Origin of the sequence: Bacillus sp. GBSW19 (genome assembly GCF_002998655.1) — a bacterium.
Classification (GTDB): Bacteria; Bacillota; Bacilli; order Bacillales; family Bacillaceae; genus Bacillus.
The window spans coordinates 286,837-517,522 of record NZ_PVRF01000002.1 but is presented as its reverse complement, the minus strand read 5'-3'; the positions used below and the strand labels follow the sequence as shown (position 1 = coordinate 517,522).

Here is a 230,686-nt window from a genome sequence, read left to right as displayed (position 1 = left end):
AAGGAATGACAGGCGTTCTTCCGCCTTTTCGAGATAGTAGATCGCATCATTTTGATCGCTGTTTAAAGCTTCGTAGAGCCCTAGAAAGAAGTAAAAGTAATAGGCCAGTTCTTCGTTCATATCATCTTTGTGCTGCATCAGTTCATGTTTGATTTTTTCTAGGTCCTCTGTCTGATTCATCCAGAGCTGATGGCGAAAAAGCATCAGCTGATAATGTAAATAGAGTTCCTGTTTTTTTGATATTTTACGTTTATGCTTTAATAGAGTTGTTTTGATTTCTTCAGCCTTCGAAAAATGTCGATGCTTCAGCATTGTATACCACGAATGGAGAAGTTTTTTAATGGATTTATCACTCATAAAATTCATTTTTACCCTCTTATTCAATCAATGATGTAATATATATTACCATATTTGTGAAAAAACAATGAGTGTAGTGTGGATTATATTTGATGACAATAGGTAATGATATATTCTATTTTTTACCATATATGCAGAGCGGACGTTGAAAAATACGAGCATTCATAATATACTTCTATAGGAATCAAATGAAGATCATCGATATAGAAAAAAGGAGAGATCAAGATATGCTTGATGCTCAGCAAATTCAAGACATTATTCCACACCGTTATCCATTCTTATTGGTCGACCGTATTTTAGAGGTTGAGGGAGAGAAAAGAGCGGTTGGGATTAAAAATGTCACAGTGAACGAAGAATTTTTTAATGGTCATTTCCCAGGATACCCAGTCATGCCGGGTGTGCTTATTGTAGAAGCACTTGCACAGGTGTTTGGGGTGATTATGTTAGGTAAAGAAGAAAACAAAGGGAAAATTGGTTTGTTTGCAGGAATTGACGGCTGCCGTTTCAAAAGACAGGTGAAGCCTGGCGATCAGCTTCGTTTAGAGGTAGAAGTGACGCGTCTCCGAGGTCCGGTTGCAAAAGGAAAAGCAGTAGCTACAGTAGATGGCGAAGTTGCATGTGAAGCAGAACTAACATTTTCTATCGGTCCTAAAGTATCATGATTTGCCTGGCGGTTCATCAAGGATGAATCGCTTTTTATATGGAAACGACCAGCCTGAACGGATCAGGACTTGCATTTTTGACAAAAAAACGTCATATTAGACAAAAAAAGATGAAGGTGATAAAAGATGCTGAAAGAATTTAGAGAATTTGCAGTCAAGGGAAATGTCATTGACTTGGCTGTAGGTGTCATCATTGGGGGAGCATTTGGCAAAATTGTCACTTCTCTTGTGAATGATTTGATCATGCCGCTCGTCGGTATTATTATTGGGGGACATGATTTTAGCAGTCTATCTATTAAGATCGGATCTGCTCAAATTTTATATGGGAGCTTCATTCAAACAGTGATTGATTTCTTGATTATCTCGTTTTCCATTTTTATCTTTATTCGTTATTTGAATAAATTAAAACGGAAAAAGGTAGAGGAAGAAGAGGTTGTAGAAACGCCGGATCAAACGGAAGTTTTACTAACTGAAATTAGAGATCTATTGAAAAATCAAAGCCAATCGAAAGATGTGCAATAGAAAAAGAGCGGCTAATCCCGCTCTTTTTTATGTGTTTTGTTTAAATGCATCCAGCAGTTTTTCTCCGGAAAGCCCCTCTTTGACGAGGTCTTTTAGTACTTCTTCGGTTTCTGTTCTGTAACGGTTTGTAATCATTTTACCATCGAGCAGCACAGAAATGTTTTCTTCTAAAGCAACAATGTTTTTGACTTGGACAGATAGATGAACAGGGCGGTTGTTTTCTTTTGTGATTGTCACAAGAATCTTCACTTCAGTGTGCTGTTGAAAAAGCACCTCAAACACCTGTCTATGTTTCTTTGGAATGAGTGCCTCGATCATCCAGTGATTTTCACCATCTTCTTTATTAATGATTAAACCGTCACGAAGGGGAATGCTGGACATTTTATCTTGCTTTGGATCAAGTTCGATTTTTAAATCAATCAGCCTAAAGGTTTTCATATTTATCACCTCACAAGCGTTCATTATTCGTAAGTATTATTATAGCATACAACATCTTTATAAATGAAACCGCTGCCTGCTTAGAACGAGCTGCATATGAGTGAAAGGAGATGTTTTATGGAGTCCTATCAATTGCGAAACATACATATTGGCGAGGAGAAGGCAAAGAGCACAATGCGCGTTTATTCGTGGGGAGACATTCTTTCATTTTGTGATGTGTACATGGAAGAAGGCGAGTCACTCACGTTTCAATACGTCACCGAGGATCAAATGGACTGCTTTGAATTTCAATTGTCAATTCATGACGGACAGCTTTGTTTTTATTGGTTTGCGTGGGACGGTGCTGATTATATTCACATGCCTTCTAGTAATTGGATTCATTCAGACGTTTTTTATCAATTTATGAAAAATAAGTTTTTCATCAAACAAAACAAGATGATGTTTTATACTCAAGCGGTAAAAAACAGAAATTAAAGAGGAAATAGAGAATTTGAGAGATCATTTTGTCATTTTCATGTTTTGTCACATACGACCTTTCTCAGTAGACTAAGGGCAGTTGAAAGGAAAGGAGGTACGGTTTGAAACAAAAGGTAACGTCTAGCATCTGACAGCCCCCCTCTAGCTAAAGCTGATAGACGCTGCCTTGTGCATAAGAACACTGCGTAATAGAACTATAGCTTCTTTGTATAGGTCATGTGTCCCCTGTAAATCCCCTTGTGTGTATCCGGTCATGTAGCGTGGCCGGGTACCCTTTTATTCACTGATAAACCGATCACCTCTTGCAAATAGTGGATACTCATTTCATAATGATGATGGATTTTATCAGCAGTATGATAGCCGAAAATGGAGACAAAAAGGAGAGAACGATGACAAACATTCAATTGATCGCAACGGATTTAGACGGAACTTTATTGAACAGTGAACACAAAGTGAGTCGGGAAAATGAGCAGGCATTAAAGGAAGCAGCGGCGAATGGAATGGAAGTTGTCGTTTCAACAGGAAGAGCGTATTTTGATGTGAGGTCTATTTTTGATCAGCTTGGTATGAATACATGGGTGATTAGTGCCAATGGAGCTGTGATTCATGATCCGGCTGGACAAGTGTACCATTCAGCTATTTTACACGAAGAAAAGGCCAAACATATATTGTCATGGCTTGAAGAACGTGACTATTATTATGAAGTTTTTACAAACGAAGCCATTTTCACACCGAATCGCGGCAGAGAGCTTCTTGCGATTGAAATGGACCGCTTAAAAAGTGCTAATCCAAAAACGGATCGAAATATTTTAAAACAAGCGGCAGAAGTTCAATACAGTCAGTCAGGTTTTTCTTATATTGATACATATAAAGAATTGTTCCGTGAGGATCGAAAGCTTTCATTCTACAATATCTTAGGTTTCTCTTTCTTTGAAGACAGATTGAAGGCAGGATGGGATATGTTTGGTGATGATTCAGATGTCACAATGGTTAGTTCAGCCGATCATAACTTTGAAATTGGTTCAAAGGAAGCATCTAAAGGGCAGGCATTAACAAGGCTGGCAGAACGACTTGGTATTCCTTTAAGCCAGACAGCGGCTGTAGGAGACAGTTTAAATGACGAATCGATGCTTCTAGCAGCTGGTGTTGGGGTTGCGATGGGCAATGCGAGACAGGATATGAAGGAAATCGCTGATCATGTCACGTTAACAAATGATGAACATGGTGTGGCGCATATGATTCGACACCTTTTGAAATAGATGAATCGGATGTCGTTGTATAAATCACATAGGATAAAGCGCATTCTACAAAAGAGGAATTCAGAACTACTTCTATTTACACCTGATGTGGAACATCATATAATTTAATTATGAACATAACCCGCTTGTAAGAAATTAAGGAGAGTAAACGAATGGCGCTGGAATCTTATAAGTCCGAAAATCTGCATTTAATCAAGGAAGCCTTAGATTATACTCAGGTTGGCCTGACGGTGACGGACCCGTCTTTACCTGATAATCCTTTAATATATGTGAACAAGGGCTTTTTAGATATGACAGGCTATCAAGAACCCGAGGTATTGGGGAAAAATTGTCGTTTCCTTCAAGGAAATGAAACCGAGCAAATCGCTCTCAATCAAATTAGAACAGCTATTGAGAACAAAGAAGCTGTCACTGTTCAGCTGAAAAATTATAAAAAATCTGGACAGATGTTTTGGAATGAGCTAAGTGTGGCTCCTCTTTGGATTGACGAAAATGAAGGAAAACGTCTTTATTTCGTTGGTCTGCAAAAAGATGTCACGAAAGAGAAGGAACAGCAGGAGCTTCTTGAGCAATCGATTGATGAAGTGCTGAATATTTCTGTTCCAATTGTTCCTGTGAAAGATGGTATTTCTGTGTTACCGATCATTGGTACGTTAACAGCGCCAAGATTTCATAAAATTATCTCAACAGTCTCCACCTATATCTCTCAATCCAAGGACGATTATTTTATTGTCGATCTGTCTGGTTTATTAGAAGTGGATTCATTTGTGGCAGATGCAATTTTTAAGCTGAACGATTTAATTTTAATGACTGGTACTGAACTCATTGTGACAGGAATTAAACCGAATCTTGCGATGAAAATGGGAGAAATGAGAGAGGACTTCCGTGAATTGAATACGTATATGAACGTGAAATCTGCATTGAAAAAGCTGCACATTTAACCTATGTTCATATGAAATGAAAAAAGAGGACTTTTCATCATGTTTGAGAAAAGTCCTCTTTTTGCTGGGATTAAGATGATTGAGCGGCCGCACTTAATGTGAATAAATCTTCTAGTTCGTTCGTCGATAGCTCAGTAATCCAACTTTCACTTTGGATAATTTGATCATTTAACGTTTGTTTTGTTTCGAGCATTTGATCGATTTTTTCCTCAATCGTGCCCGTTGTGATCATCTTATGGACGTGAACAAATCGTTTTTGTCCGATCCGATAAGCACGGTCTGTCGCTTGGTTTTCCACAGCAGGATTCCACCATCTGTCGTAGTGAATGACATGGTTTGCGGCAGTTAGGTTAAGTCCTGTTCCTCCTGCTTTTAAAGAGAGAATTAAGATGTTGAATTCTTTCTTCTGGAAGCGATCCACCATTTTATCCCGCTCCTGTTTTGACAGACTGCCATTTAAAAATTGAACTGGTTCTCCAAACATCTTTTCCGCCAGCTGCTTGATCATGTTCCCCATTCCAATATACTGCGTAAAGATGAGGCAGCTTTCTCCTTGCTCATGTATTGCTTTTAACAGCTCTGCGAGTTTATCCATTTTTAATGAACGTTTCAGCAGTTTCACATCTGTTCCACTCTCTTTTAAATAGAGAGCCGGGTGATCGCAAATCTGTTTGAGTCTGCCGAGCATACTTAAAATAATGGCTTTCCGCTGCATTCCTGTTAACGAAGCCATGTGTTCGAATGTATCCTTCACGAGCTGTTCATATAAAGAAGCCTGCTCAGCGGATAGCGGAATGAATTCTTTTTCTTCGAGTTTCTCAGGCAGGTTCAGGGCGACCTCTTCATCTTGCTTTGTTCTTCTTAATAGGAAGGGCTTTATCAGCTGCTGCAGCTGTTCAATTCTTTTTTCATCACGGTCTTTTTCAATCGGCAGGACGAACTTCTTATGAAAGCTCGTCAGGCTGCCGAGATATCCTTTGTTGACGAAGTCGAAAATGGACCAAAGCTCTGTCAAACGGTTTTCCATAGGTGTCCCGCTAAGGGCAATGTGATGCTGCCCTTTGAGCTGTCTGATCGCTCTCGATTGTTTCGTATGGGCGTTTTTGATGTTTTGGGCTTCGTCTAAACAAATCGTATCCCACTTTGCTGACGTTAATTCATCACGATCAGAATGTGAGAGTCCATAAGACGTCAGGACAATATCTGTTGACTCGTATGCCTTTGTAAAGTGTTCCCCTTGAGGGCGCGATGGCCCGTAATGCAGAGCGACATTCAAATGTGGTGCGAAGGTTTCAAGCTCTCGCTGCCAGTTTCCTAAAACAGAGGTCGGCGCAATGATGAGAGATGGAGCGGCATTTTGCTTCTGCTCTTTCAGATATGTGAAATACGCAATCATTTGAATCGTTTTTCCAAGGCCCATATCATCTGCTAAACAAGCCCCGAATCCATGAGATCTTAAAAATAACAGCCAGTTGACACCATGCTGCTGATACGGCCTTAGTGTGCCTTTGAAGGACTCACTCATTTCGTAGGAAGGCAGCTCATGCGTATCATTTAACTGATGGACAAGTCCTCTTAATTGAGACGAAAGTTCAAATTGAATATGTGCAAATGCTGAGCTGTCTAGCAGTTCTGGTATCGATTCAGAGGATGCTTCTTGATCTGCCAGCTCGCGTGACAAAATATCAGACATGTGCAGCCCTTCATTTTCGGCGCGCTCCATCCATTTTTTCATTTGCTGGATGAAGGTTGGATCGATTTTGATCCATTGCCCTCGAATGTTGACAAGGCGCCGTTTACTTTGGACAAGCTCGTTGAACTCATCTTCTGTCAGCTCGATGCCGTTTGTAGCAAAGCGCCAATTAAAGTCCATCAAGGCATCCATTCCGACATGCGACTCGCCTCGCGGGGTAGAGGAAATCCTTGCTTTTAGCATCATGGTGCTTTCTTTGACGATTTGCCACCACGATGGGAGCAGGATCTCAATGCCCATATTCACAAGTGTTTCACTTGCTTCAGACAGGAAGAGCCATGCTTCGTCTTCTGACATGAGCGTGGTGCCAGATGTGAAAGAGAGCCAAGGTACAATTTGACTGAATCGCTCCAGCTCTCTTGAGATTTTATCTTGATACGGATGCCAAGACCTTTTCAATGAACGGATACCCTCAAAAAAGTGAAGGTCGCTGTTTTTCTTATCACGCAAAAACAATTCGATTTTCCAATCATCTCCGTCGAAATCCGGTTCATTTAAGCGCAAGCCGACAGTGAAAGGCGTCTCGTCATCAATCCAGCCAATCGTCTCCAAGAAATCCTGCTCATCTAAAAAGTGTCCTTGGAAGGATGAGAGCGCAGGCGATTGTGCTGTCATGCGGTTCCATTTGTGCTGCAAGGCATCATCATATTGAATGTAATCCTGTACGGCAAAGGAGAACCAATTAGCCGTATAGCCATCTAATAGTCCTTCTTTGTCTTTAAACCGAAGCACACCTTCTGTCCACGCCTCGTAATCGGGAACGAAATCTTCGTCCTCGATGAATTCGTAAATGGTGGAGGCTGTCTTCATCAGTGGTTCCGTTTCATCCGTTAATGTCACATGACTAAAGGTATTAAATGAATTTTTTCCTAGTAATTCAACGGTCATCCAAGGGCTTAACAGGAAGGCAGGTGTGCCAATAAAGCTCACATCTTCTAAAAATGTTCCGTAAAAAGACGATTCGTGCCATTGGAAAAGCTGCCTCTTCATTTCATTAAGTGGAACAGGGTGTCCGTCCTCTGCTTGCGCTGAAATGGTGAAAGAGAAATCTTCTGTTTGTTCTGCATGAATGACAATTTGTTTATGGCGTGTCATCAATTAATTTTCCTTTCTTCATTTCCTCTTGGAACGCACGCAGCCGTTTCGTTGAATCCTGCAGCTGCTTGACATATCTTTCCCAAATCGCGGTTTTTTTCGTTTTATGATAAAGCGTGCGTAGTTTTTTTAGCATTTTCACAGATTCTCGATAAGCACTTCGATTCTTTTGATCGAGAAGCAGTGAGATTTCACGGTGGTACGATGGAATGAGCGCTTCAGGCTCCTCTTTTGCAATTTGTTTGATCAGATCCTTCTCCAGTTCACTGATGGAGAAACCAACAAGGCTGTGAATCTCAATCCATTCTGCATAACGCTGCTGTGCATATAATAGCTGACTATATTCAGTAAACGCATAGGGCATGCAGATTTGGAGGTAGCGTTCATATAAATGATGATCCTTCGTCTGCTTAAAGTATGCGTCTAAATAAAAGAAGAAATCACTGACGGCTCCTCGCAGTTCTCTATAGGAAAGGTCGAGCTGGCAATATTCCTCTAAAATATAGGTGATCTCATGATACCAGAGCTTGAGCCGCTTCCAGTCCTTGCGGTTTGTGAGATCCTTCAGCCAATTGAGCACATTTGGCAGCATATCTGCATTGAGCAGCTGTAATTGCTGAAAGAGGCTTTCGTCTTCTTTCTGTAAATAATCCATGTGCATCAGCCCGATGGTACGTTCAACCGTTTGTTCTTGCTGCTGAGCGTTCTTCAGTAATTCTGTTTCTTTTTTAACCCATTTCCCTCTATTTAATATGGTCCCCCAAATCTCCATAAAGACCGCTACTCGTTCATGCTGGAAAGGTCCGTTTATTTGAAGAAGTGCCCGAACGGCAGTTGGTGTGTTTTCAAGAAACGGATCGAGGGAAAAGGAAAGGGCGTATGTCTTCAAGTGATCCACTGAATCGAAAATGGTGTTCATGAGCTGTTCTACATATGGATTCATGGAATAAAAATCCTTCTCGGCATCAAGCCGGTCGAGGTCGATCAATTGATGAATCCTTAACCACACATCGATTGAGGTATGAATCGCATACAAACTCTTGAATTCAGGTGAATGAGGTGCGTGTTTTTTTAGGATTGATAAATAGCCGTAATACAAATGCTGCGGTGTTTGCTGGTGCTTTGGTGTCCGTTTCAGCCAGAGGTTAAATTCCTCTTGGAAAAAATTCAGCCAGCTTTGGAGTGATTGTTCGTCTGGGCGCTTCACTTGGAAGTGCTGGCGAATCAATTCTTTGCTGCGTTGTAATTCATCCTTTTCTGACCAATTTTCTGTAAATCCGGTCACACTCTCTACTTGAGCGTATAGCGAAAAGAAGACAGCGAGAATGTGTTTACAAAGTCCATCCGCCGGACATGAGCAGCTGCTTCTCACAGGAAACAGCACATGAAGGTGGACTCTTGCTGCCACGACATCATGTACATAAGCTGACCATTCCGTATCAGATTCTTGCTTGAGACGATATACACTGTCCTGTCTATAAGTAATCAATGCTTTTTTGATGAGTTGTTTGTTTTCATCTGTTGCAGGAAGAAGTTCTTTGAGCTGTTCGGCTGTTTGTTTGATTTCTTCTTCGTTGATGTTGTGCTGAAGCATTTGATCCGCTCCTAACCAAGTAAAAGATTCCAATTCTTTTATTATAGCTCAATGGTGATTTATAAAAAAGTTTTTCATGAAAATGGTCATAAATTTCAAAAGCTGTCGAATGATGTATTAGAGTATTGCATAAACCAACCATACAGCATATAATAATGAAATTAGTGGAATCGAAAGGATACAGACATGGACAATAAGGGTTTAAATCAAGAAGAGTTTTTAAAAATTTTGATGTACGCTCATGATATTGGTGAGAATTCAAATGATGTCACCACAAAAGAAATGCTTGAAAATCTGATTGCTCATATTCGAAATGGTCTTGTTTCATAAAAGTGACCCCCTGCTAGTGATGGCAGGGGGTTTTTGTATGCTTTTATGAATGGAACGAAAGCTCCCGGCATACGATGTCATTACAAGCATAAGGCGTATGGGGAGCTGATGGTGTCATGAATATTGCAATTGCAGGCTGTGGATATGTGGGGCTGGTCACAGGTGTGTGTTTAGCGGAGGCAGGGCACAATGTGGCGTGTATTGATATTGACCGGAAAAAGGTCATGCAGCTGAAACAAGGACATCCACCAATGTATGAGCCAGGATTAAAAGAATTGCTGAAACGCAATCTTGAGCAAGGACGAATTCAATTTTACATAAATGGAGCGGCAGCCTACCCGCGGGCTGATGTGTTAATGATTGCGGTCGGCACCCCGCAGCAGGCAGACGGCCAAGCTGATTTACAGTATGTGTTTCGGGCTGCAAAGGAGATGGGCACAAAAGCGAAATCAGGTGCGGTTCTTGTGGTGAAAAGTACGGTGCCTGTCGGAACGGGTGATCAAATCGATCAGATGATACATCAAGAATTAGGACGGAATGAGCCGTTATCTATTGCATCTAACCCAGAATTTTTACGGGAAGGCTCTGCCATTTCAGATACTTTGAGGGCAGATCGGCTTGTCATTGGGGCTGAAACAAAAGCCGTATTAGACCAGCTAGAGGAGATGTATGCTGATTTCCACCTGCCAGTGGTCAAAACAGACCGAAAAAGTGCCGAAATGATCAAGTATGCATCAAATGCTTTTCTTGCGACTAAAATCAGCTTTATGAATGAGATTGCTTCCATTTGTGAAAAAACAGGTGCTGATGTTGAATGGGTTGCGCGGGGAATGGGGCTCGATCAGCGGATCGGTTCTTCGTTTCTCAAGGCGGGGATTGGCTACGGAGGTTCTTGTTTTCCAAAGGATACAAATGCACTTGTCCAAATCGCAGGGCATGTGTCCCACGATTTTGAGCTGCTAAAGGCTGTCATTAAAGTAAACAATGAGCAGCGAGCTGGTTTTATCCGAAGCATTCAGGAGAGACTGGGGGCAAATCTTGAAGGGAAGCGAATTGCGCTTCTTGGCCTGTCCTTTAAACCGAATACAGACGATATGAGGGAGGCGCCGTCGGTTCCGATCGCTCATGAACTCCATCAATTAGGCGCGGAGCTTGTGGCTTATGATCCTGTTGCTACACGTCATGCCGCTCGTGAACTGCCGGATCAAGTCTTGTTTGCTCAAACGATTGAAGAAGCGATAAAGGATGTCCATGCAGTTTGTATATTAACAGAGTGGACGGAGATTCAGACGTTTCCGCTCACGTCCTACAAGGAATGGATGAGACAGCCGCTTATTTTTGATGGGCGAAACTGTCACACGCTTGAAGCGGCAGAACAAGCAGGGATCGAGTATCATTCGATTGGGCGCAGACCGGTTTCTCCAATTTATATGTAAAAGAAAACCGATAACAGGCCATGTTATCGGTTTTTTTAATGCGGCAGAATGAATCCGCCATATAAAAAGGCAGCCACAATGAGAAAGGCGGGGTGCATTTTGAATTTGGTCATAAAGAAAAAGGAGATCGCGGCAATGGCGAATGATTGCGTCCAGCCGATGGCTTTCACTGCATCTCCGCCGATTTCCCATGTTAATAAAAGCATCATCATCGCAATGACGGGCTGTACGGATAAGGTCATGCCTTTTACGACAGGGGATTGGCGAAAGCGGTCAATCAACTTGAGCAATAAAATCAATCCAATGGCTGATGGCAGTACAGTTGCAAGCAGTGCCACGATAAAGCCCGGCCAGCCCATGACGTCATAGCCTACATATGCCGCGATCTTCGTAGCAATTGGTCCTGGCAGTGCATTGGCTAATGCAAGCATATTGGAGAACCCTTCGTTCGTCATCCAATGAAAATGATTGACGATTTCTTCATAATTGAGCGGGATGGATGCAGGCCCTCCGCCATATCCTAATAGATTGGACAAGAAGAATGCCCAGAATAAAAAGAGAATCAGCATCATGAAGACACTCCTTTCTCTTTATTTGTTCGATTCCAGCGTTGTTTCAGTTTGAAATGAAAGGCGCCATAGAATAAAAAGATGATGACAATGATTCCTGGATGAATGGACAGCACCTGCAGTCCGATAAAGGCAAGAAGGAATAGAGCGATACCGAAGATCATTCCGAAGCCTTTCATCGTTTTTTGTCCAAACTCGTATGCCATGATCCCGAGCAGGACGGCAATAACTGGTGTCACGGCGCCAATCATATTTTGAATGATTTGTGAGGAGCTTAAGACGCTGACAAGTGTGACGAGTGCCACCATGGCGAGACATGTTGGGAAAATATGAGCAGCTGTTGCGACAATTGCGCCGGATACGCCCTTCAATCGATAGCCGAGATATGCCGACATTTTGGTCGCGATCGGACCTGGTAATGCATTGGCGATGGCGAGTGTTTCTCCAAACTCGTCATCATTGATCCATTGATATTTCACCACCGCTTCATGGCGAATGAGCGGTATGACGGAAGGGCCTCCGCCAAAACCGAGAATACCGGTTCGCACCATAGCGATGATGAGTTCAATATATGATTGCAAGTGCTTCAACTCCTGTCTACAATTTCATGCCCATTCGGCTTTTGTATCGTTTAATGAGCATTTGGCAGTCCACACTCACGACGCCTTCTAGCGGGTATAGCTTTTTTGTCAGGAATGCCTCCATTTCCTGTTCATTTTGAAAAATGCCATGCATATGCAGCTTGCTTGGCCCTGTCATGTGATAAAGGCTTGTGACAGCTGTTTCCTGCTCAAGTTGAAGGGCTACTGCTTCTAAAAATTTCGGTTCCACTTCTACATTAAAGAAGACAGAGACGTGAATGCCGATCTTAGCAGGGTTAATCACAGTGGTGAATCGTTCAATGACGCCTGCTTCAATCAGCTGCTGAATGCGGGCTTGCACAGCTACACGTGAAAGACCGACTTGTTTCCCGAGATCTGTATAGGACATACGCCCGTCCTCGTGTAATAGGGATAAAATTTGTTTATCCCTTTCATCTAATGTTAGGTTCGGAATGCTATAGTCGTTTGACACCGTATAACCACCTTTCTTCTGTTGGTATTTTATCATATTTCATTACGAATAGAATGAATGAATTTAAATTTACTAACGAAATGAAATATCATGGAGTGATAAATAATCTTTTTGCATAAAAAGACACCCCGGAATCAACGGGGTGTCTTCATTTTATTGATCTGGGCTGCTTTCCGCACTGGCAATTTGTTGTGCAAGGTCAGCTCGATCAATGTCTGCTTGGAAGAATTCCTGCGTATTTGGCAGATGTAAATTCATATGACGTTTTTGAGAAATGCGGATGGTCACTTGATCAACGGTGTAATCAAATACGTGTCCGCCGACACTTCGATCATCATCAATGAAATGAAGATGATATCCACTCACCGCAATACCATGTGCGTACTGCGGTGTACGGAAACCAGCGATCGTTCCTTGAATATCCTCGAAATCGAAAATAGGCTGTGCCTTGACTGCTTCCACCATCGGAACGTAAGGTTTTTCCTGTTTTTCGACCGTACGTGTTTGAACCTTTTTGAATGATCCATCAATGCGGATCGCATAAAAAACATTCTTACTAGGTAAAATGCGGTCGATTTCTTCTTCTAGCTCTTTGGACGTCATGGTTGCATCAATTCGATGAACGATATCTGTTTCAAAGAATGCTAGAGAGCAGAATGGTGAATAGTCTTGATCGGTAACCGGTGTCGCTGTTCCATCCGAGCGCAGTCGATAAAATGCGCCGTCAAAGCCGATCAGCTCTCCATCTAATTGATTGAATGTACCAATGCCGAAATCACCGTGCTTGGGAATATGTGCAAGGGAGAAATCTCCATCATATACGGCTTCCAGTAAAGAGGTCATCGTCGATACTTGATAAACCTCTTGCTGTTTGTCATGTTGTCTTGTGTCGTTCTGTTGATTCATTGGGTGCATCATACCCATATCCGCTCACTCCTTTGATGTAATGTATGGACATCTTATCTGACGTTCAATGTGTGTTTTTCACGAAAGACTTCTGGCCATTTTTGACTGGCGAGGTCTGGGTTGTCTTGATAGTCAATCGGAATATCAATAATAACGGGTCCTTCTATGTTTATACCCTTTTGAAGGACAGTTGAAAGCTCTTCAGGTGAGTTAACCCGTAATCCAGTCGCTCCAAAGCTTTCCGCATATTTCACTAAGTCGATCTGTCCGAATTCAACGCAGGATGTGCGGTCATATTTCATTTCCTGCTGAAACGCCACCATGTCGTATGTGCTGTCATTCCAAACAAGGTGAACGAGATTTGTTTTCATGCGGACGGCTGTTTCAAGCTCCATTGCAGAGAAGAGAAAACCGCCATCACCTGAGACCGAAATGATCTTTTCATCTGGATTCAGTATGGAAGCCGCAATTGCCCATGGTAAGGCGACGCCTAATGTTTGCATTCCGTTGCTCACCAGGAATGTGTTCGGCTCATAGACGCGGAAGTGACGCGACATCCAAATCGCGTGAGATCCGATATCACACGTGACCTTCGTGTCATCAGGAATCAGGCGTCTTAATGTATGAATGACATTCAGCGGGTGAGATAGATGACTGTCTCTTTCTGGTGCTTTTTCAATGTCGCTTAACAGCTCCTGTAATTCAGTGACTAAATCAATTTGTTCTTTGCATAGAGAAAGTGGAACACTGTCATGGGCTAGATGTTTAACGGTTTCAGCTATATTGCCTACAAGCTCAAGCGCTGGCTCATAAAAATGATCAATATCTGCCTGCATGTCATCCACATGGATGATCTGGCGCTGCTGCGGCTGAATATTCCAATGCTTCGGATCATATTCGATTGGATCAAAGCCGATGGTCAAAAGGACATCTGCTTGTTCAATGAGTAGATCCCCCGGCTGATTCCGGAATAAGCCGATTCTGCCTACATATTGAGACTCAAGCTCTCTTGAGAGAACGCCGGCTCCTTGGTACGTTTCGACAAATGGAATCCCAAGTGTTTTCAATAATGTTCTAGTGGCGTTTGCAGCAGCTGGACGACTTGCTTTCATTCCCACAATCGCAACAGGTAAGTGTGCATTTTGAATTTTGGCGATGGCCGAACTGATGAGAGCATCCGGTGCAGGACCTAGTTCTGGAGAAGGGTGAGCAGACACTGGTGTTTGTGTGGTATGTTCTGTCACGACATCTTGTGGAAAGCTGATAAATGCTGCTCCAGCCTGCCCCTTTTGTGCCGCGCGAAAAGCATTTGTTAAGGCTTCAGGTATATTATGAACGTCTTGTACTTCAACACTGTATTTTGTGACTGGTTTGAATAATGCCGCATTGTCGAGTGATTGATGTGTTCGTTTCAGCCGATCCGCACGAATGACGTTTCCAGCGATTGCGACAACAGGGTCACCTTCTGTATTGGCTGTTAATAGACCTGTTGCTAAATTAGATGCGCCAGGACCTGATGTGACGAGACAAACACCTGGTTTGCCGGTTAAGCGGCCGACAGCGGCTGCCATAAAGGCTGCATTTTGTTCGTGTCTGCATAGGACAAGTTCTGGACCTCTGTCTTTTAATACATCAAATACGGCATCAATTTTTGCACCTGGAATCGCAAAAACATGGGTCACACCTTGAGCAATCAGCGTATCGACAATCAATTCTGCTCCTCGTCTTGTTAGGGGTTGTGCTTGAGAATTCATTTACCCCGCACTCCTTTCGGCAAGTAAAATTTTTTATGAAAATATATTTTCATGATATGATTTACTATACATTTCAAAAAGAAAATTTTCCAATATATGTTTAACGTGGTTTTAATATGTTTCACGAATAAGTGCGCGAGGAGTGAAAGGATGGAACTGAGACATTTGCAGTATTTTGTCACAGTAGCGGAGGAGCTGCATTTTGGCAGAGCAGCCGCACGGTTGAATATGACACAGCCTCCACTTAGTCAGCAAATTAAGCAGTTTGAAGAAGAATTGGGGTTTCCTTTGTTTCACCGGTCGAAGCGAGTGGTGGAGTTAACAGCTGCTGGAAAGGTCTTTTTACATGAGGTGCGTGGTGTGCTGCAGCAGCTTGATAAAGCCGTTGATCATGCACGGCATACAGCAAGAGGAGAGCTGGGGAAAATCATCATAGGGTTTGTTGGAACAGCGACGTATGATATTCTGCCGCCAGTTGTACGCGAATTCAGAGAGCTGTATCCCTCTGTCAGTATTGAGCTGAAGCAGCTTTCTGTTCCGCAGCAGCTAGGGGCGCTTTTAAATGGGGAGATTGATATCGGTTTTTTACATCCTACATCTCCGCATGAAGAACTTGTCAGCCGTTTGATGAAGCAAAGTGAATGTATTTTTGCGATTCCGAAAAATCATCCGCTGGCGAAAAAAGAGGCGGTCACGATCGAAGATATCCGGCATGAACCGATCATTTCTTTATCAAAGGAATCATGGCCGTCCCTTTATCAACACTTTGTCCTGCTATGTGAAAAGTACGGATTTTCTCCGAATATTGTGCAGGAAGCAGCGGAATATCAAATGGTTATTGGCCTTGTCACAGCTGGTATCGGTATTGCGGTCATTCCAAAATCAGCCCGGCGTTTATTTAATCTAGATGTTGTATATCGGTCCATTGAAGGTGAACAGCTTCTGGCGGAATGGACGATTTCCTATAGACGAGAGAATCATAATCCTGCTTTATTTCATCTTGTCCACCATATCCTGCATCGCACCGAGCCGGAATCAGAGGCATAGAAAAAAGGGGTATGGTATGATGTCGATACACCAAAAGGAGGCGTGTCTGAATTGATTACGTTGCAAATGGATCAGCTATCAAGAAAAGAAGCATATAAATTATTATCGGGCTCTATTGTTCCACGACCGATTGCGTTTATTACAAGTCTGTCTAAAGATGATGTCGTCAATGCCGCACCATTTAGTTTCTTTAATGTCATCAGCGGACACCCGCCGCTCCTCGCAGTTTCTATCGGACGACGCGAAGGTCAGATGAAAGATACAGCGCAGCATATGATTGACAGGGGAGAATTTGTGGTCCATGTGAGTGATGAAGCGATAATAGAAGATATAAACGAAACAGCTGCTACGCTGCCACAGGAAGAGAGTGAGCTGGATCGAACCGGTCTTCATCAAGTAAAGAGCCATGTCGTGTCAGTGCCGGGAATTCAGGAAGCACGTATTCGCTTTGAATGTCAGCTTGAAAAGCATCTTACCTTTCAAAATGATGAAGGAGAGATCACGGTCGATCATATCATTGGCCGGGTTGTGTGTGCGCATTTAGATGAGGATGTGTATGATGCAGAAAAAGGATATGTTTCGACTCATGAACTAAAGCCAGTCGCCCGTTTAGCGGGAAATGATTACGCCCATTTAGGGACGTCATTTGTGTTGAAAAGACCGGAATAATAGGAAAAACCCCCGAGAGCTATCGGGGGTTTTGTGTTTATTTTTTCTGTTCTAGTTTCAGTGGAGCTGCGATGTTCTTTTCTACTTTTTTCCCTTTTAGGACGTCGTTTGCAGCGCCGACTGCCAGTTTCCCGATCAGCTCTGGCTGCTGGGCGACTGTGGCAGATAGTTTTCCTGCTTTGATCGAGTTGAGTGCATCTTCGTTTCCGTCAAAGCCAACGACGAGAATGTCTTTTCCAGAGCTTTGAATCGCCTCTAGAGCGCCAAGTGCCATTTCATCATTATGGGCAAAAACGGCTTTGATGTCAGGGTTTCCTTGAAGGAGGTTTTCCATGACATTCAGTCCTTTTGTCCGGTCGAAGTCAGCCGCTTGTTTTGCTGTCACTTTTAGATCTTTATCCGCTATTTGATGGAATCCTTTTCCGCGCTCACGTGTAGCGGAAGCGCCTGGTACACCTTCTAGTTCAGCGACTTTTGCTCCTTTACCGACCTTGTCGATGATAAAGTTAGCTGCCATTTCGCCGCCTTTGACGTTATCTGAGGCGACCAGTGCTTCTACTTTTCCGCTTTCTGCTGAACGGTCTAATGTGATGACAGGAATATCTGAAGCATTCGCTGATTCGACAGCGGTTGAGATAGCAGATGAATCCGCTGGGTTGATGAGTAATGCGTCAACCCCTTGCTGAATTAAATCTTCTACGTCACTGGTTTGTTTAGCTGAATCATTTTGTGCATCTGCAATGACCACTTCGATGCCAAGCTTTTTCGCTTCTTTCGTCACACCATTTTTGAGAGAAACGAAAAATGGATTATTTAAGGTCGAGATCGAGAGCCCGATTTTGATGTCTTTTTTCTTTCCATCTTTTGTTGATTTGGCCCACTCTGGCGGTTCTAGCGAGCAGGCAGAAAGCATGAATAATGAGAGAGTCAGAATGAGAATGAGATATTTTTTCATAGCAGCTGCCTCCTTAAGCAGATTTCTTTCTGTCTAGTAGGACTGCAATCAAGATGACAATCCCTTTCACAACAGATTGATAGAATGATGATACACCAAGTAAGTTCATACCATTGTTCAAGACACCGATGATGAGCACCCCGATCAGTGTGCCGACAATTCGCCCTCTTCCGCCAGACAGGCTTGTCCCGCCAAGTACAACAGCAGCAATCGCATCAAGCTCATAGGATGTGCCAGCTGTTGGCTGAGCTGAGTTTAGGCGAGAGGTCAAAATGGCACCCGCTAAAGCAGACATGAAACCTGCCAGTGAATAGATCATAATTTTTACGCGCGGTACTTTGATTCCTGAAATGAGCGCAGCTTTTTCATTTCCGCCGATGGCATACGTTCTTCTGCCGAAAGGTGTTTTATGAAGCAGCACCCAAAGTACGATAAAGGTGAGAAGCATCGTGATTGCTGGAACAGGAATGCCTAAGAAATACCCGCGGCCGAATAACTGAAAGGCATAGTTAGAACCGAGTCCTGTAATCGGGTTTCCGTCTGTATAAACAAGTGTTAATCCTCTAAAAATGGTCATCGTGGCAAGTGTTGCGATAAAAGGAGCCATTTTTCCTTTTGTAATTAAAAGACCGTTGACCATCCCAAGAATAGCGCCGATGATACAGCCAACGATAATAGCTAAAATCGGGTCCATACCAGACACGATAAATCCGGCAGTCAGAGCACTAGAAAGTGCTAAAATGGCACCGACAGACAAATCAATTCCTCCGGTTAAAATAACAAACGTCATTCCAAAGGCAATGAGGGCATTAATGGAGATTTGTCTCAGTAAGTTTAAGATGTTTAATGGCTCTAAAAAGGCTGGGTTTAAAATAGAAACAATTGCGACAAGGATGATGAGTCCTAAGAATGGCCCAAGCTTTTGCATGATGTTGTCAAATCGTCCATTTGAAGTAAGTGGTTTCATGTTACTTCCCTCCTGTAGCTAGTGTCATAATTCGTTCTTGTGTTGCGTCTGATTTATTTAATTCTCCGCTGATGGTTCCTTCATGAATGACAAGCACTCGATCGCTCATCCCTAGAATTTCTGGGAGCTCAGAGGAGACCATTAAAATGGCAACACCTCGATCAGTCAGTTCATTCATTAACTGGTAGATTTCTCGTTTCGCTCCGACATCGACACCTCTTGTCGGTTCATCTAAAATTAAGACCTTCGGCTGGATGCCGATCCATTTGGCGATGACGACTTTTTGCTGATTTCCACCAGAGAGACTTCGAGCAGAAATTTCAGAGGAAGCCGTTTTAATTGTCAGTCTTTTGATGAGCAGGTCGACAAAATCCTGTTCGTTTTTCTTATCAATCAGTCCTTTTGGAGAGAAGCTTTCTAAGTTTGGCAGTCCAATGTTTTCTCGGATGGATGCATCCAGCATGAGTCCTTCATCTTTGCGATCCTCTGTGATAAAGCCGATACCGAGCTTGACGGCATCACTTGGTTTTTTAATGACAGCCTTTTTCCCATGGACCCAGATTTCACCTTGATCAAGAGGATCAAGACCAAACAGCGACCGCATCATTTCGGTTCTGCCAGCGCCCATTAAGCCTGCAACACCGACGATTTCTCCAGCTTTGACTGAGAAACTGATATCATGGAATTGTCCTTTTCTTGTCGCTTGCTTCACCTCAAGGACAATATCTCCTAGAGAAGGCAATCTCTCAGGGTATCGATCTGTTAATTCGCGGCCGACCATTTTTTTGACGACCTCATGGAAATTCGTTTCAGGTATGGCTTTCGTATCGACTGTTTTCCCATCGCGCATGATTGTAATCCGGTCACAGATCGCAAAGATTTCCTCCATACGGTGAGAAATATAGACAATGGATACGCCTTCTTTTTTGAGAGATTCAATGACCTGAAAGAGCTTTTCAATCTCACGGTCTGTTAGAGCTGCTGTTGGCTCATCCATGATGATCACCTTCGCATCAGTCATTAATGCCTTTGCAATCTCAATCATCTGTTTTTGTCCAACAGAGCAGCTGCCTGCCTCTTGATCAAGCGAGAGGTTCACAGACAATCGGTCCAGCTGGCTTTGGGCAAGAACCTTCATTTTCTTTGTGTCTAGCAATCCAAACTTCGTATAGATTTCTTTCCCGATGAATAGGTTTTCCAAGACGGTCATATCCGGCCATATGTTGAGCTCCTGATGAATAAAGGCGATGCCGTGTTGTTCCGCTTCCTTCGGATTTTTGAAAGCGGTTTCTTTTCCGTCGATTTGAATCGTTCCTTGATCTAATGAATAAAGACCTGTGAGCAGGTTCATTAAAGTTGATTTTCCCGCGCCATTTTCGCCCATGAGCGCGTGGACCTCACCTGTGACGAGGTCAAAGGAGACCCCGGAAAGAACGGTGTTTTTTCCAAAGGCCTTATGGATGTTATGCATCTCAATGTTCATATCTGGCTCCTCCTTTTAAAAGATGACACCGGCATGAAGAATGCAGTTTGCGTATGGGGTGGCTTCACCCGTGCGAATGACTGCTTTTGCCTGCTTGGTCATGTTTTTGAACGTCTCGTGGTCTACATCATGTAATGGCTGTGAGAACGCTTTCTTTAGAAATAGATGATCTCGCTCATTGGCTTCTTTGATTTCACTAGCCACAGTAATGTGTTCAACCGCCATTTCCTGAAGAAGGAGAGAGGTGACCTCCTGAAAGGACGGTGTGCCGATTGATAACGCCAGGTCGATTTTGACTGGACCTTCTGGAATAGGAAGACCGCAGTCTGCGATGACGATTGTATCTGTATGACCAAGGTCAGCAAGTACCTTGGCGATATGACTGTTTAAGATGCCGTTTTTTTTCATTTCTTTTTCTCCAGTTCTTCTCTTGTTGGCATGCCGCCTTGTGCACCGAACTTTGTGACAGACATTGATGCTGCAAGGTTGGCATAGGCAAGTGCGTCATAGAGAGATTTGCCCTCTGTTAAGGCTACAGCCAAGGCTCCGTTAAAGGTATCGCCTGCTCCTGTTGTATCAACTGCTTCAACAGGAAAGCCTGGAACTAGCACTTCTTTCAATCCGTCAAAAAATCGAACCCCATTTTTCCCTTCTGTGATGAGTAATTTGTTAGGGTATTGACGCAAGGCGTCTTCAATTGGGAGTCCATCAAACATGAGAACAGCTTCGTGCTCATTCGGTGTAATATAGGCAGCCTGGTCTAAAACCTGCTGCGATACTTTGCGGGCAGGTGCAGGGTTTAAAATCACAGGGATTTCTTTGTCGCTGCAAATGGAGCAGACAGCTTCGACTGTTTCTTCAGGTATTTCCTGCTGAACGAGAACTATCCCAATATCATCTATTGTAGAAAGTGCCTCTCTAACATAGTCAGGAGTGACCTCGTCATTTGCTCCTTTGACCACGACAATGCTGTTATCACCTTCTGCTAAAATGATATGAGCGGTGCCGCTTTCCATTTCGGTAACCGGTTTCATATATGGGGTGCGGACCCCTTGATCTTGTAGATTGCTGACAATATCCTGACCATAAGCATCATCACCGACTCGGCCGACCATGTATACATCTGCACCGAGTCTGGCACTTGCGACTGCTTGATTGGCGCCTTTTCCCCCTGGGACGGTTTTAAATGATTCGCCTAACACCGTTTCACCGGCATTTGGCCGTTTATCCGATGTGACGACTAAATCCATAGAACAGCTTCCTACTACGACAATATGACTCATTGTGAATCCACCTTTCTTGTGGTCTCTCGTTCAATAAAAGAGACGGGCATTTGGATAACTGGTTGATCTATAGGTTGTTTCTGAATCGCTTTGATTAACAGCTGTGCCGCTTCTTTTCCCATCTCATAGGCAGGCTGCCTAATCGTAGATAAGGAAGGGAAGAGCAGCTCGCTTTGCGGAATATCATCAAACCCAATGATTTGAACATCATCTGGAATGGCTTTTCCGATCCGAAGCGCTTCGTGTATGACCGCTGTTGCGACGATGTCATTGCTGGCAATGATGCCATCTGTTTCAGGGTACAGCTGGAAAAGAGCCTTGGCGCTCTTGCGGGCTTCTTGAAAGGAAAATGAAGCATTAGACATCACATGAAAGTCGACTCCTTTTTCCGTCAGTACATCGAGTGCGCCCTTGAATCGCTGCCTCGCTGTTTGAAGGTGGGCAGGTCCTTTTAGCAGTGTGATCTGCCGGCTGCCGCGTCTGATTAATTCCATTGCGGCCATTTTCCCGCCAGCTGCTGCATCTGCAAACACAGAAGGTGCATGTGGAACGGTTCGATCTAAGAACACAACCGGTAATTCATCATCATTGTATATATCTGATTCAGGTTCGTTTGTGACAGCGATGACACCGACCACTTGATTTTGTTTAAAGGTTTGTAAATAGGCCATTTCCTTCTCTCGATCTTCATCACTGTTTCCGAATAATAATCGAAAACCATGCGCATGAATTTCGTCCTCAACGCCTCTAGCGAGCTGAGGGAAGAAGGGATTCGTAATATCAGGTAAAATCAAACCGATTAAGCGTGATTCTCTTTTGAAAAGGGATCTAGCCACTTCATTGGGAAAGTAGTTCAGCTCCTGCATCGCTTGTGTCACGCGGGTTTTTGTATCTGTATGGACATATCCAGTATCGTTAAGCACGCGTGAAACAGTGGCAACAGACACTTGTGCAGCTTTTGCAACATCTTTAATTGTAGCCAATGGAGTGCCTCCCTTCGTCAATGTGTAACCGTTTACACAAATAGGTTATCACGAAAGCTTTTAAATGACAATCTTAAAAAAATAAAAAAATAAAAGAAAGATGCTATCTTCCTTTTATTAACTAGTAATCCCTGTTTCTGTAATATTCACTTTGATTTTTGGGATGATTTTTACATTTGGATAATCAGTTTTCCAATTCATTTTTACATATTCATCATAATTTTTAACGCGATACTTTCTTCCAAGACTTAACACGTCGGAGTTTGATTTCTGCAAAACAGAGATTACTTTTTCTGCTTCCTTTGTGAAAATAGCTGATAATCGTTTGTTTAGTTCATCGATCTTTTTCGTACTATCTAAATTGTCTTTCGGATATTCAACGACAGCTGTTTTGAATTCGAAATCTAGCCCAATTGTCACGTTTCGATGATCAGAATTGAGAATACGAATATCTCGTTTTAAGTCGGTGACTTGGATGGTAATATAGTTATTTCCCTTCAACTCCATATCATTTCTGATCTTTTTAGTGAAATTTGCATATTTCCCGATTTTATTATTCATGAGATTGAGAAGCATGGCATCTTGACCATAAAGCTCACCAGTTTTTTTCTCATTATCGAATAAAGCCACACCTGCTACTTTGATTAGTTGTTTAGACTGATCAAATACAATTAAAGGCAGGGTAAAGTCTTCTCCTGTTTGGAGCATCTTTGAGCGTATGCTTTGAATATTTCCAGCGGTCACTTGTGAACCTCTTGAGGCAGTTGTAATGAGATTGTTTAAATAGTCACTGACAATGAGCTGTTCTTTTAGTAATTTGTTGATCACATCAATGCTTGAACCGCCTTTCACAACGGCTAAATTGGCAAGCAAAGGACTTTTCGGATCGCGATAGAACATGTCTAAGTAGGGAAGAAGTTGATTTTGAGAGAATTCATCACCGATCAGTAAAATCCTCATTTTTGACATATCAATCTTTTGGTCAACCATTCGGCCGAAGTCTGTTCCCGCTTTACGTAAAGTTGGAGCATTGGTTGTCAGTACAGTGGTTGAATAAGTACCTGAACTTCCTTGCTGCATACTTTGAGACTGTTGTACTTTTCGGTAGGTAATCGATACTTTTGCGTTATCATCTTCCCCTTGATCAATGGCGGAAGTAAGGACAAGGGAGATGTTTTTTAATAGGTTTTGATCCCAGCAGCCAGGCATCATGGTGAGAGACACGCACATGAGGAGAGTCAGGACATATTTATGACGCATGTGATTTCACCTTCTTTTTACGTTGTTTGATAAAGATAACGATCGCCATGAATGCTGGAAGTGTGTAAATGAACGAATACTGAGCAATCGTTGTAAAATCATTGAAACGCTGAATGCGAAAGTTATCGACTGCCAAAAAACAGCTAGACGCATATATCAGAATGGCGAAACAATAAACATATTTTTTGTGATCCTTTTTCTTCAGTAAACTGGAAATGCCATTTGCACAAAAGTACAGATAGTTACTCAATGTGGCAAGAATAATAAACACCCAGAAGCTAAGAAAAATTAAATCTGTCCGCTCAATGATACCGAAGGAAATGGTTTTTAATAAGTAAAGAACAGGGTTGGGAATCACATCAAGCTCAATTGGACTAAAAAACATAAAACAAATCAATGTAATAAATAGGTAGTAAAGCGTCGTGCATATATTTGAAATGGTCATGATTTTATACCGTTCCTTAATAGTGCCTTTCATAAAGGGAGAAAGAATAAGGATCATCTCAAATCCATTCATCGATAGGACGACGTCCTTCAGCCCAAGCTGAAACTGAGAAATGTCTGTTTGAAAAAAAGGCATCAGATAATCGATATTGGTCCCTTTTAATGAATAGAACATCAGCAAGGAAAGCAAAAGGAGAAGGGGAGTTAAGATAAAGTTAAACCTGACAATGGCTGTAATTTGCTCCTTCGCAATATAAACAATGGAAGTAATGAGTAATAGATTGATGACCCAGTTTGGCGTCAGCGGCAGAACCCACATACCAATAATTCTGGTGAAAATGGATAAAACGACAATACAGACGGAGGCAAAATACAGTATATACAGTGCAATCAGTAATTTCCCAATCCATTGACCAAATACATCAATTAATGCTTGGAAGAATGATGTTTCTGGATATTTATGAATGATGTAAATGAAAATTGTATTGATGATTTGGATAAAAAAACAGGCGACAATGATCGCCATCCAGCCATCGTGTCCCATGTCTTTCATCAAAAAGTGGGGGAGCGATAAAATACCGACACCAATTTGAGATTGAATGAGAAAAAAGACAGCTTGAGGTGGAGATATTTTATTTTTCATTTTTCTTTTTCCATCCTCTCAAATGTTCAATTTGCTTTTTCTTTTGCGGATTTAAATAAACAGGGCGATTTTTGTACATCCACATTGGGAGGCGAATTACAGTATCTTTTAAATCCTGCCAGTTAAATGGAGTAACAGGTGATAAGTATGGTACCCCTAGTGATTCAAGGCGGCATAAATTCATGAGAATGATGGATAATCCAAATGAAATGCCAATAAAACCAAACATTGATGCCATGAACATGAGCGGGAAACGCAGCATCCTAATGGTGGCCGTCATTTCAAATGATGGAAGGACAAAGGAAGCGACAGCGGTCACGGCGACCACGATGACAAGAACATTTGAGATGAGTCCTGCTTGTACAACAGCATCCCCAATGACCAAACCACCTACGATACCAATGGTTTGACCAATTGGTCTAGGTAGACGCACCCCTGCCTCACGAATGAGTTCAATGGTGATTTCCATTAGCATCGCTTCTATCAAAGGAGGAAATGGGATACCGATAATTGAATTTTTCATCGTTATGGCTAATTCATCTGGGACGACCTCATAATGAAAGCCAATGACAGCGATATAAAAAGATGGCAAAATGACTGCGATGATACAGGCAAGATAGCGGAGAACACGGATAAACGTAGCCGGAATCCAGCGGCTATTATAATCATCAGGTGATTGAAAGAAGCTAAAGAAGGTGACAGGAAGAATGATAGCCATCGGACTGCCATCCATCATCACCACAATTCGCCCTTCAAGGATTGCAGATCTCACCTTATCAGGGCGCTCTGTATCAATAAGCTGCGGGAAAATAGAAAATGAATCATCCTCAATCGCCTCAACAATAGAGCCAGGACTTAGCAGCGTGTCTACTTTAATAGAAGAAATCCGTTTGTTTACCTCTTCTACCTTTTCTTGATTAGCGATATCAGATATATAAACAGTCGCAAGCTTTGTTTCAGATTTTGTACCAATCTTATGATACTGAATGGCGAGCTTTCGATCATTTAAATGCGAACGCAGTAAGTAGATGTTGGTATCAAGACTTTCAACAAATCCGTCATGTGCTCCAGCAATAATACTTTCAGATGAAGGTTCAGAAATAGAGCGCAGCGGCGGCTGACCGACAGAAAACAATTTGATCTGTGAGGAATTTTCATCAAGAAACGCAATGCTTCCAGCAATAATACTGTCTGTAATCAGCGTCAAGTCACCAGTTTCGAGTGTACTGAGAGATTTCGTATATTCCTGCTTTCCAGGAGGTCCTAACAAGTTGCCGATAATGAAATCATTTAATTTGCCTTCATCTACTCTTGTTTTAATAAAAAACAGGACAGATTTCGTTTCATTCACCATTAACTCTCGGTATTCAAAATCCCCGCTTTGCTGAAATGTTTTTTTCAGAATCCGGATTTTTTCCTCGAAGCTGCCTGATAAAAAATGCAACCGTGTTTGCTCATTGCTGTTTGGCATCTTTAGCCTCCTCTCACAGATTTTTTAACCTTAGTGTAAGCGGAGAAGCTGATTTTATTCGTCATCTTTGGGGAAAGCATGACATGAATTGACAACTTTCAACTAAAATCATATTAAAAATGTTAAGAAATGATGAATCTTGATAAAAACAAATGAATAATGTTTCATTGTTTAGGTCATAAGGAGCGAATATCGTAAAAAGCAGGTATTCCGAAATGATCAATAGTTTACATCTTATCCCAATTTTTTGTGACCCGAAAATAAGCATATGACTTGATTTTTTTAGAGGTGACCTTTGTCATAGGTCAACGCGTAGCATTCTGACCGATGAGGATGACTTTCTAACCTGTTCCTTCAAAAATCGAAAACATTCCAAAGCACGCACTATTCATTTAAAGCGCTGATATGACTGATGTTATAGAGTTTAAAGGGCTTTAAAACATTGATTCAAAATACATCTTAATAATTGTCAAAAAATTTAGGGAGAAAAGGACAAAAGATTTTCCGATGCTTGATGGTAACGCTTTCTCTTGATTGAAGCTGAAATTCATACCAATTTTTGTCCGCCTTTTGGCCTTTTCATTTAAAGAAGAGCTAGGCAAATCCGCCTTCTGATTAGAGGAATTTGGCATACGAGGAAGTGAAAGATTATGTTACATAATACCGATTGTGATTTTATGCTGAACATATATACTGTTGATTGAATTTACATATCACACTCATAAAAAAAGGAGATGTAGATAAGCGATGTGGTTAATCGTTATAGCCTGTGTCATCATGTTAGGGATTGGCTTTATTGAAAAGAAGCGTCACCAGAAAAATATCGATGCCTTGCCGGTGCGCGTCAATATTAATGGTATTCGCGGAAAGTCTACCGTTACAAGATTGACAACCGGTATCTTAATGGAGGCAGGTTATAAAACTGTCGGCAAAACAACGGGAACAGATGCAAGAATGATTTATTGGGATACGCCAGAGGAGAAACCGATTAAAAGGAAACCGCAAGGACCAAATATCGGTGAGCAGAAGGAAGTTATGAGAGAAACCGTTGAAAGAGGAGCAAATGCCATCGTCAGTGAATGTATGGCAGTAAATCCAGATTACCAAATTATCTTTCAGGAAGAGCTGCTTCAAGCGAATATTGGCGTGATCGTAAACGTTCTTGAAGATCATATGGACGTAATGGGGCCGACACTTGATGAAATAGCAGAAGCCTTTACAGCGACAATTCCTTACAATGGACACTTGGTTATTACGGATAGTGAATATACGGAATTCTTTAAAGAGATTGCGAAAAAACGCAACACAGAAGTCATTGTTGCAGATAATTCCAAGATTTCTGATGAGTATTTACGGAAATTTGAGTACATGGTCTTCCCAGATAATGCCTCACTTGCACTTGGTGTTGCACAGGCATTAGGAATTGATGAAGATACGGCATTCAGAGGAATGTTAAATGCGCCACCTGATCCAGGAGCGATGAGAATTCTTCCATTAATGGACGCGAAAACACCTGGACACTTTGTAAATGGTTTTGCGGCAAATGACGCATCATCTACATTGAACATTTGGAAGCGTGTGAAAGAGATTGGATATCCAACAGATGAACCGATTATTATCATGAACTGCCGTGCGGATCGTGTAGATAGAACGATCCAGTTTGCGGAAGATGTACTTCCTTATATTGAAGCAAGTGATCTTGTCTTGATTGGTGAAACAACAGATCCAATTGTGAAGGCATATGAGGATGGGAAAATTCCGGCTGACCACTTACACAACCTTGAATATCAATCTACAGAAGAAATTATGAATATGCTTGAGAAAAAGCTTCATAATCGAGTGGTTTATGGAGTCGGCAATATTCATGGTGCCGCTGAACCGTTAATCGAAAAAATTCAAGAATACAAAATTAAGCAGCTTGTCAGCTAGGAGGAAATATAGAAAATGTTCGGATCAGATCTTTATATCTCGTTAATTTTAGGTGTTCTACTTAGTTTAATCTTTGCAGAAAAAACAGGAATCGTACCAGCTGGACTTGTTGTCCCAGGTTATCTGGCGCTTGTATTTAACCAGCCAGTCTTTATTTTAGTCGTCTTATCTGTCAGCTTGCTTACGTATGTCATCGTTCGCTTTGGTCTATCGAAATTTATGATTTTATACGGACGCAGAAAGTTTGCTGCGATGCTAATTACAGGGATCGCCTTAAAGCTTGTATTTGATTTCTTCTATCCAGTGGTTCCATTTGAAATAGCAGAATTCCGCGGAATCGGTATTATCGTTCCTGGATTGATTGCAAATACGATTCAAAAGCAGGGTCTTACGATTACCCTTGGAAGCACGTTACTTCTAAGTGGTGCAACATTTGCCATCATGTATGTTTACTATCTATTTTAAGATAAGGTGTGTCCAATGATGAATAAAAAATTGAGCTTTCAGGAAAAGCTGCTGAAAATCACAAAGAACCAAAAGAAAAAGACGAATAAACACGTACTGATTGCTTTACCGATCGTCATTGCTTGTACATTTCTATTTACGTTTATCGGGAAAGCACAAGTGCCAACTGTACAAAAGAATCCAGAAAACATCCTGACCGCTTCGTTTGTCGGTGACATTATGTTTGGAAGAAACGTAGAGAAAGTAACAGACCGCTATGGAAAACAGCATCTCTTTCGTTACGCCAAGCCATATTTTGATGTGTCAGATTATGTGACTGGTAACTTTGAGCATCCAGTCGCATCAGATAAAGAACAAGCGGCACAAAAGAATATTCATTTGAAAACAGACGAAGATTCTGTCAAAGCGTTGAAGGATTTGAATTTCTCTGTATTAAATTTTGCAAATAACCATGCGGCAGACTATGGTGAAAAAGGGCTGAACAACACGATTGATGCCTTTGAACATGCTGGCATGGATTATACAGGCGCAGGCCGTAACCTTCAGGATGCGAAGCAGAACATTTCGTACAAAGAAGTAAATGGTGTCAAAATCGCTACACTTGGTTTTACTGATGTGTATGGGAAAGATTTTAAAGCAACGAATCGCCAGGCGGGTATCTTGCCAGCCGATCCATCTATCTTTATTCCGATGATCTCGCAGGCTGCTGAAAAGGCAGATATCGTCGTTGTTCATGCTCACTGGGGACAGGAGTACAACAATGAGGTAAACGATAGACAAAGAGAATTGGCAAGAGCGATGTCAAAAGCTGGTGCTGATATCATTATCGGTGCTCATCCGCACGTTCTTGAGCCAATGGAAGTCTATAACGGCACGGCGATCTTCTATAGCTTAGGGAACTTTATTTTTGACCAAGGCTGGTCAAGAACACGTGATTCTGCACTTGTTCAGTATCATCTGAATGAAGATGGAAAAGCGACATTTGAAGTTGTCCCAATGTATATCAAGGAAGCAACACCTGCTCCGGTTAAAGCAGGATCTTTTGAATCAAAATCCATTATCCGTATGCTGACAAATGGTACGAATGCGGATTGGAAAGAAAAAGACGGACACATTTTCTTTGAAGTAGATCACGCTGATAAAGTTAAACACTTAAAAGAAAACGGAGGGAAAGAGAAGAAATGAAATTCCTAAAAGCAAGCTGGCCGTTTGTTGCGTTAATTTTAGTCTTTGTCTTTATGTCTGCTTTTAAATTTAGTGACAGCCTCACAGATCATGAAAAACAAAAGATCTCGGTTGAAATGCAGAAAATCGAACAGCAAAAGCAATCAAAAACGGAAGCAAGTAAATAATTTTAAAGAGCATAGAGGGCGCGCATTGCGTGCTCTTTTTTGTCGAAAAAAGGTGTAAAATGAAAGGTGTCATGCCGAAACTATAGAAGAAAGGAGGGGAAAGATCATGAAATGGAAAGGAATGTTGATTGGTGGGTGTGTGCTCGTAGGGCTGATGTTCATGTCTCAATCAGAAGTATCTGCTCAAACAGCGTCTCCTTTGGAGCAAGCGGAAAAGCTGATTGGAACACCTTATCATAAAGGAGGAACCGATCCAAAAACGGGCTTTGACGCATCTGGGTTTATTCAATATGCGTACAAGACATCAGGAGCATTTGATTTGCCGCGGAAGGTGATCGACCAGTATCAGATTGGGGAAAAGGTATCATGGGACAAAGCCCGGCCCGGTGACCTTGTATATTTCCGCAGCCTTGAAGAAACAAAGGATATCCCGACGCATGTGGCGCTGTACGCTGGTAACGATCAGGTCATCCACATCACGCTCAGTCAGGGTGTGGTGAAAACAGATGTCAGCAAAAGCAAATACTGGACGGACCGATTTTATGCAGTCAAACGACTGCCCGGCACACCAGAAATCTCTGATGACCGTCTTGTGAAAGATGCGATGAAATATGTAGGTATTCCTTATGTATTTGGTGCAGCAGACCCTAAGGTTGGCTTTGATTGTTCAGGCTTTTTACAATATTTATTTGAAAAATCACTAGGGATTTATTTACCTCGAAGTGCTGAACAGCAGTGGATGGTTGGAGAAAAAGTGGCATTAGATGATATACGTCCTGGGGATTTTGTCTTTTTTAGCAACACATATAAGCCAGGCATTTCTCATGTAGGGATGTATATTGGGGGCGATCGTTTTATTCATGCGAGCCGTTCGGAAAGTGTCACGATTTCTTATTTGTCTGAATCGTATTGGCGCGAGAAATGGACAGGTGCGAAACGATTAACGGACCTGAAATTATCAAAAGAAGATCCGGTTGTCTCAAAAGCCGCTACGTATATTGGTGAAGTTCCTTATGTCAAAGGCGGGACGAATCCAGAAGAGGGATTTGACACAGCAGGGTTCACACAGTACGTGTATCGAGAAGTGCTTGGTATTGATCTGCCTCGCTATGCGTCAGGTCAAGTCAAGACAGGTACGCCTGTGAAACGTTCGGAGCTGAAGCCGGGAGATCTCGTTTTCTTTAGTGGAACGTCATTGATGCCGGCGATTTATGCAGGGTCAAATCAAGTCATTCATGTCACCGTCTCAAATGGTGTCGTGCTTACGAATATGAAAACAAGTACGTACTGGAAGAATAAGTATGAGACGGCTGTTAGAATCAAAAAATAAAGAAAAAGCCCGATCCACGCTCGTATCGGACTTCTAGACTTCTCTCTAGGCGCTGATCAGACTAGCGTCTTTTTTTCGTGGAATTGATTTTGTAAAAGCAGATCAATAAAGTAAGCAACACCGTCTTCATGATTGCCTTTTGTGATGAAGGTGCTCTTTTCTTTAATAACATCTACGGCATTCCCCATTGCAATGCGGTGGCCTGCTTCCTCAAACATGGATAGATCGTTGGGGCTGTCGCCAATCGCATAAATATGTGAGCGGTCTACGCCATAATGAGCTGCGAGCTTTTTGAGAACATGTCCTTTCCCAGACTCTTTTGGCAGTACCTCAATGATATGTTTTCCAGAAGAGGTCAATGAAAGCTCAGGCATTTCCGCGAGAAGATCTCGTGCTTCCTGTAGCTTGTTCATATCAAATGAGAAGCAGAGTAATTTATAGGTCGCTTCATTCGACTCAAAAATCTGGCGAATATCATCTACTGGTTTGATGCCAAATTGTTTGAATTGAGTCATCGCTCCTTCCCATAAATCAGCTACATCCTCATTTGGGTTCGCACTTTTGATGACATCAAATTCTGCTTTCAGCTTCTCTTTTCCATCAAAAGGAGAGAGGAGCGCATCGTCCGTATAGACCTCAAAGTAAATGTTTCGTTCCACTAATGCCTTAGCCGCTCGTTTTCCTGCTTCTTGGTCAAGTGTGATACGGCTGAAAAGTTCGTATCCTTCGGTATGAACGGTTCCGCCGTTTGCTGCAATAATGGGGATGTCCAAATTGCCAAGCAGTTCCTTTACATCAAAAGTCGCCCGCCCTGTACAGATGGTGACAATATATCCCGCTTCCTTCGCACGAATCAATGCCTCCCGGTTTTGAGCAGATATTTCACTTTTTGTATTTAAAAGTGTACCGTCTAAATCAATCGCAATCATTTTTTTCATCGCTGTCAAATCCTCCTTCATGCATGCAATAGCCTCTTCAAAGTATGTACGATTTCCTTCATTCTCATGAGCAATAGGATGGTTGTTCCTCTCTATCAAGGCTAAACAAAAATGACCGAATGATCAAGGGAATAAGCCAAAGGGTTAAAATCTACATCAACGTCAACAAGTAGAAAAGCGCCCCCTTAGGGACGCTTTCAGCGTGTAGACAAACCCTTGCATTCTTTGTCAGTCCTGCGCGCTGGTGCTCACGAATATCAAATTCGCTCCGCGCCAGTGCTCGTCCTTCCTAGAATTCAAAGGTTTTCAATCACGCTGAAAAGAAGACAAAGAGCTAAAATAAAAACCATTTTAGCCCTTTGTCAACAAACAGAAAGCGCCCCCCTTAGGGACGCTTTCTGTTTATGATAATTCAAGCTGCTTCTTCAATTCAGTCTTCACTTCGTTTAGCTGGTTTTGATCCAATTGGTAATAATAAACCCCGTTTGGCTGGTAATCAGAGCCTTTAAGCTGAATGGTATCGACCGATTTCAATGACGTCAGAAGCGGGAACAGCCCGACTAGCTCTTTCATTGAAAGATTGGTTGAGACATTCTCACCAAGTGTATCAATGATATTGTCATATGACGGAATAGACGTTAACGATTTTGATTTATCAAAAATGGCTTTTAATACTTCCATTTGACGCTGTCCGCGCATTAAATCACTATCTGCCTTTCTTGTTCTCACATATGCGAGAGCTTGATCACCGTCTAGTGTATGAGTTCCTGTTTGAAGCTGTACCTTGCCCTTTGTATCTTTTAGAACCTGTTTGACCACATATTCATCCTTGACGTTAATAGAGACTCCGTTTAGTTCATTGACGATCTCTTTAAATGCTGTGAAATTACTTTGGATCACAAAATCAACCGGAATATCTAGTAAATCTTCGACTGTACTTAAGGTTAAATCTGCACCACCAAATGCGTGTGCATGTGTAATTTTGTCATAGCCATGCCCTGGAATATTCACATATGAGTCCCTTGGAATGCTTAATAATTTTACGGTTTTATTTGTACGATTGACGGTTGCTAAGACCATCGCATCGCTTCGTGCTTGTTTCACTGTTTCGCCCGGTCTGCTGTCAATGCCAAGCAGCAAGACAGAAAAGCTGTCTTTCCCAGGATCGAATGCTTCAATCCGTTTCACAGATTGTGCACCGCGATCCAGAGATACTTGCGCCTTTTTGGCAGCATTTGTCACTTTGTAGTAGGCATAGCCTGTGACAGAAGCGGTTGTCAGTAAAAGAATACCGACTATAAATAGAGTGACTTTCACCCATGGCTTTAAACGCTTTTTTCCTTTGCGTTTGCTTCTTGATTGATCCATATATTTTAAACCCTCGCTATGATTTTTATAGTAAAGATGTCCTTCTTCTTGCTTACAAACTAAAACAAATATACCTTAAAACGGGATATAGTGCGACATTTTTTTCACTAACGCTTAATTGACGTTTCCTTATCGTAAAAAGTTTCAATGATACTTCAAATGAAATATATTTGTCATAAAACATTGAAATGTTTGAAATGACAGGAAGTGAGGAAAATGATTTTCCATAGAGAAACATCCAGTACATACAGAACAAAAGAGGGGTTATGAACATGAAAAATCGGAATGGATGGCTTTATTTCTTCGGCGCACTTGGCGGCGCCTTATATGGCTATGATACAGGTGTCATTTCTGGCGCCATCTTATTTATGAAAGAGGATTTAGGGTTAAACGCGTTTACAGAGGGACTAGTTGTCAGCTCGATTTTAATCGGAGCGATGCTCGGTTCCTCTCTTTCTGGAAAGCTGACAGATCAATTTGGGCGGAAAAAAGCCATCATCGCCGCAGCAATTTTGTTTATTATCGGCGGATTTGGTACAGCCCTTGCTCCGAATACGGAAGTGATGGTCTTATTCCGAATTGTACTAGGGCTTGCTGTCGGGTGCTCAACAACGATTGTTCCATTATATTTATCTGAACTTGCTCCAAAGGAATCGCGAGGAGCATTGTCCTCATTAAACCAACTCATGATCACATTTGGTATTCTACTAGCCTATATTGTGAATTACGCTTTAGCGGATGCAGAAGCATGGCGCCTGATGCTTGGAATTGCGGTCGTACCTTCTGTGCTTTTATTATGTGGGATTTTATTTATGCCGGAAAGTCCCCGCTGGCTGTTTGTCCATGGACAGGCAGACCGTGCAAAAGAGATATTATCTAAACTCAGAAAGAGTAAGCAAGAAGTTGAAGAAGAAATTTCTGATATTCAACAGGCGGAAAGTGAAGAAAAAGGCGGTTTTAAGGAATTATTTGAGCCATGGGTACGTCCAGCATTAATCGCTGGTGTCGGTCTTGCCTTTCTGCAGCAGTTTATCGGTACCAATACGATTATTTACTATGCACCAAAAACATTCACAAGCGTTGGCTTTGGTAATTCAGCGGCAATTTTAGGAACCGTCGGAATTGGGGCAGTGAATGTAGTCATGACGTTTGTGGCGATTAAAATCATTGACCGTGTAGGGCGTAAAGCGCTGCTCTTATTTGGAAATTCTGGCATGGTCCTAAGTTTAATTGTCCTGTCAGTGGTCAATCGATTTTTCGAGGGGTCAACAGCTGCAGGATGGACAACCATTATTTGTTTAGGACTCTTCATCGTCATCTTTGCTGTCAGCTGGGGTCCTGTCGTTTGGGTAATGCTTCCAGAGCTGTTCCCAGTACATGTTCGAGGAATCGGGACAGGCGTCTCTACTTTCCTCCTTCATACAGGGAATTTAATCATCTCGCTTACATTCCCAGCTCTATTAAGCGCGATGGGTATCAGTAATCTTTTCCTCATTTACGCGGTCATCGGCGTAGGCGCCTTCTTGTTTGTGAAATATATGGTGACTGAAACGAAAGGGAAAAGTCTTGAAGAAATTGAAGAAGATTTAAAAAAGAGGAACCGTGCCGTCACAGGTGAGGAAGGAAAAACGGTGTGAACAACGACCAGCTGCCCGCATGCAGCTGGTTTTTCTTTGTTAAACAAACGTTTAATCAAGAAAGGACAATCTCTCATCTTCTGAACGTGCTGCATATGACATACATATGGAACAGGCGAGCGAAAGGTGGAAATGAGATGAAAGGGAAAACGAGCATTGTCATGCTGACGTACAATGAACTGCATTTAACGAAAAAATGTATCGACAGCATCAAGCAGCATACCCGAAGTGACCAATATGAACTCATCATCGTTGATAATGCGTCAACCGACGGGACGAAGGAATATGTGAGAGAACTGAAAGATGTGATTTTCATTGAAAATACAGAGAATCAAGGCTTTGCAAAGGGCTGTAATCAAGGAGCGAAACAAGCGACAGGAGATAGCATTCTCTTTTTAAATAACGACACGATCGTAACGGAAAACTGGCTTTTTCCATTAAAAGAGGCGTTATTTGCATCAGAACGTATTGGGATGGTAGGACCTGTCTCCAATTATGTGAGCGGTCCTCAAATGGTCGAGCCATCGTATACAGATGTGAAGGAGCTCCCAGCCTTTGCGAAAAATTATACGGCTGCGAGAAAAGGTCAGAGAACATATGTACATCGGCTTGTGGGGTTTTGTCTGCTGGTGAAAAGAGAGCTCATTGAAGAGGTGGGGTTATTTGATGAGCGGTTCGTGTATGGATCATTTGAGGATGACGATCTTTGTTTGAGATCCTTGCTCAAGGGATATCAGCTGCAAATCGTCCACGATTCATTTGTGCATCATCACGGTCATGCAACCTTTCGTGCGAATCAAGAAATGAACATCTCTACACTGTTTGCTGAGAACAGGCTTCGGTTTTTAGATAAATGGGGCATTGATCTCAATCTGATGACCCCCCATCCGTACTTTGCGGCTCTGCTGCCTGAAGACGCTGCATGTGTACTTGATGTGGGATGCGGCGCAGGGGCCACAGGGCTTGAACTAATGAATCGGCAGTCTGTTGACATGTACGGGGTAGAGGCCGATCCATTAAAAGCAGCAATCGCAAAGGCATATTACGAAGAAGTCATCGAGGCAAAAGCGGATGAGTACCCATGGTTAGAGAAAGAGGCCTTTTTTGATGCCATCATTTTTTCTGATGTTTTAGAGCATGTGTCAGATCCTTGGAACATCATTGAACAAGCGCACGCATCTTTAAAACCGGGCGGCGTGATCATTTGCTGCCTGCCAAACATGATGCATGCGGAGGTGCTTCTCCCGTTAATGACAGGGGATTTTACGTATCAAGATGTAGGGATTTTAGACCGAACCCATCTGAGGTTCTTCACACCAAACACGATGCGTGCGCTTTTCCCAAACCATTTGTTTGAACGGGTGATCGAGCAGCGCATCAATGTTCAGATTGATCAGAACGTCCAATTGTTTTTTGACGAGGTGGCGAGAGTAGGAGCGTCACTTGGCTTTCAAACAAAAGCGTTGTCTGATCAAGTGACCCTATATCAGCTTTTAATTGTCGTGCGTAAAAAAGGCGGCTCCCCTTCGAGATAACCGCCTTTTGCATTACCATTTGAAGCTTTTTGTTGCGCCTTCTGCCCCAAAGTTTAAAATGCTGACTTTGACATCATATTCGATATCCGCTTCTTGAAAGAGCGTATCCCATTCGTTTCGATGCTTTTCCCAATAGTCAGGGTATTTAATACGAAACTGCCGGCTTAAAAATATGGGATCAACGCCCACCTCTTTTTGCACATGATGGACTGCTTTTTGAATTCGCTGTTTGATTTTATTCGCAAAAAGAAGCTCATATCTTTTGATGTACTGCTCATCGTATGAATTTTCTGCAGGGTACTGATCCTCTGAGAGCTTTCCTTGGGTGTTGACATTAATTTTAAAGGAAATATGTCCATCCTTCAGATAGGGTTCAATCTTGGTTTTTGATTTCTTAATTTCATACGTGATCGGAAAGTCTTTGTAGGTGGCAGGTACAACGCCGCCTGAAATTCGGTCCATCACCCAATTTAAAGATTGGACATCCTTCGCAGGGATGAAGCCGATCAGCTTTCGTGTTTTTCCATCAATGATTCCTGCTCCATCATAAATCAGTTCACCGTCTATCGCATCTACACTTTGGACAAGGAAGCTAGCACCCATCTGGAAGTAATCAGATGCCCGGCCAATACGGGTTGGCAGCAAAATCTTTCCGTTAAAGCTTCGGTTTTTGGATGTTTCAAAGATATGTTCAACCGGAACCTTTTGCTGTGATTTCAATTTTTGGTTGATCACTTTTGACGCATCATCTCGTGACACGAGAAGGTAGCTGCTTCGCCGAACCTCATCATCTCGTATAAAGTGGTTGAGCGTTCCTTGAATATCGTGATGCTCTGCCTGATTTTTGCCGAACAAGAAAATTTTTAGATGATCACTATAGATCGGCGGGTCCTTTAAGGCGACATTACTGACAGCCTCCAGCACATTTTTCCCTTTTGAGACGACATTCACATGGCCAGGAGAATCAGCCTCTTGTGTCCCACCCATCTTCGGAACCAGGTTTTGGTAGGTGAGCTTGACTCCTTGCTCCTCTTCCTCGTCAATGCCAACGCCGCGTACAAATGATAATTTTTCAATATCCTTTAAGTCCCAGCAACCTGCTGATAGAAGGAAAAGACAGCAGGATAAAAAGATGAACAATACACGCCTTCCTCTCATGCAGAACGACCTCCCCATTTTTTACGTATCATCAGCAGAACAGCTGTAATAAAAGGAATGGCTAAAACCGCGAACAATGCGTAGCCGAGTAAAGTAGAGAAGTAAAAGACTTCATTGATATTTCTCGGAAATAAAGAGAGGGCAGAGGTAATCAAAAACAGCAACCAAAGCAGTCTCGTTACATTGGTCGTCTTAAAGACTGTGTGGCACCCTTTAATGGCAAATTGGAAAAAGCCAAGCATACAAATGAACTGCTGGCAAGTCCAGATCGTCAGTAAAAAAATATCAAATCGTTCAATGAAAACCCCTTCAAGTTCTAGTGCTTGAATGAGTGAGACAGTGGGCCAGGTGAGGGATTTCGTTTCTCCAACGGTCATGGAACCAATCACAATAAAGAGCGTGAGAGAGTAGATAAGTGAGGTAATTCCGACCCCGATCGCAGCGGCCCATTTCGCCTTCGACCATTTGTCTTTATAAATGAGTGGTACAACAAACAAAATGACCTCAAAGCCTGTAAATTGAATAAATGTTTGAGAGAACAAATTACTGAAATCTTTAAACCCGTTCGCCATCACCGGGCGTAAGTAATCAAAATCGAATATTTTCAAACTAAACAGCATGAGCCCAATATAAATGATCATCGTCATCGGATATATGTATGTCACCATTTTCACTATTGGAAAGATACCACTTTTCAAATGATAGATCGCCACAAGAAGAAAAATCATCACAATCACTGCCATGGGAGTCGATTGCAGCAGGAAAAACTGAACAACCTCTCCGAGAACACGCGCTTCAAAGCCGACAATGCCTAGTAAATAGGCAATCAGCATTAAATTAAAGAACGTGCCAAAGATTGCACCGGCTCCTTTAGTATTTGACTCAAAAATGGTGTCCGGTGCATTCTTTTCAGCAATCCATCCTAACAAAAAAGCAACGAAAGCAAAGATGACTCCCTGTATTAATACAATGATCCAGCCATCAGGGAACCCTGAATTGGCAGAACTGCGTGGAATGGTTAAAATTCCAGCGCCTATCATTGTAGAGCTGCACAGAATGGTGACTTGTAACAATGATAGCTTCTCAGCTCTGTACATCGTTTAATCTCCTTGTCTTTTGAGATTTTTTATTTTTGCTGTTTTCGGTCTCGATTTAAATAGCCCAATTGGTAAACGTACGTACGTATCCTTTAAATCTGAAAACGGTGAAGACAAAACAGGTGTGAAATAGTCAAAACCAAAGGTCTTTAATTGCATCAGGTGACAAAGCACAAATAAATAACACATGATCAAGCCATATAATCCAAACATCGCTGAACTGAAAATGGCCATAAAGCGCAAGATGCGCAGCGGGAAACTAAAGTCATACGAAGGGGCAGTGAAATCGGCCAAGGCGGTCAGCGACACAATAATCACCATTAAGGCACTGACGATATTGGCTTGGACAGCCGCCTGACCAATGATGACGCCGCCAATGAGCCCAATTGTCTGCCCGATGGCTCTAGGAAGCCGAAGTCCAGCTTCTCGCAGCAGCTCAATCGTAAAAGACATAAGAATCGCCTCGACAACAGGAGGAAACGGAACATTCTGCCGGCTGCCTGCGATGGTGATTGCCATTCGTGTTGGTAATAAACCGGGGTGATATGAGACAAGAGCGATGTAGAGCCCTGGTAAAAAAATCGTTAACAGTACGGCAAAATAACGAAGTAGGCGCAAAAGAGTCGCACTTGTCCATCTTTGATAATAATCCTCCGGTGATTGCATCAAGGCTGTAAGTGTCATAGGCATGATGAGGGCAAAAGGTGTGCCGTCGAGCAAAATGGAGACTTTGCCTTCAAGCACAGATGCAATCACCCGGTCAGGACGTTCTGTATTTTGAATCTGCGGAAAAATGGAGATGTGGCTGTCCTCAATCAGCTGTTCAATATAGCCGGTTTCAGGGATGTCATCCATTTTGATTTCGGTCATGCGTGATAGAACATCTTCTACTAATTTGGGATCAACAATATCACGAACGTACACAAGGGCAGCAGACTTTTTATTGCGAGTACCTACATTTACCTTTTGAATGACAAGGTTAGGGTCGTTTGCCCGCTCACGGATTAAAGCCGTGTTTTTTTCAAGATTTTCAATAAAACCGATCCGAGGCCCTCTTACAAGGACTTCCGATTGCGGCTCTTCTACTTCTCTAAATTGAAAAAGGTTCGTTTGGAGCGCAAGTGCTTGAGCCGCTCCATCTACAAATAAAATAGCCCTGCCGCTATATAATTGCTCGATGGCAAGGTTCATATCCTCCAGCACATCATTTTGGATGCCAAAGAACGTTTTAGACAGGGCCGGAAGCGTACTAGAATCAACCTCGTTGATATCCAATTCCTTTTGCATGGGTGAAATGATTTGCTTAGAAAGCATCTCAAATTCTGTGAGTCCTTCAACGTACATGAGACATGCAGAGATAGCAGAAGGGCCAAATGAAAATGAGTGGAACACGATATCATCACTTTTCCCGGCAAAGCTTTTGACACGCTTGATGACGGACGCTATATCTTGTTCAATACGACTTTTCATAATACCTCACCCCTCATGTCATGTTTTTTTATAGAGTGACTCGGAAGGAGGAGAATTATGCAAATAGAAAAAAAGAGAATCCCTCAAAATAGGAATTCTCTCGCCTGTTTATCTCGCAAGCCAGCCGCCATCAACAGCTAAAATATGACCGTTCATATAATCGGAGGCTGGTGAGCTAAGGAAAACAGCCGCGCCGGCTAGATCCTCAGGCTTTCCCCAGCGCCCGGCAGGGATTCGTTTGAGAATCTCTTCATTTCGATTCTCATCGTCCCGAATGGCTTGCGTGTTATTGGTCGCAATGTAACCAGGAGCGATCGCATTCACTTGTATATGCTGGCTCGCCCATTCGTTTGCAAAAGCCTTCGTCAGCCCTGCGACTGCGTGTTTACTTGCTGTATAGGCGGGGACAAAGACGCCGCCTTGAAACGAAAGAAGGGAGGCGATATTGACGATTTTCCCTTGCCTGTTTTTCAGCATCTGCTGTCCAACCCTTTGGGTGAGTAAAAAGAGACTATTGATATTCACATCCATGACCGTATGCCAATCTTCCTCTGAATAATGAGCGGCCTGCTCTCTTTTAATGGTGCCAGCATTATTGATTAAAATATCGATCGTATGCTTTTGTAACATGGCATCGACAGCCTGCTTTGCCGTTTGAGGGTCGGAAAAGTCAACCTGAACCGCATGAAATGAGCGGCCCGCCTGTTCGACTAGCGCTTTCGTTTCCTCAAGCGGTGTGTGATGGTATGTGCCGATGATATCTGCGCCTGACCGGGCAAGCGCCACAGCAATGCCCTGCCCAATGCCGGTTCCTGGACCTGTCACAAGGGCTGTTTTACCTTCAAGAGAAAAGAGGGACGCTACATAGGATATCGTCGTCATCACATTACCTCAGCTGGTCCATTGGGACAAAGTCCATATCTTTGAACGTATAGTTCTCGCCCGCCATCGCCCAAATAAATGAATAATTCGCTGTACCCGAGCCTGAATGAATGGACCAGGCAGGAGAAATGACCGCTTCCTCATTTGCGACAACGAGATGTCTTGTTTCAGATGGCTCTCCCATAAAATGAAAGACACGAGCATCTTCTTCGATATCAAGATATAAGTACACTTCCATACGCCGATCATGAATATGAGCGGGCATCGTATTCCACGTGTTATTGGTTTCCAGCTGAGTGATTCCCATCATGAGCTGACAGCTTTGGATGCCGTTTGCGTGGATGACTTGATACAGGTTTCGTACGTTTGAAGCAGACGCTTCTCCTAAGTGATTCGGTGTTAATTCAGCGATGGCTGCTTTTTGTGTAGGGTACGCTTGATGAGCCGTGGCTGATACAAGATAGAACTTGGCCTCTTCGCCTGATGAACTAGCAAACTGTACATCTTCGTGTCCAAGCCCAATATATAAGAAATCTTTGTGCTCCAGTACAAAGGCTTCACCATCGACAGTGACCGTTCCTAGACCGCCGACATTTACAATGCCGATCTCTCGTCTTTCAAGGAAATATTCCGTACGTAAAAAGTCTCCGGCATCTAATTTGAGCGGCTCTGCAGACGGCTTGACTCCGCCAATCACCACGCGATCCTCATGCGAATAGTAGAGCTTTAATTCACCACTGACGAATAGCGTAGGAATATGAAAATGACGACGAAGTTCCTCTGTTGTAAAACGTTTGACCTGCTCAGGGTGTACAGCATAACGATTTTCCATTTGAGATAAGCCTCCCTTTCCATCTGAAACAAAATATTGATGTTTTATTTGGTATCGGTTTCAAGGAAAATTCTAGAGGAAAAAGAGAACGCCGTCAACCGTTATTTTGAAATCGTTTTCTTTTTATTTATTTAGATGATTTTTTGCCCTCTTCATGCAAAAAAATCTTCTGAAATGCATGAAATTATGATATGCTCTTTTTAAGTTATTTGAAATCGGTTTCGAAACAAATGAGAAGATATCGATTGTGGGAGTTTTTTGAATGAAAGAGAAAAAGCAAACGAAAGTGACCATCAACGAAGTGGCCGCTTATGCAGGTGTTTCAAAATCAACTGTATCCAGATATATCAATGGCAGAACAAATGAAATTTCTACTGAAAAGGTCAAAAAAATTAAAAAAGCCATTGAGGAACTGCATTATCGTCCGAGTCAGCTCGCCCAAGGTTTGAAAGTAAGAAAAAGCAAGGTCATTGGGTTTATTGTAGCCGACATTACGAATCCATTCTCTGTAGCGACACTTCGCGGAGTCGAAGAAATTTGTGATGAATATGGATACAGTATCATGGTATGCAACACAGATAACCGACCAGAAAAAGAACGGGAAATGCTCCTCAAGCTGAATGCGCATTATATTGAAGGGCTCATCATCAATACGACAGGCCAGAACAATGACATTCTGCAGGATTTTAAGAAAAACGGTGTACCAATTGTCCTTGTTGACCGGAAATTGTCAGAACTAAAAGTCGACACAGTGACAACGAATAACCGTGATATCACGATCCGGCTGCTTCAACAAATGTATGAGAAAGGCTATGAGCACATCGCTTTCTTTACTGAGCCGGTCGATGGGATCAGTCCTCGTGAAGAACGAAAAGAAGCATATGAGCAGACAGCTATGAGTAAACATAAGAAGCCGCTCACTGCAGAAATTGATTTGAAGCAAAAGGAACAATTGCGAGAAGAGCTTGTCCGTTTTGTACAATCAAACCAACAGAAAAAAGCGATTTTAGCAGCCAATGGATTACTCATGCTGAAACTGATTAGTGAGCTTGTAGAGCTTGGGATAAAGATTCCAGAGGAGATAGGCATCGCAGGCTTTGATGATACAGAATGGTATAAGCTGATTGGGCCTGGAATCACAACGGTTGCCCAGCCATCTCATGAAATGGGGAAAGCCGCCATGCAAAAAATCAAGACTCGGCTTGAAGGGGATGAAAGTGCGCCCCAAACCATTCAGCTTGACGGAGAAATCATCGTAAGAAAATCTTTATAAACAACAGACAGAGAAGAGTATACATACGTGCATACTCTCTCTTTTTTAACTAATTTGAAACCGGTACCAAGAAAGGGGAGAAATGAGTGAAAGCATTGGATGCGGTCACATTTGGGGAATCAATGGCGATGTTTTTTGCAAAAGAAGCCGGAGAGCTTCATCAAGTGCATACATTCCAAAAGGCGCTTGCTGGCGCCGAAAGTAACGTGGCAGTCGGTTTGGCGAGGCTAGGTTTTGATGTGGGATGGGTGAGCAAAGTCGGAGCAGATTCACTTGGCACATTTATTTTAGAAGAGCTTCAAAAAGAAGGAGTCGATACAAGTGCAGTGATCCGTTCAAATGACGGGGCTCAAACAGGGATATTACTTAAATCCAAAGTGATGGATGGAGACCCTGATGTCACGTATTATCGTAAAGGCTCTGCTGCGAGCACAATGAGTCCAAGCGACTTTCCCGCCAGCTATTTCAAACAGGCAGGACACCTCCATATGACAGGTATTCCGCCTGCATTATCCAGTGAAATGAGAGCGTTTTCTTTTTGTGCTCTTCAAAAAATGAAAGAAGCAGGCAAAACCATTTCATTTGATCCAAACCTTCGGCTGCAGCTATGGGAAGAGGAGGAAGATATGATCCATACGGTGAATCAAATGGCTTTTCAAGTGGATTGGTTTTTTCCGGGGCTTGCAGAAGGGCAAAGGCTCACAGGCTGTCACGAACCGGAAGAGATTGCCGATGTTTATTTGCAAAAAGGCGTCAAGCTTGTGGTCATGAAGCTCGGTGCAGAAGGTGCCTTTTATAAAAGTGCAGCCAGTCAGGGGATTGTGAGCGGATTTTATGTGCCAGATGTCGTTGATACAGTCGGTGCCGGTGATGGATTTGCCGTGGGGGTCATCAGCGGCTTATTGGACGGTTTATCATATGAAAAATCTGTGACAAGAGGCAATGCTGTAGGGGCTCTTGCGGTGATGTCTCCTGGCGATAAAGACGGACTGCCTACTCGGGAAGAGCTTCAGGCTTTTATGAAAGAAGCCAAACGATATCATAGACGGGAATATATGAAGGGAGATGAAGGATATGGGCAAGTCAGCAAGTTTGAGCGTTAAAGAGCAGCTCGCGGCTTGTAAGCTGATCGCAGTGGTGAGAGCGGGGAGTGAAGCAGAAGGCATTGAGACCATTGAGCGTTTAAAGAAAAAAGGCGTTCGAGCCATTGAAGTGACGTATACCACGCCTAATGCTGAACACATCATCGCGTCCTTTCAGCATGAGCAAGATCTGATTGTAGGAGCAGGCACAATCATAACCCTTGAGCAGGCACAATCAGCCATTGACGCAGGCTCACAATTTATTGTCAGTCCAGGATATCTCCCTGTGATCGGAGAGCATCTCTCATTTCACGACACACTCTATGTACCAGGTGTCCTCACCCCAAGTGAAATCATGCAGGCAAAAGCAGATGGCTACTGCTTGCTCAAGCTTTTTCCAAGCGGTTCCTTCGGTTTATCCTATATGAAAAACTTACAAGGTCCGTTTCCAGAGATTGAATTTATTCCAACGGGCGGTATTCATCCAGCCGATGTGCCAAAATGGCTGAAAGCAGGTGCAGTGGCAGTAGGAGTCGGAAGTCAGCTTGAAAGCAGTACAGCAGAAGAGTTACAAGCGGTACTTTCTTCATAAATAGTTGATATCAAAAGAACAACTGGCGGATGGATGCCGGTTGTTTGTTCGTTTATCTGACATAACAGCAGGTGAATGCTGACTCTTCACGTACAATGATCGTGAAGGAGTGATAGACATGTACATTCAACAAGATACACTCACGGATGGACAAATAGAGCAGCTGATTACCGCTCATATAGAAGAAATGAAAGAGCATTCCCCGCCAGAAAGCATTCATGCCCTTCCGTTAGCTGATTTGAAAAAGCAAGATGTCACAGTGTGGAGTGTGCGGGAAGGAGAGGAGCTTCTTGGCTGCGGAGCGTTAAAGGAGCTGTCAAGTGATCACGGCGAAATCAAATCAATGAGGACCGCAGCTCTCCATATGCGAAAAGGTGTAGCAAGGTATATGCTGAACCATCTTCTCCAAGAGGCGAAAAGGCGCGGCTATTCACGTGTCAGCTTAGAGACAGGTGCGATGTCTTTCTTTGAGCCAGCAAGAAAACTATATGAGAGTGTTGGTTTTTATATTTGTCCGCCTTTCGATTCATATCAAGAAGATCCAAACAGTTTATTTATGACAAAGGAATTATAGAGGTCGAGAGAGTATGCTTATAAGCAGCTCTTTTTTTATGCGCAATATTTGAAAGGGGGAGGATGTGGTGAAAAGATTAAAGTGGATCGGGATAGGTGCCTTTCTCACTTTTTGTGTCGTATCTGTCATTTTTTTAACATTATTAGGTCAAGATTTATTTAAAATTGAAAGCGCTTCCGAAAAAGCGTCATCAACCTATCAATATCACTTTGTCCTTGTACCGGAGGAACTTGATAATGAATATTGGCAGCTGGTACAAAGGGGAGCTGCTGATGCGGCAGCCGTTCATCACGTGTATCTAGAATATTTGGGTCCGAAGCAAGCAGATATAGACGATCATCTGAAAACCATTGATATGGCGATCGCAGGGCATGTCGATGGCATTATGACACAGGGACTTGATGCGAAAAAATACAAACCGCTTTTTCAGAAGGCGAGGGAAAAAGGCATTGATGTTGTCACCGTCGATACGGATGCAGAGGGGAGCAAGCGTCAAGTGTATGTAGGCACGGACAATTATTATTCAGGCTTTATCGCAGGACAGGCACTCATCGCAGATACAAAAGGCGAACAGTATGTAGGAATTGTCACAGGCAGGCTTGATGCCGTTCATCAAAAGCAGCGCGTCAAAGGGTTTCGAGACGCCGTCGCCGCTGAAAAACGCATTCATATTGCTGGAATAGAAGAATCAGCCATTACAAAATCAGGGGCCTCCGGTGCCGCGTATAAACTATTAAACGATCATGCGAAGCTCACCGCATTTTACGGCACGAGTGCATTAGATGGTGCAGGCATCATTCAAGCAACAGCACAATATCGATCGCCCACAGATTTTTATGTGCTCGCATTTGACACATTGCCAGATACGATTCAGGCGCTCGATGATGGAAAGATTGATGCAGTGGTTGTTCAGCATCCTTATGAAATGGGCTATCAAGCAGTGGAATCGCTTGTGCGTTTGCAAAAAGGTGAAAAAGAAGAACCGCTCCAGTACACAGGAACAAGTGTGATTCGGCAAGAGGATCTGCCGCTACAGCAAACAGACAGAAGGCAGGGGGTGCAGCCGTGAGAAGGATTCGAAGTAAATTGTTACTGGCATTTTTAATCCTTGTGTTCCTTGGCAACGTGGCCGCTTTTTTCGTCTATTGGAGCAGCTCGAATATCGTATCGGAATATAGCAGAAGCTTTCGTTCTTTTCTCCTGCTTAATGATATATCGACAGAGGCAAAAACGATGTATGAAAAGGTCAATGCGTATGCGATTGAAAAGGATCGGCAGTTTGCCAAAGAATATCTGGCCTCAAAACAGAAAATGAAATCCTATGATCAGGCATTGCGAAAGGATGCCGGGCTTCATGCGGCGATTCCTTCTATTGAAAAATACCAATATATGATGCGGACGCTCATCAATGAAAGTGATGCGACCATGACACATGTAAAAGAAGGGAAAATCAAAGAATATGCAGCAAGTGTAAAGGAGGTGAGAACCGTCTCCTCCTACATACAAGAGCAAACGATGACCCTGCTTGATGATGAATTGTCTGAGTATCAAGTACTCTATCAATCTCTGCAAAAAAGACACCAAACCTATGCACTCTTTACCTTATGTTTGTTTACGCTATCCATTGGGGTCGCATTATGGATGGCGTATATGATTGCTGGAGGGATATCAAGGCCGATCGTCCATCTGTCTCGAAGCGTAAAGGAAGTATCAGAAGGGAATTTTGATGGAGCGGACTTGCATGTCACCTCAAAGGATGAAATTTCTGTATTAAATGAGGCCTTTCAGCGAATGCGTCAAGAGATGAAAATGATGATTGAAGAGATGAAACAAAAGGCAGCCTTAAATCAAAAAATCAAAGACATGAAGCTGAAAACGCTGCAAAACCAAATGAATCCACATTTTTTATTTAATACATTAAACATCGTCTCACGCATGGCTTACTTAGAATCAGCGGATGCCACATCGAGGTTGATCCAATCCGTTTCCACGTTGATGCGGTATTCGCTGTCAGCTCTCAGTGCATCTGTTACGTTGGAGCAAGAAGTAAAAGTGGTCAAAGAATATTTTCATATACAAGAAACAAGATTTGCCGATCGTATTACATGCAAAACGACCATAGATGAATCATGTTTATCTGTACATATCCCAAGTCTCACCTTACAGCCGCTTGTCGAAAATGCCTTTATTCATGGCGTTGAACCAAAGGAGGAAGACGGGCTTGTCGAACTCTCGATCTATCAAGAAGGCGGCTATGTGATGATTCGGATTCGGGACAATGGGATGGGGATCAATGAACAAGAGATAAGGAGATTGCTATCAGAAAAAGAAGAGGAAAGTCCAAACACCTTGAGTAAAGGGCACTCGACAGGGATCGGTCTTCGAAATGTGATGTCAAGGCTGCATTTGTTTTACGGGGTAAAAGATGCCCTACAAATTGATTCAAAGCCAAACGAAGGCACCACCATTCAATTGGCTATTCCGATGAAGGAGGGACCGGCATGCTGAACGTGCTGATTGTGGATGATGAAAAAATAGAACGACTAGCGATGCGGAAATTCATGACCGATTGGCTTCCAGAGTGTCATATAGCAGGAGAAGCTGAAAATGGAAAGAAGGCGGTTGAATTCGTGCGAACTGAGCCCGTTCATCTTGTGCTCATGGATATTCAGATGCCTGGAATGGACGGATTGACAGCGATCAAGCAGATCAAAGCGAGCAGTCCTCATACAAAATTCATTATGCTGACAGCGTACGATACGTTCGATTATGCCAAGCAAGCGATGCAGGAAGGGGTGAAGCAATATCTCGTTAAACCGGCTGACAAAGATGAAACCATCGCCGCCATTCGAACGGTTGCGGCAGAGATTCAGCAGGAGGCGTCTCAGCGGCAGGCGGTGGCGGCTGGTCAGCAGTCAAAGTGGCTCGAAGCTCATGTCATAAATGGTCAGTCCTATACCTCCACGGAGTTTCAACAAATGTTTCACGAATATGAAGCAGGTCTTGTCATCGCTGTTCAGCGGACAATCGGGGATCAACTGTTGATTGATTTACAGACATCTCCCCTTTTTCATACGGTACCGATTCAGGTGAGTGGTGAGCTGTTTACATGTCTCATTTATCGTCACCAAGCGCCTGGTCAGTTAAAGGCAGATGTCCTGCATGCGATTCGAACTGCCACAACAAACGATCAGCCTTCACCTGTCGTTGGCATGGGACACCCGGTCTCAAACCCGCTTTATCTTCAGAAAAGTGCAGCAGAGGCGAAGCTTTCCTATTATCAGCGAAAAAAGAGTCCCGGCGTTGTTCGTTATGGTTTTTACCAAACAGAAGAACAGTCCCATCCATTGATCCATCTGCCGGAGCTTGCAGACGATATGATGCAGGCAATGGAAGAAGGGAGAAGAGAGGATGCGCTGGCTTTATTCGATGCATTTGAACTGGAGGGAGCGACCATTTCACAACTAAAAGAGCTGCTGATTTTATTTAAATCACGGCTCCGAACAGACTGGCCAATATTAACGATCAGCACCGCAGCTGAATGCCGTGAGTGCTGTGAACACTTATTTGACGTGTACGAAGCGAGAACCCAGACCGTGAATGACATTGAGCGGGCAAAACGCTACATCAAAACGCATTTTTGTGAACAGATCACGCTTGAGCAGACTGCCGCCTATGTTGATTTAAGTCCAACCTATTTCACAAAGCGCTTTAAAGACGAGACAGGGCTGACATTTAAAGAGTATGTGACAACCTGCCGGCTGGATAAAATCAAAAAGCTTCTCAAAGACAGCTCGCTTAGTTTAAAAGAAATTACCTATCAGGCAGGATATACAGACCCCAATTACGTCAGCCGTGTGTTTAAGAAGATGGTCGGCTGTTCACCGAAGGAATATCGAAAACAGACCGTAAAAAAGTGAAGAATTTCATAAAAAAGTGAAGAAGTTTGCTGAAAAAAAGCGAGGATCTGCCATTATACTTATTTTGATAACGCTTACAAAATGGGGATGGGGGATCAATCATGAAGTTCAAATTAGGTTTTACGCTGTTAGCGCTCTGTATGCTTATCGTCACTGCCTGTAGTTCATCGACCAACTCAGATGCAAAAAAAGAGGGCGGAGCAGAGAAACTAGACATTTTCTCTTGGTGGACTGGAGCAGGTGAGGAGGACGGACTGAAAGCACTCATTCAATTGTTTGAAGAGAAAAATAAAGACATCCCAATCGAAAATGCAGCTGTCGCAGGTGGTGCTGGTACAAATGCAAAGGCTGTTTTGACTAGCCGGATGCAAGGGAATGACCCGCCAGCTACGTTCCAAGTACATGGCGGAGCGGAGCTGAATGAGAGCTGGGTCGCAGCAGGCAAAATGGAGCCGCTGGATGATCTATATGAAAAAGAAGGCTGGAAGGACAAATTTCCGGAATCACTCATCGACCTTGTCAGCAAAGATGGGAAAATCTATTCAGTACCAGTGAATATTCACCGAGGCAATGTGCTTTGGTATAACAAGAAGGTATTTGATGATGCAGGCTTAGAGCCGCCAACGACCTTTGATGAATTTTTCAAAACAGCAGATGCCTTAAAGAAAAAAGGCATTACACCGCTTGCACTTGGTGATAAAGAGCCTTGGGCAGCGACGCATTTGTTTGAGAGTGTGCTGCTCGGCGTTTTAGGCGCTGACGGATATCAAAAACTTTGGGCTGGCGACATGAAAATGGATGACGCAAAAGTGAAGGAAGCGGCAGACATCTTTGGGCGTATGCTCGAATACGTCAATGATGATCACAGCTCCCGTAACTGGCAGGATGCCTCGCAGCTCGTGGCAAAAGGGGAAGCAGCAATGAATGTCATGGGCGACTGGGCAAAGGGGTACTTTGTGAATGATCTCGATCTGAAGGTGAATCAAGACTTTGGATACGCGGCGACTCCTGGAACCGAGGGAAGCTTTATGGTGATCACCGATACATTCGGACTGCCAAAGGGCGTGAAACAGCCAGAAAACGTGAAGAAATTCTTATCTGTTTTAGGATCTGTGGAAGGACAGGATGCATTTAATCCGCTAAAGGGATCGATTCCGGCACGTGTGGATGCAGATGTTTCTAAATATGATGAATACGGAAAATCGGCGATGAAGGCATTTAAAGAATCAAAGCTGGCGCCGTCTCTCGCACATGGTTCAGCTGCTGAAGAAGGGTTTGTGACAAAAGCGAATCAAGCCGTGAATATCTTCGTCACGCAAAAAGACAGCAGCCAGTTTGTTTCATCTTTAAAAGATGCAATGAAATAAAGACGAGGAGGCGGCTAAGCACCGCCTCTTTTTTGAAAAGGAGTGTAGCTTCATGCGCATGGACACATCGCCGATCACAAAAGCAGCAACACCTAAAGTCAAACGTGTTCGGAAAAAATGGAATGGGGATCAGCTGCTTGCGCTGCTATTTTTAACCCCGTCGGCTGTTTTATTATTCATCTTTGTTTACGGCTTTATTGGCTGGACAGGGTATGTGTCATTATCAAACTGGACCTCGCTTGTTCCGAATTTCTCTTTTGCAGGTCTTCAAAATTATATCATGCTGTTTCAAGATTTCCGCTTTCAGTCAGATCTTCGAAATACGGTCTTTTTTACTCTATTTTTTATTGGAGCCGTCATTGCCTCTGGACTCGCACTTGCGATTTTACTAGATCAGAAGATCAAGGGTGAATCTCTATTTCGGAATTTATTTTTCTTTCCGATGGCCCTTTCCTTCGTTGTGACAGGGGTCGTCTGGCAATGGATTTTAAACCCGTCAACTGGGGTGAATCTGTTTTTAAAAACGCTTGGTATCCAGCCTAAGTGGTACACGGATACGAACATTTTAGCCGGATTTGTCTGGGGGAAAATTGAGTTTGGTGTCCCTGCGGCAATGATTGCAGTCGTGATTGCAGCGGTTTGGCAGATGACTGGATTTTCTCTAGCGATGTATTTGGCGGGTTTGAGAGGAATTCCAGAGGAAGTAAGAGAGGCTGCTAGAATGGATGGCGCAACCGAATGGCAGATTTACCGGAAGATTATTTTTCCTCTATTGAAACCGATTACTGCAAGTGTCATTATCATCATGGCTCATATTTCATTAAAGATTTTCGATTTGATTTACTCGATGACAGGACCGGGTGCAAACTTTGTCACAGATGTTCCGGGCGTTTACATGTTTGAAATGACCTTTAGAGGAAACCATTATGCAGGCGGTGCCGCCATTGCGATTGTTATGCTGATCTCTGTTGCTGTCTTTATCGTGCCGTATCTCCTGTCGAGCCGGAAGGGGGCGTCATCATGACAGCCAGATGGTTTGTCCGTCCAGTCCTTTATGCTTTATTGATTTTGTGCAGTCTTTTTTTTCTGATGCCAGTCTATGTCATGCTCGTCACAAGCTTGAAGCCATTAGGTGAAGTGACCCTTGAGAAAATGTGGGCGCTGCCATCAACACTCGATTTTTCAAGCTATCAAATCGCATTTGAAAAGCTAGCGCCCAATTTAATGAATTCACTTTATCTTGTCATTCCGGCTACCTTATTGTCAGCTGTACTAGGAGCGATGAATGGCTATGTCCTATCAAAATGGCGTTTCAAAGGGTCAGAAGTGGTCTTTACGCTGATGCTGTTTGGGATGTTTATTCCATATCAAAGTATCCTCATACCACTCATTCAATTTTTGCGTGAAGTCGGATTGTATAATTCGATTCCAGGTCTGGTGCTTGTCCATGTCGTATATGGACTCCCGATCACAACGCTCATGTTCCGAAACTTCTATGTGAGCATCCCTGATGAAATGATTGAATCGGCAAAAATGGATGGCGCAGGGTTTATCGGGATTTTCAGACATATGATTCTTCCGCTTTCGATCACAGGGTTTGTTGTGGTCGCCATTTGGCAGTTCACAAATGTGTGGAATGAGTTCTTATTTGCAGTCACGATGACCACTGCGGAGCATCAGCCGGTGATGGTCGCCTTGCAAAATCTATCAGGCAGTCAAATTGTGCAATGGAACGTCCAAATGGCAGGGGCGATATTGGCCGCACTGCCGACACTTTTGGTCTATATTCTGCTCGGAAAATACTTTGTCAAAGGGCTTCTCGCAGGCTCTGTCAAAGGATGAAATATTTTTGTGTTATCGTTTTCATTTGGTGTACTGAAAGGATTGACTTCTCTTTAGATAGCGTCATAATAAAAGTTGAGACTTGCTAGTTTTCATCAAGCTTGGCAAGGATTATCAAAGGGTAGCAAAGGGAGGAGTCATCCTGAATGAAGCAGTCACCAATATTTTTACTGCCTGAATTGAAGGAGAGAATATGGGGAGGTACAGCCTTAAGGGATCAATTTGGCTATGATATTCCTTCTGATCAAACGGGAGAATGCTGGGCAATTTCTGCTCATCCAAACGGACCAAGTGTCGTGCAAGACGGTCCATATAAAGGGAAAACGCTGATCGAACTATGGGACAATCACAGAGAATTGTTCGGGGGAATAGAAGGCGATCGATTCCCGCTGTTAACCAAAATTTTAGATGCAAACCAAGACTTGTCCGTTCAAGTTCATCCGGATGATGATTATGCGGAAAGACATGAAAATGGAGAGCTTGGAAAAACAGAGTGCTGGTATATCATTGACTGCAAAGAAGGAGCAGAAATGATCTATGGGCACAATGCAAGAACAAGAACTGAGCTTGTGACCATGATGAACAGTGGAGATTGGGAAGGTCTTTTGCGTCGTGTGAAGATTAAGCCTGGTGATTTTTATTATGTGCCAAGCGGAACCATTCATGCGCTGTGCGAAGGAACGCTTGTCCTTGAAACGCAGCAAAGCTCAGACACAACCTATCGGGTATATGATTATGAACGAAAAGATCAGGATGGCAATGAACGTGAACTTCATTTTGTGCAAGCCATTGATGTCACAACGGTTCCTCATGTAGACGGTTATACAGATGAATCAGTTGAAACACGCCGTGGGCTGACCATTCGAACTTTTGTTGAAGCAGAGTATTTCTCTGTGTATAAATGGGAAATTGATCAAACAGTAGAGCTTTCGCAAGATTATCCGTTTTTGCTGTGCAGTGTAATTCATGGAGAAGGGTCTTTAACGCATGATGGACATACATATCCACTGCCTAAAGGAGCTCATTTTATCCTGCCGGCTGAAACAGGGAGCTTCTCAATTGAAGGAACTTGTGAACTGATTGTGTCGCATATATAAAGGAAAAGAGGACTTCGAAGGGGTCCTCTATTTTTCTATTGCATAAATGACTTGAAAGAGTACTTGTTTTTGTCGATAAAGAGATTAGTAGACTATTATGCAAAGTTAAGAGAGGGACAGGGAACGTGAAAAAAACCATCAAGATTATGTTACTCGCAGCTGCCTTTGGTATGACAGTACAGACGGGCAAAGAAGCGCAAGCAGCCTCCTATGTCGATCAATCCATTTATACGATGAACACCTCAAAGGTATTTACAACAGAATCAGAAGTGAAAAAAGCAGTGGAAACATTGAAGAAGGACAAAAAGTGGACAGCCACTTATCAAACCTCAGGAAACACGTCGACCTATCAGCTCACTGCCTCAGGATATGAGTCGCAAACAGCAGCGAGTGCAAGTGCAGCTGCATTAAAAAAAGAGACGGGCATGAGCGGTACGGTGTCTCCAGTAGGTGACCGCCTGCCTTTACAAAAGGTCATATCTGACCCAGTCAATGATGAAGCTCAGGCAAAAAAGCTCTCGCTCGAGCTAACGAAAACATCAGGGCTCAATAGCACCTATGAAGTCATCAATCAAAGCAGACCTTCTTATCAGGTCATATCAGGAACCATTGATTCTGAAACGAAAGTCAAAAATATTCAAACCGAATTACAAAAGCAGGCCGGTGTCACCAGTACATACCAAACTGAAAACAAAGCTGGCACTGTGTATCAGCTGATTTCAGGCGGTATCGTTGGACAAAGTAAAGCGAATACCATCCTGCAAGGCTTTCAAAAGGAGTCTGGTTTAAAAGCAGTGCTTCAAACGGTGACAGCAGGCAAGCCATATTACATCGTCACATCAGCTGCACAAGCCAGCCAGTCAAAAGCACAGACGCTCCTTACCCAGCTGCAAAGAGAAGCAAAGATCAGCGGGAAGATTCAAAAGACAGGCGCTTTAAAAAATGTTTATCGCTTGGAATCAGGCTATTTCAAAGACAACAAACAAGCATCCTCAGCTGCGGCTCAGATCAAGAAACAAACCGGCGCTGCAGGGACTGTGCAGCGAGTGGGAAAAACAAAAAATTATATCGTGAAACTCAATCAACTGAACGATACAGCATACGGAAAAACGGTAGCCTTTTTCAAGAAAAAGAAATGGCGCTACACATCCAAAAAGATCTCTTCTACACAGCCATATCAAGTAGTGACTGGAAACCTATTAGGAGATGATCAAGCGAAAAAAGCAGCGGCTTTCTTCCAAAAGAAAAAGGTATCTGCGACAACGAAAAAAACGGGTAAGGTATCTGACAGCACGTATCGACTTGTCGTCAATCAATCAGCAGACCAAGCGAAAATGAATAAAGGTGCCGCATATTTAAAAACGCAGAAGGTGACAAGCAGCATCACAACAGGTAAGGGACAAGCTGTCAGCAAAACGTATAGTCTCAAGACAACACCTGTATATGAGCAAAGTAAAGTCAAACAGGCTCAAGAGATTATCAAGAAAAATGGCGTTGCCAGCAGTACAAAAACGCTGACAGAAGCGGTTAAGCAATACCGGATCACGACAGAGCCGACGGTGAATCAGACAAAACTGAATCAAGCGTTAAGCTATTTAACGAAACAAAAAATGAAAGCAGCTGCTCAAAAAACAGGTACAACTGATTATGGTCAATATCAGATTAAAACCGGTGTCATTTCCACAGCTGCATTGCGCGACCAAGGCCTGGCTTTTTTCAAAAAACGGAATGAACCAGCTGCTTATAAAACAACAACGAAACCAACCTACAAAATCAACATTACGCAGCAATTCACAGGATTACCAACTGTAAATGCGGCGATTGCTTTTGTGAAAAGCCAATATGGCTGGACAGCCACAGCCGTAAAAATCAAAAATGGCCCAATGGTCATGCAAACGAACTACAACCTCACTGTCAATGAGATGGTGAACAAGCAAATGAAGGTGTCACCACAGACAGACGGTGCAGCCTATGTCTATGCAGCATATGTAGACCCGGCGACGTCAACTGTGAATACAGACGGCTTAAATGTTCGTTCTACACCTGATTCGAGCTCTGCAAGCAACATCGTGGCGCAGCTGAACAAAGGAACAAAAGTAAGACAGCTTGGGAAAGAAGGAAACTGGATCAAGATCAGCTTGGGCTGGAGAAATGCAAGTTCAGCAGAGGTGCAAAAATATGTAGACCCAGCCAATATTGCTGAGGGCACTCAATCTTATTTTCAATTTCTGAAACTCTCTGAAGCTGCGAATCTCAATCCGGCAGAAGTCAATTCCAAAATTCTAGCAGGTAAAGGGATTCTTGCAGGTAAAGGACAAGCCTTTATTACGGCAGCGAAAACGTATCATATCAACGAAATTTATCTCATTTCTCATGCGTTGCTTGAAACGGGTAACGGAAGTTCGATTTTAGCGAATGGTACGATGTTTAATGGGAAGAAAGTATATAACATGTATGGCATTGGCGCATACGACAGCAATCCGAATTACCTCGGTGCAAAGTATGCGTATGAACAACAATGGTTCACGCCAGAGGCAGCGATTATTGGCGGGGCAAAATTCATTGGCAACAGCTATATCAATCACGCCACATACAAGCAAGATACGATTTATAAAATGCGCTGGTCTAGTGCAGCGACTCATCAATATGCAACAGATATTGGCTGGGCTTATAAGCAAGTCACTCGTATGTATAGCTTGTATAACTTACTTGATAACTATACGCTCTATTACGACATCCCGGTTTATAACAAATAAAAAAACGTCCGTGCTTCCTAATGAGAAGCCGGACGTTTTTTGTGTAAGAGCTGCTGTTCAATAAATGATAGAAGCTGCTGACTAGACTCGCCCTTTGAATATTGGTTCCATTCCTCAGCGAAGGTTTTGATTCGTTCTCTGTGATCTGATTCGTTTAGATGAAGCAGCTCCTTCAAGAGCATGTCTTGAGTGACGCAAGCCTTTCCAGGAATGATGTCCTCATACCGATCGACTAAGCCGCGTTTCGCTCGATAAGTGTCTAAGTCATAAGTGAAGAACAAAACAGGCTTTTCAAGCAGCGCATATTCAAACACAATCGACGAATAATCTGTCATGAGTACATCGCAAGTACAAAGCAATGGATAGAGCGGCTGATCGGACACATCAAATATCCATTCACCGTCTGTTTCCGCCTTTGCTAAATGTTTGACCGCAGGATGAAGCTTGACGAGCAGAATATAGTCTCCATTTAGCTCTGTTTGCAATTGCTCTTTTGAAAAAGGCAGGACAAGATCGTCCATTGCAAAGTCTCGATAGGTCGGTGCATAAAGCAGGATCTTTTTCCCTTTAGGAAAATCATTCGGCTTCAAGGAAGGCAGGCACTGGTCAAAGTACACATCCGTCATCGGTACACCTGTTGGTAAAAAACGTTCATCATTGACCCCAAACGAAGACTTGAAAATCTCGCGCATGTGATCTGAGCCTGTAACGATATAATCGAAAGACGCATAGACTCGTTTAAAGCGTTTGATATCACGTGGACTTCGTTCCGAATTTGATGCATCTTCAAGACCGAATTTTTTCAACGCCCCATTGGCATGCCATACTTGAATACAGGTGGTAGAAGGCCGTTTTCTGAGTACACTTGTCATGAGAAAGTAATTATCTGTCACGACAACCTTGCTTTTAAACATCGTATAAATACATTGAATGAGATGGAGAGGATTTTTTTCATGAAAATAGCGAAATGACAGATGAGACCCGTCCTTTTCTATCGCAGAAGCATGCTTCGTATAGAGGACTGTAAGCTTCATCGTCATGTTCGCCTGTTGTTGATAAGTATCAATGAGAGCAGCTGCATTCTCTTGAAATGAAACAAGCAGCGTCACCTGGTTTTCACGCGGTTTCACGCCGCTCATCAGCCATCCAATTAAAGAAACGAAAGCTGCATAGCATGAAATGATCATTGAGCGTATATCCATCATTGGTCAGTCTCTCACAGCTGCTTCGTCTGATCCTTTACTTGCTCAGGATAGTAACGTTTTTTTCCTTTGTTTTCTTTCAATACGGCAAAAGCGTATTTAGGAATGTTCAGCATTCGTTTCCATCTCCATGGATTCACAACAAGTCTGTACAGCCATTCTGTATTTGTTTTAATCATCCATCGTGGTGCACGCTTCACCGTTCCGCTAAATACATCAAAGCTTCCGCCTAAACCGATGCAAACAGCCTGCGGGAATAAATGACGGTATTCATAAATAAAGTTCTCCTGATTTGGATAACCTAAAGCAACGAACACCATATCTGCTTTCGAGCGGGCGATTTGCTTCGCTACGAAACGTTTATCGGCTTGATAGCCGTCACAGCTGCCCGCGATGACCACATTTGGGTATTCCGTATCAATTCGCTGTTTAACAGCCTCAAGCACTTCTTTTTTCGCCCCATATAAAAAGATACTTTTAGACTGCTTGTTTGCTAGATCAAGCATAGACATGAAGACATCAAAGCCAGCAATTCTTGACTTCAGCGGACTTTGTATCAAACGTGACATCAAGACGACGCCTACACCATCCGGCAGAACATAATCCGCAGAAGAGACGACTTGATGGTACGCACGATCCTTCATAACAGTATAGCCAATCTCTGGATTGACAGTCGCAATCATGGCGCCTCTTCTTTGAGAAATATGATGGTGATTCATATAGCTGATAAATTCATCTAGGTCGCCGTTTACATAAGAAAGGTTAGAGACCACTTCTGTTTGCATTGTTTAGACCTCCTTTTTCATCTTGTTATCTATGAACGTTCATTGTAAATTCATTCTTCGTCTACTCATCATTTTATCACAGATGCTCCATGAAATATTAACAATAACTTTACAAACCTTTAAATTTCATGACATTTTCATCAATTCATATGAAGGATGCTGCGAGAAACATTGATTCTTCGGACTTTCCCTTCTCCGCCCAATAAATTGGAAATAGTTTGTCTTTACATCTGCTTAACGTTTGATGGGCGCTGTGATATAATGAGGTTCCGAAGAGCGAAAAAATACGAACGATGATAATAGGATTACGGATAAACATTACTGCATGAAAGCAGTTGAATAAGGAATGAAGAAAGGAGTTCATGTTTGCAATGAAGAAAGTTATTACTTACGGTACATTTGATTTATTACACTGGGGGCACATTAAGCTGCTCGAACGTGCAAAGCAGCTTGGAGATTACTTAGTGGTGGCCATTTCGACAGATGAGTTTAACTTACAAAAATCAAAAAAGGCTTATCATAGCTACGAGCATCGAAAGCTGATTCTTGAAACGATTCGTTATGTAGACGAAGTCATTCCAGAAAACAGCTGGGATCAAAAAGTCCGTGACGTGCAGGAGCACGATATTGATGTGTTTGTCATGGGAGATGACTGGGAAGGTAAATTCGATTTCTTAAAAGAGCATTGCGAAGTCGTGTACTTGAAGAGAACAGAAGGCATCTCGACAACTCAAATTAAGGAAGAAATTGCTGGACTTTAATTATTTAAGATAGTGCTTCTTATCTTTTGGTGAGAAGTGCTTTTTTATGTTAACATATCGTTTAAAAATTTATTTAAATATCGACGGAATAAATGGACAACAATGAAAGGTTGAGTGTTTTGATCCAAAAATGGTTTAACAAGCTTAGAAAAAAGACACATGATAATAATCAAAGTCAACCGCAACAACAATTGCAAATTCCTGATATGGAGTACTACTTTATTACTGGAAGAATTAAAGAAAAATATGGTGGTATGACGAAGTCGTTATTGCTACGTGCGAACTTATTTGGGTTAAAGAATGTTTCAACTCATTTTTTAACCTTTTCATATGATCAAGAATTTTCTCAGAAAGTGAAAGGGATCATTGATAAACAGAAAGTGGATCCTAAAATGACAAAAATCCAAAATATGTATGTGGATTTTCTTATTCCAAATTGTAAACCAAAGGAACAGTATCAGCCATCTTATCACGCTGACAACATCAATAAAGTGGTATGTGATCAAGAAGATCCTTCTGTTCGTTTTATTAGGAATGAAAAATCTAATCAAATTGAGATGGTTGATTATTTTCTTCCAAATCAGCAATTGGAGAAGCGAGAGGAATATAATTCACAAGGGCAGTTGCATAAAGTTTCCTATTTCTCTCAGGAAACTGGAAATGTCTATCGAGAACTATTCATTTATGAGCACACTTATGTTTATATGAAAAAAGAGTATGCGGATCTTAAGGAAGAATCTAAAAGTAAATTGAGAGACATCATTTGGTATGCCCATGAAGGGATAAAAACCTTTAAAAATGAAAAAGCATTAAGACAAGAGTGGCTTACGACTATTCAGTATAAAAATGATCGAAAAAAGCTCTTTTTAGTTGATAGCCGGAAACAGGATAAGTATGTGTTCCAATTGAAAAAAAGAAGTTCTTCTTATTTTTCAGCAATTATTCACAGTAAACACTATGAAACAGAAAAGACAGAATTACGTTCTGATTATAATGAATTATTTACCCAAATAAGAAAACAAAAAGTAGATGCCGTCTTTTTTATCACTGAAGAGCAGAAAACAGACGTAGAGAAACAATTTGGTCATCAAAATATCTTCTTTTTAACACCACATACATTAGATCGTTCGTCACATCAAGTACAAGATCACTATACTGCGGATCCGAATAAGGTTCTGATGATGGCGAGATTAACTAAAATAAAAAATGTCATAGATGCCATCCGTTCATTTGAATTTGTGATAAAAGAAGTACCAAATGCGAGGCTTGAAATCTTTGGTTCAGGTCCTCAAGAAAAGCACCTAAAACAAGAAATTAAAAGGTTAAACTTAGAAAAGAATGTCTTTTTAAAAGGATTCACTCAAAATCCTGATGCTGAATTTAGAACAGCTAGAATGTCTATCTCTACCTCTGTCTTTGAAGGCTGTCCATTGTCCATCATGGAATCAATTGTTAACAATTGCCCTGTGATTACCTATAATTACGATTATGGTGCTAGCACACTTGTGAAAAATCAGTTTAATGGCTTTGTTGTTGAGCAATATGAAGTGAAACAGCTTGCTAACAAAATCATTGAATTGTTGAAAAACGATGAACAGTATCAGATTTTTTCAGAAAATTGTCAGGAGATTGCAGAGGTATATTCAATCCCTAACTATTATGAAAACTGGATAGCGGCACTTCACAAAATGATAGAAGTGCGAGAAAAAAGAGACCAAATTCAAAGGATGATGAAGCCTATTCATTTCAAATTAGTGAAAATTGGTGTTGAACATCATATTCTTTCATTGGATTTGCAAATGGAAGGTGTCATTGAAAAACGAAAAAAGGTTATATTAGAACTTGTAGGTTATGATCGGCGTAACCATGCTGAGCTATTCTCTAAAAAAGTCGAAAGTTTAAAGGTGTCCTTCCCAATTGGACATGCATCCATACAAGCGGCATTGAAACGAAACAAAACAAAATATGTTGATTTCTATATGAGAATGAGAGACGAAGAATACAACGAAATCAATAAGCGTTTGCCAATTGCCGAGCATTTACTCAATGAAAAAGATGTGTCAAAAGTTGACGGTGTTTCTTACAAGACAATTAAAGGGAATTATTCTTGGAAGGTGAATAAATAAATAATAGAAACTTTTATTTATCATACATCGTTTTATAAGTATGAGAAGAAGCATAAGATTTCGATGAACAGAGGAGATAAATGATTAATGATTGAAGAGAGCGTTCAGAAGAATAGTGTTGTTGAAAGTTTAAAGAACCACGACGAAAAAATAGAAATTTTATTGAGGATAGATGATGATAGGCCGTTAGAAGGTCGATTATTTTACTTACTCATGAGAGAAAGGATCTCAAAGCAGGAAGTTTACCTTCCTCTTAAACATCTAGTGGAAAATCAGTTTAAAATAGAGATTCATGAAGATTCTTTCTCGAATCAAATGGAAGAAGGGCAAACGTATAACTTATATGTGACGGATTTTTCTGAAATGACTGATAGCAGTGAGAGCGAAGATGAAACCGAAGACTCCTCATATGATTCCGATGGAGATGACGAAGAGGCTGAATTGGAAGAGGGAGATGGCCAATTCCTAGATGAAGACGACAATCCCTATTATAAGCATCGTCTAAAGCTTGATGTGGAAATGCCTGAACTCTGTTTCATAGAAAATAAAAACGCTCTGCTGCTTGCTGTGCCATATCGTACAGATAAAGGTAATGCTTCTATTAAGGTCAAGCGAGAGATGAAGATCACGAAAACAAACCAGATAGCACTCGATGAGACCAATCTTCTTACTGTAAGTGGATATTGTGGTGTCATAAGTGCTGAGCACTCTTATCGAATCAAAAAAATCCAAATTCTTTTCAAAAGGGACGAAGTAGAGCATCGATTCCCCGTAAACTATCAGCAAAAAAGTGATATTGATGGTTATAGAACGGATGGGGAGATGCCGGAAGTATATCCATTCAATGTTGAAGTTCCTTTAGGAGTATTAACCTATTCTACAGACGAGAGATATATCTATAGAATGTATTTTGAATTTATATGTGAAGTTAACGGAACAGAAGAGACTTTAACAACACCATCTCTTGTGCTTGGAGATCGGTCTAATCAATTAAAAGGGCTCGTCCAAATACAAAAGAAGAACAATGTCCCGATTCGGTATGAGGTGTATCGAAAGAAAAAGAGACAAACGCTTGGTATCCGAATTAATGATTATACAATGAAAACACGTGCGAAGTACTACGTCAAAAGCAAGTGGAAGAAATTCAAAAAGAAAATTGGCAAAATCAAAAAAGTCCGTAATCGCCTTGTAACAAGGACCTTTAAAACGACCTTTCAGCTGGCGAGTAGGCTGTCTGTGAAAAAGAAAACGGTTGTTTTTGAAAGCTTTAATGGAAAACAATTCAGCTGTAATCCGCGTGGGATCTATGAGTATATGAAAGAAAATCACCCTGAATATACGTTGATCTGGAGCGTGAAAAAAGGGCACGAAGCACCGTTTAAAGAAAAGGGCATTTACTATATCAATCGTCTGTCATTGAAATGGATTTTTGCGATGGCAAGAGCCGAGTATTGGGTCGTCAACAGCCGATTGCCGCTATGGATTCCAAAACCAGAGCATACAACATACTTGCAGACATGGCACGGTACGCCGTTAAAACGACTTGCGATGGATATGGACGAGGTGCATATGCCTGGAACAAACACGAAGAAATACAAAAAGAATTTCACGAAAGAAGCATCGAATTGGGACTATCTCATTTCTCCAAATGCTTACTCGACTGAAATCTTTACACGTGCATTCCAATTTCAAAAGACCATGATTGAGTCAGGATATCCGAGAAATGACTTCCTTCATAATCAAAACAATGAAGAAACGATGAGAGCACTCAAACAAAAAATGAACCTGCCGCTTGATAAAAAATTGATCTTATACGCACCGACATGGAGAGACGATCAATTTTATAAAAAAGGGCAGTACAAATTTGATTTAGACCTTGATCTGCATGAGCTGAGAGCCGCTATCGGAGACGAATATATTATCATTTTGCGTATGCACTATCTAGTCGCTGAAAACTTTGATTTAGGACCATATGAAGGCTTTGCCTATGACTTCTCTCATTACGAAGATATTAGGGATCTTTATATGATTTCTGATCTGCTCATCACTGACTACTCTTCTGTGTTCTTTGATTATGCAAACCTCAAACGTCCGATGCTATTCTATGTGCCAGACATTGAAACATATCGTGACAAGCTGAGAGGCTTCTACTTCGACTTTGAACAAGAAGCACCTGGACCTCTTGTGAAAGAAACAGCGAGCGTCATTGACTGGGTAAGAGAAACAGAACAGCCAACCTTTACTTTGCCAGCTTCCTTCGCACCGTTTTATGAAAAATTCTGCTATTTAGAGAGCGGGGAGTCTTCGAAGCGTGTGGTGGAAGTATTTCTAAAGTAATAGCAATAAGATAAAAAGCTGTCGAGAATATAGGGCTACTAGCCCCATAGCTCGACAGCTTTTTTAAAGTGTTAGGTTTGTTAACTTTTGATAAAGTGCTTCGCGATAGCTTTTATGTTGATAGAAGAAACCATCCATTCTCTCTTTGTGTATAGTTTCCATTTGGAAATCATTTTTCGCTAAGTTAGCGATTTCCTTAATAACTGACGAACTATTTGTAACTAGGCGTCCGAAGCTGTCATCTAAATCCAAGTCTAGTTTGTTATACAGGTGGTTTCCACAAATAAACTCTGCATAATCGGGTATAAAGAATAAAACAGCTCGATTTATAAATGCAAAATCAAATACAAATGAAGAAAAATCGGTCATGAATAATTTGTAATCACTTAGATTGATATCTTTTGTTACAAATTTAATTCTTGGATGATCTGTTTTGAATTCATTTATAACAGAATTAAAAATAGGATGTAACTTTAATTCAAAGTATAGGTCTTCTTTTTCAAGTAAATCAGTAAACTCTTTAGAAGAAATTAATGTATTTATTTCTGTATAATAAGAAGAATTCTTAAAAGCTTCTTCTTTTATAGCCCATTCTCCACCTTTAGAGGAGTTAACTAATGAGACTCTCCAAGAAGGAGCAAAAATAATTTTATTGCTGGTAGGTTTAAGACTTTTAACAAAATCAAATCTGGCCATCCCAGTTTCAATTATGCTTTCTGGTCTGTAATTGTAATTCTTAATTAAATTTTGTTTTTCAAAATTACTGGAGACTACAAATTTATCTATTTTATTCTTTTCACTTGAGTAGATCCAAGGAGTGTGCGCATGTAGAATACCATGCTGTAAGTAAACTAATTCAAAGTCTAGACGGTCATTAATAAATTTCATTCTCTTTTCTGAAAAAGCACTATACTCTTGAACTGTCCTGAATGATGTTAAAATTTTAGTAGCATTTAGAAATAAATATTTATGCTGTCGAGACCTGAATTTAATGACATTTTTTCTTTCTTCTTGATTAAACATATTTTCTAGATCGATACTATCGCCATCGTATACATAATATCTTTTTATACCGTCTTTTTTGTGGAAATCATGCTTAAACTGATAATATGCATTATCTATAATATTCTTTCTGTCATTATATAGCCAAATGCCTTTTTTCTTTTTGTTTATTAACTTTCTAGCTAAATATAGCTTTTTGTCATGTTTTCTAACTATTTTATCAAACTCTTTTGTATATGAATTAGCCTCGTCCTTATTAGCTTTTTTAACAATGATTTTTTGTTGTTTAGGCAAGAATCTTAAAGCATAACCTTTCTTGAATGCTTTATGCTTCATAAAGCTCTGAAATACGACGTCATTGATAAAATAAAAAGAAACAGGATAATCGTAATTTTTATAATTGATGCTGAATTTCAAATCTAATGCTTGTTCATTGAGCTCTTTTTTCCAACTGAATCTATGGAATTTATTTGTTTTCATTCTTGTTTTGTAGTAGCCATGGTTAGATGAAGAGAGTCTAGGCACAAAGGGTTGTCCGTTAACTTCAATCTGTAATCTTAAATCTAAGAATTCATTAAGCGGACTTTTAATAAAACCAGCTACTAATAATTGATCATCCTTAATAGTGAATTGGGTCATAACTAACTCAAACCGGTGCTGTTTAAACAGTAGCTGATCATCGCGATAAACATAGATACCTTGAGAATCATATTTTATATTAGGCTTAGGTTGTTTCAAACTTAACAAAGAGGCTTTATGATATATATCAATAAAATCATGATTTAAAATTATTTTATCCTCAAGCTTTTCTATGATATTAAACATCCGTTTTTTCCAATCTGAAAAGTCCTCTTGATCTAGATGAAATGGTATTAAGGATTTTGACTTAAATCTCCAATTCAATTCGTATAAAATCATACTTTGGACATAAGGGTGCACAACATTATTATCTGAATATGAATCCATCATTTTTTCGAAGTACAAGAGAAGCATATTGTAAGAGTGTACGGGGCTTCTGTACTTCATAACTGTTGAAGATTGGTGTGTGCGATATATATATCTTCCAGTGGAACAAATTCCAATTCTCCCGGTTTTCATTAAATAAGCCGTATTAAAAGTTGCATCTTCAGCATATGCGAGATCTGTGTCGAAATAAATGCGTTCATTAGGAGGTAAATTCTTTACACAAACGTTTATGGTTGTTTGATTTATATTAGGATAAACAGACACATCATAAACACCGGTTTTCGAATAGTTCTTTGTCCTAGGATGATCTTTCACTTTGCCGTTCACCAGAGAATATAGAGGGTAAGCGACAATTGAAACCTCATCTTCAACTTGATTAAAGTAGTTATATAATTCTTGAATTGTGTTACTTCCAATTAAATCGTCTGAATCTAAGAAAAGAATATACTTGCCCGTTGCTTGTTTTAAGCCGATGTTTCTAGCTGCTGAAACGCCAAGATTTTCTTGTCTATAAATCTCCATGTTTTGGTACTGCTTTACATATTCATTGCAAATATCAAAGCTGCTGTCTGTAGAACCATCATCCACAAAAATGATCTGGATTTTTGTGAAATCATGTGTCTGCTTCATAATTGATTTAATGGTATCTTCTACATATTCCTCTGAATTAAACAAAGGAATAATTACAGTCATATCGTAATTAAAGTTCATTTTCTTCCTCACTTTTGTCTTAATGTATGGGTAAATCAATTTAATTGATAATCAGATAGATATTATCTTAAAAGTGATTAATATCCTATAAATAGATTACAACAAATTAGAATGAATGAACAGATCATTAGTATTGTAGAATTAAATTTAGGGAAGACCTAGTGATGGATTTGTTAATCAGTGAAATAATTCTCAACATCTGTTACAATTATGAGCGGTGCTTTTTAAAAAAAGTAATTCCAAAAACTTATATCTAAGGAAGATTAGAATGAACGCAATGTTGACGATACTAAAGGAGCAAATCAGCTCATTTCCGCTGATTATGCGACTTGCTGTTTATGAAACAAAATCAAAATATCAGATGAATTATTTAGGTGTTTTATGGCAGTTTTTAAATCCATTGATTCAAATGCTGGCTTACTGGTTTGTTTTTGGTCTGGGGATTCGCGGAGGACAGCCAATTGTCATTGGAGGGATGGAAGTTCCATTTATCATCTGGATGCTTGCGGGGTTAATCCCTTGGTTCTTCATTAGTCCGACGATACTTGATGGATCAAACAGTGTGTTTAAACGCATTAATATGGTATCGAAAATGAATTTCCCGATTAGTGCGCTGCCGTCTGTGGTGATTATGTCCAACTTGTTCAGCTACTTTGTCATGATGGGTGTCTATCTGATTGTGCTCATTTCCTATGGCATATATCCTGATGCGCACTGGCTGCAATATATATACTATCTTATTTGTATGATCGCGTTTATGTTTTCGTTTAGTTTGTTTAATTCCACGATTAGCGTACTCGTGAGAGACTATCAATTTCTTTTACAATCCGTGACACGTTTACTTTTCTTTTTGCTGCCGATTTTTTGGAATATCTCAGAGAAGCTCACTGGAGACAAAGCATGGATCGGGGATATATTAAGATTGAATCCTCTTTTCTACATTATTGATGGTTTTAGAAATAGCTTGTTAAAGGGAGAATGGTTCTTCCATGATGTGAAATATACGCTTTATTTTTGGCTGATCACGCTGCTTCTTTTAACAGTCGGTTCATTGCTTCATATGAAATTTAGGGATAAATTTGTCGATTTTCTTTAAAAAGTAAGGAGATTATACGATGAAACTAAAGGTTTCGTTTCGAAACGTATCCAAGCAATACGTCCTATATAAAAAGCAGTCAGATAAGATTAAGGGGCTGTTTTTACCCAATAAAAATGAAAAAGGTTTCTTTGCTATTCGTGATGTGTCCTTTGATGTATATGAAGGCGAGACAATTGGTTTTGTAGGGATCAATGGATCTGGAAAATCAACGATGTCGAACCTTCTTGCGAAAATCATTCCACCAACAAGTGGTGAAATTGATATGGACGGACAGCCTTCTTTAATTGCCATTGCGGCAGGGCTGAACAATCAGTTGAGCGGGAAAGACAACATTCGCCTAAAGTGCTTAATGATGGGGCTGACGAATAAAGAAATAGACGAGCTGTATGAAAAAATCGTAGAGTTTGCGGATATCGGTGATTTTATTGATCAGCCGGTAAAGAGCTACTCAAGCGGAATGAAATCACGTCTTGGCTTCGCCATTTCAGCGCATATTGATCCAGATATATTGATTATTGATGAAGCATTGTCTGTTGGAGACCAAACCTTCTACCAAAAATGTGTGGATCGAATCACAGAATTTAAGGAACAAGGGAAAACGATCTTTTTTGTCAGTCATTCCATTAGCCAAATTCAAAAAATCTGTGACCGGGTGGCTTGGATGCACTATGGTGAGCTTCGCATGTTTGATGAAACGAAGAAGGTTGTGAAAGAGTATAAGGAGTTTGTTGACTGGTTTAACAAGCTTTCCAAAAAAGAGAAACAAAAATACCAATTGGAACATAAGGAAGGTAGAAAAGGCGTTCAAAAGACGGAAAAAGTCACCCGTTATAAAGAAAGTGGGAAACGACGTTCATTTTTTGGACCAGCCTTTCAAGTGACGATTATTGCTGTTTTAACTATCTTACTTGCTTTATCTATGTTTTCGGATCGCCCGCTTCGTACGCTGGCTACATTTGGTGCAATCCCATCAGATCAGACAGGAACGTCTCATACAAAGAATCCGCAGACGAAGGGATCGCCTGATATGAAAAAGGTCGATCGACAGGCAATTGTCACGTCAGATCCACTCACGGTCTACAAAGATCAAGCCATGAAAAAAAAGGCGGATGTCACTTTACCATTTGGGCAAGAGGTACAAGCTGTCGCTGAAAATAAACAAACCGTTCAAATCAAAAATGCATCAGAGACGTATTTTGTCAAACCTGATGGGCTTCAACATGCAGAGGAATTAAAGTCTTTATCCATTGGACCAGGTCAGTTCAATTCCTATGTATCGCCCGCATCTGCAGGCTCATATGAGTATTTACTTTCTTTCCTTGGAAAAGAAGAATCTGTGCTTAAGCAAAGAATGCAAACCCTGAGTTCGATCAAAAGTGAACAAGGTGCTGCTATTGAGCGGCTGACCACGGAGAAAACTGATTATGTGATTCAAAATGGACAGGCGAATACGATGGTATTCCGTGAGATCATGTCAATCTCTCCTTCAACACTTGGACTGACAGAACAGAACGTTTGGCTGAATGAGAAACAAACGAAATTCGCAGTGAAGGGCGAAAACAACTTGTTTGTCATTGATAATGAACAGCATACACTGACGATTTCAGTGATCAAATAAAAAGCTGCCGATCCCGGCAGCTCAGATTGTAGAGAAACTCATGTTTTTCTACAATCTTTTTTATTTTCAGCGTAATTATGATGGATGAGATTTAATGAAAAAGGCCTCCCACACACCTAACCTAGCGAAGCTAGGTTAGGTGTGTGGCAATCTTCTTCATGTTCTGACACGCAGCTGTGAGAAGCACTTGCTCACTCACATTTTGTTTTCCCCTCAACCGGCAGTAGCGAAGCCCGTGCAGTTGTTTTGAATCTGCAAAGCTTCGCTCTATTTTTTCTTTTCTTTTTTTATATAGCTCTTTTCCAGAGGCAGACAGACGATTTTGTCTGATCTTTTCTTTGTGTTCCTCCCATACATGTCTTGAGATCACTTTTTGATGATTTTTCGATCTTGTACAGCTCTCAAGGAAAGGACACGATACGCATTTTTTAGGGTCTGATTTGTAGAACCTATAACCTTTTCGATCAGTTGTCGTATATAATAGCTTCTCGCCATTTGGGCAGATGTAGTGATCAGATTCAGAATCATACTGAAATTTCCACTTCTCAAATAATCCTCTTGTTGGATGAAAGCGTCTATGTGCGATGACACCAAAAATATGGCGATCCGATAAACCTTTACAGATTGAGGTTGTCAAATAACCAGAATCAAGGGCAACAGCTTCTACTTGAAAACCAAATCGGGCGATTTGGTGATCCAATCGATCAAGATACGGAATAGAATCATGGATATTGCCGGGGGTGACATGGGCATCCGTGATAATATTGTACTTCATATCCGTTGTACGGTGGTCTAGGTAGAAAAAGCCTTCCGGTTTATTTTCACGATAAAGATAGCCACTTTCAGGGTCAGTCATACTTTGACGAATGTCTTTTTTTGTTTTCACCTCCTCTTTTATCTTTAAGGGCTTTTTTCCGTGTGCCACCCGATCTTCTTGGATCGCTTCTTCTAATTCATTTATATAGTTCTGGGTATCTTGTTCAATCGTTTTTCTCGTATATTTATGTTTATTGGCATTGGCTTTAAGATGAGTTGAATCAGTAAAAAGAACGCGGCCTCCTACCATATCATGATTGATGGCTTGAAGCACAATTTCATCAAAAATATCTTGGAAAATCGTTGTATCTTTGAATCGAGTACGACGATTCCAGCTAATGGTCGAGTGATGAGGAACGGGGTCATTGATGTTCAAACCTAAAAACCATCTATACGCCATGTTATAGTAAATTTCTTTTTCAAGTTGTCTTTCAGAACGGATACCGTACAGGTATCCGATAAACATCATTTTGAACAAAATAAGTGGATCAAGAGAAGGGTGACCTTTATTCTCGCTATAATACGGTTTTACTTTATCTACGATAAATGAAAAATCAATGTACTGATCAATTTTACGAAGCAGGTGATCCTCTTCGACCAGTTGATCTAGCAATACAAATTCGGCTTCGTGCTGAGAAGAATTTCTAGTGTGGAACACGAGAAAAAACACCTTCCTTTAGTATGCTTTTATCTATTATAAAATGGAGGAATGGAAACTTTAAGAAAAAAATAAAGCTGTCGAGATTTTCTCGACAGCCTGAGCTGCCGATCCCGGCAGCTTTTTTTAATTCATTTCTTCTTTTTCGAGAAGCTGTTTCATAAATGGAATGAGTTTCTTTTTTAGATCCTCATCTTGAAGGGCGAACTCTAGAGTCGTCTCGATGAAGCCTTGCTTTTCACCGACATCGTATCGTTTTCCTTCGAAATCATAGGCGAATACGCGCTGAATGTCATTCAGCTTTTGGATGGCATCTGTCAGTTGAATTTCTCCGCCTGCACCAATTTCTTGCTGATCAAGGTACATAAAGATCTCTGGCGTGAAAATGTAGCGTCCTAAGATGGCTAAATTGGATGGTGCTGTACCTTGCGGCGGCTTTTCAACAAAGTTTTTCACTTGGTAGCGGCGTCCTTCTTGTGTAAGAGGATCAATGATCCCGTAGCGATGTGTATCGTTGTCTGCCACCTGCTGAACACCGATCACAGATGAAAGAGTCTTTTCGTATTCATCCATCAGCTGGCGAAGTCCGGGTGTTTCGGCTTGAACAATATCATCACCTAATAAAACGGCGAAAGGTTCATCACCGATAAAGTTGCGTGCGCACCAAACGGCGTGTCCAAGTCCTTTAGGTTCCTTTTGACGTATGTAATGAATGTCAGCAATGTTAGAGGATTTTCTCACCTTTTCTAAAAGCTCGCTCTTTCCTTTTTCCTCCAGGTTGCGCTCTAGCTCTGGTGCAAAATCAAAATGATCTTCAATGGCTCTTTTCCCTTTTCCAGTGACGATAATAATGTCTTCAATTCCTGATTCAACAGCTTCTTCAATAATATATTGAATGGTTGGTTTATCAACGATTGGCAGCATTTCTTTAGGCATAGCTTTTGTTGCAGGGAGGAAACGTGTCCCAAGACCTGCAGCTGGGATAATGGCTTTACGTACTTTTTTCAATGAACTTTGCACCTTCCTTACATATTGAAAAAATGATTTGACTTCATTTTTCATCTTTCATAAAGTGTAACTTACAAATGATAGAAATGACAAATGATTTACGATAAATGTATGATGATCTGATACAACATCTATTGTAAAGAGTCCGTGTAAATTTTTATGTTGAAAAGGGTAAAGGCGATGTAAAGATTGAAAATTGAATGATTAGGATTCGTTTCTATTCTTTTGTATAATAAACATATGATAAATGAGAAGGAAAGAGGCATCGACTATTGAAAACATTACATGTAATGACTGTATTCGGGACGAGACCTGAAGCGATCAAAATGGCCCCCCTTGTCCTTGAACTAAAAAAACATCCGCAAATCAAATCCTCTGTCACTGTGACTGCTCAGCATCGGCAAATGCTTGATCAAGTGCTGAAAGCCTTTGACATTCAACCGGATCATGATTTAAATATTATGAAAGAACGCCAGACGTTATCTGAAATTACATCAAATGCACTGTTAAAGCTAGATCAATTATTCCAAGAAGAAAAACCTGATATTGTCCTTGTTCATGGGGATACAACAACAACCTTTGCTGGAAGCTTGGCCGCATTTTATCATCAAATCTCAGTTGGACACGTTGAAGCGGGACTAAGAACTCACAATAAGTACTCGCCATTTCCAGAGGAATTGAACCGTCTAATGACTGGGAGTATTGCCGATATTCATTTTGCACCTACACATGAAGCGAAACAGAATCTTCTAACAGAAAATAAAAAAGAAGAAACAATTTTTGTAACTGGGAATACAGCCATTGACGCCCTGCAAACAACGGTTACTGAGCAGTATCAACACCCTATTTTAGAGAAAATAGGCACGGATAAAATGATCTTGTTAACGGCCCATCGCAGAGAGAATCTTGGACAGCCGATGAAAAATATGTTTAGAGCCATTAGACGTGTTGTAGAAGAATTTGAAGATGTTCAGGTCGTTTATCCTGTTCATTTAAACCCTGCCGTACGTGACGCAGCTCAGACAGAATTCAGTGATCTCGATCGTGTACACTTAATTGAACCGCTCGAAGTCGTTGATTTCCATAACTTTGCTGCCGCTTCGCACTTTATCTTAACGGATTCTGGCGGTGTACAAGAAGAAGCACCTTCTCTAGGGAAGCCAGTACTAGTACTCCGTGATACAACAGAACGCCCAGAAGGCGTGAAAGCCGGTACGCTTAAGCTAGCAGGTACAGATGAAAACACCATTTACAAAATGGCAAAAGAGCTCCTAGTAGACCAGAAAGAGTATGACAACATGTCGAAGGCGTCTAATCCTTATGGTGACGGACAAGCATCGAAACGAATTGTTGAGATGCTTCTATACCAATATGGCTTGACGAATACAAAGCCAATGTCTTTCTAAAAACTGATGATAATTACAGTTTAAGGGAATTTGTCGAAAGGTGTTATATTTTCTAAAACATTCATTAAAAAATGATAAAAATGTGGTATTATAATGGCATATATTAAGATATGAATGGTTTTTTTGTAATATAATTTACAATCTATTCATATTGAAATATTGCCATTTTTTATTTGACATGATTGAGAGGGGTATTAAGTATGATTTATGCAGAAATATTAGCTGGTGGGAAAGGCTCTAGAATGGGTAATGTCAATATGCCAAAACAGTTCTTGCCGTTAAATAATCGCCCTATCATTATTCACACTGTTGAAAAATTCCTATTAAATGATCGTTTTGAAAAAATTATCATTGTAACTCCTAAAGAATGGATTAACCATACGAAGAATATACTGGAAAAATACATACATGCTGATGATAGATTAGTAGTAATCGAGGGTGGAATAGATCGAAACGAATCGATCATGAGTGGGGTTCGTTTTATTGAAAAAGAGTATGGACTAAATTCTGATGATGTCATTGTTACACACGATTCAGTAAGACCATTTTTAACCCATAGAATTATTGAGGAAAATATCAATGCCGTTCTAGAACATGATGCTGTCGATACTGTTATACCTGCTATAGATACAATTGTGACTTCAGAAGACGGTGCAAATATCACTGATATACCTGTACGTGACAACATGTATCAAGGCCAAACACCTCAAAGTTTTAAGATATCTCTCTTAAAACGGCTGTATGGCGAACTAACAGAAGAACAGAAAAAAGTGCTTTCAGATGCTTGTAAAATTTGTATTTTAGCAGGGCAGAAAGTGAACTTAGTTCGTGGCGAGGTATTTAATATAAAAGTAACGACACCATACGATTTAAAAGTGGCGAATGCTATTTTACAGGAGAATATAAAAAATGATTAATCAAACATATCGATTGGTTTCTGCTAGACAATTTGAAGTGACTTATAAGGACAAGGAATTTACGTCTGGCCAAGTCGTTGTTAGACCGACCCATCTGTCAATATGTGCCGCAGATCAGCGCTATTTTACAGGAACAAGAGGGAAGGAAGCAATGGATAAAAAACTTCCGATGGCTCTGATTCATGAGGGTGTAGGGAAAGTAATGTATGATCCTACAGGGACGTTCAAAGTTGGCACAAATGTGGTGATGGTTCCGAATATACCAAATGAAGAAAATGAATTTATTGCAGAAAACTACTTGCGCTCAAGCTATTTTAGATCAAGTGGTTTTGATGGGTTTATGCAGGATTATATGTTCATGAACCCAGATCGCCTTGTAGCTTTACCGGAGCAAATGAACCTTCATGTTGCCGCTTTTATTGAATTGATCACTATTGCAGTTCATGCGATGAGTAGATTTGAAAGAGTGGCTCACCAAAAGCGAGATGTATTTGGGGTTTGGGGCGATGGTAATCTAGGATTTATTACCTCCTTAATTCTAAAAAAACGTTATCCAACTTGTAGAGTATACGTTTTTGGGAAAAACCAATATAAGCTAGAGCATTTCTCTTTTGTTGATGAAGTTTACCAAATTAATGACATCCCAAAAGAAGTTCGTGTTGATCATGCATTTGAATGCGTCGGTGGACGTGGCAGTGAAAGTGCAATTGAACAAATTATTGATTTCACTCAACCAGAGGCCTCTGTTGCTTTATTAGGTGTGTCTGAATACCCTGTGAAGGTTGCCACAAGAATGATTCTTGAGAAAGGAATTATTCTCATTGGAAGCAGTAGAAGTGGTAGTAAAGATTTTGCAAATACAGTAAATCTACTAAATGAATTTCCTGAGATAATAGATTATTTGGAGACATTGATTGGAACAGTCCATACAGTGAGAAGAATAGAGGACATTGGAAAGGCATTTGAAGAAGATCTGACTTCTTCTTGGGGGAAAACAATCATGAAATGGGAAATCTAAAAACGATGCACATGACAAAAATTCTGAAATTCTTTTTCCAAATAGTCTATACGATTTTTTCTAAGTTATGTCAAGTGATTCAGCATAAAATTGTGATTGCTTCTTATAGAGATAATGAGATAAACGAAAATTTCAAAAACGTCTATGATGAATTGAAAAGTCACCCCCGTTTGAAGATTATTCTCTTATTTAGAAAGTCGGAAGGCGGGTTTTTGGGTAAGCTTTACTATACTCTTTATTTATTCAAATCTCTGTATCACATTGCTACTTGTAAGGTGCTCTTATTAGATGATTACTATTATCCTCTTTATTTAATTAAAAAGCGGCCGGAAACAAAGGTAGTTCAAATTTGGCATGCCTGTGGTGCGTTTAAAAAATTTGGTCACAGTATTAAAGACAAACAGGGAGGACCTTCATCTGAATATTTAAAAATAGTTCCTGTTCATTCTAATTATGATTATGCAATTGTTAGTTCAGTAGAAGCAATTGCTCCATTTTCTGAAGCATTCAATATGCCAAAGCAGAAAATTTTGGCAACAGGTGTCCCGAGAACAGATTTTTTCTATTCTGAAGAACACATACATGAAGTGAAAAAGAGGTTTCATAAAGAATATCCCGAATTAAAGAATAAAGTGAAAGTATTATACGCTCCAACTTATAGAGGAGGAGTAAATAAACAATATGGTGAGCAATTTCTATTGAATCAAGAAACGCTTTTTAAGCATTTGAGCAGGGAGCATTATGAGTTTTTAATTAAGGTTCACCCTTATATGCAAAAAGGTGTTTTTGGAGATGTCAATTTATCTGAAAAGTTTTCTTTGTACGAATTAATGATTGTTTCTGATGTATTGATTACAGACTACTCTTCAGTTATTTTTGAATATAGTCTTTTGAATAAGCCAATGTTTTTCTATTGTCCTGATTTAGAGACTTATGTGAAGGAAAGAGATTTTTATTATTCATTTCCAGAGTTTGCACCAGGACCTATAAGAACTAAAGTAGAGCCTCTGATAGAGGATTTGAGGAATATAAAGTTACATGAAAAACAAATGAATTATCATTCATTTTCAGATCGTTTCATGAATCGTTGTGATGGACATTCTACAGAGCGAGTTGTTTCACTAATACTAAGTTTAATAAATGAAACAACGAATGAAGGAGAGAGAGTTTTTGAAATTTAAACTAGGGACACTATTTAAGAAAAGGAGTGTTCAAAAAAATCTTGACCATGTAGAGGAAGTGAGTGAAGAAAAGGTATTCTCACTGTTCGATAAAGCAGAAGATGTAATCGTGAATAAAAATATTCCTCAAAGAGCAATCACACAGTTTCAATGGAATGAATCATTTTTAACGATTGAGGGATATATGTACATTAATGACATTCCCTTACAAAGGGAAGATACAGTAAGAAAAAAGTTATTGATTGTTCAAAAAGGGGATATTATAAAATCCATTCCTTTAAAAAATCAAAGATTAAACGAAACGAATAGACAAAGGCTAGGGCTTTCAGAAGAATATGAATGGGCTGGTTTCTACCAGGAAATAAACTTTTCAAAGGTAAATACGGGGAAGCCATTACCGCAGGGAAACTTTCATTTATATTTAGAATTAGAAGTGCTAGATGAAAATAATATCAAGTACCATGAGACCCACACGCTGGGCAACATCAATCAATTTCTGAAGCAGGATATCTATGCTACGAAAATGGAACACTTTTCAGCTAAGAAAAGAGTGAAATATAATTTCATTGTCACATATGATGAAGAGGAAAAAACCGCACATGTATCATCCCATAAACTCCAAGAAATTGACCAAGGTGCAATAGAAACTACTATGAAAAATGAAAATCGAATCATGCGTAAAATGAAGCGTGTAATGTTTCAAATCTTATATCAACTATTTTGTTTCCTGCCATTACAACAGAAGAAAATCACTTTCGCGTCTGATAGCCGCATTGATTTATCAGGAAACTTTGAATTTGTCTATCAAGAGCTTTTAAATAGAGAAGAAACGTTTAATTTTCAGTTTTTCTTAAAAGAAAGCATTAATACTAAAAAAAGCATAGCGGAATATATACGAATGGCTTATCATTTTGCTACAAGTCGGCATATTTTAATCGATGATTTCTACCCAATCATCTATCCATTGAAAATTCGTAAAAACGCGGATCTTGTCCAATTATGGCATGCAGTGGGCGCATTTAAGACGTTTGGTTACAGCCGAATAGGTCTGCCAGGCGGACCGTCACCAACATCAAAAAATCATAAGAATTATACAAAGGTTATTGTCAGTTCTGATCATATCCGCAAGCATTATGCGGAAGGCTTTGGGGTAGATATTGAAAATGTCATTCCGACTGGAATACCTAGAACAGACTTTTTTTTCGATGAATTAAAAAAAGAAGAAGTCAGATCTAGATTATATGAAGAATATCCTTTTTTAAAAGGGAAAAAAGTGATTTTATTTGCCCCGACATTTAGAGGGAATGGTCAGCAGTCTGCACATTATCCGTTTGAAGTATTAAATTATGATCAGCTCTATCAAGAGCTGAATGATGAATATGTCTTTTTGTTTAAGATTCATCCTTTTGTTAAAAATCAAATAAACATTCCTTATCAATATAGTGAATTTTTCTATGATTTCTCTGATTTTAGAGAGATTAATGAATTGCTTTTAATTGCAGACGTTCTGATAAGTGACTATTCATCTGTTTGTTTCGAATATGCATTGCTGCAAAAACCAATGATTTTCTTTAGCTATGATGTGGACGAGTATATTAGGACACGTGATTTTTATTATGAGTATTTTTCCTTTATTCCAGGACCACTTGCTAAAACATGTAATGAGCTAGTGTCAATTGTTAAAAATAATCAGTATGAATTCGAGAAGTTAGATTCGTTTGTACATTACTTCTTTGATGATTTGGATGGTCAGTCGAGTAAAAGAGTAGTGGATGCAATCTTATTAGAGCAAAAAGAAAGTCTTTAAAAAGAAAACACCTTTCTCCATGTAGACTAACCTAGTCAAATGGGACATAAAAAAACACCCTTCAAGTGATACACTTAAACTAAGTGCTGATTTGGAGGGTATTTTTTATGAAAAAAAACAAATATTCAGCTGAAATAAAATGGGCGGTTGTGAAAGATAAATTAAGCGGACAGTTTACCAATCAACAAATTATGGATAAATATCATACCAAGAATGTATCTCAGATTAAAACATGGATGAAGTGGTATCGAGGAAATCAGTTACATCAATTCGATCAGCCAATCGGAAAACAATATAGCTTCGGGCATGGACCTGACAATGTATCCAAAGAGGAAAAAGTGAATAGGCAGGTTGAACAGCTTAAGATGGAGAATGAAATTCTAAAAAAGTATTTGGAGATCGTAGAGGGGTTGAAAAGGGAGTAACCTTGTATTTGATCGAGAAATAAAAGGGAGAAATATACAGTAACGTCTGTCTTAAGTATTTTGCAGGTCGCCAGATCGACCTATTATCGTTGGGTATCCGAAGGAATACGTAAAAAATAACAAGTGGAGAAGGCTGTTATTACCTTATGTACCGAAACATCGTTCCGGTACGGGCACCGTAAGATCCGAAAGCTACTTCAGCGTCAATATGGTATCAAACGAAACCGAAATACTGTACAGCGTATCATGCAAAAATACCATCTTCAATGTCGTGTGAAGCGTAAAAGGAAATGGAAATCACAAGGGGAATCTGTCATCATTGCCTCAAATATATGAAATCGGAACTTCACCGCAATACACCCGAATGTAAAATGGGTAACAGATATTACTTATATTCAGTCTGGACCGAGAACGCTCTACCTTTCGACCATTATGGATTTGTACAACAACGAAGTTGTTGCCTATACCCTAGATGACCACCAACAGACGTCACTCATATTGGACACATTGAGGGCGGCTTTAGAGAAAAGAAATTTTCCTAAAGGTGTACTTGTGCATTCAGATCAAAGAAGTGTATACAGTTCGTAAGCATATCAAAAGGAGCTGGGGGCAAGGAACCTCACAAGCAGTATGTCCAGACGAGGTAACTGTTGGGATAACGCAGTAATTGAATCATTCCATTCTAGCTTAAAATCAGAGGAATTTATGTTTACAAAGTTCAACTCTATATCAGAAAAAGGTGTCAGACAACGAATCGACCGTTACATCAAGTATTATAATGAAGAGCGTATCCAAGAAAAATTAGGCTACCACGCACCAAAAACATTTGGTAGCATGTCAGCCTAATAAGGGTGTTTTATTTGTGTCTCATTCTGCTATGTCAGTCTAATGAAAGGTGTTTTTTAATTATGAGGCTTCCAAACTTTCCTTCAATTCCTTCTTCACCTTAGCCAGACTGTTATCATCAAGCTGATAATAATAGATGTTATTGATGCGTGCGCCTGTTCCTTTCAGCTCATGCTGCTCCACACGCTGTCTTGCGTCACGGTAGTCATTCATCATCGTCCACATATCATCAAATGACATGTTGGTCTTCATATTGTTTTCCACGACTTTGAACATATCGCCGAACTTCGTAATAGATGAAATGTTTGCCCCTTTTGCAATGATGCCTTCAATGACTTGGCGCTGCCTTTGCTGACGTCCAAAGTCACCCTTTGGATCTTGCTTTCTCATTCTTGTGTAGGCAAGGGCTTGATCACCATTTAGATTAATTTCTCCTGTACCAAATGAATGGCCGTCATAGCTGAAAGCAAATGTGCTGTTCACTGTAATGCCGCCAAGTGTATCGACAATATCCTTAAAGCTTTCCATATTGACTTTCACAAAGTAATCAACAGGTACATCAAGCAATTCCTCTACTGTATCTGCTGCCATTTGTGTGCCGCCGAATGCATAGGAGTGGTTGATTTTATCCATTGTGCCTTTTCCGACAATTTTTGTATACGTATCACGCGGGATACTCACCATCTCGGTCGTTTTGGTTTTTGGGTTAACGGTCATGTATATTAATGTATCCGCACGGCCTCGGTCATTTTTTCTTTCGTCCACACCCATGACTAAAATAGAAATCGGGTCTTTCTTATTTAAATCGACATCTTTGTCACGCTTATCTGACTTCTTTAAATTCTCCTGAATGCCTGCCACGGTTGATGCTGCTGTATTCCAAAGATGATATGCATATCCGCCAGTTGCTAATACGAATAAGCCAATAATCGATAAAACAATCCAAAGAACCTTCTTTTTCTTTCGTTTTCTTTCAGCTCTCATAATGTCCCTCACCTTTTCTATGATTCTTCCATGATTATAGGTTTACGAATCTTGATAAACAAGTTATTTTTTTACTCTGAACCTAGATATAGACGTTGTAACAAAAAAAAGGTTTCAAAAAACCTTAAATTTACCTTAAAATATTAAGTTATAAGACGATACAAAGACATGAGGTGAAAAAAATGAAGAAAATCGTCGTTTTACCGTTCTTAATACTACTACTTGGTATCGTGCTCACAGCATGTGGAACGGCTGAGCAGTCCTCGGGAGAAAACAAGACAAGCAGTTCAACTCCTCAGGTGCTGGAAGAAAAAGCTGAATTTATTGGAATGGCTGATGCACATACAGTCGAAGTGAAAAAAGTGAATACGACCTTAAGCTATGAATTTACGGATAATTTTAAAGATGTGTTAAATGAATTCAAACCAGGAGACACAGTAGAAATCTCTTACTTTATCAATGACAGTGGTCAAAAGGAAATCCAAGAAATTAAAAAAGTTCAATAGAGAGTTGGTGGGATCATTAAATTGAAAAAATTAAGTCTAACTTTTACAACGTTCATCTTACTATTGCTTGTATTTATGCCAAATGATGCTGCAGCGGCAAGCTCAACAATTTCTGTTAAATTATCAAACTATGTTGGGAATAAAACCAACTTTAACATATCATCATCAGGCTTATACAAAGTAACTGGTACAAATGTATCTTCAATCGCTCGATATGATGGTAAGAACCGTTATGAGGTAGCCAATAGTATCGCTTCAGCAGGTTGGAAAAATCCATCTACCATTGTCATTGTAAATCGTGACGCGTTTGCAGATGCTATTTCCGCTACACCTTTAGCTTATAAGTTGAATGCACCTATTTTATATACGAATGCCGAAAAATTAACAAAAACCACTGAAAAGCAAATTAAAAAAATGAGTCCTGATAATATTCTCATTATCGGTGGTACAACAAGTGTTTCTTCAGCAACTGAGAAAACATTGAAGAAATACGGAAAGATCAAAAGAATCAGTGGTAAATCCCGATACGCCGTTTCCCAAAATATCGCAAAAGAGATGGGGAACTATAGTCAAGCTATAGTGGCAACAGGAAGCATTTTTACTGACAGTGCGTCAGTAACACCATACGCTGCAAGAAACGGCTATCCTATTCTGTTAACGAAGAAAGACAGTTTACCAACTTACAAACTTCCAAAAAATGTTGTCATTGTTGGTGGAGAAAAGAGTGTTAGTAAAAAAGTTGAATCTCAAATTAAAAAAACGTCCACAGTGAAAAGAATAGGTGGAGCAAATAGATATGAGGTCTCAGCAAATATTGTAACTGAATTAAACATGAATGCTAATAAGCTATACCTAGCAAATGGTTCTATCTTTACAGATGCTATTACATTTTCGCTTTTAGCAGCCAAGAATAACAGCCCAATGGTACTTGTAAAAGAAAATAGTCTAACATCACCTGTGACATCAATTGTCAAAAAACAGGGGACGTACTCGTTTCAATTGTCTGGCGGAATAAAATCCATTTCAGCAAGTGTACAAGCAAAATTATCAAAAGAATTTTATTTGAAGAATAATAAGGATTATCAATTGAATGTTTCTAACGGGAAAATTTCAATCAAAGGCATCAAGACGTTTGGATCTTCAGTAAGAGTTGTTCCAGAGAAATATTCAACTACAAATGTCATTCGAGTTGCTGGGAAAGCATACTTGGGGAACATGAATTTTGCTGTAGAATCAGGCTATATTCGACCAACAAATGAAAACATCCCTTTTGAAGATTATCTTAAAGGGGTTGTACCGAATGAAATGCCAGCAAGCTGGCATGTTGAGGCATTAAAAGCACAGGCTGTTGCAGCACGTACATATTCTGTAAACAGTATAGGGAAGGTTGTACCAGATACTACAGCATTCCAAGTATATGGAGGATATAACTGGTATACAAACTCTACGAAAGCTGTAGATGCTACAAAAGGCAAGGTACTAAAATATAATAATAAACTGATTTCTGCAACCTATTATTCTAGTAATGGGGGCTACACTGAGGCTAGTGAAGAAGTATGGTCAAGTGCATTTCCTTACCTGGTCGCAAAAACAGATACAAAAGATCCAAAGAATGCTTGGACACTTAAACTATCAAAAAAACAATTGAGTACATCACTAAGTACGTCATCACCAGCATCTTGGTGGAGTAAGACAACAGAAACAAATGCAAGTCAGTTGAAAGGCTTGAAGAGCTGGATTCTAAAAAATAAAGAAACGTCAGCTTCAGACATCAAGATAGCTAATATTTCTAGTGTAACCTTTTCTGGAAAAACAAAAGGGCAGAGAGCAAAAACAGCCTCTTTGAAAGTCAGCTATCACTTAAAAAATAAAACGGGTTCCTATAGTATGAATAAATCAGCGACACTTAGCTTTAAAATGACTGAATTTAGATCAATACTTGGTGCCACTAATTTAAAAAGCACGTATGCTTCGGTGAAGAACAACACCAATGATTTCACTATCTCAGGAAAAGGATATGGACATGGAGTTGGGATGAGCCAATATGGAGCGAAAATGAGAGCTGAATCAGGAAGCTCATACTCAAGTATTTTGTCATTCTATTATCCGGGTGCAAAATTAACAACAAATTAAAACATCAAAGGAGGTTATAAACGTGCGCTCTATCATAAAAGTTGTATTTTTAAGTGTAATAACCATGTGTTTGTTTCTTCCATCTGCACTTGCTGACAATTCAGTCACAAGAATTGATGGAAAGAACCGGTATGTTGTTGCGGTGAATGCGGCGAAAAAAGGCTGGGCAACATCAAGCACGGCTGTTCTTGTAGGGAAAGATGCATATGCGGATGCATTAAGTGCGGTTCCTTATGCATACCAAAAAAATGCACCTGTTCTTTTTACAAACAGTAGCAGTTTATCTACAGATACAAAAAAAGGCCTTCAAGGTCTAAAAACAAAGAATGTGACTATTCTCGGTGGAACAAAGAGTGTCTCTAGCAAGGTGACAACTCAGCTAAAATCAATGGGTATCTCTGTGAAACGTATTAGTGGTAAGAACCGTTATGACTTAGCAGCAAATATCGCCAAACAAATGAAAAGCTCTAGTACGGCTGTTGTAGCAAACGGCTTTGCTTATGCAGATGCAGTTGCGATTGCACCTTATGCTGCAAAGCAAGGCTATCCAATCTTATTAACAAATGATAAAGGTTTACGTTCGGAAACTTCATCGGTGATGAAAAGCCGAGGGATTAAAAAGACCATTGTCATTGGTGGGGAGTCTAGTGTAAATAAATCAGCTTATGCTAAGTTGCCTTCACCTGGAAGAATTGGCGGAGCAAATCGTTATGAAGTCGCAGCAAATATTGTAAAGAAATACAATATGAGTACAAGTAATACGTATATTAGTAATGGTTTTGCCTATGCGGATGCCGCTTCAGGAGCTAGTATTGCTGCTAAGCAAGGTAAAGCTTTTATTTTCACAAATGAAAAAACATTACCGAAAGCAACTAGACAAATCATTGGTTCAAAGAAGATCACTTCATTTAGTGTTCTAGGTGGTACATCAACTGTGACGAATACTGTGATTTCCCAATTGAAAAGTCCAGTTGTTGGGAAGAAAGTGTTTATTGATCCTGGACATGGAAACCAAGATTCTGGTGCCACTGGATATGGTCTTCTTGAGAAGAACGTGAACCTTGATGTCGCTAAGCGTCTCAATACAAAATTAAATAGTTCTGGAGCACTGCCCGTTATGTCACGTACATCAGATACATTTGACAGTCTTCAAACGCGAGTAAGTAAAGGTGCTTCTGCGAACGCAGATATCTTTATTAGTATCCATGCGAATGCAAATGACAACAGCAGCGCAAATGGAACAGAAACGTATTATGACAAAACATATGCGGCTTCGAACAGCTTGAAACTTGCGCAAAACATCCAGCCTAAAATGGTTAGTGCACTAGGTACAAGAGATCGTGGTGTGAAAACAGCAGGTTTCTATGTTATTAAGTATTCAAAGATGCCGAGTGTCTTGCTTGAAACTGGCTTTATCACTAGCCCAGTTGATTCAAATATTTTGAAATCGGCGACATATAAAGATCGATTAGCTTCAGGTATTTCAAGTGGTGTGTCAGGTTATTTTAAATAAGAAAACATAAACATGAGGGATGCCTAAGTTGCTCCTCTTAGGCTGCTCGAGAACGTCTCTCGGCAGCCTTTTTGATCAATCGTACAAGAGCAAGAATTTATTTTAAAGTAGATGTTTTCATATGGTATCAAATGTATGTACTAATCATGATCTTGCTACAAGAGATCAACTTGCTTCTGGCATTCTCTTATTTTGACACAAGATGAACTGACGGATGAGTGTCAAGTTAAAAATACATTTCATTTTTGGTTATCTTTGTTATAATTGAAACATAGAAGGTGAATGGTTTACGCATGAATCTTCAAGCGACAGCAAATCGACAAATCATGAAGAGGTGACGATCTTGAAAAAATTAATCACAATGCCGTTTCTAGTATTGCTTCTAGGTGTATTACTTACAGCATGCGGCACAACAAATCAATCAAGCGACAACAATAAGGATGACAGCAAAAAGGAAACAACCGAAGCGGCTGATCAAAAGAAAGAAAATGCTTCAGAGGAAAAAACAGAAGATCAGTCATCTAATGAAAAAGCAGATGATCAAAGCAAAGAAACAGCTGCTCAAAAAGAAGAGCAAGCTGGTCAATCTGATGAAGCGGCAAAAGACAGCTCAAGTAAAGAAATCACAAAAGAAGAACCTGCTAAGGATCAATCAAAAGCTGATTCTAAAACAAAGAAAGAATCAACAACAAATAAGAAAAATGAAGTCACCAAAGAAGGCACATATGTCGGTTTGGCTGATGGACATACCATTGCTGTGAACATTGATGGCAAAGAAGTAGCTATTCAGTTCGGAAATGCGTTTTCTAAACAAGTGAACAGCTTAAAAGAAGAATCAAAAGTGAAAGTAACCTATACAAAAGATGCAAACGGAACCCTTCGATTAAAAACCATCGAATCCGTCAAAGCAAAATAAAGAAAGACCCGGAGACCCGCAGAATTGCGGGTCTTTTTTACGTTGAAAAGGGCATAACTTGATATAAGTGCACATTCTTAACACAGTTTTACAAGACTTAACAGCGCATTTACATTTGCTTAATGTTGCTCTGATAAACTGACTTTCATAGAACATCTCTTTACACAACAACTACTTTAGATGGTGAGGTGCAGGTCAGTGAGTGCAGAGAAAGCGATGAATCTTTATAGAGAATATGAAGTGAGACGAAACCACTCTTTTGCCTTAACAGAACATATGGTTCGTTATTTATTTGCAAAACGTTTCATAGATTTAATGTTCTCGTTCATCGGATTGATGTTGAGTACGCCAATCATTTTGCTGTTTGCACTCTTGATTAAGCTGGAAACACCGGGATCAGCCTTTTATATGCAGGAGAGGGTCGGGAAAGACGGTGTTTACTTTAAATTATGGAAGCTCAGATCGATGAGAACCGACGCTGAAAGCGGAGGAGCGAAATGGGCACAAAAAAATGACCCGCGTATCACCAAAGTGGGAGCCTTCATTCGTAAAACAAGAATCGATGAACTTCCGCAATTTATCAACGTGTTAAAAGGAGAAATGAGTATCGTAGGTCCGCGGCCGGAAAGACCGATGTTTACCGCAGAATTTAATCGGACGATTCCAGGTTTTACGAAAAGATTAGCGGTCAAGCCGGGATTGACAGGTCTTGCTCAAGTAAATGGCGGATATGAAATGAGTCCGAGCGAAAAATTAACGCACGACTTACAGTATATTCAAAACTTGACATTTTCTCTCGACACGAAGATTATGGTAAAAACGTTAAAAGTCATCATGACGGGTGACGGAGCCAGATAAGTAAAGTAGGGAAGAGAAATGGCAAGTATGAAAAAACGCATGCTAGGCGGGGCAAAATGGACAAGCTTGTCCGCATTCATCATTACGATTATCCAAATCGCACAGTTCGCTTTTTTAGGGAACGTGATGTCACTGAAGGAGTTTGGACTCGTTGGCATGATCACAACTGTCACAATATTTACGCAGATTTTACTTGATCTAGGGATTGGGGCAGCGATCATCCAAAAGGAACAAACAACAGAACGTCAATTATCTACATTATATTGGATCAATTTGCTCACTGGAATTGTCTTATTCTGTTTACTCATTCTAGTAAGCCCAATGATTGCCGCCTTTTATAACCGGCCAGAGCTGGAGGGTTTGCTCAAACTATTATCCATCATGTTTCTGATTGCACCAATTGGCCAGCAATACCAATACATGATGCAAAAGGACTTAGCCTTTAAAACATTAAGTACCATTGAAGCCATTGCAACCATGATATCGCTGTTTGTTTTACTCGCTTTGGCCTTCTTCATCAATCCGATTATTGCCTATGTCATTTCTCAAGTGCTGCTGCAATCAGGAAAAGGGCTAATGTATGCCGCAGCTTATTGGAAGAAGTGGCGCCCAGCACCTGTTTTTGCATTAGGGGAAGTGAAAGAATTTTTCTCATTTGGAGCATTCCAGCTCGCATCCAGACTGGTCAATCGAGCAGGATCGAACATAGACATGATTTTAATTGGCCGTTTTCTTGGAGCAGAAGCATTAGGTATTTACAGCTTGGCGTATCAAATTGTAACGATCCCGGTGCTGAAGATTAACCCAATCGTGACGAGAGTGGCTTTCCCTGTTTTCGCAAAAAGTCAGCGTGATCACTCCATGCTGCGAGAGGGCTTCCTCAGTATGACGAATATGCTCGCATTGATTAGTTTTCCATTATTAATCGGTCTTGCTGCCGTATCAGATAGCTTTATAGAAGTAGTGTTTGGAGAGAAATGGCTCGTAGCCGTTCCGGTTCTTAACATTTTGTGCATTGTCGGCCTTTTGCGTGTGCTGATGAATCCAAACGGTTCAATACTTCTTGCCAAAGGGAGAGCGGACTTAGCCTTTTATTGGGATACGGGGATGCTCATCGTGTATGGATGCGCCTTATATGCAGGTGTCAGCACAGGCAGTCTGCTCACAGTAGCTTGGGTTTACTCAGGTGTCAGCCTGCTCAACTTTATTGTTGGCAGATGGCTCATGGCGTATGTCATTCAGCTTGATATGAAGGTGTATTTAAAATCACTTGGAAAGCCTGCTGTCATGACGCTGTTGATGGCCGCCTGTGCGGTTTTCTTGCATCAAGGCATGAAGCTGACGTCAGCGGATATTTTACTTCAATTAGGATTGACGATTTGTGTCAGTGCTGCATTGTATGGCTTGCTGCTCATCAAAATGTATCCGCAGGTGGCAGGCAGATTATTGAGAAGAGGTCGTTCGTCATGAAGGTGCTATGGCTGACAAGTGTATATCCTAGTGAAAAACATCCAAGTGAAGGTGTATTCCATGAAACGCAAGTGCAAGAGCTGCTCAAACAAGGAATACAAGTGACCGTCGTATGTCCCAATCCGGTAATTCCACCGGTTTTGCGGATGCTGAAGGCGTCCTATCGGCAGAAAAAAAATCTGCTTGAACAGGAAGTGAGAAACGGAGTGACAGTATACAGGCCGCCCTATACAGCGCTCCCTGGACAGCTGAAATGGGCACAGCCGAGTAAACGAATAGCGGCTTCTGTTCTAGGCGCCATGCAGCGTTTTCAGCTGTCACCAGATTTTATCCATGCGCACTTTGCGATGCCGTCTGGCGGAGCGGCGGCTGTGATTCAGAAAGAAACGCAAATTCCTTATCTTTTGACCTTACATGGCAGTGATGTGAACGTGTATCCGGGCTATAGCAAAGGGGCACATGCAGCCTTTGAAACGGCGGTGAAACAGGCATCTGCTGTTCTGACGGTGAGCGAGGAGCTTGCTAAAAAGACAAATGACATGACAAAGGTGGAAGCGCAATGTCTCCCGCTCGGTATTCCGCTTCAGTCATTTTCTAAAACGGAAGAAGATCAACAAGGCATCAGGAAAAAGTTAGGCTTACCCCTTCACGACAAGCTCGTTGTCTTCGTCGGGCGATTAGTCAAAGAGAAGGGCTTACTTGAATTAGCTGATGCTGTCAGCGGCATGGATGGTGTGAAAGCAGTCTTTGTTGGAAAAGGCCCCCTTGCAAAGGAGCTGGAAGAACGGGCTGGAGCATCCATTGTACTCCCAGGACAGGTGCCGAATGAGCAGGTGAAAGACTACTTAATGGCAGCTGATCTGTTTGCACTTCCTTCCTATAGTGAAGGAATGCCTACCGTCGTCCTAGAGGCGCTTGCTTTAAAAGTACCTGTCATTGCGACACGAGTCGGTGGTCTCCCATCTTTATTTTCTAGCTATCAACACCTGCTCGTTGATCCGCGTTCGACGAATCAGTTAAAAGAGGCCATTCACGCCTATCTTTATGAAAACAGATGGAATGAGCAAGTGAAGAACGATCTTCATCAAATCGTTCACACAGAATATTCATCAGCAAATAATGCGAAACAGCTCATACAGCAATATGAAAAGGTGCTTAATCAATCAATATCCATCGTTTAAACAAGATGAAATGTGCAAAGAATGATAGATAGATAAACAGCTTGGAACGGACAATATGCTTTTATTGAGAGGATGAAAAATGTTGAAGAAAATTGCTGTGATTGGAACAGGGTATGTCGGGTTAGTATCGGGTACTTGTTTTGCTGATATCGGAAATCGTGTCATCTGCTGTGACATCGATGAATCAAAAATCAACAGCTTAAAAAGTGGTGTCGTTCCCATTTATGAACCGGGTTTAAAGGAATTGATTGAAAAGAATACGGAGGAAGGAAGACTGTTTTTTACAACCAATATTCCTGCCGCTATCAGGGAATCAGAGATTATCTATATTGCTGTAGGGACACCGATGACAGCACAGGGGGAAGCAGATTTAACGTTCGTGAAAGCCGTCGCTCAAACAATTGGTGAATCCTTGAATGGATACAAAGTCATTGTGAATAAAAGTACGGTTCCCGTGGGCACAGGTCGTCTTGTTAAGGCCATAGTAGAGAAAGCTTCACGAAGTAAATACCCCTTTGACGTTGTGTCAAATCCAGAATTTCTTAGAGAAGGCTCTGCTATTAAAGATACGATGAGTATGGAGCGAGTGGTCATAGGGTCTACAAGCTCTCATGCATTGGAGATCATTAAGGAGTTACATGAACCATTTCAAACAGCAGTGGTTGAAACCAATCTAGAAAGTGCAGAGATGATTAAATACGCAGCAAATGCGATGCTTGCAACCAAAATTTCCTTTATCAATGATATTGCCAATATTTGCGATCGGGTGGGCGCAGATGTTGAGAAAGTATCAGAAGGCGTTGGCCTAGATAGCCGAATTGGGCAGAAGTTTTTAAAAGCTGGAGTCGGGTTTGGAGGTTCCTGCTTCCCAAAAGATACCAAGGCGCTATTAAAAATAGCTGAAACAGTAGGCTATCGTTTTAAACTAATTGAATCAGTTGTTGAAACAAATACACATCAACGAGCGTATCTCGTAAAGAAATTGATGGATGTCTATGGTGAAATAAAGGGGAAAACGATCTCTGTATTAGGATTGGCATTTAAACCTAATACAAATGATTTAAGATCCTCTCCTGCTCTTGATATTATTCCAATGCTGCAAGATCTAGGAGCTTATGTAAAAGCGTATGACCCAATTGCTCACTTAGAAGCGAAGAAGATCCTTGGGAACCAAACGATATTTAGTGACAATCTATATCAAACAATAGAACATTCAGATGCCTGTTTAATCTTGACTGAATGGGAAGAAGTATTAAAAATGGATATGGAGAAAGTCAGAAGACTACTTCAACGTCCAGTTATCATTGATGGACGTAATATATTTGAACCAGAACAAATGAGAAAAAACGGTTTTATTTATCATTCGATCGGTCGTCCTCATGTACAGGATGTTAAGATGTTATTAGAAGCTTGATTTTAGGAGGAACTTGGATGAAGAAAGTATTGGTTACTGGAGGTAGTGGATTTATAGGTTCACATACTGTTGAAAAATTAATAGAAAAGGGATATGAAGCCATCGTGCTTGATAACTTTTCAACAGGTAGGAAGGAAAATATTGCACATTTATCTGTTCCATGTATTGAAGAGGATGTAACAAAACCAGAAGTGATTGAAATCATTAAACAAATCGCACCAGACTACATCATTCATCTTGCTGCACAAGTAAGTGTCGCAGTATCGGTCAATGATTATATATATGATCAAGAAGTGAATATTAAAGGATCTTTGCATGTGATCAAAGCGGCTTCAGAGGCTGGTGTCAAGAAAGTGGTATTTGCCTCATCAGCAGCTGTCTATGGAGATCCAGTGTATCTGCCAGTGGATACCGCTCACCGGCTAAAGCCTGGTTCGCCTTATGGGTTAGCGAAACTCACAGTAGAGCGATACTTAGAAATGGCAAAATCACTGTATGATGTGGACTATTGTATTCTTCGGTACAGCAATGTTTATGGTCCGCGACAAGACGCACTTGGCGAAGGTGGAGTTGTCTCTATTTTCTCTGATAAGTTTGCAAAAGATGAGGCTCCTTTCATTTTCGGAGACGGGGAACAAACAAGAGATTTCATTTATGTAGGTGATCTAGCAGCAGCGAATGTTGCGGCTTTAACAGCTCAATCAAACGTTTGTTTAAATATTTCATGTGGTGATTCGATCACTGTGAATGAGCTGTTTCAAACGATGAAGCGGGTGACGAGGTCGCATCTTGAACCAATTTACAAGCCGCAGCGTGCAGGAGATATTGTGCATAGTACATTGGCAAATGAGGAAACGAAACAAGTCTTAGCATGGGAGCCTGTTGTGAGTTTACAGGAAGGTTTGGCTCGTACCATTTCCTACTATGAACAGGAAGTCAAGGCTTAATCCCTCAAATCGGATGGGTTGCTTAGGAGGAAAATGGGTATGAGTGTGAAACAAACAGCATGGCAAATCATGATTGGATGTATTTTGTTTGCAGCAGGGATCGGGCTTGTACAAATGGCAACCGCCCAGCCCGTCGGGTTAAAGAAGATGGTGGCTGTTCCGGTTATACTTTTGATCCTGTCGGCTGCTCTCGTGTTGATGAAGCTATACATGAATGGTGAGCAAATCTTCATGTCAGCCATCTATCTTTTGATTGCATTGACTTTTCTCAACAACGCTTTCTTTTCTATTAGTGCCGGATTCTTTAGTCTTTTTCTCTACCGTATTATGCTTATCGCCGTCTTTGCTTTATTCATATGGCGGATGAGAGATAAGGGGACGTACATATCGCAGTGGCAGCAGATTCGTGTCAAAGGAATTCTTGGTTTTTTCGCTGCATGGTTTCTTTACGGGCTCATCTCACTGCTTTGGGCTCATTCGGTCACAGACGGCCTGAAATATATGTCCCTGCTTGCAATGGGGATGGGGTTTGTCTTTCTTGTCGTCATGTTCATTCAGCGAATGGATCAAGTGGTGACCTTTTATAGCATTTGGCTGGTCATGACTGTGTTTGTGATGGGGATTGGTTTCTATAATCACTTTACATTGAACCATTTACCGAATACCTCATTGTATCTAGGACCAGCGTATAAACAGCACTATCCTACATCTGTCTTTTTTAATCAAAATGACTTTGCGACGTTTTTATCGATTAGTTTCTTTTTATATCTAGCATGCATGCGTCAAATGAAAAACGGTTATATCAAAGCGTTTGGATTATTAGGGGCAATCGCCGCACTGTATCTCATTTTGTTAACCGAATCCCGAGCCAGTCTGCTTGGCATATTTGCAGGAGTGGCGGTCTATGTATGGCTGCTGCTGCCGCGATTTCTCAAAAAGTGGTCAATCATTGCAGCAAGCGGACTTGTAGTCATCGGTATCGCTGTCTTTTCAGCCAAGATTTATTCGGTTTTTTATGACTTGTTTCTCGCTTCTCAGGTCGCACATTCTTTTAGTGAACCACTCCCGTCTAACATCGCGAGAGCGAATTTGATCAAAAATGCTTGGCACTTCTTTACGAATTCATACGGATTCGGGGTTGGAGCGGGGAATGTGTCTTACTACTTAGCTCACTTTTCGATCTTTGATACAGACCAGGTCGTAGAAGTGCACAATTGGCTGCTGGAATTGATGACGAACTTTGGGTTTGCAGTCATGCTGGGCTATATCTCAGTATACGCCTATCTCATGTTCACACTGTACAAACAATACCAATGGGCTGACACAAGATCGGCAAAAATGATCATTGAGGGGTTGTTTGCAGCCATGCTGAGCTTTCTCGTTTCAAGTATCAGTCCTAGCTCCGTCTCGAATTTATATTTCCACTGGGTATTTTTAGGACTGGTGATCGCAGCGGTGAATATGTTGAAAAATAAACAACGACTCAAGCTATGGTAAACCGTGTGTATGGCTACACTAGTGAAAGAGCAAATACGTCAATGTTGGGAGAATGAACATGTCTGGTTTCATATCTAGGATAGGGAAGCGAATCAAAAAGTACATCGTATGGCTCATCCTGCTGCCTGTCATATTAGGCGCCTTTGGTTTCTTTTTTGCTAAAGGAACTACGCAGCAGTCCAGTTACACAGCTGCTGTTACCCTCACTCTTGGTAAATATGATGATGGGGTGTATAACAATATGGCAGAAGTGACATCTCTATTAAAAAGCGATGCATTTCTAAATGAAGCACTCAGTGATGTCAAAGAAGAAGAAAGGCAGGATGTGAAAACCCGTCTCATCCTTACCAATCAATCAGATACACAATTACAGCTGTCTTTCACAGATGCCAATAAGGATCGCGCTTTGGCTGTCGTGAAGCAGGTGTCGGATACATTTCTTAAGCAAGACAAAGCATTATTTACAAAAAGGCAGCAGGTGATTGAAAGTAGATTAGCTGCTCTTGAAGACGAATCTGTCAGCAATGATTCCAAAGTCGATAAAGAACGATTCTTATATGAATTGGAGTCGACAAAGCTTGGAATGAAGCAGGCAAAGATTGTCGATCCTGCACAAGTACTTGATGAGGGCAATAAAGGCATGTCAGCCAAAAAACGTGCACTGCTTGGGCTTGTCATTGGCTTTAGCATCTCGCTCATGTTTGTGGTCTTACCCGAAGTGTTCAAAGAATCTTAATGATGAACTGGAGATGAGTCTTAGGTGAACAATCAACCGTTAGTATCCATCATTACACCGGCGTATAATGCGGAACGTTATTTAACGGATACAGTTCATTCCGTCCTTGCCCAAACCTATTCCAATTGGGAGCTGATCATTGCAGATGATTGTTCTACAGATGGAACGAGAAAGCTATTAGGGGATTTAAGTCAAGCGGACGACAGAATCAACGTCATTTATTTAGAGGAAAATGGGGGAGCTGCCATTGCTAGAAACGCAGCCATCAACCAGGCAAAAGGGCGCTTTATTGCTTTTTTAGATAGCGATGATAAGTGGAAAGAGACGAAGCTTGAAAAACAGGTAGACTTCATGCTGACAAATGATTATGCCTTTACATTTACGGCATATGACATCATTGCAGAAAATGGAGAACCGTTAGAAAAAACCGTCACTGCGCCAGCGAGATTAGATTATAATGAAGCCTTGAAAAATACCATTATCGGCTGTTTAACGGTCATGCTTGATCTTCAAAAGGTAGGACATGTGGAAATGCCGAACATTCGCACAAGGCAGGATTTAGCTACATGGCTGTCTATATTAAAAAGAGGATTTACAGCCTATGGTATGAGCGAACCGCTCAGTGAATATCGCATCGTTGGAAACTCCATCTCTAGCAACAAGTGGAAAGCAGCGAAAAAAACGTGGTTTGTCTACAGAGAAATTGAGCAGCTTCATTTTGTCAAAGCGTCCTGGTGTTTTATGCACTATGCGACAAATGCTGTGAAGAAGCGCTTATAAACAGAAGGGAAAAAAGGTGATAAAGGTGAAAGCAGACTCGATCATACATGTTGTCGTAGCGACGGGAGAATGGGGACAGGACGGACTGAGGTACAGACGGCATCGGTTGGCCGAATTTTTAGCATCTGATCCGGAAACGAAAGAGGTCATCTGGGTATGCCCGTCATCATCTCGTCATACAGCTCCCTTTCAGCCCATAACAGATCGAATGAAGCAATTGGCCATTCCTGATGTGCTCAAGAGTAAATTATTTCGCTTTGGCCGATATCAAGACATGTTCTATATTCATAAATTGTCCCCTCTTCTTGAGCATTTGCGGATGGAGGAAAAGAAGGGGATTGCTGTTTGTTTATGGTATACGTTTCCGGGCTTTCCGCTCTTATCTTCCTTATTTGAATGGAAACACATTGTCTATGATTGCAGTGACCTGTGGGGAGAGCCGATAAGCGGCAAACACAACATTCTTTCTTATATGAGGCAGCGTGTCATTGTCAAAGCAGAAAATCGAATCATTAAATACGCACACAGCATTACATGCTCTTCTCAATATTTACACGATCAAATCAAAAAACGTCTTATGGGAGAACCGAAAGATGTGTTTACTGTGGAAAATGGCGTCGAGTACGATGTATTTGCGAAAAGCAATCTTCCGTGTAAAGAAGATGTGCTGGAAGGAAGAGAAGGAACCGTGCTTGGTTTTATCGGAGGAATCAAGCCAAAGCTCGATTTTGACATGATGGCTGAAGCTGCTCGCATGCGGCCTGATTGGACATTTTTATTTGTCGGTCCGGATGGAACGAATGGAGATCCATCTTTTCAGCATGCACTCAAACTGCCAAATGTGATTTGGACAGGAGCTGTTGCACCAGAAGAAGTACCTGCTTATATGAAGCTGATTGATGTAGGCATGATGCCATACAAACAATCCCCTTACAATCAAGCGGTGTTCCCTCTCAAGCTTTATGAATTTTTAGCAGCTGGAATACCGGTTGTCGGTTTAAATCTCCCGTCAACGGAAAGGCTAAAAGAGAAGGATGTGTATGAATATTTAGAGGGCGATGATCCTGCGCTCTTCGTAGAAGCCTGCCTGAAAGTGATCAGCAAAAAAGACGACACGACCTATAGACATCTAAGACAAAGCCGTGCAATGAAAAAAGATTGGCACGCGCTGTTCACAAACATGGTGGAACTAACGAATATTAAAGAAAACGCATAATTCATTCGGGATTGTGCGTTTTTATTTGTTTCTTCTTCACCGGGGGAGCTTGTGATCATCCTCTATTCAATTGTATAATGGAAAGAGCGGCCAATATACAAAATACAGATTTCAATTTAGAAGGAGACTGACCTATGGATTACGAACGCGCCTTATTAGCGTTTTTTGTCTCTCTGGCTACAGTTTTAATTGTGACACCAATCGTCAAAAAGTTTGCAATTAAGATTGGTGCAGTGGACCAGCCGAATAAACGAAAAGTTCATGATAAAGTAATGCCTCGAATGGGTGGTTTGGCAATTTTTATTGGGGTAGCGGCTGGAGCATTAGCAGGCGGGCTGTTTCTACATAATAAAATTACAGCAATTTCAGTTGGTGCCGTACTCATCGTCATTTTAGGTATATTTGATGATAAATATAATTTAAGTGCAAAATTTAAATTTCTCGTACAAGTTCTTGTTGCTTGTTTGATTGTGAGCACAGGCTTAAAAATGGATTTTTTCTCTGTTCCTTTTTTAACAGATCGAATTGAGTTAGGCTGGATGGCATATCCCCTCACCGTGCTATGGATTGTCGGCATCACAAATGCCATTAATTTAATTGACGGTCTTGATGGACTAGCTGCCGGTATTTCTGTCATCGGTTTATCAACGATTGCAGTGATGGCATTCTCTGCTGATAAGATTCTGATTCTTTCTTTATCTCTTGTCGTCATTGGCAGTACGATCGGCTTTCTCTTTTACAACTTTCATCCAGCGAAGATTTTTATGGGGGATACTGGTTCGCTATTTTTAGGGTATATGATCTCGGTGCTGTCACTTTTAGGATTATACAAAAGTGTCACTTTGTTTAGTGTTGTTGTTCCTGTGATCATTCTAGGTGTTCCTATATTTGATACGACCTTTGCAATCATTAGACGCATATTAAACAAACAGCCGATTTCAGCGCCGGACAAATCCCATATTCATCATAGACTAATGGCCTTTGGCTTGTCCCATCGCATGGCGGTTATCGTGATTTACATGATTGGCTTAGTCTTTAGCTTAAGTGCGATTTTGCTGACAAGCGCCACCATTTGGTTATCGCTCATCATTATCTTTTTACTGGTAATGTTTATGCAAGTGATTGCGGAAGTCACGGGTTTGGTCAACGAAGAGTTCAAACCATTTACGAAATTCTATAAACGAATGGTGAAAAGACAATAAAAAACAGCCCGTTCCTAGGAACTGGGCTGTTTTTATTATTGTCCTGGTGTGCTGGTCGAAGGATTAGTTGTATCACTTGACCCTGTTTCACCAGAGGGTGGATTGGTTTGTGAATCTGTTTCACTCGAGGATTCAGCAGGAAGCTTTAAATGCGTCCGTAATTCATTTTGTACGTTAGCTAGATTGGTTTGATCTGGCTCAAAGTAATACGTTCGATTTGGTCCTAAATAAAGGTCTGTTCCTTTAATAGAAAGTGTTTCTGTGTCGTTTCCTTTAAATCCGCTGTAGATTTGCTGAAGCGCAAGACCTTCTGTGATACGGAAGTTGGTTGTAATGTGATCACTTACTTCTTTAGCGATATTATCGACGTTCGCAATGTTATTTGCCTTCGACATTTGATCAATCATTGCGCGTAAAATTTGTTTCTGACGATCATTACGTCCGAAATCACCGCGTGGATCTTGTTTTCTCATCCGCGCGTAAGCAAGTGCTTCTTCCCCGTTTAAATGCATATTGCCTTTTTTGAAGTAAATCTTTTTCGATTTTTTCACATCACTTTTTTCATTGAAGTCAAATGGAACATCGATATCAATTCCGCCGACTTCATCAATAACATCCTTGAATCCGTCAAAATCAACGGTTGCATATTTATCAATCGGAATATGCAAGAATTGTTCGACAGTTTCAATCGTCTCGTCTTTTCCACCTTTAGCAAATGCTGCATTGATCTTTTCTTTATTTCCTGTCGTGTCACTTGCAAGCTGTACGCGTGTGTCACGAGGGATACTAACCATTTTCATCGTTTTGTCTTGAGGGTTAATCGTTGCGACAATGAGTGAATCTGAACGGCCATGATCACCATCTGTGGCATAATCCTCAATTCCGACAAATAGTACAGAGAAAGGTTTCTTCTTAATATCAATGACCGCATCACGAAGCTTCGATTTCTCTCCTCGGTCTAGCTCATCATATGTTTTGTCAGCAGCCTGAAGTGTATTGACTATTTTATATACTGCAAATCCGCCCATGCAGATGATAAGAAGTAAAAATAAGACCAGGATACGTTTGAAAATTTTCTTCTTCTTACTCTTTTTCTTTCGTACACGCACTCTTACTCGTTGTGCCATTCATCTGTCTCCTTTATCGGACCAATGTCCTTTTCTAAATAAATCAGTTCGCCTTCTTTTGTAACACTCTTTCCATTTGTCAGCTCAGTCATCCATTCAATGAACTGCTCTGTTTGTGTTTCTTCTACATACGTCTCAAAAATAACATCTTCTGCATAATGAATTTCTTTTAGCTGAAAAGATGAGGCTCTAAGCTCATTCTCTACCTTTCCAAGCCATGTATAATCTATTGTTGTGTGCATCGTACGCATTAAACAGCGTTCTACCATACCAACATGGTTGATGGCTTCTGATACAGATTTTCCGTAGGCACGAATCAATCCACCGGCGCCTAGCTTAATACCGCCGAAATAACGAGTGACCACTACGACTGTATCTTTCAGCTTCCGTTTTTTTAACACTTCAAGCATTGGCACACCTGCTGTACCGCTTGGTTCACCATCATCATTCGCTTTTTGAATCAGGTCATGTTCTCCAATGAGATAGGCAGAACAATTATGTGTGGCATTCCAATGTTGTTTTTTAATGGATTGTATAAATGCTTGTGCTTCTTCTTCTGAGACAGCACGCTGTATATGACAAATAAAACGTGATTTTTCAATGACGATCTCATGCTCGCCACGACTTTTTACTGTAAGATAGCGATTCAGCAAAAGACTTACCCTCCTGACAAGCAAATTGTAAGACTAGAGAAAATTTGCATTGATTTTAGAATTTTACAGCGTATTTTGTTATGATGATAGGGGCGGAAAAAGGGTCGTCATAAAAACTTCATGATTTATACGCATTCTTTCATTATAATTCGACATAAAATGCAGATCAATGACATTTATAATAAAAAAAGATGACATCACTGTTACGGGAGGGAAAAGCCATGACAACACCTAAAATGGATCCGAAATTATTGGATTCAATCATCATGAAAATGCTAAGTACAGTTGATGGCAGCAAGGACGAAGTATTTAGGATAGGCGAACAGTCCCGTCAACAATATGAAAGCCTAGTAGAAGAGCTGAAGCAAATCAAGCAGCAAGTAAACGAAGTAATTGATTTTGGGGATAAACTCGAAGTCCATACGAGACATGCTAGAAATCGCTTATCTGAGGTCAGCAGAAACTTCAACAAATTTAGCGAAGAAGAAATACGGGAGGCCTACGAAAAAGCACATAATCTACAAGTGGAACTCACCATGATCCAGCAGCGCGAAAAGCAGCTGAGAGAAAGAAGAGACGATCTGGAAAGACGATTGTTAAGCCTGCAAGACGTCATTGAACGCTCTGAAACGCTTGTGAGTCAGATCACAGTTGTTCTCAACTATCTCAATCAGGACTTACGCCAAGTTGGCGTGTTACTTGAAGATGCTCAGGCAAAACAAGATTTTGGACTAAGAATTATTGAAGCCCAAGAAGAAGAACGCAAAAGGGTGTCCCGGGAAATTCATGACGGTCCGGCCCAGATGCTGGCAAACGTGATGATGCGTTCCGAATTAATTGAACGGATTTTCAGAGACCGTGGGACAGAAGAAGGCTTTAAAGAAATTAGAAGTCTCAGACAGAATGTGCGAAATGCTCTGTACGAAGTGAGAAGAATCATTTATGATTTAAGACCAATGGCTTTAGATGATTTGGGTCTCATTCCGACGCTAAGAAAATATTTAAACACAATCGAAGAGTATGATGGAAAAACCAAGATTACGTTCCAATGCCTAGGGGATACAGAAAGCGAAAGAATTGCTTCTCAATTTGAAGTGGCACTGTTTAGACTAGCCCAAGAAGCTGTCACAAATTCACTAAAGCATTCCGAAGCTGAAGAAATCTCTGTAAAAGTAGAAGTGACGAAAGACTTTGTCACGTTAATTATCAAAGACGATGGAAAAGGCTTTGATATGAAAGATGTGAAAACAAACAAAAACAAATCCTTCGGTTTACTTGGCATGAAAGAACGCGTAGACTTACTGGAAGGTAAAATGACCATAGACTCAAAAATAGGTCTAGGGACATTCATCATGATTCGCGTGCCATTAACATTGCAAAATAAAATTGTAAAATAGAGACAAAAGACATATTGACCATAAAGTTCAGGTGTAGAACAATAAACATGGGGAGGCGTAGCTTGTGACTAAAGTAAATATTGTAATTATTGATGATCACCAATTATTCCGTGAAGGTGTCAAACGGATTTTAGATTTTGAACCTACTTTTGAAGTAGTTGCAGAAGGAGACGACGGTGACGAAGCTGCACGTATCGTAGAACACTATCATCCGGATGTTGTCATTATGGACATTAATATGCCGAATGTAAATGGTGTAGAGGCTACAAAGCAGCTAGTTGAGCTTTATCCCGAATCAAAAGTCATTATTCTATCTATTCATGACGATGAAAACTATGTGACACATGCATTGAAAACAGGGGCAAGAGGCTACCTGTTAAAAGAAATGGATGCAGACACGCTCATTGAAGCAGTGAAAGTCGTAGCTGACGGAGGATCTTATTTACATCCGAAAGTTACTCATAACTTAGTAAATGAATTCCGACGCCTAGCGACTAGTGGCGTTTCAGCACATCCGCAGCACGAGGTATATCCTGAAATTCGCAGACCACTTCATATCTTAACGAGACGTGAGTGCGAAGTTCTTCAAATGTTAGCTGACGGAAAGAGCAATAGAGGAATTGGTGAGTCGCTCTTTATTAGTGAGAAAACAGTCAAAAACCACGTGAGTAACATTTTACAAAAAATGAATGTAAACGACCGTACACAAGCTGTTGTTGTAGCAATTAAAAACGGCTGGGTAGAAATGAGATAATGTTCCGGACAAGTACTCCTTTTTCGCCTGTTTTTGGTTCTCTCACATGTTAATTGGAGAGAAATGATAGGTAGATAAGGAGTCTTTTTCGGATATAACGGGCTTGCCTATTGATTAGGCAGGCTTTTTTGATTACTATTATAAATCTAATGAATAACAATGATCATTCTTTGAAAATAAAAAAGAGCAACTTAACGGATAAGGAAGGTATTTAAGAATGAAAATAGCCGTTGTAACAGACAGTACTGCTTATATACCACAAGAACTGCGTGATAAACATCATATTCATATGATCCCTCTTAATGTCATTTTTGGCAACGAATCATACCGTGAAGAAATAGAAATGGATTGGAAGACATATTATGAAGAAGTCAAAAAGCATAAAGACCTTCCAACCACCTCTCAGCCTGCTTTCGGTGAGTTAATAGAATTATATGAAAAACTAAGTGAAACATACGATGCCGTGATTAGTATTCACCTTTCAAGCGGAATTAGTGGAACATATAATAGTGCAGCCTCAGCAAATGACCTAGTTGACGGGATTGATATTTATCCGTTTGATACAGAAACTAGCTGTATGGCGCAAGGTTTTTATGCGATAGAAGCTGCTGAAAAAATCCAAGGTGGTGCTTCTCTAGAAGAAGTGTTAGCCCATCTCAATTATCTGAAAGAGAATCAGAGAGCTTATTTTATGGTAGACGATTTAACTCATTTACAAAGAGGCGGCAGATTAAATGGTGCTCAGGCTTTTATTGGGAGCCTCTTAAAGGTAAAGCCTATACTGCATTTTGACAACAAGCTAATTGTCCCTTTTGAGAAGATTCGTACACGGAAAAAAGCCATTTCACGTATTTTTGAATTATTTGACGAAGATGCATCACGTGGTGTCCCGATGAGAGCAACACTGATACATGGTAATAGAGAAGAAGAAGCAGACGACTTAATTGCGCACTTATCAGAAAAGTATCCTCATGTTGAATTTTATAAAAGCTACTTTGGTGCCGTGATTGGCACTCATCTAGGCGAAGGCTCTATAGCTCTTGGCTGGGTGATTAGATAAATCTTAAAAAACCTCTTTTCTAATAGAAAAGGGGTTTTGTTTTTCTATTTTAGCTGTTGGACGAAAGGTCATGTCTTTGCGCATAATAGGCAAACATCAGTTGAAAGGTGTTTGGTGAAATTGAACATGGACAAAGCAATGGAACTAAGGCAGCAACTGCAGTCACGCCACCTGCTTACCGCTGAAACAAGATGCTCACAGTCCGATTTGGATTGGCTGGAGGAGAAAGGGTTAGTCATCCGAACACCTGCTATTGAGAGGAAAGCAAATGGTCTTACTTGCTGTAGATGTGGTGTATCAAAAAAGCGGTACTTTGCCCACACTCCGTGTGACATGTGTCAAAAAGATTGTGTGTACTGTAGATCATGCATCATGATGGGGAAAACAACGGAATGTGGCTTTCTTTATGAATGGACGGGTCCACAAATGGAAGAAACATGTCATACGGAATTAACATGGCAGGGAAACCTGTCTAAAGGACAAAAAAGGGCGTCAGAAAAATTGATCGAAGCGATAAAAAACAAATTTGATCTACTCATTTGGGCAGTTTGCGGGGCAGGGAAAACAGAGGTGCTTTTTCACGGAATTGAATATGCCTTACATCAAGGAATGAGCGTCTGCATTGCGACACCTAGAACAGATGTTGTCCTTGAACTAGAGCCGCGGCTTAAAAAAGCATTTCAAGGAATGAAAATAGCTGTTCTTTATGGAGGAAGTCCTCAAAGGTTCCAAATAGCACCGCTAGTGATCGCCACAACTCATCAGTTGATGAGATACAAACTTGCATTTGATGTGCTTATTATAGATGAAGTCGACGCCTTTCCTTATTCAATCGATGAACGTCTCCAATTTGCTGTTTTAAAGGCAATGAGAAAGAAAGGGGTTAGGGTTTATTTAAGTGCGACGCCCTCTAAGAAAATGAAAAGAGATGTATCTCGTGGACAACTAGAAGCCATAAAAATTCCTCTGCGCTTTCACCAACAACCGTTACCTGTCCCGTCCTTTCAATGGATTGGACATTGGAAGAAGAAATTAAAAAAGAACCAGCTCCCACCTAAAGTAATGAATTGGATGCAGAAACATATCACAAAGAAGAGAAGGATTTTACTTTTTGTTCCTTCTATTTCGACCATGAAGAAGATAACGAAGGTCCTTAGAGAACACCGCTTAAATGTGGAGGGGGTGTCTGCTGATGATCCAGACAGGAAACAAAAGGTCCAGCACTTCAGAGATTATAAATACGATGTACTAGTTACAACCACCATTCTAGAAAGAGGCGTTACCATTCCAAATGTTCAAGTGGGGGTACTAGGTGCGGAATCTACTATCTTTACAGAGAGTGCACTTGTTCAGATTTCTGGTAGAGCAGGTAGACATCCCGATTTTTTTAAAGGAGATGTTATCTTTTTTCATTTTGGTTTAACGAGAAGTATGAAACAAGCAAAGAAGCATATCGTAAAAATGAATGATACAGCTGCAAAAGAGTTTTCTGAAAAATAATGTGGGTCCAACTAAATTTCATGGTACATTTATATTCACAATACACAAATGGCAGGAGAGACAAATATGCTACTCAATGCAAAAGAAATACTACTCAAGGAAATCCTCTATCAATATCTCAACCAATTAAACATGATTTGTCACTGTGAAAAGTGTATAGAAGATGTATTAGCGATTTCACTAAATCAAGTGAAGCCTCAGTATATAACAGATATCGATAAAATATCTTACAGTAAATCCGAGATGGTGGATAAACAGAAGAATACGGCCATGCTGGTCATTCTGACAGAAGCTGCTTCAAAGGTCACCACATTTCCAAGATGCGAAAATCGTCTGCCGATAAATAAGGATAACAATTGATCTGCCTAATTTGTGAGGGGCATTTTGTCGCTGCTTTTACATGGAAATCATTACTTCTATTAAATGATGATCATCTATGTATAGCATGTAAGCATCACCTAGAAAAAATTCAACGCCCGATTTGTCCAGCTTGTGGGAGAGCACAGTCGAATGATCAATTATGTCAAGACTGTTCCAGGTGGAAAGAACGCCCTGATTCTACTACAGTACTTGTGAAAAATAGGTCTGTTTATGCTTACAACGATTTGATGAAAGATGTCCTTTCCCGCTTTAAATTTCGAGGTGATACAGCTTTAGCTGAGCTTTTTAAACAAGATGTCCAAGCAGTATTTAAGCGCTCCTTTTCAATTAAAGAACCTGTGCTGATCCCGATTCCTTTAAGTAAAGAAAGGCTAAAGGAAAGAGGGTTTAATCAGTCAGTCATACTTGCTTCCTTGATTGGTCAGCCGATCCTGCAGCCGCTTGTGAAAATACATCAAAGCAAGCAGTCTAAGAAAAAGAAAAATGAACGTTTAGATCAAAAAAGAATGTTTCAAATCAAGCAGACAGATGCGATCGTTCAAAGGGATGTTATCTTAATTGACGACATCTATACAACGGGGGCCACCATTTATGATGCGGCAAGAATTTTAAAAGAAGCAGGTGCCAAAAGTGTTTCCTCTTTTACGTTGATCCGTAGTTAAAATTCAGGATAATTAACCGATAATAAGAAGAGAAAATAACGTAAGGGGTTTTGGTTATGAATCAATTGGCAAACTGTCCACAATGTAATCAGCTATTTTTAAAAACCACCATCCAAACGGTTTGTAACAAATGCTTCGAAGAAGAAGAACGTTCTTTTGATATCGTTTATAAATTCTTGCGAAAGCAAAGTAATAGACAATCAACCATTGCTGAAATAGTAGATGCAACAGAAGTTGCTGAAGAATTAATCTTGAAATTTATCCGTTTGAAAAGACTTCAAATTAGTCAATTTCCGAATATCAACTATCCTTGTGAAAGATGTGGCCAACCGATCAGAAAAAACAAGCTGTGCAGCCAATGTGAACAGGATATTCATTCGCAAATGAGTCAAATGAATCAAGAAGAAGAGCGTAAAAGGGAGATTGAATCTAGGAAAAAAGACACCTATTATGCCATTAATCCTAAAAACGATTGATTCCCTAAACTAAGTTGCAGTTTGGTCGATAAAATGGATAGAATCAAGACAGACTGTAACGGAAAGCGAGAGGAATCCCGTGAAAATTAATCGATATGGAACACAACCAGTAAATCCTTACAAGAAAACATATGAGAAACAAACGTTGCAATCAAATCAAGCAAAATCAACTGATAAAGTCGAAATTTCTAAAAAGGCAATCGAAATGCAAAAGGTGCCGAATATCATGAAAGAACGCCAAGATAAAATAGACCAAATTAAAAAAAGCATTGAAGCCGGAACATATCAAGTAGATACAAAAGGCATTGCTGATAAAATGCTGAATTTTTATAAACAACAATAACAAAAGGGAGTAGCGTGAATGTCAGTTAAAATAATCATTGAAGAGCTGCATCGTCTCTATGGATTGCATGAACAGCTTTTGAAGCTGTCGAAGGATAAAACAGAAATGCTGAAAAGCAATGAGATTGATGCTCTTTCAGAGGTTCTGAATTTAGAGCAAAAATATATTCAAGCCATTTCTCAATTAGAAGAAAAACGAATTGAAGCCACAGTTCAATTTTTACAAAGTGATGAACCGCCAACCATCACCGCGTGTATCGAAAAGGCTGAAGGTTCGGATCAAGAAGAGCTCATTTCGTTATATGACAAATTAAATGACATCATGGTGGAACTGAAAGATGTAAATGAACTGAACAAACAGCTCATTCAGCAGTCGCTTCAATTTATTTCACTGACATTCGATCTCGTTAACCCTAATAAAGAAAATATGAATTACGGACAAAATGGTCTTGAGAGTTCAAAGCCTAAACAGCAGAGGGCTTTGTTTGATTCAAAGGCGTAAACAAGGAGGATACCAATGGGTTCTACATTCATGGGTCTAGAAACGGCAAAAAGAGGAATCACAGCCCAGCGTGCAGGGCTTTATGTCACATCAAACAACGTGTCCAATGCAAATACGGATGGCTACTCAAGACAAAGAGTTACCTTTAAAGCAGATAATCCTTATCCAGTCATTTCAGTTTATGACGGCAAGACGTATGGCCAAATGGGGACAGGAGTTCAAGTTGGAACCGTTGAAAGAATTCGAGACAGCTTTTTAGATCTGCAATTCAGAGATCATAACAATAACTTGTCTTACTACTCAACAAAATCTGATGCCCTTTCGCAAATGGAGGGAGTTATGAATGATTTGACGGATGAAGGCTTAAACAGAGCTTTTGATAACCTTTGGAAATCATTACAGGTCCTATCCGAAACAAAAAATGCCGATACAGCGTCTGCGCGTACAGTTGTTAAAACAAGTGCACAGGCTTTAGTAGATCAATTCCGTCTACTTAATTCGTCTTTAACAACGATACAAAAGAATTTAAAAACAGAACTCGATTCAACAGCCAAAAATGTGAACACGATTTTATCTCAAATAGATGAAGTGAACAAACAAATTGCAGCAGTTGAACCAAACGGGTATCTTCCAAATGATCTATATGATACGCGTGATGCGTTGGTAGATCAATTATCCTCACTTGTTGATATTAAAGTGAGCTATAATCCATCTGGCGGGAATGCACTCAAAATTGCTGAAGGAACTGTCAACATCGACATTATCGGTGCAAATGGACAATCTGCTGGAACGATTTTGAATGGCATTACGAGCGAAAAATCTGAACTGCAAATCTCCTATGATAACACAACGGGACTTGTTAACTCACTTCAATTCGGAACAACAACCATTGCAGCAGATCAGCTTCAAGTGAATGGTAAAGTAAAAGCACTTGTTGAGGCTTATGGTTACATGTCAAATGGTGCTGAAAAAGGCATGTATCCGGATATGCTTGCAGAGCTGGATGAAGTAGCACAAGTATTTATGGATACATTTAACGATGTGCATAAGCAGGGGTACACGTTAAATGGCACAAGTGGACAAGACTTCTTTGATATTGAGAATAACAATGAATTGAATAAAGGCTTAGCAGCTCGTATCAAAGTGAGTGATGTCATTTTAGCATCAACAGATAATATTGCAGCATCTCTCAATCAAACAAAAGGTGACGGTTCGAATGCTACAAAATTAGCAAATATACAAGACTTAAAGTTACCAATCGGCGGCAATACAACGACGATCCAGGATTACTACCAAAATGTCATTGCTGAGATGGGGATTCAAGGGAAAAAGAACATGACGCTAGAAAGCAGTTCAGCCGCTCTTGTCAATTCAGCCAATGAACGTAGAATGTCGACGAGTGCTGTTTCCATTGATGAAGAAATGACGAATATGATCCAATTTCAGCATGCATATAATGCAGCTGCGAGAGTTGTGACATTACAAGATGAAATATTGGATAAAGTAATAAACGGCATGGGTGTCGTAGGAAGGTAGGTATAGCTGATGCGAGTCACACAAGGTATGATTTCTCAAAACTCACTTCGTAATATTAGTAAAAGTTATGAAAAACTTTCTAAAATAAATGAGCAAGCACAAACAGGGAGACGTTTCACAAAAACGTCTGATGATCCCGTTGCAGCAGTAAAAAGCCTTCAATATAGCACAGCAATGTTTCGAAATGAACAATATCAAAAAAACTTAAATGAAGCACAAAACTGGATTGATACATCTGAAACAAGTGTCACTGAAATCATTGATATTATGTCAAATGTACGAGATAAAGTGCTTGATGCGGCTAACGGAACAAAGCAGCCAGAAGATTTAGCAGCTATCGGAGTGGAAATTGGCCAGATGAAGAAACAAATCATTGACGCAATGAACACTCAGATGTTAGGTAAATTCGTATTTAATGGAACGAATACAAATGTCAAACCAGTTGTCGAGAACGCAGATGGTACGTTTACGTTTAACTTTGAAAACTATACAGATGCAAATGCCGTTAAGTCGAACATTTCTGATGGTATCACTTTAAATGTGAACTCAAATCCAATTTCAGCGTTTGGTGGACAGTCTGCCAGCGGTCAAAATGTCATTGAAATGCTGACGGATTTAGAAAACTCATTGAAAAATGGAACGTTCGCAAATTCTGATGATGCGTTAGGAAGTATCGATCAGTTTAAAGAAGTGATGAGTGCTGAGCGCTCGGACCTAGGAGCCCGTTCAAATCGTGTTGACTTAGTAGGCAGTCGCTTGACTTCACAATTCGAAGTACTGAAAAATGCCAAATCAGATAATGAAGATGTAGAAAGTGAAAAAGCAATTATTGATCTTCTTCAACAAGAGGTTGTGAATAGAGCTGCTTTAGCAACGACGGCTAAAGTTATTCAGCCATCCCTTGTCGATTTCTTAAGATAATAAAAAGCATCCGTTGGGTGCTTTTTTGCATCATGGAGGTGTACCTATATGCAAATCCCTAGATTGTTAATGCAACAAACCTATGCAAAGCTGCAAATGTCGACAACTCCTTCTCGGCAAGAAGTAGAGCAGCCAAGAGCAGACCTTGAGATTCAGCAGCCCAGAGCCGTCATGAATATGACAAGGACACCGTCAAAATTAACAATAGATCAAACCGAAGCATTTGCCGATATGGATATCAAGTCGATTTTTAGACGATCTGAGGAATGGGCAGCTGAGGGGAAACGTGCTGTTGGAGAGGGAATGGGCCGAAGAGCGGAAGAAGGCAGTGAACTCATCAAGATCGAGAATGGTGGGAATGCAATTGCCGAGTTTGCCAAAATCAATGGCACCCCTCCAGCCAAACAATTCACCATTGGTGTGATCCCTTCATTCTTTAGTGTCAAAATTCACTATCAGCCATCTGAGCTTCAAATTGATGTGGAGCCTCAAAAAGCTATTATAGAGGCAACGCCTCATAAACCAATCGTTAACTACCAGCCAGGTAAGGTCAATATTGATATGTTACAATACCCAGATTTAAAAATAGAAGTTGACGAAACGGGCCAAAATGGTGATAAGGTATAGTTAAGAAAAATGAAAAAGGTCGTGAATTATGATCATTCAAACAAAATATCATGGTGAAATGACAATCAAAGAGGAGCAAATCATCAACTTCTCTAATGGAATACCAGGATTTCTAGATCAACAACAGTTTGTCATTTTACCTTTATCAGAAGAGTCTCCATTTTTAGTTCTTCAATCATTGAAAAACGCAGAGTTAGGCTTTATTGTCAGCAGTCCGTTTTTATTCTTCAATCAATATGAATTCGATCTAGACGAAACGGTCGTAGATATTCTAGAAGTAGAAGATGCCAATGATGTGGAAGTCATGGTGATCTTAACAATGGAATCTTCTATTGAAAAAACGACAGCCAATTTAAGAGCGCCTATTATTGTGAACCGGAAAAACATGAAAGCCAAGCAGGTGATTTTGCATGATTCAGCCTATCATACAAAACATTTGTTAGAGGTGGCATCCTCATGTTAGTTCTCTCGCGTAAATTAAACCAGTCGATTCAAATTGGCGATGATATTGAAGTCAAGATTATTTCAATCGAAGGCGATCAAGTGAAAATCGGGATTGAGGCTCCTAAGCACATTGATATTCATAGAAAAGAAGTGTACCTGTCTATTCAAGAAGAGAACAGTCGTGCTGCGAGTTTATCTGTAGATCTCCTCTCTCAATTATCCTCACAAAAAAAGTGAGGATTTTTTTATCTGATTCAGCTATCCTTCTCCACGTTTCTGTGTGGATGTTCACCATCTATATGAAACTTTAACAAATCGGTCCATCTATATTTAATTTGAAAATTCAAAGCCGATATAAAAGATAGATTAAAGCACAGGAGCTGAATAACTATGTCTGTTGGTAAGTTGACATCGCTAGAGCCAATTATCGATGCATTTCAAACCCGTGTTTCTAATAACCAGAATGACAATGTAAACTCTGATTTACAAGCAAATGGCAAGGTCGTTTCAAAAGAAGAAATTGAAAAAACGCTTCAAGGAGCAAACAAGCTGATTGAACCCACTCAATTTCATCTGCAATTTGAATTACATGAAAAACTCAATGAATATTATGTCAAAGTCGTAGATAACCAAACAGAAGAAGTCATTAGAGAAATTCCTTCCAAGGAATGGCTTGATTTCTATGCGGCAATGACAGAAATTGTCGGTTTATTTGTAGATAAAAGAATGTAAGTGAAGGGAGAACATAAAAAATGGTCAATCGAATTACTGGATTTTCAAATGTGTTTGATATTGATGAAATCGTATCAAAGCTAATGAAAACTGAGCAAGCACCACTTGATAAAATGACACGCCAGAAACAAACACTTGAATGGCAAAGAGACAGCTATCGCGAGGTGAACTCGAAAGTCAAAGAATTAGATGATTTGATCAACAGTTTAAACTTAACGCGTCCAAGTACATATGGCGCAAAAAAGGTGACAAGCTCAAATGAATCTGCTGTCACAGCAACTGGATCAACAAATGCTGCCTCTGGCTCAATCAATGTCACCCAATTAGCGACAGCTTCCGTCTTCAGATCATCTGGTACATCTGGATTTACACCAACAAATGGCACGTTTACATTCGAAGTGACGACACCAGATTCGACAAAACCGAAAACGGTGACGATCAATACTTCTGATACCGATACAATTGATGACATCGTGAAAAAGCTGAACAACTCGCAATTAGGTGTGACGGCTTACAAAGGACAGATCTTTGACGGATCAAACTATGTCGATACGGTCGCTCTCACTTCACGGACAACGGGAGAAGGTGTCAGTATTAAAGCAGCTGATGGTAATTCAGCTTCATTCTTCACTCAATTAGGCTTCCAAGTGGATGGAGATAACAAATTAGTTGCGACCACTCAAGGGCAAAAAGCACAATACGAGATTAATGGTCTGAAAATGGAAAATAACAACAATACATTTGAGCAAGCTGGTATTACGTACGAGCTTAAAGGGACAACCGATAAGCCTGTCAGCTTAAACGTTTCAACAGATGTCGATACAATCTTTGATAAAATTAAACAATTTGTTGATAAATACAATGAACTTGTTGAGCAGGTCAATGGCAAAGTCAATGAAAAAAGAAATAGGGACTATCATCCTTTAACAGCTGAAGAGAAAAAAGCAATGTCTGACAAAGAAGTGGAGCTATGGGAAACGACAGCGAAGTCTGGCTTGCTGAGAAGTGATTCCATTTTACGAGGTGGTGCCTCTAAAATAAGAAGTGATTTTTATGCTGATATTACGACAAGTGATGGGAATAGAATTCACATGACACAAATCGGAATTACCACTTCAGATAAATATAAAGATGGCGGAAAGCTTGTCATTGATGAACCGAAACTAAGAAAAGCCATTGAAGAAGACCCACAGAAGATCAGTCAAATATTTATGTCAGGTTCGCTAAATGTGGATTCAAAAGATAAAGATAAAGCGCAGCAGCAATATCAAGAACAAGGAATCATTCATCGTATCAAAAATTCCTTATCAGCCTTCACGAAGAGCATTCAAACTAAAGCTGGCAGCACAACAATGCAATTAAAGGAATACGGACTTGGTAAGGACCTTGATTCTTTAACAAAACGAATGGATACATTCCAAGATCGTTTAAAAATGGTTGAAACCCGCTACTACAAAAAGTTTAACGCCATGGATAGCGCGATTCAAAAGCTAAACAACCAATCTGGCTATCTTTCTCAACTGCTTGGACAATAATTGGAGGTTTATAACATATGGCAATACAGAACCCTTATGCCGCCTATCAGAAAAATTCTATTGAGACTGCAACACCTGCCGAGTTGACGCTTATGCTTTATGAAGGCTGCTTAAAGTTCATTAGACTAGCGAAGTATGCCATTCAAAAAGAGGATGCAGAAACGAGAAATGTGAACCTGAAAAAGGCTCAAAACATCATTCAAGAATTAAATGTTACCTTAAATCGTTCTTATGACGTATCAAAGAGTATGGCAAGTATGTATGATTACATTTATCGCAGACTGATTGAAGCCAATCTTCAAAATGACGAAGAGATGTTGAATGAAGTAGAGCAATACGTAACTGATTTTCGTGATGCATGGAAGGAAGTTATTCAAACCGATCGAAAAGGGCGCCACCACTCTATCGGGGGATCTCTATGAGTATTGTGGACCAGCTGTATGACCGAACATTAAAAATGGCAGCCGAAATAGCGGCAAATCCACAAAGTGACACCTTGGTTGAAGATTTTGATGCCTTTTTAATTGAGAGAGACGAATTAATGAGAGATATTCAGCATGAGCTGACGGATCAAGAAAAAGAGAAAATCAAAGAAATCATCCAAACAGATCAACAGATGGCGAAGCAATTAACTGTGATCCAAAATGGGATAAGAGCAGATATTCAAGCCATTCATAGAAAGAAAACAAAACAGCTGAATTATCAAAATCCATACCAGCCTATGACGAGTGACGGCGTATATTACGATAAACGGAAATAATTAGGTGAGACCTGTGGCGTATCGTTCAGATGACTATATTTTATTAACCACATATTATGAACTTCTATATACGATAGAAGAGAGTCTAAAATATTTAGATGAAATTGAGAAGGATTTTGCTAAAACTGAAGGGGATCGGATCTTTAATGATCTGATCCATGCCTTCTTTCATTTAGAGACAACACATCCCCTTCTGCTTTCAATTATAGAAAATGAGCACTTTGCCAAAACGATTCGTTCGTTTGATCAAATTTTTTTAAGTTTTGATATACTAGCTTTCTATACATTCCCTTCAATACACTTCCAATCATTCCTTACATCATATTTTATACCTGAATATAGAAAGTGGATGGATGAAATACATGCCTGTATGAGGCCGTATGTCATTCATTAATTTTTGTTCAATTCAGACCATTCGGAGGAAATTATGAGACTAAAAAATCAATTTTTGTTTGGGCTTATTGTCATATGTGTATTGTTTGTCAGTATTTTAGGGTTCTCAAGCTTTATCTATTACAAAACAGATCAATCCTACAAGACGCTTCTCAGCAAAGAAGTGAAGCTTTATCAGACCTCACTGGAATTAGAGGCGCTTTTGCAAAAGCAGGAAGCGCAAATCAAAACCTATGTTGTCGTGCAAGATGCTGAAAATTTACAGAAAATTGAGCAAACATATGAAGAGATTAATAAGAAAACAACTGAAGCTTCAAAAATGAGCGCTGTCAAACAAGCAAAAAATCTATTAGATCAAATCTCAGAAAAAAATTATCTTTACTACACCTCAACGAACCGACTATTTAATTCATTGAATATGCAAAATCAAAAAGAATTCAACACCCGCCTCAGTCAAGAATTACAGCCTATCGAACAAGAAATACATACCTTTACAAAAGAATTTGCTCAAACCCAGTTGAAGCAACGTGACCAGAAAATCAATCAACTCAATCAAGACAGTAACAAATTATTATTCACACTCATTCTAGTCAGTGCGGTCATTATTGTTGGCTTTTTGGTGATTGGGACAAGATTCGTTCATCGTATGACAAAGCCGATTGTTTCTGTCACAAATGCCGCGAGAAGGATGGCAGATGGTGATCTTACACTTGAAGAGATTGAAGTGACCTCTAAAAATGAGATTGGCCAACTCGGTACCGCTTTTAATCAAATGACGACTCATTTACGTCAACTCATTTTACAGGTGCAAAATGGATCAAGACAATTAGCTGATTCTGCTGCTCAGTTTGAGGAAACCATTCATCAAACAATATCGGCAAGTGAGCAGACGTCTAGTTCGATTGAACAGGTCGGTGAAGCTTCACGTGAACAATCAGACGCGGTCGGAAAAGTAGCTTCTGCGATTCAAGAAGTCTCGACTGGTATGCAAAATGCAGCTGAACATACATCCGATGTTTCGGGTCACTCAATTTCAGTGACTGAAAAGGCTGAAGAGGGTGCAGCACTTATTCAGCAATTTGTAAAACAAATGAACTCTATAAAAGCGTCTGTGAATGAACACCATTCCACAATGGCTCATGTACAAACCCAGTTTACTGGCATTGAAGATTTGTTAGGTCATATCCATGCCATTGCTGACCAAACGAATTTGCTTGCTTTAAATGCTGCTATTGAAGCGGCAAGAGCAGGAGAACATGGAAGAGGCTTTGCGGTTGTAGCAGATGAAGTGAGGAAACTGGCGGAAGAATCTAGTCAGCTGACAGATCAAATTAGTCAATTACTCGCGAACGTGAACAAAGATACTGAAAAATCATCACACTCGATGACAAAGGTTGAGCAGGATGTAGCAGAAGGTGTGAAAGTATCGCAATTGTCTGAACAGAGTTTTCATGAAATCCTGGAATCTATTCGTGATATTTCGATGAAAGCAGAGGAGCTTTCAGCCACTGCAGAGCAAATTTCAGCTAGTACAGAGGAAATATCTCAGACGGTTGGGGTCATTGAAGAAGGAGCCAAACGCAATTCAGAAGAGACGGAGTACATGTCTGCTGCTGTTGAAGAATCATTGGCGGCAAATGAAGAGATGAAAGCAGCGGCGGAAGATTTAAAAACCTTATCTCATTCGCTGAAAACATCCATTTCATCTTTCACGATTTAAACGTGAGCTGGTCTTTTTCAAGAATGAGCCGAATATATATTCATCACCTATCAAGCAACAGTTGAAGCACCGCAAAATTCGACAAATTTCAATGAATATTCACATTTTTTTTACGTTTGAGCAGGAGAAAAGGAGGGAAAAGTAGAAATAGGTTTACATATCCTTAATTTTAAAGGAGGCGTTCTTTACATGAATTACAATGTCAGAGGAGAAAACATCGACGTAACACCTGCACTAAGAGATCATGTCGAGAAAAAAATTGGAAAGCTGGAGCGTTATTTTGAAACAGACGTAGATGCTTCAGTCAACGTGAACTTGAAGTTTTACAATGATCAAGAATCTAAAGTTGAGGTTACCATTCCAATGACTGATCTAGCACTTCGAGCTGAGGTGCATAATGAAGATATGTACAATGCAGTAGACCTAGCAGCCAGTAAATTAGAACGTCAAATTCGAAAACACAAAACAAAAGTAAACCGTAAATTCCGCGAGCAAGGTGCCAAAAAACACTTATTTGCTGGAGGAAATGGAACGGCTGATGTAGCTGTTCAAGATGACGAAGAAATTGATGAAACAGAAATCGTCAGACAAAAACGATTCAATTTAAAACCGATGGATAGCGAAGAGGCCATTCTTCAAATGAACATGTTAGGTCATAGTTTCTTCGTCTTCACAAATGCTGAGACAAATTTGACCAATGTGGTCTATCGCCGAAATGATGGCAAATATGGACTCATTGAGCCAAACGCTTAATCTGATCTAAAAACAACCTAAAAAAAGTAAACCCGTTCCCTTCATAAGGGGCGGGTTTTTTGTGCGAAATCATTGCAAATTCTTTGGAAATGAAGGAAGGTATGGTATGATAAATGCAGGTAAATATGGACCTGTCAATCTTTTGGACATGCCGAAAAATTGCATGAAATAGAGGAGCGTTATTATATGCTTGGAATCTTAAACAAAGTGTTTGATCCTACGAAACGTACGATCAGCAAATATGAAAAAAAAGCAAATGAAATCGAAGCTCTCGCACAAGATTTCGAGAAATTATCTGACGAGGCTTTACGAAATAAAACGATTGAATTTAAAGAAAAACTTGAAAAAGGACAATCCGTGGATGACCTGTTGGTTGAAGCATTTGCAACGGTTCGCGAGGCATCACGCCGCGTGACAGGAATGTACCCGTTTAAGGTGCAACTCATGGGGGGGATCGCGCTTCATGAAGGCAACATCTCTGAGATGAAAACAGGTGAAGGTAAAACGTTGACATCAACAATGCCTGTTTATTTAAATGCTCTTTCTGGAAAAGGCGTCCACATTGTGACAGTCAACGAATATTTGGCAAGCCGTGATGCAGAGGAAATGGGCAAGATTTTTGAATTTCTTGGCTTAACGGTTGGCTTAAACTTAAACAGCTTAGACAAAGATGAAAAAAGAGAAGCGTATGCCGCTGATATCACGTATTCAACAAACAATGAACTGGGCTTTGACTATTTACGAGATAACATGGTGCTTTACAAAGAGCAAATGGTTCAAAGACCGCTTCATTATGCCGTGATCGATGAGGTTGACTCCATCTTAATTGATGAAGCGAGAACACCTCTTATCATTTCTGGACAAGCTGCGAAATCTACAAAGCTTTACGTACAAGCCAATGCATTTGTTCGTACATTAAAAATAGAAGATGATTTCACATATGATATTAAAACAAAAAGTGTACAGCTAACAGAAAGCGGAATGACGAAGGCGGAAAAAGCATTCGGCATCGAGAACTTATTTGATGTTAAGCATGTTGCGCTGAACCATCACATCGCTCAGGCGCTGAAGGCACATGTTGCGATGCAAAAAGATGTGGATTATGTCGTTGAAGAAGGCCAAGTCGTTATTGTTGACTCTTTTACAGGACGTTTAATGAAAGGACGCCGTTATAGTGAAGGTCTGCATCAAGCTATTGAGGCAAAAGAAGGTCTCGAAGTGCAGAACGAAAGTATGACCCTTGCAACGATTACGTTCCAGAACTACTTCCGTATGTATGAAAAGCTATCTGGTATGACTGGTACAGCGAAAACGGAAGAAGAAGAATTCCGTAACATTTACAACATGCAGGTTGTGACAATTCCGACCAATCAACCAGTGGTTCGTGATGACAGACCTGATTTAATTTACCGCACAATGGAAGGTAAATTTAAAGCAGTGGCTGAGGATGTTGCGCAGCGCTATATGACAGGGCAGCCAGTTCTTGTCGGAACAGTAGCGGTTGAGACATCTGAGCTTATTTCTAAGCTGCTTAAAAATAAAGGGATTCCTCATCAAGTGTTAAATGCGAAAAACCATGAGCGTGAGGCACAAATTATTGAAGAGGCTGGTCAAAAAGGTGCCGTCACCATTGCGACAAACATGGCAGGTCGTGGTACGGACATCAAGCTTGGCGAAGGCGTCAAAGAGCTTGGCGGTCTAGCTGTGATTGGGACAGAGCGTCATGAATCACGACGTATTGATAACCAGCTTCGCGGACGTTCTGGTCGTCAAGGAGACCCAGGGATTACTCAATTCTATCTCTCCATGGAAGATGAATTGATGCGCCGATTTGGTGCAGAGCGCACGATGGCGATGCTTGACCGCTTTGGCATGGATGACTCTACACCTATCCAAAGTAAAATGGTGTCTAAAGCCGTTGAATCATCTCAAAAACGCGTCGAGGGGAACAACTTTGATTCCCGTAAACAGCTTCTGCAATATGACGATGTACTTCGTCAGCAGCGTGAAGTGATTTACAAACAGCGATTTGAAGTCATCGATTCTGATAACTTAAAATCGATTGTCATCAATATGATTCAATCTTCAATTGAGCGGGCTGTTGGTTCTTATACGCCGAAAGAAGAGCTTCCTGAAGAATGGAAACTAGATGGGCTTGTTGAATTAATCAACACGAACTATTTAGATGAAGGAGCTATTTCGGTCAAAGATATTTATGGCAAAGAAGCAGATGAAATCACCTCCTTCATCATGGATCGTATTAAAGAAAAATACGATGCAAAAGAAGAAACATATGGCGATGAACAAATGCGAGAATTTGAAAAAGTCATCGTTCTTCGTGCGGTGGATTCAAAGTGGATGGATCATATCGATGCAATGGATCAGCTGCGTCAAGGGATTCATTTACGCGCGTATGCACAAACAAATCCGCTTCGTGAGTATCAAATGGAAGGATTTGCGATGTTTGAGCATATGGTTGCTTCAATCGAAGATGATGTAGCCAAATATGTCTTAAAATCAGAAATTCAAAACAACCTAGAACGTGAAGAAGTCGTTCAAGGCCAAACAACTGCTCATCATCCTCAAGAGGGTGATGAGGAGAAGACAGTGAAAAAGAAGCCGGTACGTAAAGTCGTAGACATTGGGCGAAACTCACCATGTCACTGCGGAAGCGGCAAGAAATATAAAAATTGTCATGGGAAGACAGAATAAGTAATGGAAAGAGGTGAAAACCTCTTTCTATTCATGTCAGCCCCCATACATCTATGAGGTGAAGGATATGGAATTAGTAGAAATTAGACAAGAGCTTGAAAATATGGCTAGCAGGCTAGCTGATTTTAGGGGGTCTCTTTGACCTCGAAACAAAAGAAGCCAAAATTGCAGAACTCGAAGCGACAATGTCAGAAGCTGATTTTTGGAATGATCAGCAAAAGGCACAAGGCGTCATCAATGAAGCCAATGCACTAAAGGATAATGTGAATGCATACCATGAGCTCAGTGAATCTCATGAAGAGCTGCAAATGACACATGACCTATTAAAGGAAGATTATGACGAGGAGCTTCATGCAGAGCTTGAAAAAGAGCTGAAGAACTTAACCAAGCAGTTTAACGAGTTTGAGTTGCAGCTTCTCTTAAGTGAACCATATGATAAAAACAATGCCATTCTTGAGCTTCACCCTGGTGCAGGCGGTACTGAATCACAGGACTGGGGTTCTATGCTTCTGAGAATGTATACTCGCTGGGCAGAGCGCAGAGGCTTTAAGGTTGAAACGCTTGATTATCTTCCTGGTGATGAAGCAGGAATTAAATCTGTGACATTGCTCATCAAAGGGCATAACGCATACGGGTACTTAAAAGCAGAAAAAGGTGTCCATCGTTTGGTTCGTATTTCTCCTTTTGATTCATCTGGCCGCAGGCATACGTCCTTCGTTTCCTGTGATGTCATGCCAGAGTTCAATGAAGAAATTGATATTGATATTCGGACAGAAGATATCAAGGTAGATACGTATCGTGCAAGCGGCGCAGGTGGACAGCATGTCAATACGACTGACTCTGCCGTTCGTATCACACACATACCAACCAATGTTGTGGTCACATGCCAAACAGAAAGGTCACAAATCAAAAACAGAGAACGTGCGATGAAAATGCTGAAATCGAAACTTTATCAAAGACGGATCGAAGAACAGCAGGCTGAATTGGATGAAATTAGAGGAGAGCAGAAAGAAATTGGCTGGGGAAGCCAAATTCGCTCTTATGTATTCCATCCGTATTCTCTTGTGAAAGACCATCGAACCAATACGGAGATGGGAAATGTTCAAGCGGTCATGGATGGAGATTTAGATTCATTTATCGATGCTTACTTACGTTCGAAATTATCATAAAAACTCGGCTTCTTGCTGGGTTTTTTTAATTGTGAGAAAATATAATGAATATAAAGGAATACATATGCCATACTGACTCTATATCCTTTGTATGATGAAATTAGCAAATAAAGGGGGAAATATTTTGGGATTAACACCATTACAAGAGACGTGGGATTTAAATGCCTTTTTTAAAGGAGGCAGTTCTTCACCAGAATTTAAAACATACCTGCAACACATTCAGCAGCTATTAGATGAATTAAGACAAAAGGTCGATGCCTTTTCAAAAGAAGATACACACATTGAAAGCAGGTTAACGTCTGTCCTTGACACGTATGAAACCACATATAAAAAACTGTCTCAAGCAGGTTCATTTGTATCCTGTCTTCAATCTCAAAATACAAAGGATATGAAGGCTGGCAGTCTTCGAGGTACGATAGCCAAGCTTGAAGCTGATTTAGGTACCATTCTTGCGCTGTTTGATCAAGCGCTTGCTGCCATCTCTCCTGGAAAATGGGAAGATCTCTTGAATTCAGAGGCCTTTTCAGATGTACGCTACATATTAAATGAACGCAGAGAGCGCGTGAAGGATCAATTGCCTGTTGAACAAGAAACGTTGATTCAAAAGCTAGCCGTAGATGGCTACCATGCGTGGGATGAGCTTTATTCTAGCTTGGTGAATAAGATTATGATTCCATTTGAACAAGATGGTGAAACGCAGATGATCTCTGTCGGCCAAGCGGAAAATGCGATGGATGATTCAGATCGTGAAGTCAGAAAGGCCGTATATCATAACTTAGAGCACGCATGGACACAGGATGAACATCTATTTGCAAGCACGCTTAATCATCTGGCAGGTTTCCGTTTACAAGTATATGAAGCAAGAGGCTGGGATCATATTTTAAAAGAGCCGCTTGATATTTGCCGGATGAAACAAGAAACCCTTGATGCAATGTGGTCTGTGATTGATGAACATAAGCAGCCATTCATTGATTACTTACATCGAAAGGCTGACATGCTTGGAGTGGATAAGCTAAGCTGGTTTGATGTTGGGGCTCCTATTGGCAGTGAAACCAAGATCTATCCCTATCAAGAAGCAGCTGCTTTTATTGTGAAACATTTCGCTGGATTTGGAAAAGAGCTTGCTGCCTTTACAGAAAAAGCCTTTAATGAACGCTGGGTAGAAGCTGAGGATCGTCCAAACAAACGAGTAGGCGGTTTTTGTACAAATTTTCCTGACAGCGGGGAGTCACGCATTTTTATGACCTTCTCAGGAAGTCCATCCAATGTGGCGACACTCGCGCATGAGCTTGGTCATTCGTTCCATCAGGAAGTGATGCAGGATGTTCGCATTCTTAATCGCAAATATGCGATGAATGTAGCTGAAACGGCGTCGACATTTGCAGAAATGATTGTGGCTGATGCTTCATTAAAAGAAGCGGCAAATGAAGAGGAGCGTCTCAGTTTGTTAGAGGATAAGCTTCAGCGGAGTGTAGCATTTTTCATGAACATTCAATCTCGTTTCTTATTTGAACAGCGTTTTTATGAAGAGCGTAAACAAGGAGAAGTGCCGGCGGATCGGTTGAATGAGCTGATGGTAGAAGCGCAGAAGGAAGCCTTCGGTGACTCTTTAGATGAATACCATCCACATTTCTGGGCGTCTAAGCTGCATTTCCATATCACAGGTGTACCGTTTTATAATTTCCCATACACATTTGGCTACATGTTCTCACTAGGGATTTATGCAAAAGCCTTGCGGGCTGGTACTTCGTTTGAAGAGAAGTACATTGCATTACTAAAGGATACAGCTTCAATGACAGTAGAAGATTTGGCTCATAAGCATTTAGGCGTCGATCTTACCCAAAAAGCCTTTTGGGAGGAAGCCATTGGTTTAGCTGTAGCAGACGCTGAAGAGTTTTTAGAAGCGACGAAAAAGTAAAAATGAAAAGCTCCTATTACGGGAGCTTTTTTGCTGGTTTTAGCCATTCAAGCATGGTCTGAATGATATCCTTTTGCTGCGTGAGGGCTGGAATGTCCGCAGGCTGATCACCTTTTTGTTTGCCGTACATGCCAAACTGAGCATGGTTCCCGCCTTTTATTTCATGGTAAACGGTTTGAGACGGCAGATTTGTTTTCGATTTCTTGATTTTCTCTTGTGTCGCAAGCCCATCCTTTTCACCTGATATAGAGAGTACGTTCAAGGACGATGATTTCAAGTTATCTGATGCTGGATAAGACGCAAAGAAAAAGAGACCGTCGAGCTTGCGCTGGTTTTTTTCTGCAAACATAGCGGCAGCTGTTCCGCCTAGTGAATGACCGCCAATATACCAGTGTTTGATCGTTTGATGAACTTTCATAATATCGTGTGCTTTGTTTGTATTAAAAATCGCAAACGAAAATGGCATGTCAGGGATAAAGACAGAATAACCTTTTTTCATCAGTTCATTCCCAATATAGGTATACGCAATTGGTTCCACCTTTGCCCCGGGATAGAGAATAATACCAGTATCGCTTTTTGCTGATGCAAATGTATACACATCGTTTTTATGTTCCACTTGCTCGATGTTCACTTGCTTTTTTAATGCGGCGGATGGTCCGTATGTAAAGCGGCTCCATGTATAGAAAGCACCAAAAGCCAAGATGATCAGTGCAAGTAATGTCATGCCTGTTATCTTCAGTATTTTCTTCATCGCATGTCCCTTCTTTCTCATGTACATATTAAATATACCATCATTTGCTCCTATGCCAAACGGCAAGCACGCTGATCCGTTTGTGTGATAAAGTATTAATCCATTAGCACTGCATTTGGCTGTTATTTACATTCGGTTTAGAAGGGCTTAAAATAGGTGTGCATTCAGAAGTAACGGAGGAAGAAAGACATGAAGCAGGGACATTCACAATTATGGATTGAAGCGAAAAATTACTTGTTCATTTTAATCGGATCAGCCATTGTGGCGATTGGATTTAATACGTTATTATTACCGAATCAGATTGCTGCAGGTGGAGTGAGCGGTATTAGTACGATTATGCAGTCATTCGGCTTTGAGGCGGCGTATGTGCAATGGGGACTCAATATTCCGCTGTTTATCGCTGGTTTTTATTTATTAGGCGGGACATTTGGCGTGAAAACGCTCGTTGGCTCTATTTTTTTACCTTTGATGGTGTTTGTCACAAGACATATTGCACCTGTGACACATGAAGCGCTCTTAGCAGCCATTTTTGGCGGAGTGGTGATTGGGATCGGAATAGGGCTCGTGTTCCTTGGAAATGGATCAACAGGTGGAACGGCGCTCGCTGCCAAAATCATCAATAAATATACAGGCCTCACGCTTGGCACCTGTTTAGCGATGATGGATGGCCTAATTGTCCTGGCTGCGATGACTGTTTTTGGGATTGAAGAGGGACTGTACGCTGTCATTGGTGTGTTTATTTCAAGTAAAACGATTGATGTCGTACAGGCCGGCTTCAGTCATTCGAAAATGGCGATGATCATTACAGGGCATGAGGATGAGGTCAGGCAGGCAGTATTTGATCAAATTGACCGTGGTGTCACAAAGATCTCAGCAGTCGGTGGATATACCGACCATGACCGTCCAATTCTGATGTGTGTCGTTGGGCAGTCACAATTCACAAAGTTGAAACAAGTGGTGAAAGCAATCGATGCATCAGCATTTGTCATCGTAATGGATGCAAAAGAGGTGCTTGGTGAGGGTTTTAAAAGGGCGTAAACAAGGATATAATAGCGTTGACCAAATGATTGTAAGGGAGGGAAATTGATGAAAAAAAGCGGATTAATGATGCTGTTTGCAGTGATGCTTCTTGTTCTTGCGGCTTGTGGAGGAAATTCAAGCAGCAGTGACAAAGAAGGCAGCAAAAGTGCTTCAACTGTGAGCAGTGGTGAGGAAATTTATCAGCAAAACTGTATTGGCTGTCATGGGAAAGACCTATCTGGTGGAGGCGGACCAAGCCTGAAAGAAGTAGGGAAGAAATATAATGAAAGCCAAATCGCAGATATTGCACAGAATGGTAAAGGCTCTATGCCAAGCGGAATGGTAGATGAGAAGCAAGCAAAAGAAGTGGCAAAATGGCTTGCAGAGAAAAAATAAAACCTTTGTCTAATCGACAAGGTTTTTTTGTTTTTATATGTAGAAAAAGACTTTTGAATAGTATGAAAACGTATTATATTAAATTTTATTAAAAAAATAAGGGTAAAAAGACATGTTTATCGGTTTTAATTGTTCTTTTTACCTTTTAACTATAAGTTTTGAAATATAAATGTAATACCATTGCGTCGATTCATGACGTATAATTGGAGTTGTTGAAATTTAGACGATTCATTTTTTTCATCTTTTTGGATGAAAAGGACATAAATTGCTTGTACGTATCGAAGGGTATGTGCGTGACCATACATAACGTTTTTTGACGATAAGTGTCAAAACATCATGATAAGCTGTTAGTCAGCAATAAGAAAAGATTAGGTGATTACATGATTGAAATGAAGGAAGTCTACAAGATCTATCCTAACGGTGTAAAGGCGATCAATGGAATCAATGTCTCTATCCACCCAGGAGAGTTTGTGTATGTTGTTGGTCCCAGTGGTGCTGGTAAATCCACTTTCATCAAAATGATGTATCGTGAAGAGAAGCCAACCAAAGGGAAAATCTTAATTAATAGCAGAGATTTAGCCTCAATTAAGGAAAAAGAAATTCCTTACGTAAGAAGAGAAATTGGCGTAGTATTCCAAGATTTCAAACTACTTCCAACCCTCACGGTGTTTGAGAATGTGGCATTTGCTCTTGAAGTCATTGGGGAACAGCCTCATATCATTAAGAAAAAAGTGCTGGATGTACTTGATTTGGTACAGCTCAAGCACAAAGCACGACAATTTCCTGACCAGCTGTCTGGCGGTGAACAGCAGCGTGTATCTATCGCTCGCTCGATCGTGAATAGTCCTGAGGTTGTCATTGCAGATGAGCCGACAGGAAACCTTGATCCAGACACATCTCTGGAAATCATGAAGACACTTGAAGAGATTAATAACCGCGGAACAACAGTCGTCATGGCGACACACAACAAAGAAATTGTAAACAGCATGAAGAAACGTGTCATCGCAATCGAAGATGGAATGATTGTGCGTGACGAAGCAAGAGGGGAGTACGGCATTTATGATTAAAACTCTCTCGCGGCATTTACGTGAGAGCTTCCGTTCACTTGGAAGAAACACGTGGATGACATTTGCATCAATTAGTGCGGTCACTGTCACATTGATTTTAGTTGGGGTTTTTCTTGTGATTATGCTCAACTTGAATAACATGGCATCGAACGCTGAAAAAGAAGTAGAAGTAAAAGTGTTAATCGAATTAACGGCGAATCAAAAGCAGCAGGATGAATTAAAAGCAGAAATTGAGAAGATTCCTGAAATCAGTGATGTGAAGTACTCATCTAAAGATGACGAACTAAAAGCGCTGATTAAAAGCTTTGGTGAAAATGGACAATCCATGGGACTTGTTGATCAAGAAAACCCATTAAACGATGCGTTTATTGTGAAAACATCTGATCCACACGATACACCAAAAGTAGCGAAGAAATTAGAAAACTTAAAGGGTACGTATAAAGTAACCTATGGAAAAGAAGAAGTCAGCCGACTCTTTAATGTGGTCGGAGTGGCGCGAAATGTAGGTATTGCGCTCATTATTGGGCTTTTATTTACAGCCATGTTCTTGATCTCTAATACGATCAAAATTACGATTTTTGCTAGACGTAAAGAAATCGAGATTATGAAACTCGTAGGTGCAACGAACTGGTTTATCCGCTGGCCATTCTTTATTGAAGGATTACTGCTTGGTGTATTTGGTTCTATTATACCAATCGCTCTATTGCTTGGCACATATCAATATGCAGTGGGCTGGGTGGCACCGAGAGTACAAGGCTCATTTATTTCCATGCTTCCATATAACCCGTTTGTCTATCAAGTTTCACTGGTCCTTCTATTGATCGGTGCAATCATTGGTGTATGGGGAAGCTTGACGTCCATCCGTAAATTCTTAAAAGTATAAATCTATTTTTGATGGCAGCACTCGAGAATTTGATAGAAGGTGTGACCGGTTGAACCGATTCATCCGGTCGACTCTTTATGCAGGCAGTTGTCATAGGAGGGGAATATCGTTTTGAAAAGAAAGCTGATGATGGCTGGAATGGCAGCGTTTATTGGAACAACGTGGCTATACATTCCAGGGAACGAGAATCGTGCATTCGCATACGAAGACCTAGATCAAAAACGTCAACAAATCGAAGAGAAAACATCAAAGACTGAATCCACTTTGAAGAAAAAGAAATCAGAGCTGGCTAAGCTTGAAAAGAAAGAATCCAAGCTCAAAAAAGAAATTGAAAAGATTGACCACAAGGTAAGTGCTGCAACTGAAAAAGTCGCTGAAAAAGAAAAAGAAGTCAAACAAACGAAGCAAGAGATCAAGAAACTAAAAAAAGACATTCAAGTCATCAATGATCGAATTGAAAAAAGAAAAGCTATATTCAAAGATCGAATTCGTTCGATGCAAAAAAGCGGCGGTACGATCAACTATTTAGATGTGCTGCTGGGTGCTCGCAGCTTTAGTGATTTTGTCGGTCGTGTTGGAGCTGTCACAACCATTGTCGAAGCAGACAAAGACATGATTACAGAACATGAAAATGATTTAAAGCTGGTGGAGCAAAAAGAAGCAGAGCTAAATAATCAGCTAAATGGACTTGAAACATCTCTGAAAGAGCTAGAAGAGTTGAAAAAGGATTTGTCTAAACAGCAAAAAGAAAAAGAGAAAATCTTAGGGGATGTAACAGATAAAAAGAACCATGCCCATGATGAATTAGGCAAACTTGAAAATGAACAAGAAATTCTAGCGAACCAAAAAGCGGCTGTGAAGTCTGAGGAAGCACGCCGCCAAAAGGAAGAAGCGAAGAGAGCAGAACAAGCAGCTGCTGAAAAAAGTGCACCTGCACCTCAAAGCGGCGGCTCGGATCAAGTATCTGATACACCAGCAAGCAGCTCCGGCTTTATTAAACCAGCTGCTGGCCGATTCTCATCTGGCTTTGGCGGACGTTCAGGCGGACAGCACTACGGTTTAGATATTGCAGCAAAAGGCACAGTATCTGTCGTCGCAGCTGCAGCTGGAACAGTCACGAACTCAAGCTACTCATCGAGCTACGGGAATGTGATATTCATTACGCATAATATCAATGGACAGACCTATCAAACGGTATATGCCCACCTGTCTACAAGAAGTGTGTCCACAGGGCAGAGAGTCGAGCAAGGACAATTCCTTGGATATATGGGGAATACAGGCCAATCACATGGTCAGCATCTCCACTTTGAAATTCATAAAGGATTATGGAATGGCGCTAAATCAAATGCAGTCAATCCAGCGCAATATATCCGCTAATCAAAAAGCCGATAACATCATGTTATCGGCCTTTTTTATTCTAAATGAAATTAAAATAACAGCAGTAAACCGGCAATAATAGGTGTTAACAGTACAGCCGACTTCAATAAGAGCTTCGGTGCAAGGCGTGTGAATTTTGCGCCAATAAATGCCCCTAATACTGTTCCGATTAAAATTTGAATCAGCAAGATAAAATCAACATAGCCCTCTGTAATATATCCAATTCCACCACCAATGGAAATCGGAATAATGACAAGCATTGTCGTGCCAACTGCCTGTCGAATGGAAAGTCTCAGTAAAATCAAAAGTCCTACTTGAATAAATGGTGCAGACCCGATACCAAACATACCTGACAGCAATCCGGATACAAGTCCTAAAATAATACCCCTTATGAGCAGCTGACGTGAAGAAAGCGGCTGATGCTCAGTGTCTTCCTTAAGAACAAATAATTTGATCATCATAAACACAGCGGATAAAAAGAGCATTCCAGCTGTTAAATAGTGCAGACTTTCTTCTGGAATAAAAGGAGCAACCTTAGCTCCTGCAAAAGAAGCAACACAAGCCAAAGCTCCGACAATCAAACCAGATTTCAGCTGAATATTCCCTTCCCGGTAGTGGCTGTATGCACCTGATAACGTCGTAAATGCCATTGCGGCTAAAGACGTCCCGAGTGCGGTATGGATAGGGATATCAAAAATTAACGTAAGCAATGCGATGACAAAACCAGCCCCGCCTGCTCCTACAAATCCTAATAAAATTCCTAATAAAAGCATCGTCAATATAATATTCATAGCGAAGACTCCTTCTCGATCATAACAAAATAAAAATTACACCTAATGAAATGATTAGTCAAGCCTTCGCGGGAGAATGTCTTTACATGAAATCCCTTCTTCTGGCATATAATAACTCAGGTCATCAGGAAGAGTTGAAGAAGGAGGCCAAATATGAAAAAACAAATCGCATCTATTATGGCAAGTGTCGTTCTATTAATAAGTGCAGGGGTGATGGCGCATAAAGAGGGAACTCATGCGGAGTCACCGCAAGCAGCTGCTGCAATGGCTGGACAAGCTCAATCAAGTGATAAGGCGAAAGAGAATGGGATGGAGAAAATCGAGAAAGCCTATGACCTGATATCGAATGAATATGTAGAGGAAGTGGATCGCCAAAAGCTGCTTGAAGGCGCCATTCAAGGAATGCTTTCAACTTTAAATGATCCGTATTCAGTATACATGGACAAGCAAACCGCCAAGCAATTTTCTGATTCGCTTGATTCTTCTTTTGAGGGAATTGGGGCAGAAGTGGGAATGGATGAAGGAAAAATCATTATCGTCTCTGCCTTTAAAAAATCCCCTGCGGCAAAAGCAGGTCTAAAGCCGAAAGATGAAATCATCAGCATTGATGGTGAGCCGATGAAAGAAAAAAGCTTAAACGATGCTGTACTGAAAATCAGAGGAAAAAAAGGAACATCTGTCGTTCTGAAAATCAGACGAAATGGGATTGAAAAAGAGTTAACATTCCATATCAAACGAGAAGAAATTCCGCTTGAAACCGTGACTTCTTCTGTGAAAGAGGTAAATGGTCATAAAACGGGCTATATCGCGATCTCTAGCTTTTCTGAAGATACTGCGAAGGATTTCACGTCAAGCCTGAAACAACTCGAGAAAAAGGGCATAGAAGGTCTTGTGCTGGATGTGAGAGGGAACCCTGGCGGCTATCTGCAAAGTGTAGAAGACATTTTGAAGCATTTTATTACGAAGGATCAGCCTTATATTCAAATTGCAGAACGGAACGGCGACAGGAAACGGTATTTTTCAAAACGGAAAGAACAGAAGCCTTATCCAGTCAATGTCTTAATCGATAAAGGCAGTGCATCCGCTTCTGAAATACTTGCTGGTGCTATGAAAGAAGCCGGAAAATATGAAGTCGTCGGTGATGTCTCCTTTGGGAAAGGCACTGTGCAGCAGGCGGTTCCAATGGGTGACGGCAGTAACATTAAATTAACGCTGTATAAATGGCTCACGCCAAAAGGGAATTGGATTCACAAAAAAGGTGTCGTACCGACAATTGCGATTCATCAGCCAGATTACTTTACCGTAGGCCCACTTCAACTGAAAGAACCGCTTCAGCTGGATATGAACAATGAAGAAGTGAGACAAGCACAGACGCTGTTAAAGGGATTGTCATTCGACCCCGGCAGAGTAGACGGCTACTTTGATGAAGAAACGAAAAAGGCAGTTCTAGCCTTCCAAAGCACATACAATCTCGATAAATCAGGTGTGATTGATCTGAAGACAGCGAAAATGATGAACAAAATGGTGGATGAAGTGAAATCCTATGAGAAAAATGATCTTCAACTGCAGACTGCACTAAAAGCACTATATCTTAAAAAATAAAGAGGCGAATAAATGCCTCTTTTTTTTGGTTCATAAGTGTCACGAACATGTAATAGTTTATTCTTAAAAATAAATTATATCGAGAAATATATTCATTTATTTTACAAAAAACATAACATTCCTTCGATTTTACCCGATAACATATTTATATAAGAGACTTTCTGTTGATTTAAACATGTCATGAAAATGAAACTTTTGAAAGTTGTATGTTACATAAATAATTCTTACAATATAAAGTAGCACTCATTTTAAATATTTTATTTTTTGCGGATATTCAGCTTGAGCATTAAGCTGTACCGAGGTTTGCGCTTTTCTTAAAAGAACTAGTAAATGGGGGTACACAATTGAAAAGGGCAAGTATTGTGAGAGAGAAAAAATATTACGAGTTGGTAGAGGAGCTTAAGAGTCGTACGAAAGATGTGACGTTTTCCGCTACAAAGGCATTAAGTCTGCTCATGCTGTTAAGCAGGTACTTGGTCAATTACACAACGGTAGAATCAGTCGACGAAATCGATGAAGACTGTGCTGAGATATACTTCAATTATTTAATGGATAATCATAAGAGACTTGGTATAAACTTAACCGACATCAAGAGGTCGATGCAGCTGCTCGGCGGCATACTAGATGTAGATGTCAATCACTACTTAAAAGATTTTTCACTGTCGAATGTCACACTTTGGATGAATCAGGAGAAATAAACCTGGTGTCAAGCATCGATTTATTTGATAGAATAAGAGAAAATGCTTGACTTGGGCGGTGAACGATAATGAGCTCGGAGTGGATGGGAGCTGGATTAAAAGCGGTCGGTCTGTTTTTAATCCACCCTCTTTTTTATTTCATGATATTAATCAGCCTGTTACATGGCTACATCCGCGTAAAGCGGGAGAGAAAAGCGTTTCAAACAAGAATAGAAGATGTATACGATGAACTTAAATTTACATATTCAAAGGGATGGATTCTAGGGATTTGCCTATCCGTCATTTCAGTAGGCTTAGGGATTTCCCTCCCGCCTGGATTCATCGTGCTGATTGCAGCGATGACCATCGTTTGCTCTTTATTCTTTAAGGCGAGTGCGCTTTCGTCTGCATACACACTCGGTTTCAGTTTTATTGCGGCACTTGGACTAATGTATGTCCAAGTGAGCCATTCTTGGCTGCCGCAGCTCTCAATGATGAATGCATCAGCCGTTGTTATTTTGCTAGGTCTTTTATTAATGACCGAGGGGATTCTAGCCTATCAAACGGCGCATTTACGAACATCGCCTGCAATGGTGATGAGTGCGAGAGGACTTTTGATTGGCCAGCAGCGGGCAAACCGCCTGTGGCTTTTACCGCTTGTTTTGCTGATGCCGGCAGGTGAATTTACTTCTTCTCTGCCATGGTGGCCGGTGCTTCAAGTACACGATCAAAGCTTTTCATTTATTTTGATTCCATACATCATCGGTTTCGGGCAGCGGATTCAAGGATCACTGCCAATTGTGAGCATTCAAATTACGGCACGGCGTATTCTCATGCTTGGACTCGCTGTTGCTTTACTAGGTGCTGCAAGTATTTGGTTTGAGCCGATTGCATGGGGAGCTGTATTGATAGCGATTGTCGGAAGAGCTTTCCTCTCATGGAAACAGAGAGTCAATGACAATGCGGCTCCATTCTACTTCTCTAAGCGTAATCAAGGGCTGATGGTGCTGGGAATCATTCCGAATACACCTGCAGCTGATTTAAAGCTTGAGATCGGAGAAGTCATTACAAAGGTGAATGGAATTGAAGTCAAAACCGTTTCGGAATTTTACGAAGCCCTTCAAACCAATCGTGCTCTGACAAAGCTTGAGATCATTGGCTTGAATGGTCAGACAAGGTTTGAGAAACGCGCTTCTTACGAAGGGGAGCATCATCAGCTTGGCATCCTGTTTGTGAAGGATGATCCACAGCAAGAATCAACGGCGATTTCATCATAAAAAAAGCTGCTAGAGATGGCAGCTTTTTTCTTTTGGGCGAGCTTCTTTTCCATAGGATTCGCCCCATTCACGCATAGCGAAGATGATGGGTTTTAAAGTATCTCCAAGAGAAGTGAGTGAATATTCGACACGAGGAGGGACCTCCTCATAGACTTTTCTGTGAACAACGCCGTCTTGTTCTAGCTCGCGCAATTGCAGCGTGAGAACACGCTGAGAAATTCTTGGCAGAAGCCGGCGTAATTCGTTGTATCGTTTTGGACCGCAAGTCAAATGATAAAGGATCACTCCTTTCCATTTTCCTCCTATTACACTCGTTGTGGTTGAAACGGGACAGCCATGATTGACAATACTGACTGGATTGGATGGTGCACTCATCTTTACACTCCTTTCTAGGACGAAATGGGTGATAAACGAACATGATTGTACCTAACGAACAAAAATGTGCGTACTTGAATCAATGGAAGCTTTTCTTTTACCATAGAGATATCACATCACACATTCGGGCTGTTTGTTTTATTATCATAACAATTTCTATATGGGAATGGAAAGAAATTGGATTGATGAAACTTCTCACCCTAATCGTTCACTAGAAAGGATGAATACCATGCGAGACAAAGAGCAATTAAAAAAAGAAATCATTGAGGCGTATGAATTCCGTCATGCGACAAAAGAGTTTGACCCGACGAAAAAGATTCCAGAAGATGACTTTGCGTTCATTTTAGAAACAGGAAGACTTTCCCCAAGCTCTGTCGGATTTGAGCCTTGGAAATTTCTCGTCGTTCAAAATGAAGCATTTAGAGAGAAATTAAAAGAATATACATGGGGTGCGCAAAAGCAGCTTCCAACTGCCAGCCATTTTGTGATCATTTTGGCAAGAACAGACGCCCGGTATGATTCAGCATATGCAGAATACATCAACAAGGAAATCAAGGGAATGACAGACGAAACGTTTGAAATGGTAAAAGAACGCTACAAAGAATTCCAAGAGAATGATCTTCATTTGATGGAAAATGACCGTACGCTCTTCGATTGGGCTTCCAAACAAACGTATATTGCCCTTGGAAATATGATGACAGCCGCGGCACAAATCGGCATTGATTCATGCCCTGTTGAGGGATTCAGCTACGATGAGATTCATCGTATTCTTAAGGAAGAAGAATTACTTGAAGATGGTCAGTACGACATCTCTGTCATGGCAGCCTTTGGGTATCGAGTCATTGAGCCAAAGCGCGGCAAAACGCGTCGTCCGATGGATGAAGTAGCCGTTTGGATTCGTTAAAAGAAAATGTCTGAAAAAGGCTGTTGACAATTGCGTGGTTAGTCAGTATATTTAAAAAATAAAATCTTTGATAAATAGACAAATTGACTATAAAACGCTTTGACTTGAGAATAGTAAATGAATATCCGTTTTCTAAGAGAGCTGCGGGGTGGTGCAACGCAGTAAAACGAATCATTGAACTCGCTCAAGGAGCGGCAAGACTGAATGAATAGTAAGTCTTTACGTGTGACCTCCGTTATCGGGTTTCAAGTTGGATTCAGCTATGTCTGAATCAATAAGAGTGGTAACGCGGTTGCAAGGTCAGTCGTCTCTTCAAGGAGATGACTGGCCTTTTTATATGCTTTTATCTTATATTTGTCTGAAGATTCAAATTTAAAGGAGCTATAGAAAATGGAAAAGGAACATGTGCAGTTAAAACGAACAATGACGTCAAGGCATATCATGATGCTCGCACTTGGCGGTGCCATCGGTGCTGGTCTGTTTAAAGGAAGCAGTTCTGCCATTGATATCGCGGGTCCTGCTGTCATTTTGGCATATATGATTGGTGGTCTTATTTTATTATTTATTATGCAAGGACTTGCCGAAATGACGGTTGCACGACCTGGCGCTAGAACATTTCGTGATTTAATTGAACCTGTGTTAGGCAAATACCCCGCCTATTTCTTAGACTGGATCTATTGGAAAATGTGGGTGCTGAACATTGCAGCAGAAGCGATCGTGTCTGCAATCTTTATTCAGTACTGGTTCCCGCAAGTACCAATATGGACACTTGTGTTAATCATTTCACTTGTTGTGACATTGATCAATGTTTGTTCAGTCAAAATGTTTGCTGAGACAGAATACTGGTTAGCCTCTATAAAAATTGCTGTCATTCTTTTATTTATTATCATTGGGTTAACGATGCTGTTTGTCTCATTCGGACAGCATGCAGCACCGGGATTATCCAACTTAACCGACCACGGGGGATTTTTCCCGAATGGAACGGGCGGCTTAATTGCGGCAATGCTGGTGGTCGTGTATTCATATGGGGGAACTGAAATGATTGGGGTCACATTAGCAGAAACAAAAAACCCTGAAAAAGTCATCCCAAAGGCCATTCAAAGTACATTTGTACGAATCATCGGTTTTTATGTACTTCCGTTCTTCATCATCGTCAGCTTGATTCCTTGGAATCAAGTAAACAATGAGCAAGTGAGTCCATTCGTCACGGTGTTTGCAACGATTGGTGTGCCATATGCAAGTGATATCATGAACGGGATTATTTTACTAGCGATCTTGTCTTCTATGAACTCTGGTCTGTATGCTTCTTCAAGGGTACTATTTACACAGGCGATGGATGGCCGTGTATGGAAGGGTTTTTCTAAGCTGTCGAAACAGCAGGTGCCAGTCAGAGCGATTCTAGTATGTACATCTACTTTGTATGCAGCCGTATTAATCTCTCTTTTTGTAGGAAGTCAAACCTTTAATTATTTAATGGGATCTTTAAGCTACACAGTCTTATTCATCTGGTTTATTATTGCTGTTGGGCATCTAAAGTCTCGAAGCGTAACAGCACCAGGAGGATATCGCGTCAAGCTGTATCCTTTCACGACATGGTTTTCTGTCATTGCGATCATTGCCATTTTTATTGGCGTAGTATCAACAACTCCGATCGTTCAAACCTTGGTCACAATGGGTATCTATCTCATCATCACTCTTTCTTTCTTCATCAATAGAAAGCGGTTTGAAACAGCTGTTTAATTTAAAAGCGTGCAGGACTTTTGAAGAAGGTCTGGCACGCTTTTTTAATGTAGTTTTATTGTTTGAACTGAAGCAATCGACTCTCCATTTGAAAGGAATTGATGCATAAAAGTAGATGATCAAAAAGGGGCTGAAAATAGCTGTTCGAATTTAGACGACTGATGCACATATATGGATCAAGCGAATGACCCTACCTATAAAATCTAATTTGTTATATCATAGGCAGGTTTTCATCGATCGGAGTATTTGGCAGCTGAATGATGGCTGTCGTACTGCATCCTGGCTCAGATTGAATATCGAACGTGCCATGATGTTTTTTCATGATTTGATAGACAATGGCTAGTCCAAGACCGGAGCCGCCATCTTTTCTCGTACGTGCCTTATTTACTCGGTAAAATCGCTCAGAAACATGTGGAAGGTCTTCTTTTGGAATGCCGTTGCCCTCATCTGTCACTCTCAATTCAGCCATATGCTGGTGAACTAGTAATTCAATCGAGATCGATTTTCCAGAGGGAGTGTAATGAATGGCATTGTCCAGTAAATTACGAACCACTTGTTGCAGCCGATCGCTATCGCCATACACAATACAATCCTCATCAAGTGTTCGTTTCAGATAAATGCCTTTTTGATTAGCGATAAATGCCATTTGATCAAGAACGTCATGAATCAGCTGTGCAAAGACAATTGGCTCCATCGTTAGTGGATAAGAATCACCTTCTAGCTGCGCAAGGTCTAAAAGATCGTGCACAAGCCGGCTTAAACGTGCGGCCTCATCCTGGATGATGTGCATTCCTTTTTTTTGATCAATGATCCCTTCTTCAATTCCTTCAGCATATCCTTTCATATAACTTAGCGGAGTCCGAAGTTCGTGAGAGACATTCGCAAGAAATTCCCTGCGGTGCTGCTCAACTTTTTCAAGGGTAGAAGACAGTTTGTTAAAGGAGCGGCTCAGCTGGTTTAACTCATCTCCGTTTTTGGTCACAGCCATACGTTTTGAAAAATCACCAGATTCCATTTCCATAGCAATTTCTTTCATTTGATTAATTGTCCGCACGACTTTATTGGAGCTTTTATATCCGATAAAGAAAATCAGGAGCAGGATCAATAAAATGGATATGCCAAGTGTCAATCTGATTTGGACAAAGGGTTCATACACATCCGATAAGGGCATGGATAGAAAAATTGTCCCCGATAGCTCATCTTTGCTTGAGAAAACAGGGATAGCGATGCCAAGAATATCTTGATGAAACTGTGAGTGTTCTCTAATCAGCACGACGGTTTCCCCTTGAAGGAGCTTTTGGCGTTCCTTGAACGTAATGAGATTATCATTTGTGTTCGTATCAAAAGGAAGACCACTTGAAAGCTCCATTGGGTCATCTGTAAAAATAATGTTCGCCTGACTTGAGTCGTTTGCCCATTTTATTCTATCGGTAAAATACGTATCTTTCCCGTGTTTATGATAGATTTGTGCCAACTTTTTACCTTGTAAACTTAAGGAATCGATCTGTTTATCAATATATAAGTGCTGGTATAAGTAATAGGTAAGGGCAAGAGCTGAGGCAGCAACGATTCCGGTCACTACAAGGATTAAGAAGAGCACTTTCTTTTTAATCGATAAAGGCTTCATTCTTCCTCCTCAAACTTATAGCCGACACCCCAAACGGTTTTAATATGCCGTTCCGCTCCCTTTAATTTCAGTCGCAGCGTTTTGATATGTGTATCGACTGTTCGTAAAGAGCCGCTCGTGGAATGTGATTCCCACAATTTTTGATAGAGCTGTTCTCGTGAAAACACTTGGCCTTGATTGAGTAAAAGAAACATGAGTAAATCGAATTCTCTTCTAGTTAAATTAATGGGCTCCTGATGGATATAGACTTGTCTGCCATCCTGATCAATCTCCATGTCACCAATCTGTATTCGGCTGCGCTTTAGCGAAAGACCTCTAATTCGTCTCAAGGTTGTTTCAATTCTTGCTGCAAGCTCACGTAGACTGAAAGGCTTCATGATGTAGTCATCCGCACCAATTTCTAGACCTCTAATTCGATCCTCCTCATAACTTCTAGCTGTTAAGAATAAAATGGGGATTTGAGATGTTTGCCGAATACGCTGACAGACTTCAAATCCATCCATATCAGGCATCATGATATCCAGTACAACAAGGTCAACGGGTTCTTTTTCAAGCTGACGTAAGGCATCCATTCCATTATTAGCTGTGATGATGTGAAAGCCTTGTCTCTTTAAAAAGGATCCGATTAACTCAAGCATATCGAACTCATCGTCTACGATTAAAATATGCATTTGTTCTTTCATTTCTTTTCCTCCAACACGATAGCATAAGGTCCTGATGGGACATTCAGTCGATTTTTCATCATGAATGTATGTTTATCGATAATTGATACTGAATTGTCATCTAAGTTACTCACATATATTGATGTGGTATCAGCGGTGATATAATTCGGGTTTTGACCAGTTTCAACAGAAGCAAGCTGCTTATTTGTCTCTGTATCTACTTTGTACAGAGTATGATCTCCATGACAAAGTACATATAAAGTAGAAGAATTTTTCTCTGAAAAGAATGCAACGGGCATAACGCCTAGTTTCATTTCTCGCTGCTTTTTACCTGTTTTTGGGTCGTAAGAAAAAATGCTTTTATTTAAGGTACCTTGTTTACCGTGTCCACCGACCCAAATGGACTTTCCATCAAAATGAATACCAGAAGGCCGTTCAAGTACAGAGAACGTACGTATATGTTTTTGCTTCTCAATATCTATGACGGAGACAGTATGACTTTCTGCATTTAAAACAAATAAAGTACCTGAAGAAGAAAGTGTCATAGAAGAAGGTAACTTTCCGGTCTTCACAGTTGCTTTTATTTTTTTACGCTGCGTATCAATAAAATAAACGACATTTTTCTGTGTATCCGCTGCAATTAAGGTGTGAGAAGCTGCATCATATGTAAGAGAAGTTAGCCCTTTATTCACATCCATATAATCTGTTGCTGTACCTTTTTTTAAATTAATTTCGATAAGCGATTCTCCTTCTTTACTTGTTGCAATGATGACGTCTTTGTTGATTTGGATAAGGTCAGTGAGCGGATGTTTTAAATCAACGGAAGAGATCATTTTATTCTTTTGTAAATCAACTATTGAAAAGGAAGCTTTTTTTAATTGAGAGATGACCGCGATCGATTGAGAGCTGCCAGGTGGATTAAATTGCTGGTCTTTGCCACAGCCTGACAGGAATAATATTAGAGCTGATAAACAGATCAAAACATATTTTGCACGTTCCATTCTTCCGCTCCTTTGCGTCCTATATTTTCAAAAAGCATACCACAAAAATTGTGAAAAAAAATCGAAGTTATCAGTACTGGAAGAGATGAAAAACAGCTTTTAGGTGGGTGAACGGGGACAATTTCGATCGAAAGTTCCTTTTTTGTCTAGTCATATGGCTTTTTTTCATCTTTAAAAAAGGATTTTCAATATTTGATTACTGTACCCGCTCTAGCTTACAGTGATACAAATGATGAAAACTCCCCCGCTCTAAATCAACATAGAGCGCAGGGAGTCATTAGGCGGAATGCCCCGATGATGGAGAGGTGGAACTTGTTTTGACGCGTTGAGATAAAAGGAAACCAAGGATTCCTGCGCCCATTAATACAATAAATAAAGATTGGAAACCACTCATGATACCAATCAATGTCGATGAAATGATACTGCCAAAATATCGAAAGGTAGAGAAAATACCAGATGCCGAACCAGATAAGCTTTGATCAACAGCAGTTAAAGAAGCCATCTGCATACTGGTCATACCAATCCCTGATGAAATTCCACCTGCGATTAGTGTCACGATTAGCAGTGGTAAGGAGGGGTACTGACTCAGTGTAATTAACATGATGCCTGATAAAGTGAGGCAGAGAAATGAAAAGCGAATCATTTTTTTCGCGCCTTTTTTCGGATGAAGTCTAGCCCCTAGCAAACCGCTAAGAGACATACAAAGCGAAAATACCGATAAAATCATACCGCCTTGTGTATGAGAAAGGGCAAGTTGTTGTTCCATAAACAGCGGCATAATAAGAAGGATGGCGTACATGACAAAATTACTTAGCATGATCGACAGATTCGCATTTGTAAATGAACTGTTTTTAAATAGGGACAAATCGATGATCGGATTCTTTACTTTCCGTACATGTTTAAAGAATAAAGGAATCACAATCAATGCTAAAATGCCATAAATTAAATATTCATTTAGTAACTGGCTTTTTGTGCATAGAATGATTGTGGCAATTCCGATGGTTAAATACAATGAACCGATGATATCTACCCTTGCTTGTAAGCGTGTATGCTTTATGTTTGGAATGAGTAAAATACCGGTGACAAGTGTAAGAAACAGAAATGGGATATTCACTAAGAATATGGAATGCCAATCAAAACTCTGAATGAGAATTGATCCAATAAAAGGTCCAAGTGCGGCACCAATACCAGCACCAAATCCAAAGTAACCCATTGTTTTAGACAGTTTTTCGGGTGATACTGTTGCACGAATCAATGCAATGCTATTCGGTGTTAAAATAGCCCCGCCAGCTGCTTGAATGGATCGAAAGATGATGAGAAATGCTAGATTAGGTGCTAAAGCACAGCCAATCGAGCCGATTAAAAAGAGTGTTACTCCGGTTAAATACATGCGGCGGTGTCCGTATATATCTCCTAACTTACCAGCGATAGGCTGAGTGACCGCCATGACAATAAGATAAATTGTGACAACCCAAGTAATGTTTGAAATGGATTGATCATAATAAGTTGATATGGATGATAGAGCGACTGCGATCATCGTTGAGTTGACCGGAACTAGTATAGCTCCAAGTAACAAAGAATAGATGATCAAGCTCTCTTTTTGTAACCTCAATGTGTATACCACCTTTTGTAAAAAAGAAGAATTCCACCCTTTAAGCGGGAGAAATTCCTCTCATGAAAATGTGTGTGTATGTCTCAATAAAATCATCTTTTTGTGTTAAAACGAGTTGAAAGTCTTGCTCTAGCTGCTGAATAAAAAAACCGAAATACGTACTAATGAAAATGTCTGCATAAATGTCTTCTTTTCCTTTTAAGACATGATGCTGAGCACTCATCTTTTTGAAATATTGTATCAGCATTTCCCTTAGTTCTTGAGGATAAATTTTTTCATGACTGGTCAAATCTTTAAACATAGCCGGTTCTCGCATGCTGATATAAATAAATTCTTTTTTTGAAGTTAAATCTTCAAGGAAATAGGAACCGAGAAACTTTAAATCGGTGTATAAATCGCCTTTAAATTCTGCTTCTAAGGTTTTCGTCGGTGTTGATTTCATTTTCATAATGGCAGCAATGACGCCGCGTTTGTTTTTAAAGTTGCGAAAAATAGTCGCTTCACTGACATTCGCTTTTGTGGCTATTTCTTTGGTTGTGGTTTTTTGATAGCCCTTTTCAGTTAATAAATCCATTGTTGCGCGAATGATTCGTTGATTTGTAGATTTTAACAAGCATACTCACCTCAGGTTATGAATGTGTTTGCAACAAAGTAAGTATACCGATAAAACCTATGACCGCCAATATGACCCAAAACGATAAAGTTAGACACGTGCATGCTGTTTTAATATCTGAATGCGTCCATTGCTACCATCTACTGTCACAAGGTCACCGGATTGAAGTGTTTCAGTCGCTATTCGGGTACCTAGGACAGCTGGCATCATATACTCTCTAGCGATAATAGCTGAATGAGACAAAATGCCTCCAGCATCGGTTATGACTGCTTTTGCATCTCTAAATAAGCTCGTCCATAAAGGTGTGGTTGTTTTGCAAACTAAAATATCATCCTTTTGAAATTGTGAGAATTCCTCAGCACATGTAATGACTTTTACTCTTCCAGAAACAATACCGCTAGATGCGCCAATTCCATAGATCATATCGTTTGTGTTATTTTCATTTTCTCTTAATGAACCGAGCATTTTTTCCACTTGCTGCAATTCAGCTTCAGTTGGGGTGCCCATATAAGCTGGTGGTTGAATGTCTTCATTTTCTTTCATTTCGATTTTTCTTTGTGCAATGACCGTATCGAATGTTGTAGACGTTGTGAGCGCTGTGTGTACCTCCTCATCGTAGAGATACCATAGATCTTCTTGATGAGGAATCGCTCCTTTTTGTACAAGAAGTTCGCCAATTTTTAATAGATATACTCTGGCTTTAGCATCTAACATGGCATCAATGTAGAAGTGATGATCATCACGGATATTAGCGGCCTGTAGGGCAAATTGATAAAGTGTCTCAAATTTTGTTTTAAACGCTTCATCCTTCACTTGGCTCATAAAATGTTCATATGTCTCTTGTCTTTTGATGACGGCTTGTGCAAATTCTTCATCAAAATCACATTGGGACTGAATGTTGTTTCTGATGATATCTAGTATAAACTCAGGGTTTTCCACCCATGTTTCTTCCGTAAGGTCATGACTTTTAACAGATCGCCAGCCATAGACTTGAAGAAACTCCTCTAATGCCGAAATGAAGTGTCTGCCTTTTTCCGAGTGATTGAGTGCATCAAGCAGCTCTGGGTTCTTTTCATGCTTCATAAATGCTTGATGAAGTTCAGGATCTTGAAGGACACTCTTTGCAAAATCAGAAAGCTTCTTGTCTGTTTCAAGAGATTTGTTCATCACGCCTATCAACATCTCATGCAGCAGGACCACTTGTGTTTGATCACCAGTATATGTCACAAGCATGTCTTCGATCATAGCCGATAGAATAACTTGTGGTATGACAATATCAAAATGATCATCGTAGGCTTGTATATAAAAAGCCTTTAATTCTTCGAAGCCGATGATGGCTTCTTCAATGGTCATAGGTTCCTTCATTTGGTGATCGAGTTTTTCGTAAAAGGGAAAGAAATTTTTCTCTAAAATCTCATACATACGTTCACTTAAATGCGGAAATAACTCAAATATGCGCTCATCAAAAACTGGAGCAGCTTCTGCACTCGCTTCAGGCAGTGACGGTGCTGAGTACAGGTGGCCTCTATAAAGCTTGATATTTTTAATATTCAGATCAGGTACTTGATATTTTTCACCATTTTTCTTCATTCCGCTTTTTAATGCTGGGATGATCAGACTTGAAAAGAGAGGACTCGTTGGCCCAGGCATATGATCGTCCATTGAGATCCAGAAATCCTGCAGCTCATCTGGCTGCATTTGAAAAGAAGTACCCGCTGTTTCATCTGCTGCTTTTGAGAGGGCTACGGTAATCGGCCTGGCTTGAAGTAAATAAAATGTGCCATTTGCTATTCCAAATTCGATATCGACGCTATGTCCATAAAGTGCTTCTACTTGTTTGGTGATTTGCGTGATTTCTACTAATTCGTCATCATTCAGGCAATATTGCCCAGCCATTTCCTCCGTTACTGACTGTTCAATGACACCTTCTTGATAAGGAATAATTTGCAGCTCTTTCGTTCCAAGTGATTTTTCAATAGAAAGTGTCTCTTTGTCTACAATAAATGTGTCTGGTGTCACAAGCCCGGAGACGATTGCTTCTCCTAATCCGTAGCTTGCTGTCAGCATCATTTCATTTGTTTTTCCCGATACGGGATTCTCACTAAAGATGACTCCGGAGACGTCAGAATGGATCAATCCTTGAACGACAACAGCCATGAGCGGCATCTCTTCCTCGTTTTCATCCATCTCTTCCTTATATTCTGTCACTCTCGCTGCAAAATAAGAAGACCAGCATTCTTTGACAGCCTGTAAGAATTCTTCATTTGTTTTGATATTTAAATAGGTCTCGTACTGTCCTGCAAATGAGGCGCCTTCGAGATCTTCAGCAACAGAAGAGGATCGAACTGCAACTGAGGGATAAGTCTTCCGCAATGATTGAAAGGACGAAAGGAGTTCTGCTTCCATTTGAGAAGGAAACGATGCTTCTTTGATTTTGTTAGCAAGGTTTTGTTCAGTTGGATGCAGGTTGTGATATGAAAGAAAGCTTGAAAAGCTGTTGGTTTTGATAATAAATCCATCTGGGACTGGCAGTCCGTGATTGTTTAATTTAATTAAATTCAGGCCTTTTGCCCCTGCGAGTGCTGCGGATTCTTCAGCCGCATGAAATAAAACTGAATACATGGGAATGCCCCCTTATCCAAATAGCCAATGATTTGTATGTCTCTCTATAGTTTTTAAAATGATAGTGCGCACTATCATTTTAATCATAGGATGTATTGGATGTTACTGTCAAAGACGGAAAGACCTATCTTTACAAAGGGGACATTCTCACTAATTTCCTTCTATATCTATAACAAAAGTCTCCGAACAGAAAGAAAAATAGGTGAAATTGAAAACTGTGAATTGTTCAATATGCCAATCTTTACTATAATCAAGGAAGTAGACCAAGAAGAGGGAGGGTTTTTGTGATTACAAAAGCCATATTTGCACTTGTTTTTCCTTTCCTGCTCGTTATTTTATTTTCAAAGGTTACTTATAATCATTATGTGGGCATTGCATTAACAGCAGCGCTTTTATTTGCCTCGTACATGAAGGGCTATACAGAAACCTACTTTATTGTGGGATTAGATATAATTTCTTTAGTAGCTGGGGCATTATATATGGCTAAAAAAGAAATTGAAAAAAGAGAAAAGGCTGAAAAACATCATTGATGTCATCATCAAGAGCGTGCTAGGCCGAAAGGTGACGTTTTTTAAGCTGTGCTTACGAATTCTAGTGAGTGCAGCTTTCTTTTTGTGATCTTTTTCTGCTCATCGAATATCTCTCACCAAAATGTTCCATACTGAAAGGAAGGTTTTCGTAAGAGGGTTATTTGCCATGGAAGAGAGGGTATGACTGTATTGGAAATAAAAATCAAGCAAGAGCCGAACTTTAGTTCGTATTTTTGTGTTCTTTTATGATAATATATTCATTAGATAGATTTCGTAACGAAACGGAGGCTTTGATGTGAGTGACCGCTTTGAATTAGTTTCTAACTATCAGCCCCAAGGAGATCAGCCGAAGGCGATTGAAAAGCTTGTTGAGGGGATCCATCAGGGGAAACAGCATCAAACGCTGTTAGGTGCTACAGGTACGGGAAAGACCTTTACTGTATCCAACCTGATCAAAGAAGTGAACAAACCGACACTTGTCATTGCGCATAACAAGACACTTGCCGGTCAGCTATACAGCGAGTTCAAGGAATTCTTTCCGAATAATGCTGTCGAATATTTTGTGAGTTACTATGATTATTACCAGCCAGAGGCGTATGTGCCTCAGACTGATACATTTATTGAAAAGGATGCCAGCATCAATGATGAGATTGATAAGCTGAGACACTCCGCTACTTCCTCGTTATTTGAGCGGAGAGATGTCATCATCATTGCCAGTGTGTCCTGTATTTATGGCTTAGGTTCGCCAGAAGAATACCGAGAGCTTGTGCTGTCTTTACGTACTGAAATGGAGATTGAACGCAATCAGCTTCTTCGTAAGCTGGTGGACATTCAGTATTCTCGTAATGATATAGATTTTCAGCGCGGAACCTTCAGAGTACGAGGAGACGTCGTTGAAATTTTTCCTGCTTCACGTGATGAGCATTGTATCAGAGTGGAGTTTTTCGGTGATGAAATTGAACGTATTCGTGAAGTGGATGCACTGACTGGAGAAATACTCGGTGATCGTGAACATGTGGCTATTTTCCCAGCATCTCACTTCGTCACAAGAGAAGAAAAAATGGAAAAAGCAATTATTAATATTGAACAAGAGCTTGAGGAGCAGCTCGAAAAGCTTCGAGATAATGGAAAATTGCTAGAAGCGCAGCGCCTTGAGCAGCGGACAAGATATGACCTTGAGATGATGAGAGAAATGGGCTTTTGTTCAGGAATCGAGAACTACTCAAGGCATCTGACCTTGCGCCCTCCTGGTTCAACACCTTACACATTGCTTGATTATTTCCCAGATGATTTTATGATTGTTGTCGATGAGTCACACGTGACGATCCCGCAAATCCGCGCGATGTACAACGGGGACCAAGCAAGAAAGCAAGTGTTGGTTGATCACGGATTCCGTCTGCCTTCAGCACTTGATAACAGACCGCTCACCTTTGATGAGTTTGAAAAGCATATCAACCATATTGTGCATGTATCTGCCACTCCTGGTCCTTATGAGCTTGAGAAAACTCCAGAGGTTGTGGAACAAATTATTCGTCCAACAGGTTTACTTGATCCAATCATTGAAGTGCGTCCGATTGAAGGTCAAATTGATGACTTAATTGGAGAAATTCATGCTCGGATTGAGAAAAATGAGCGTGTGCTCGTGACTACGCTGACGAAGAAAATGTCTGAGGATCTCACAGATTACTTAAAAGAGATCGGAATCAAGGTCAATTATCTGCATTCAGAAATTAAAACCCTTGAGCGGATTGAGATTATTCGAGATTTACGTCTCGGAAAATATGATGTGCTTGTGGGAATCAACCTTCTTCGTGAAGGACTGGATATTCCAGAGGTGTCGCTCGTGACGATTTTAGATGCGGATAAAGAAGGCTTTTTACGCTCTGAAAGATCCCTCATCCAGACGATTGGCCGTGCAGCGAGAAATTCAGAAGGCCGGGTCATTATGTATGCAGATAAAATGACCAAATCAATGGATATTGCGATTCAAGAAACGAAGCGCAGACGAGAGCAGCAAGAGGCGTATAATGAGAAATTTGGGATTACTCCGCAAACCATCCATAAGAAAATCAGAGATGCCATTAAGGCAACAAAGATACATGAGGAATCGGAAGAATATGAAACAAATGCAGCACCAAAGCTGTCAAAAATGAGCAAAAAAGAACGAGAAAAAGTGATCGAAAAGGTCGAGATGGAAATGAAAGATGCAGCAAAAGCGCTTGATTTTGAAAAAGCAGCAGAATTAAGAGATCTATTGCTAGAGCTAAAAGCGGAAGGATGATTGCCTGATGGCTATGGAACGAATAGAGGTGAAAGGTGCTAGAGCCCACAACCTTAAAAATATTGATGTGAATATCCCGCGTGACCAGCTAGTGGTCATCACGGGTTTATCTGGTTCAGGAAAATCGTCTCTTGCCTTTGATACCATTTATGCAGAGGGTCAGCGCAGGTACGTTGAATCTCTTTCAGCGTATGCGCGCCAATTTCTCGGTCAAATGGATAAACCGGATGTAGATGCCATTGAAGGTCTTTCCCCGGCGATTAGTATTGACCAGAAGACGACGAGCCGGAACCCTAGATCAACGGTTGGAACCGTTACTGAAATCTATGATTATTTACGTCTCTTGTATGCTCGAGTCGGGAAACCTATTTGTCCGATACATGGAATTGAAATTACGTCCCAAACGATTGAGCAGATGACAGATCGTATTTTAGAATATCCAGAAAGAACGAAATTGCAAGTGCTTGCTCCGGTTGTATCTGGCCGCAAAGGAACACATGTCAAAGTACTTGATCAAATTCGAAAGCAGGGCTATGTTCGAGTAAGAGTCGACGGAGAGATGGAAGATCTGTCAGAAGAGATCGAGCTTGAAAAGAACAAGAAGCATTCCATTGAAGTCGTGATTGACCGAATCGTGGTGAAGGAAGGCGTTGCGGCTCGGCTGTCTGACTCCCTTGAAACGGCGCTGCGACTAGGTGAAGGCCGTGTGATGATTGACGTGATTGGACAAGAAGAGCTGTTATTCAGTGAACATCATGCTTGTCCGCACTGCGGATTCTCTATTGGTGAGCTTGAGCCGAGAATGTTTTCATTTAATAGTCCTTTCGGTGCCTGCCCGAGCTGTGATGGGCTTGGCTCTAAACTAGAAGTTGACCCTGAGCTCGTCATTCCTAATAAGGATTTGACGTTACGACAGCATGCTATTGCCCCATGGGAGCCGCAAAGCTCACAATACTATCCTCAGCTTCTTGAGGCAGTATGTACACATTACGGCATCGACATGGACATTCCAGTGAAGGATATACCGTCGCATTTATTCGATAAAATTTTATATGGCAGCGGCTCTGAACGGATTTATTTTAAATATGAAAATGATTTTGGTCAGGTACGTGAAAATGAAATTGAATTTGAAGGCGTTCTTCGTAACATTGAGAGACGCTATAAGGAAACCAGCTCTGATTATATTCGTGAGCAAATGGAAAAATATATGGCCAATCAGCCATGTCCGACATGTAAAGGATATCGTCTGAAAAAAGAAACGCTTGCGGTTCTGATCAATGGCAAACATATCGGAGAAATCACTGATTTGTCTGTCTCTGATGCCCTTGATTTATATGGTGAAATCGAGTTGTCTGAGAAAGATTTGCAGATTGCCCAGCTCATTTTACGTGAAATCAAAGAACGATTGTCTTTCTTAAATAATGTGGGATTAGATTACCTCACATTGAGCCGGTCAGCGGGCACACTATCCGGCGGAGAGGCGCAGCGGATTCGTCTGGCGACTCAAATCGGGTCAAGGCTGACAGGTGTTCTTTATATATTAGATGAACCATCCATTGGTCTGCATCAGCGTGACAATGACCGGTTGATCGGGACATTGAAAAACATGCGTGACATCGGGAACACCCTCATTGTCGTAGAGCATGATGAGGATACGATGCTGGCCGCTGATTATTTGATTGATATTGGACCTGGAGCAGGTGTTCATGGAGGGGAAGTGATTTCAGCTGGGACGCCGGAAGAAGTCATGAAGGACAAGAAATCTTTAACAGGACAATATTTATCGGGTGAGAAATTTATTCCGCTGCCGATCGAAAGAAGAAAGCCTGACGGCCGCTACATTGAGATCAAAGGTGCAAAAGAAAACAACCTGAAAAACGTCAATGCGAAGTTTCCTCTAGGCGTCTTTACAGCTGTGACCGGTGTGTCCGGCTCAGGGAAAAGTACGCTTGTGAATGAAATTCTATTAAAATCACTTGCGCAAAAACTGCACAGAGCGAAGGCGAAGCCAGGACAGCACAAAGAGATCAAAGGAATGGATCACTTAGATAAGGTGATTGATATTGATCAATCTCCAATCGGCCGTACGCCGAGATCCAATCCAGCTACGTATACAGGCGTATTTGATGATGTGCGGGATGTGTTTGCACAAACCAATGAAGCAAAGGTACGAGGCTATAAAAAAGGCAGATTCAGCTTTAACGTCAAAGGCGGACGCTGTGAGGCGTGTCGTGGAGATGGCATCATTAAAATCGAAATGCACTTTTTACCTGATGTGTATGTGCCTTGTGAGGTGTGCCACGGGAAACGTTATAACCGCGAGACACTTGAGGTCACATATAAAGGGAAAAACATTGCCGATGTCCTTGAAATGACTGTGGAGGACGCACTCCAATTTTTCGAGAATATCCCGAAAATTAAGCGGAAGCTTCAAACGATTTTTGATGTTGGGCTAGGATACATTACACTTGGACAGCCTGCGACGACATTGTCCGGGGGAGAGGCGCAGCGTGTGAAATTAGCATCTGAGCTTCACCGCCGTTCAAACGGAAGGTCTCTTTATATTTTAGACGAGCCGACAACAGGTCTGCATGTGGATGATATTGCCCGTTTATTAAAAGTGCTTCAGCGTTTGGTCGAAAACGGAGATACGGTGCTAGTGATTGAGCATAACCTTGATATTATCAAGGCTGCTGATTACCTCGTTGATCTCGGACCAGAGGGCGGTGCAGGCGGCGGAACGATCATTGCCTCTGGGACTCCTGAGCAGATTGCAAAAGAAGAAGCTTCTTACACTGGTCAATACTTGAAGCCTATTTTAGAACGTGACCGTGAACGAATGAAACAGTTGGTCAAAGAAACAGAAAGTGTAACGTCATCATAAAAAAACCCTCGTTAAGAGGGGTTTCAGATTGTTGACAAAGGGCTAAAATGATGTTTATTTTAGCCCTTTGTCTTCTTTTCAGTGTGATAGAAAACCTTTGAAGTCTAGGAAAGATGAGCACTGGCGCGGAGCGAATTTGACATTCGGGAGCACCAGCGCGCAGTCCTGACAAAAAATGCGAGGGTTTGCCTACACGCTGAAACCCCTCGTTAAGAGGGGTTTTTCTTTTATTGCGCATCTTCCTTCGGCATTAAATGACTGAGTTGCGTTAAATCCTTTAAAATATGGGTGCTGCTGCTGTCGAGCAGTACTTTTAAATAACGGATATCACCATACTTTGGATGAGACGGATGAATGGTCTCAAGCTCCCTGATCATATCGCTGTTCATGCTTTTCTGTTTCTGTATAAGGTCTAAAAGCGTTTGAGCCGTGTGGTTAGTATTATGATGATCTGTCAAAATAATTACCCCCTATAATGATAATCACCATCTTTTCAACATATTTTAAAGGGTAATCCGTGAAGAATCTATACTTAGGTGCAAAAAGATATAATTTGTGTCTAAGGTCATATGTAATTCGAATGATTTTGAAACTTTTGATACGCAATAAACGTATGAGTGAGAAAGGAATTTTCATCATGAAGGAGCGAATATATGAATAGAGATCAGTCGATCATTGCATCTATTTGTTATTTTAGTGTATTTTTTATGCCGTTTATTGTACCGATCGTGGCATATTTTGTAGTTGATCAAAAGGAAACGAAACGGCACGCGATGCGGGCATTGTGGTCACACCTTTTGCCAGTCGCAGCGTGCGTGATACTGGTTTTTGGATCTATCCCATTTTTATTGGCGACACAGGCAAGTGACTCACTTATTCCAGTGATCACGATGCTCATCTTGTCCTTTTTAGTCGCCATTGGCTTTTTGATCTCTGTCATTTGGAATATCATTCAAGGTATTAAAGTACTTCAATCCATCAAATCGTAGGAGGGCTTTGTATGAATGAAAAAGAACGCATTTTAAAATTAGTAGAAGACGGGACATTATCGGCAAAAGAAGCGATTACGCTGCTTGAAAAACTAGAAGAAAGTCAGTCTGTTTCATTAGAAAAGTCTACAGCTGATCACACCTTTCATGAAGAAAAAGCTGGCACAGAGAGCAAAGGAACTGGTACTGAAAATCTTGGTGCAAAGCTGTTTGGCTGGTTAGATTCTGCGGTGAAAAAGGTGAAAGACGTAGATCTTGATTTAAACTTTGGACAGTCGGTCGACGTTGAGCACATTTTTCAGTTTAAAGACGCCACGCTCTCTCATTTAGATATTCAATTGGCGAACGGCAGTCTCAATGTGATGCCTTGGGACGATGGGGATATTCGTGCAGAGTGCCATGCGAAAATCTACCGTGCAGAGGACGGAGAGCAGGCAAGACAGCAATTTCTCAATCAATTGGACTGCGGCCTGGAAGGGGATAAATTTTTTATACGGACCGAAAAGAAGACGATGAAAGTCAATGTCACTTTATATGTACCTCGTATCCAATACGATAAAATCAAGGTTAAACTGTTTAATGGTCCGATTCGCGGGGAAAAGCTAAAGACAAAAGAACTTGCTGCGAAAACCACCAATGGTGTTGTCTCTTTTGCCTCGTTACAGGCAGAAAAGGTCGGAATTGAAACAGCAAACGGACAAATTAAACTGGCGGATCACGAGTGTGGTATGATTGAAGTAGAAACCATCAATGGGCTCATTGACCTGCGCGGGAAAAGTGAATCAATTGATGCCCAAAGCTTTAACGGAAACATTGCTGTTCAGCTGTCGGATGAAAAGTGCCGTTCCATTTATGCGAAAACGACAACAGGCAGTGTGGACGTCCAGATCCCGCGTGCGTGTGCAGTGACCGCTGAACTGAAAAGCAATCTTGGGTCTATTTCTCATGATTTGCTTGATGCAGAGATGATTAAAGAGAAAAATGAAACATTACAAAAAGAGAAAATGATCAAAGCCAATCAACAGGCAGTGAACAGTATATCCATTTTTGCAGAAACAAAAACAGGTTCAATTCAAGTAAAGCACCAATCAGACAAGGAGTGATTCTACATGAAGAAGCTTTATCGTTCAGCAACAGATAAAAAAATAGCGGGTGTTGTTGGTGGACTTGCCGAATACTTAAGTGTCGATGCATCCCTGCTTCGCATTTTAACGGTCATCATCGGATTTTTGACAGCATTTATGCCTATCTTCCTGGTCTACTTCATCTGGTATTTTGTTGTTCCGGAAGAAGGCACTAACTAAATGCTTAGATGGATCGTCAGTATTTTAGTAAATGCATTACTTTTAATCGTCATTGCTGGATATTTTGATTCAGGCATTCTGCCAGGGCTCGGAAGCGTATATATTGAAGGGTTTGGGGCAGCCATTGTCGCAAGTATCATTTTATCCTTGCTCAATATTTTAGTGAAGCCGTTTTTGATCATTTTAACGCTTCCAGTAACCGTCCTTTCACTAGGATTGTTCTTGTTTGTGATTAATGCCATCACATTGATGATGACATCGAGCTTTATGGGTGATAGTTTTAACATTGATGGGTTTGGAACGGCCATTTGGATGGCTGTCATTTTATCCATTTTCCATCTGTTGATACAAAAAGGAATTGTGGAGCCGTTAGCGAAAAAAAGCTAACGGTTTTTTTGTACCATTTTGTATCGTTTCTCCGTTTCATCTGACATAAAAACTTCCTTCAGGAGACACAATATCCGAAGGAGGCGGTGCACGATGGTGAACGTGAGCAGACAAATCATGCTTTTATGTTTTTTTATCATTCTTTTTTGTTTCAATCAGCCTGCTTCAGCAGGGCCTTTTATTCAAACACAAGTCAATATACCGGACAAGCCTTTTTCTCCTTTTATCTTTGATCGATTTCATGTGGAGGTCCGTCCAGTTCTAGGGGAAAAAAGCCGTGATCTCCAGTTTCGTGCGTCTATTACGGATCCGGAACAAATTTTGTCTGCGAACTTGTACTATAAACAAAGTGATGAACTAGGGTACCGTTTGATCCCAATGGAACGGTTACCAGGTATGAAGCCAGAATTTACAGCGAAAATTCCGCCAGATCAATTATGGAATTCAACCGTTCGTTACTATACAGAGTTTCTTACGCAAAAGTCCGTGATCAAAACGGCAGAACAATCTGTCCACTTAAATGGATTTGAAGAGGATCTTTCTCGCATTCCGGACTTAGTCATCACGGAAATTGTTGTCAATTCAAAGAATCGCAAAGGCAAAGATGCCTTTGAATTTATCGAGGTGTATAACACGACACATGAGCCAATCTCTCTTAAACATTATCAACTTCGCTACCGCAATCCTGCACAAGGAACTGAAATGGATGATGTGTATTCCTTTCACGCAAATCCAGTCACCATTTCACCTGGAAAACCTTATGTTTTCTGGCTGAGGAAAAAAGGGCAGGAGCATTTAAGTGTAGCGGACTTCAATGCCATGTACAAAAGTCAATTAAAAGAGGGAGAGCATGTATCTGTCATCGAGAGCAAAGGGCTGTCCAACTCTAAATCTCGTCTTGTTTCAATCACAACAAATATAGGGGAGGAGATTTCTTCAGCAGCATTTCGTTTGAAGCCATCATGGTTTAGTGAGCATAAATCTTTGCTGTTTAAATATCCAATGGACGGTACTTCGCAAATGAAGCTGATCTCGAAAATTGAAGAAGAGCCTACGCCTGGAAAAGTGCTAAAAGCACAAATTCCATCTGAGAAAAAAGAAATTTCTCAAGATATCCATAAACCTGTGATTGAAGATATGACAGTGAGGAAACCAGTGAAACCAACTGAAAGCATAGAGATTAAAGCGGATGTACAGGATGATCAGGCCGTCAAAACCGTCAAGCTTCGCTATCGAACAAATCGGAAAGATGATTTCAAGGAAATACTGCTTCAAAAAGATCATAACGACCGGTTATTTCATCATATTATTTACTCACCCGAGTTGATTGGTAAAGAACAATTGGAATATCAGCTTGAAGCGTCAGACGGCGAAAATACAGCAATGACGATGAAAAAAATGATTGATGTGGAGCAGGTTAGCAAAGCCCACGGCCTTCGATTCAATGTAGAAGAAGGAGATACGGTTTCAGGATTATTTCCATTAAAGGCAACGTCTGATCGGAAAAAAAGCATTGAATTATTGATAGATGGAAAGCGAAATCAGCAAGTATTTTCTGCCCTTGAAGCAGATCCATATATCGCATTTGATGTCAAAGGGACAAATTTATATTTTAAAAATGGTGTGTCCATAGGTAAGCACTTACTTTCTATTTTTGATGATTCGACAAAAGTGTATCGTACCTATACAATGCCAATACCAGAAGCAGAGATGAAAAAAGCAGGTCCCCAAACGATCTCCTTCCATGCTGGAACGAAGTCTTCTCCAGTAGATCGGCTGCCTGGAGAGAATCACGATGATTTTGAATTAAAAAACGTCCGGATGATCCTGTCGAATGGAACACAAATTCCTCCAATCAATGCAAAGCCGCAAAAAGAATGGAAAATGGGAGACAGCGGTAACGCCAAAAAGGTAAGAATATTTCAATTTGAAATTCCAAAAGAAGCTTATGTTTCAACCTATATGAAGTGGGACACAAGAAGGCTGAAAGAGGGGCCACATTTGATTGAGGCCAAAACCTCAGACGAGCATGCATCTGTACATGTGAATGTCGATAACACAGGTCCGAAAATCAAGACCAACGTTCAAACAAAGGATCCATATAAAGGTGCCTTTACGTTAAAAGCAAAGGTAACGGATCGTTGGAGTGACATAGAGGAGATGAAGGCATATGTAGATGGCAAGCCAATTTCCTTGCCATATCAGACGTCCTCTAGCGAATTAAACCCTGGTGAGCACACATTGACAATTAAAGCAAAAGATGCCGCAGGGAACATGTCGACGTTGAAAAAAGAATTCAAAACGGTACATGAACACCCTGAGACACCAGAACGAGTAGCAGATAAGACGAAAATGAAATCGTCTAAGCAAACTGTGCTCACCAAGGATCCAACGAATGATAAGCTGGATTACTCCTTTTACCGTGCCTACCAATATACATCGCTGCATCCATCAATGAAGATTTTGAAATATGCAGCGGATACAGAACCGCCAAAAAGCTTTAACGAAAAAGGAGAAATGATCTTTTCTAATCAAGAAAGGAATCGCATTGCATTTGCTGATGGTAAGTCAGTTGAAACGAAGGATTTACATCGTTTTCCCTATCATCGTTTTCAAATCAAGGTTCATCAAGATGTACGTGAAAAGGATGTCGTCGAAGCGATGTGGAAAGGGAGTTCATTGTCAGGGAGAAAGGTGACCATGTATGCATGGAATCATCAGCAAGAAAAGTGGGATAAAATCACTCATCATTTTGCTAAAGATCAAAAAGAATTTTACCTGAAAGGACTGCTGTCAGTAAGACAGTACATGAAGAATCATACGTTTGATTTGCTTGTACAGGATGAAATCAGCAAAGCGCAAAAGCCATATAAGATGGTTTGGATGTCTGACACACAATATTATGCAAAGAGCTATCCTCATATCTTTAAACAAATGGTCGAGTGGATCCGAGACCAGAGGGAGAAGTTAAACATTCAATATGTGTTCCATACAGGTGACATTGTGGATGATTCAAAGGATAAACAATGGCATCGTGCCGATACGTTTATGCGTGTGTTAGATGAGCATCAGATTCCTTACGGTGTTTTAGCAGGAAATCATGATGTTCGACATAAGGACGGCTTATATGCGGAATATGGGAAATATTTCGGGGAGAAACGCTTTGCAAATAAACCTTACTATGGTGAATCCTATCAAAACAATCGAGGTCATTATGATCTCATCTCTGCCGGTGGCAATGATTATATGATGGTATACATGGGCTGGGGGATTAAGCAAGATGAAATTGATTGGTTAAACCGTGTGATTTCTGAGCATCCAGATCGCATCGTCATTTTAAATTTCCATGAGTATTTGTTGGTGAGTGGCAACCGCAGCCCGATTGGCGACCTCATCTTCCATCAGGTGGTGAAACGCCATCCCAATATTGTGGCAGTATTTAGCGGCCATTATCACGGAGCAAGCAGGAAAGTAGATGAGCTTGACGATGACCAGGATGGCAAAGTAGACCGGAAAGTATATCAAATACTCGCTGATTATCAGTCAGGACCTGAAGGTGGACAAGGGTTTATGAGGCTGATAACAGCCGATCAAGAAAAAAACCAGCTTCATTTTACGACGTACTCACCTTATATGAATCAAGAGCATTTCTATGATCCTAAAACGTATGGAGATCAGGATGAATTTTCAATTGATGTGGATTTGACGCCGAAAATGAAATCTGTTAAAACCAATTATTTTGAACTTAATGTCTACACAAATGTCCTGATAGGAGAGGCACGCGGTGTAAAAAGCGGCAAAAAAGCAAGCTTTGAGTGGAAAGGCTTAAGGCCAAATGAAGACTATTATTGGTACACTGTAGCAAAAGATCGTTTTCAAGGAAAAGCAATTTCGCCTATATGGAAAATTCATACAAAAGATGATCGTGAAGCAACATTTCTTAGGAAATAAAAAACAGTGCTCCTCCTTTTATGAGGGCACTGTTTATCTTTCCATTGTATGAATGAGCTTGTAACGATCCCCTCTATACACGGAGAGAACATACTCAAACGGAATGTCATTCTGAAAATAAGTCGTTCTTGCGATTGAGAGCACGGGATCGCCTGTTGAAATAGACAGCACGTGTGCTTCTTCCTTTGAAGCTACATTCGCTTCAAGCTCTTGTTTTGCATGAGCAATTGCAAGGCCTGTTTGAGGCTCTATATATTCATATATAGAGCCAGTTAAATGTTCCTTTGTTAAATCTCCTGCAAATGCTTCAGGGATATAGCTCGTTTCAATCGCCATCGGTTCATCATTTGCAAGGCGTATCCGTTTGAGTTCAAAGATAGCATCGCTATTTGACAGTTGTAAGACAGGCAGTAAGTGCTCTGGACATACGGTTTTTTTGAAGTCAATCAGCTGGCTTGAAGCTTTAAGCCCACGCTGGCGCATATCCTCTGTAAAGCTTGTTAAGCCTTGAAGCGGCTGTTCAAACTTTTTTCGGCTAACAAAGGTGCCTTTTCCTTTTTGTCGATACAAATATCCTTCGTTCACAAGGTTCGATAAGGCTTGTCTGACAGTCATTCGACTTATATCAAAGCGTTCGGCATATTCTCTTTCAGAAGGAATGAGTGTATCAGGTGCTAATGTTCCATCCTCAATCTGTTTTTTCAAGTTCTCCATAATCTGATGGTACATCGGAATAGGTGACTGCTTATCAATAAACATGTGAAAATCCTCTCGTGTTTAGCTTTAGCGTAGTGAACCAGCTTCTCGATCAATCAAAATTGTCACATCTTCATGAAGTTTCAGAGCAGATGCTGGGAAGTCTGGATGTATCTCAGTCTGTTCTAAATATTGTATCACTTTCGCTTTTGATTTTCCTGATGCAAGAAGGAGAATCTTTTTACTTGAAAGAATGCTTGCAATGCCCATGGTAATGGCATGTGTAGGCACCTTATCAATAGAAGAAAAGTATCTTGCATTGGCCTCCCGGGTGTTTTCATCTAGTTGCACGACATGAGTCTTTGAGTTAAATGGGGTACCGGGCTCGTTAAAACCGATATGTCCATTTTGACCGATTCCAAGAAGCTGAAGGTCGATGCCGCCTATATCTTGAATGAGCTGATCATATCTTAAGCATTCTTTTTCTAAATCAGGTGCAGCGCCATTTGGAAGGAAATACTGATCCTGAGGGAGATCAATATGATCAAATAAATGACGTTTCATGTAGGTCATATAACTATTTTCATGATCTGGATCAAGTCCTGCATATTCATCTAAGTTGACTGTTTTTGTTTGTTTGAAAGACAATTGGTGTGCTTGATGAAGGTGAATTAACTCTTGATATGTATCAAGAGGTGTACCGCCCGTTGCTAGGCCAAGTACTGCATCTGGTTTAGAAGCGATTGTGCGTGCGATAAGGGCTGCTGCTTCTTTTCCTAATTGTTCTTTATCTTCAAATTCGATGATCTTCATTAGTGGTTGGCCTCCTTTTTCTCAAAGACGATTTGTCCACGGCAGATCGTCATCATTAGTTCGCCAGATTGATCCCAAATCACAAGGTCTGCTTGTTTTCCAACTTCGATCGAACCGAGCTGCTGGTCAAGTCCTAGCTGAATGGCTGCATTGGTTGAGGTCATCTTCGCTATCTCTGTCCATTCACAATGTGTAATCTGTTTCATCCGTTTGACGCCATCTTTCATTCTCAGGATCGATCCTGCAAGTGTACCATCTGAGAGTAATGCTTTTTCGCCGCTGACTGTGACTGTTTGACCGCCAAATTCGTACGTCCCATTCCCGAGTCCTTTTGCGCGCATCGAATCTGTAATCATGATCAAACGATCACTTCCTTTTGCCAAATATGCAAGCTTGATGGAAAGTGGATGGGAGTGAATCCCATCTGTAATCAGCTCAGTATGAAGATTCTCGTTCGTAAGAGCAGCCCCAACAGCGTTTGGTTCACGATGTTGAAATGAACTCAGTGCATTATAAAGATGCGTGACATGGCGTGCACCATGATTAGCTGCTAATTCAATCATGTCATGATGGGCATTCGTATGTCCAATAGAAGGAATGATGTTTTTTTCTTGCAACAGAGAAAGAAAAGCAAAGTCAGGGTCTTCCTCAGGTGCAAACGTGACAATTCGAATAAGCTGTTGAGAAGCATCCAGCCATTTTTCAAAAAGAGGGAGATCGGGCTGCTTTATCCATTGAACAGGCTGTGCCCCTGCTTTATCTTTAGAAATAAAAGGACCTTCAAGATGGATACCTAAACATTGTGCCTGAACTCCTGCTTGTTCTTCATTATAATGTTTCCACTGAGCGACATTTTTAAGTGCTTGCTCAATCTCATGATGGTTTTGAGTGATGGTTGTTGCTAAAAAACTTGTCGTTCCTTCTGACGGTAAGTAGTCAGCGAGTGTATTCATGGCTTCTGATGTCGCATCCATCATATCTGCTCCATATCCGCCATGGATGTGAATATCAATCATTCCGGGAAGTAAATAAAAGTTTTCCCGGGAAATATATACTTTTTCATAATTTCCTGTCGGTGGTGATGTTGAAATATAGTCAATCTTGCCGTCGCGTAAACCGACAAAACCGTTTGCAATCATTTCAGTCTTTGTCACAATATGAATATTGGAGAGCAATAAAGAGCTGCTCATGATTGTGCCCCCTTTAGTCATTGTCTTTGACTTAGTTTACCCTTTTTAAGTATAGTTGTCTATACCAGTGAAACAGATGAAACAGGATCAGGATAAAATACTGTTTTGGGATCATCATTGAAAGTGATAAAATAGAGCTGTATTTCTGAATCGCCTGTGATAAAAGGAGGAAGAAACGTGCCGAAAGTTCGTACGAAGGACATAATGGAACAATTTCATCTTGAACTGGTAAGTGGGGAAGAAGGGATTAATCGTCCCATTACAATCAGTGATCTTTCCAGACCAGGTATTGAAATGGCTGGTTATTTTACATATTACCCAAAAGAAAGAGTTCAACTTTTAGGGAAAACAGAGCTTTCTTTTTTTGAACAACTCCCAGAACGCGAACGAAAGCAGAGAATGATGTCTCTTTGTACAGATATTACCCCTGCAATTATTTTGTCACGAGATCGTGAAGTGCCGAAGGAATTAATTGAAGCTTCAAATGAAAATGGCGTCCCTGTGTTACGATCAAGCCTAAAAACGACAAGACTTTCGAGTCGGTTGACCAACTTTTTAGAAAGTAAGCTTGCACCAACGACTGCGATTCATGGCGTGCTCGTAGATGTATATGGTGTAGGTGTATTGTTAATTGGAAAAAGCGGAGTAGGAAAAAGTGAAACAGCCTTAGAACTAGTGAAGAGGGGACACAGGCTGGTCGCAGACGATTGCGTGGAAATCCGTCAAGAGGATCAGGATACTTTAGTTGGAAGCGCACCAGAGCTGATTGAACATCTTTTAGAAATCCGTGGATTAGGCATCATTAATGTGATGACCTTATTTGGAGCCGGTGCTGTCAGAAGCTATAAGAGAATTACGATTGTGATGAACCTTGAGCTTTGGGAACAAGGCAAACAGTACGATCGTTTAGGACTTGAAGAAGAGAAGATGCGAATCATCGATACAGATGTACCGAAGCTGACCATCCCTGTACGACCAGGACGAAACTTAGCGGTCATCATTGAGGTGGCTGCGATGAACTTCAGGTTAAAACGCATGGGACATAATGCGGCGGAACAATTTACAAGTAAACTTGCCGATGTCATTGAAGACAATGGCCAGGATGAATAGGAGTTGTCTATATGAACGAAGCGATTCAGCCAATTGATCCGATTGCTTTTCAGCTCGGACCTCTTTCGGTTCATTGGTATGGTGTGATCATTGGGGTCGGAGCCTTGGTAGGACTCTGGCTCGCACTGAGAGAATGTGAGAAAAGAGGAATCAATAAAGATACGTTTATTGACTTAATCTTATTTGCGATTCCAATAGCCATTATTTGTGCACGAATTTATTATGTATCCTTCGAATGGGATTACTATCAGCAGCATCCAAATGAAATCATTAAGATTTGGAATGGCGGAATTGCTATTCATGGCGGGCTGATAGGTGCTGTGCTGACAGCGATCGTCTTTACAAAAGTGAAAAAGGTGTCCTTCTGGAAAATAGCCGATGTAGCAGCACCTAGTATTTTACTAGCGCAGGCAATTGGACGCTGGGGGAACTTTATTAATCAGGAAGCGCATGGTGAGGCTGTTTCAAGAGCCTTTTTAGAGAATTTGCATCTGCCAGAGTTTATCATTAATCAAATGTATATTGATGGGACCTATTATCACCCAACGTTCTTATACGAATCATTATGGAATCTTGCCGGTGTTGTGATCTTGATTTTATTAGGCAGAACATCGCTGCGCAGAGGCGAAATCTTCTTGTCTTATTTAATCTGGTATTCAATCGGTCGTTTCTTCATTGAAGGGATGAGAACGGACAGCTTGATGCTGACAGAACATCTACGAATCGCTCAAATGATTTCGATTGCCATTTTTGCAGTGGCTGTTCTGCTGATGATCTTTAGAAGAATGAAAGGATACGCATCGATTCCTTATAAAGAGAACAACTCATCGAATTAAGCAGGGGGGATCAGAAGAGATGGGAGAGACATGGAAAAGCGGCTTAAAGGCAGGGCTATCGACAACTTGGACACTTGGAAAAGTCATCTTTCCGGTTACCATTCTCGTCAGTATCTTGCAGCATACGCCTGTTATGAATTGGATCATACAATTCATACGGCCATTTATGGGGTTGTTTGGTCTTTCAGGAGAAGCGGCCATTCCGCTTGTATTAGGAAATGTGCTGAACTTGTATGCGGGCATAGCCGCCATTCTGACACTAGATCTTCCTGTGAAGGAAGTGTTCATTTTGGCCGTGATGCTGTCCTTTTGCCATAACCTGATCATCGAATCGACAGTGGCAGCAAAGGTTGGACTCAGAGTGTCTATCATTTTGCTGGTCAGAATCAGCCTTGCTGTTATTTCGGCTATTGTCATTCATCTCGTTTGGCAGGGAGGCCAGGAGCCAGCACAATATGGACTGCTGACGGCAGCTCAGCCGGCTGATGTGCCTTCCAGCTGGTACATGATTGTCCTTCTCGCTTTACAAAAAGCCGTACTCGGTGTGGTCCAGCTCGCCTGTATCGTCATCCCTCTCATGATCATCATTCAATTCATGAGAGATTTAGGATGGCTCCATACGCTGTCTAAGTGGCTGTCTCCATTTACGAGAATGCTTGGAATGAAAGAAAATACGTCGATGACAATGGTAGCTGGATTAACCATCGGTCTGGCATACGGAGCCGGCGTGATGATGAAGGCAGTGGAAGAGGACGGCGTGAGTAAAAAGGATTTAACCCTTGCTTTCATTTTCCTTGTTGCCTGCCATGCAGTGGTCGAAGATACGCTGATATTTATTCCACTTGGGATTCCTGTGTGGCCGCTTCTTGTCATCCGTCTGATATCTGCTATTTTATTAACAGCTGCCATTAGCTATATTTGGCGGAAGCGGGAGCTTGCAGCTGTTAGAAAGGAAGCCATATGAACGAATCAACTATTAACACCGTGCTATTTGATTTAGATGGCACATTAATCAATACGAATGAATTAATTATTGCTTCATTTCAACATACGCTTGATCATTATTATCCTGGTCAGTACAGCCGTGAAGAGATCCTTCATTTCATTGGTCCATCATTGTTTGATACATTCTCTGCGATGGACCCTGAGCTAACGGATGATATGATTCAGATGTATCGAACGTTTAATCATCAACAGCATGATCTGCTTGTGACTGAATATGAGACTGTTTTAGATACATTGAAAGTCCTGCAGGATCGAGGATTTAAACTTGGGATAGTCACAACAAAAATACGTGATACGGTTTTAATGGGTTTGAAGCTGACAGGTTTAGAGCCATTCTTTGAGGTGATTGTGACGCTCGATGATGTCCAAAATGAGAAGCCGCATCCAGAACCTGTCCAGCTGGCATTATCCAAGCTTGGCAGTGATCCGCATGAAGCGGTGATGGTCGGCGATAATTATCACGACATTTTGTCTGGTCAAGCGGCAGGAACAAAAACAGCAGGTGTTGCTTGGTCGATTAAGGGAGAAGAGGCCCTTTTAAAGCATCGCCCTGATTTCATGCTGAAGAAAATGAGTGATCTCCTGGCGATTGTTGGAGCTGATTGAGTTGAGAAAAACAGATCGTTATCCTGTAAAAGGGGTCAATTCGTTACGACAAGTCTATCGGACGGTTCCCTTTTTCAAAGTGGTGAAAAACTTTATTTTCATTCAAATAGCACGGTACACGCCTTTTATGGGAATGAAAAATTGGATATACCGAACCTTTCTTCGTATGAAGGTCGGCGAGGATACGGCGTTTGCCTTAATGGTCATGGTGGATCTCATGTTTCCTGAGAAAATCAAGGTCGGTCGAAATAGTGTGATTGGCTATAACACGACCATCTTGTCCCATGAGTATTTGATTAAAGAATACAGACTTGGGGAAGTCTATATTGGTGACGAAGTCTTAATTGGAGCTAATTCAACCATTTTACCTGGTGTAACCATTGGGGATGGGGCGATCGTATCGGCTGGTACACTTGTTCATAAGGATGTTCCAGCGGGCTCATTTGTTGGAGGAAATCCAATGCGCATGATTTATACGAAAGAAGAAATGAAAGCACGTCAATCTACGTCTGCTGAGTAGCTCGGCAGACTTTTTTGTTGACAATATGTTATGGTGTAACTATAATGATTACAACAGAGGTGAGAAAACATGAAAATCAGCAGCAGATTCACTGTCGCTGTCCATATTCTGGCCTTGCTATCACTTGAAAAAGGATCATTACAGACATCGGAGGATATCGCGGGAAGTGTGAATACAAACCCAGTGGTCATCCGCCGCATTATGAGTAAATTAAAAAAAGCAGGCCTAATCTCAACGAGTCTTGGCAAAGGTGGTTCTCAGTTGAACCGCAGTGAAGACGACATCACGCTGCTTGATGTGTATAAAGCGGTTGAAGTCGTGGATGAGGGAGAGTTGTTTCAAATCCATGAAAGCCCAAATCCTGACTGTCCGATCGGTGCAAATATTCAGGCTGTGCTTGAGTTAATCTTGTGCCGCGCTCAAAGTGCGATGGAGCAAGTGCTTGCTGAGATCAAATTAAGTGAACTAACGCATTTGTTAATCAAAAAAATTGGATGATTATTCAATTTTTTTTACCTCTGTTGTAACTATAATTGTTACACCTTTATTTATTAAATAAAATCATTTTACAGGAGGAATTCATATGAAGATTGGTATTATTGGCGCTACAGGTAAAGCAGGACAGGAAATTGTAAAAGAGGCTCAATCTAGAGGACATGAAGTGACAGCCATCGTTCGAGATGCACAAAAGGTGACAGATTCATCCGTAGCTGTTATCGAGAAGGATGTGTTTCATTTACAAGCAGAAGACATCAAAGGCTTTGATGTCATCGTCAATGCATTTGGTGCACCTGCTGGACAAGAGCACCTTCACGTAGAGGCTGGGAAAAAGCTTATTGATATTTTGAAAGAGGTACCCGATACGCGTTTAATCGTTGTGGGCGGAGCAGGCAGTCTATTTGTTGATGAGGCTCAAACAACAAGACTTGTTGATACACCAGAATTTCCAAAGGAGTATGTGGCGACTGCTTCACAGCAAGGTGAAAACCTAAAAGATCTTCAACAGACCGAAGGATTAAAATGGACTTTCCTCAGCCCTGCTGCATTCTTTGACCCAGAAGGCAAACGCACAGGTTCTTATGTGAAAGGGAAAGACCAGCTGATTGTCAATTCTAAAGGTGACAGCTATGTGAGCTATGCCGACTACGCCATTGCCCTTGTCGATGAAATTGAGCAGGCTGCCCATGTTGGAGAACGTTTTACCGTTGTATCTGAAGCAGAATAAGTCGTTTCACTGCCTCTAAAAACGATGAGTGAGAAGTCTAACGATCAAGAATTATCTCTCATTTTTACTAAAAAAAGGTTGAATACTTCATTGTAGGCGGAGGAGTAATGACAGCTGCAAAGCTTGAAGACCGCCTGAAGGAAATACTAGAAAGATCATCATGAAAAAAACATCCTCTATACGGCTAGAGGATGTTTTTTCATGTTTTCAATGAGAAAGGTGTTCTACGCTTTAATGATAATCGCCTGCCGGCCCATCTGTTCCCAAGAATCCTCAAACTGATTGCGATCGACTTTTTGATTCTTTTCACCGTATGGGTTATTTAGGTAGACATGTTCCTTGTCATAGCCCGTGATGACCACGCTATGCATATTAAAGCTCACATCTATTTTGCCATTTGGTGTATTCCATGTTTCGATGTTATCTATTTTGTCGAAGGTGGATGTGGTAATCACCCAAACAGGATACCCTTTTTCAAGTGATTGATAGATGGCCTTTTTGACAGGTTTTCCACTTAAATCGACGACTTGAGCGCCCGCATATTTTTTCGCAAGCTGATAAATAGGTTCATGGTAAACACCAAGACCTGGTCCATTCTCCATATCGCCTACAAACCCGTCATGCGGGTCTCCTTTTAAGCCATTTTCATAATTGAGCGGAACACGTTTGATTTCATTTGCCAATGCGTCTTTTGTCACTTGCTCATAGCCGCTGTAATGAAGAAGCATCGCTAAGCTTGTGACTTCGCATCCATTATAAAGCTTTGGGGCATCCATTTGATTGTAGAGGATGACATCCATGGCTTTTTTGCTTCCTTTTAAAGAAGAATATGTGTTGTCTGTTTTTTTCGTTGATCGTGTTTCTTCAGCTGCGAGTGCCGTATCGTTTTCTTTTTCTTTGGCTGCTTCGTGTGGTGAAGCTGCCTTCTTGACTTGGTCGATTTGTGTCACGTATATAAAGCCGAAATAAACAAGGCATGCGCACAACAAAGTTAAGATTAATGTCTGGATGAACTTCACTGTAATCTCCTGTGTTATTCAATATTTTTAAGTATTATATCACGTTCTTTTATCAAACATGCAGAAAAGGGACAGGTGTCACTTGAATGTAATAATTCCACAAATTTTTCATGAAAATAGAGAGAAAATAAAAATGATTGATTTAATTACTTTATTTTGTTAGCATATTATCATATTAGCGAACTAAAGGATTCGGAATTTTTTGTTTTAATGTGTTGGAGGTGCAGAAGAGCATGTTTATGTTTGAGAAACCATATGGTATGCGGGATTCATTACCAGGGTTGTATGAGACGAAGAAAAAAGTGAGACATTCATTAACAGAGGTCATGAATGGCTGGGGTTATCGTTTGATGGAGACACCAACGCTTGAATTTTACGATACAGTCGGTGTTCAATCGGCGATTACAGATACACAGCTCTTTAAGCTTTTAGATCAGAACGGGCAAACCCTTGTACTCAGACCTGATATGACGGGACCTATTGCGAGAGTGGCGGCTTCAAAGCTTCATGAACAGGCGTATCCGCTTCGCGTTGGGTATGCGGCCAATGTGTTCCGGGCGCAGGAAAGAGAAGGCGGAAGGCCATCAGAATTTGAGCAGGTCGGAATTGAGTTGATTGGTGATGGGTCGATTAGTGCAGATGCTGAAGTGATCGCGCTTGTCGTATTTGCATTAAAAAATGCCGGGCTAAAGTCCTTCAAAATCGCGATCGGGCATGTCGCTTTAGCAGAGACGTTATTTGTAGATGTATTGGGAAATACAGAGCGTGCAAACGTCCTCCGCCGATTCTTATATGAAAAGAATTATGTAGGATACCGCCAGCATGTGAAGCAATTGCCACTCTCCTCCATCGATAAAACGAGGCTGTTACAGCTTTTAGAGTTAAGAGGCGGCCAGGAAGTCACAGAGCGGGCAAAGGAAATCGTCGTTTCACAAGAGGGAAAAGAGGTGCTCACACAGTTAAAATCGCTTTGGGAAACACTTGAAGATTACGGCTGTACAGAATATATCCGTTTAGATTTAAGCATGGTGAGTCATATGAGCTACTACACGGGCATTTTGTTTGAAGTATTTGCAGATCATGTTGGGTCAGTCATCGGAAGTGGCGGCAGATATGACCAATTGCTGGCTCATTTTAATGCACCTGCACCAGCTACAGGATTCGGACTTCGATTAGACCGTCTGCTTGAAGCGCTTGATGCAAAAGAAATCAATGAGCCGCAGGAGGCAGTGATTTTTAGTAAAGAACAACGGCTGGAGGCTTTTGCTTTTGCAGAAAAGGAGCGGTCAAAAGGGAAAAAGATCGTCCTGCAAGACTTAGCAGGGATTGAAAATATTGACGCGATGACCAAGGCATTTGAGCAGGTGACTTATTTTATCGGCGCTAGAAAGGGAGAGTCAAATGGGTAAAGTGTTGACGATGGCGATGCCAAAGGGCCGGATATTTGAAGAAGCAGCTGGGTTGTTAAGACAGGCGGGATATCAGCTGCCAGAGGAATTCGAGGATTCAAGAAAGTTAATCATTGATGTACCGGAAGAAAACCTCCGCTTTATTTTAGCGAAGCCAATGGATGTGACGACTTATGTAGAGCACGGTGTAGCAGATGTTGGCATTGCAGGGAAGGATGTTATGCTCGAAGAAGCTCGTGATGTGTACGAAGTGCTCGATTTAAACATCAGCAAATGCCATTTAGCGGTTGCCGGATTGCCGGGAGCCAGCTGGGGCGGTGTCGCGCCGCGTGTGGCAACAAAGTACCCAAATGTCGCATCTTCCTATTTTAGAGAACAAGGGGAGCAGGTGGAGATCATTAAGCTGAATGGTTCAATTGAATTAGCACCGCTCATCGGACTCGCCGATCGTATTGTTGACATTGTCTCTACAGGTCAAACACTCAAGGAAAATGGACTTGTTGAAACGGAGCATATTTGTGATATTACGTCACGGTTTATTGTCAATCCTGTGAGCTATCGGATGAAGGATGCGGTGATCGATGAAATGGCGCAGCGCCTTGCAAGAATCATTGAAGGGGAGGAAACATCATGAACATCACCTATATACAAGAAGGTGAGACAGAGACACTCTCACTCAAGCGGACTTTAGATACAGGCACGGAAGAGCAGCGCCTGGCTGTTCAGCGGATTATACAAGAAGTGAGGCTAAATGGTGATCAAGCGGTACAATCTTTTACAAAGCAATTTGATGGAGTGCTGCTTGAAGATCCGCTTGTCACAGAGGAGGAAATGACAAAAGCCTCCGAACGCATGGACCCAGCCATGATTCAGGTAATCCAAACGGCTATCCGTCATATTCGCACATACCATGAGCGTCAGCTGACATCCTCTTGGTTTTATCACCAGCAGGATGGCTCGATGCTCGGACAAAAGGTGACACCGCTCGATGCAGTCGGTGTGTATGTCCCCGGCGGAACAGCTGCTTATCCATCATCTGTTTTAATGAATGTGATTCCGGCGCTTGTCGCTGGTGTTGAGCGAATTGTCCTTGTGACACCCCCAGGGAAAGATGGGCATCTTTCAGATGCTGTACTCGTTGCTGCAAAGGAGCTCGGTATTTCTGAGATGTATAAAATGGGCGGTGCGCAGGCGATTGCGGCACTTGCCTATGGAACAGAAAGCATCCAGTCTGTTGATAAAATCACAGGTCCAGGCAACATATATGTAGCGCTGGCAAAGCGGGAAGTATTTGGCCTGGTAGACATTGATATGATTGCCGGTCCAAGTGAAATTGCGGTTCTAGCAGACGATACGGCATCGGCACATGAGGTAGCGGCTGATTTACTTTCGCAGGCAGAACATGATGCGCTGGCATCTAGTGTTTTGGTGACACCGTCTAAGACACTTGCTGAAAACGTGCAGGCTGAGGTGCAAGCGCAGCTGGACACCTTGCCAAGAAAATCAATCGCCGCACAATCCATACAAAATCATGGCCGTATATACGTGACAGATTCCATGGATCGTGCAGTAGACGTCGTCAACCAGTTAGCGCCAGAGCATTTAGAAGTGCTGACAGCATATCCAGAATCACTTCTTGGTCAAATCAAGCATGCAGGGGCGATTTTTTTAGGGCGTTATAGCCCTGAGCCGGTGGGAGATTATTTTGCAGGACCAAATCACGTGCTGCCAACCAACGGAACAGCTAGATTCTCCAGCCCGCTTGGTGTGACCGATTTTCAAAAGAAAACGAGCATTATTTCATATAGTCAAGAAGCCTTTGAGACACACAGGGATAGCATTGCAGCTTTTGCCAGATTAGAAGGGCTCGAAGCGCATGCAAGGTCGATTGAATCGAGAAAGCGGGAGGAATCGTCATGAGACAGGCGGAAACAGCGAGACAAACAAATGAAACGAATATTTCGTTAGCGTTAGAGATTGATGGGGAAGGAAAAGCAGATATTCAAACAGATGTCCCTTTTATGACACACATGCTTGATTTATTTACGAAGCATGGACACTTTAATTTGACCGTCGATGCGAAAGGAGATACGGATGTTGATGATCACCACACAACAGAAGATATCGGCATCGTGCTTGGGCAAATGTTTAAGGAAGCGTTAGGTGATAAAAAGGGAATTAAGCGGTATGGCTCCAGCTTTGTTCCGATGGATGAAACGCTTGCCCAGGTCGTGGTCGACTTAAGCAATCGCCCTCATTTGGAAATGAGAGCGGCCTTTCCAAGTCAAAAGGTCGGTACCTTTGATACAGAGCTCGTGCATGAGTTTCTTTGGAAGTTTGCGCTAGAAGCTCGTATAAATCTTCATGTGATTGTTCACTACGGAACCAATACGCACCATATGATTGAAGCCATTTTTAAAGCGATGGCACGTGCCCTAGATGAGGCAACAACCATTGATCCACGTGTGAAAGGGATTCCTTCGACAAAGGGGATGCTCTAATGATCGGAGTCATTGATTACGGAATGGGAAATTTGTTCAGCGTATCAAAAGCACTGGAACGAGCAGGTGCCAGTTATATCGTCTCCTCTGATGTGGAGGAGCTCAAAAAGGCAGATGCTTATATTTTGCCTGGGGTCGGCTCGTTTCGTGATGCGATGCAGCTGTTAAAACAGACAGGACTTGAAGAGTTTATCCACCAAGTTGTGCAGGAAGGAAAGCTGCTATTTGGTATTTGTCTCGGGATGCAGCTGTTATTTGAAGAAAGTGAAGAGGCAGGACGTACGAGAGGTTTGGGGCTGTTAAAAGGGCGTGTCGTTCTTTTAAAGGATCGCGACCAGGATGGGCAAAGGCTGAAGGTGCCTCATATGGGGTGGAATGAGCTCACATTTCATCAGCCCTCCCCATTGTTTGATGGTGTACCGGAAGGATTTGCGTACTTTGTTCACTCTTATTATGTAAGTGATATGAATCCAAAAGAGCAATTAGCAAGTGCGGATTATGGCGTTCAAGTACCAGCAGTTGTCGGCAAGGGGAATGTGCTTGGCGCACAGTTTCACCCTGAAAAAAGCAGTACAACGGGAATGGCGCTGCTCAAACAATTTATTCAATTAGCAAACGAACAGAGGGTGAACAAATGAGTGAATTTACATTGTATCCAGCGATTGATATGAGAGATGGCAAATGTGTACGGCTTGTGCAAGGAGATTATGATCAAGAAACCATTTATGGAGATTCGCCGCTTGATATGGCTGCGCGGTTTGCAAATGAAGGAGCAAAGTGGATTCATCTCGTTGACCTAGATGGTGCGAAAGCAGGGAATCGCGTCAATCATGAGCATGTACTGGCGATTGCTTCATCCTTAGATGTGAATGTACAAATTGGCGGCGGCATTCGGACTGAAGAAGACGTTGCCTTTTATATAAACAATGGTGTAGCTAGAGTCATCCTTGGCAGCTCCGCTGTTTCTAATCCCGCCTTTGTGAAAAAAATGCTTGCGCAATATGGGGAGAAAATAGCGATTGGGATCGATGCGCGAAATGGCTTTGTATCGACTGAGGGGTGGCTTGAAACGTCGAAAGTGAAGGCGGAGGAACTCGGCAAAGAATTGGCAAAGGAAGGCGCGGAGGTCTTTATTTTCACGGATATTCAAATGGATGGCATGCTGTCTGGCCCCAATGTGGAAAGTACAGTTCGCTTAGCGGAAGCTACCGGCAAACAAGTCATTGCTTCAGGTGGTGTAAGCGCGCTAGCTGATCTTCAAAAGCTGTCAGCACAAAAACAGTCAGGTGTTTCTGGTGCGATCATTGGAAAGGCCCTTTACACGAAGCGGTTTACTTTAGCTGAAGCAATTGAAGGGCTTGACCGCGTATGATGACAAAACGAATCATTCCATGTCTCGATGTGAAGGAAGGGCGTGTGGTCAAAGGGGTGCAATTCCTCGGCTTAAAGGATGCTGGTGATCCGGTAGAATTAGCGCAGATGTATGATGAGGAAGGGGCGGATGAACTCGTCTTTCTTGATATTTCTGCCTCTCATGAAGGCCGGAAAACGATGGTGGATGTGGTCAAGCAAGTGGCGTCCACTCTTGCCATCCCTTTTACGGTAGGCGGCGGGATTAACCACCTTGATGACATGAAGCGCATATTAAGAGCGGGTGCAGACAAAGTATCTGTGAACACAGCGGCAGTTTTAAGACCAGAACTGATTTCAGAAGGCGCCGATTTCTTTGGTTCCCAGTGCATCGTCGTCGCAATAGATGCAAAGTACGATGAAGAGAAAAAAGAGTACATGGTCTACACACACGGAGGGCGCCGTCAAACGGATATAGAGGTCAGCGATTGGGCAAAAGAAGCCGTGCTGAGGGGAGCAGGAGAGATTTTACTGACAAGTATGGATGCCGACGGTGAGAAAACAGGCTTTGATCATCGATTAACAAAGCTTGTGTCAGAAGCCGTCACCGTGCCTGTCATTGCCTCGGGAGGCGCTGGCAATGCCCAGCATATGCTGGAGGCATTTACAAAAGGAGAAGCTGATGCAGCATTAGCAGCCTCCATTTTCCATTATAAAGAGACTTCAATTCAAGAGGTAAAAACATACTTGAGAGAACACGGGGTGAAGGTCAGATGAAACAGGCAAACGAATTATCCTTTAATGAGGCAGGCCTGATACCTGCAATTGTACAGGATGCTCAAAGTAAGGAAGTATTGACATTGGCGTATATGAATCAAGAATCCTATGAAAAAACACTGGAGACAGGGGAAACATGGTTTTACAGCCGGTCGAGAAACGAGCTTTGGCACAAAGGCGCCACATCTGGACATACTCAGCGAGTCACATCCATTCGATATGACTGTGACAAAGATGCTCTGCTTGTTCTTGTCACACCAAGTGGACCAGCCTGCCATACTGGCAGCTATAGCTGCTTTTCGGAAGAAGGCGTGAAGCTTCAAACGGAAGAGCAGGATCGTTTTGCGATTTTAAATGAACTTGAACAGGTGATTGCAAAACGTCAGACAGAAATGCCAGAAGGCGCTTATACAACCTATCTATTTGAAAAAGGGGTCGATAAAATCCTAAAAAAGGTAGGGGAAGAAGCATCAGAGGTCATCATTGCAGCGAAAAACCGGGATCAAGAAGAATTGAAATGGGAAACAGCCGATCTCCTGTATCATCTGCTTGTGTTATTACGTGAACAGCAATTGCCGCTTGATGAGGTATTAAAAGTATTAAAAAAGCGTCATCAAGGTGAGTGAAAAGCCGGGGGCACCTCTGGCTTTTTGTTTTTGAGTGAAAAACAAATCCTTCCTTTTCTTTTGTTCTATGTGACGACTCGTGAAGTATGTTATACTACACACGGTACACTGTTCGAAATGGAGGGTATCGGTGAGTAAATACACTTCTCAAAATAATCACACACAAGTCGTCCAGCTATTCCAAGATGGGCATTACTTTTTTCATAAAGGTCTAAAAGCTTATAGAGAAAGAAATCTATCTAAAGCGAGTAAGCTGATACAGCGGGCTATCGTACTTGAGCCTGAAAATGTAGAAATGCTATCACAGCTTGCCATTATTTATACTGAAATGGGTCATTACCAACAATCAAATGAACTGCTTGATTTCATACTTGAACATATCGATGAAAACATGTCTGAGTGTCACTATTTTAAAGCCAATAATTATGCGAATCTAGGACTCTTTCAAGAGGCATATAAGTCAGCTACTGCCTATGCTTCATTGGAAGAGAACGGGGAATTTGCAGATGAAAATGACGATCTCCTCGACCTGCTCGATATGAGCGACGAAGAGGACGAAGATTTTCCTTACGATCAGGATGACCTGATTGTCAAGCAGGATCAAGCGAATCACTTGCTAGAAAGCGGCAGGCTTGATGAAGCCATTGAAATGCTGGAACAGATGATTGTTGAGTATCCAGAATTTTGGTCAGCGTATAATAATCTCGCTTTGGCCTATTTTTATTCTGGTCAAATCCATCAGGCGAAAGAGATGTTGAACCGGGTTCTTCATGAAAATCCGGGTAATCTGCATGCCCTTTGCAACCAGCTTGTCTTCTATCATTATGAAAAAGAAGAAGAAAAGGTCAATACGTTAGCGAAGCAATTAACGCACGTGTATCCAATATTAAGTGAACAGCGTTATAAGCTTGGCGCAACATTTGCCCTAGTTGGAGAATTTGAATGGGCCTTTAAATGGCTTTATTCTTTGTACAAAACAGGCTTTCAGGGAGATAGTACATTTTTATACTGGCTCGCAAGCGCAGCTTATTATACAGGCCACAAAACGCTTGCACAAACGGTTTGGAATAAGATGGTCGAAGAAGATATCGATGCAGATGAAATCAAGCCGTGGCAGGATAAACCCGAGGAGACTGAGCCAATGGTCTCCATTGAGGAGCGGCTGACTGCGTACTATGTGAGCAAACAAAAAGGGGAACGTGACGTTCTTCAATCTGTCCTTGATGCACACGCAGCGAAAACAGCCTTCGAACAGCAATTCATCGAACTGCTCTTATACGAAGATGAAATGGAAGAACGGTCGTTTTCAGAAGATGCGGTTTTCGCAAAACAGGCGGCATTCAGCTTGGAAGAAGCAGTTCAGCCTGACAGCCATATGCCTTATTTTTGGTTATTCCATATTATTCAGCAGGCACGTGCTTCTGGCGTAGATAAGAAAAATGCGCCTGCATGGGCAGCAGCATCTTATTATTTATGGATGCAGGAGCAAGAAGGATCAGCTGTGAGCAAAAAAGAGATTGCAGCCTCTTTTCAAATCAGCGTTCAAACACTGTCTAAATATGAACAAGTCATTTGTGCGTTAATTGATTAAATAGGTAAATAGATTCAGCAGATTGCAGCATGGCCGAAAAGGTCATGCTTTTTTCTTGGATAAAAAGGTGGGATTTGCAAGGATTTGGCGAAGTATGACAATCACGACATGTTTTTGAAACATAAATGTAATAAAAATATTAGCTCATTTTGTCGATGTCTCATGTATAATGAAAATCGTGGATTAAAACAAAGACATATATTTAGATATTTTACTATACATAATGAAACACCTAGTGATAGAAACAATCTGGTCAACATCTGACTGATCAATCAGGAAGAAAGACATAGATAGCACAGATTGGCCGCAGAGAATTTGCTGCTTTCTCATGTCGCTTGGAAATTGTCAAAGGAGGAACTATTCGTGAAAAAGTTTATTACTTTCGGTTTAGCTTCGGTCATCGGAGCGAGCAGTTTATTTATCCCATTTACTCATGAAGCAAACGCACAGAACTTTGAACAAAAGAAACAAGAGCTGGACAGCAAGCAATCTGAGGTCAACAAAAACCTTCAAAAGAAAAAAGATGAGCTTTCAAAACTTGAAGCAAAACAAGAGGCACTTGCACTAAAGCTAAAAGAAATTGACGAGAAAGCTTTAAAAACAAGTGATCAAATCGAAGAAAAACAAAAAGAAAATGAAAAAACAAAAAAAGAAATCAAAGCACTGAAACAAGAAATTGCTGATACTGAAAAACGTATTGAAGATAGAAACAAGTTCTTGAAAAAGCGTGTACGTGCGCTTCAAGAAAGCGGCGGTTCTACGAAATACATAGATGTATTACTAGGAGCGAAAAGCTTTAGCGATTTCATCAGCCGTGCAGGTGCAGTATCTACACTCATCAACGCAGACAGCGAAATCATTAAAGAGCAAGAAAAAGACAAAGCTGAGCTTCAAAAGTCTGAAAACGAATTAAACACAAAGCTTGAAGATGTTCAAAAGACACTTGCAAAGCTTGAAACGCTTCAAACAGACTTGAATAAACAGCTTGATGAAAAAGACAAGCTATTCAAGCAAGTGAAAAAGCAAAAGGGAAGTGCATCTTCTGAAATCAGCGAGTTAAACAGTGAGGCTAACAGCATTGCATCTGAAAAAGACGCAACAATCGCTGCTCAAAAACAAGCTGAAAAAGAAGCGAGAGAAGCAGCTCAAAAAGCAAAAGAAGAAAAAGCACAAAGACAACAGCAGCGTCAAGCGAGTGTGCAAGCGGAAGACAACAGCTCAACTAACGACAGCAGCCCGTCTTCAAATAACAGTAACAGTGGATCTTCAAATAATAATAACAACAGCAGTTCACCAAGCAAGAAGCCATCTTCTGGCGGTGGATCACCTGTCAGCAGTAACGTAGGCGGAATCGAAGGGGCAATCAGCACAGGTTCTACCATCGTTGGACAATCTCCGTATAAATGGGGCGGCGGCAGATCACAAGCCGATATTGATGCACGTCGTTTTGACTGTTCTTCATTCGTTCGCTGGGCATTCGCATCAGCAGGCATCAACCTTGGACCAGTTGGCGGTACAACAACAGATACGCTTGTAGGTAAAGGAAGAGCTGTAAGTGCATCTGACATGAAACGCGGAGACCTTGTGTTCTTTGATACGTATAAAGTAAATGGACACGTTGGTATTTACTTAGGAAACGGTACATTCTTGAACGATAACAGCTCTCGCGGTGTTTCAGTTGACTCTATGAGCAATGTTTACTGGAAAAAAGCATTCAATGGCGTTGTGAGAAGAGTCGTTGAATAAATCGTTACTTACTATATAACCGTAAACAGGCTTCCTTAAACAGCAGTTTAAGGAAGCTTTTTCTTTTTTTGAAGATATGAGCAAATGATTCGCTTATTATCCGCAGATTTAATAGGATATGGGTAAGGAATAAAAGTAAGAGTGGAATTGATGCTCTCTGTCATGAATGGAAGCATCACCCAAGGGCATTCTAATAAGAAATGCTAGCAGCAATTGAAGAGGGAGTGACAGTTGTGTCAGAAGAAAAAATCTACGATACGATCATCATTGGAGCGGGACCTGCCGGAATGACAGCCGCTGTTTATACATCACGGGGAAATCTTTCAACATTGATGATTGAAAGAGGGATTCCAGGCGGTCAAATGGCAAATACGGAAGATGTCGAGAACTATCCTGGCTTTGAAAGCATTTTAGGGCCAGAACTTTCAAATAAAATGTTTGAGCATGCGAAGAAATTCGGTGCTGAGTATGCATATGGCGATATCAAAGAAATCGTAGACGGTGAAGAGTACAAAATCGTCAAAGCCGGTTCAAAAGAATACAAAGGACGCTCTGTCATTATTGCGGCAGGTGCTGAATACAAAAAAATCGGTGCACCAGGTGAAAAAGAACTTGGCGGCCGGGGCGTCTCTTACTGTGCAGTATGTGACGGTGCTTTCTTTAAAAACAAAGAGCTCGTGGTCATTGGCGGCGGAGACTCTGCGGTAGAAGAGGGTGTATACCTCACACGCTTTGCGTCAAAAGTAACGATCGTTCATAGACGCGATAAACTTCGTGCACAAAGCATTTTACAAGCGCGTGCTTTTGATAATGAAAAAATCGACTTCATGTGGAACAAAACCGTTAAACAAATTAATGAAGAAAACGGTAAAGTCGGCAGTGTGACCTTGATTGATACGGTGACTGGTGAAGAAGAAGACTTTAAAACAGACGGCGTCTTTATCTATATCGGGATGCTCCCACTATCTAAACCATTTGAAAATCTCGGCATTACAAATGAAGAAGGATATATCGAGACAAACGAAAGAATGGAAACAAGAGTGGAAGGCATTTTCGCCGCTGGTGACATTCGTGAAAAAACACTACGTCAAATTGTGACAGCAACAGGTGACGGAAGTATTGCCGCACAAAGCGCACAGCATTATGTAGAAGAGCTTGCTGAAAAGCTGAAAGCAGCGAAATAAATGGCTGTCGTAAATCCTTAATATAGCGTCATGGGCTTTTAACTGGAATGTAACACGGGTGAAATAATTATCCGTTATGATAAAACTAGTAATTGACCCCCTTTTATAAGGAATACATGTTTGGCACGGATGAGAATCCGTGTCCTTTTTTTTGCTTAAAATCAGAAATTCATGAGATGTTCACAAATGACGCATGGAGAACCATTAGATGCTGTAAAATAAAGAGTAGAGAAATTGCCCGCCACCTCTTTCAGACGAAATCCGGTCTGTTTTCGGTGAAGAAAGGGCATGTTCATTGTGGGAGTCAGGATGAACCTGTATAATAAGTTAAAGACATAAAAGAGTAGGTGACAGCTGATGCAACGAGTAACCAATTGTGTGCTGCATCACGAAGATCAAGTTCTCTTGCTGCAAAAGCCAAGACGGGGCTGGTGGGTAGCGCCGGGCGGCAAAATGGAAAGCGGAGAATCGGTCAAGGATTCAGTCGTTCGAGAGTATAGAGAAGAAACAGGAATTTATATTTTAAATCCTCAGTTAAAAGGTGTTTTTACCTTTATCATAAAAGAAGGCGATCAAATCGTTCAAGAGTGGATGATGTTCACCTTTATGGCAGATTCATTTACTGGAAAAAACGTGACAGAGTCAGAGGAAGGCATTTTAAAGTGGCATGAAGTAAAAGATGTGCCTCATTTACCGATGGCTCCAGGAGATTCCCATATTCTTGATTTCATGCTAAAGGGAAAAGGACTTCTGCACGGTACTTTTACGTATACACCTGATTTTGAATTGATTGCTTATCGGTTAGATCCTCAAGGAGACTAATACATGAACCGTTTTCATAAAGAAGGAGAGGAAGCAGGCATGAATACGAACAAACAAGAAGATATTCAGCTTGTGATTATTACAGGAATGTCAGGTGCGGGGAAAACCGTTGCCATTCAAAGCTTTGAAGACTTAGGTTACTTCTGTGTAGATAACTTGCCGCCATCACTTTTACCGAAGTTCCTAGAGCTCATGAAGGAATCGAATTCTAAGATGAGCAAGGTCGCCCTTGTGATGGATTTACGCGGACGAGAATTCTTTGACAGCTTAATTGCAGCTTTAGATGAAATGAGTGATCTTGGCTGGATCACACCAAGAATATTATTTCTAGATTCAAACGATAAGGTGCTTGTCTCAAGATACAAAGAAACGAGACGTTCGCATCCCCTTGCGACAACAGGTTTGCCCCTCGAAGGAATCGCAATGGAACGCGACCTGTTAGAAGAGTTAAAAGGCCGGGCTCAAATGATTTTTGATACATCGGATTTAAAACCAAAACAGCTTCGAGAAAAAATTGTCGCGCACTTTGCCACGAACCAAGGGCAGGTGTTTACAGTGAATGTGATGTCCTTCGGTTTTAAATACGGTCTGCCGATTGATGCTGATCTTGTATTTGATGTGAGATTTCTGCCGAATCCTTACTATATTGAGAGCATGCGTCCACAGACTGGAAACGATGAAGAAGTGCGCTCCTATGTAATGAAATGGAGCGAGACACAAAAATTCACAGAGAAATTAATTGACCTTCTCAGCTTTATGCTTCCGTCCTATAAACGAGAAGGAAAAAGTCAGCTTGTGATCGCTATTGGCTGTACAGGCGGACAGCACCGATCAGTGACGCTAGCTAACTACTTATCGGAGTATTTTAAAAATGACTACTACACTCATGTCACTCACCGGGACATTGAAAAGAGAAGCAGAAAATAGATGACGACACTTCCAAAGGTGGTCATTCTTGGTGGGGGCACTGGCTTATCTGTTTTGCTCAGAGGGCTAAAAACAAAGCCAGTGGACATTACCGCTATTGTAACGGTTGCTGATGACGGAGGCAGCTCAGGCAGACTGCGGCATGATTTGAATATTCCGCCTCCAGGCGATATTCGAAATGTCCTTGCAGCTCTCTCTGATGTTGAACCGCTTGTAGAAGACTTATTTCAGCACCGTTTTAACAAAGGGAATGACTTAACAGGCCACTCTCTTGGCAACCTCATTCTTGCGGCCATGACAAATATAACCGGTGATTTTTTTCATGCCGTCACAGAAATGAGCAAGGTCTTAAATGTGAGAGGAAAAGTCTTGCCAGCAGCGAATTCAAGTGTTGTACTTCATGCTGAATTAGAAAACGGGCAAGTGGTGACAGGAGAATCAAAAATCCCAACCTACGGTGAGCGAATTAAACGAGTGTTCCTCACACCCGATACGATTGAACCGCTCCCAGAATCGATTCAAGTCATTCGTGAAGCTGATTTGATCGTGATTGGGCCAGGCAGCTTGTATACGAGTATCCTGCCAAACTTGCTTGTACCGCATATTGGCGAAGAAGTGATTCGCTCGAAGGCGAAAAAAGTGTATATTTGCAATGTCATGACGCAACCAGGGGAAACGCTTTCCTACAGTGCAGCTGATCATGTGCAGGCATTAAATGATCATATGGTTCGTCCATTTATCGATACCATTTTTGTGAACAATAAAGAAATTCCAGAAGAGATCAAAGCAAAATATGCAGAAGAACAGGCACAGCCTGTACAGTTCGACACAGATGTACTCAAGGCAATGGGACTGGAAGTCATCCCTGGGGAAATCATTACATATGACCAGCATGTGATTCGTCACGACACGCTGAAAGTAGCCTCGCTGCTTGTCGACCTGCTGCATAAGAAAAAATAGGAATGGGGGTGGCAAGGATGTCATTTGCATCCGAAACAAAAAAAGAGCTGACTAATCTGGACGTGAAGGACTGCTGCACAAAAGCAGAGCTTTCTGCCCTCATCCGTATGAACGGTTCATTATCTTTCTCTAATCGAAAATTAATTCTAGATATACAGACAGAGAACGCAGCCATCGCAAGACGGATTTATACGCTGCTGAAAAAGAAATATGATGTCACAGTCGAGCTGCTCGTTCGTAAGAAAATGAGATTAAAAAAGAATAATGTGTATATTGTCAGACTGGTAGAACGAGCGAAAACCATTTTAGAGGATTTGAAAATATTAGGTGAGCAATTTGTATTTGAGCGCAATATTTCAGAAGAGCTTGTAAAGAAAAGATGCTGCAAGCGCTCCTATATGAGAGGTGCTTTTTTAGCAGGCGGTTCTGTGAATAATCCAGAAACGTCTTCCTATCACCTTGAGATTTTTTCACTATATAAAGAACACAATGATGCCCTTTGTGAGCTGATGAATCAATTTCAACTCAACAGTAAAACACTTGAGCGTAAAAAAGGATACATCACGTATATGAAAGAAGCCGAAAAAATTACCGAATTCTTAAGCGTTGTAGGTGCGCATAATTCACTTCTTCGCTTCGAAGACGTTCGGATCGTCCGTGATATGCGAAATTCCGTGAACCGGCTCGTCAATTGTGAAACAGCAAACTTAAATAAAACGATTGGTGCATCACTGCGCCAGGTCGAGAACATTCAATTCATTGATGAAAAAATTGGACTTGATGCCCTGCCGGATAAGCTGCGTGAAATTGCAAAACTGCGAGTCGACTATCAAGAGGTCACGCTAAAGGAACTGGGAGAAATGGTGGAAAGCGGCAAGATCAGCAAATCAGGCATTAACCACCGCTTAAGAAAGCTAGATCAAATTGCAGAACAATTACGAAACGGACAAGCTGTTACACTCAAATAGGAGAATGAAAAAGGGAGGCAGATCATATGGTGGAAAAAACGGTCACCATCCAGTTAAAAACAGGCTTGCAGGCACGTCCCGCTGCTTTGTTCGTACAAGAAGCCAATCGCTTTGGGGCTGAAATTTTTCTAGAGAAGGACGGAAAAAAAGTCAATGCGAAGAGCATTATGGGTCTCATGAGCCTTGCGATCAGCTCTGGGGTCACTGTCACACTGATAGCAGATGGTGCGGATGAACAAGAAGCCATTGATGCGTTAACGGATTTTATCAATCAAGAAAACTGAGTCTCTTCACAGACTCAGTTTTTTTAGAAGGGAATGAATATGATGCAATCAGCATTTTTACAGAAGATCGGATACGAAGGCCAGTCCATCACCTTTGATGACCTGCCTGTATTATTAAAAAAGATGGCCTACACCTTTCCATTTGAAAATAGATCTGTGCTGAACAAACAATCCTATGCCTTGAATCAAGAGGGGTTGAAGCAGCATCTTCTTGAAGGAGAAAGAGGAGGTCTTTGCTACGATCTCAATCCTCTCTTATATTATGTGTTAAAAGAGGCAGGGCTTGCTGTACAGCTCGTTCAAGGGACCGTGTATAACAAAGAAGCGTGCACATGGGCAATTGATGGCACGCACGTAGCCATGACGTTGAACCATCACAACGAACGCTTCCTTATTGATGCGGGATTTGGTGTGAATTTACCTCTTCAGCCTGTACCTTTTACAGAAGAATGGGTGGAAGGAGCGTCTATTCGGTTTCGAGTCAAAGAAGAGGAAACCGAAAAAGGAACGCATCTGCTCCAATTAGATAAGGGGGAAGGCGCTGAAACAGGCTATGCTTTCACATTGGAAGAGGTGAGCGAGCCTACTTTGGTCCAAATGAGACATGAGATTTATGAAAATGAAGCTTCTCCTTTTAACAAAAGACCGCTTGCGTCAAAGCTCACACCAACAGGACGTGTAGTCGTCACCGAGGATCATGTCACCACACATGAACATGAAGAAGTGTCGAAAAAACCGCTGCCACTGCCTTTTGAGGAATACGTGAAAACTCTTTTGCCGTAAGCAGCATCAAAAAAACAGCCCTAGGTCAAATGGGGCTGTTTTTTTGATTGATTATCGAATACGTGTGAAAGTTGCATAATGGTCTGTTGTTTTGTAAATGAGCCAGTCACTTGAATACACGAGGCGGTCAGCATTTCGGAAGCCAGAGACGTAGTTGATATCTGCCTCACGCCATGTTCGGCCGCTTGCTGAAGGAAGACGTCCCTCCCGGTTAGAGAAAACATCTCCACCGATGCTTTTACCTGGGGCAACCTCTGCTAGATTTCCCTTTGATGCCACCCATCCAAGAGCACTTGCTTGTGATTTTGTGATGTAGTTATCAGGCAGTCGTTTGTAGCGAATTAAATAATCTGCTACACCATCAAACGTATTAATGACGGCAAGGGTATGAACATCTGATGTAAGTTGAATAGTAGCTGTTTCATTTGTGGCGGTCTGTGTAAGAGGTGTTTCGGCATAGGCTTGCTGCGGAATAAAACCAGAAAACAGAATAGCAGCGATCAGAGCAAACATAGTAAAAACCGAACTGATTTTTTTCATCTTCATCCTCCTATTAAGGAAATCGGATGCTGTCCTCTTGATGCTTGTCTACCTCATATTATAGCACCCGAACATGAAGGAAATGTAAAGAAACAGGTTCTTTGCTAAAATGAGGCTTTTTTCCTGATAACCTTCTGATGAAATAAATAAAAAGACGCAGCTCCGAATCCTGCGTCTTTTCCGATTAAGATGAAGCAAGCTCCTTCACAATATCAACAGGGGCTTTGCCATCAATTCCATGAATCACATTATGAATGGCTCGTTTCAGCATAAGATCCCGTGTTGTTTCAGTAGCAGAACCGATGTGAGGAGCAAGGGTGACATTGTTCATTTCTTTGAAAGGATGATTCTCCTGAAGCGGTTCCTGCTCAAACACATCAAGACCTGCGCCTTTGATCCATCCCTCCTGAAGCGCTTGAATGAGGCTTTTTTCATCCACTGTTTTCCCGCGTGAGATGTTTACAAATAAAGCCGTTTGCTTCATTAACTTCAATTCCCGTTCTCCAATCATATGATACGTTTCATTGGTCAGCGGTGTAATCAACACAATGATATCGGCTTGCTTTAGCAGGTCATCAAGTGTGCAATATAAAGCGCCATATGCTGATTCAGCCTTTTCATTCCGGCTGCGGTTATGATACAGGACGTTCATATCAAAACCATGTGCGGCTCGTTTGGCTACTTGCTCTCCGATTCGTCCCATGCCAATAATGCCAAGCGTTTGATGATGGACATCGATGCCAAAGATATCTTCTTCCTGTACAAATTTCGTCCATTTCCCCTCGCGGATAAAACGATCAAGCTCGGCAATTCTTCGCGCAGAGGAAAGAATGAGTGAAAATGCAAGGTCAGCAACAGTATGATCGAGTGTATGAGGCGTGTGTGTACCAATTACGCCTCTTTGCCTCATCAATTCTATATCGAAATTGTCATAGCCAACAGAGTTATTGCTCACTACTTTGAGTTTTGGTGCGTGATCTAATAGCTCTTGATCGATTTTCGTTCCAGACGTTAAAAGACCATCAGCATGCTGCAGTTTTTGAAATAAAGTATCTTTTGGAATGGGGTCTTTGGATTGCCACACCTCGTATGTACAATGTTCCTTTAGTATTTCCTCAAATGAAGCAGGTAATGGTTTGGCGACAAAAATGTGTGGTTTCACTGTCAACTCGCTCCTTTCACATGATCATCTTACTCCTTTTATTATAAAGCAACCATTTCGGCTGAACACGTTTGAAGGTTATCTGCTCAATATTTAATATACTAAAATAACGGAAAAGAGAGACATTTTCTTAGTGAAAAAGTATATTCATATGCCATCTGATCCATTTTTTACATCGATAAGAGTCAGCTAATGGGAGATGTGACATATGAAAAAGCCTGATTTTCTGAGAGATTATCTGACAAACTGGAAAATAGATCGAGATTTTTTGATAGAAAAATGATTATATTTGAAACGTATTAAACGGGAAGGTCGTTTTCTACTAAACCATTTCATCGTCTTTTGGCGATCTGAGAACGATAGATTGAAAGGAAGACCGCGTCTCCCTTACGTTGAAGCGGAAAATAGAGAAAATGATGACTTTTTTTCTCATCGTTTTCTCATTTTTTTCTTTTTTTTCTATCATTTTTCTTCTCTATGCTTGAGAACACACGAAAGAAAAGGGGGACAGGCAGGGACTTACGTGACTTATAAAAAGATGGGAGATGGCAAGATGGGATCAAAATTAGAACAGATTCTTCAGCACAATTCAGAGTTCGTACAAGAGAGACATTATGAGCCTTACAAAGCGGGGAAATTTCCCGAAAAGAAACTGGTCATATTAACTTGTATGGATACACGTCTTTTGGAATTATTGCCGCAATCCATGGGGCTGCGCAACGGTGATGCCAAGATCATTAAAAATGCGGGCGCCATTGTAACTCATCCGTTCGGCAGTGTGATGAGGAGTATTCTACTAGCCATCTATGAGCTAAAGGCAGAAGAGGTATGCATTGTAGGACATCATGAATGCGGAATGGCAGGTCTTGCGGCAGATCCTTTACTTGAAAAGGCGAAAGCACGCGGCATTGAAGAGAAATGTTTGAGCATTGTGAAAAACTCAGGAGTTGATTTAAAGGGGTGGCTGACAGGCTTTGATTCGGTTGAAGAGAGCGTGTCCCGAAGTGTGAAATTGGTCAAAGAGCATCCATTGATGCCAAGTGATGTGGCTGTTCATGGACTAGTCATTCATCCAGCAACGGGAAAGCTGGATGTTGTTGTGAAAGATAAACAGATTGACGCGCAGTATACCTAAATCATCTACACATACTTGAAGGAGGCCAACACATACCATGCGTTTTTATGGAAGATTTGAAGGATATGATTCATCAAAGTTTAGACGCGATTTAATCGCTGGGCTTGTCGTGGGCGTTGTGGCAATTCCTTTAGGCATGGCTTTTGCCATTGCATCTGGTGTCGGACCAGAATATGGATTATACACAGTCATCGTTGCCGGCATTTTGATTTCATTGTTTGGTGGTTCAAAGTATCAGATCGGCGGGCCGACTGGGGCGTTTGTTCCGATTTTATTTGGTATCGTCAGCCAGTATGGTATCGAAAACTTACTCATAGCCGGTTTTATGGCAGGCTGTATGCTTGTATTATTCGGAATATTCAAACTAGGGAAGCTCATGAAATTTATTCCTCGTCCGGTTATCATCGGCTTTACTGCTGGCATTGCTGTCATTATTTTTTCAGGGCAGATTGCCAACTTCCTCGGATTAAAGGGTGTTGAAAAGCATGAAAGCTTTTTCCTCAATATGAGAGAAATTGTGGTCCATCTCGGTACCGCAAACAGTCTTGCCATCATCACAGCCGCTATTGGGCTCATCGTGATTGTGGCGGCTCAAAAATACATTCCCAAAATACCTGGTGCTCTATTAGGTCTATTGGCTTCAACGTTTCTAGCTGTTCTCTTTTTCCAAGGACAAGTTGAAACGATTGGCTCGGCATATGGGGAAATTCCTCGTCAGCTGCCAAGCTTCGCTTTTCCTGAATTAACGATTGAAAAAATGATATACCTCCTGCCTCCAGCGATTGTCATTGCACTTTTAGGCGGAGTGGAGTCAATCTTGTCAGCTATGGTTGCTGATAATATGAAAGGCTCAAAGCATGACAGCAATAAGGAGCTTGTCGGACAAGGGATCGCCAATATGGCGGCACCGCTATTCGGAGGAATTCCGGCGACTGGTGCGATTGCCCGTACGGCAACAAACATCAAAAATGGTGGAGCAAGCCCGATTTCTGGTGTTGTGCATGGCGTCGTCGTGCTGCTCATCTTAATGCTGTTTGCGCCATATGCGTCGATGATTCCACTTGCTGCGATGGCACCGATTTTAATGTTTGTTGCTTGGAATATGAGTGAGAAAAAAGAGTTTATCAATATTGTAAAAGTGAAAAATGCGGATTCACTTGTACTTGTTGTGACCTTCCTGCTGACGGTCATCGGTGATTTGATTATTGGCGTCACCGCAGGTCTCATTTTAGCATTTATCGCTTTTATCAAAAAAATGAGCCAGACGACCAGCATTCATACTAATGTTGCGGTTCCCCAAATGGAAACGGCAGCTGCTTTAGAAAAACAGACAGACCAGCGAGGTATCAGTATGTACTCCATTGAAGGGCCGCTGTTTTTCGGAACAACAGATTCATTGGAAAATTCGATTTTGGACCATGTTCAGACAAAGCCGAAAACGCTCATTCTGCTCATGAATAAAGTCAATTATATGGACACATCAGCAGAAGCGGTTCTGATGAATATCTCCAATCGTTTAAAGCATCATAATGGAAAGCTGATGATTGTCGGACTTCAATCGCAGCCGAAAGAGCTTTTGCGTCGAACGGGTCTTTTTCATCATATTGGAAAGCAGCATTTCTTTGAACGAACAGATGATATCTCGCCACAGCAGTTATAAGGTGGAAAAAAAGCACGTGACAATGTGGTCACGTGCTTTTCACTTGCTCTATTTCTTCTGAAAAACGCTTTGTGAGTTTCTGTTGATGAGAGGAGAAGACCTCTTCTACTGTGACATCATAGAGATTGGCTAAAATAAGTAGATTCGCTAACACATCACCCATTTCTTCAACGAGTTCTTTCTTCAACTCGGATGATTTTTGTCTTTGCTCATCAGGCCGGTCACGTCCGATCTCTATTGCTCTAACAGCACGAGCGAGTTCTCCCGTTTCTTCCATGAGGAAGCCTAACCGGATAAACGGCCCGTATTTTGTCCAATTTCTCATTTCATAAAAATCCTTGATCCACTTCTCCATCTCCGTTGTTTGCATTTTCTTTATACATCTCCTTATATGGTGTTTACCTTTTGATTTTACACTATATATAGATGGATCGGCTGTTTTTTTACAATTAATTATAGTAGAATGAGTGGGAGAAGAAATCATAGAGAGAGATGGAGCTGTTCTGATGAAAACGATTTGTGTGTTTGCTGGTTCGAATCCAGGCGTGAAGGACGTCTACAAACAAAAGGCTGTAGAGCTGGGGACTTATATGGCAGAGCAAGACATCCGTCTTGTATACGGCGGTTCACGAATTGGATTAATGGGTGCCATTGCAGATGAGGTTTTAAGACAAGGCGGGCAAGTGATTGGGGTCATGCCTAAGGGGCTTTTTAGAGGAGAAGTTGTGCATCAAGAGCTGACAGAATTAATCGAGGTAACAGGAATGCATGAACGAAAAGCGAAAATGAGCGAGCTGGCTGATGGATTTATTGCGATGCCAGGCGGCTTTGGTACATATGAAGAATTATTTGAGGTGCTATGCTGGGCACAAATCGGCATCCACCAAAAGCCAATCGGCTTGTATCAAGTGAATGAGTATTTCAATCCGCTCATTGACATGGTGAAGTTTAGTGTACAGGAAGGTTTTTCGAATGAATCACACCTTCAATTGTTACATGCTTCCAGCGAACCGGAGGAATTAATCACGCAGATGGCTTCTTATCAAACACCATCTCTTCAGCAGAAATGGACAGAGTTGTCTTAAAGCGTTTTTGAATCACAAAAAACCGTCTGTTCAAGGAGCAGACGGTTTGTTTTGTCATATTATTTTTGTTCTTCTGAATTACGGGTCAAGACTTTGTCAATGAGTCCGTATTCAAGTGCTTCTTCCGCTGTTTTGAAGTTGTCACGATCTGTATCGCGCTCAATCACTTCAATTGGCTGACCAGTACGTTCAGCAAGTACTTGGTTCAGTTTATCGCGTAAAGAAAGGATTCGTTTTGCCGCAATTTCAATTTCTGTTGCTTGACCTTGGGCACCACCTAGTGGTTGGTGAATCATGACTTCACTGTTTGGAAGGGCATAACGCTTACCTTTTTCACCAGCAGCAAGCAGGAACGCACCCATAGATGCAGCCATACCAATACAAATGGTTGATACCTTTGGTTTAATAAATTGCATCGTATCGTAAATGGCCATACCAGCTGTGATCGAACCGCCAGGGCTGTTAATGTAGATAGAAATATCTTTTTCTGGATCTTCAGCTTCTAAGAAAAGCAGCTGTGACACGATGGAGTTGGCAACATTGTCATCGATCGCAGAACCAAGCATGATAATACGGTCTTTTAAAAGACGAGAATAAATGTCGTAAGCTCTTTCCCCACGATTTGTTTGCTCAATGACTGTAGGTATTAAATTCATAATGTTCCTCCTTCACCTTTTAGGTAAGTATGTAATTCAATGATACATTTTTGGTCAATAAAGGTCAAACAAAACGCTGACCTAAATTCAAATACCCCTATCCATTTTCCCCAAACTCATTCCACTTCAAACCATCATTTTAGTCTATGTATCCAAAAGAAGAAAATACATGTTCAGGACTGATGATTAATCATTGCTTTCTTGCAGCATTTCCCTTATAATTTGATATGCTGACGTTCAAAAACATATCGTGCGCTCGTAGCTCAGTTGGATAGAGCGGTGGTTTCCGGTACCACGTCTGCCGGGGGTTCGAATCCCTCCGAGCGCGTACTTGATCTTGTTCACGATCGATAAAGGCCCAATGAAACCCTCTCCTTTGAGAGGGTTTTCAGATTGTTGACAAAGGGCTAAAATGATCTTTATTTTAGCCCTTTGTCTTCTTTTCAGCGTGATAGAAAACCTTTGAAGTCTAGGAAGGACGAGCACCGAAGCGGAGCGAATTTAACATTCGTGAGCATCGGCGCACAGGACTGACACCGAATGCGAGGGTTTGTCTACACGCTGAAACCCTCTCCTTTGAGAGGGTTTTTTCGTTTACACATATATATTATTCACTTTTAAAATTTTTCATTTATGACTAGCCATTTATGCTATAATTAATAATCATTCTCAATTAAAGGTGGTTTCACAAGTGAAAAAAATGATTTGGCTGGTCAGTCTGCTGGCATTATTATTAGTGGCATGCGGGCAGAAAGAGAATAAAGAGCAAGCAGCAAGTACACGTACATATACAACTGAAACGGGTGAAAAGATCACCATTCCCGCCAAGCCGAAGCGTGTTGTTGTGTTAACAGCGCAGCTTGGAAACTTTAAAAAGTTAGGTGTGACACCTGTTGGCATGACAGATGTTTACCCAGAATCGTCGTTTTTAGATGAATCAGGTGTGAAGCGGGTACCGATCGAAAATGTAGAGGCGATTGCCAAGCTAAAGCCTGATTTGATCATTGCATATTCCCAAAACGATCACGTTTACGACAAGTGAACACAGCTTCAAAGAGATGCATATTGAAATCGGAAAGATTCTTGGAAAAGAAGCGTTAGCGAAAAAACAAATACAAGAAATGGACGAGCAGCTGAAGAAAGACGGCAAAGAGGTCAAAGCAAAAATTGGTGATGACAAGACGTTCTCCATTATGGACGTGCAGCCAAAGCAAGTATACTTATTTGGTACAGACTTTGGCCGCGGCGGGGAAGTCATCTATCAAGGGTATGGATTCAGCTTGCCTGAAAAGGCAGAAAAAGCTCTTCCGAAAGAAGGCTATCTTGGTATTTCATTAGAAGAGATGAACCAGTATACAGGTGACTATTTACTTGTACCCACAAAGGATGGAAAAGCACCGAATCTTGATATCACAAACAGCGGTGTATGGAAGAAAAATCAAGCAGTGAAACAAGGACATGTCCTGTACTATTCAATTAATGAATTTATCTATGCGGATCCAATCTCAATTGAAAAACAGTCTGCTGCGTTTAAACAAATGCTGCTCAAAAAATAATAGAAAAAAGACAAAGCACATAACATGGGGCTTTGTCTTTTTTCTTCTTGTCATCTCTTAAAATACTGGTCATAAGACTCATTTCTTCCCTTTACAGGCGTATTTGTTGAGCCTGCTGGCTGTATATGATTAACATGGAAGAGAATTGACAATGAGGAGGGATTTCTTGTGGCGAAGATTTTATTGATTACATTTCCAGCTGAAGGGCATGTGAACCCTATGTTAGGGATCATCAAAGCATGGGCGGATCGAGGAGATGAAGTACATGCGGTCACAACTGTACATTATGAGCAGCGAATCAAACGCTTAGGAGCTCACGTACATAAACATCCAGACTATATTCGTACATTACATGTGGATGAAGGAAATCTCGATTCCATGCAGCCGTTCTTTCATGCCATGCTGCAAACATCATTTGATATTTTAGAGGTGGTGGAAACACTTTCTCAGCAGCATTCATTTGATTTTGTCTATTTTGATATGTTTGGGGCAGGAGAGCTTGTTCGAGATTACTTACAAATTCCAGGGATCGGCTCAAACCCATCTTTTGTGCTGCAAGAGGCGCATTTTGATACACCGCTATACAGAAAGGATGAGAAAGCCGATCATCTGTTAGAAAACATACAAGAGCGTTTTGGCGTTCAGCCAACGCGTTTGATGCAATTCATGAAAAACCGCGGAGAGCTCAATATCGTGTATACAAGTGAATATTTCCAGCCGTCTGTCGATGCAGTGAACGACTCGTTTGTTTTCATTGGACCGAGCTTTCTAAAAAGGGCAGATCAGCATGATTTCCCGCTGGAAGCACTTGAGCAAGAAAAAGTCGTCTTTATTTCGATGGGCACCGTACTTGGAGATACAGAAGCATTTTTTAATATGTGTATTGATGCCTTTGCCGACTTTGACGGAAAAGTGGTGCTCGCAACAGGTGAAAAAGTGGATCGGTCTCTCTTGAAAGAGGCGCCTCATTTTCTGATAGAACCTTATGTACCGCAGCTTGAAGTGCTTGAGCTGACAGATGTGTTTGTGACCCATGGCGGAATGAACAGTGTCAATGAAGGCATTCATTATCACGTTCCGATGGTCGTCATTCCGGTCGACAAAGATCAGCCGATGGTCGCACAAAGACTGACAGAGCTATCTGCTGCCCGTGCACTTGATAAAGATCAGCTGACAGCAAAGCAGCTAAGAGAAACGGTGGAATCTGTTCTGGGAAGTGACACGTACCGTGCTGGGATTGAAAAAATTGAAGAAAGCTTCCAAACAGCAGGTGGAACAGAAAAAGCATTGCGGGTGATCGATCAATTGTTGCAAACGAAACAGACTCAATCGTGAGTCTGTTTTTTTGATAAAAAAAGAGATTGTATTCCCCATTTCTGTATGATATTATTCAATTCGTAATCATTTCGATTAATAATCGTAATGATTACGATAATATAAATTTGGGGGAAGTACATATGAGTGATCAGCCTGTTTACATAAAGAAAAAGCAATCCTATGTAACATACACCTTGATGCTGTTTTCAGTCATGGCATGTTTTTTATTGGCATCATGCTCTGATAATAAAGCATCTTCCAGCATGAATGACAGAGAAGAAGATGAGCTGGTGTATGCAAGTACAAAAGATATAAGGGACATCAATCCCCATTTATATGGTGGAGAGATGGCCGCTCAAAATATGGTGTTTGAATCGCTTGTCGTCAATACAGAGAAAGGCGTTCAGCCTGCCTTAGCGAAAAGCTGGGATATTTCAAAAGATGGAAGGACCTACACCTTTCACCTTCGAAAAGGCGTGACTTTTTCAGATGGCGAGCCTTTTAATGCAAAGGCAGTGAAAATGAACATGGACGCTGTCGTTAAAAATATTGAAAAGAACGCTTGGCTTAATCTCGTATCCGAAATCAAATCCACAAAGGCGGTGGATGACGATACATTTGTTCTTACGTTAAAAGAGCCTTATTACCCTACGTTAGAAGAACTGGGCTTAACACGCCCCTTCCGTTTTATTTCTCCAAAAAGCTTCATTGATGGAACGACAGCAAAAGGAGTTCAAAGCTATGCAGGCACAGGTCCTTATGTGCTAAAGGAACATAAAAAAAATCAATATGCCGTTTTTAAAGCGAATGACCACTACTGGGGGAAAAAGCCAAACATTTCAACAGTAAAGTGGAAAGTCATGCCGGATCACCAAACGATTTTACTTGCCCTGCAAAAAGGAGAGATTGATCTCTTATTTGGAGCAGATGGTGACATGATCGACGGAGACTCATTCCAGGCTTTAAAGGAAGCAGGTCAATACGGTGTGACCGTGAGTCCTCCTGTTGGTTCAAGATCGATCGTCATCAATTCAAACCAGCCAATGACAAAAGATCCGAAAGTCAGAGAAGCGTTTCAATATGCCATTCAAAAAGAGATGATCACAAAAGGCATTTTAAATGGAACGGAACAGGTGGCACATACGCTGCTTGCCCCGTCCGTTCCTTACGCAGATATCCCGCTGAAAAAGAAAACCTATCAAAAAGAGAAAGCAGAGGCATTACTGGATGAGGCAGGCTGGAAGCTGAAAGAAGACGGCTACCGCTATCAAAATGGCAAAAGGCTGAGTGTCGCCATTTACTATAATTCCGATAATGCAGGTGAAAGAACGATAAGTGAATCCATTCAACAAGATTTCAAGCAAGTGGGGATCAAGCTGGATATTAGAGGAGAAGAAAAACAGGCGTTTTTAGATCGCCAAAAAACAGGGAAATTCGATCTGATGTACTCGCTATCGTGGGGACTTCCTTATGATCCACAAACCTATGTTTCTTCGTTCCGCGTAGCATCGCATGCTGATTATCAAGCCCAGTTAGGATTGAAGAAGAAAAAGTGGCTGGACGAGACGATTACGAAAGTATTGGTAGAACCAGATGAGCAAAAGCGGAAACAAATGTATCGAGACATCTTGACGTATATCCATGATGAAAATGTCTACATCCCAATTTCTTATTCTGTGACAAAGGCTGTTTATAATAAGCGCCTGAAAGGCATAGGTTTTCATGTGTCACAGTATGAAATTCCCTTTGACCGTATGTATTTTTCTTCATAAAGCGGAGGCAGAAAGATGACACGCTATCTCTTAAAACGAATATTACTGCTTTTCCCACTCATGATCTTCATCACCTTCTTTGCTTTTGTACTGCTGACGATGCGGGCAAGTGATCCAGCTGAGGTCGCTTTGCGGGTGAATCAAGTCACTCCAACAGAAGACATGATTGAATCGATGCGGCAGGAGCTAGGCTTAGATCAGCCATTTCTTATACGATATGCCACATGGCTTAAAGATGGATTAACAGGTGATTTTGGCAGGAGTTATGTTACACAAGAGCCAGTTTTTGATCTCATCATGGAGGCGCTGCCTGCCACATTGCAGCTTGCGGGAGCAGCGCTCTTTTTCATCATTGTATTGAGTTTGTTATTCGGAGTGATCTGTGCATATGCTGCTCATACATGGGTGGACCGAGTACTGAGAGCCTTTGTGTTTATCGCTGCTTCAATGCCTAGTTTTTGGTTAGGGATTTTGTTTATTTGGCTTTTTTCTGTCAAATTCAATTGGGTCAATACGAGTGGAATGGAAGGATTCAAATCAATTCTTCTACCAGCTGTCACACTATCACTTGGGTACTTATCAACCTATGTGAGACTGATCCGCAATCAAATCCTGAAATTTCAGCACGAGCCCTTTGTTTTTTATGCAAGAGCTCGCGGTTTAAAGGAACGGGCTGTTCAACTGAAAGTGATGAGACATGCACTTCAATTAGCTGTGACAGCACTTGGCATGTCTATCCCAAAACTCATTGCTGGCACAGTTATTATTGAAAATCTTTTTGCTTGGCCAGGGGTTGGCCGGTTGTGTGTAACAGCTATTTTTCATGCCGATTTCCCTATGATTCAAGCCTATTTATTTGTGATGGGGTTCCTTTTTGTTGTGTGTAACCTCATGGCTGATGTTGTGCAAATGACCATGAATCCGCAGTTGCGAAAGGAGGTCTGAGAATGATGATAGGATGGCATCAATTAAGAAAAGACCGTATGGCGGTTGTTTCTATCTGGCTGTTAGTACTTGTCGCTTTAGCAGGACTGCTTGCACCAGTGTTAGCACCACATGATCCAACAGAAACGAACATTCTTCAAAAATATGCCGGCATCAGCCTGACTTATCCGCTCGGAACGGATCAGCTCGGGAGATGCGTATTGTCACGGCTTTTATATGGCATTCGGACTACGATGCTTGCGGCCATGCTGACGATGTGTATCACGATGCTCATTGGCAGCACACTTGGACTCATGGCGGGCTTCTTCCGAGGAAAAGTGGATGGCGTGTTGATGAGACTGTGTGATGTTATGCTCTCCTTCCCAGCAGAAGTGATGATTCTAGCTGTTGTGGGGATACTGGGGCCTGGATTACTCAATATTATTTTGGCGAATGTCCTAGCGAAATGGGCCTGGTATACAAGAATGATTCGTTCGTCCGTTCTGCAGTATGCGAATGAACCATCTGTTCAGTATGTAAAAGTGTCTGGCGGCTCCCCATTTTACATACTGAGGAAGCATTTATTTCCTCGCATTTCAGGAGAAATTGCTGTCTTTGCGACACTTGATGCGGGCTGGGTCATCTTAAATATATCTGCTCTGTCTTTTCTTGGGTTAGGCGTGAGCGCACCTACACCGGAATGGGGGATGATGCTCAACGAAGCGAAGAATGTCATGGTGACACATCCAGCCCATATGCTTGCGCCTGGACTTGCCATCTTATTTGTAGTCATGGCGCTGAACTTTTTAGGAGACAGCCTTCAGCAGGCCACGACCCCTGCCATGCATCACAACAATCAAAAGGGAGGGAGACCATTTGCCTTTCATCGACGTAAAAAATCTGTCCGTACATGATCCAGTGCAGCAAAAGGATTTAGTGGCGAACATAACGTTCTCCCTACAGCAACAACGTTGTTTAGCTGTTATTGGAGAAAGTGGAAGCGGAAAATCAACCGTCGCAAAAGCGTTAATTGGCTTGATTCCTTCTTCGCTAGAAGTGGAGGGAGCGATCATGTTTGACGGCGAAACTTTGACAACTCAGACAGCTGAGCAGTGGCGAGGCAAACGAATTGGCTTCATCTCACAAGATGCGATGAATGCGTTCAATCCCATCGAAACCATTGGTCATCAAATGATGGAAACGTTCCAGCGTCATTTGGGCTTACAAGGAAAAGAAGGGAAAGCACATGCCATCGCAGGACTTGAGCGTGTTCATTTAAAAAATCCAAATGAATTGTTGAAGCAATATCCTTATGAATTATCTGGCGGTATGCTTCAGCGAGTGATGATTGCGATCACGATGATGCTTTCTCCTGATGTGATCATTGCCGATGAGCCAACGGCGTCGCTTGATGCATATAATCGGCGTGAAGTCATCATGCAATTACAGAGGCTGAAAGAAGAAACAGGCGCGGCCTTGATCATCATTTCGCATGATTTAGGCGTCGTTCAGGCGATCGCTGACGAGGTGTTGGTGGTGCATCAAGGCGAAATGCTTGAGCATCGCCCAGCTGATAAGGTATTCACATCGCCTGAGCATCCTCAAACGAAGCATTTACTTGAGACGAGGCGCCGATTATCTGCGCCTCTTGAAGCACTGCGGCAGCAGCAGAGAGTGAGGGCATTTCCATGTTGATTACAGCTGATAGCCTCATCAAACATGGAGAGAAGAAAGGTTTCTTCTCTCGACAAATGCAGTCAAAACCACGCATATCAAACGTCTCGTTTGAAATCGAAAAAGGACAATGTGCCGGGTTAGTCGGTGAAAGCGGCAGCGGCAAAAGTACATTGGCAAGAATTCTGCTCGGTTTAGAAAAAATAGATGGCGGCAAGGTACAGATTGATGGAAAGCCAGCTGACACATGGCGAAAGATGAACCTTGGAAAAATGAGTGTTGTCTTTCAGGATTATCGATCTTCTGTTCACCCCTCCTTTACGGTGAAAGAAATCGTTGCTGAGCCTATGCGATTGTTAAAGCAGGAAAAAAATGTGGATCAGAAGGTTTTATCGTTGCTTGAACAAGTCAGACTACCCTCTTCTTTGCTGTATCAATATGCACATCAGCTAAGCGGCGGTCAGCTCCAGCGAGTGTGCATCGCACGAGCCATATCAACGCATCCAGCCATTCTCATACTAGACGAAGTCCTGAGCTCACTGGATGTCTCTGTTCAGGTGCAAATATTGGAGCTGCTCGAGACATTAAAACAAGAGCTAGACATGACCATCCTTATGATTACTCATGATATAGAAGCGGCGGTGTATCTATGTGATCGTCTCCTTTTTTTACATGAAGGAAGCATAGTGGAAGAATGCAAAAAGGATGAACTGCTTGATGCGGTCCACCCATTTACGCTGAAATTAATGGACTCACTTATGCCATTTCAGCTTGACAAAAAATAACCAATCTTTTATCGTATACGTAACAAACGACGGAAGGGTGACCCAATGCAATGAAGTACTAATCCTATGACCTGTAAGCAAAATGAAAAAACGAAGGCAGTGAGCAAACGATTGGTTTGCCATGTTTGCTGCGTTTTCATTTTTTAGCTTCGGAATAGGATGGTACAGCTTGGGAATCAAAGAATGAGGTGATTGATACGGGGGATGTGTGTGTTCAGATAGGAACGCGGCACGTCATCCTGGATTGATCTGCTTATTTTTGTACACCATTTTGCCTCCTATTCTGAGAATGGGAGGCTTTTTCATGTCTCCTGATACGAAAGGAGAGGGTTGGATGTTAGTAAAAGCCAATCAGTTAAAGATTTTTCGAAAAGATCGATTGTTATTTGATATTGAGGAGCTTGCCATCCATCAAGATGACCGCATCGGCCTTGTTGGAACAAATGGCAGCGGGAAAACGACTTTATTGCATGTGCTGGCTGGGCAAGAGAAACCAGACAGTGGCACGTTTGCTGCCACAACGACCTGCACACTGCTTCCTCAGCTGAAACAAGCGGATGGCACACAGAGTGGTGGTGAGATGACCCAGACTTATATTGAAAGCGCGTTAAACCGTCCTTCTGCCCTTTTATTAGCAGATGAACCAACGACTCATTTAGATACAGAGCACATTGAGTGGCTGGAAGAGAAGCTGCATCATTATCAAGGGGCCCTCATTGTCGTTTCACATGATCGTGCTTTTTTAGATGCGGTATGTACGGAGATTTGGGAGCTGGATCATGGACGGCTTAATCAATACAAAGGCAACTACTCGCAATTTGCACAGCAAAAAGAGCTGGCGCATCGTCAGCAGGTGGAAGCGTACGAAGCTTATACACAAAAGAAAAAACAGTTAGAGCATGCGCTTGAAAAGAAAAAGAAAAAAGCCGACAAAGCAACAAAGCCATCCCAAAAGCTGAAATCCTCAGGGCCAAAAATTGAAAAGCCCTACTATGCAAATAAGCAAAAAAAGCTGCAAAAAACAGCCAAATCCATTGAGACAAGGATGGAGAAATTAGAAAAGGTTGAGAAAGTAAAAGACATTCAGCCCATTCAAATGACTCAGCATACAATGAAGGAAGTAGCGAGCCGTACTATTTTGCGAGTGAAAAATGTAGATGGCAAGGCGGGCGATCAATTGCTTTGGAAGCAGGCAAATGTGGAAGTGAGAGGCGGGGACAAAGTCGCCATTATCGGCAAGAATGGGAGCGGGAAAACGACATTTCTCCGAATGCTAGTGAATGGGCATCCCGGAGTGTCTCGCTCAGAAGCTGTCAAGCTCGGCTATTTTCGTCAGGATCTTTCAGGATTGAAGGTAGATGAATCGATTTTACAAAATGCGCTGAAAGAGGCTGTTCAAGATGAGACAGTGGTACGAACGGTTTTAGCGAGACTGGGATTTCGAGGGGATGATGTGCATAAACCTGTTAGGGTGTTAAGCGGGGGAGAACGGGTGAAGACCATGCTTGCGTCCTTGCTTGTCAGCGATGCCAATGTCCTCATGCTGGATGAACCGACAAACTTTCTAGATCTGTCGGCAGTTGAAGCGCTTGAAGGTCTATTGAAGGATTACCCAGGTACCGTTGTGTTTGTTTCCCACGATCGCAGACTGGTTGAGGAGGTGGCCACTCGCATTTTCCATGTTCATGAAAAGCGTATTGAAGCATTTGACGGCACATATGAAGCGTATAAACAAAAGGACGACAAACCAGCTGTTACACAAAGAGAAGAGGAGCTTCTTTTAATTGATATGCAGCTGTCTGAAGTGCTCAGCCGTTTAAGTATTGAGCCGTCTCAGGAGCTGGAAGAGACATTTCAAGCATTATTGAAACAAAAGAAGTCTTTGGAGTCATAAAGAAAACCCCTGTGTTTACTGCACAGGGGCTTGTTCATGCCGTTCTTTTGTTAATTGTTCAAGTTCACTTACTGTGACCAGCTGATAGCCTTGTTTGGTGAGCTCATGGATGATCTTCACTGCTGCTTGAGCTGAGCTGTCATAAATATCGTGCATTAACACTGTTCTGCCATCTGCTGCATGTGAGAGAACATGGTTTGTGATCTGCTGACTGTTGCGAATTTTCCAATCCTCTGGATCAACATCCCATAAAGAGACCTTCATCCCAACCGCTTGATTGATGTCTTGATTTGTTCCACCATATGGCGGTCTAAAGTGCGTAGGTGTATACCCGCTCGCTTTCTCAATCAACTGCTGGGTGTCCTTCACTTGTTTCACCGCCTCCTTTAAAGGCAGTCTTGTTAATAAAGGATGACTGTAAGAATGGTTTCCGATTTCATTCCCGCCTTTTAGAATATCTGCAAGCATACTAGGATAATACTGCACCCTGCTGCCTAATACGAAAAAGGTCGCATGTCCTTTATTTGCCTTTAATGCATCTAAAATTTTTGATGTTGTCGCTGGGTTCGGACCATCATCAAATGTGAGGGCGATGGCTTTTTTATTTGGGTCAAGCTTTGATTTTTGCGGCAGCTTGACGGCTTTTCTTTTCGGATTTGGTTCTTTCATTTCATTTTGGTTATTGGTTTTATTCATATATTCTGGCTTTAATATATCTTTCAGCAGCGTCTTTTTAATCGCGAGTGTTTGCGGACCAAGATCCTTGTCGGCTACTTGAGATGCTGGGAAATAAAATTCTACATATTTCTCTTTCAAGGCAAATTGACTGAAGTTTTGAGCAGTAGGGGCTGTTCCTTTCTGAAGGAGAGTCTGATCCTTAGATAAGGTTTTGTCCTTTTGAAGCTCTGAATATGTAATGTAGGATAATTTCTTCAAAAAGTTGGTTTTAGGCAGAAATAAATCTTTTGTGTCAAGAAAGGTTTTTTTCTGAAAATCATAGTTGATCGTGAGATGATTGGTGGTCCCATTTTGCTGACCTGTATAGGTATAAGTCGTAAAGCGAATAGCAGCAGACTGCTTCGCATAATGCACCATATCATAATCAATATTCAGTTCAAAGCGTTTGTTTTCATCGATGTCCTTGGCTTCACTAAACGTCTTTTTGAAATGCTCTAATGCTGAATTGGCGTAGCTTTGAATCTTGTCATCTAGCTGTTTTTGATGAAAAAGAGGATAGTTGACTGCATATCTCATAAATTTCCCGTCATTTACGAGAGTAACGATTTCGACATTTTTATAGTTCGTATCCTGCTTTACATTTTTCTTCTCTGTACCGCTTGCTTGTTGATTTTGAAAGAAAGCAACGACTCCAATGATGATCGCAAGTGCAAATAGGCTGATACTCCATTTTCCCTTTAATGACACAACGTTCAAATCTCCTCTCATGACGGGCCATTCTTTATCAGTTTGACATCTGTTTGTAATATTTTTATAACATTTGACTTACTTTTGTAATTTTAGAGGATGTTCAGGCGGAATGTCAACTATTTTCCTATTAAACTATGAGAAAAAATGATAGGCCATTCCAAACGAGCAAAAGACACCTCATTTTGCTGCCACGCACATACCTTCATTAATTAAAAAATAGGGTGTACATTGATTTTTCAGAGGCAGACGGCTATAATTTTGATGATTATGATTCTCATTTTCAAACTGACTTTTAATGAAGAAAAGGATGACACCGATTTTGCAGGATAAGCGAACACCTCAACAAAAACGATCATCACATATTCTGTTCTTTTTGATATTTTTTCTCGCCGTCATTGGTTTGGCGGCTGCCATGTTTTTGGCTGTGTCATATGGTGCCAAAACATTGTCTCTGCAAACGGTTTGGACAGCTGTATTTGACTATCAGTCAGATGTCACAGAGCAGCAGATCATCCATGAATTAAGACTTCCTCGTGTTTTAGGAGCAGCTCTTGTTGGAGCGGCATTTGCCGTAGCAGGTGCGCTCATGCAGGGCATCACAAGAAACCCGCTGGCAGATGCGGGGATTCTGGGCATTAATGGCGGTGCGATGTTTGTGGTCGCTCTCTGTTTTGCCTTTTTCCCAGAAATGCCTTATTCGGCACTTATGTTTTTTTCCTTTATTGGTGCAGTGCTTAGTACGCTGCTGATCTTTGCGATTGGGGCGGCTGGTGGAGTTTTGACACCGCTGCGCTTAACTGTAGCAGGAGCCGTTGTGGCTGCATTGCTTCATGCGCTTAGCTCTGGGATCGCGATTTATTTTGACTTGAGTCAGGACCTTGCGTTTTGGTATGCAGGCGGTGTGGCTGGTGTGAAATGGCCGCAGCTGACGATTCTTGCCCCAGTCATTCTGATAGTGATCGTATGGGCGATGCTATTAGGGCGTTCACTGTCGCTGCTGTCGCTCGGTGAAGATGTAGCGGCAAATTTAGGGGTGAAAACACGACAAGTGCGAATACTAGGAATGGCAGCTGCCGTATTATTAGCAGGGGTTTCTGTATCAGCAGTCGGATCGATTGGGTTTGTCGGTCTTGTCATCCCGCATATCGCAAGAAAGCTGGTTGGTGTAAACTATCGTTTTGTCATTCCGATGTCGGCGATATTAGGCGCGGTGCTGCTAGTCTTTGCTGACCTTGCCAGCCGCACCGTTAATCCGCCCCGAGAGCTTGCCATTGGCGTGATGGTGGCACTTGTCGGTGTTCCTTTCTTCTTATATATTGCCAGAAAAGAAGGGAGGAACCTGTCATGAGAGAGAAACAGCGGGCTCTTGTCGTGACAGTCGTTTTGCTTTGTTTGACTGCGGCTGTTGTGCTGTATAGCTTAAATACCGGCACGCTGAAACTAAGTCCTCTTGTGGTCGTCAAAACGTTATTCGGCTTTGGGGATTTTCAAAGTGAAACGGTGCTGTTTGACTATCGTCTGCCTCGAATCGTGGTGACGATGCTGGCGGGAATTGGTCTTGGCATTGCGGGCGGCATTTTGCAGAGCTTATCTCGTAACCCGCTGGCCGATCCAGGAATTATTGGACTGAATGCAGGAGCAGCATTTGGCTTAATCGTGTTTGTGACGTATTTCCATGCACTAGAAGGCAATCCATCTCTTCTTATTCCGCTCTTTACATTTGGCGGAGGGCTTCTTGCGGCAGCGGTCATCGTGCTTCTGGCGTATAACCGGCAGGAAGGGCTTGTTCCCATCCGGCTGATCCTAGTAGGAATTGCGGTTGCGGCGGGATTCAGTGCTTTGACGTTATATTTGTCATTGAAGCTGGATGAAGATACTTACACATTTGCTTCAAGATGGCTTGTCGGCAATGTCTGGGGGAGAGACTGGATTCATGTGTTAGCGCTTCTGCCTTGGATTGTATGCCTTGTGCCGCTTACGCTGATGCAGTCAAACACGCTCAATGCATTGACATTAGGAGATGCTGTCGCCTCAAGTGTAGGTGTACGTGTCCAGCGTCAGCGTCTCCTTTTGCTGACCTTAGCTGTTGGTTTGGCGAGTGCAAGTGTTTCGATGACAGGCGGTATTGGTTTTATTGGACTTGTCGCCCCGCATTTGGCAAGGCGGCTTGTCGGCTCACTCCATCAGTATTTTTTACCGGTTAGTGCGCTGCTTGGCTTGTTGATTTTGGTCAGTGCCGATACAATAGGACGTTCCATCTTTGCCCCAAATGCCATACCAGCGGGTGTGGTTGTGGCTTTTATTGGCGCACCTTATTTTCTCTATTTATTAACAAAAACGAAATAAACGTGAAAGAGGAACTCATCATGAAAAAATTACTTGTGCTTGGTTTAACGCTCTGTTTCATTATGCTTGCCGCTTGTGGTCAACAGGAAACAAAGAATACAACAACTCAAAATGATCATGGAACACCGAAAATTGCTTCCTTGTCTATCCATTTAACCAATGACTTATTAGCACTCGGTATCAAGCCGGCAGGCTCTGTTGTAGGAGGGGACTTAAAAGATTTCCTTCCACATGCGAAAAAGCAGCTGAGTGGTACGAAGAAGCTGGGCATCGCAGCCGATCCCGATATGGAGTCACTACTTGCATTACAACCAGATGTCATTTATGTCGATGAAGAACTAGCTGGACAAGACTTATCGAAATATAAGAAAATCGCCAAAACGGAAGTGTTTAATTTAAATGACGGCACTTGGCGTGATCATTTGAAAAAAATCGGCAAGCTCGTCAATAAAGAAAAAGAAGCCGATCAATATATTCAGGATTACAATCAAGAAGCAAAAGAAGTCAAATCGCTCATCAAACAAAAGATTGGAAACGGGAAAGTAATGGCGATCCGTGTGACGGCAAAGGAGCTTCGAGTATTTAGCATGAAGCGCCCAATGGGTCCTATTTTATACGAGGATTTAGGTATGGCACCTGTCGATGGTGTGAAGAAACTGGACAGCAAGCGGCCATTTGAAGTGATTTCTCAAGAGGTTCTTCCTGACTATGATGCAGATGCTATCTTTGTCGTCGTGAATCGTGATGATAAAGCGCAGCAGGCATTCAAGCAATTAGAAAAGACTCCGATTTGGAAGGGTCTAAAAGCCGTGAAGAAAAATCAAGTCTATCCGATTGCCGATCAGCCATGGCTCGATTACTCAGCACTAGGCAATAAAATGGCATTGGATGAAGCAAAAGAGATGTTTTCTACATCAAAATAAAATGAAATCAGGCATCATTCCTTATATGGGAATGATGTCTCTTTTTTTGATCCGGTCTTCTATTCATTCGGTTTTTGCATACATATGAGAGAGAACGAGCAGTACCGCCCGTGAAGGGGAAAAAAGGGAGGGGATACAGTTGAAGGTTCAAAAAATTAGTGCAGGTACAATCGCAAGGCTTGTGCTGCTTTTGCTCGCGCTTGTCAACAGTGCTCTAACCGCTGCGGGAAAAAGCCCAATTCCTATTGATGAAGAAGGTATTCAGCAATTTATCACGTTAGCCTTTCTTGGGATTACATCACTATGGGCCTATTGGAAAAACAATGATATAACGAAAAAAGCACGAACAAAAAAAGAAGAATAAGAGAAAAAAGAGCCTTTTCATGATAAAAGGCTCTTTTTCAGCGAAGCGTCAAACGCCTCTCCCCGCAATTTGACTCTTCCTGAAAGGCTTACGCCCGTCGTTCTCCCATGTTGGCGAGGAATGCTTTTACTTCCTCAATGCTTAAGCCGATAGCTTTCGCCTCACTCATCAGACGCTTCCACTCTGATATATTCGAATCCGTCAGCTTTCTATGAGTGACATGTAACGTCTTTTCTTCCTGCTCCTTTCGGTACGTTTGGAGCAGCTGATAGAGTTCTTCTTTCGGCATGCCGGATTGGACGGCATTGACGATATGCTCCCGCCATTCGTGTTCACCACCCTCAGAGTAATGAAATATCATCGTCTCTGCATCAAACAGCTCTTGTAAATCAATTTCTAGTGAAGAGGATACCTTTTTTAAAAACTGGACAGATGGATTTCTGTGGACACCACGCTCAATTTTACTCAAATACGACTTAGAGACATGGGCATCTTCAGCCAGCTGCTGAATGGAGTATCCTTTCCTCTTTCGGTAAATGCGTATCACCTTTCCTATCATTCTTATCAATGATCTCCCTTCTCCCTGGCGAATCGTACTGCGACCTTTTCGTTCATTATAAGAAATAAATTGTTCTTTATAAAATTCAAAAACGTAAGAAACAGGAAGTAAACAAAAGAAAACGAACGATTTCGTTCTTTAAAAAGAACTATAAGACCTATTATGACATTTTTCTTTGCGGGTATTATCTTTTATAATCCAATCATTAACAAAAAGAAACCATATATAACCTTTTTATGATGAAATCGGGAGGTATCTATGAATGAGAATATAGGTTTTAAGCAGCTGTTTTCTGTCATTAAAGAGAAAATGGCCCTTCTGATCCTGATTGTCCTGATCGTAACGGGCACTTCAGCCTACTATCAGTTCTATGTCTCGACTCCTGTATATCAGGCAACCACTCAAATTCTTGTTCATAAACGCAGCAATGACGCACAAGCAAACTTAAACGATATTCAGATGAACCTTCAATATACACGTACCTTTCAAGTTTTATTAAAAAGTCCGATCGTCATTGAAAAAGTAAAAGAAACACTCAACCTCACAGAATCAGCTGAAGGATTAAAACACAAAATTGCCACAAGTACAGAAAATGAGTCTGAGGTCATTAATATTTCTGTACAAGATGAGGATCGCGCAAAGGCAGTCGCCATTGCGAATACCGCAACAGAGGTGCTGCAAGAAGAAATCAAAAAAACCATGAATATGGATCGCATTAATGTTTTGTCTGAAGCCAAGCTGTCCAATACGATTCTCATGAATTCAAGAAAATTCGTTCATATCGTTCTGGCACTAGGTGCCTCTTTATTAGGGGGGATGACACTCATCTTCTTAATGAATTTACTCGATGATACTGTAAAACGAACACATCAAATAAGAGAAGAGATCGGATTGCCGTCGCTCGGAAGTGTCTATCAGATGCAGGCAGACAGGAGGGCAAAAAAAGACAAGCAGTCCGTCATAACGGGAGGACAGAACATTGATCTTTAAGAGGAAGAAAAGAGAAAAGAGAGATTTATCCTGTATTTCTGTATTAAATCCTCACTCTGTCATTGCAGAACAATTCCGTACAATCCGAACTAACATCGAATTCACATCAATCCAAACAAGGCTGAAATCCATATTGGTGACATCCTCCTTGCCGAAGGAAGGGAAATCATTTACGGCTGCAAACCTAGCAGCTGTTTTTGCACAGCAGAAAAAGCGAGTGCTGCTGATGGATGCTGATTTACGAAAGCCGGCTGTTCATGAATATTTTGACCTGAGTCATCACACGGGCTTGACCAATGTGCTATTAAATAATTGCAGCTTGGAGGAAGCTATTTTGCCTACACCCATTGAGCATTTAGAACTGCTTCCGAGCGGAACCATTCCGCCGAATCCAGCTGAGCTGCTCTCCTCTTCTGTCATGAAGCAGCTGTTTTATGAAATTGAACAGCAATATGACATGGTGATTGTTGATTCTGCGCCGCTTCTGCCAGTGGCCGATGCAAAGATCCTGGCGAACCGGACCGATGGGAGCATTCTTGTTGTCTTAAGCGGCAAAACAAAGATAGCGGCTGTGAAGAAATCAAAAGAAGTGTTAGAAGGAACAACAGGTAAACTGCTTGGGGCTATGCTAAATGGCAAGAAAGAGAAAAAGGGAAGGCTGTATATGTATTAACAAGATTGATAGGTGATGTCTCCTAATCTTTAACAATGGAGGCACTCGATCCTGCTGTGGGCATGACAAATGCCTTAGATGCTCGTCATCAATAGTGGGGTGTGAGGACGGGTTTGATGCCCATTTTACGTAAGAATAGTGATGTTGAAAAAGGGGGAGGAGCGTTGACTTACGCCCAAAGATTATCAATCATCGTGGCACTAGATTCATATCTCATCTTAGTGGCTGTCTTTTTTGGCTTTCAATTTGTCCAAGAAGCGGCGTTAACTGTTTATACATTTGAAATGCTCGTCATTTCTTCGCTCAGTCTGCTCATTGGGCACCATTTGTTTTCGTATATTTTTCACGTGTACAAGCAAGTATGGGCTTATACAGGGGTAAGAGAGCTATTTTCTTTAATGAAGACCTTTGTGTGTTCTTTTTTATTTTCAATGGCAATGCTGTACCTTTTCGTGCAGACATGGCCCTTTCGGTTTTTGTTCATTGTGTGGCTTTTCCACGTATTATTCATCGGTGCATCTCGAATGGCCTCTCGGCTATTTCATGATGGTGCAAAGCGGCTGCAGGTAGAAAAGGAGCGGGCCTTAATCATTGGCGCCGGATCAGCCGGGACCATCATCGTTCGTCAGCTTCAGCAATCGAGTGATGTACATATTGAACCAGTCGCCTTCATAGATGATGACAAGACGAAGCATAAGCTTGAAATCATGGGACTGCCTGTTCTAGGGGGAAAAGAACAGATTCAAACAGCTGTTGTGATGATGGATATTCAAAAGATCATCATCGCCATTCCGTCCAAAAGCAGCCATACCTTAAAAGGGCTGTATAAGGAATGCGTAGCGACTGGGGTCAAAACGCAGATCATGCCAGAGATGGAGCAGATTTTAAAAGGAACTCATGCGCTGAATCAATTACGGGATGTACAGCCAGAGGATTTACTCGGAAGAGAACCGATTCAATTAGATTCAAGCCGTCTATCTGTCCATTTAAAGGGGAAAACGATTATGGTCACAGGGGCAGGCGGATCGATTGGGTCAGAAATCTGTCGTCAAATTTGTGTGTTTGCTCCTCAAGCGATTGTGCTTGTGGGACACGGGGAATTTAGCATTCATTCTATTTTACTAGAGCTGAAAGAAATTTATGGGGACACCATCAGTCTCTATCCACAAATTGCAGATATCCAAGATAAACAGAAAATGAGTGAAATCGTTGGTCAGTTTCAGCCGGATATGATTTATCATGCCGCGGCACATAAGCACGTCCCGCTCATGGAGATCAGTCCAAAAGAAGCAGTGAAAAACAATATTATCGGGACAAAAAATGTCGCAGAAGCTGCACATGAGCATGGCATTGAAACATTCGTCCTCATTTCCTCTGACAAAGCGGTCAATCCTGCCAATGTGATGGGCGCCACAAAGCGATTTGCTGAAATGCTGATCATGCAAATGGGGGCAAGCAGTGAAACAAAATTTGTAGCGGTTCGATTTGGAAATGTACTCGGAAGCAGGGGAAGCGTCATTCCAATTTTTAAGAAACAGATCGAACAAGGCGGGCCGGTCACGGTCACGCACCCAGCCATGACAAGATATTTTATGACCATTCCAGAAGCATCAAGGCTTGTCATTCAGGCGGGTGCACTGGCAGAAGGAAGACAGATTTTTGTATTAGATATGGGGGAGCCAGTGAAAATTGTTGACCTCGCAGAAAACCTCATTCACCTCTCAGGCTATACCACAGACCAGATTCCGATTACGTTCACAGGCATTCGTCCTGGGGAGAAAATGTATGAAGAATTACTCAACCAGCATGAAAAAGCACAGGAACAAATTTTTCCGAAAATTCATATCGGTCATGCGCTGGATGGGGACCCATATGTGCTGAACCGCTTTATCCATGAATTTGACATGATGAGTGAAGAGCAAATGAGAGAAGCATTGTTTGCTGCCATCGAATCGCATGATTTGTTGTCTGAACAGATGACCAGAGAGGAGGAAGCGCTTGCCAATGAAGAAAAAAGTCTTGTTTTGCGCAACGGTTGACTATCATTTTAAGGCATTTCACCTTCCATATTTCCGGTGGTTTCAGGAACAAGGATGGGAAGTGCATACAGCAGCAAATGGTCAGCTGGAGCTGCCCTATGTGGATCAAGCGCACTCAATTCCGATTCAGCGCTCACCTTTTCATGTGCACAACCGGTTTGCGTATGTGGAGCTGAAGAAGCTGTTAGCGAAAGAGCACTACGACTTCATCCATTGTCACACACCAATGGGAAGTGTTATTGGCAGACTTGCAGCCAAAAGCGCGCGCAAACAAGGGACGAAGGTTCTTTACACAGCACACGGCTTTCACTTTTGGCAGGGGGCGCCGCTTCAAAACTGGCTGCTCTATTATCCGATTGAGCGATGGCTCGCCCGCCATACAGACGCTTTGATCACTATTAATGGAGAGGATTTTAAAAGAGCAGATCGTCTATCAAAAGAGCGTTCATCTGTCTATTATGTTCCCGGTATGGGTGTGGATATGAAACGATTTGCACCAGTTGATGAAAAAGAGAAGCAGCGTCTTCGTGCAGTCTATGGCTTTTCCTCGGAAGATTTTATTGTGCTGTGTGCTGGTGAATTAAATGCAAATAAAAACCAAGGGATGCTCATCAAAGCATGTGCCCAGATATATAGGAAAATATCAAATGTGAAGATCGTATTTGCCGGGGAAGGCACAATGAGGCCGATGTATGAAAAGCTGGTTTGCGGGCTCCATCTTGAAAAGCATGTCCACTTTGCTGGTTTTTGCAAACAAATTGAGGAATGGATGCATATGAGTGATGTATGTGTGTCGACTAGTTTGAGAGAAGGGCTCGGCATGAATCTGCTTGAAGCAATGTCTGCGGAAAAGCCGGTCATTGCAACAGAAAATAGAGGACACTGTGAGCTGATCAGACATGGCGTCAATGGTTTTTTAGTCAAACCGCATGATGTAAATGGCTTGGCTGAATATTTGCACCAGCTCTATCACAAAAGGGATCAGCTGCCCCTCATGGGAAAAGCGGGACGCTCCTTAGCGCATGCATTTGCACAGGAGCAGGCGGTGAGTGCTATGGAAGAAATTTATACAACCTATATGGATCAAGCAGAGAAGGTGATGTGAGCATGCGTAAGCCAAAGGTGTCTATCATCATGGGCGTCTACAATTGCCAAGACACAGTAGAAGAAAGTATTGAATCCATTCTTCATCAAACATATGACAACTGGGAGCTCATCATATGTGATGACGCATCAACAGACGGCACCTATGAAAAAGTGCTGTCTTATACAAAACGAGACCCTGAAAGAATTCGCCTTATCCGCAATGAGCATAATCAAAGGCTCGCTGCCAGTCTGAATCGCTGTCTCGCTGAAGCAAGGGGAGACTTGATTGCACGGCAGGATGGCGACGATGTATCAGTACCAGTTCGTTTAGAAAAACAGGTTCATTTCCTAGAAACACATCCTGAATATGATGTGGTCGGTACGGCGATGACGGTGTTTGATGAATCGGGTACAAAAGGTGTACGTGCACTGATTTCAGAGCCTGATCGGAAAGTGCTGGCAAGAGGGACGCCGTTTTGTCATGGAACCATTATGATGAGGGCTGCTGCATACAAGGCTTTACATGGGTATCGCTCTGTGAAAACAACAAGGCGGATGGAAGATATCGATCTTTGGATCCGTTTTTTTGCTGCGGGGAGAAAAGGCTTTAATTTACAAGAGCCGTTATACCTTGTGAGAGAGGATGAAGCGGCCTTTCAGCGCCGTAAGTTTCAATATTCGATGGATAATGCCTGGCTCGTTTTAAAAGCATGCTGGTTATTAAAATTGTCGCCGGTTCATTATCTGTTTGCACTAAAGCCGGTGGTCCGCGCCTGTTTATCACCGAAGATCATGAAATTTTATCACCAGCGGAAGTTGGAGGCGTCTTTGTTGAAAAGGAGGACGATTCGGGATGAGTGAGCCAAAGCGTGTACTCCATATTGTGGGCGGGATGAACCGCGGCGGGGCTGAAACGATGATCATGAACATCTATCGTGCACTCGATAGAAATGTCCTTCAATTTGACTTTATTACCCACCGAAAGGATGTCTGTGATTATGATGAGGAAATTCAGAGGCTCGGGGGACGCATCTTGTACGTCCCAAGTATTGGGGCGTCCTCTCCTTTGGCATTTGTGAAAACATTGACAAAGACAATCAAACGAACAGGACCGTATCAGGCAGTGCATGCCCATACGGATTTTCAAACAGGTTTCTCCGCACTTGCTGCGAAATTGGCGGGTGTGAAGGTGCGGATTTGTCATTCGCATAATACAGCTTGGAAACAGTCGCCAAATTGGGTAGACCATATGATGCTCAAAGGGTTTCGCCAGCTGATCTTTGCATTTTCTACACAGCTTGTTGCATGCGGTGAGGATGCCGGTTCCTTTTTATTTGGGCAGAAAAAAATGAAGAATGGACAAGTTGAGGTGCTGCCGAATGGGATTGATTTATCCCTTTTCTTTCAGCCTGATCCAGACGAAAAGGTGAAGATCAAAAAGCAGCGGGGTCTTCACGAAAAGAGCATGATTATTGGTCATATTGGCCGGTTTCATGAGCAAAAAAATCACGTTTTTTTTATGGAACTGGCACAGACCTTAAAGAAACAAGGGGTCTCATTTCAACTTGTCCTTGTAGGGGATGGACCACTGAGGCAGGTGGTTGAATCATATGCGGAGAAGGCAGGCTTGTTAGACGACATTGTCTTTACAGGCGTCGTATCAGACGTTCCGCAGTATATGAAAGCATTTGATGTATTTGTGATGCCATCCTTGTTTGAAGGACTTCCGCTTGTATTAGTGGAAGCACAGGCATCTGGATTGCCTTGTGTGATTTCAGATCATATTACAGAGGAAGTGGATTTAGGCTGCGGTCTTGTGAAAAGAATGTCGCTGGGGGATTCTGCGCATGAATGGATGAAGGCGGTGCTTGAAGCATATCATGCAGAGCCTCCTCTTCAAGAGACCATTACGTCCCAGCTTGAACAAAGAGGATTTGATGTCAAACAGAACATCACACGTGTGATGAATGGATATGGACTGTAAGGAAGGAATGGCAGATGGCGGTTTATTTGGTGAACATGATCATGGTCTATTTATGGTCGAGCTTTGCCGCATTTTACGGCAGGCGTGATGATACCATTCAAAGCGGATGGCGGCCTAACAAGATTCTGGTGTTATTTCCGTTTTTGTTTCTTTGTATTGTCGCTGGTATTCGGTACAAAGTAGGAACCGATTTTGTCACATATGGACAGATGTATGAGTTCTCCGTCAATTATGAAAAGCCTTGGCATATATTCGGACTTGGTGTGGACAAGGCGGCCACTGACCCAGGATTTACGTTTATTTTATGGATGCTCAATCAACTGTCCCGTGATCCGCAAATCATGTATATCTCGGTTGGGGCGATCACCTATTTTTTTATCATCAAGACGCTCATTCAATATGGCCGTCCCTTTGAGCTGAGTATGCTGCTTTTTCTCGGCACTTTTCATTATTACGCTTCGTTTAATGGCATGCGTCAGTATATGGTGGCTGCGGTTCTTTTTTATGCCATCCGTCTTGTGATCAATGGTCAGTGGAAATTGTATTTTCCGCTTGTCCTCGTATGTTCATTGTTTCATTCATCGGCTCTCATCATGATTCCTGTGTATTTTATCGTGAGAACAAAATCGTGGTCTTGGATGATGTTGGTTTTATGCATGATTTTCTTAGGGTTAACCGCTCTTTATGACCGCTTTGTTTCCGTGTTTGTCGTGATGCTGCAAGGCAGTTCATATGGGCATTACGAGGAATGGCTCACAACGAATACGAATGGAATGAATGTGACAAAAATTGGTGTGTTGGTTTTGCCGCTTTTGCTTGCTTTCCTTTATCGAAAACGACTTCGTGAGCTGACGCCTGAGAGTGATTACGTTGTGAATTTTTGTTTGCTCGGTTTCTTGTTTGGCATCCTTGCTACAAAGGATGTCATTTATGCAAGATTTCATATTTATTTTGGCTTGTATCAGCTCATTTTACTGCCATATTTCACCCGTATTTTTGATCAGCGGTCTAATGTCTTTATCTATGTAGGGATTGCTGTTTGCTATATTCTGTACAGCATCATGCTGATGCCGTTCGATTCATCTGTTTTACCGTACAGGACGATATTTACAAAGTAGATTTGGAGAAAGGTGGGGCATGTTGTAATGCCAGCTATCAGTCTATTGGTCGCAGTCTACAATACGAGTCAATATGTGGAGCAATGCCTTCAATCAATTGCAGATCAAAGTTTTTCAGATATAGAGGTGATTCTCGTGAATGATGGATCGACGGATCACAGCGGAGAATATCTTGAAGCGTTTGCTGCGCAAGATCAGCGCTTTCGGGTCATTCATCAAACCAATCAAGGGTTAGGCGCTGTGAGGAACCGGGGCATCGAAGAAGCAAAAGGGACGTATATCGCCTTTATTGATTCAGATGATATTCTCGCGCCTCATTACTGTGAAGCCTTGTATGAAAAAGCTGAAATGACCGGCGCAGATCTTGTTGTCAGTGAGTACTGGATTCAATTTGAACAGTCAAAGCGAACCATACCAACAACGCTGTTAGTCGAGCGATCAGCCGAAAAGACGAGTTTAATTGAAGCGTTATTGCACGGAGACATCACGGGGTTTTCATGGAATAAGCTGTATCGGCGTGCCTTTATCGAAGAACATCACATTCGATTTCCGCTGAGGGGGGAACTTGAGAACATAGAAGATCAATATGTGACGCTGCGCTGTTTTTCTTTATCACGCAGCATCGCCTTTGTTCATGAACCTCTTTATTACTACAGGGTTCATCTGTCATCTATTGTGCAGCGATATCAGAAGCAGTATTTTCATCATGGACTGACCTTTTATCATGCGCAGCGCTTGTTTTTGAAAGAATATGATGACATCTCTCTGTATGAGAAGGCACTTGATTTTTTTATTGTCAATCATACTCTTCATTGTATGCTCAACGAATGGAAGAGCCAAAATGCCCTCTCTATTCGGGAAAAGCTTGATCACATGCGGGAAATGGTGACACACGAGGCCTTTCTGTATGCCGTCAAACAAGTGGAACCATCGAAGCTCACCGCTCGAAAGCGAATGATTTTATTCCTTGCTAAGTGCCGGTTGGTTTATCCGCTTTCTGCCGCCGCTTCAAGCTATCAAAAATGGATCGAATATCAAACAAGGAAATAGGGGTGATGGGATTGACATTGCAGCAATTGAAGGCGCACGCCGCAGAGTGGCTGCTCTTAAAGGTTAAATATCCACTTGAATATCGACTGAGCCGCCAAAGCCTGCCAGAGCTGAGTCATCAGAAGAAAATCATTCTCACGCTGCTGCCGGGGCATGATAATTTAGGGGATCATGCGATTGCCTATGCGAGTTATTGTTTTTTAAAAGAGCACTTTCCCGCTTATGACATCATGGAAGTGGACATGAAAGAGATCTATCGCCTCGCTCGTCCGTTAAAGCGTATGCGGCACCCAGAAGACATCGTCTGTATCATCGGTGGGGGCAATATGGGGGACTTATACCGTTATGAAGAATGGACGAGACAATTTATCATGAAGACCTTCAAGTCCTATCCGGTGATTCAACTGCCGGCCACTGCCCATTTTACAGAAACAAAGAGAGGAAAAAGAGAGGAACGCCGCGCCATTCAGACATACAAACATCATCCAAGGCTGCTTCTCATGGCAAGAGATCAAACAACCTATACTTGGATGAAGCAGCACTTCCCTGATCAAGATGTGTGGAAACAGCCTGATATGGTGCTGACATTAGACGAAGCATCAAAGGAACAAAAACGTGAAGGGGTTCTGCTTTGTCTGCGTGAGGATAAGGAAGCCTATCTCACCAAGGAGAGCCGGCAGCAGCTGCAGCAGCATATTCAAGACACGTATGATCAAGTCGGTTTCATCACAACGACAATTGGCAAACGAGTTGATCGAACGACTCGCTTAGATGAATTATCTGCCTTATGGACAGAGTTAAGAAAGGCGCAGGTCGTCGTGACAGACCGGCTTCATGGCATGATCTTTTGTGCGATTACGCATACACCGTGTGTTGTCCTCAGGTCGTTTGATCATAAGGTGATGGAAGGGTATGAATGGGTGGCTCATCTTCCGTTTTTGACGCTATTAAAAGAACCGAATGAGGCGGCTGTGAAAGAGGCGATTCATCAGCTGATGAAAACGAGCGGACAAAAGGGAGAGGAAGCTGGATGAAAGCTTTTAAACGCTGCGTGAAAACAAAATGAATCGAGCGTTTCTTTACAATGCCAGTGCAAACTTCATGACGTTTGTCTTGATGATGCTTATGTCTGTTTGTTTAACACCGTACATCGTTCATACACTTGGAGTGGAAGCATTCGGCTTAATCCATCTGACGCAAAATATGATCAACTATTTATCGGTTATTACGGCTTCATTAAGTGCTGTTGTGGTACGCTTTTTTTCTGTGGCGGCTCATAAAGGAGAAATGGAGAAGGCGCAGCGCTATCTCTCATCTTATTTCGTTAGTTCCATTTTTTTATCGATCAGTCTTTTTCTGTTTTGTCTGTTCATGTCCCGTCAGCTGGTAGAGTGGCTTCATGTGCCTGATTATCTCGCAAAAGACACACAGACCGCCTTTATATTAGGGGGTCTTTTATTTATGCTCAATTTTGTCATGTCCGGCATTGGGGCTGCGCCGTTTTATGCGAATAAGTTATATGTATCAAGTGTTGGTCAGTCCATTCAGATGTTTTTGAGGGCATTTATGATTATGATGCTGTTTACATGGACGGCACCAGCCATCTGGCATATTCCGCTTGCGGCCGTCATAGGAAGCTTGGCGGCTATGGGAATCGGTATCTATTATTTTAAAAAACTCATTCCTTGGTTTTCGTTTAAGTGGCGGCACGTCTCAGTATCTTCTAGTCTCACACTTGTTCGATCAGGGGTCTGGCATTCTTTTGAGCAAATGGGAATTTTGTTGTTTTTACAAATTGACTTATTGATGACCAACCTGCTCATTGGAGCGGAAGCGACGGGACAGTATGCGGCGATTTTACAATTCCCATTATTATTACGCACACTCGCAGGGACACTGGCGGTTGTATTTGCCCCAACGATCACGAAATTTTACTCGAATCAAGATGAAGAAGGTCTCATCCAATATGCAGCCAGTGCCATTAAATGGAGCGGTTTATTTGTCGCGTTCCCAGCCGCTCTACTAGGAGGGCTCGCCGGTCCGCTCATGCTTTTATGGCTTGGACCTGCCTTTGAAGAGCTGAAATGGCTTCTCATGATTCATGCAGCTTATTTATGTTTGACCTTGATGTTTTTACCGCTGACATATGTGCCGACCGCTTTTAATCGATTGAAAGTTCCAGCGGTGGTCACGCTCATATTAGGAGTATCCAATGTGATTTTTGCCTATGGATTGACTCATATGCTTCAGCTTGGCTTATATGGCATTGCATCAGCAGGAGCGATAGTTTTATTGATGAAAAATATCGTGTTTCTGCCATTTTATACGGCCCGCATCACGAATCAGAAACGCACCATCTTTTACAAACATACATTGGTTCCACTTGCAGGAGCGCTCATGATTTGGGGCGTCTGTGCAGGGATTCAAGCGATTTATGACGTGACCTCATGGTTGGAGCTGTTTTGTATTGGTGGTCTTTGTTTCATTCTCTATATGGGCTACTTGTATCAATTTGCAGGAACAAAACGAGAGCGGCAGCAGCTGGTGCATAAGGTAAAACAAGCTGTTTCCCGCTAGTGAGATAAGGAGATTTAATGATGAAAAGAATGTTAGATGTGATGGTGGCATTGACGCTGCTCATCGCAGGCAGTCTTCTTTTTCTTCTGATTTATGGACTGATTCGGTGGAAAATTGGGACGCCTGTGTTGTTTCGGCAGAAGCGGCCTGGTCTGTATGGCCGGCCATTTATGCTATATAAATTTCGGACGATGACCGATGAACGCGACGAGCACGGGGGGCTCCTGCCAGATCATCTTCGATTAACAAAAACCGGCGCCTTGATTCGCAAGCTCAGTCTTGATGAATTGCCGCAATTAGTCAATGTCCTAAAAGGAGAGCTCAGTCTCGTTGGACCAAGGCCTCTTCTGATGGAGTATCTGCCGATGTATACAGAGGAGCAAGCAAGGCGCCATCTTGTAAAGCCTGGCATTACTGGATGGGCACAGGTGAATGGAAGGAACACGATCTCCTGGGAGGAGAAATTCACCTATGACCTCTGGTATGTCGAGCATCAAACGTTTTGGCTTGATATGAAAATTTTATGGATGACCTTGCTGAAAGTCATCAAAACAGAGGGGGTGCAGCAGCCGCATCATGCCACAGCTGAAAAATTCAAAGGAACCGATATGTAAAGAGCAACCCATAGGTTTAATTGGGGCTGGCGGGCATAGCAAAGTCATTCAGGAAATGATTGTTGCACATCCCGATTACTCATTATGTGCCGTATTAGATGATCAATTTGAAGAGGAGGCCACTCAAAGCGGCATCTTGTATGGACCGATCTCCATGAGTCAACAGCTGAGAGAGACAATGCCTCATATGAAATGGCTGATTGCTATTGGGCAAAATGAGATGAGACAGCTAGTAAAGGAACGCCTCTCATTTGAAAACAAGGCGTTTGCCACACTCATCCATCCAGAGGCGGTCATAAGTCCATCAGCGGTGATTGGAGGGGGAACTGTCGTGATGGCAAGAGCAGTGGTTCAAGCAGATGCAGCAATCGGTGAACATGCGATTATCAACACAGGATCTATCGTAGAGCATGACTGTATACTCGAATCGTTTGTGCACCTATCACCAGGAGCAGTGTTAACTGGCTGTGTGTCTGTACGAATGGGTACCCATATTGGGGCAGGTGCTGTTGTGATACCCGGGATATCGATCGGAAGCTGGACAATCATTGGCGCAGGAGCCGCAGTAACAAAAGATATACACGATCAGAAAGTCGCTGTAGGCATTCCTGCAATAGAAATCAAAGATCGGAGAGAAGGTGGGAAATGATGCAAGAAAGGAAACGAATTTACTTATCACCACCGCATATGAGCGGAAAAGAGTATCTGAAAATAGAGGAAGCTTTCAAGAGTAACTGGATTGCACCGCTTGGACCTATTGTGAATGAATTTGAGCAGGCAGTCGCACGCTATGCAGGAGTGAATGCAGGAGCGGCTTTATCTTCTGGAACAGCAGCAATTCACCTTGCATTAAAGCTTATTGGCGTTCAAAAAGGTGACATTGTCTTTTGTTCCACCCTCACATTTGTTGCAACTGCAAATCCGATTTTATACGAACAAGCCACACCCGTTTTTATTGATTCTGAAAGAGATACATGGAATATGTGCCCGCTTGCTTTAGAGAAAGCCTTTGTGGAATCAAAACGACTTGGAAAAAGACCCCGTGCTGTTATTGTCGTGCATTTATATGGACAAAGCGCAAAAATGGACGAGATTCTGGCGTTGTGTGAAGCATATGATGTACCAGTCATTGAGGATGCGGCTGAATCGTTAGGTGCTCTATATAAAGGGAAAAAAAGCGGCTCAATGGGCAGGTTCGGTGTCTATTCGTTTAATGGAAATAAAATCATTACAACATCAGGTGGCGGTATGCTTGTGAGTGATGATGAAGCTGCGATCGAACGCTGCCGCTTTCTCGCTTCACAGGCTAGAGAACGCGCCATGCATTATGAGCATCAAGAGATAGGATACAACTATCGCATGAGCAACCTGCTAGCAGGCGTCGGGATTGCTCAGATGGAAATATTGGACGAGCGTGTTGAACAGAAGCGACGCATTTTCAAGCGTTATCAGGATGCTTTATCTAAGGTAGAGGGCCTGTATTTCATGCCAGAATATCAAGGCACCAAGTCCAACCGCTGGCTGACGACATTGACTATTGATCGTGATAAGAGAACGTCTCCAGTGGACATCATTGCTGCACTAGAAAAAGAACAGATCGAAGCAAGGCGTGTATGGAAGCCGCTGCACCAGCAGCCGCTCTTTCGTGATTGTCCTTTTTATTCAGCAGTGAAAGGCACTCCCGTATCTGAGTTGTTATTTGAAACAGGGCTTTGTCTCCCCTCTGGAACAAGTATGACAGAAGCTGAACAGGATCGTATCATTGACACACTTCGTAATGCCCTGCGAGAAAAAACATTCACCTCTTCACAGGCTGCTCATTCGTAAGCAGCCTGTCTCTCTTTCTATCAAATTCATCAATTAATGGAATAAATAGGTATATGTATTGTCAATTCGTTTTAAATATGATATTGACAAAGGGGTCCTTCCTCCTTAAAATGAAAATGATTATCAGCGTCAATTAGGAGGAACATCTTATGTCTATTTGGAGTAAATTTTTTCCGAAAATTAAAATAAATACAGTATTACCTTTCCTGCTAATCTTTTTATTAGTAGGCTGCTCTCAAGCAAACAATGGAGCAGAAGGAAACAAGGATCATCCTGACATGATCACGATGGCTTGGCCGAGAGATATTGGCGAAATGAATCCGCACGTATACAACCCATCGCAATTGTTTGCACAATCAATGATTTATGAGCCATTGGTCAGCTATCAAAAGAATGGAAAGCTAAAACCTGAATTAGCGAAATCATGGGATGTTTCAAAGGATGGCAAGGTGTATACTTTTCATTTAAGAGACAATGTGACGTTCTCAGATGGATCTGAGTTTAATGCTAACATTGTGAAAAAGAACTTTGATTCCATCTTAAAAAACAAGGATATACATAGCTGGTTAGGTGTTATAAAAAAAATCAAAAAGACAGAAGCAGTAGACAAGAAAACGTTTAAACTCACATTAACAGAGCCATATTATCCAACTGTTCAAGAATTAGCAGTTGTCCGCCCGGTTCGTTTCTTAGGAGAAGCAGGCTTCCCTAAAAACGGAGATACGTCAAAAGGGATTGAAAAACCAGTGGGGACAGGCCCTTGGGTATTAAAAACATATCAAAAAGATGACTATGCCATTTTCGAACGAAATGATCATTATTGGGGAGAAAAACCAAAGGTTAAAGAAATCAAAGTCAAGGTGATCCCAGATGCGGAAACGAGAGTCATGGCATTTGAAAAAGGCGATGTAGATGTCCTTTACGGAGAAGGAACCATTAGCCTTGATGCCTACAAACAGCTAGAGGCGAGCGGCAAGTATGAAACAAAAATGTCAGAGCCTGTAGCAACGAGACAGCTTGTCATGAACACAAAAGTGGATCAGCTGTCAGATGAGAAAGTGCGTCATGCCCTTCAATATGCTATTAATAAGAAATCAATGGTAGAAGGTGTCACCTCTGGCTTAGAGGATGAAGCAGATCACATATTGCCGACCAACATGCCTTACACATCTGATATTAAGGTGAAGTCTTTCCAGTATGATGTAGACAAAGCGAAAGCATTGCTGGATGAAGCAGGCTGGACACTTCCAAAAGGAAAAACCGTTCGTGAAAAAGATGGAAAAGCGCTTGAATTTAGTATGATGTATGACTCAGCAGAATCGATTCAAAAAGCGATGGCTGAGACGCTTCAAGCAGAATGGGGAGCCATTGGCGTTGGCGTCAAACTTGAAGGTGTGGAGCTGGCAACACAGGTGCAGCGCTTTAAAGCCAACAAATTTGATATGAACTTCTTTAGCAACTACGGAGCGCCTTATGATCCGCATACATTTATGAACGTCGTCTCATCAGATGGTTTTGGATTCAAAGAAGCCATCTCAGCCTATCCAAATAAGGACAAGCTGATCAAAGAAATGAGCGAAATTCCATCAACAACCAATGAAAACAAACGAAAAGCACTTTATTCGTCTGTGTTATCTTCATTACAGGATCAAGGGGCGATTGTGCCAATCTCTTATTTTAAAAAGACAGCCGTTTATCAAAAAAATGTGAAGGACTTTGAGTTCCCAGCAAATCGCGATGAACATCCATTCACAGGCATTAAGCTGAAGTAATAGAAGGAAGGTAAGGAAATGGGCCGCTATATCGTCAAACGCATGCTATCAATCATCCCTGTATTTTTATTAGCCACACTTTTTACGACTGGTATGATTCACCTTTCACCAGTTGACCCGGCTGAGGCATATTTAGCAGCGGCTCATATCCAGCCTACGGATGAAATTTTAGCGCAAAAACGAAATGAATTTGGTTTAGACCAACCGTTTTATATGCAGTATCTTCACACCATTGAAAAAGTCATTCACCTTGATTTTGGCCAGTCGTATATGTCCAACCAGCCTGTGCTCAATGAGGTGATCTATAGAATACCAGCGACGATTCAATTGGCGCTTACTAGTCTATTGATTGCTATTTGTGTCAGCATTCCGCTCGGCTTTTTCAGCGGCATGAGGAAAAATGGCGTCGTTGATCATATGAGCCGGCTTATTTCTTTTTTAGGAGCATCTATCCCGACGTTTGTCTTGGGGTATTTGCTCATCTTCTTTTTTTCAGTGAAGCTCGATCTTTTACCAGTTGAAGGGGTCGGAACATGGGAGCATCTCATCCTGCCGTCGATCACACTGGCCGTCCCTTTAATTGCTACGTATACAAGGCTATTACGATCAAGTGTGAGTGAGGCGCTTCAAGAGCCTTTTGTTCAATATGCGAGAATCAGAGGATTAAAGGAACGGTCGATCATGTTCAAGCATGTATTGAGAATCGCGATATCGCCAATGCTGACAGGGCTTGGGGTGAATCTTGGCAAGCTGCTGACAGGAACCATTATCGTAGAGGCGGTTTTTTCATGGCCGGGGTTTGGGCGCTTCTTTATTGAAGCGATCTTTAACCGGGATCTGCCGGTCATTCAATTCTATGTCCTCATGGCAGCATGTATCTTTATCTTGAGCAGCTTGATTGTGGACTTGCTCCAACTGATCATTGACCCCCGTATTTCCAGAAAGGAAGGCCGCCAGCCATGATGACAAAAGGAAAATATCTCTTCTCTCATCAAAAGATGATCTCGATCTGTGTGGTGCTCCTTGGTCTATTGCTGATTGTGACAGTATGTGCACCGTGGATCGCTCCACATGATCCGGCGGCTGTCAATCTAGCGATGAAGCTAAAGGGGTCTTCGTGGGAGTATCCTCTTGGGACAGATCAATTAGGCCGATGCAATTTATCTCGAATTTTATATGGTGCACGTGTTTCACTAGGCTGTGCGTTATTAATCTTTCTCTCTTCTTTATTGATTGGGTTAATCGTTGGTTTGTTGTCAGGTTACAAAGGCGGCTGGATCGATCACGTCTTGATGAGAATCTGTGACGGGATCATGGCATTCCCGAACCTGGTGCTGATTCTTGGATTAGTCGGCATCTTCGGTCCTGGACTTTCTCAAGTAGTGCTTGCCTTGATGCTGGTACAATGGGTATACTATGCTCGCGTCTTTCGAGGAATGGTGCTGAGTTTAAAAGAACAGAACTTTATTGCTGCCGCAAAAATCAGCGGGACGTCCCACTGGAACATCATGAGAAAGCATATGATTCCAAATGTCCTGCCGCCACTCGCGGTCATAGGTACACTCGAAATGGGCTGGGCGATTATGGACATTTCTGCGATGTCCTTTCTCGGATTAGGCGTTCAGCCTCCTATGCCTGAATGGGGAGCGATGATCCATGAAGGGAAGTCGTACATTCAAACGAATCCTCAGTTGATGCTGTACCCAGGTCTTGTGATCATGGCTGTCGTGGTCCTCTTTAATTTACTAGGAGAGGCCCTCTCAGAGAAATATGGTATCAAACGCCGTGTGTAAAGGAATGATCGATGTGCAAGAGTCCATTTTACAAATAGAGAACCTGCATGTGCAGACGAAAACGCCTCATGGGACAACCTCTCTTATTCAGGACGTATCGTTTGAAGTAGGGCGTGGTCAAATCGTTGGATTAATAGGTGAGAGCGGCTGCGGGAAAACGGTGACAAGTATGTCGATCTTACATATGCTTGACCCGAAAACAACGGAAGTCACTGGCAGCATCACATTACAAGGACGAGAATTGATCGGTATGAGTGAAAAGGATATGCGCTCTATTCGGGGCAAAGACATCTCATATATTATGCAAAATCCAATGAACAGCTTTACACCAGTATGGACGATCGGTCATCAGCTGATTGAAACCATCCGCCGGCATACCGCTGTCAGTAAAAGGCAGGCACGAGCGAAGGCAATGGATGCGTTAGCGCAGATGAATCTGCCGCAGCCAGATAAGCTGTTAAACAAGTATCCCTTTGAACTAAGCGGCGGCATGCTGCAGCGTGTCATGATTGCCATGGCAGCCTGCATGCACCCGCCTCTTCTCATAGCAGATGAACCAACAACTGCTTTAGATGTACACACGCAGAAGCTGGTGCTTGAGCACCTAAACCAAATTCGTCATGAGTATGGAACTGCCATTTTGCTCATTACTCACGATCTTGGCGTCATTGCAGAAATGGCAGATCAGGTTGTCGTCATGAGACAAGGAGAAATGGTTGAAAAGGCAGAAGTGCTTGAGCTTTTTGAAAACCCGAAGCATAATTATACAAAGAAACTATTAGCAGCTCGTCCATCCATCCCAGCTGTTTGCCCGATTTGAGGTGAGAAGGCCCTTGCATTTATTAGAAGTGAAAGCAGTTAGTCATTCATACAACAGCCGGTCGTTTCTGATGAGAAAAAAAGGCGCAGACCAAGTCTTAAGCGGCGTCAATTTAATCATTGAAGAAGGCACATGCCTCGCATTGCTGGGGCAAAGCGGCGCAGGGAAAAGTACACTAGGCCGCATCATACTTGGTCTAGAGAAACCAAGAGCCGGTCAGGTCCTTTTTGAAGGGCAGGATATATATTGTGCAGATCAGCGAACACGCAAACATTATCGCCGGCATGTGCAAGCGGTGTTTCAAGATTCATATTCGGCGGTGAATCCAAGGTGGACAGTCGAACAAATTTTATCCGAGCCGCTTGAAAACTATGAAGCTATGGGCCGACAAGAACGCAAAAACGTGTTGATTCACTGGCTGGAAAGAGTCGGGCTCAGTGAAAAGGACTTGTCTAAATATCCGCATCAATTCAGCGGCGGCCAGCTGCAAAGGATCAACATCGCAAGAGCCTTATTGCTGCAGCCAAAGCTCGTCGTACTGGATGAATCCGTCAGCAGCTTAGACATGGTTACACAGGCTGTCATTTTAGATTTATTAGTAGAATTAAAGAAGGAACTGGGTGTCGCTTACTTATTTATTACACATGATATGACGGCAGCCTATCATGTAAGTGATCAATTGGCGATATTGGATCAAGGTGAACTTGTTGCTCAATTTCAATCAAAGGATGATTTCTTTTCATCAGAAGAGACAGCGGTGCAGAAAATGAGAGATGCAATGCTCGCAGACCATCCTTTGTCCCGAACAATTGGCAGACCGGTTCGGTAAATCTTCATTTCATCAACGCCTCTTTTAGAAGAGGCTATTTTTCATGAAAGGCAGGTGGCATCGTGAACCATCGAGCGTATTTAGCTTTGGCCATTCCTTTAACCATCTCAACGATGACCACCCCATTACTTGGAGCTGTTGATACAGCAGTTGTCGGTCAGCTCGCCAATCCCGCTTATATTGGAGGCGTCGCGGTTGGCAGTCTCATTTTCAGTACACTATATTGGCTCTTTGGTTTTTTGCGGGTGAGTACATCTGCTTTTGCCGCCCAGGCAAACGGGGCGCAGAGTGAGGAGCAGGGCGTACTTGCTTTTCTAAGACCTTTTTTAATCGCCATCATTGTCGGCCTTTGTTTTATTGCCCTGCAATGGCCAATTATTCAATCTGCTTTTCTAGTGATTTCTCCCGCTGCGGATGTCCGGCAATTTGCAGCAGATTATTTTCATATTCGTATTTGGGGTGCCCCGTTTACCTTGATGAATTATGTGATATTAGGGTGGCTGATGGGAATGGCAAAAATGAAAGAAGCCCTCTCTTTACAAATCTTGATCAATGTCATGAATATGGTCCTTGCCCTTCTGCTTGTTCATGTGTTTTCGTTTGCAGTCAAAGGGGTGGCGGCTGCGACATTGATATCTGAATTAACTGCCTTTGTGCTAGGCGCATGGATCATCATGAAGCATTCAAAAAACGGGTTCCAGATGCCTTCTCTTAAGAAAATCATGGATACACAGGCAGTTCAGAAAATGTTTCATGTGAATAAAGATTTGTTTATTCGGACGATTTGTCTGCTAGTGGTGATTAACATGTTTACAGCAAAAGGTGCTTCTTTTGGAACAGAGATGCTGGCGGCCAATGCCATCTTATTTCAAATTCACTATATCATGGCTTATTTGTTCGATGGTTTTGCCAATGCATCCAGCATCCTTGTGGGCAGATCAGTTGGTGCAAATGACCGTACCCTTTATGAAAGAACTTTAACTCTTTCGAGACAGTGGGCACTTGTCATGGCATGCGTCATTGCGTCGGTTTATTTTCTCTTAAAAGAGCCGATCTTGAGCTTGTTTACAAATCTTCCCCGGCTTCTTGATGTGACATTAGGCTATGCAGACTGGCTCGTTCTCTATCCGTTTGCCGCTTGTTTCGGTTTGGTCATATACGGCGTATTTACAGGTGCGACAGAAATTGCCCCTGTCAGAAATTCGATGCTGTTTGCGATGATCTTGTTTATCGTTGTTCAAGCAGCGGTCACGCCTATTTGGCACAATCACGGACTATGGTTTGCCTTTATCATCTATACTACCGGACGGTCTGGCTTTTTGATGATGTACAAATCAAGGCTGGATCAGAAGCTTTTCGCAAATGAAAAACACCCTTTGCCATCATGACAAAGGGTGCTCTTTTTCGTTCATTCATTCGCTTTCTTTTTTCACTTTTTGATATGCTTCATCAAGATGCTGAATACGCTTCAAGACCACAGCGTTTTTGGTCAGCTGGTCTTGTACAAGTGTGGACACCACTGAGCGGTAATAGGCATTCATGGCATGAATCTTGTCTTCATTTTGATTCATGGCGATGTGCTGTTTCAAGTTGTCAACAAAGTATGGAACGGAAAAAAGTTCAGACATGGGAATCACTCCTATTTCGTATATACGGTCCGTCAATCTTCATGTAAAATGATGAGAGGGAGGGGAGACAATGAGCCTTAATCTGCAACAAGAACAAGTATTAAAGCAGGTGCTCACACAAGAACTCAGGCAGGCCATTACGCTGCTCCAGCTGAATAGCGCTGAGCTTGGCGAGTATCTTGACCAGTTAGCGCTTGAGAACCCTCTGATTGAGCGGAAAGACACGGACAGCTATCAACCAGTTTATCATAAAAAATCTCAAGATCGAATGACAGAGCCGTATCGAACGCATCAAAAAGAAAGCCTGCAAATGTATTTAAAGAAACAAGCTATTGATTTGAATCTAAGTGAAAAGAATCAAAGGATCTTTGACTTTATGATCGAGTCCATTGATTCCAATGGCTATTTAAATGAACCGGTTGACGAGATGGCAGCTGTCTTAGAGGTGCCAGCTGAAGAAGTAGAAGCCGTCCTTCATCAGCTTCAATCGCTAGAGCCTGCCGGTATTGGCGCAAGATCATTACAAGAATGCATTCTGCTTCAGCTGAGAAGAAAAAAGGAGCGCTGGTATGAAGCCGAGCTGATCATCGACGAGCACTTCTTTCTCTTTGCAAGAAAGGCTTGGAAGGAAATCGCGGCGAAAACAGGCGTTTCAATGAAAACACTTCAAGCGGTACAAGATGAGGTGTCGCAGCTGGAACCAAGACCGGGCATACATTTCTCATATGAAGAGGACCCTGTGTATATAGAGCCAGATGTGACGATTACTGTCGTGCAGGACCACATCACATTTGAGCTGAATCAGCGCGCTTTTCCAGACGTTGAAATGAATGAAGGATACTTCGCCATGATTCAAGACCAGAAGCGGCATGAAGCATATGTGTATCTAAAGGAAAAAGAGCAGCAATACAATTGGCTTGTCCAAGCGCTGAAGCAAAGAAAACAAACGATGACCCATGTCGTTCGTGAGATTATCTTCCATCAGACAGATTTTTTCCTTACAGGGAAACATAAAATGAAACCGCTTACGATGAAGCGAATCGCAGATATATTGCAAGTGCATGAGTCAACAGTCAGCCGAACGGTGAAAGGGAAAATGGTGCAAACCCCTTATGGTCTCATGGAAATGAAACAATTTTTCCAAGCAAAACTAGAAGGACCTTCGCTGGAAGAGGCGTCCAGCTACACAGTCAAGACGCACATCGCAGAGCTGATCCAAACGGAAAATAAGAAAAAACCGTATTCAGATCAGCAAATGATGACGCAGCTTCAGCAAACCTTTGGTATCCGTGTGTCGCGCAGAACCATTGCGAAATATCGTGAACAAATGAATCTCCCATCATCTACACTGCGGAAGCGCTATGATTAAAAAGAAGTACTTGCCAGAAACAAGGCAGGTGCTTCTTTTTTGTTGAAAGCAAGGCACACAGAAGATTTTTTGAAAATTAAATCGGGGAGACGTCTGAACGGAAATTTTGGGGTAAAGTATAAGATAGGGCATGAGCCGATAAGGATAGACAACAGTGATGAGGTGAGACCAATTGAAATATAAACAAATCAAAACCAAAAAAATATATGAAGAAATTGCGGATGCATTAATCGAATTCATTCGTACAGGTGAGCTTCTTCCGGGGGAAAAATTAGATTCGGTTCAAGCGCTCTCAGAAAGCTTTCAAGTCAGCCGTTCCGCTGTAAGAGAGGCGCTGTCTGCTCTCAAAGCGATCGGATTAATAGAGATGAAGCAAGGGGAAGGCACGTATGTGAAGCAGTTCGATCCTGAACAGCTCGCATTTTCTTTATCTCCTGCATTTTTAATGAAGCAGCATGATGTCAGGCAGCTCCTTGAAGTGAGAACCATCATTGAAACAGGTGCTGTTAAAAAGGCGGCGCTGCTTCGGACGGACGATGACCTTCATCAGCTGCGTGATGCACTCGAACAAATGAAGCTGGCAGAAGCACATGAAGAAATTGGTGAAGAGGCAGATATCACCTTCCATCTCGCCTTAGCCAAAGCCTCGAAGAATGATGTATTAAAGGTGTTAATGAATCAAGTCTCAACCTTGTTAGTAGAAACGATGCGGGAAACGAGAAAAGTCGTATTATTCTCAACGAAAGCCTCCATTCGGCAGCTTTACGAAGAACATGAACAAATTTACAAAGCCGTCATGGCAAGGCAGCCAGAAGAAGCAGAGAAAGCGATGCTTACGCATTTGAAAAATGTAGAAAATCTGCTCGGTGATGTGCTGCAAAAAAAAGCAGAACAGTCAGATACACAATAAGCTGTGCCGAATGATGGCACAGCTCTATTATTGACGAGAAATATGTAGCTTTTTCATTCGATATTGCAGACTTTGCCTGCTCATGCCCAATAACTTTGCAGTCTGTGAAATATTATCGTCCATTTTTTCTAAGTAATGGACGATGTATTGTTTTTCGAATCGCTCCATTTGGGTTTGGAAATCAGTCGTCTGTTCTGGGCTTGTATAGACAAAGGTGTCAGCAGCGGCGGTTTGCTGCAGAGAATTTGTTTGCAATTGCGCCTTAGGACGGCCTTCCCCGTGCTTAAATCTAAAATGATAGGGAAGGTGATGCATGCTTAAGTCGTCTTCATCCATCATCATATTCATCCCCGCCTCAATCACATGCTCCAGTTCTCTTACATTGCCTGGCCAATGATACGCTTGGAAAAGGGCAAGTACCTCTTCGTCAGCCGTCTTCACCTTCATTTGAAACAGCTCATTATATTTTTGAATAAAATGATTCACAAACGTAGGAATGTCCTCTTTTCGCTCAGAAAGCGGCGGGATAAATAAGGTGACAATACCGAGCCGATAAAATAAATCCTTGCGCATGCGTCCACCTGCGATCGCATCCACAGGGTCCTCATTCATATTGGCAATGACTCTTACATCAACAGCGATTTCTTTTGTGCTGCCTAGCCTTCTCACGCGTTTCTCCTGTAAGACGCGCAGCAGTTTTGCTTGAAGAGGAGGATTTAATGAGTTGATCTCATCTAAAAGCAATGTTCCTCCTTGCGCCTGTTCAAATAAACCAGGCTGATCAGTTGCCCCCGTAAAAGCCCCTTTTTGTGTACCAAAGAGCAGACTTTCAATCAGATTATCAGGCAGTGCTGCACAATTTTGGGTAATAAATGGTCCAGATGACCGGCTGCTGCCGTTATGAATGCTTTGAGCAAACAGTTCTTTCCCAGTCCCTGTTTCGCCAACAATGAGCACATAAGAAGAGGTGCGTGTCGCTCGTTTCGCATGTTCAATCACCTCTAAAAATGCAGGGCTTTGTCCAATAATGGAATCAAAGGTAAAGCGTGTGCTTCCTTTTTTCTTCATATTGTGATGAATCAGCCGTTCCAGCTTGGTCACATCATTTGAAATTTCAACTGCCCCTTGAATGAGGCCGTCTCGAACGAGCGGGTATGTATGGTTAATCGTTGTGATTTCTTTTCCGTTGTAATTATGATACGTCTGCTTGGCATGAACGGTTTGTTTCCCGGTACGAAGCGCTTGGACAAGTGTACTGTGCATCTCATCTTGAAAGGTGAAGAAGTCGAGTACATTTTTATGGAGAACATCAGAGCGTTTTAAAGACTCAATCTCCATCATTTTTTTATTATAAACAACCGTATGGCCATTCTCGTCAATTGCATGAACCCCGACATCAATTAAATCGAGCATTTGTTTATACAAATCAATCTCATTTTCAAGCTTTGCGGCATGCAGATCTTTTTTCACTTGTGCCACCTCCTGACGTTACCTCTATTTTACATGAAAAATTTTGCGGTTTCCTCTAAAAAATTTGGCATGCGCAAAGAAATTTTGCGTAAATAATGAGGTAGACCCTCATGATCAAGCAGTCAGAAAGTTGGCACGATCCTTGCATAACATATGGATGAAGATGAACCCAATTGAAAGAAGCTACCTTACAGAAGGAGGAATAGATGATGACACAGACAAATGAATTGATTCAACAAACAGAACAATATGGAGCGGCAAACTATCATCCGCTGCCAATTGTGATTTCAGAGGCTGAGGGAGTGTGGGTGACAGACCCTGAAGGCAATCGATATATGGATATGCTCAGTGCGTATTCCGCAGTGAACCAAGGACATCGCCATCCCCTCATTATTGAGGCGCTCAAAAAACAAGCAGACCGTGTGACACTCACCTCGAGAGCTTTTCATAATGATCAGCTTGGTCCTTGGTATGAAAAAATTTGCAAACTGACAAATAAAGACATGGCACTGCCAATGAATACTGGTGCTGAGGCTGTAGAAACCGCTGTAAAAGCAGCAAGACGCTGGGGCTATGATGTTAAGGGAATCGAAGAGAATCGTGCAGAAATCATTGCGTGTGTTGGCAATTTCCATGGGAGAACGATGACGGCTGTGTCTCTTTCCTCTGAAGCAGAATACCAAAGAGGCTTCGGTCCAATGCTTCCCGGAATAAAACTGATTCCTTACGGAGATATTGAAGCGTTACGTGAAGCTATCACACCACAGACAGCGGCTTTCCTCATAGAACCGATTCAAGGAGAAGCGGGAATTGTCATGCCGCCAGAAGGCTTCTTGAAAGATGCCAAGGCGCTTTGTGAGAAAGAACATGTGCTGTTCATTGCGGATGAGATTCAAGTGGGGTTAGCACGAACAGGTAAGATGTTTGCGTGTGACTGGGAAGACATTGAGCCAGATATGCTGATCCTCGGGAAAGCTTTAGGCGGCGGCGTCTTTCCAATCTCGTGTGTCGTAGCAAACCGCGATATATTAGGCGTGTTTAACCCTGGTTCTCATGGGTCTACCTTCGGAGGAAATCCTCTTGCGTGTGCGGTGTCGCTTGCTGCACTGGATGTTTTAATCGACGAAAAGCTTGCAGCACGTTCCATGGAGCTTGGCGAATACTTCAAAGACAAACTATCACGCATTCAAAGCCCTGTGATTAAGGAAGTGCGCGGCCGCGGATTATTTATAGGAATGGAGCTGACAGAGGCAGCTAGACCTTATTGTGAAAAGCTGAAGCAAGCAGGATTGTTATGTAAAGAAACCCATGAGACAGTTATCCGTTTTGCACCGCCGCTGACCATTTCAAAAGAAGATTTAGACTGGGCAATTGGTCATATTGAAGCACTGTTTCAAGCCTAAATGCCAAAGGGGGAGGAACCTTCACTTTCTCCCTTTCTTTTTCAACGAACAGCGAATTTTGTCAAAGGATGATGAATAGAAGAAAGAAAGTGGGGAAGTGGATTTGAAGCAAGAACAGCATAATGAACTAGAGCGTTCCATGAAAAGCAGACATCTCTTTATGATTGCCTTAGGCGGCGTCATCGGTACGGGCCTTTTCCTTGGATCAGGATTGATTATCCATCAGGCAGGACCTGGCGGAGCCATTCTATCGTTTATCATTGGCGGACTGTTAATGTATTTGGTCATGCTGTGTCTTGGAGAATTAGCAGTGGCGATGCCGACAGCCGGTTCCTTTCAGGAGTATGCAACCAAATATATAGGCCCGTCCACAGGCTTTATGATCGGCTGGCTGTATTGGTTTAGCTGGGCGTGTACGATTGGACTGGAGTTTACGTCAGCAGGCATATTGCTCCAAAGGTGGTTCCCAGATATCCCGGTTTGGCTCTGGTGCCTAGCATTTAGTGTGATATTATTTGCCGTGAATGCCATCTCAGCTCGCAGCTTCGCTGAAACGGAGTTTTGGTTTTCAGCTATCAAGGTCGCTGCCATCCTATTGTTTATTATCATCGGAATTGGCGCAATTTTCGGAATGATTCATTTAAAAGGCGGAGAACCAGCCCCTTTATTTCGTCATTTGACGGATCATGGCGGACTATTTCCTAATGGTGTTTTTGCTATTTTATTAACCATGGTCACGGTCAATTTCTCCTTTCAAGGAACAGAACTTGTAGGGATTGCAGCAGGTGAGAGTGAAAGCCCTGAAAAAACATTGCCTCGATCGATACGGAATATTATTTGGAGAACGATGGTCTTTTTCGTTTTATCAATTGCGGTTCTTGCCGCACTTCTTCCATGGCAGACAGCAGGCACTGTTGACAGTCCGTTTGTGGTCGTGCTGGACAAGGTCGGCATCCCATATGCTGCAGATATCATGAATTTTATTATCATCACAGCTGTCTTATCTGTAGCAAACTCTGGATTATATGCATCATCACGTATGCTTTGGTCGCTTTCAAAGGACGGGAAAGGACCTGGCTTTACGAAAAAGCTGTCCAAGCGTAAAATCCCGATCAATGCATTATTGGTGACAATGGGTGTATCCGCTTTATCCCTGCTCACAAGTGTTGTGGCACCAAAAACGGTGTATGTGTGGCTCATTTCGATTTCCGGAATGGTTCTAGTTGTGGTGTGGATGTCCATTTGTTTGTCTCAGTATTTCTTTAGAAAACAATTCATAAAAGCGGGTGGAGATGTAAAGGATCTCGTCTTCCGTACACCGCTCTATCCATTTGTGCCATTGGCAGGCTTCATCGCATTTGGCATCGTTCTCATCAGCCTATTCTTTATTGAGGATCAGCGGATTGGCCTTTATTGCGGCGTTCCGTTCATGGCTGTCTGCTACATCATTTATTATTTCAAAATCAAACCGAAGGAAGAGGCAAAGCGTTTCGCTGAAGAGGAAGGAACCATCCCAAAAACATAAAAGACCAACTATATCAACAAAATGTGCATGCGGATCTCACACGCATGCACATTTTCAATGGTGAATTCATTGAATATAGAAGAAAATAAATATTTTGAAAAGAAATATCATAGCAAGAACCTTGATGACAAGCAGGTTATCGGTGAAAATGTGTCTATTTTTTGTCTAAATGTGTTTGTAAGAGTTGAAAATGCAAGATTATCCTGTTAAAATAATTAAAGAAAGCAGGGATTGATTTTTTTTGGCTGTGGCGGGACGTTTTTTGTCACAGTGGGACGTTTTTAGTCCAACGTGAAAAGAAAGGGTCGTTAGCCATGAATCGTTTATTGGAAGCTCAAAAAAAATTATTGCCAGATCTTCTCATCGTTATGCAAAAACGCTACGACATTTTGCAATACATCAGGTTAGCTGAACCAATCGGCCGCAGAAGCCTTGCGACGAGCCTAGGTCTCAGTGAGCGCATCTTAAGAGCTGAAGTTCAGTTTCTAAAAGAACAAAACCTGCTGGATGTCAAAACGAGCGGCATGATGCTGACGAGTGAAGGCCACGCTTTGCTTGAAATGCTTGAAGGAATGATGAAGGACGTTTTAGGTTTAACCTTTTTGGAAAATACATTAAAGAGGAAGTTAGGCCTAGAAGAAGTCATCATCGTTTCTGGTGACAGTGACGAATCCCCGTGGGTGAAGCAAGAAATGGGAAGAGCTGCTGTCCAATGTATGAAAAAAAGGTTTACTGGAAATAATATCGTCGCCGTCACTGGCGGAACGACGATGGAAGCCGTTGCCGAAATGATGACCCCTGATGCCAAAAACAGAGGCATGATGTTTGTCCCTGCGAGAGGCGGTCTTGGGGAGAATGTAAAAAATCAGGCAAACACCATTTGTGCCCACATGGCTGAAAAAGCTTCCGGTACTTACAAACTGCTGTTTGTTCCAGGGCAGCTGTCAGAAGGTGCTTACTCTTCTATTATTGAAGAGCCGTCAGTCAAAGAAGTGCTTCACACGATTAAATCATCCACGATGCTCATTCATGGGATCGGTGAAGCAAAAACAATGGCGATGAGACGAAATACACCAGCTGAAGATTTAAAAAAGATTGATGAGCATGACGCAGTGACAGAGGCCTTTGGCTATTACTTTAATCGTGATGGTGAGGTCGTCCACAAAGTGCACTCCGTCGGCATGCAGCTAGATGATTTAGAAAGCATTCCACACATCATTGCTGTTGCAGGTGGATCATCAAAGGCAGGGGCCATTGAAGCTTATTTCAAAAAACCCCGCCGAACGGTTCTCGTCACAGACGAAGGAGCCGCAAAAGAGTTATTAAGGGAGTCAATTGATCCCTCAATATAAAACATTGTTACCTATAAAAGGAGGAAACATCATGGCAGTAAAAGTCGGTATTAACGGATTTGGACGTATTGGACGTAACGTATTTCGTGCAGCATTAAACAATCCTGAAGTTGAGGTAGTAGCGGTTAACGATCTAACAGACGCTAACATGCTTGCACACCTTTTACAATATGACTCTGTTCACGGAAAACTAGATGCAGAGGTTTCTGTAGACGGTACAAACTTAGTAGTGAACGGTAAAACAATCGAAGTATCAGCTGAGCGTGACCCTGCGAAATTAAGCTGGGGTAAACAAGGCGTAGAAATCGTTGTTGAATCTACTGGATTCTTCACAAAACGTGCAGACGCTGCAAAACACTTAGAAGCTGGCGCTAAAAAAGTCATCATCTCTGCTCCTGCTAACGAAGAAGATATCACAATCGTTATGGGTGTAAACGAAGACAAATACGATGCAGCTAGCCACGATGTCATCTCTAATGCATCTTGTACAACAAACTGCTTAGCTCCATTTGCAAAAGTACTTAACGATAAATTTGGTATCAAACGCGGTATGATGACAACTGTTCACTCATACACAAATGACCAACAAATTCTTGATCTTCCGCACAAAGACTACCGTCGTGCTCGTGCAGCTGCGGAAAACATCATCCCAACTTCTACAGGTGCTGCGAAAGCTGTTTCACTTGTATTGCCTGAACTTAAAGGTAAATTAAACGGTGGCGCTATGCGTGTTCCAACACCTAACGTTTCTTTAGTTGACCTTGTGGCTGAATTAAACCAAGATGTAACAGCTGAAGATGTAAATGCAGCACTTAAAGAAGC

The 230,686-nt window shown here is 41.6% G+C and carries 218 protein-coding genes, 1 tRNA gene and 1 other annotated feature (2 of these 220 running past the window's edge); of the genes, 164 read left to right on the top strand and 55 right to left on the bottom strand.

Annotation, left to right across the window (positions count from 1 at the left end):
• A protein-coding gene (locus C6344_RS12365; protein WP_060597469.1) for a tetratricopeptide repeat protein crosses the window boundary here: on the bottom strand, positions 1–366 show its beginning. Its footprint begins 690 nt before the window's first position; 366 of the gene's 1,056 nt are visible here — the first part of the coding sequence; the start codon lies at positions 364–366; its stop codon lies off the left edge, out of view.
• Positions 367–584: 218 nt separating this feature from the next.
• Between C6344_RS12365 and fabZ the strand changes: the two genes are divergently transcribed.
• Together fabZ and mscL are read left to right on the top strand one after the other, a co-directional pair.
• Complete coding sequence (gene fabZ, locus C6344_RS12360) at positions 585–1,019, top strand: 3-hydroxyacyl-ACP dehydratase FabZ (RefSeq protein WP_012011512.1); 435 nt, start codon at positions 585–587, stop codon at positions 1,017–1,019.
• 126 nt (positions 1,020–1,145) lie between these two features.
• Complete coding sequence (mscL, locus tag C6344_RS12355) at positions 1,146–1,541, top strand: large conductance mechanosensitive channel protein MscL (RefSeq protein WP_034660234.1); 396 nt, start codon at positions 1,146–1,148, stop codon at positions 1,539–1,541.
• Between the two features lie 27 nt (positions 1,542–1,568).
• Here the strand turns inward: mscL and C6344_RS12350 are convergent, their stop codons facing one another.
• A complete protein-coding gene (locus C6344_RS12350) occupies positions 1,569–1,979 on the bottom strand; it encodes a YwpF-like family protein (protein WP_003215215.1) in 411 nt (136 codons plus the stop codon).
• A 117-nt stretch (positions 1,980–2,096) separates the two neighbouring features.
• On the opposite strand from C6344_RS12350, the gene C6344_RS12345 reads away from it, so the two are divergent.
• The 3 genes from C6344_RS12345 to ytvA all read left to right on the top strand — a co-directional run bounded on the left by C6344_RS12345 (position 2,097) and on the right by ytvA (position 4,656).
• On the top strand, positions 2,097–2,453 hold the full coding sequence (locus C6344_RS12345) for a hypothetical protein (RefSeq protein WP_060597468.1): 357 nt from the start codon (positions 2,097–2,099) through the stop codon (positions 2,451–2,453).
• A 401-nt stretch (positions 2,454–2,854) separates the two neighbouring features.
• The gene (locus C6344_RS12340) at positions 2,855–3,715 is read left to right on the top strand and encodes a Cof-type HAD-IIB family hydrolase (protein WP_212039387.1); all 861 of its coding nucleotides are present in this window, start codon (positions 2,855–2,857) and stop codon (positions 3,713–3,715) included.
• A 152-nt stretch (positions 3,716–3,867) separates the two neighbouring features.
• On the top strand, positions 3,868–4,656 hold the full coding sequence (gene ytvA, locus C6344_RS12335) for a YtvA family blue-light photoreceptor (protein ID WP_034660232.1): 789 nt from the start codon (positions 3,868–3,870) through the stop codon (positions 4,654–4,656).
• 70 nt (positions 4,657–4,726) lie between these two features.
• Here the strand turns inward: ytvA and C6344_RS12330 are convergent, their stop codons facing one another.
• Entirely contained in the window at positions 4,727–7,504 is a 2,778-nt protein-coding gene (locus C6344_RS12330) for a DEAD/DEAH box helicase (protein ID WP_060597466.1), read from the bottom strand.
• Positions 7,491–9,098, bottom strand: coding sequence for an SWIM zinc finger family protein (locus C6344_RS12325; RefSeq protein ID WP_060597465.1), 1,608 nt, complete (start codon positions 9,096–9,098; stop codon positions 7,491–7,493). The genes C6344_RS12330 and C6344_RS12325 overlap by 14 nt, the downstream gene beginning before the upstream one ends.
• A gap of 186 nt (positions 9,099–9,284) precedes the next feature.
• On the opposite strand from C6344_RS12325, the gene C6344_RS18875 reads away from it, so the two are divergent.
• Both C6344_RS18875 and C6344_RS12320 read left to right on the top strand, forming a co-directional pair.
• Positions 9,285–9,428, top strand: a complete 144-nt coding sequence (locus C6344_RS18875) for a YwzD family small protein (RefSeq protein WP_003214884.1) — start codon at positions 9,285–9,287, stop codon at positions 9,426–9,428.
• A 116-nt stretch (positions 9,429–9,544) separates the two neighbouring features.
• Positions 9,545–10,864, top strand: a complete 1,320-nt coding sequence (locus C6344_RS12320; RefSeq protein ID WP_066031633.1) for a UDP-glucose dehydrogenase family protein — start codon at positions 9,545–9,547, stop codon at positions 10,862–10,864.
• 35 nt (positions 10,865–10,899) lie between these two features.
• Here C6344_RS12320 and chrA read toward each other — a convergent pair whose 3' ends face one another.
• The 5 genes from chrA to alsS form a co-directional block, all read right to left on the bottom strand.
• Positions 10,900–11,433, bottom strand: coding sequence for a chromate efflux transporter ChrA (gene chrA, locus C6344_RS12315; RefSeq protein WP_060597737.1), 534 nt, complete (start codon positions 11,431–11,433; stop codon positions 10,900–10,902).
• Positions 11,433–12,023: a chromate efflux transporter ChrB gene (chrB, locus tag C6344_RS12310; protein WP_060597464.1), complete on the bottom strand. Its 591-nt coding sequence runs from the start codon at positions 12,021–12,023 to the stop codon at positions 11,433–11,435. Before chrB ends, chrA begins: the two co-directional genes overlap by 1 nt.
• A 7-nt stretch (positions 12,024–12,030) precedes the next feature.
• A complete protein-coding gene (chrS, locus tag C6344_RS12305) occupies positions 12,031–12,507 on the bottom strand; it encodes a chromate efflux transcriptional regulator ChrS (protein WP_106036452.1) in 477 nt (158 codons plus the stop codon).
• A gap of 153 nt (positions 12,508–12,660) precedes the next feature.
• Complete coding sequence (gene budA, locus C6344_RS12300) at positions 12,661–13,431, bottom strand: acetolactate decarboxylase (RefSeq protein ID WP_106072971.1); 771 nt, start codon at positions 13,429–13,431, stop codon at positions 12,661–12,663.
• A gap of 35 nt (positions 13,432–13,466) precedes the next feature.
• A complete protein-coding gene (gene alsS, locus C6344_RS12295; protein ID WP_060597461.1) occupies positions 13,467–15,167 on the bottom strand; it encodes an acetolactate synthase AlsS in 1,701 nt (566 codons plus the stop codon).
• Between the two features lie 150 nt (positions 15,168–15,317).
• On the opposite strand from alsS, the gene alsR reads away from it, so the two are divergent.
• Together alsR and C6344_RS12285 are read left to right on the top strand one after the other, a co-directional pair.
• Positions 15,318–16,214 carry an acetoin biosynthesis transcriptional regulator AlsR gene (gene alsR, locus C6344_RS12290; RefSeq protein ID WP_060597460.1) on the top strand — a complete coding sequence of 299 codons (897 nt, stop codon included), beginning with the start codon at positions 15,318–15,320 and terminating at the stop codon, positions 16,212–16,214.
• A gap of 66 nt (positions 16,215–16,280) precedes the next feature.
• On the top strand, positions 16,281–16,883 hold the full coding sequence (locus C6344_RS12285; RefSeq protein WP_375567733.1) for a flavin reductase family protein: 603 nt from the start codon (positions 16,281–16,283) through the stop codon (positions 16,881–16,883).
• Positions 16,884–16,920: 37 nt separating this feature from the next.
• Here C6344_RS12285 and rbsB read toward each other — a convergent pair whose 3' ends face one another.
• The 9 genes from rbsB to C6344_RS12240 all read right to left on the bottom strand — a co-directional run bounded on the left by rbsB (position 16,921) and on the right by C6344_RS12240 (position 26,372).
• The gene (gene rbsB, locus C6344_RS12280) at positions 16,921–17,838 is read right to left on the bottom strand and encodes a ribose ABC transporter substrate-binding protein RbsB (RefSeq protein ID WP_095285700.1); all 918 of its coding nucleotides are present in this window, start codon (positions 17,836–17,838) and stop codon (positions 16,921–16,923) included.
• 13 nt (positions 17,839–17,851) lie between these two features.
• The gene (rbsC, locus tag C6344_RS12275) at positions 17,852–18,805 is read right to left on the bottom strand and encodes a ribose ABC transporter permease RbsC (RefSeq protein WP_003215300.1); all 954 of its coding nucleotides are present in this window, start codon (positions 18,803–18,805) and stop codon (positions 17,852–17,854) included.
• Between the two features lies 1 nt (position 18,806).
• Positions 18,807–20,288 (bottom strand): sugar ABC transporter ATP-binding protein, encoded by a 1,482-nt coding sequence (locus C6344_RS12270; RefSeq protein ID WP_106036455.1) that lies wholly within the window; start codon positions 20,286–20,288, stop codon positions 18,807–18,809.
• Between the two features lie 15 nt (positions 20,289–20,303).
• The gene (gene rbsD / locus C6344_RS12265; protein ID WP_060597455.1) at positions 20,304–20,696 is read right to left on the bottom strand and encodes a D-ribose pyranase; all 393 of its coding nucleotides are present in this window, start codon (positions 20,694–20,696) and stop codon (positions 20,304–20,306) included.
• Complete coding sequence (gene rbsK / locus C6344_RS12260) at positions 20,693–21,571, bottom strand: ribokinase (RefSeq protein ID WP_060597453.1); 879 nt, start codon at positions 21,569–21,571, stop codon at positions 20,693–20,695. Before rbsK ends, rbsD begins: the two co-directional genes overlap by 4 nt.
• Complete coding sequence (locus C6344_RS12255; protein WP_060597451.1) at positions 21,568–22,554, bottom strand: LacI family DNA-binding transcriptional regulator; 987 nt, start codon at positions 22,552–22,554, stop codon at positions 21,568–21,570. The genes rbsK and C6344_RS12255 overlap by 4 nt, the downstream gene beginning before the upstream one ends.
• A 117-nt stretch (positions 22,555–22,671) precedes the next feature.
• The gene (locus C6344_RS12250) at positions 22,672–23,814 is read right to left on the bottom strand and encodes a Ger(x)C family spore germination protein (RefSeq protein WP_066031636.1); all 1,143 of its coding nucleotides are present in this window, start codon (positions 23,812–23,814) and stop codon (positions 22,672–22,674) included.
• The gene (locus tag C6344_RS12245; RefSeq protein ID WP_060597449.1) at positions 23,804–24,901 is read right to left on the bottom strand and encodes a GerAB/ArcD/ProY family transporter; all 1,098 of its coding nucleotides are present in this window, start codon (positions 24,899–24,901) and stop codon (positions 23,804–23,806) included. Before C6344_RS12245 ends, C6344_RS12250 begins: the two co-directional genes overlap by 11 nt.
• Complete coding sequence (locus C6344_RS12240) at positions 24,891–26,372, bottom strand: spore germination protein (RefSeq protein WP_066031637.1); 1,482 nt, start codon at positions 26,370–26,372, stop codon at positions 24,891–24,893. The genes C6344_RS12245 and C6344_RS12240 overlap by 11 nt, the downstream gene beginning before the upstream one ends.
• 747 nt (positions 26,373–27,119) lie before the next feature.
• Between C6344_RS12240 and pgsB the strand changes: the two genes are divergently transcribed.
• The 5 genes from pgsB to C6344_RS12220 all read left to right on the top strand — a co-directional run bounded on the left by pgsB (position 27,120) and on the right by C6344_RS12220 (position 31,448).
• Positions 27,120–28,301 (top strand): poly-gamma-glutamate synthase PgsB, encoded by a 1,182-nt coding sequence (gene pgsB / locus C6344_RS12235; protein ID WP_034660210.1) that lies wholly within the window; start codon positions 27,120–27,122, stop codon positions 28,299–28,301.
• Positions 28,302–28,316: 15 nt separating this feature from the next.
• Positions 28,317–28,766, top strand: coding sequence for a poly-gamma-glutamate biosynthesis protein PgsC (pgsC, locus tag C6344_RS12230; protein ID WP_012011488.1), 450 nt, complete (start codon positions 28,317–28,319; stop codon positions 28,764–28,766).
• Positions 28,767–28,784: 18 nt separating this feature from the next.
• Entirely contained in the window at positions 28,785–29,951 is a 1,167-nt protein-coding gene (locus tag C6344_RS12225) for a CapA family protein (RefSeq protein WP_034660209.1), read from the top strand.
• Positions 29,948–30,118, top strand: a complete 171-nt coding sequence (gene edmS, locus C6344_RS18870; RefSeq protein WP_003213661.1) for an extrachromosomal elements maintenance protein EdmS — start codon at positions 29,948–29,950, stop codon at positions 30,116–30,118. Before C6344_RS12225 ends, edmS begins: the two co-directional genes overlap by 4 nt.
• A gap of 106 nt (positions 30,119–30,224) precedes the next feature.
• Positions 30,225–31,448 (top strand): C40 family peptidase, encoded by a 1,224-nt coding sequence (locus C6344_RS12220; RefSeq protein WP_060597445.1) that lies wholly within the window; start codon positions 30,225–30,227, stop codon positions 31,446–31,448.
• Between the two features lie 56 nt (positions 31,449–31,504).
• Here the strand turns inward: C6344_RS12220 and C6344_RS12215 are convergent, their stop codons facing one another.
• Positions 31,505–32,386, bottom strand: coding sequence for a Cof-type HAD-IIB family hydrolase (locus C6344_RS12215; RefSeq protein WP_189313026.1), 882 nt, complete (start codon positions 32,384–32,386; stop codon positions 31,505–31,507).
• A 402-nt stretch (positions 32,387–32,788) separates the two neighbouring features.
• Positions 32,789–33,754 carry an LCP family protein gene (locus tag C6344_RS12205; RefSeq protein ID WP_106072969.1) on the bottom strand — a complete coding sequence of 322 codons (966 nt, stop codon included), beginning with the start codon at positions 33,752–33,754 and terminating at the stop codon, positions 32,789–32,791.
• A gap of 272 nt (positions 33,755–34,026) precedes the next feature.
• Here C6344_RS12205 and C6344_RS12200 point away from each other — a divergent pair, with 272 nt between their 5' ends.
• Together C6344_RS12200 and C6344_RS12195 are read left to right on the top strand one after the other, a co-directional pair.
• Positions 34,027–35,391, top strand: coding sequence for a sugar porter family MFS transporter (locus C6344_RS12200; protein ID WP_106072968.1), 1,365 nt, complete (start codon positions 34,027–34,029; stop codon positions 35,389–35,391).
• A gap of 137 nt (positions 35,392–35,528) precedes the next feature.
• Positions 35,529–36,926, top strand: coding sequence for a bifunctional glycosyltransferase family 2 protein/class I SAM-dependent methyltransferase (locus tag C6344_RS12195; protein WP_060597735.1), 1,398 nt, complete (start codon positions 35,529–35,531; stop codon positions 36,924–36,926).
• 12 nt (positions 36,927–36,938) lie between these two features.
• Here C6344_RS12195 and C6344_RS12190 read toward each other — a convergent pair whose 3' ends face one another.
• From C6344_RS12190 to kduI, 5 genes are all read right to left on the bottom strand, one after another.
• Positions 36,939–38,084, bottom strand: coding sequence for a Ger(x)C family spore germination protein (locus tag C6344_RS12190; protein ID WP_060597440.1), 1,146 nt, complete (start codon positions 38,082–38,084; stop codon positions 36,939–36,941).
• Positions 38,081–39,181 (bottom strand): GerAB/ArcD/ProY family transporter, encoded by a 1,101-nt coding sequence (locus C6344_RS12185; RefSeq protein WP_060597437.1) that lies wholly within the window; start codon positions 39,179–39,181, stop codon positions 38,081–38,083. The genes C6344_RS12190 and C6344_RS12185 overlap by 4 nt, the downstream gene beginning before the upstream one ends.
• Before the next feature lie 3 nt (positions 39,182–39,184).
• The gene (locus tag C6344_RS12180) at positions 39,185–40,651 is read right to left on the bottom strand and encodes a spore germination protein (protein ID WP_060597434.1); all 1,467 of its coding nucleotides are present in this window, start codon (positions 40,649–40,651) and stop codon (positions 39,185–39,187) included.
• A gap of 108 nt (positions 40,652–40,759) precedes the next feature.
• Complete coding sequence (gene kduD, locus C6344_RS12175; protein WP_106036461.1) at positions 40,760–41,533, bottom strand: 2-dehydro-3-deoxy-D-gluconate 5-dehydrogenase KduD; 774 nt, start codon at positions 41,531–41,533, stop codon at positions 40,760–40,762.
• A 4-nt stretch (positions 41,534–41,537) separates the two neighbouring features.
• A complete protein-coding gene (gene kduI / locus C6344_RS12170) occupies positions 41,538–42,365 on the bottom strand; it encodes a 5-dehydro-4-deoxy-D-glucuronate isomerase (protein ID WP_106072967.1) in 828 nt (275 codons plus the stop codon).
• Between the two features lie 262 nt (positions 42,366–42,627).
• Between kduI and C6344_RS12165 the strand changes: the two genes are divergently transcribed.
• The 12 genes from C6344_RS12165 to C6344_RS12110 all read left to right on the top strand — a co-directional run bounded on the left by C6344_RS12165 (position 42,628) and on the right by C6344_RS12110 (position 56,868).
• Positions 42,628–43,638 (top strand): LacI family DNA-binding transcriptional regulator, encoded by a 1,011-nt coding sequence (locus C6344_RS12165; RefSeq protein ID WP_060597431.1) that lies wholly within the window; start codon positions 42,628–42,630, stop codon positions 43,636–43,638.
• An 86-nt stretch (positions 43,639–43,724) separates the two neighbouring features.
• Positions 43,725–44,741, top strand: a complete 1,017-nt coding sequence (locus C6344_RS12160) for a sugar kinase (protein WP_106048134.1) — start codon at positions 43,725–43,727, stop codon at positions 44,739–44,741.
• Complete coding sequence (locus tag C6344_RS12155; protein WP_106072056.1) at positions 44,713–45,312, top strand: bifunctional 4-hydroxy-2-oxoglutarate aldolase/2-dehydro-3-deoxy-phosphogluconate aldolase; 600 nt, start codon at positions 44,713–44,715, stop codon at positions 45,310–45,312. Before C6344_RS12160 ends, C6344_RS12155 begins: the two co-directional genes overlap by 29 nt.
• A gap of 118 nt (positions 45,313–45,430) precedes the next feature.
• Positions 45,431–45,886 carry a GNAT family N-acetyltransferase gene (locus tag C6344_RS12150; protein ID WP_034660191.1) on the top strand — a complete coding sequence of 152 codons (456 nt, stop codon included), beginning with the start codon at positions 45,431–45,433 and terminating at the stop codon, positions 45,884–45,886.
• Positions 45,887–45,953: 67 nt separating this feature from the next.
• Positions 45,954–46,955, top strand: a complete 1,002-nt coding sequence (locus C6344_RS12145) for a sugar-binding protein (protein WP_106072966.1) — start codon at positions 45,954–45,956, stop codon at positions 46,953–46,955.
• The gene (locus C6344_RS12140; RefSeq protein WP_106072965.1) at positions 46,952–48,394 is read left to right on the top strand and encodes a sensor histidine kinase; all 1,443 of its coding nucleotides are present in this window, start codon (positions 46,952–46,954) and stop codon (positions 48,392–48,394) included. Before C6344_RS12145 ends, C6344_RS12140 begins: the two co-directional genes overlap by 4 nt.
• Positions 48,388–49,806: a response regulator gene (locus C6344_RS12135; protein WP_060597427.1), complete on the top strand. Its 1,419-nt coding sequence runs from the start codon at positions 48,388–48,390 to the stop codon at positions 49,804–49,806. Before C6344_RS12140 ends, C6344_RS12135 begins: the two co-directional genes overlap by 7 nt.
• A 101-nt stretch (positions 49,807–49,907) precedes the next feature.
• Positions 49,908–51,173: an ABC transporter substrate-binding protein gene (locus C6344_RS12130; RefSeq protein WP_066031652.1), complete on the top strand. Its 1,266-nt coding sequence runs from the start codon at positions 49,908–49,910 to the stop codon at positions 51,171–51,173.
• A 52-nt stretch (positions 51,174–51,225) separates the two neighbouring features.
• Positions 51,226–52,197, top strand: coding sequence for a carbohydrate ABC transporter permease (locus C6344_RS12125; protein ID WP_181185425.1), 972 nt, complete (start codon positions 51,226–51,228; stop codon positions 52,195–52,197).
• Positions 52,194–53,015, top strand: a complete 822-nt coding sequence (locus tag C6344_RS12120) for a carbohydrate ABC transporter permease (RefSeq protein ID WP_050944374.1) — start codon at positions 52,194–52,196, stop codon at positions 53,013–53,015. Before C6344_RS12125 ends, C6344_RS12120 begins: the two co-directional genes overlap by 4 nt.
• Before the next feature lie 146 nt (positions 53,016–53,161).
• A complete protein-coding gene (manA, locus tag C6344_RS12115) occupies positions 53,162–54,112 on the top strand; it encodes a mannose-6-phosphate isomerase, class I (RefSeq protein WP_066031653.1) in 951 nt (316 codons plus the stop codon).
• Between the two features lie 125 nt (positions 54,113–54,237).
• Positions 54,238–56,868: a glucosaminidase domain-containing protein gene (locus C6344_RS12110; protein ID WP_106030576.1), complete on the top strand. Its 2,631-nt coding sequence runs from the start codon at positions 54,238–54,240 to the stop codon at positions 56,866–56,868.
• Between the two features lie 17 nt (positions 56,869–56,885).
• Here the strand turns inward: C6344_RS12110 and C6344_RS12105 are convergent, their stop codons facing one another.
• Positions 56,886–58,073, bottom strand: a complete 1,188-nt coding sequence (locus C6344_RS12105) for a CDP-glycerol glycerophosphotransferase family protein (RefSeq protein ID WP_106071362.1) — start codon at positions 58,071–58,073, stop codon at positions 56,886–56,888.
• An 11-nt stretch (positions 58,074–58,084) separates the two neighbouring features.
• Positions 58,085–58,855: a WecB/TagA/CpsF family glycosyltransferase gene (locus C6344_RS12100; protein WP_106072964.1), complete on the bottom strand. Its 771-nt coding sequence runs from the start codon at positions 58,853–58,855 to the stop codon at positions 58,085–58,087.
• 371 nt (positions 58,856–59,226) lie between these two features.
• Here C6344_RS12100 and tagD point away from each other — a divergent pair, with 371 nt between their 5' ends.
• The 3 genes from tagD to C6344_RS12085 all read left to right on the top strand — a co-directional run bounded on the left by tagD (position 59,227) and on the right by C6344_RS12085 (position 64,079).
• Positions 59,227–59,616, top strand: coding sequence for a glycerol-3-phosphate cytidylyltransferase (gene tagD / locus C6344_RS12095; protein ID WP_008343212.1), 390 nt, complete (start codon positions 59,227–59,229; stop codon positions 59,614–59,616).
• 119 nt (positions 59,617–59,735) lie between these two features.
• Complete coding sequence (locus tag C6344_RS12090; RefSeq protein ID WP_066031656.1) at positions 59,736–61,742, top strand: glycosyltransferase; 2,007 nt, start codon at positions 59,736–59,738, stop codon at positions 61,740–61,742.
• A gap of 87 nt (positions 61,743–61,829) precedes the next feature.
• Positions 61,830–64,079 carry a CDP-glycerol glycerophosphotransferase family protein gene (locus tag C6344_RS12085; RefSeq protein WP_066031657.1) on the top strand — a complete coding sequence of 750 codons (2,250 nt, stop codon included), beginning with the start codon at positions 61,830–61,832 and terminating at the stop codon, positions 64,077–64,079.
• 63 nt (positions 64,080–64,142) lie between these two features.
• On the opposite strand, the gene C6344_RS12080 is transcribed toward C6344_RS12085, so the two are convergent.
• Positions 64,143–66,758, bottom strand: a complete 2,616-nt coding sequence (locus C6344_RS12080) for a bifunctional glycosyltransferase/CDP-glycerol:glycerophosphate glycerophosphotransferase (RefSeq protein WP_106036468.1) — start codon at positions 66,756–66,758, stop codon at positions 64,143–64,145.
• A 268-nt stretch (positions 66,759–67,026) separates the two neighbouring features.
• On the opposite strand from C6344_RS12080, the gene C6344_RS12075 reads away from it, so the two are divergent.
• Positions 67,027–67,854 (top strand): ABC transporter permease, encoded by an 828-nt coding sequence (locus tag C6344_RS12075; protein WP_060597419.1) that lies wholly within the window; start codon positions 67,027–67,029, stop codon positions 67,852–67,854.
• Positions 67,855–67,873: 19 nt separating this feature from the next.
• Positions 67,874–69,475 (top strand): teichoic acids export ABC transporter ATP-binding subunit TagH, encoded by a 1,602-nt coding sequence (gene tagH / locus C6344_RS12070; RefSeq protein WP_106036469.1) that lies wholly within the window; start codon positions 67,874–67,876, stop codon positions 69,473–69,475.
• Positions 69,476–69,605: 130 nt separating this feature from the next.
• On the opposite strand, the gene C6344_RS12065 is transcribed toward tagH, so the two are convergent.
• Positions 69,606–70,949 (bottom strand): IS1182 family transposase, encoded by a 1,344-nt coding sequence (locus C6344_RS12065; protein WP_106036470.1) that lies wholly within the window; start codon positions 70,947–70,949, stop codon positions 69,606–69,608.
• A gap of 126 nt (positions 70,950–71,075) precedes the next feature.
• A complete protein-coding gene (galU, locus tag C6344_RS12060; protein ID WP_106071363.1) occupies positions 71,076–71,957 on the bottom strand; it encodes a UTP--glucose-1-phosphate uridylyltransferase GalU in 882 nt (293 codons plus the stop codon).
• A 272-nt stretch (positions 71,958–72,229) separates the two neighbouring features.
• On the opposite strand from galU, the gene wecB reads away from it, so the two are divergent.
• The 9 genes from wecB to C6344_RS19245 all read left to right on the top strand — a co-directional run bounded on the left by wecB (position 72,230) and on the right by C6344_RS19245 (position 79,557).
• A complete protein-coding gene (wecB, locus tag C6344_RS12055; RefSeq protein ID WP_106036471.1) occupies positions 72,230–73,363 on the top strand; it encodes a non-hydrolyzing UDP-N-acetylglucosamine 2-epimerase in 1,134 nt (377 codons plus the stop codon).
• Positions 73,364–73,563: 200 nt separating this feature from the next.
• Positions 73,564–74,280 (top strand): IspD/TarI family cytidylyltransferase, encoded by a 717-nt coding sequence (locus tag C6344_RS12050; protein ID WP_066031663.1) that lies wholly within the window; start codon positions 73,564–73,566, stop codon positions 74,278–74,280.
• Positions 74,273–75,298, top strand: a complete 1,026-nt coding sequence (locus C6344_RS12045; RefSeq protein WP_066031664.1) for a ribitol-5-phosphate dehydrogenase — start codon at positions 74,273–74,275, stop codon at positions 75,296–75,298. The genes C6344_RS12050 and C6344_RS12045 overlap by 8 nt, the downstream gene beginning before the upstream one ends.
• Entirely contained in the window at positions 75,286–76,479 is a 1,194-nt protein-coding gene (locus tag C6344_RS12040) for a CDP-glycerol glycerophosphotransferase family protein (protein ID WP_081311473.1), read from the top strand. The genes C6344_RS12045 and C6344_RS12040 overlap by 13 nt, the downstream gene beginning before the upstream one ends.
• A complete protein-coding gene (locus C6344_RS12035; RefSeq protein WP_223254327.1) occupies positions 76,469–78,286 on the top strand; it encodes a CDP-glycerol glycerophosphotransferase family protein in 1,818 nt (605 codons plus the stop codon). The genes C6344_RS12040 and C6344_RS12035 overlap by 11 nt, the downstream gene beginning before the upstream one ends.
• A gap of 107 nt (positions 78,287–78,393) precedes the next feature.
• Positions 78,394–78,711, top strand: a complete 318-nt coding sequence (locus C6344_RS19260) for a transposase (protein WP_411265996.1) — start codon at positions 78,394–78,396, stop codon at positions 78,709–78,711.
• Positions 78,712–78,834: 123 nt separating this feature from the next.
• On the top strand, positions 78,835–79,047 hold the full coding sequence (locus C6344_RS19255; RefSeq protein ID WP_411265995.1) for an IS3 family transposase: 213 nt from the start codon (positions 78,835–78,837) through the stop codon (positions 79,045–79,047).
• Positions 79,048–79,065: 18 nt separating this feature from the next.
• Positions 79,066–79,299, top strand: a complete 234-nt coding sequence (locus tag C6344_RS19250; protein ID WP_411266000.1) for a DDE-type integrase/transposase/recombinase — start codon at positions 79,066–79,068, stop codon at positions 79,297–79,299.
• Between the two features lie 42 nt (positions 79,300–79,341).
• On the top strand, positions 79,342–79,557 hold the full coding sequence (locus C6344_RS19245; RefSeq protein ID WP_411265994.1) for an integrase core domain-containing protein: 216 nt from the start codon (positions 79,342–79,344) through the stop codon (positions 79,555–79,557).
• 60 nt (positions 79,558–79,617) lie between these two features.
• On the opposite strand, the gene tagU is transcribed toward C6344_RS19245, so the two are convergent.
• Positions 79,618–80,541 carry a polyisoprenyl-teichoic acid--peptidoglycan teichoic acid transferase TagU gene (tagU, locus tag C6344_RS12025; RefSeq protein ID WP_066031668.1) on the bottom strand — a complete coding sequence of 308 codons (924 nt, stop codon included), beginning with the start codon at positions 80,539–80,541 and terminating at the stop codon, positions 79,618–79,620.
• Between the two features lie 182 nt (positions 80,542–80,723).
• Here tagU and C6344_RS12020 point away from each other — a divergent pair, with 182 nt between their 5' ends.
• The 14 genes from C6344_RS12020 to C6344_RS11955 all read left to right on the top strand — a co-directional run bounded on the left by C6344_RS12020 (position 80,724) and on the right by C6344_RS11955 (position 96,910).
• Positions 80,724–81,047 carry a LytA gene (locus C6344_RS12020; RefSeq protein WP_066031669.1) on the top strand — a complete coding sequence of 108 codons (324 nt, stop codon included), beginning with the start codon at positions 80,724–80,726 and terminating at the stop codon, positions 81,045–81,047.
• A gap of 21 nt (positions 81,048–81,068) precedes the next feature.
• A complete protein-coding gene (locus tag C6344_RS12015; RefSeq protein WP_106036474.1) occupies positions 81,069–83,180 on the top strand; it encodes a SpoIID/LytB domain-containing protein in 2,112 nt (703 codons plus the stop codon).
• A gap of 22 nt (positions 83,181–83,202) precedes the next feature.
• Positions 83,203–84,693: an N-acetylmuramoyl-L-alanine amidase gene (locus C6344_RS12010; RefSeq protein WP_066031671.1), complete on the top strand. Its 1,491-nt coding sequence runs from the start codon at positions 83,203–83,205 to the stop codon at positions 84,691–84,693.
• Positions 84,694–85,036: 343 nt separating this feature from the next.
• Positions 85,037–85,609 carry a prolipoprotein diacylglyceryl transferase gene (locus C6344_RS12005; protein WP_066031672.1) on the top strand — a complete coding sequence of 191 codons (573 nt, stop codon included), beginning with the start codon at positions 85,037–85,039 and terminating at the stop codon, positions 85,607–85,609.
• Between the two features lie 198 nt (positions 85,610–85,807).
• A complete protein-coding gene (locus C6344_RS12000) occupies positions 85,808–86,467 on the top strand; it encodes a sugar transferase (protein ID WP_066031673.1) in 660 nt (219 codons plus the stop codon).
• 18 nt (positions 86,468–86,485) lie between these two features.
• Positions 86,486–87,937, top strand: a complete 1,452-nt coding sequence (gene tuaB, locus C6344_RS11995; RefSeq protein WP_060597411.1) for a teichuronic acid biosynthesis protein TuaB — start codon at positions 86,486–86,488, stop codon at positions 87,935–87,937.
• Positions 87,934–89,118, top strand: coding sequence for a teichuronic acid biosynthesis protein TuaC (tuaC, locus tag C6344_RS11990; protein WP_060597409.1), 1,185 nt, complete (start codon positions 87,934–87,936; stop codon positions 89,116–89,118). The genes tuaB and tuaC overlap by 4 nt, the downstream gene beginning before the upstream one ends.
• A gap of 79 nt (positions 89,119–89,197) precedes the next feature.
• Positions 89,198–90,532, top strand: coding sequence for a UDP-glucose 6-dehydrogenase TuaD (tuaD, locus tag C6344_RS11985; protein ID WP_066031676.1), 1,335 nt, complete (start codon positions 89,198–89,200; stop codon positions 90,530–90,532).
• A 17-nt stretch (positions 90,533–90,549) separates the two neighbouring features.
• Positions 90,550–91,479 carry an NAD-dependent epimerase/dehydratase family protein gene (locus C6344_RS11980; RefSeq protein WP_106036477.1) on the top strand — a complete coding sequence of 310 codons (930 nt, stop codon included), beginning with the start codon at positions 90,550–90,552 and terminating at the stop codon, positions 91,477–91,479.
• 39 nt (positions 91,480–91,518) lie between these two features.
• Entirely contained in the window at positions 91,519–92,976 is a 1,458-nt protein-coding gene (tuaE, locus tag C6344_RS11975; RefSeq protein WP_066031678.1) for a teichuronic acid biosynthesis protein TuaE, read from the top strand.
• A 58-nt stretch (positions 92,977–93,034) separates the two neighbouring features.
• On the top strand, positions 93,035–93,712 hold the full coding sequence (tuaF, locus tag C6344_RS11970; RefSeq protein ID WP_060597405.1) for a teichuronic acid biosynthesis protein TuaF: 678 nt from the start codon (positions 93,035–93,037) through the stop codon (positions 93,710–93,712).
• A 24-nt stretch (positions 93,713–93,736) separates the two neighbouring features.
• Positions 93,737–94,492, top strand: coding sequence for a teichuronic acid biosynthesis protein TuaG (gene tuaG, locus C6344_RS11965; protein WP_060597403.1), 756 nt, complete (start codon positions 93,737–93,739; stop codon positions 94,490–94,492).
• Between the two features lie 19 nt (positions 94,493–94,511).
• Complete coding sequence (gene tuaH, locus C6344_RS11960; protein ID WP_066031804.1) at positions 94,512–95,708, top strand: teichuronic acid biosynthesis protein TuaH; 1,197 nt, start codon at positions 94,512–94,514, stop codon at positions 95,706–95,708.
• A 134-nt stretch (positions 95,709–95,842) separates the two neighbouring features.
• Positions 95,843–96,910, top strand: coding sequence for a glycosyltransferase family 4 protein (locus C6344_RS11955; protein WP_034660156.1), 1,068 nt, complete (start codon positions 95,843–95,845; stop codon positions 96,908–96,910).
• 35 nt (positions 96,911–96,945) lie between these two features.
• Here C6344_RS11955 and C6344_RS11950 read toward each other — a convergent pair whose 3' ends face one another.
• Both C6344_RS11950 and C6344_RS11945 read right to left on the bottom strand, forming a co-directional pair.
• Positions 96,946–98,037 (bottom strand): LCP family protein, encoded by a 1,092-nt coding sequence (locus C6344_RS11950; RefSeq protein WP_060597401.1) that lies wholly within the window; start codon positions 98,035–98,037, stop codon positions 96,946–96,948.
• On the bottom strand, positions 98,022–98,690 hold the full coding sequence (locus tag C6344_RS11945; RefSeq protein WP_012011434.1) for a YigZ family protein: 669 nt from the start codon (positions 98,688–98,690) through the stop codon (positions 98,022–98,024). The genes C6344_RS11950 and C6344_RS11945 overlap by 16 nt, the downstream gene beginning before the upstream one ends.
• A 221-nt stretch (positions 98,691–98,911) precedes the next feature.
• On the opposite strand from C6344_RS11945, the gene degS reads away from it, so the two are divergent.
• From degS to C6344_RS11825, 24 genes are all read left to right on the top strand, one after another.
• On the top strand, positions 98,912–100,087 hold the full coding sequence (degS, locus tag C6344_RS11940; RefSeq protein ID WP_003213166.1) for a two-component sensor histidine kinase DegS: 1,176 nt from the start codon (positions 98,912–98,914) through the stop codon (positions 100,085–100,087).
• A 64-nt stretch (positions 100,088–100,151) separates the two neighbouring features.
• Positions 100,152–100,841: a two-component system response regulator DegU gene (gene degU, locus C6344_RS11935; protein ID WP_008348273.1), complete on the top strand. Its 690-nt coding sequence runs from the start codon at positions 100,152–100,154 to the stop codon at positions 100,839–100,841.
• 217 nt (positions 100,842–101,058) lie between these two features.
• Positions 101,059–101,901 (top strand): DegV family protein, encoded by an 843-nt coding sequence (locus C6344_RS11930; RefSeq protein ID WP_034660152.1) that lies wholly within the window; start codon positions 101,059–101,061, stop codon positions 101,899–101,901.
• 120 nt (positions 101,902–102,021) lie between these two features.
• Positions 102,022–103,401, top strand: a complete 1,380-nt coding sequence (locus C6344_RS11925; RefSeq protein WP_142393514.1) for an ATP-dependent helicase ComFA — start codon at positions 102,022–102,024, stop codon at positions 103,399–103,401.
• A gap of 66 nt (positions 103,402–103,467) precedes the next feature.
• Complete coding sequence (gene comFB / locus C6344_RS11920; RefSeq protein ID WP_060597398.1) at positions 103,468–103,761, top strand: late competence protein ComFB; 294 nt, start codon at positions 103,468–103,470, stop codon at positions 103,759–103,761.
• Entirely contained in the window at positions 103,758–104,444 is a 687-nt protein-coding gene (locus tag C6344_RS18865) for a ComFC family protein (protein WP_189288297.1), read from the top strand. Before comFB ends, C6344_RS18865 begins: the two co-directional genes overlap by 4 nt.
• 56 nt (positions 104,445–104,500) lie before the next feature.
• On the top strand, positions 104,501–104,920 hold the full coding sequence (locus tag C6344_RS11910; RefSeq protein WP_060597396.1) for a TIGR03826 family flagellar region protein: 420 nt from the start codon (positions 104,501–104,503) through the stop codon (positions 104,918–104,920).
• Positions 104,921–104,999: 79 nt separating this feature from the next.
• On the top strand, positions 105,000–105,263 hold the full coding sequence (gene flgM, locus C6344_RS11905) for a flagellar biosynthesis anti-sigma factor FlgM (protein ID WP_003213252.1): 264 nt from the start codon (positions 105,000–105,002) through the stop codon (positions 105,261–105,263).
• Between the two features lie 18 nt (positions 105,264–105,281).
• A complete protein-coding gene (locus C6344_RS11900) occupies positions 105,282–105,764 on the top strand; it encodes a flagellar protein FlgN (protein WP_034660146.1) in 483 nt (160 codons plus the stop codon).
• Between the two features lie 15 nt (positions 105,765–105,779).
• Entirely contained in the window at positions 105,780–107,300 is a 1,521-nt protein-coding gene (flgK, locus tag C6344_RS11895; protein WP_060597394.1) for a flagellar hook-associated protein FlgK, read from the top strand.
• Between the two features lie 9 nt (positions 107,301–107,309).
• Complete coding sequence (gene flgL / locus C6344_RS11890) at positions 107,310–108,221, top strand: flagellar hook-associated protein FlgL (RefSeq protein ID WP_066031682.1); 912 nt, start codon at positions 107,310–107,312, stop codon at positions 108,219–108,221.
• A gap of 48 nt (positions 108,222–108,269) precedes the next feature.
• Positions 108,270–108,848, top strand: a complete 579-nt coding sequence (locus tag C6344_RS11885; protein WP_034660143.1) for a DUF6470 family protein — start codon at positions 108,270–108,272, stop codon at positions 108,846–108,848.
• A 28-nt stretch (positions 108,849–108,876) separates the two neighbouring features.
• Positions 108,877–109,311 carry a flagellar assembly protein FliW gene (gene fliW / locus C6344_RS11880; protein ID WP_034660142.1) on the top strand — a complete coding sequence of 145 codons (435 nt, stop codon included), beginning with the start codon at positions 108,877–108,879 and terminating at the stop codon, positions 109,309–109,311.
• Positions 109,305–109,529 carry a carbon storage regulator CsrA gene (csrA, locus tag C6344_RS11875; RefSeq protein WP_003212955.1) on the top strand — a complete coding sequence of 75 codons (225 nt, stop codon included), beginning with the start codon at positions 109,305–109,307 and terminating at the stop codon, positions 109,527–109,529. The genes fliW and csrA overlap by 7 nt, the downstream gene beginning before the upstream one ends.
• Before the next feature lie 153 nt (positions 109,530–109,682).
• Positions 109,683–110,024 (top strand): flagellar protein FlaG, encoded by a 342-nt coding sequence (gene flaG, locus C6344_RS11870; RefSeq protein ID WP_060597391.1) that lies wholly within the window; start codon positions 109,683–109,685, stop codon positions 110,022–110,024.
• A 20-nt stretch (positions 110,025–110,044) separates the two neighbouring features.
• The gene (locus tag C6344_RS11865) at positions 110,045–111,559 is read left to right on the top strand and encodes a flagellar hook-associated protein 2 (RefSeq protein ID WP_106048174.1); all 1,515 of its coding nucleotides are present in this window, start codon (positions 110,045–110,047) and stop codon (positions 111,557–111,559) included.
• 17 nt (positions 111,560–111,576) lie between these two features.
• Complete coding sequence (gene fliS, locus C6344_RS11860; RefSeq protein WP_058013567.1) at positions 111,577–111,981, top strand: flagellar export chaperone FliS; 405 nt, start codon at positions 111,577–111,579, stop codon at positions 111,979–111,981.
• A complete protein-coding gene (gene fliT, locus C6344_RS11855) occupies positions 111,978–112,319 on the top strand; it encodes a flagella biosynthesis regulatory protein FliT (RefSeq protein WP_066031684.1) in 342 nt (113 codons plus the stop codon). Before fliS ends, fliT begins: the two co-directional genes overlap by 4 nt.
• A 13-nt stretch (positions 112,320–112,332) precedes the next feature.
• On the top strand, positions 112,333–112,713 hold the full coding sequence (locus C6344_RS11850; protein ID WP_034660137.1) for a DUF8042 domain-containing protein: 381 nt from the start codon (positions 112,333–112,335) through the stop codon (positions 112,711–112,713).
• Positions 112,714–112,746: 33 nt separating this feature from the next.
• A complete protein-coding gene (locus C6344_RS11845; protein WP_066031685.1) occupies positions 112,747–114,432 on the top strand; it encodes a methyl-accepting chemotaxis protein in 1,686 nt (561 codons plus the stop codon).
• Positions 114,433–114,621: 189 nt separating this feature from the next.
• Entirely contained in the window at positions 114,622–115,185 is a 564-nt protein-coding gene (gene hpf, locus C6344_RS11840; protein WP_003213481.1) for a ribosome hibernation-promoting factor, HPF/YfiA family, read from the top strand.
• 186 nt (positions 115,186–115,371) lie between these two features.
• A complete protein-coding gene (gene secA, locus C6344_RS11835; protein WP_106072963.1) occupies positions 115,372–117,897 on the top strand; it encodes a preprotein translocase subunit SecA in 2,526 nt (841 codons plus the stop codon).
• Between the two features lie 67 nt (positions 117,898–117,964).
• Positions 117,965–119,066, top strand: a protein-coding gene (gene prfB / locus C6344_RS11830) for a peptide chain release factor 2 (RefSeq protein WP_106030559.1) whose coding sequence is annotated in 2 segments (ribosomal slippage) — positions 117,965–118,036 and positions 118,038–119,066 — 1,101 coding nt in all. Because the reading frame shifts where the segments join, the coding sequence is not laid out codon by codon here.
• Positions 119,067–119,190: 124 nt separating this feature from the next.
• Positions 119,191–120,984, top strand: coding sequence for a M3 family oligoendopeptidase (locus tag C6344_RS11825; RefSeq protein WP_106072962.1), 1,794 nt, complete (start codon positions 119,191–119,193; stop codon positions 120,982–120,984).
• A gap of 16 nt (positions 120,985–121,000) precedes the next feature.
• On the opposite strand, the gene C6344_RS11820 is transcribed toward C6344_RS11825, so the two are convergent.
• Positions 121,001–121,735 (bottom strand): alpha/beta family hydrolase, encoded by a 735-nt coding sequence (locus C6344_RS11820; protein WP_066031686.1) that lies wholly within the window; start codon positions 121,733–121,735, stop codon positions 121,001–121,003.
• 189 nt (positions 121,736–121,924) lie between these two features.
• On the opposite strand from C6344_RS11820, the gene C6344_RS11815 reads away from it, so the two are divergent.
• From C6344_RS11815 to C6344_RS11795, 5 genes are all read left to right on the top strand, one after another.
• Entirely contained in the window at positions 121,925–122,773 is an 849-nt protein-coding gene (locus C6344_RS11815) for a YitT family protein (RefSeq protein ID WP_003212797.1), read from the top strand.
• A gap of 48 nt (positions 122,774–122,821) precedes the next feature.
• Complete coding sequence (gene cccB / locus C6344_RS11810; RefSeq protein WP_106030555.1) at positions 122,822–123,151, top strand: cytochrome c551; 330 nt, start codon at positions 122,822–122,824, stop codon at positions 123,149–123,151.
• A gap of 380 nt (positions 123,152–123,531) precedes the next feature.
• Positions 123,532–124,218: a cell division ATP-binding protein FtsE gene (gene ftsE / locus C6344_RS11805; RefSeq protein WP_034660129.1), complete on the top strand. Its 687-nt coding sequence runs from the start codon at positions 123,532–123,534 to the stop codon at positions 124,216–124,218.
• Positions 124,211–125,101: a permease-like cell division protein FtsX gene (ftsX, locus tag C6344_RS11800; RefSeq protein ID WP_034660128.1), complete on the top strand. Its 891-nt coding sequence runs from the start codon at positions 124,211–124,213 to the stop codon at positions 125,099–125,101. Before ftsE ends, ftsX begins: the two co-directional genes overlap by 8 nt.
• A 111-nt stretch (positions 125,102–125,212) precedes the next feature.
• Positions 125,213–126,478: a murein hydrolase activator EnvC family protein gene (locus tag C6344_RS11795; protein WP_034660127.1), complete on the top strand. Its 1,266-nt coding sequence runs from the start codon at positions 125,213–125,215 to the stop codon at positions 126,476–126,478.
• A 50-nt stretch (positions 126,479–126,528) separates the two neighbouring features.
• Here the strand turns inward: C6344_RS11795 and C6344_RS11790 are convergent, their stop codons facing one another.
• Positions 126,529–127,269, bottom strand: a complete 741-nt coding sequence (locus C6344_RS11790; protein ID WP_060597379.1) for a sulfite exporter TauE/SafE family protein — start codon at positions 127,267–127,269, stop codon at positions 126,529–126,531.
• Between the two features lie 153 nt (positions 127,270–127,422).
• On the opposite strand from C6344_RS11790, the gene ctpB reads away from it, so the two are divergent.
• The 3 genes from ctpB to C6344_RS11775 all read left to right on the top strand — a co-directional run bounded on the left by ctpB (position 127,423) and on the right by C6344_RS11775 (position 130,825).
• Entirely contained in the window at positions 127,423–128,871 is a 1,449-nt protein-coding gene (gene ctpB / locus C6344_RS11785) for a carboxy-terminal processing protease CtpB (protein WP_106072961.1), read from the top strand.
• 344 nt (positions 128,872–129,215) lie between these two features.
• Positions 129,216–129,569: a swarming motility protein SwrAA gene (locus C6344_RS11780; protein WP_007500014.1), complete on the top strand. Its 354-nt coding sequence runs from the start codon at positions 129,216–129,218 to the stop codon at positions 129,567–129,569.
• 68 nt (positions 129,570–129,637) lie between these two features.
• Positions 129,638–130,825 carry a PDZ domain-containing protein gene (locus tag C6344_RS11775; protein ID WP_066031688.1) on the top strand — a complete coding sequence of 396 codons (1,188 nt, stop codon included), beginning with the start codon at positions 129,638–129,640 and terminating at the stop codon, positions 130,823–130,825.
• Positions 130,826–130,834: 9 nt separating this feature from the next.
• On the opposite strand, the gene C6344_RS11770 is transcribed toward C6344_RS11775, so the two are convergent.
• On the bottom strand, positions 130,835–131,200 hold the full coding sequence (locus C6344_RS11770; RefSeq protein ID WP_034660123.1) for a winged helix-turn-helix transcriptional regulator: 366 nt from the start codon (positions 131,198–131,200) through the stop codon (positions 130,835–130,837).
• Positions 131,201–131,429: 229 nt separating this feature from the next.
• On the opposite strand from C6344_RS11770, the gene C6344_RS11765 reads away from it, so the two are divergent.
• Positions 131,430–132,104 (top strand): NAD(P)H-dependent oxidoreductase, encoded by a 675-nt coding sequence (locus C6344_RS11765; protein ID WP_066031689.1) that lies wholly within the window; start codon positions 131,430–131,432, stop codon positions 132,102–132,104.
• Positions 132,105–132,194: 90 nt separating this feature from the next.
• Positions 132,195–132,419: a binding site (T-box leader), on the top strand.
• Positions 132,420–132,494: 75 nt separating this feature from the next.
• Positions 132,495–133,844, top strand: a complete 1,350-nt coding sequence (locus tag C6344_RS11760; protein WP_066031690.1) for an amino acid permease — start codon at positions 132,495–132,497, stop codon at positions 133,842–133,844.
• A 211-nt stretch (positions 133,845–134,055) separates the two neighbouring features.
• Here the strand turns inward: C6344_RS11760 and C6344_RS11755 are convergent, their stop codons facing one another.
• The 6 genes from C6344_RS11755 to C6344_RS11730 form a co-directional block, all read right to left on the bottom strand.
• Entirely contained in the window at positions 134,056–135,471 is a 1,416-nt protein-coding gene (locus tag C6344_RS11755; RefSeq protein ID WP_066031691.1) for a HAMP domain-containing sensor histidine kinase, read from the bottom strand.
• On the bottom strand, positions 135,468–136,154 hold the full coding sequence (locus C6344_RS11750) for a response regulator transcription factor (RefSeq protein WP_060597374.1): 687 nt from the start codon (positions 136,152–136,154) through the stop codon (positions 135,468–135,470). The genes C6344_RS11755 and C6344_RS11750 overlap by 4 nt, the downstream gene beginning before the upstream one ends.
• Entirely contained in the window at positions 136,151–137,134 is a 984-nt protein-coding gene (locus C6344_RS11745; RefSeq protein ID WP_060597373.1) for a YncE family protein, read from the bottom strand. Before C6344_RS11745 ends, C6344_RS11750 begins: the two co-directional genes overlap by 4 nt.
• A 277-nt stretch (positions 137,135–137,411) precedes the next feature.
• Positions 137,412–138,746 (bottom strand): MFS transporter, encoded by a 1,335-nt coding sequence (locus tag C6344_RS11740; protein ID WP_066031692.1) that lies wholly within the window; start codon positions 138,744–138,746, stop codon positions 137,412–137,414.
• A gap of 40 nt (positions 138,747–138,786) precedes the next feature.
• Positions 138,787–139,359 carry a TetR/AcrR family transcriptional regulator gene (locus C6344_RS11735; RefSeq protein WP_060597371.1) on the bottom strand — a complete coding sequence of 191 codons (573 nt, stop codon included), beginning with the start codon at positions 139,357–139,359 and terminating at the stop codon, positions 138,787–138,789.
• A 90-nt stretch (positions 139,360–139,449) separates the two neighbouring features.
• Entirely contained in the window at positions 139,450–141,981 is a 2,532-nt protein-coding gene (locus C6344_RS11730) for a PEP/pyruvate-binding domain-containing protein (protein WP_106036484.1), read from the bottom strand.
• Positions 141,982–142,265: 284 nt separating this feature from the next.
• Between C6344_RS11730 and C6344_RS11720 the strand changes: the two genes are divergently transcribed.
• The 3 genes from C6344_RS11720 (at position 142,266) to uvrA (ending at position 147,676) form a co-directional block, all read left to right on the top strand.
• On the top strand, positions 142,266–142,511 hold the full coding sequence (locus C6344_RS11720) for a CsbA family protein (RefSeq protein WP_012011392.1): 246 nt from the start codon (positions 142,266–142,268) through the stop codon (positions 142,509–142,511).
• Between the two features lie 295 nt (positions 142,512–142,806).
• Complete coding sequence (gene uvrB / locus C6344_RS11715; protein WP_034660110.1) at positions 142,807–144,792, top strand: excinuclease ABC subunit UvrB; 1,986 nt, start codon at positions 142,807–142,809, stop codon at positions 144,790–144,792.
• Positions 144,793–144,799: 7 nt separating this feature from the next.
• Positions 144,800–147,676: an excinuclease ABC subunit UvrA gene (uvrA, locus tag C6344_RS11710; RefSeq protein ID WP_060597368.1), complete on the top strand. Its 2,877-nt coding sequence runs from the start codon at positions 144,800–144,802 to the stop codon at positions 147,674–147,676.
• A gap of 227 nt (positions 147,677–147,903) precedes the next feature.
• Here the strand turns inward: uvrA and C6344_RS11700 are convergent, their stop codons facing one another.
• Positions 147,904–148,134, bottom strand: coding sequence for a hypothetical protein (locus C6344_RS11700; RefSeq protein ID WP_034660106.1), 231 nt, complete (start codon positions 148,132–148,134; stop codon positions 147,904–147,906).
• 195 nt (positions 148,135–148,329) lie between these two features.
• Here C6344_RS11700 and C6344_RS11695 point away from each other — a divergent pair, with 195 nt between their 5' ends.
• The 5 genes from C6344_RS11695 to C6344_RS11675 all read left to right on the top strand — a co-directional run bounded on the left by C6344_RS11695 (position 148,330) and on the right by C6344_RS11675 (position 154,307).
• A complete protein-coding gene (locus C6344_RS11695) occupies positions 148,330–148,665 on the top strand; it encodes a magnetosome magnetite crystal formation protein family (RefSeq protein ID WP_034660105.1) in 336 nt (111 codons plus the stop codon).
• Positions 148,666–148,676: 11 nt separating this feature from the next.
• Positions 148,677–149,768 carry a DUF4097 family beta strand repeat-containing protein gene (locus C6344_RS11690; protein ID WP_106030548.1) on the top strand — a complete coding sequence of 364 codons (1,092 nt, stop codon included), beginning with the start codon at positions 148,677–148,679 and terminating at the stop codon, positions 149,766–149,768.
• A 6-nt stretch (positions 149,769–149,774) separates the two neighbouring features.
• On the top strand, positions 149,775–149,969 hold the full coding sequence (locus C6344_RS11685) for a PspC domain-containing protein (RefSeq protein ID WP_060597366.1): 195 nt from the start codon (positions 149,775–149,777) through the stop codon (positions 149,967–149,969).
• A complete protein-coding gene (locus tag C6344_RS11680) occupies positions 149,970–150,356 on the top strand; it encodes a phage holin family protein (RefSeq protein WP_024423577.1) in 387 nt (128 codons plus the stop codon).
• 93 nt (positions 150,357–150,449) lie between these two features.
• A complete protein-coding gene (locus C6344_RS11675; RefSeq protein ID WP_106072960.1) occupies positions 150,450–154,307 on the top strand; it encodes a lamin tail domain-containing metallophosphoesterase family protein in 3,858 nt (1,285 codons plus the stop codon).
• A gap of 33 nt (positions 154,308–154,340) precedes the next feature.
• Here C6344_RS11675 and C6344_RS11670 read toward each other — a convergent pair whose 3' ends face one another.
• The 3 genes from C6344_RS11670 to nagA are packed head-to-tail and all read right to left on the bottom strand — an operon-like array spanning position 154,341 to position 157,006.
• Entirely contained in the window at positions 154,341–155,066 is a 726-nt protein-coding gene (locus C6344_RS11670) for a GntR family transcriptional regulator (RefSeq protein WP_106072959.1), read from the bottom strand.
• Positions 155,067–155,090: 24 nt separating this feature from the next.
• Positions 155,091–155,816: a glucosamine-6-phosphate deaminase gene (gene nagB / locus C6344_RS11665; RefSeq protein WP_066031699.1), complete on the bottom strand. Its 726-nt coding sequence runs from the start codon at positions 155,814–155,816 to the stop codon at positions 155,091–155,093.
• Positions 155,816–157,006, bottom strand: a complete 1,191-nt coding sequence (gene nagA, locus C6344_RS11660; RefSeq protein WP_066031700.1) for an N-acetylglucosamine-6-phosphate deacetylase — start codon at positions 157,004–157,006, stop codon at positions 155,816–155,818. The genes nagB and nagA overlap by 1 nt, the downstream gene beginning before the upstream one ends.
• Positions 157,007–157,183: 177 nt before the next feature.
• On the opposite strand from nagA, the gene hprK reads away from it, so the two are divergent.
• The 7 genes from hprK to C6344_RS11625 all read left to right on the top strand — a co-directional run bounded on the left by hprK (position 157,184) and on the right by C6344_RS11625 (position 162,308).
• Positions 157,184–158,116, top strand: coding sequence for an HPr(Ser) kinase/phosphatase (gene hprK, locus C6344_RS11655; RefSeq protein WP_003212943.1), 933 nt, complete (start codon positions 157,184–157,186; stop codon positions 158,114–158,116).
• A gap of 11 nt (positions 158,117–158,127) precedes the next feature.
• Positions 158,128–158,952 carry a prolipoprotein diacylglyceryl transferase gene (gene lgt / locus C6344_RS11650; protein ID WP_106072958.1) on the top strand — a complete coding sequence of 275 codons (825 nt, stop codon included), beginning with the start codon at positions 158,128–158,130 and terminating at the stop codon, positions 158,950–158,952.
• A 19-nt stretch (positions 158,953–158,971) separates the two neighbouring features.
• Positions 158,972–159,916, top strand: coding sequence for a nucleoside recognition domain-containing protein (locus tag C6344_RS11645; RefSeq protein WP_060597362.1), 945 nt, complete (start codon positions 158,972–158,974; stop codon positions 159,914–159,916).
• Entirely contained in the window at positions 159,913–160,563 is a 651-nt protein-coding gene (ppaX, locus tag C6344_RS11640; protein ID WP_066031702.1) for a pyrophosphatase PpaX, read from the top strand. The genes C6344_RS11645 and ppaX overlap by 4 nt, the downstream gene beginning before the upstream one ends.
• A gap of 1 nt (position 160,564) precedes the next feature.
• Positions 160,565–161,083, top strand: a complete 519-nt coding sequence (locus C6344_RS11635) for an acyltransferase (protein ID WP_066031703.1) — start codon at positions 160,565–160,567, stop codon at positions 161,081–161,083.
• 69 nt (positions 161,084–161,152) lie between these two features.
• Positions 161,153–161,581 (top strand): Rrf2 family transcriptional regulator, encoded by a 429-nt coding sequence (locus tag C6344_RS11630; RefSeq protein WP_060597360.1) that lies wholly within the window; start codon positions 161,153–161,155, stop codon positions 161,579–161,581.
• A gap of 85 nt (positions 161,582–161,666) precedes the next feature.
• Positions 161,667–162,308 (top strand): NAD(P)-dependent oxidoreductase, encoded by a 642-nt coding sequence (locus tag C6344_RS11625; RefSeq protein WP_066031704.1) that lies wholly within the window; start codon positions 161,667–161,669, stop codon positions 162,306–162,308.
• Positions 162,309–162,532: 224 nt separating this feature from the next.
• Here the strand turns inward: C6344_RS11625 and C6344_RS11620 are convergent, their stop codons facing one another.
• On the bottom strand, positions 162,533–163,327 hold the full coding sequence (locus tag C6344_RS11620) for a C39 family peptidase (RefSeq protein WP_060597358.1): 795 nt from the start codon (positions 163,325–163,327) through the stop codon (positions 162,533–162,535).
• Positions 163,328–163,560: 233 nt separating this feature from the next.
• Between C6344_RS11620 and C6344_RS11615 the strand changes: the two genes are divergently transcribed.
• The 17 genes from C6344_RS11615 to C6344_RS11535 all read left to right on the top strand — a co-directional run bounded on the left by C6344_RS11615 (position 163,561) and on the right by C6344_RS11535 (position 179,255).
• Positions 163,561–164,736 (top strand): ATP phosphoribosyltransferase regulatory subunit, encoded by a 1,176-nt coding sequence (locus C6344_RS11615; RefSeq protein WP_060597357.1) that lies wholly within the window; start codon positions 163,561–163,563, stop codon positions 164,734–164,736.
• Positions 164,729–165,370, top strand: coding sequence for an ATP phosphoribosyltransferase (hisG, locus tag C6344_RS11610; RefSeq protein ID WP_003213329.1), 642 nt, complete (start codon positions 164,729–164,731; stop codon positions 165,368–165,370). The genes C6344_RS11615 and hisG overlap by 8 nt, the downstream gene beginning before the upstream one ends.
• Positions 165,367–166,656 carry a histidinol dehydrogenase gene (hisD, locus tag C6344_RS11605; protein WP_060597356.1) on the top strand — a complete coding sequence of 430 codons (1,290 nt, stop codon included), beginning with the start codon at positions 165,367–165,369 and terminating at the stop codon, positions 166,654–166,656. Before hisG ends, hisD begins: the two co-directional genes overlap by 4 nt.
• Positions 166,653–167,237 (top strand): imidazoleglycerol-phosphate dehydratase HisB, encoded by a 585-nt coding sequence (gene hisB, locus C6344_RS11600; protein WP_034660084.1) that lies wholly within the window; start codon positions 166,653–166,655, stop codon positions 167,235–167,237. Before hisD ends, hisB begins: the two co-directional genes overlap by 4 nt.
• On the top strand, positions 167,237–167,875 hold the full coding sequence (hisH, locus tag C6344_RS11595; RefSeq protein ID WP_106072957.1) for an imidazole glycerol phosphate synthase subunit HisH: 639 nt from the start codon (positions 167,237–167,239) through the stop codon (positions 167,873–167,875). The genes hisB and hisH overlap by 1 nt, the downstream gene beginning before the upstream one ends.
• On the top strand, positions 167,872–168,609 hold the full coding sequence (hisA, locus tag C6344_RS11590; RefSeq protein WP_060597355.1) for a 1-(5-phosphoribosyl)-5-[(5-phosphoribosylamino)methylideneamino]imidazole-4-carboxamide isomerase: 738 nt from the start codon (positions 167,872–167,874) through the stop codon (positions 168,607–168,609). The genes hisH and hisA overlap by 4 nt, the downstream gene beginning before the upstream one ends.
• Positions 168,606–169,364: an imidazole glycerol phosphate synthase subunit HisF gene (gene hisF, locus C6344_RS11585; protein WP_060597354.1), complete on the top strand. Its 759-nt coding sequence runs from the start codon at positions 168,606–168,608 to the stop codon at positions 169,362–169,364. The genes hisA and hisF overlap by 4 nt, the downstream gene beginning before the upstream one ends.
• Positions 169,361–169,990: a bifunctional phosphoribosyl-AMP cyclohydrolase/phosphoribosyl-ATP diphosphatase HisIE gene (gene hisIE, locus C6344_RS11580; RefSeq protein ID WP_034660080.1), complete on the top strand. Its 630-nt coding sequence runs from the start codon at positions 169,361–169,363 to the stop codon at positions 169,988–169,990. The genes hisF and hisIE overlap by 4 nt, the downstream gene beginning before the upstream one ends.
• Positions 169,991–170,120: 130 nt before the next feature.
• The gene (locus tag C6344_RS11575; protein WP_060597353.1) at positions 170,121–171,581 is read left to right on the top strand and encodes a tetratricopeptide repeat protein; all 1,461 of its coding nucleotides are present in this window, start codon (positions 170,121–170,123) and stop codon (positions 171,579–171,581) included.
• Positions 171,582–171,944: 363 nt separating this feature from the next.
• Positions 171,945–173,327: a C40 family peptidase gene (locus tag C6344_RS11570; RefSeq protein WP_060597352.1), complete on the top strand. Its 1,383-nt coding sequence runs from the start codon at positions 171,945–171,947 to the stop codon at positions 173,325–173,327.
• A gap of 233 nt (positions 173,328–173,560) precedes the next feature.
• The gene (trxB, locus tag C6344_RS11565) at positions 173,561–174,511 is read left to right on the top strand and encodes a thioredoxin-disulfide reductase (RefSeq protein ID WP_034660715.1); all 951 of its coding nucleotides are present in this window, start codon (positions 173,561–173,563) and stop codon (positions 174,509–174,511) included.
• A 357-nt stretch (positions 174,512–174,868) separates the two neighbouring features.
• Positions 174,869–175,333 carry an 8-oxo-dGTP diphosphatase gene (locus tag C6344_RS11560; RefSeq protein WP_003213484.1) on the top strand — a complete coding sequence of 155 codons (465 nt, stop codon included), beginning with the start codon at positions 174,869–174,871 and terminating at the stop codon, positions 175,331–175,333.
• Positions 175,334–175,372: 39 nt separating this feature from the next.
• The gene (gene rapZ, locus C6344_RS11555; RefSeq protein ID WP_034660713.1) at positions 175,373–176,260 is read left to right on the top strand and encodes an RNase adapter RapZ; all 888 of its coding nucleotides are present in this window, start codon (positions 175,373–175,375) and stop codon (positions 176,258–176,260) included.
• The gene (locus C6344_RS11550) at positions 176,261–177,220 is read left to right on the top strand and encodes a gluconeogenesis factor YvcK family protein (protein WP_034660077.1); all 960 of its coding nucleotides are present in this window, start codon (positions 176,261–176,263) and stop codon (positions 177,218–177,220) included.
• A 17-nt stretch (positions 177,221–177,237) separates the two neighbouring features.
• Positions 177,238–178,188 carry a DNA-binding protein WhiA gene (gene whiA / locus C6344_RS11545; protein ID WP_034660076.1) on the top strand — a complete coding sequence of 317 codons (951 nt, stop codon included), beginning with the start codon at positions 177,238–177,240 and terminating at the stop codon, positions 178,186–178,188.
• A 26-nt stretch (positions 178,189–178,214) separates the two neighbouring features.
• Positions 178,215–178,472, top strand: a complete 258-nt coding sequence (locus C6344_RS11540) for an HPr family phosphocarrier protein (RefSeq protein ID WP_034660075.1) — start codon at positions 178,215–178,217, stop codon at positions 178,470–178,472.
• A 39-nt stretch (positions 178,473–178,511) separates the two neighbouring features.
• Entirely contained in the window at positions 178,512–179,255 is a 744-nt protein-coding gene (locus C6344_RS11535) for an arylamine N-acetyltransferase family protein (protein ID WP_034660073.1), read from the top strand.
• Between the two features lie 51 nt (positions 179,256–179,306).
• Here the strand turns inward: C6344_RS11535 and C6344_RS11530 are convergent, their stop codons facing one another.
• Together C6344_RS11530 and C6344_RS11525 are read right to left on the bottom strand one after the other, a co-directional pair.
• A complete protein-coding gene (locus C6344_RS11530) occupies positions 179,307–179,795 on the bottom strand; it encodes a ribonuclease (RefSeq protein ID WP_034660072.1) in 489 nt (162 codons plus the stop codon).
• A 184-nt stretch (positions 179,796–179,979) separates the two neighbouring features.
• Positions 179,980–180,957, bottom strand: a complete 978-nt coding sequence (locus C6344_RS11525; protein WP_060597351.1) for a 2-hydroxyacid dehydrogenase — start codon at positions 180,955–180,957, stop codon at positions 179,980–179,982.
• Between the two features lie 553 nt (positions 180,958–181,510).
• Between C6344_RS11525 and C6344_RS11520 the strand changes: the two genes are divergently transcribed.
• Both C6344_RS11520 and C6344_RS11515 read left to right on the top strand, forming a co-directional pair.
• Positions 181,511–182,092, top strand: a complete 582-nt coding sequence (locus C6344_RS11520; protein ID WP_060597724.1) for a beta-class carbonic anhydrase — start codon at positions 181,511–181,513, stop codon at positions 182,090–182,092.
• 37 nt (positions 182,093–182,129) lie between these two features.
• Positions 182,130–183,752 (top strand): SulP family inorganic anion transporter, encoded by a 1,623-nt coding sequence (locus C6344_RS11515; RefSeq protein ID WP_060597350.1) that lies wholly within the window; start codon positions 182,130–182,132, stop codon positions 183,750–183,752.
• Positions 183,753–183,780: 28 nt separating this feature from the next.
• On the opposite strand, the gene C6344_RS11510 is transcribed toward C6344_RS11515, so the two are convergent.
• A complete protein-coding gene (locus tag C6344_RS11510) occupies positions 183,781–184,122 on the bottom strand; it encodes a MazG nucleotide pyrophosphohydrolase domain-containing protein (protein WP_034660068.1) in 342 nt (113 codons plus the stop codon).
• Between the two features lie 136 nt (positions 184,123–184,258).
• Here C6344_RS11510 and C6344_RS11505 point away from each other — a divergent pair, with 136 nt between their 5' ends.
• Entirely contained in the window at positions 184,259–184,837 is a 579-nt protein-coding gene (locus tag C6344_RS11505) for an LOG family protein (protein WP_034660067.1), read from the top strand.
• Between the two features lie 59 nt (positions 184,838–184,896).
• Here C6344_RS11505 and clpP read toward each other — a convergent pair whose 3' ends face one another.
• Entirely contained in the window at positions 184,897–185,493 is a 597-nt protein-coding gene (gene clpP / locus C6344_RS11500; RefSeq protein WP_034660066.1) for an ATP-dependent Clp endopeptidase proteolytic subunit ClpP, read from the bottom strand.
• A gap of 252 nt (positions 185,494–185,745) precedes the next feature.
• On the opposite strand from clpP, the gene C6344_RS11495 reads away from it, so the two are divergent.
• The 10 genes from C6344_RS11495 (at position 185,746) to abc-f (ending at position 195,415) form a co-directional block, all read left to right on the top strand.
• Positions 185,746–185,821, top strand: a tRNA-Arg gene (locus C6344_RS11495).
• Positions 185,822–186,184: 363 nt separating this feature from the next.
• On the top strand, positions 186,185–186,535 hold the full coding sequence (locus C6344_RS19005) for an ABC transporter substrate-binding protein (protein WP_223254326.1): 351 nt from the start codon (positions 186,185–186,187) through the stop codon (positions 186,533–186,535).
• Positions 186,498–187,049 (top strand): ABC transporter substrate-binding protein, encoded by a 552-nt coding sequence (locus C6344_RS19000; RefSeq protein WP_223254325.1) that lies wholly within the window; start codon positions 186,498–186,500, stop codon positions 187,047–187,049. The genes C6344_RS19005 and C6344_RS19000 overlap by 38 nt, the downstream gene beginning before the upstream one ends.
• A 168-nt stretch (positions 187,050–187,217) precedes the next feature.
• Positions 187,218–188,384: a macrolide family glycosyltransferase gene (locus C6344_RS11485; RefSeq protein WP_060597349.1), complete on the top strand. Its 1,167-nt coding sequence runs from the start codon at positions 187,218–187,220 to the stop codon at positions 188,382–188,384.
• A gap of 122 nt (positions 188,385–188,506) precedes the next feature.
• Positions 188,507–190,138 carry a nickel ABC transporter substrate-binding protein gene (gene nikA, locus C6344_RS11480; protein WP_060597348.1) on the top strand — a complete coding sequence of 544 codons (1,632 nt, stop codon included), beginning with the start codon at positions 188,507–188,509 and terminating at the stop codon, positions 190,136–190,138.
• 15 nt (positions 190,139–190,153) lie between these two features.
• Entirely contained in the window at positions 190,154–191,083 is a 930-nt protein-coding gene (gene opp1B, locus C6344_RS11475; RefSeq protein WP_034660061.1) for a nickel/cobalt ABC transporter permease, read from the top strand.
• Positions 191,084–191,088: 5 nt separating this feature from the next.
• Positions 191,089–191,976: a nickel/cobalt ABC transporter permease gene (gene opp1C, locus C6344_RS11470; RefSeq protein WP_106073046.1), complete on the top strand. Its 888-nt coding sequence runs from the start codon at positions 191,089–191,091 to the stop codon at positions 191,974–191,976.
• The gene (locus C6344_RS11465) at positions 191,939–192,757 is read left to right on the top strand and encodes an ABC transporter ATP-binding protein (RefSeq protein ID WP_060597347.1); all 819 of its coding nucleotides are present in this window, start codon (positions 191,939–191,941) and stop codon (positions 192,755–192,757) included. Before opp1C ends, C6344_RS11465 begins: the two co-directional genes overlap by 38 nt.
• Entirely contained in the window at positions 192,751–193,521 is a 771-nt protein-coding gene (locus C6344_RS11460) for an ABC transporter ATP-binding protein (RefSeq protein ID WP_060597346.1), read from the top strand. Before C6344_RS11465 ends, C6344_RS11460 begins: the two co-directional genes overlap by 7 nt.
• A 334-nt stretch (positions 193,522–193,855) precedes the next feature.
• A complete protein-coding gene (abc-f, locus tag C6344_RS11455) occupies positions 193,856–195,415 on the top strand; it encodes a ribosomal protection-like ABC-F family protein (protein ID WP_223254335.1) in 1,560 nt (519 codons plus the stop codon).
• A 15-nt stretch (positions 195,416–195,430) separates the two neighbouring features.
• Here abc-f and C6344_RS11450 read toward each other — a convergent pair whose 3' ends face one another.
• Positions 195,431–196,840, bottom strand: coding sequence for a polysaccharide deacetylase family protein (locus tag C6344_RS11450; protein ID WP_060597344.1), 1,410 nt, complete (start codon positions 196,838–196,840; stop codon positions 195,431–195,433).
• A 322-nt stretch (positions 196,841–197,162) separates the two neighbouring features.
• Here C6344_RS11450 and C6344_RS11445 point away from each other — a divergent pair, with 322 nt between their 5' ends.
• From C6344_RS11445 to C6344_RS11430, 4 genes are all read left to right on the top strand, one after another.
• Positions 197,163–198,191, top strand: a complete 1,029-nt coding sequence (locus tag C6344_RS11445; RefSeq protein ID WP_170938418.1) for a FecCD family ABC transporter permease — start codon at positions 197,163–197,165, stop codon at positions 198,189–198,191.
• Positions 198,188–199,189, top strand: coding sequence for a FecCD family ABC transporter permease (locus tag C6344_RS11440; protein ID WP_060597343.1), 1,002 nt, complete (start codon positions 198,188–198,190; stop codon positions 199,187–199,189). The genes C6344_RS11445 and C6344_RS11440 overlap by 4 nt, the downstream gene beginning before the upstream one ends.
• Positions 199,190–199,206: 17 nt before the next feature.
• Positions 199,207–200,112, top strand: a complete 906-nt coding sequence (locus C6344_RS11435) for an iron-hydroxamate ABC transporter substrate-binding protein (RefSeq protein WP_181185442.1) — start codon at positions 199,207–199,209, stop codon at positions 200,110–200,112.
• Positions 200,113–200,251: 139 nt separating this feature from the next.
• Positions 200,252–200,476: a phage holin gene (locus C6344_RS11430; protein WP_034660052.1), complete on the top strand. Its 225-nt coding sequence runs from the start codon at positions 200,252–200,254 to the stop codon at positions 200,474–200,476.
• 88 nt (positions 200,477–200,564) lie between these two features.
• Here the strand turns inward: C6344_RS11430 and slrR are convergent, their stop codons facing one another.
• On the bottom strand, positions 200,565–201,035 hold the full coding sequence (gene slrR, locus C6344_RS11425) for an HTH-type transcriptional regulator SlrR (RefSeq protein ID WP_106072955.1): 471 nt from the start codon (positions 201,033–201,035) through the stop codon (positions 200,565–200,567).
• Between the two features lie 258 nt (positions 201,036–201,293).
• Between slrR and C6344_RS11420 the strand changes: the two genes are divergently transcribed.
• The 19 genes from C6344_RS11420 (at position 201,294) to C6344_RS11330 (ending at position 221,595) form a co-directional block, all read left to right on the top strand.
• A complete protein-coding gene (locus C6344_RS11420; RefSeq protein WP_034660050.1) occupies positions 201,294–202,025 on the top strand; it encodes a YveK family protein in 732 nt (243 codons plus the stop codon).
• On the top strand, positions 202,015–202,698 hold the full coding sequence (locus tag C6344_RS11415; RefSeq protein WP_034316653.1) for a CpsD/CapB family tyrosine-protein kinase: 684 nt from the start codon (positions 202,015–202,017) through the stop codon (positions 202,696–202,698). The genes C6344_RS11420 and C6344_RS11415 overlap by 11 nt, the downstream gene beginning before the upstream one ends.
• 164 nt (positions 202,699–202,862) lie before the next feature.
• Positions 202,863–204,737 carry a polysaccharide biosynthesis protein gene (locus C6344_RS11410; protein ID WP_066030343.1) on the top strand — a complete coding sequence of 625 codons (1,875 nt, stop codon included), beginning with the start codon at positions 202,863–202,865 and terminating at the stop codon, positions 204,735–204,737.
• Positions 204,703–205,842, top strand: coding sequence for a glycosyltransferase family 4 protein (locus tag C6344_RS11405; RefSeq protein ID WP_060597341.1), 1,140 nt, complete (start codon positions 204,703–204,705; stop codon positions 205,840–205,842). The genes C6344_RS11410 and C6344_RS11405 overlap by 35 nt, the downstream gene beginning before the upstream one ends.
• A gap of 2 nt (positions 205,843–205,844) precedes the next feature.
• Positions 205,845–206,684, top strand: coding sequence for a glycosyltransferase EpsE (gene epsE / locus C6344_RS11400; protein WP_060597340.1), 840 nt, complete (start codon positions 205,845–205,847; stop codon positions 206,682–206,684).
• On the top strand, positions 206,677–207,807 hold the full coding sequence (locus C6344_RS11395; protein WP_066030344.1) for a glycosyltransferase family 1 protein: 1,131 nt from the start codon (positions 206,677–206,679) through the stop codon (positions 207,805–207,807). Before epsE ends, C6344_RS11395 begins: the two co-directional genes overlap by 8 nt.
• Before the next feature lie 14 nt (positions 207,808–207,821).
• Positions 207,822–208,925 carry an EpsG family protein gene (locus tag C6344_RS11390; RefSeq protein ID WP_066030345.1) on the top strand — a complete coding sequence of 368 codons (1,104 nt, stop codon included), beginning with the start codon at positions 207,822–207,824 and terminating at the stop codon, positions 208,923–208,925.
• 27 nt (positions 208,926–208,952) lie between these two features.
• Positions 208,953–209,975, top strand: a complete 1,023-nt coding sequence (locus tag C6344_RS11385; protein WP_066030346.1) for a glycosyltransferase family 2 protein — start codon at positions 208,953–208,955, stop codon at positions 209,973–209,975.
• 5 nt (positions 209,976–209,980) lie between these two features.
• A complete protein-coding gene (locus C6344_RS11380) occupies positions 209,981–211,009 on the top strand; it encodes a polysaccharide pyruvyl transferase family protein (RefSeq protein WP_081311371.1) in 1,029 nt (342 codons plus the stop codon).
• 28 nt (positions 211,010–211,037) lie between these two features.
• Positions 211,038–212,552 carry an MATE family efflux transporter gene (locus tag C6344_RS11375; RefSeq protein WP_066030347.1) on the top strand — a complete coding sequence of 505 codons (1,515 nt, stop codon included), beginning with the start codon at positions 211,038–211,040 and terminating at the stop codon, positions 212,550–212,552.
• Positions 212,553–212,572: 20 nt separating this feature from the next.
• Positions 212,573–213,166 carry a sugar transferase gene (locus tag C6344_RS11370; RefSeq protein ID WP_060597336.1) on the top strand — a complete coding sequence of 198 codons (594 nt, stop codon included), beginning with the start codon at positions 212,573–212,575 and terminating at the stop codon, positions 213,164–213,166.
• Entirely contained in the window at positions 213,129–213,815 is a 687-nt protein-coding gene (locus C6344_RS11365) for an acetyltransferase (protein WP_066030348.1), read from the top strand. The genes C6344_RS11370 and C6344_RS11365 overlap by 38 nt, the downstream gene beginning before the upstream one ends.
• Positions 213,815–214,993, top strand: coding sequence for a DegT/DnrJ/EryC1/StrS family aminotransferase (locus C6344_RS11360; protein ID WP_106073045.1), 1,179 nt, complete (start codon positions 213,815–213,817; stop codon positions 214,991–214,993). Before C6344_RS11365 ends, C6344_RS11360 begins: the two co-directional genes overlap by 1 nt.
• 149 nt (positions 214,994–215,142) lie before the next feature.
• Positions 215,143–216,765: a nickel ABC transporter substrate-binding protein gene (gene nikA / locus C6344_RS11355; protein WP_060597333.1), complete on the top strand. Its 1,623-nt coding sequence runs from the start codon at positions 215,143–215,145 to the stop codon at positions 216,763–216,765.
• Positions 216,766–216,783: 18 nt separating this feature from the next.
• The gene (gene nikB, locus C6344_RS11350) at positions 216,784–217,728 is read left to right on the top strand and encodes a nickel ABC transporter permease subunit NikB (protein ID WP_066030350.1); all 945 of its coding nucleotides are present in this window, start codon (positions 216,784–216,786) and stop codon (positions 217,726–217,728) included.
• Positions 217,725–218,558, top strand: a complete 834-nt coding sequence (gene nikC, locus C6344_RS11345) for a nickel ABC transporter permease subunit NikC (RefSeq protein ID WP_034660032.1) — start codon at positions 217,725–217,727, stop codon at positions 218,556–218,558. Before nikB ends, nikC begins: the two co-directional genes overlap by 4 nt.
• Before the next feature lie 4 nt (positions 218,559–218,562).
• Complete coding sequence (gene nikD / locus C6344_RS11340; RefSeq protein WP_189293868.1) at positions 218,563–219,378, top strand: nickel import ATP-binding protein NikD; 816 nt, start codon at positions 218,563–218,565, stop codon at positions 219,376–219,378.
• Positions 219,379–219,391: 13 nt separating this feature from the next.
• The gene (locus C6344_RS11335; protein ID WP_060597331.1) at positions 219,392–220,207 is read left to right on the top strand and encodes an ABC transporter ATP-binding protein; all 816 of its coding nucleotides are present in this window, start codon (positions 219,392–219,394) and stop codon (positions 220,205–220,207) included.
• 62 nt (positions 220,208–220,269) lie between these two features.
• Positions 220,270–221,595, top strand: coding sequence for an MATE family efflux transporter (locus C6344_RS11330; protein ID WP_060597330.1), 1,326 nt, complete (start codon positions 220,270–220,272; stop codon positions 221,593–221,595).
• 24 nt (positions 221,596–221,619) lie between these two features.
• Here the strand turns inward: C6344_RS11330 and yvfG are convergent, their stop codons facing one another.
• Positions 221,620–221,835, bottom strand: a complete 216-nt coding sequence (gene yvfG, locus C6344_RS11325; protein WP_003213121.1) for a protein YvfG — start codon at positions 221,833–221,835, stop codon at positions 221,620–221,622.
• A 70-nt stretch (positions 221,836–221,905) separates the two neighbouring features.
• Between yvfG and rpoN the strand changes: the two genes are divergently transcribed.
• Positions 221,906–223,204 (top strand): RNA polymerase factor sigma-54, encoded by a 1,299-nt coding sequence (gene rpoN, locus C6344_RS11320; RefSeq protein WP_034660029.1) that lies wholly within the window; start codon positions 221,906–221,908, stop codon positions 223,202–223,204.
• 172 nt (positions 223,205–223,376) lie between these two features.
• On the top strand, positions 223,377–224,114 hold the full coding sequence (locus tag C6344_RS11315; RefSeq protein ID WP_106072954.1) for a FadR/GntR family transcriptional regulator: 738 nt from the start codon (positions 223,377–223,379) through the stop codon (positions 224,112–224,114).
• A 27-nt stretch (positions 224,115–224,141) separates the two neighbouring features.
• Here the strand turns inward: C6344_RS11315 and C6344_RS11310 are convergent, their stop codons facing one another.
• Positions 224,142–225,584 carry a sigma-54 interaction domain-containing protein gene (locus C6344_RS11310; RefSeq protein ID WP_106030514.1) on the bottom strand — a complete coding sequence of 481 codons (1,443 nt, stop codon included), beginning with the start codon at positions 225,582–225,584 and terminating at the stop codon, positions 224,142–224,144.
• Between the two features lie 209 nt (positions 225,585–225,793).
• Here C6344_RS11310 and C6344_RS11305 point away from each other — a divergent pair, with 209 nt between their 5' ends.
• From C6344_RS11305 to gap, 4 genes are all read left to right on the top strand, one after another.
• Complete coding sequence (locus C6344_RS11305) at positions 225,794–226,987, top strand: ornithine--oxo-acid transaminase (protein WP_060597328.1); 1,194 nt, start codon at positions 225,794–225,796, stop codon at positions 226,985–226,987.
• Positions 226,988–227,126: 139 nt separating this feature from the next.
• On the top strand, positions 227,127–228,512 hold the full coding sequence (locus tag C6344_RS11300; protein ID WP_060597718.1) for an amino acid permease: 1,386 nt from the start codon (positions 227,127–227,129) through the stop codon (positions 228,510–228,512).
• A 314-nt stretch (positions 228,513–228,826) separates the two neighbouring features.
• Entirely contained in the window at positions 228,827–229,864 is a 1,038-nt protein-coding gene (locus C6344_RS11295; RefSeq protein ID WP_066030357.1) for a sugar-binding transcriptional regulator, read from the top strand.
• Between the two features lie 31 nt (positions 229,865–229,895).
• On the top strand, positions 229,896–230,686 hold the 5' portion of the coding sequence (gene gap, locus C6344_RS11290) for a type I glyceraldehyde-3-phosphate dehydrogenase (protein WP_012011304.1). 217 nt of this gene lie beyond the right edge of the window; the window shows 791 of its 1,008 coding nt (coding positions 1–791); the start codon lies at positions 229,896–229,898; its stop codon lies off the right edge, out of view.

Coding starts and splice junctions, on each gene's coding strand:
- fabZ (WP_012011512.1), top strand. CDS start 585: ATGCTTGATGCTCAGCAAATTCAAGACATTATTCCACACCGTTATCCA.
- mscL (WP_034660234.1), top strand. CDS start 1,146: ATGCTGAAAGAATTTAGAGAATTTGCAGTCAAGGGAAATGTCATTGAC.
- C6344_RS12350 (WP_003215215.1), bottom strand. CDS start 1,979: ATGAAAACCTTTAGGCTGATTGATTTAAAAATCGAACTTGATCCAAAG.
- C6344_RS12345 (WP_060597468.1), top strand. CDS start 2,097: ATGGAGTCCTATCAATTGCGAAACATACATATTGGCGAGGAGAAGGCA.
- ytvA (WP_034660232.1), top strand. CDS start 3,868: ATGGCGCTGGAATCTTATAAGTCCGAAAATCTGCATTTAATCAAGGAA.
- C6344_RS12330 (WP_060597466.1), bottom strand. CDS start 7,504: ATGACACGCCATAAACAAATTGTCATTCATGCAGAACAAACAGAAGAT.
- C6344_RS12325 (WP_060597465.1), bottom strand. CDS start 9,098: ATGCTTCAGCACAACATCAACGAAGAAGAAATCAAACAAACAGCCGAA.
- C6344_RS18875 (WP_003214884.1), top strand. CDS start 9,285: ATGGACAATAAGGGTTTAAATCAAGAAGAGTTTTTAAAAATTTTGATG.
- C6344_RS12320 (WP_066031633.1), top strand. CDS start 9,545: ATGAATATTGCAATTGCAGGCTGTGGATATGTGGGGCTGGTCACAGGT.
- chrA (WP_060597737.1), bottom strand. CDS start 11,433: ATGCTGATTCTCTTTTTATTCTGGGCATTCTTCTTGTCCAATCTATTA.
- budA (WP_106072971.1), bottom strand. CDS start 13,431: ATGGGTATGATGCACCCAATGAATCAACAGAACGACACAAGACAACAT.
- alsS (WP_060597461.1), bottom strand. CDS start 15,167: ATGAATTCTCAAGCACAACCCCTAACAAGACGAGGAGCAGAATTGATT.
- alsR (WP_060597460.1), top strand. CDS start 15,318: ATGGAACTGAGACATTTGCAGTATTTTGTCACAGTAGCGGAGGAGCTG.
- C6344_RS12285 (WP_375567733.1), top strand. CDS start 16,281: ATGGATCAGCTATCAAGAAAAGAAGCATATAAATTATTATCGGGCTCT.
- rbsB (WP_095285700.1), bottom strand. CDS start 17,838: ATGAAAAAATATCTCATTCTCATTCTGACTCTCTCATTATTCATGCTT.
- rbsC (WP_003215300.1), bottom strand. CDS start 18,805: ATGAAACCACTTACTTCAAATGGACGATTTGACAACATCATGCAAAAG.
- C6344_RS12270 (WP_106036455.1), bottom strand. CDS start 20,288: ATGAACATTGAGATGCATAACATCCATAAGGCCTTTGGAAAAAACACC.
- rbsD (WP_060597455.1), bottom strand. CDS start 20,696: ATGAAAAAAAACGGCATCTTAAACAGTCATATCGCCAAGGTACTTGCT.
- rbsK (WP_060597453.1), bottom strand. CDS start 21,571: ATGAGTCATATTGTCGTAGTAGGAAGCTGTTCTATGGATTTAGTCGTC.
- C6344_RS12250 (WP_066031636.1), bottom strand. CDS start 23,814: ATGCGTCATAAATATGTCCTGACTCTCCTCATGTGCGTGTCTCTCACC.
- C6344_RS12245 (WP_060597449.1), bottom strand. CDS start 24,901: ATGAAAAATAAAATATCTCCACCTCAAGCTGTCTTTTTTCTCATTCAA.
- C6344_RS12240 (WP_066031637.1), bottom strand. CDS start 26,372: ATGCCAAACAGCAATGAGCAAACACGGTTGCATTTTTTATCAGGCAGC.
- pgsB (WP_034660210.1), top strand. CDS start 27,120: ATGTGGTTAATCGTTATAGCCTGTGTCATCATGTTAGGGATTGGCTTT.
- pgsC (WP_012011488.1), top strand. CDS start 28,317: ATGTTCGGATCAGATCTTTATATCTCGTTAATTTTAGGTGTTCTACTT.
- C6344_RS12225 (WP_034660209.1), top strand. CDS start 28,785: ATGAATAAAAAATTGAGCTTTCAGGAAAAGCTGCTGAAAATCACAAAG.
- edmS (WP_003213661.1), top strand. CDS start 29,948: ATGAAATTCCTAAAAGCAAGCTGGCCGTTTGTTGCGTTAATTTTAGTC.
- C6344_RS12220 (WP_060597445.1), top strand. CDS start 30,225: ATGAAATGGAAAGGAATGTTGATTGGTGGGTGTGTGCTCGTAGGGCTG.
- C6344_RS12215 (WP_189313026.1), bottom strand. CDS start 32,386: ATGAAAAAAATGATTGCGATTGATTTAGACGGTACACTTTTAAATACA.
- C6344_RS12205 (WP_106072969.1), bottom strand. CDS start 33,754: ATGGATCAATCAAGAAGCAAACGCAAAGGAAAAAAGCGTTTAAAGCCA.
- C6344_RS12200 (WP_106072968.1), top strand. CDS start 34,027: ATGAAAAATCGGAATGGATGGCTTTATTTCTTCGGCGCACTTGGCGGC.
- C6344_RS12195 (WP_060597735.1), top strand. CDS start 35,529: ATGAAAGGGAAAACGAGCATTGTCATGCTGACGTACAATGAACTGCAT.
- C6344_RS12190 (WP_060597440.1), bottom strand. CDS start 38,084: ATGAGAGGAAGGCGTGTATTGTTCATCTTTTTATCCTGCTGTCTTTTC.
- C6344_RS12185 (WP_060597437.1), bottom strand. CDS start 39,181: ATGTACAGAGCTGAGAAGCTATCATTGTTACAAGTCACCATTCTGTGC.
- C6344_RS12180 (WP_060597434.1), bottom strand. CDS start 40,651: ATGAAAAGTCGTATTGAACAAGATATAGCGTCCGTCATCAAGCGTGTC.
- kduD (WP_106036461.1), bottom strand. CDS start 41,533: ATGACGACGATATCCTATGTAGCGTCCCTCTTTTCTCTTGAAGGTAAA.
- kduI (WP_106072967.1), bottom strand. CDS start 42,365: ATGGAAAATCGTTATGCTGTACACCCTGAGCAGGTCAAACGTTTTACA.
- C6344_RS12165 (WP_060597431.1), top strand. CDS start 42,628: ATGAAAGAGAAAAAGCAAACGAAAGTGACCATCAACGAAGTGGCCGCT.
- C6344_RS12155 (WP_106072056.1), top strand. CDS start 44,713: ATGGGCAAGTCAGCAAGTTTGAGCGTTAAAGAGCAGCTCGCGGCTTGT.
- C6344_RS12150 (WP_034660191.1), top strand. CDS start 45,431: ATGTACATTCAACAAGATACACTCACGGATGGACAAATAGAGCAGCTG.
- C6344_RS12135 (WP_060597427.1), top strand. CDS start 48,388: ATGCTGAACGTGCTGATTGTGGATGATGAAAAAATAGAACGACTAGCG.
- C6344_RS12130 (WP_066031652.1), top strand. CDS start 49,908: ATGAAGTTCAAATTAGGTTTTACGCTGTTAGCGCTCTGTATGCTTATC.
- C6344_RS12125 (WP_181185425.1), top strand. CDS start 51,226: ATGCGCATGGACACATCGCCGATCACAAAAGCAGCAACACCTAAAGTC.
- C6344_RS12120 (WP_050944374.1), top strand. CDS start 52,194: ATGACAGCCAGATGGTTTGTCCGTCCAGTCCTTTATGCTTTATTGATT.
- manA (WP_066031653.1), top strand. CDS start 53,162: ATGAAGCAGTCACCAATATTTTTACTGCCTGAATTGAAGGAGAGAATA.
- C6344_RS12105 (WP_106071362.1), bottom strand. CDS start 58,073: ATGATGGATATACGCTCAATGATCATTTCATGCTATGCAGCTTTCGTT.
- C6344_RS12100 (WP_106072964.1), bottom strand. CDS start 58,855: ATGCAAACAGAAGTGGTCTCTAACCTTTCTTATGTAAACGGCGACCTA.
- tagD (WP_008343212.1), top strand. CDS start 59,227: ATGAAGAAAGTTATTACTTACGGTACATTTGATTTATTACACTGGGGG.
- C6344_RS12085 (WP_066031657.1), top strand. CDS start 61,830: ATGATTGAAGAGAGCGTTCAGAAGAATAGTGTTGTTGAAAGTTTAAAG.
- C6344_RS12080 (WP_106036468.1), bottom strand. CDS start 66,758: ATGAACTTTAATTACGATATGACTGTAATTATTCCTTTGTTTAATTCA.
- C6344_RS12075 (WP_060597419.1), top strand. CDS start 67,027: ATGAACGCAATGTTGACGATACTAAAGGAGCAAATCAGCTCATTTCCG.
- tagH (WP_106036469.1), top strand. CDS start 67,874: ATGAAACTAAAGGTTTCGTTTCGAAACGTATCCAAGCAATACGTCCTA.
- C6344_RS12050 (WP_066031663.1), top strand. CDS start 73,564: ATGATTTATGCAGAAATATTAGCTGGTGGGAAAGGCTCTAGAATGGGT.
- C6344_RS12045 (WP_066031664.1), top strand. CDS start 74,273: ATGATTAATCAAACATATCGATTGGTTTCTGCTAGACAATTTGAAGTG.
- C6344_RS12040 (WP_081311473.1), top strand. CDS start 75,286: ATGGGAAATCTAAAAACGATGCACATGACAAAAATTCTGAAATTCTTT.
- C6344_RS19260 (WP_411265996.1), top strand. CDS start 78,394: ATGAAAAAAAACAAATATTCAGCTGAAATAAAATGGGCGGTTGTGAAA.
- C6344_RS19245 (WP_411265994.1), top strand. CDS start 79,342: ATGTCCAGACGAGGTAACTGTTGGGATAACGCAGTAATTGAATCATTC.
- tagU (WP_066031668.1), bottom strand. CDS start 80,541: ATGAGAGCTGAAAGAAAACGAAAGAAAAAGAAGGTTCTTTGGATTGTT.
- C6344_RS12020 (WP_066031669.1), top strand. CDS start 80,724: ATGAAGAAAATCGTCGTTTTACCGTTCTTAATACTACTACTTGGTATC.
- tuaB (WP_060597411.1), top strand. CDS start 86,486: ATGGCAAGTATGAAAAAACGCATGCTAGGCGGGGCAAAATGGACAAGC.
- tuaC (WP_060597409.1), top strand. CDS start 87,934: ATGAAGGTGCTATGGCTGACAAGTGTATATCCTAGTGAAAAACATCCA.
- tuaD (WP_066031676.1), top strand. CDS start 89,198: ATGTTGAAGAAAATTGCTGTGATTGGAACAGGGTATGTCGGGTTAGTA.
- C6344_RS11980 (WP_106036477.1), top strand. CDS start 90,550: ATGAAGAAAGTATTGGTTACTGGAGGTAGTGGATTTATAGGTTCACAT.
- tuaE (WP_066031678.1), top strand. CDS start 91,519: ATGAGTGTGAAACAAACAGCATGGCAAATCATGATTGGATGTATTTTG.
- tuaF (WP_060597405.1), top strand. CDS start 93,035: ATGTCTGGTTTCATATCTAGGATAGGGAAGCGAATCAAAAAGTACATC.
- C6344_RS11955 (WP_034660156.1), top strand. CDS start 95,843: ATGGATTACGAACGCGCCTTATTAGCGTTTTTTGTCTCTCTGGCTACA.
- C6344_RS11950 (WP_060597401.1), bottom strand. CDS start 98,037: ATGGCACAACGAGTAAGAGTGCGTGTACGAAAGAAAAAGAGTAAGAAG.
- degS (WP_003213166.1), top strand. CDS start 98,912: ATGACAACACCTAAAATGGATCCGAAATTATTGGATTCAATCATCATG.
- C6344_RS11930 (WP_034660152.1), top strand. CDS start 101,059: ATGAAAATAGCCGTTGTAACAGACAGTACTGCTTATATACCACAAGAA.
- comFB (WP_060597398.1), top strand. CDS start 103,468: ATGCTACTCAATGCAAAAGAAATACTACTCAAGGAAATCCTCTATCAA.
- C6344_RS11910 (WP_060597396.1), top strand. CDS start 104,501: ATGAATCAATTGGCAAACTGTCCACAATGTAATCAGCTATTTTTAAAA.
- C6344_RS11900 (WP_034660146.1), top strand. CDS start 105,282: ATGTCAGTTAAAATAATCATTGAAGAGCTGCATCGTCTCTATGGATTG.
- flgK (WP_060597394.1), top strand. CDS start 105,780: ATGGGTTCTACATTCATGGGTCTAGAAACGGCAAAAAGAGGAATCACA.
- flgL (WP_066031682.1), top strand. CDS start 107,310: ATGCGAGTCACACAAGGTATGATTTCTCAAAACTCACTTCGTAATATT.
- C6344_RS11885 (WP_034660143.1), top strand. CDS start 108,270: ATGCAAATCCCTAGATTGTTAATGCAACAAACCTATGCAAAGCTGCAA.
- fliW (WP_034660142.1), top strand. CDS start 108,877: ATGATCATTCAAACAAAATATCATGGTGAAATGACAATCAAAGAGGAG.
- csrA (WP_003212955.1), top strand. CDS start 109,305: ATGTTAGTTCTCTCGCGTAAATTAAACCAGTCGATTCAAATTGGCGAT.
- flaG (WP_060597391.1), top strand. CDS start 109,683: ATGTCTGTTGGTAAGTTGACATCGCTAGAGCCAATTATCGATGCATTT.
- C6344_RS11865 (WP_106048174.1), top strand. CDS start 110,045: ATGGTCAATCGAATTACTGGATTTTCAAATGTGTTTGATATTGATGAA.
- fliS (WP_058013567.1), top strand. CDS start 111,577: ATGGCAATACAGAACCCTTATGCCGCCTATCAGAAAAATTCTATTGAG.
- fliT (WP_066031684.1), top strand. CDS start 111,978: ATGAGTATTGTGGACCAGCTGTATGACCGAACATTAAAAATGGCAGCC.
- C6344_RS11845 (WP_066031685.1), top strand. CDS start 112,747: ATGAGACTAAAAAATCAATTTTTGTTTGGGCTTATTGTCATATGTGTA.
- hpf (WP_003213481.1), top strand. CDS start 114,622: ATGAATTACAATGTCAGAGGAGAAAACATCGACGTAACACCTGCACTA.
- secA (WP_106072963.1), top strand. CDS start 115,372: ATGCTTGGAATCTTAAACAAAGTGTTTGATCCTACGAAACGTACGATC.
- C6344_RS11820 (WP_066031686.1), bottom strand. CDS start 121,735: ATGAAGAAAATACTGAAGATAACAGGCATGACATTACTTGCACTGATC.
- C6344_RS11815 (WP_003212797.1), top strand. CDS start 121,925: ATGAAGCAGGGACATTCACAATTATGGATTGAAGCGAAAAATTACTTG.
- cccB (WP_106030555.1), top strand. CDS start 122,822: ATGAAAAAAAGCGGATTAATGATGCTGTTTGCAGTGATGCTTCTTGTT.
- ftsE (WP_034660129.1), top strand. CDS start 123,532: ATGATTGAAATGAAGGAAGTCTACAAGATCTATCCTAACGGTGTAAAG.
- ftsX (WP_034660128.1), top strand. CDS start 124,211: ATGATTAAAACTCTCTCGCGGCATTTACGTGAGAGCTTCCGTTCACTT.
- C6344_RS11790 (WP_060597379.1), bottom strand. CDS start 127,269: ATGAATATTATATTGACGATGCTTTTATTAGGAATTTTATTAGGATTT.
- ctpB (WP_106072961.1), top strand. CDS start 127,423: ATGAAAAAACAAATCGCATCTATTATGGCAAGTGTCGTTCTATTAATA.
- C6344_RS11775 (WP_066031688.1), top strand. CDS start 129,638: ATGAGCTCGGAGTGGATGGGAGCTGGATTAAAAGCGGTCGGTCTGTTT.
- C6344_RS11770 (WP_034660123.1), bottom strand. CDS start 131,200: ATGAGTGCACCATCCAATCCAGTCAGTATTGTCAATCATGGCTGTCCC.
- C6344_RS11765 (WP_066031689.1), top strand. CDS start 131,430: ATGCGAGACAAAGAGCAATTAAAAAAAGAAATCATTGAGGCGTATGAA.
- C6344_RS11760 (WP_066031690.1), top strand. CDS start 132,495: ATGGAAAAGGAACATGTGCAGTTAAAACGAACAATGACGTCAAGGCAT.
- C6344_RS11755 (WP_066031691.1), bottom strand. CDS start 135,471: ATGAAGCCTTTATCGATTAAAAAGAAAGTGCTCTTCTTAATCCTTGTA.
- C6344_RS11750 (WP_060597374.1), bottom strand. CDS start 136,154: ATGAAAGAACAAATGCATATTTTAATCGTAGACGATGAGTTCGATATG.
- C6344_RS11745 (WP_060597373.1), bottom strand. CDS start 137,134: ATGGAACGTGCAAAATATGTTTTGATCTGTTTATCAGCTCTAATATTA.
- C6344_RS11730 (WP_106036484.1), bottom strand. CDS start 141,981: ATGTATTCAGTTTTATTTCATGCGGCTGAAGAATCCGCAGCACTCGCA.
- uvrA (WP_060597368.1), top strand. CDS start 144,800: ATGGCTATGGAACGAATAGAGGTGAAAGGTGCTAGAGCCCACAACCTT.
- C6344_RS11695 (WP_034660105.1), top strand. CDS start 148,330: ATGAATAGAGATCAGTCGATCATTGCATCTATTTGTTATTTTAGTGTA.
- C6344_RS11690 (WP_106030548.1), top strand. CDS start 148,677: ATGAATGAAAAAGAACGCATTTTAAAATTAGTAGAAGACGGGACATTA.
- C6344_RS11685 (WP_060597366.1), top strand. CDS start 149,775: ATGAAGAAGCTTTATCGTTCAGCAACAGATAAAAAAATAGCGGGTGTT.
- C6344_RS11680 (WP_024423577.1), top strand. CDS start 149,970: ATGCTTAGATGGATCGTCAGTATTTTAGTAAATGCATTACTTTTAATC.
- C6344_RS11675 (WP_106072960.1), top strand. CDS start 150,450: ATGGTGAACGTGAGCAGACAAATCATGCTTTTATGTTTTTTTATCATT.
- C6344_RS11670 (WP_106072959.1), bottom strand. CDS start 155,066: ATGTTTATTGATAAGCAGTCACCTATTCCGATGTACCATCAGATTATG.
- nagB (WP_066031699.1), bottom strand. CDS start 155,816: ATGAAGATCATCGAATTTGAAGATAAAGAACAATTAGGAAAAGAAGCA.
- nagA (WP_066031700.1), bottom strand. CDS start 157,006: ATGAGCAGCTCTTTATTGCTCTCCAATATTCATATTGTGACAAAGACT.
- lgt (WP_106072958.1), top strand. CDS start 158,128: ATGAACGAAGCGATTCAGCCAATTGATCCGATTGCTTTTCAGCTCGGA.
- C6344_RS11645 (WP_060597362.1), top strand. CDS start 158,972: ATGGGAGAGACATGGAAAAGCGGCTTAAAGGCAGGGCTATCGACAACT.
- ppaX (WP_066031702.1), top strand. CDS start 159,913: ATGAACGAATCAACTATTAACACCGTGCTATTTGATTTAGATGGCACA.
- C6344_RS11630 (WP_060597360.1), top strand. CDS start 161,153: ATGAAAATCAGCAGCAGATTCACTGTCGCTGTCCATATTCTGGCCTTG.
- C6344_RS11625 (WP_066031704.1), top strand. CDS start 161,667: ATGAAGATTGGTATTATTGGCGCTACAGGTAAAGCAGGACAGGAAATT.
- C6344_RS11615 (WP_060597357.1), top strand. CDS start 163,561: ATGTTTATGTTTGAGAAACCATATGGTATGCGGGATTCATTACCAGGG.
- hisG (WP_003213329.1), top strand. CDS start 164,729: ATGGGTAAAGTGTTGACGATGGCGATGCCAAAGGGCCGGATATTTGAA.
- hisD (WP_060597356.1), top strand. CDS start 165,367: ATGAACATCACCTATATACAAGAAGGTGAGACAGAGACACTCTCACTC.
- hisB (WP_034660084.1), top strand. CDS start 166,653: ATGAGACAGGCGGAAACAGCGAGACAAACAAATGAAACGAATATTTCG.
- hisH (WP_106072957.1), top strand. CDS start 167,237: ATGATCGGAGTCATTGATTACGGAATGGGAAATTTGTTCAGCGTATCA.
- hisA (WP_060597355.1), top strand. CDS start 167,872: ATGAGTGAATTTACATTGTATCCAGCGATTGATATGAGAGATGGCAAA.
- hisF (WP_060597354.1), top strand. CDS start 168,606: ATGATGACAAAACGAATCATTCCATGTCTCGATGTGAAGGAAGGGCGT.
- hisIE (WP_034660080.1), top strand. CDS start 169,361: ATGAAACAGGCAAACGAATTATCCTTTAATGAGGCAGGCCTGATACCT.
- C6344_RS11560 (WP_003213484.1), top strand. CDS start 174,869: ATGCAACGAGTAACCAATTGTGTGCTGCATCACGAAGATCAAGTTCTC.
- rapZ (WP_034660713.1), top strand. CDS start 175,373: ATGAATACGAACAAACAAGAAGATATTCAGCTTGTGATTATTACAGGA.
- C6344_RS11550 (WP_034660077.1), top strand. CDS start 176,261: ATGACGACACTTCCAAAGGTGGTCATTCTTGGTGGGGGCACTGGCTTA.
- whiA (WP_034660076.1), top strand. CDS start 177,238: ATGTCATTTGCATCCGAAACAAAAAAAGAGCTGACTAATCTGGACGTG.
- C6344_RS11540 (WP_034660075.1), top strand. CDS start 178,215: ATGGTGGAAAAAACGGTCACCATCCAGTTAAAAACAGGCTTGCAGGCA.
- C6344_RS11535 (WP_034660073.1), top strand. CDS start 178,512: ATGATGCAATCAGCATTTTTACAGAAGATCGGATACGAAGGCCAGTCC.
- C6344_RS11530 (WP_034660072.1), bottom strand. CDS start 179,795: ATGAAAAAAATCAGTTCGGTTTTTACTATGTTTGCTCTGATCGCTGCT.
- C6344_RS11520 (WP_060597724.1), top strand. CDS start 181,511: ATGGGATCAAAATTAGAACAGATTCTTCAGCACAATTCAGAGTTCGTA.
- C6344_RS11515 (WP_060597350.1), top strand. CDS start 182,130: ATGCGTTTTTATGGAAGATTTGAAGGATATGATTCATCAAAGTTTAGA.
- C6344_RS11510 (WP_034660068.1), bottom strand. CDS start 184,122: ATGCAAACAACGGAGATGGAGAAGTGGATCAAGGATTTTTATGAAATG.
- C6344_RS11505 (WP_034660067.1), top strand. CDS start 184,259: ATGAAAACGATTTGTGTGTTTGCTGGTTCGAATCCAGGCGTGAAGGAC.
- clpP (WP_034660066.1), bottom strand. CDS start 185,493: ATGAATTTAATACCTACAGTCATTGAGCAAACAAATCGTGGGGAAAGA.
- nikA (WP_060597348.1), top strand. CDS start 188,507: ATGAGTGATCAGCCTGTTTACATAAAGAAAAAGCAATCCTATGTAACA.
- opp1B (WP_034660061.1), top strand. CDS start 190,154: ATGACACGCTATCTCTTAAAACGAATATTACTGCTTTTCCCACTCATG.
- opp1C (WP_106073046.1), top strand. CDS start 191,089: ATGATAGGATGGCATCAATTAAGAAAAGACCGTATGGCGGTTGTTTCT.
- C6344_RS11460 (WP_060597346.1), top strand. CDS start 192,751: ATGTTGATTACAGCTGATAGCCTCATCAAACATGGAGAGAAGAAAGGT.
- abc-f (WP_223254335.1), top strand. CDS start 193,856: ATGTTAGTAAAAGCCAATCAGTTAAAGATTTTTCGAAAAGATCGATTG.
- C6344_RS11440 (WP_060597343.1), top strand. CDS start 198,188: ATGAGAGAGAAACAGCGGGCTCTTGTCGTGACAGTCGTTTTGCTTTGT.
- slrR (WP_106072955.1), bottom strand. CDS start 201,035: ATGATAGGAAAGGTGATACGCATTTACCGAAAGAGGAAAGGATACTCC.
- C6344_RS11420 (WP_034660050.1), top strand. CDS start 201,294: ATGAATGAGAATATAGGTTTTAAGCAGCTGTTTTCTGTCATTAAAGAG.
- C6344_RS11405 (WP_060597341.1), top strand. CDS start 204,703: ATGAAGAAAAAAGTCTTGTTTTGCGCAACGGTTGACTATCATTTTAAG.
- epsE (WP_060597340.1), top strand. CDS start 205,845: ATGCGTAAGCCAAAGGTGTCTATCATCATGGGCGTCTACAATTGCCAA.
- C6344_RS11395 (WP_066030344.1), top strand. CDS start 206,677: ATGAGTGAGCCAAAGCGTGTACTCCATATTGTGGGCGGGATGAACCGC.
- C6344_RS11390 (WP_066030345.1), top strand. CDS start 207,822: ATGGCGGTTTATTTGGTGAACATGATCATGGTCTATTTATGGTCGAGC.
- C6344_RS11385 (WP_066030346.1), top strand. CDS start 208,953: ATGCCAGCTATCAGTCTATTGGTCGCAGTCTACAATACGAGTCAATAT.
- C6344_RS11380 (WP_081311371.1), top strand. CDS start 209,981: ATGGGATTGACATTGCAGCAATTGAAGGCGCACGCCGCAGAGTGGCTG.
- C6344_RS11375 (WP_066030347.1), top strand. CDS start 211,038: ATGAATCGAGCGTTTCTTTACAATGCCAGTGCAAACTTCATGACGTTT.
- C6344_RS11370 (WP_060597336.1), top strand. CDS start 212,573: ATGAAAAGAATGTTAGATGTGATGGTGGCATTGACGCTGCTCATCGCA.
- C6344_RS11365 (WP_066030348.1), top strand. CDS start 213,129: ATGCCACAGCTGAAAAATTCAAAGGAACCGATATGTAAAGAGCAACCC.
- C6344_RS11360 (WP_106073045.1), top strand. CDS start 213,815: ATGCAAGAAAGGAAACGAATTTACTTATCACCACCGCATATGAGCGGA.
- nikA (WP_060597333.1), top strand. CDS start 215,143: ATGTCTATTTGGAGTAAATTTTTTCCGAAAATTAAAATAAATACAGTA.
- nikB (WP_066030350.1), top strand. CDS start 216,784: ATGGGCCGCTATATCGTCAAACGCATGCTATCAATCATCCCTGTATTT.
- nikC (WP_034660032.1), top strand. CDS start 217,725: ATGATGACAAAAGGAAAATATCTCTTCTCTCATCAAAAGATGATCTCG.
- nikD (WP_189293868.1), top strand. CDS start 218,563: ATGATCGATGTGCAAGAGTCCATTTTACAAATAGAGAACCTGCATGTG.
- yvfG (WP_003213121.1), bottom strand. CDS start 221,835: ATGTCTGAACTTTTTTCCGTTCCATACTTTGTTGACAACTTGAAACAG.
- rpoN (WP_034660029.1), top strand. CDS start 221,906: ATGAGCCTTAATCTGCAACAAGAACAAGTATTAAAGCAGGTGCTCACA.
- C6344_RS11305 (WP_060597328.1), top strand. CDS start 225,794: ATGACACAGACAAATGAATTGATTCAACAAACAGAACAATATGGAGCG.
- C6344_RS11300 (WP_060597718.1), top strand. CDS start 227,127: ATGAAAAGCAGACATCTCTTTATGATTGCCTTAGGCGGCGTCATCGGT.
- C6344_RS11295 (WP_066030357.1), top strand. CDS start 228,827: ATGAATCGTTTATTGGAAGCTCAAAAAAAATTATTGCCAGATCTTCTC.